Origin of the sequence: Aquimarina spinulae, assembly GCF_943373825.1 — a bacterium.
Lineage (GTDB): Bacteria > Bacteroidota > Bacteroidia > Flavobacteriales > Flavobacteriaceae > Aquimarina > Aquimarina spinulae.
On sequence record NZ_CALSBP010000002.1, the window covers coordinates 2,508,332 to 2,739,017 of the forward strand.

Annotated in this window: 180 protein-coding genes and 1 tRNA gene (2 of these 181 cut by a window edge); 136 read left to right on the forward strand and 45 right to left on the reverse strand. The window is 32.9% G+C overall.

Translation table 11 applies throughout. From position 1 onward, the window contains the following. From NNH57_RS16630 to NNH57_RS16645, 4 genes are all read right to left on the reverse strand, one after another. Positions 1–8: the 5' end (the start) of a PQQ-dependent sugar dehydrogenase gene (locus tag NNH57_RS16630; RefSeq protein WP_108808261.1), read on the reverse strand. 3,955 nt of this gene lie to the left of the window's left edge; only the first 8 of its 3,963 coding nucleotides appear in the window; its start codon is at positions 6–8; its stop codon lies beyond the left edge, outside the window. Positions 9–237: 229 nt separating this feature from the next. Beyond that, positions 238–1,035, reverse strand: a complete 798-nt coding sequence (locus tag NNH57_RS16635; RefSeq protein ID WP_108808260.1) for a hypothetical protein — start codon at positions 1,033–1,035, stop codon at positions 238–240. A 98-nt stretch (positions 1,036–1,133) separates the two neighbouring features. Next, positions 1,134–2,636: an alpha/beta hydrolase gene (locus tag NNH57_RS16640; protein ID WP_165944043.1), complete on the reverse strand. Its 1,503-nt coding sequence runs from the start codon at positions 2,634–2,636 to the stop codon at positions 1,134–1,136. 344 nt (positions 2,637–2,980) lie between these two features. Then, positions 2,981–4,231: a helix-turn-helix domain-containing protein gene (locus NNH57_RS16645; protein ID WP_159099253.1), complete on the reverse strand. Its 1,251-nt coding sequence runs from the start codon at positions 4,229–4,231 to the stop codon at positions 2,981–2,983. A gap of 1,024 nt (positions 4,232–5,255) precedes the next feature. On the opposite strand from NNH57_RS16645, the gene NNH57_RS16650 reads away from it, so the two are divergent. After that, complete coding sequence (locus tag NNH57_RS16650; RefSeq protein ID WP_108808258.1) at positions 5,256–8,426, forward strand: SusC/RagA family TonB-linked outer membrane protein; 3,171 nt, start codon at positions 5,256–5,258, stop codon at positions 8,424–8,426. A 3-nt stretch (positions 8,427–8,429) separates the two neighbouring features. Further along, positions 8,430–9,800, forward strand: coding sequence for a RagB/SusD family nutrient uptake outer membrane protein (locus NNH57_RS16655; protein ID WP_074409814.1), 1,371 nt, complete (start codon positions 8,430–8,432; stop codon positions 9,798–9,800). A gap of 97 nt (positions 9,801–9,897) precedes the next feature. Here NNH57_RS16655 and NNH57_RS16660 read toward each other — a convergent pair whose 3' ends face one another. Next, complete coding sequence (locus tag NNH57_RS16660; RefSeq protein WP_108808257.1) at positions 9,898–12,750, reverse strand: VPS10 domain-containing protein; 2,853 nt, start codon at positions 12,748–12,750, stop codon at positions 9,898–9,900. A gap of 185 nt (positions 12,751–12,935) precedes the next feature. Between NNH57_RS16660 and NNH57_RS16665 the strand changes: the two genes are divergently transcribed. The 5 genes from NNH57_RS16665 to NNH57_RS16685 all read left to right on the forward strand — a co-directional run bounded on the left by NNH57_RS16665 (position 12,936) and on the right by NNH57_RS16685 (position 17,617). Continuing rightward, entirely contained in the window at positions 12,936–13,217 is a 282-nt protein-coding gene (locus NNH57_RS16665; RefSeq protein ID WP_025666192.1) for a hypothetical protein, read from the forward strand. A 184-nt stretch (positions 13,218–13,401) separates the two neighbouring features. After that, entirely contained in the window at positions 13,402–14,694 is a 1,293-nt protein-coding gene (locus NNH57_RS16670; RefSeq protein WP_074409816.1) for an aminopeptidase P family protein, read from the forward strand. 155 nt (positions 14,695–14,849) lie between these two features. Next, positions 14,850–15,242: a hypothetical protein gene (locus NNH57_RS16675; RefSeq protein WP_074409817.1), complete on the forward strand. Its 393-nt coding sequence runs from the start codon at positions 14,850–14,852 to the stop codon at positions 15,240–15,242. Between the two features lie 197 nt (positions 15,243–15,439). Beyond that, entirely contained in the window at positions 15,440–17,164 is a 1,725-nt protein-coding gene (locus NNH57_RS16680; RefSeq protein WP_108808256.1) for an AraC family transcriptional regulator, read from the forward strand. A 69-nt stretch (positions 17,165–17,233) separates the two neighbouring features. Further along, positions 17,234–17,617, forward strand: coding sequence for a VOC family protein (locus tag NNH57_RS16685; protein WP_082995009.1), 384 nt, complete (start codon positions 17,234–17,236; stop codon positions 17,615–17,617). A gap of 27 nt (positions 17,618–17,644) precedes the next feature. On the opposite strand, the gene NNH57_RS16690 is transcribed toward NNH57_RS16685, so the two are convergent. Together NNH57_RS16690 and brnQ are read right to left on the reverse strand one after the other, a co-directional pair. Further along, complete coding sequence (locus tag NNH57_RS16690; RefSeq protein ID WP_074409819.1) at positions 17,645–18,988, reverse strand: cytochrome-c peroxidase; 1,344 nt, start codon at positions 18,986–18,988, stop codon at positions 17,645–17,647. 120 nt (positions 18,989–19,108) lie between these two features. Continuing rightward, positions 19,109–20,380, reverse strand: a complete 1,272-nt coding sequence (brnQ, locus tag NNH57_RS16695) for a branched-chain amino acid transport system II carrier protein (RefSeq protein WP_074409820.1) — start codon at positions 20,378–20,380, stop codon at positions 19,109–19,111. A gap of 218 nt (positions 20,381–20,598) precedes the next feature. On the opposite strand from brnQ, the gene NNH57_RS16700 reads away from it, so the two are divergent. Together NNH57_RS16700 and NNH57_RS16705 are read left to right on the forward strand one after the other, a co-directional pair. Beyond that, positions 20,599–21,378 carry an alpha/beta fold hydrolase gene (locus tag NNH57_RS16700; protein WP_074409821.1) on the forward strand — a complete coding sequence of 260 codons (780 nt, stop codon included), beginning with the start codon at positions 20,599–20,601 and terminating at the stop codon, positions 21,376–21,378. 248 nt (positions 21,379–21,626) lie between these two features. Continuing rightward, positions 21,627–21,896, forward strand: coding sequence for a hypothetical protein (locus tag NNH57_RS16705; protein ID WP_025666184.1), 270 nt, complete (start codon positions 21,627–21,629; stop codon positions 21,894–21,896). Between the two features lie 7 nt (positions 21,897–21,903). On the opposite strand, the gene thiL is transcribed toward NNH57_RS16705, so the two are convergent. Continuing rightward, positions 21,904–22,950 (reverse strand): thiamine-phosphate kinase, encoded by a 1,047-nt coding sequence (gene thiL, locus NNH57_RS16710; protein WP_074409822.1) that lies wholly within the window; start codon positions 22,948–22,950, stop codon positions 21,904–21,906. Positions 22,951–23,098: 148 nt separating this feature from the next. On the opposite strand from thiL, the gene NNH57_RS16715 reads away from it, so the two are divergent. From NNH57_RS16715 to sufD, 10 genes are all read left to right on the forward strand, one after another. Further along, entirely contained in the window at positions 23,099–24,349 is a 1,251-nt protein-coding gene (locus tag NNH57_RS16715; RefSeq protein WP_108808255.1) for a choice-of-anchor B family protein, read from the forward strand. 277 nt (positions 24,350–24,626) lie between these two features. Then, entirely contained in the window at positions 24,627–27,329 is a 2,703-nt protein-coding gene (locus NNH57_RS26525; protein WP_074409824.1) for a choice-of-anchor B family protein, read from the forward strand. 22 nt (positions 27,330–27,351) lie between these two features. Beyond that, positions 27,352–28,716: a hypothetical protein gene (locus NNH57_RS16730; RefSeq protein ID WP_108808254.1), complete on the forward strand. Its 1,365-nt coding sequence runs from the start codon at positions 27,352–27,354 to the stop codon at positions 28,714–28,716. Between the two features lie 5 nt (positions 28,717–28,721). Continuing rightward, complete coding sequence (locus tag NNH57_RS16735) at positions 28,722–29,495, forward strand: MbnP family protein (RefSeq protein WP_108808253.1); 774 nt, start codon at positions 28,722–28,724, stop codon at positions 29,493–29,495. A gap of 9 nt (positions 29,496–29,504) precedes the next feature. Next, entirely contained in the window at positions 29,505–30,548 is a 1,044-nt protein-coding gene (locus NNH57_RS16740) for a cytochrome-c peroxidase (RefSeq protein WP_074409827.1), read from the forward strand. A 132-nt stretch (positions 30,549–30,680) separates the two neighbouring features. Further along, positions 30,681–31,010 carry a HesB/IscA family protein gene (locus tag NNH57_RS16745; RefSeq protein ID WP_074409828.1) on the forward strand — a complete coding sequence of 110 codons (330 nt, stop codon included), beginning with the start codon at positions 30,681–30,683 and terminating at the stop codon, positions 31,008–31,010. Between the two features lie 40 nt (positions 31,011–31,050). Further along, entirely contained in the window at positions 31,051–32,496 is a 1,446-nt protein-coding gene (gene sufB, locus NNH57_RS16750) for a Fe-S cluster assembly protein SufB (protein ID WP_025666176.1), read from the forward strand. A 25-nt stretch (positions 32,497–32,521) separates the two neighbouring features. After that, positions 32,522–32,911, forward strand: a complete 390-nt coding sequence (locus tag NNH57_RS16755; protein WP_074409829.1) for a hypothetical protein — start codon at positions 32,522–32,524, stop codon at positions 32,909–32,911. A gap of 39 nt (positions 32,912–32,950) precedes the next feature. Then, a complete protein-coding gene (sufC, locus tag NNH57_RS16760) occupies positions 32,951–33,703 on the forward strand; it encodes a Fe-S cluster assembly ATPase SufC (RefSeq protein WP_074409830.1) in 753 nt (250 codons plus the stop codon). 3 nt (positions 33,704–33,706) lie between these two features. Further along, positions 33,707–35,020, forward strand: coding sequence for a Fe-S cluster assembly protein SufD (gene sufD, locus NNH57_RS16765; RefSeq protein ID WP_074409831.1), 1,314 nt, complete (start codon positions 33,707–33,709; stop codon positions 35,018–35,020). A gap of 71 nt (positions 35,021–35,091) precedes the next feature. On the opposite strand, the gene NNH57_RS16770 is transcribed toward sufD, so the two are convergent. Then, positions 35,092–36,444 carry a serine hydrolase domain-containing protein gene (locus NNH57_RS16770; RefSeq protein ID WP_074409832.1) on the reverse strand — a complete coding sequence of 451 codons (1,353 nt, stop codon included), beginning with the start codon at positions 36,442–36,444 and terminating at the stop codon, positions 35,092–35,094. Between the two features lie 78 nt (positions 36,445–36,522). Between NNH57_RS16770 and NNH57_RS16775 the strand changes: the two genes are divergently transcribed. From NNH57_RS16775 to NNH57_RS16815, 9 genes are all read left to right on the forward strand, one after another. Next, positions 36,523–37,737, forward strand: coding sequence for an aminotransferase class V-fold PLP-dependent enzyme (locus NNH57_RS16775; protein ID WP_074409833.1), 1,215 nt, complete (start codon positions 36,523–36,525; stop codon positions 37,735–37,737). Positions 37,738–37,813: 76 nt separating this feature from the next. Further along, positions 37,814–38,524, forward strand: coding sequence for a DUF4377 domain-containing protein (locus NNH57_RS16780; RefSeq protein WP_074409834.1), 711 nt, complete (start codon positions 37,814–37,816; stop codon positions 38,522–38,524). Between the two features lie 40 nt (positions 38,525–38,564). Beyond that, positions 38,565–38,987 carry a SufE family protein gene (locus NNH57_RS16785; RefSeq protein ID WP_074409835.1) on the forward strand — a complete coding sequence of 141 codons (423 nt, stop codon included), beginning with the start codon at positions 38,565–38,567 and terminating at the stop codon, positions 38,985–38,987. Between the two features lie 50 nt (positions 38,988–39,037). Next, positions 39,038–39,364: an SUF system Fe-S cluster assembly protein gene (locus tag NNH57_RS16790; RefSeq protein WP_025666168.1), complete on the forward strand. Its 327-nt coding sequence runs from the start codon at positions 39,038–39,040 to the stop codon at positions 39,362–39,364. Positions 39,365–39,416: 52 nt separating this feature from the next. Then, positions 39,417–39,854, forward strand: a complete 438-nt coding sequence (locus NNH57_RS16795; RefSeq protein ID WP_074409836.1) for a PaaI family thioesterase — start codon at positions 39,417–39,419, stop codon at positions 39,852–39,854. A 382-nt stretch (positions 39,855–40,236) separates the two neighbouring features. Then, positions 40,237–41,439, forward strand: coding sequence for a histidine kinase (locus NNH57_RS16800; protein ID WP_074409837.1), 1,203 nt, complete (start codon positions 40,237–40,239; stop codon positions 41,437–41,439). Between the two features lie 170 nt (positions 41,440–41,609). Further along, a complete protein-coding gene (locus NNH57_RS16805; RefSeq protein ID WP_074409838.1) occupies positions 41,610–42,368 on the forward strand; it encodes a LytR/AlgR family response regulator transcription factor in 759 nt (252 codons plus the stop codon). Between the two features lie 140 nt (positions 42,369–42,508). Next, positions 42,509–43,018: a DUF2480 family protein gene (locus NNH57_RS16810; protein WP_074409839.1), complete on the forward strand. Its 510-nt coding sequence runs from the start codon at positions 42,509–42,511 to the stop codon at positions 43,016–43,018. 184 nt (positions 43,019–43,202) lie between these two features. After that, the gene (locus NNH57_RS16815; protein WP_074409840.1) at positions 43,203–44,156 is read left to right on the forward strand and encodes a DUF3078 domain-containing protein; all 954 of its coding nucleotides are present in this window, start codon (positions 43,203–43,205) and stop codon (positions 44,154–44,156) included. Positions 44,157–44,239: 83 nt separating this feature from the next. Here the strand turns inward: NNH57_RS16815 and NNH57_RS16820 are convergent, their stop codons facing one another. Together NNH57_RS16820 and NNH57_RS16825 are read right to left on the reverse strand one after the other, a co-directional pair. Beyond that, positions 44,240–44,683 carry a GNAT family N-acetyltransferase gene (locus NNH57_RS16820; protein WP_074409841.1) on the reverse strand — a complete coding sequence of 148 codons (444 nt, stop codon included), beginning with the start codon at positions 44,681–44,683 and terminating at the stop codon, positions 44,240–44,242. A gap of 139 nt (positions 44,684–44,822) precedes the next feature. After that, positions 44,823–48,080 carry a S41 family peptidase gene (locus NNH57_RS16825; RefSeq protein WP_074409842.1) on the reverse strand — a complete coding sequence of 1,086 codons (3,258 nt, stop codon included), beginning with the start codon at positions 48,078–48,080 and terminating at the stop codon, positions 44,823–44,825. A 370-nt stretch (positions 48,081–48,450) separates the two neighbouring features. Between NNH57_RS16825 and NNH57_RS16830 the strand changes: the two genes are divergently transcribed. Next, the gene (locus tag NNH57_RS16830) at positions 48,451–49,476 is read left to right on the forward strand and encodes a DUF3078 domain-containing protein (protein ID WP_082995010.1); all 1,026 of its coding nucleotides are present in this window, start codon (positions 48,451–48,453) and stop codon (positions 49,474–49,476) included. Between the two features lie 2 nt (positions 49,477–49,478). Here NNH57_RS16830 and hflX read toward each other — a convergent pair whose 3' ends face one another. Beyond that, the gene (gene hflX, locus NNH57_RS16835; RefSeq protein ID WP_074409843.1) at positions 49,479–50,687 is read right to left on the reverse strand and encodes a GTPase HflX; all 1,209 of its coding nucleotides are present in this window, start codon (positions 50,685–50,687) and stop codon (positions 49,479–49,481) included. Between the two features lie 122 nt (positions 50,688–50,809). On the opposite strand from hflX, the gene NNH57_RS16840 reads away from it, so the two are divergent. Further along, the gene (locus NNH57_RS16840; RefSeq protein WP_074409844.1) at positions 50,810–51,781 is read left to right on the forward strand and encodes an endonuclease/exonuclease/phosphatase family protein; all 972 of its coding nucleotides are present in this window, start codon (positions 50,810–50,812) and stop codon (positions 51,779–51,781) included. A 151-nt stretch (positions 51,782–51,932) separates the two neighbouring features. Further along, a complete protein-coding gene (locus NNH57_RS16845) occupies positions 51,933–52,412 on the forward strand; it encodes a hypothetical protein (protein WP_074409845.1) in 480 nt (159 codons plus the stop codon). Positions 52,413–52,617: 205 nt separating this feature from the next. Here the strand turns inward: NNH57_RS16845 and NNH57_RS16850 are convergent, their stop codons facing one another. Then, positions 52,618–53,370 (reverse strand): hypothetical protein, encoded by a 753-nt coding sequence (locus NNH57_RS16850; protein ID WP_074409846.1) that lies wholly within the window; start codon positions 53,368–53,370, stop codon positions 52,618–52,620. Between the two features lie 353 nt (positions 53,371–53,723). Here NNH57_RS16850 and NNH57_RS16855 point away from each other — a divergent pair, with 353 nt between their 5' ends. Then, complete coding sequence (locus tag NNH57_RS16855) at positions 53,724–58,334, forward strand: DUF5689 domain-containing protein (RefSeq protein ID WP_108808252.1); 4,611 nt, start codon at positions 53,724–53,726, stop codon at positions 58,332–58,334. A 97-nt stretch (positions 58,335–58,431) separates the two neighbouring features. On the opposite strand, the gene NNH57_RS16860 is transcribed toward NNH57_RS16855, so the two are convergent. After that, positions 58,432–59,829: a metallophosphoesterase family protein gene (locus NNH57_RS16860; protein WP_108808251.1), complete on the reverse strand. Its 1,398-nt coding sequence runs from the start codon at positions 59,827–59,829 to the stop codon at positions 58,432–58,434. Between the two features lie 738 nt (positions 59,830–60,567). Between NNH57_RS16860 and NNH57_RS16865 the strand changes: the two genes are divergently transcribed. After that, positions 60,568–61,404, forward strand: coding sequence for a M57 family metalloprotease (locus NNH57_RS16865; protein ID WP_108808250.1), 837 nt, complete (start codon positions 60,568–60,570; stop codon positions 61,402–61,404). Positions 61,405–61,530: 126 nt separating this feature from the next. Continuing rightward, positions 61,531–62,370, forward strand: coding sequence for a M57 family metalloprotease (locus NNH57_RS16870; protein WP_074409849.1), 840 nt, complete (start codon positions 61,531–61,533; stop codon positions 62,368–62,370). A 57-nt stretch (positions 62,371–62,427) separates the two neighbouring features. On the opposite strand, the gene NNH57_RS16875 is transcribed toward NNH57_RS16870, so the two are convergent. The 5 genes from NNH57_RS16875 to NNH57_RS16895 form a co-directional block, all read right to left on the reverse strand. Beyond that, positions 62,428–62,679 carry a hypothetical protein gene (locus NNH57_RS16875; RefSeq protein WP_074409850.1) on the reverse strand — a complete coding sequence of 84 codons (252 nt, stop codon included), beginning with the start codon at positions 62,677–62,679 and terminating at the stop codon, positions 62,428–62,430. 283 nt (positions 62,680–62,962) lie between these two features. Continuing rightward, complete coding sequence (locus tag NNH57_RS16880; RefSeq protein ID WP_074409886.1) at positions 62,963–64,042, reverse strand: methyltransferase domain-containing protein; 1,080 nt, start codon at positions 64,040–64,042, stop codon at positions 62,963–62,965. A 200-nt stretch (positions 64,043–64,242) separates the two neighbouring features. Further along, complete coding sequence (locus NNH57_RS16885; protein ID WP_074409851.1) at positions 64,243–64,803, reverse strand: transposase; 561 nt, start codon at positions 64,801–64,803, stop codon at positions 64,243–64,245. 60 nt (positions 64,804–64,863) lie between these two features. Further along, complete coding sequence (locus tag NNH57_RS16890; protein ID WP_132065788.1) at positions 64,864–66,258, reverse strand: DUF5689 domain-containing protein; 1,395 nt, start codon at positions 66,256–66,258, stop codon at positions 64,864–64,866. 74 nt (positions 66,259–66,332) lie between these two features. Beyond that, entirely contained in the window at positions 66,333–69,221 is a 2,889-nt protein-coding gene (locus NNH57_RS16895) for a TonB-dependent receptor (RefSeq protein WP_234423389.1), read from the reverse strand. Between the two features lie 243 nt (positions 69,222–69,464). Here NNH57_RS16895 and NNH57_RS16900 point away from each other — a divergent pair, with 243 nt between their 5' ends. After that, positions 69,465–70,520, forward strand: a complete 1,056-nt coding sequence (locus NNH57_RS16900; protein ID WP_074409854.1) for an endonuclease/exonuclease/phosphatase family protein — start codon at positions 69,465–69,467, stop codon at positions 70,518–70,520. Positions 70,521–70,568: 48 nt separating this feature from the next. Here the strand turns inward: NNH57_RS16900 and NNH57_RS16905 are convergent, their stop codons facing one another. Both NNH57_RS16905 and NNH57_RS16910 read right to left on the reverse strand, forming a co-directional pair. After that, a complete protein-coding gene (locus NNH57_RS16905; protein ID WP_108808248.1) occupies positions 70,569–70,997 on the reverse strand; it encodes a hypothetical protein in 429 nt (142 codons plus the stop codon). A 118-nt stretch (positions 70,998–71,115) separates the two neighbouring features. Continuing rightward, positions 71,116–72,951 carry a cation:proton antiporter gene (locus NNH57_RS16910; RefSeq protein WP_074409856.1) on the reverse strand — a complete coding sequence of 612 codons (1,836 nt, stop codon included), beginning with the start codon at positions 72,949–72,951 and terminating at the stop codon, positions 71,116–71,118. Positions 72,952–73,083: 132 nt separating this feature from the next. Between NNH57_RS16910 and NNH57_RS16915 the strand changes: the two genes are divergently transcribed. The 7 genes from NNH57_RS16915 (at position 73,084) to NNH57_RS16945 (ending at position 82,864) form a co-directional block, all read left to right on the forward strand. Further along, complete coding sequence (locus NNH57_RS16915; RefSeq protein WP_074409857.1) at positions 73,084–73,944, forward strand: universal stress protein; 861 nt, start codon at positions 73,084–73,086, stop codon at positions 73,942–73,944. Beyond that, positions 73,945–76,209, forward strand: a complete 2,265-nt coding sequence (locus tag NNH57_RS16920) for a SulP family inorganic anion transporter (RefSeq protein WP_108808247.1) — start codon at positions 73,945–73,947, stop codon at positions 76,207–76,209. A 107-nt stretch (positions 76,210–76,316) separates the two neighbouring features. Next, complete coding sequence (locus tag NNH57_RS16925) at positions 76,317–77,177, forward strand: MBL fold metallo-hydrolase (RefSeq protein WP_074409887.1); 861 nt, start codon at positions 76,317–76,319, stop codon at positions 77,175–77,177. Next, positions 77,161–78,867 (forward strand): S8 family peptidase, encoded by a 1,707-nt coding sequence (locus NNH57_RS16930; RefSeq protein WP_082995013.1) that lies wholly within the window; start codon positions 77,161–77,163, stop codon positions 78,865–78,867. The genes NNH57_RS16925 and NNH57_RS16930 overlap by 17 nt, the downstream gene beginning before the upstream one ends. A gap of 10 nt (positions 78,868–78,877) precedes the next feature. Next, complete coding sequence (locus NNH57_RS16935; protein WP_074409889.1) at positions 78,878–80,707, forward strand: M1 family metallopeptidase; 1,830 nt, start codon at positions 78,878–78,880, stop codon at positions 80,705–80,707. A gap of 110 nt (positions 80,708–80,817) precedes the next feature. Then, a complete protein-coding gene (gene rnpA, locus NNH57_RS16940; protein ID WP_074409890.1) occupies positions 80,818–81,195 on the forward strand; it encodes a ribonuclease P protein component in 378 nt (125 codons plus the stop codon). A gap of 46 nt (positions 81,196–81,241) precedes the next feature. Next, entirely contained in the window at positions 81,242–82,864 is a 1,623-nt protein-coding gene (locus NNH57_RS16945; protein ID WP_074409859.1) for a S41 family peptidase, read from the forward strand. 35 nt (positions 82,865–82,899) lie between these two features. On the opposite strand, the gene NNH57_RS16950 is transcribed toward NNH57_RS16945, so the two are convergent. The 4 genes from NNH57_RS16950 to NNH57_RS16965 all read right to left on the reverse strand — a co-directional run bounded on the left by NNH57_RS16950 (position 82,900) and on the right by NNH57_RS16965 (position 85,500). Further along, complete coding sequence (locus NNH57_RS16950) at positions 82,900–83,346, reverse strand: GNAT family N-acetyltransferase (protein WP_175392745.1); 447 nt, start codon at positions 83,344–83,346, stop codon at positions 82,900–82,902. Positions 83,347–83,351: 5 nt separating this feature from the next. Next, complete coding sequence (locus NNH57_RS16955) at positions 83,352–84,269, reverse strand: cation diffusion facilitator family transporter (RefSeq protein ID WP_074409860.1); 918 nt, start codon at positions 84,267–84,269, stop codon at positions 83,352–83,354. Between the two features lie 3 nt (positions 84,270–84,272). Further along, positions 84,273–84,707 carry a ribose 5-phosphate isomerase B gene (gene rpiB / locus NNH57_RS16960; RefSeq protein WP_074409861.1) on the reverse strand — a complete coding sequence of 145 codons (435 nt, stop codon included), beginning with the start codon at positions 84,705–84,707 and terminating at the stop codon, positions 84,273–84,275. Positions 84,708–85,260: 553 nt separating this feature from the next. Next, positions 85,261–85,500 carry a hypothetical protein gene (locus NNH57_RS16965; RefSeq protein WP_034240345.1) on the reverse strand — a complete coding sequence of 80 codons (240 nt, stop codon included), beginning with the start codon at positions 85,498–85,500 and terminating at the stop codon, positions 85,261–85,263. Between the two features lie 547 nt (positions 85,501–86,047). On the opposite strand from NNH57_RS16965, the gene rnr reads away from it, so the two are divergent. The 3 genes from rnr (at position 86,048) to NNH57_RS16980 (ending at position 89,727) form a co-directional block, all read left to right on the forward strand. Then, positions 86,048–88,249, forward strand: a complete 2,202-nt coding sequence (gene rnr, locus NNH57_RS16970) for a ribonuclease R (RefSeq protein WP_074409863.1) — start codon at positions 86,048–86,050, stop codon at positions 88,247–88,249. Between the two features lie 67 nt (positions 88,250–88,316). After that, a complete protein-coding gene (locus tag NNH57_RS16975) occupies positions 88,317–88,994 on the forward strand; it encodes a head GIN domain-containing protein (protein WP_074409864.1) in 678 nt (225 codons plus the stop codon). A 37-nt stretch (positions 88,995–89,031) separates the two neighbouring features. Beyond that, positions 89,032–89,727 (forward strand): LysE family translocator, encoded by a 696-nt coding sequence (locus NNH57_RS16980; protein ID WP_074409865.1) that lies wholly within the window; start codon positions 89,032–89,034, stop codon positions 89,725–89,727. A gap of 30 nt (positions 89,728–89,757) precedes the next feature. Here the strand turns inward: NNH57_RS16980 and NNH57_RS16985 are convergent. Together NNH57_RS16985 and folB are read right to left on the reverse strand one after the other, a co-directional pair. Further along, positions 89,758–89,828: transfer RNA gene (locus NNH57_RS16985), tRNA-Cys, on the reverse strand. Between the two features lie 95 nt (positions 89,829–89,923). Then, positions 89,924–90,280: a dihydroneopterin aldolase gene (gene folB / locus NNH57_RS16990; RefSeq protein ID WP_025666131.1), complete on the reverse strand. Its 357-nt coding sequence runs from the start codon at positions 90,278–90,280 to the stop codon at positions 89,924–89,926. Between the two features lie 161 nt (positions 90,281–90,441). Here folB and NNH57_RS16995 point away from each other — a divergent pair, with 161 nt between their 5' ends. Beyond that, positions 90,442–92,484: a glutamine--tRNA ligase/YqeY domain fusion protein gene (locus tag NNH57_RS16995; protein WP_074409866.1), complete on the forward strand. Its 2,043-nt coding sequence runs from the start codon at positions 90,442–90,444 to the stop codon at positions 92,482–92,484. A 53-nt stretch (positions 92,485–92,537) separates the two neighbouring features. Here the strand turns inward: NNH57_RS16995 and NNH57_RS17000 are convergent, their stop codons facing one another. The 3 genes from NNH57_RS17000 to NNH57_RS17010 form a co-directional block, all read right to left on the reverse strand. Next, entirely contained in the window at positions 92,538–93,047 is a 510-nt protein-coding gene (locus NNH57_RS17000; RefSeq protein ID WP_074409867.1) for a hypothetical protein, read from the reverse strand. Positions 93,048–93,329: 282 nt separating this feature from the next. Further along, positions 93,330–94,274, reverse strand: coding sequence for an SPFH domain-containing protein (locus NNH57_RS17005; protein WP_074409868.1), 945 nt, complete (start codon positions 94,272–94,274; stop codon positions 93,330–93,332). Between the two features lie 70 nt (positions 94,275–94,344). Further along, on the reverse strand, positions 94,345–94,512 hold the full coding sequence (locus NNH57_RS17010; protein WP_082995014.1) for a DUF4177 domain-containing protein: 168 nt from the start codon (positions 94,510–94,512) through the stop codon (positions 94,345–94,347). A 198-nt stretch (positions 94,513–94,710) separates the two neighbouring features. On the opposite strand from NNH57_RS17010, the gene NNH57_RS17015 reads away from it, so the two are divergent. Beyond that, positions 94,711–95,259 carry a hypothetical protein gene (locus NNH57_RS17015; RefSeq protein WP_132066128.1) on the forward strand — a complete coding sequence of 183 codons (549 nt, stop codon included), beginning with the start codon at positions 94,711–94,713 and terminating at the stop codon, positions 95,257–95,259. A 59-nt stretch (positions 95,260–95,318) separates the two neighbouring features. On the opposite strand, the gene gltX is transcribed toward NNH57_RS17015, so the two are convergent. Both gltX and NNH57_RS17025 read right to left on the reverse strand, forming a co-directional pair. Then, entirely contained in the window at positions 95,319–96,830 is a 1,512-nt protein-coding gene (gene gltX, locus NNH57_RS17020; RefSeq protein ID WP_108808246.1) for a glutamate--tRNA ligase, read from the reverse strand. 111 nt (positions 96,831–96,941) lie between these two features. After that, complete coding sequence (locus NNH57_RS17025) at positions 96,942–97,982, reverse strand: alkane 1-monooxygenase (protein WP_074409871.1); 1,041 nt, start codon at positions 97,980–97,982, stop codon at positions 96,942–96,944. 311 nt (positions 97,983–98,293) lie between these two features. Between NNH57_RS17025 and NNH57_RS17030 the strand changes: the two genes are divergently transcribed. The 13 genes from NNH57_RS17030 to NNH57_RS17090 all read left to right on the forward strand — a co-directional run bounded on the left by NNH57_RS17030 (position 98,294) and on the right by NNH57_RS17090 (position 134,392). After that, positions 98,294–101,473 (forward strand): hypothetical protein, encoded by a 3,180-nt coding sequence (locus NNH57_RS17030; RefSeq protein ID WP_328515244.1) that lies wholly within the window; start codon positions 98,294–98,296, stop codon positions 101,471–101,473. After that, entirely contained in the window at positions 101,466–101,885 is a 420-nt protein-coding gene (gene ybeY, locus NNH57_RS17035) for an rRNA maturation RNase YbeY (protein ID WP_108808244.1), read from the forward strand. The genes NNH57_RS17030 and ybeY overlap by 8 nt, the downstream gene beginning before the upstream one ends. 100 nt (positions 101,886–101,985) lie before the next feature. Next, positions 101,986–103,857 (forward strand): tRNA uridine-5-carboxymethylaminomethyl(34) synthesis enzyme MnmG, encoded by a 1,872-nt coding sequence (gene mnmG / locus NNH57_RS17040; protein WP_074409874.1) that lies wholly within the window; start codon positions 101,986–101,988, stop codon positions 103,855–103,857. Next, the gene (locus NNH57_RS17045; RefSeq protein WP_074409875.1) at positions 103,857–104,336 is read left to right on the forward strand and encodes a hypothetical protein; all 480 of its coding nucleotides are present in this window, start codon (positions 103,857–103,859) and stop codon (positions 104,334–104,336) included. Before mnmG ends, NNH57_RS17045 begins: the two co-directional genes overlap by 1 nt. 54 nt (positions 104,337–104,390) lie before the next feature. Further along, positions 104,391–104,885 (forward strand): hypothetical protein, encoded by a 495-nt coding sequence (locus tag NNH57_RS17050; RefSeq protein WP_074409876.1) that lies wholly within the window; start codon positions 104,391–104,393, stop codon positions 104,883–104,885. 18 nt (positions 104,886–104,903) lie between these two features. Then, on the forward strand, positions 104,904–105,755 hold the full coding sequence (locus NNH57_RS17055) for a class I SAM-dependent methyltransferase (RefSeq protein ID WP_074409877.1): 852 nt from the start codon (positions 104,904–104,906) through the stop codon (positions 105,753–105,755). Between the two features lie 229 nt (positions 105,756–105,984). Then, positions 105,985–106,518 carry an OmpH/Skp family outer membrane protein gene (locus NNH57_RS17060; RefSeq protein ID WP_108808243.1) on the forward strand — a complete coding sequence of 178 codons (534 nt, stop codon included), beginning with the start codon at positions 105,985–105,987 and terminating at the stop codon, positions 106,516–106,518. A gap of 509 nt (positions 106,519–107,027) precedes the next feature. Next, positions 107,028–109,079 carry a T9SS type B sorting domain-containing protein gene (locus NNH57_RS17065; protein WP_108808242.1) on the forward strand — a complete coding sequence of 684 codons (2,052 nt, stop codon included), beginning with the start codon at positions 107,028–107,030 and terminating at the stop codon, positions 109,077–109,079. Between the two features lie 537 nt (positions 109,080–109,616). Continuing rightward, positions 109,617–111,665, forward strand: a complete 2,049-nt coding sequence (locus tag NNH57_RS17070) for a T9SS type B sorting domain-containing protein (RefSeq protein WP_074410436.1) — start codon at positions 109,617–109,619, stop codon at positions 111,663–111,665. A 4-nt stretch (positions 111,666–111,669) separates the two neighbouring features. Next, positions 111,670–114,888, forward strand: a complete 3,219-nt coding sequence (locus tag NNH57_RS17075; protein WP_254504202.1) for a PorP/SprF family type IX secretion system membrane protein — start codon at positions 111,670–111,672, stop codon at positions 114,886–114,888. A 48-nt stretch (positions 114,889–114,936) separates the two neighbouring features. Further along, complete coding sequence (locus NNH57_RS17080) at positions 114,937–129,510, forward strand: T9SS type B sorting domain-containing protein (protein WP_254504204.1); 14,574 nt, start codon at positions 114,937–114,939, stop codon at positions 129,508–129,510. Between the two features lie 93 nt (positions 129,511–129,603). Further along, on the forward strand, positions 129,604–130,560 hold the full coding sequence (locus NNH57_RS17085; RefSeq protein ID WP_074405908.1) for a PorP/SprF family type IX secretion system membrane protein: 957 nt from the start codon (positions 129,604–129,606) through the stop codon (positions 130,558–130,560). Between the two features lie 292 nt (positions 130,561–130,852). Beyond that, a complete protein-coding gene (locus NNH57_RS17090) occupies positions 130,853–134,392 on the forward strand; it encodes a T9SS type A sorting domain-containing protein (RefSeq protein WP_108808223.1) in 3,540 nt (1,179 codons plus the stop codon). 66 nt (positions 134,393–134,458) lie between these two features. Here NNH57_RS17090 and NNH57_RS17095 read toward each other — a convergent pair whose 3' ends face one another. The 3 genes from NNH57_RS17095 to NNH57_RS17105 all read right to left on the reverse strand — a co-directional run bounded on the left by NNH57_RS17095 (position 134,459) and on the right by NNH57_RS17105 (position 136,530). After that, on the reverse strand, positions 134,459–134,857 hold the full coding sequence (locus tag NNH57_RS17095) for a DoxX family protein (protein ID WP_108808222.1): 399 nt from the start codon (positions 134,855–134,857) through the stop codon (positions 134,459–134,461). A 103-nt stretch (positions 134,858–134,960) separates the two neighbouring features. Next, positions 134,961–136,115 (reverse strand): DNA polymerase III subunit, encoded by a 1,155-nt coding sequence (locus tag NNH57_RS17100; protein ID WP_074405907.1) that lies wholly within the window; start codon positions 136,113–136,115, stop codon positions 134,961–134,963. Between the two features lie 238 nt (positions 136,116–136,353). Then, on the reverse strand, positions 136,354–136,530 hold the full coding sequence (locus NNH57_RS17105; RefSeq protein WP_159099250.1) for a hypothetical protein: 177 nt from the start codon (positions 136,528–136,530) through the stop codon (positions 136,354–136,356). Positions 136,531–136,906: 376 nt separating this feature from the next. Between NNH57_RS17105 and NNH57_RS17110 the strand changes: the two genes are divergently transcribed. The 5 genes from NNH57_RS17110 to NNH57_RS17130 all read left to right on the forward strand — a co-directional run bounded on the left by NNH57_RS17110 (position 136,907) and on the right by NNH57_RS17130 (position 145,981). Continuing rightward, positions 136,907–138,097 (forward strand): phosphoglycerate kinase, encoded by a 1,191-nt coding sequence (locus NNH57_RS17110; protein WP_074405905.1) that lies wholly within the window; start codon positions 136,907–136,909, stop codon positions 138,095–138,097. 208 nt (positions 138,098–138,305) lie between these two features. Next, complete coding sequence (locus tag NNH57_RS17115) at positions 138,306–139,934, forward strand: LysM peptidoglycan-binding domain-containing protein (RefSeq protein ID WP_082994719.1); 1,629 nt, start codon at positions 138,306–138,308, stop codon at positions 139,932–139,934. 20 nt (positions 139,935–139,954) lie between these two features. Then, complete coding sequence (locus NNH57_RS17120) at positions 139,955–140,953, forward strand: DUF4837 family protein (protein WP_074405904.1); 999 nt, start codon at positions 139,955–139,957, stop codon at positions 140,951–140,953. A gap of 192 nt (positions 140,954–141,145) precedes the next feature. Continuing rightward, positions 141,146–143,272, forward strand: coding sequence for a Tex family protein (locus NNH57_RS17125; RefSeq protein ID WP_108808221.1), 2,127 nt, complete (start codon positions 141,146–141,148; stop codon positions 143,270–143,272). A gap of 258 nt (positions 143,273–143,530) precedes the next feature. Then, the gene (locus NNH57_RS17130; protein ID WP_074405902.1) at positions 143,531–145,981 is read left to right on the forward strand and encodes a glycoside hydrolase family 9 protein; all 2,451 of its coding nucleotides are present in this window, start codon (positions 143,531–143,533) and stop codon (positions 145,979–145,981) included. 88 nt (positions 145,982–146,069) lie between these two features. On the opposite strand, the gene NNH57_RS17135 is transcribed toward NNH57_RS17130, so the two are convergent. Beyond that, positions 146,070–146,258 (reverse strand): twin-arginine translocase TatA/TatE family subunit, encoded by a 189-nt coding sequence (locus NNH57_RS17135; RefSeq protein ID WP_025665469.1) that lies wholly within the window; start codon positions 146,256–146,258, stop codon positions 146,070–146,072. Positions 146,259–146,623: 365 nt separating this feature from the next. On the opposite strand from NNH57_RS17135, the gene NNH57_RS17140 reads away from it, so the two are divergent. The 45 genes from NNH57_RS17140 (at position 146,624) to purD (ending at position 195,589) form a co-directional block, all read left to right on the forward strand. After that, positions 146,624–147,496, forward strand: a complete 873-nt coding sequence (locus tag NNH57_RS17140) for a M23 family metallopeptidase (protein ID WP_108808220.1) — start codon at positions 146,624–146,626, stop codon at positions 147,494–147,496. Between the two features lie 6 nt (positions 147,497–147,502). Beyond that, positions 147,503–149,002: a GH3 auxin-responsive promoter family protein gene (locus tag NNH57_RS17145; protein WP_074405900.1), complete on the forward strand. Its 1,500-nt coding sequence runs from the start codon at positions 147,503–147,505 to the stop codon at positions 149,000–149,002. A 55-nt stretch (positions 149,003–149,057) separates the two neighbouring features. Continuing rightward, a complete protein-coding gene (locus tag NNH57_RS17150) occupies positions 149,058–150,755 on the forward strand; it encodes a DUF6909 family protein (RefSeq protein ID WP_108808219.1) in 1,698 nt (565 codons plus the stop codon). 2 nt (positions 150,756–150,757) lie between these two features. Then, positions 150,758–151,756 carry a hypothetical protein gene (locus tag NNH57_RS17155; RefSeq protein WP_108808218.1) on the forward strand — a complete coding sequence of 333 codons (999 nt, stop codon included), beginning with the start codon at positions 150,758–150,760 and terminating at the stop codon, positions 151,754–151,756. 88 nt (positions 151,757–151,844) lie between these two features. Next, entirely contained in the window at positions 151,845–152,816 is a 972-nt protein-coding gene (locus NNH57_RS17160; protein WP_074405897.1) for a type I phosphomannose isomerase catalytic subunit, read from the forward strand. 6 nt (positions 152,817–152,822) lie between these two features. Next, positions 152,823–153,836 (forward strand): dTDP-glucose 4,6-dehydratase, encoded by a 1,014-nt coding sequence (gene rfbB, locus NNH57_RS17165; protein WP_108808217.1) that lies wholly within the window; start codon positions 152,823–152,825, stop codon positions 153,834–153,836. Between the two features lie 58 nt (positions 153,837–153,894). Continuing rightward, positions 153,895–154,752: a glucose-1-phosphate thymidylyltransferase RfbA gene (rfbA, locus tag NNH57_RS17170; protein ID WP_108808216.1), complete on the forward strand. Its 858-nt coding sequence runs from the start codon at positions 153,895–153,897 to the stop codon at positions 154,750–154,752. A gap of 1 nt (position 154,753) precedes the next feature. Beyond that, a complete protein-coding gene (rfbC, locus tag NNH57_RS17175) occupies positions 154,754–155,299 on the forward strand; it encodes a dTDP-4-dehydrorhamnose 3,5-epimerase (RefSeq protein ID WP_108808215.1) in 546 nt (181 codons plus the stop codon). A gap of 353 nt (positions 155,300–155,652) precedes the next feature. Beyond that, on the forward strand, positions 155,653–156,693 hold the full coding sequence (locus NNH57_RS17180; RefSeq protein WP_108808214.1) for a hypothetical protein: 1,041 nt from the start codon (positions 155,653–155,655) through the stop codon (positions 156,691–156,693). A 17-nt stretch (positions 156,694–156,710) separates the two neighbouring features. Beyond that, positions 156,711–157,577 (forward strand): dTDP-4-dehydrorhamnose reductase, encoded by an 867-nt coding sequence (rfbD, locus tag NNH57_RS17185; RefSeq protein WP_074405892.1) that lies wholly within the window; start codon positions 156,711–156,713, stop codon positions 157,575–157,577. 88 nt (positions 157,578–157,665) lie between these two features. After that, the gene (locus NNH57_RS17190; RefSeq protein ID WP_074405891.1) at positions 157,666–158,853 is read left to right on the forward strand and encodes a UDP-N-acetylglucosamine 4,6-dehydratase; all 1,188 of its coding nucleotides are present in this window, start codon (positions 157,666–157,668) and stop codon (positions 158,851–158,853) included. Positions 158,854–158,857: 4 nt separating this feature from the next. Further along, positions 158,858–159,997: a LegC family aminotransferase gene (locus NNH57_RS17195; protein WP_074405890.1), complete on the forward strand. Its 1,140-nt coding sequence runs from the start codon at positions 158,858–158,860 to the stop codon at positions 159,995–159,997. A 77-nt stretch (positions 159,998–160,074) separates the two neighbouring features. Continuing rightward, complete coding sequence (locus tag NNH57_RS17200; protein WP_074405889.1) at positions 160,075–161,589, forward strand: hypothetical protein; 1,515 nt, start codon at positions 160,075–160,077, stop codon at positions 161,587–161,589. A 34-nt stretch (positions 161,590–161,623) separates the two neighbouring features. Next, positions 161,624–162,265, forward strand: coding sequence for an acetyltransferase (locus tag NNH57_RS17205; protein ID WP_074405888.1), 642 nt, complete (start codon positions 161,624–161,626; stop codon positions 162,263–162,265). Positions 162,266–162,269: 4 nt separating this feature from the next. Then, the gene (gene neuB, locus NNH57_RS17210) at positions 162,270–163,277 is read left to right on the forward strand and encodes an N-acetylneuraminate synthase (RefSeq protein WP_074405887.1); all 1,008 of its coding nucleotides are present in this window, start codon (positions 162,270–162,272) and stop codon (positions 163,275–163,277) included. Next, positions 163,274–164,425 carry a UDP-N-acetylglucosamine 2-epimerase gene (neuC, locus tag NNH57_RS17215; protein ID WP_074405886.1) on the forward strand — a complete coding sequence of 384 codons (1,152 nt, stop codon included), beginning with the start codon at positions 163,274–163,276 and terminating at the stop codon, positions 164,423–164,425. The genes neuB and neuC overlap by 4 nt, the downstream gene beginning before the upstream one ends. 23 nt (positions 164,426–164,448) lie before the next feature. Further along, entirely contained in the window at positions 164,449–164,739 is a 291-nt protein-coding gene (locus NNH57_RS26530; protein WP_328517067.1) for a CBS domain-containing protein, read from the forward strand. After that, positions 164,696–165,490, forward strand: coding sequence for a nucleotidyltransferase family protein (locus NNH57_RS17220; RefSeq protein ID WP_328517068.1), 795 nt, complete (start codon positions 164,696–164,698; stop codon positions 165,488–165,490). Before NNH57_RS26530 ends, NNH57_RS17220 begins: the two co-directional genes overlap by 44 nt. Then, positions 165,490–166,209 carry an acylneuraminate cytidylyltransferase family protein gene (locus tag NNH57_RS17225; RefSeq protein ID WP_074405884.1) on the forward strand — a complete coding sequence of 240 codons (720 nt, stop codon included), beginning with the start codon at positions 165,490–165,492 and terminating at the stop codon, positions 166,207–166,209. Before NNH57_RS17220 ends, NNH57_RS17225 begins: the two co-directional genes overlap by 1 nt. Then, a complete protein-coding gene (locus NNH57_RS17230; protein WP_074405883.1) occupies positions 166,206–167,117 on the forward strand; it encodes a Gfo/Idh/MocA family protein in 912 nt (303 codons plus the stop codon). The genes NNH57_RS17225 and NNH57_RS17230 overlap by 4 nt, the downstream gene beginning before the upstream one ends. Then, a complete protein-coding gene (locus NNH57_RS17235; RefSeq protein ID WP_074405882.1) occupies positions 167,099–167,845 on the forward strand; it encodes an SDR family oxidoreductase in 747 nt (248 codons plus the stop codon). The genes NNH57_RS17230 and NNH57_RS17235 overlap by 19 nt, the downstream gene beginning before the upstream one ends. Positions 167,846–167,938: 93 nt before the next feature. Continuing rightward, entirely contained in the window at positions 167,939–169,327 is a 1,389-nt protein-coding gene (locus tag NNH57_RS17240; protein WP_074405881.1) for a hypothetical protein, read from the forward strand. 222 nt (positions 169,328–169,549) lie between these two features. Continuing rightward, complete coding sequence (locus NNH57_RS17245) at positions 169,550–170,356, forward strand: hypothetical protein (RefSeq protein WP_074405880.1); 807 nt, start codon at positions 169,550–169,552, stop codon at positions 170,354–170,356. A gap of 233 nt (positions 170,357–170,589) precedes the next feature. Next, on the forward strand, positions 170,590–171,267 hold the full coding sequence (locus NNH57_RS17250; protein ID WP_074405879.1) for a DUF4956 domain-containing protein: 678 nt from the start codon (positions 170,590–170,592) through the stop codon (positions 171,265–171,267). Positions 171,268–171,302: 35 nt separating this feature from the next. Further along, a complete protein-coding gene (locus tag NNH57_RS17255; RefSeq protein WP_108808212.1) occupies positions 171,303–174,287 on the forward strand; it encodes a hypothetical protein in 2,985 nt (994 codons plus the stop codon). Next, the gene (locus NNH57_RS17260; RefSeq protein ID WP_108808211.1) at positions 174,268–174,990 is read left to right on the forward strand and encodes a polyphosphate polymerase domain-containing protein; all 723 of its coding nucleotides are present in this window, start codon (positions 174,268–174,270) and stop codon (positions 174,988–174,990) included. The genes NNH57_RS17255 and NNH57_RS17260 overlap by 20 nt, the downstream gene beginning before the upstream one ends. Before the next feature lie 164 nt (positions 174,991–175,154). Next, complete coding sequence (locus NNH57_RS17265) at positions 175,155–175,676, forward strand: hypothetical protein (protein ID WP_132066236.1); 522 nt, start codon at positions 175,155–175,157, stop codon at positions 175,674–175,676. Positions 175,677–175,961: 285 nt separating this feature from the next. Next, positions 175,962–176,807, forward strand: coding sequence for an imidazole glycerol phosphate synthase subunit HisF (hisF, locus tag NNH57_RS17270; protein ID WP_074405875.1), 846 nt, complete (start codon positions 175,962–175,964; stop codon positions 176,805–176,807). Beyond that, positions 176,804–177,454, forward strand: coding sequence for an imidazole glycerol phosphate synthase subunit HisH (gene hisH / locus NNH57_RS17275; protein ID WP_074405874.1), 651 nt, complete (start codon positions 176,804–176,806; stop codon positions 177,452–177,454). The genes hisF and hisH overlap by 4 nt, the downstream gene beginning before the upstream one ends. Continuing rightward, the gene (locus tag NNH57_RS17280) at positions 177,454–178,686 is read left to right on the forward strand and encodes an N-acetyl sugar amidotransferase (RefSeq protein WP_074405873.1); all 1,233 of its coding nucleotides are present in this window, start codon (positions 177,454–177,456) and stop codon (positions 178,684–178,686) included. Before hisH ends, NNH57_RS17280 begins: the two co-directional genes overlap by 1 nt. A 9-nt stretch (positions 178,687–178,695) precedes the next feature. Beyond that, a complete protein-coding gene (locus NNH57_RS26490) occupies positions 178,696–179,253 on the forward strand; it encodes an acyltransferase (protein ID WP_074405872.1) in 558 nt (185 codons plus the stop codon). Continuing rightward, positions 179,253–180,491, forward strand: coding sequence for an oligosaccharide flippase family protein (locus tag NNH57_RS17290; protein WP_074405871.1), 1,239 nt, complete (start codon positions 179,253–179,255; stop codon positions 180,489–180,491). Before NNH57_RS26490 ends, NNH57_RS17290 begins: the two co-directional genes overlap by 1 nt. Further along, positions 180,473–181,441: a polysialyltransferase family glycosyltransferase gene (locus tag NNH57_RS17295; protein WP_074405870.1), complete on the forward strand. Its 969-nt coding sequence runs from the start codon at positions 180,473–180,475 to the stop codon at positions 181,439–181,441. The genes NNH57_RS17290 and NNH57_RS17295 overlap by 19 nt, the downstream gene beginning before the upstream one ends. Further along, positions 181,425–182,645: an O-antigen ligase family protein gene (locus tag NNH57_RS17300; protein ID WP_074405869.1), complete on the forward strand. Its 1,221-nt coding sequence runs from the start codon at positions 181,425–181,427 to the stop codon at positions 182,643–182,645. The genes NNH57_RS17295 and NNH57_RS17300 overlap by 17 nt, the downstream gene beginning before the upstream one ends. Positions 182,646–182,683: 38 nt before the next feature. Continuing rightward, complete coding sequence (locus tag NNH57_RS17305) at positions 182,684–183,928, forward strand: O-antigen ligase family protein (protein WP_108808210.1); 1,245 nt, start codon at positions 182,684–182,686, stop codon at positions 183,926–183,928. Positions 183,929–184,062: 134 nt separating this feature from the next. Then, complete coding sequence (locus NNH57_RS17310) at positions 184,063–184,851, forward strand: class I SAM-dependent methyltransferase (RefSeq protein WP_074405867.1); 789 nt, start codon at positions 184,063–184,065, stop codon at positions 184,849–184,851. 106 nt (positions 184,852–184,957) lie between these two features. Further along, positions 184,958–185,962: an NAD-dependent epimerase/dehydratase family protein gene (locus NNH57_RS17315; RefSeq protein ID WP_108808209.1), complete on the forward strand. Its 1,005-nt coding sequence runs from the start codon at positions 184,958–184,960 to the stop codon at positions 185,960–185,962. Beyond that, on the forward strand, positions 185,962–187,104 hold the full coding sequence (locus tag NNH57_RS17320; protein ID WP_108808208.1) for a glycosyltransferase: 1,143 nt from the start codon (positions 185,962–185,964) through the stop codon (positions 187,102–187,104). Before NNH57_RS17315 ends, NNH57_RS17320 begins: the two co-directional genes overlap by 1 nt. Next, positions 187,101–188,135: a GDP-mannose 4,6-dehydratase gene (gene gmd, locus NNH57_RS17325; protein ID WP_074405864.1), complete on the forward strand. Its 1,035-nt coding sequence runs from the start codon at positions 187,101–187,103 to the stop codon at positions 188,133–188,135. The genes NNH57_RS17320 and gmd overlap by 4 nt, the downstream gene beginning before the upstream one ends. Then, on the forward strand, positions 188,119–189,015 hold the full coding sequence (locus NNH57_RS17330) for a GDP-mannose 4,6-dehydratase (RefSeq protein WP_074406752.1): 897 nt from the start codon (positions 188,119–188,121) through the stop codon (positions 189,013–189,015). The genes gmd and NNH57_RS17330 overlap by 17 nt, the downstream gene beginning before the upstream one ends. A gap of 27 nt (positions 189,016–189,042) precedes the next feature. Continuing rightward, a complete protein-coding gene (locus NNH57_RS17335; RefSeq protein ID WP_108808207.1) occupies positions 189,043–190,356 on the forward strand; it encodes a UDP-glucose dehydrogenase family protein in 1,314 nt (437 codons plus the stop codon). Positions 190,357–190,358: 2 nt separating this feature from the next. Continuing rightward, entirely contained in the window at positions 190,359–191,336 is a 978-nt protein-coding gene (locus NNH57_RS17340; RefSeq protein WP_074405862.1) for a UDP-glucuronic acid decarboxylase family protein, read from the forward strand. 11 nt (positions 191,337–191,347) lie between these two features. Further along, a complete protein-coding gene (locus NNH57_RS17345; RefSeq protein WP_074405861.1) occupies positions 191,348–192,694 on the forward strand; it encodes an exopolysaccharide biosynthesis polyprenyl glycosylphosphotransferase in 1,347 nt (448 codons plus the stop codon). 172 nt (positions 192,695–192,866) lie between these two features. Beyond that, positions 192,867–194,159, forward strand: a complete 1,293-nt coding sequence (locus NNH57_RS17350) for an O-antigen ligase family protein (protein ID WP_132066122.1) — start codon at positions 192,867–192,869, stop codon at positions 194,157–194,159. A gap of 158 nt (positions 194,160–194,317) precedes the next feature. Continuing rightward, positions 194,318–195,589 carry a phosphoribosylamine--glycine ligase gene (purD, locus tag NNH57_RS17355; protein WP_074405859.1) on the forward strand — a complete coding sequence of 424 codons (1,272 nt, stop codon included), beginning with the start codon at positions 194,318–194,320 and terminating at the stop codon, positions 195,587–195,589. A 117-nt stretch (positions 195,590–195,706) separates the two neighbouring features. On the opposite strand, the gene NNH57_RS17360 is transcribed toward purD, so the two are convergent. Continuing rightward, on the reverse strand, positions 195,707–195,937 hold the full coding sequence (locus NNH57_RS17360) for a DUF6341 family protein (RefSeq protein ID WP_074405858.1): 231 nt from the start codon (positions 195,935–195,937) through the stop codon (positions 195,707–195,709). 126 nt (positions 195,938–196,063) lie between these two features. Here NNH57_RS17360 and NNH57_RS17365 point away from each other — a divergent pair, with 126 nt between their 5' ends. The 3 genes from NNH57_RS17365 to NNH57_RS17375 all read left to right on the forward strand — a co-directional run bounded on the left by NNH57_RS17365 (position 196,064) and on the right by NNH57_RS17375 (position 198,972). Then, a complete protein-coding gene (locus NNH57_RS17365) occupies positions 196,064–196,984 on the forward strand; it encodes a DUF6427 family protein (protein ID WP_132066120.1) in 921 nt (306 codons plus the stop codon). A gap of 334 nt (positions 196,985–197,318) precedes the next feature. Next, the gene (locus NNH57_RS17370) at positions 197,319–197,927 is read left to right on the forward strand and encodes a DUF4254 domain-containing protein (protein WP_074405856.1); all 609 of its coding nucleotides are present in this window, start codon (positions 197,319–197,321) and stop codon (positions 197,925–197,927) included. Further along, positions 197,914–198,972 carry a glycosyltransferase family 9 protein gene (locus NNH57_RS17375; protein ID WP_328515241.1) on the forward strand — a complete coding sequence of 353 codons (1,059 nt, stop codon included), beginning with the start codon at positions 197,914–197,916 and terminating at the stop codon, positions 198,970–198,972. Before NNH57_RS17370 ends, NNH57_RS17375 begins: the two co-directional genes overlap by 14 nt. A gap of 63 nt (positions 198,973–199,035) precedes the next feature. On the opposite strand, the gene NNH57_RS17380 is transcribed toward NNH57_RS17375, so the two are convergent. Further along, positions 199,036–200,088, reverse strand: coding sequence for a ferredoxin--NADP reductase (locus NNH57_RS17380; RefSeq protein ID WP_074405854.1), 1,053 nt, complete (start codon positions 200,086–200,088; stop codon positions 199,036–199,038). A 229-nt stretch (positions 200,089–200,317) separates the two neighbouring features. On the opposite strand from NNH57_RS17380, the gene NNH57_RS17385 reads away from it, so the two are divergent. Continuing rightward, the gene (locus NNH57_RS17385) at positions 200,318–201,790 is read left to right on the forward strand and encodes a DUF5687 family protein (protein ID WP_108808204.1); all 1,473 of its coding nucleotides are present in this window, start codon (positions 200,318–200,320) and stop codon (positions 201,788–201,790) included. A gap of 5 nt (positions 201,791–201,795) precedes the next feature. Then, the gene (locus NNH57_RS17390; protein ID WP_108808203.1) at positions 201,796–202,491 is read left to right on the forward strand and encodes an ABC transporter ATP-binding protein; all 696 of its coding nucleotides are present in this window, start codon (positions 201,796–201,798) and stop codon (positions 202,489–202,491) included. Between the two features lie 54 nt (positions 202,492–202,545). On the opposite strand, the gene NNH57_RS17395 is transcribed toward NNH57_RS17390, so the two are convergent. The 3 genes from NNH57_RS17395 to NNH57_RS17405 all read right to left on the reverse strand — a co-directional run bounded on the left by NNH57_RS17395 (position 202,546) and on the right by NNH57_RS17405 (position 204,738). Next, positions 202,546–203,211 carry a hypothetical protein gene (locus NNH57_RS17395; protein WP_074405851.1) on the reverse strand — a complete coding sequence of 222 codons (666 nt, stop codon included), beginning with the start codon at positions 203,209–203,211 and terminating at the stop codon, positions 202,546–202,548. 33 nt (positions 203,212–203,244) lie between these two features. Then, positions 203,245–203,565 carry a hypothetical protein gene (locus NNH57_RS17400; protein WP_074405850.1) on the reverse strand — a complete coding sequence of 107 codons (321 nt, stop codon included), beginning with the start codon at positions 203,563–203,565 and terminating at the stop codon, positions 203,245–203,247. Positions 203,566–203,658: 93 nt separating this feature from the next. Next, entirely contained in the window at positions 203,659–204,738 is a 1,080-nt protein-coding gene (locus tag NNH57_RS17405; RefSeq protein ID WP_108808202.1) for a helix-turn-helix domain-containing protein, read from the reverse strand. Between the two features lie 753 nt (positions 204,739–205,491). Here NNH57_RS17405 and porW point away from each other — a divergent pair. The 20 genes from porW to fabF all read left to right on the forward strand — a co-directional run bounded on the left by porW (position 205,492) and on the right by fabF (position 225,947). Continuing rightward, positions 205,492–208,131 (forward strand): type IX secretion system periplasmic lipoprotein PorW/SprE, encoded by a 2,640-nt coding sequence (porW, locus tag NNH57_RS17410; protein ID WP_234423383.1) that lies wholly within the window; start codon positions 205,492–205,494, stop codon positions 208,129–208,131. A gap of 23 nt (positions 208,132–208,154) precedes the next feature. After that, the gene (locus NNH57_RS17415) at positions 208,155–208,601 is read left to right on the forward strand and encodes a bactofilin family protein (RefSeq protein ID WP_074405844.1); all 447 of its coding nucleotides are present in this window, start codon (positions 208,155–208,157) and stop codon (positions 208,599–208,601) included. A 278-nt stretch (positions 208,602–208,879) separates the two neighbouring features. Next, a complete protein-coding gene (locus NNH57_RS17420) occupies positions 208,880–209,110 on the forward strand; it encodes an AtpZ/AtpI family protein (protein WP_025665406.1) in 231 nt (76 codons plus the stop codon). Between the two features lie 113 nt (positions 209,111–209,223). Then, positions 209,224–209,601 carry a DUF6168 family protein gene (locus NNH57_RS26585; RefSeq protein WP_108808200.1) on the forward strand — a complete coding sequence of 126 codons (378 nt, stop codon included), beginning with the start codon at positions 209,224–209,226 and terminating at the stop codon, positions 209,599–209,601. A gap of 122 nt (positions 209,602–209,723) precedes the next feature. Continuing rightward, positions 209,724–210,800, forward strand: coding sequence for a F0F1 ATP synthase subunit A (gene atpB / locus NNH57_RS17425; protein ID WP_074405842.1), 1,077 nt, complete (start codon positions 209,724–209,726; stop codon positions 210,798–210,800). Between the two features lie 32 nt (positions 210,801–210,832). Next, positions 210,833–211,024: an ATP synthase F0 subunit C gene (atpE, locus tag NNH57_RS17430; RefSeq protein WP_034244746.1), complete on the forward strand. Its 192-nt coding sequence runs from the start codon at positions 210,833–210,835 to the stop codon at positions 211,022–211,024. 88 nt (positions 211,025–211,112) lie between these two features. Continuing rightward, a complete protein-coding gene (locus NNH57_RS17435; RefSeq protein WP_074405841.1) occupies positions 211,113–211,613 on the forward strand; it encodes a F0F1 ATP synthase subunit B in 501 nt (166 codons plus the stop codon). A 5-nt stretch (positions 211,614–211,618) separates the two neighbouring features. Beyond that, positions 211,619–212,146 carry an ATP synthase F1 subunit delta gene (gene atpH / locus NNH57_RS17440; RefSeq protein WP_074405840.1) on the forward strand — a complete coding sequence of 176 codons (528 nt, stop codon included), beginning with the start codon at positions 211,619–211,621 and terminating at the stop codon, positions 212,144–212,146. 74 nt (positions 212,147–212,220) lie between these two features. Next, on the forward strand, positions 212,221–213,801 hold the full coding sequence (gene atpA / locus NNH57_RS17445; RefSeq protein ID WP_024769776.1) for a F0F1 ATP synthase subunit alpha: 1,581 nt from the start codon (positions 212,221–212,223) through the stop codon (positions 213,799–213,801). 123 nt (positions 213,802–213,924) lie between these two features. Then, positions 213,925–214,785: an ATP synthase F1 subunit gamma gene (gene atpG / locus NNH57_RS17450; protein WP_074405839.1), complete on the forward strand. Its 861-nt coding sequence runs from the start codon at positions 213,925–213,927 to the stop codon at positions 214,783–214,785. 201 nt (positions 214,786–214,986) lie between these two features. Next, positions 214,987–215,478 (forward strand): hypothetical protein, encoded by a 492-nt coding sequence (locus tag NNH57_RS17455; protein ID WP_139062394.1) that lies wholly within the window; start codon positions 214,987–214,989, stop codon positions 215,476–215,478. 115 nt (positions 215,479–215,593) lie between these two features. After that, positions 215,594–217,468: a hydrolase/aminopeptidase gene (locus NNH57_RS17460; protein WP_074405837.1), complete on the forward strand. Its 1,875-nt coding sequence runs from the start codon at positions 215,594–215,596 to the stop codon at positions 217,466–217,468. Positions 217,469–217,597: 129 nt separating this feature from the next. Continuing rightward, on the forward strand, positions 217,598–219,049 hold the full coding sequence (locus NNH57_RS17465; protein ID WP_074405836.1) for an oligosaccharide flippase family protein: 1,452 nt from the start codon (positions 217,598–217,600) through the stop codon (positions 219,047–219,049). A 74-nt stretch (positions 219,050–219,123) separates the two neighbouring features. Next, the gene (gene dut / locus NNH57_RS17470) at positions 219,124–219,558 is read left to right on the forward strand and encodes a dUTP diphosphatase (RefSeq protein WP_074405835.1); all 435 of its coding nucleotides are present in this window, start codon (positions 219,124–219,126) and stop codon (positions 219,556–219,558) included. A 34-nt stretch (positions 219,559–219,592) separates the two neighbouring features. Next, positions 219,593–220,609 carry a sugar phosphate nucleotidyltransferase gene (locus tag NNH57_RS17475; RefSeq protein ID WP_074405834.1) on the forward strand — a complete coding sequence of 339 codons (1,017 nt, stop codon included), beginning with the start codon at positions 219,593–219,595 and terminating at the stop codon, positions 220,607–220,609. A 36-nt stretch (positions 220,610–220,645) separates the two neighbouring features. Further along, the gene (locus tag NNH57_RS17480; RefSeq protein ID WP_159099249.1) at positions 220,646–222,019 is read left to right on the forward strand and encodes a tetratricopeptide repeat protein; all 1,374 of its coding nucleotides are present in this window, start codon (positions 220,646–220,648) and stop codon (positions 222,017–222,019) included. A 7-nt stretch (positions 222,020–222,026) separates the two neighbouring features. After that, entirely contained in the window at positions 222,027–222,800 is a 774-nt protein-coding gene (gene lolB1 / locus NNH57_RS17485; RefSeq protein ID WP_108808197.1) for a lipoprotein insertase outer membrane protein LolB1, read from the forward strand. Beyond that, positions 222,797–224,026 (forward strand): murein hydrolase activator EnvC family protein, encoded by a 1,230-nt coding sequence (locus NNH57_RS17490; protein WP_074405831.1) that lies wholly within the window; start codon positions 222,797–222,799, stop codon positions 224,024–224,026. Before lolB1 ends, NNH57_RS17490 begins: the two co-directional genes overlap by 4 nt. 73 nt (positions 224,027–224,099) lie before the next feature. Next, positions 224,100–224,648, forward strand: coding sequence for a TetR/AcrR family transcriptional regulator (locus tag NNH57_RS17495; protein ID WP_108808196.1), 549 nt, complete (start codon positions 224,100–224,102; stop codon positions 224,646–224,648). 51 nt (positions 224,649–224,699) lie between these two features. Continuing rightward, positions 224,700–225,947 (forward strand): beta-ketoacyl-ACP synthase II, encoded by a 1,248-nt coding sequence (gene fabF, locus NNH57_RS17500; protein ID WP_108808195.1) that lies wholly within the window; start codon positions 224,700–224,702, stop codon positions 225,945–225,947. Between the two features lie 31 nt (positions 225,948–225,978). Here fabF and NNH57_RS17505 read toward each other — a convergent pair whose 3' ends face one another. Together NNH57_RS17505 and NNH57_RS17510 are read right to left on the reverse strand one after the other, a co-directional pair. Continuing rightward, the gene (locus NNH57_RS17505; protein WP_025665389.1) at positions 225,979–226,488 is read right to left on the reverse strand and encodes an acyl-CoA thioesterase; all 510 of its coding nucleotides are present in this window, start codon (positions 226,486–226,488) and stop codon (positions 225,979–225,981) included. 152 nt (positions 226,489–226,640) lie between these two features. After that, positions 226,641–227,639, reverse strand: a complete 999-nt coding sequence (locus NNH57_RS17510; protein WP_108808194.1) for an HU domain-containing protein — start codon at positions 227,637–227,639, stop codon at positions 226,641–226,643. 148 nt (positions 227,640–227,787) lie between these two features. Here NNH57_RS17510 and dprA point away from each other — a divergent pair, with 148 nt between their 5' ends. Beyond that, on the forward strand, positions 227,788–228,891 hold the full coding sequence (gene dprA, locus NNH57_RS17515) for a DNA-processing protein DprA (protein ID WP_108808193.1): 1,104 nt from the start codon (positions 227,788–227,790) through the stop codon (positions 228,889–228,891). A 47-nt stretch (positions 228,892–228,938) separates the two neighbouring features. Here dprA and NNH57_RS17520 read toward each other — a convergent pair whose 3' ends face one another. Both NNH57_RS17520 and NNH57_RS17525 read right to left on the reverse strand, forming a co-directional pair. Then, positions 228,939–230,267, reverse strand: coding sequence for a DUF6624 domain-containing protein (locus NNH57_RS17520; protein WP_108808192.1), 1,329 nt, complete (start codon positions 230,265–230,267; stop codon positions 228,939–228,941). Positions 230,268–230,342: 75 nt separating this feature from the next. Beyond that, positions 230,343–230,686: the end of a helix-turn-helix domain-containing protein gene (locus NNH57_RS17525; RefSeq protein ID WP_108808191.1), read on the reverse strand. It continues 475 nt past the right edge of the window; only the last 344 of its 819 coding nucleotides appear in the window; the start codon falls outside the window, past its right edge — the gene reads right to left on this strand; it ends in the stop codon at positions 230,343–230,345.

The following is a 230,686-nucleotide window of genomic DNA, read 5'->3' on the forward strand; positions in this document are numbered from 1 at the left end:
TTTGTCATGAATTTTTTAGAGTAATAAATGATGTCTCTGTATTTGCTCTAATACTATCTTTCTGGAAAATTGAATGTGTTTTTGGGGTTTGGATCCATATACATTTTGATAAAAAAGCAGCAGGAGAATTAAGAGTTTCTTCCTGCTGCCTATCAAACCATCATTTCAAACTGTTGAATTACTCACTAATAAAATTCTTATTATAAAATCATTATTCTGGTAATATCAATTTTATTTTTAGTTCCGAAAATCAGTATATCCTTTCCAATACACATATTCTGTTCCAAGGCCAGTTATTGCATTAACCCCACTACGCGCTGCTCTTCTGTATCTTTTCATTTTCCCTGGTATCGACAATCGTTTCCATTTTCCGGGATATACCTTGTATTTCCCTTTAACATGTGTCGCCCATCCTCCAGATGCTTTTCTATATCTATGTCTTACTTCCATATACTTCCCTTCATTGTATGATTCTTTAAACACAGAGGTATAATTTTTCATTACTTTACATCTACTACTTGATGTAATATTAGACACTTTGCTTTTTTTTCGGTTAAAACAATGATTATAACTCTCAGGAATATCATCGCAAAAATTTGCTTTAGTATTATTCTTCATTTTAAGTGTTTCAGGGATTTTTTCAACACTAAATTTTAGTGCAGCATCAAAATCCTTAACAACGCTTCTATGATTCAAATGATCATTGTCTTCAGAGATATCTGCAATTATTTTTGGCAGAGGAGAGTCATCGGGAGTTAATTTAAGGTATATGTCTAATATAGAATTAGAGTCAAAGTCTATCAATTCTATATTTTTATTTGAGCCAGATTCGATAGCCAGAATAACTGGATCTCCTTCTTCGTCACTTTCAATTAATTGTAACGTATTTCCATTAGAGAATGTAAAAATCGCCAATTCTCCATTATTATTTTCCTGTAGTGTTTCATTATTAACTCGCTCGCAAGAGAATGTAGCAAATGCCAAAAGTGAAATGTATTCAATTAGTGTAATTCTTTTAGGGATAAGATTTTTCATTATTTAATCTGGTTTTAATTTATAAGTAAAATTATATTTTTGAATTGTGTGTGTTTAATTAGCATTAGTGTCTAACAAATTTTTAAAGACCCTTTTTATTATGGTAGTATAACAGATGCTTCTTTATGAATCAATTCTATATTATCAATAGCTATAGATCCTCTTTCATGTCCATCTCTTGAAAAGCGAAAGCTTATATAATCGAGATCCCTTAAATTAACTCCCGAAAAGTCATTTAAAGGCATGATAAACGTTTTCATACCATTTAACTTCACCAATGCTCTCTCCTGAAAATTTTCCTTAAAAATTTCTATTGGATATGGTAAAACACCATAATTACTTAATCGAAGCGATTTATAATTACCTTGGTTATCCTTTAATCTTATGTAAAAATCTTGTGATTGATTTTCAATATTTCCCCCACCAAAATTCTGTGCTACCCTAAAAGATAAATAATCGTAATTTTTTACATTTTTATGCTGATTGGGGAAATGAAACCTAACTCTATGAGTACTTTTGGACCATTTAATCCCAAGGTATCTTTGATAATGAGGAAAATAGCTATGAAGAATCTCCTGTTCTGTTCTTCTATCGTGAAGAGAAACCTTTTGATTAAGTCCATTGTGATATGTTATGGCTCCTCCTAAAGTGTTCTTGGTTTTATTATTGTTTTCAAAATTTGCCACCACTTTTTTGATTTTTCCCCCATGTTGTATATCTACTTCATAATTAGGCAATAATTTTTGTTGTCTCTTAAAATATTTAGAATATCGCCCTTGATTAAATAAATTCATATTCAGGTGCGCTGTTATATAAGCCTTGGCATGATTATGGTTTCCTGCCACTTTATGAGAAGCACCATAAATAAAAACAAAATCTTTTTTAGGAAAATTATTCGCACCATTATATTCAGTTCCAACCATATCATAGAAAAAATATGGTGTATTTCTTGGATTTTCTCCCCAAACGGCGGTATCTACATCAAGAGATCCATATATCACCAATAAATTTTCTATTTTATTTACAAGATTTTTGGGGGTAGAATGTGCGTTGCCCTCATATTTTCCTGCTATAGAGTATTCATGCGCTGGTGCAGCCAAAATAAGCGATTTAACAGGCTTGCCAATAAAGTCCTTAATATATTTGGTATGCAAATAAGCAACTGCCCCCCCCATACTATGGCCTAGTATAGCGACGTTTTTATTAAAATTAAAATTATTATAAATATAATTTAAGTGTTCCGATATTGTCTTATTTGGGTGTTCATCTACCAAATATTCTATAGAAACGGACCCTATTCCTTTAGAAGCTAAATGTTCTTGTAGGGGTAAGTAAGATTTATAAGTTTTTCCATAAGCATGAAAAATAATTACAAGAGGAAAAGATCCTCTCATGATACCACCAGAAGGGCATAAGACTCTACCACTATGCTTGTTAGATTTAATTTTATAGTCCGAAACAGTATATTTATGATTTCCTTTTTGTATCAATCGATTATAATCAGAAGATCCAGCTTTATATTCTATTTTATTAGAAGAATCTATTATTTGTTCGGACACTTCTGGTGGTTGACAACTTATAGTCAGCATCAGAATTCCCATAATTAAAACACAACACTTTTTAGACATAACTTTTTACTATATTATTAATGAATACAAGTGGGTAAAACCCATGTTTATTTTCTTGCAGAATTTCTATTATCATCTCTCTCTCAAGAGAATGTAGCAAATGCCAAAGCCAAAATGTATACAAACAGTGCAATTCTTATTGAGGTAAGATTTTTCATATTATCAGTTTTTTAAACATTTAAAAAAAGGTGAGTACATTTTAAGGGCCCAAAACCTACTCACCTTATACACAAACTCAACTGTATAAAATACAAGTGAGATGCAATTCTAATAACATTAAAAATTATAAGTGTCCTTAAAGTTTGAATTTCAAGAAATCAGGACATAATTTGTTGCTGTTGTCTATATTCTTTGGGAGAGATTCCTGTATGTTTTTTAAATGCAGAGTAAAAAGGTGATTTCGAATTAAACCCACATTCCATAGCAATACCAAGTACGGTATAGTTATCATAATCAGGATCTTTTAGCTTAGATTTCACTTCTTCGATTCTATAACTATTTATGTAATCTGAAAAGTTGGAGCCTCCTAGTTTATTGATTAATTGGGAAAGATAGTTACTGCTTATTTGTAGTCTTTTTGAAATATTTTCTAACCCTAAATTAGGATCAATATAAATCTTTTCTTCTTTCATTAAAAAATCCAGCTCCTTAAAATAGGCATTGTCATTTGTAATATTGGTAAGGGTTACCGTATTGGTATTGATTTGAGAAAGTTTTATTTCAGTTAATTTAGCTATCAATAGAAATAATGCAATATGATGGGGTTTAAAATATGCTTTCTCGTCGTGTTCGGCATCCAAAACTCCTACTACCTTCTCTTTTATAAATATAGGAACAGAAAGCTTTGATCTTCCTGCTATATCATTCTTGTTGCCTCTTATGATTATACTTAAATTTTCTATACATTGATATTTCCCTAATTGTACTACTTTACCCAAGATTCCTTCTCTGATTGGGATAGGTATTTGTTTTTTTCTTTTTGTGATTTCACAATTGTTTTTGCTACTATATGTTGCTTTGGGAATTAACGTCTTATTTTCTTTACATACCATATAGATATTACATTCCTGTAACTGTAATTGAGAAATACAATTCTCTACAATATCTAATAAAACATCATCTCTCTTATTTTTATCAAACAAAGAAGTAGCAAAATAACTTAATATTCCTGTAATAGATATGGGATTAGAGTGTACTAATTGAAGTTCTCTTTCTGAGAAAACATGATCTAGTCCTGATAGCTGAAAATTAGTAATCTTTTTCTGTATTGGGTCTTCTAAATTAGTAACGCTACCCGATACTTTGTTTAAATGTTTAATTCCCAAAAAGAGAAAAACATAGCAAAAAATCATATATAGCATCCAAATCGGATAATATGCAGAATGCCCCGTTATCTCTTCTTTAATAAAAAACAAAGTAATAGTAAGCATCCATAACACCGATAGGATCACTAATGCAACAAAAATATTCTTTATCCATTTTGTTTTTTTTCTAACATAAACAAAAGATAATCTCCCCAAAGAATTCTCATACCTCTGTATAATACGATAATTCCATATGGAAAGCATAAAACAAAAAATAACGGTGAAATTTTCATCTATTTCATTAAGGAGAAAGGAAACTGTACTTTTTGAAAAAATAGAATAATCTATCAGAATATTAATCTTTATTAAGGTATATACAACAAAAAATATTGTAAACGGAATTAAGAGAAAGCGTTGATACCTTTTATATATTTCCTCTTTTTCAAGATAATAACATGTAAATGCAGTAAAAAAAACAGGTGACAAAAATTCGAATGGAGTATACAGTATAAGAATCCAGGGGTATAACTTGGTAATTCTAAAATCTATTAATAGTATTTGAATGATTACCAAATTGGCAGTAATCAAGAAGTAATAAAAAAACTTAAATGTCCTTTCTTTTTTTTTGCAACAACATAATTTAAGAACTGCAAAAATTACAATACCCAGACACCCTATAAGCAAAATAATATTGTATGGGTTTATTTTCATTGATTACGCAAATGTATTCCTAATCTACACTATCTATAACGTTTAATAACGCACAGACCCCACCCTATATTTCAGGTTATTTTTATGGTTTATTATAAAATTATATTAATATGAAGGAGTTTCTTGTTAATATATCATAAAATACTTACTAAATTTAAAATTACCTCCTTTTTACACTCTTACTACACTGAATAATATTCTGTTTTTGATAAAAAAACACGATGCCATTCGAATTGTTTTCATTTTATGAAAAATAAAGCAGTCTTATTGAATAATTATCAAAATTTATCTACAAAATTTGAAATATCAACATTTAATTCTTTTTGATGATGTTAGACTGAATATAGGGAAAACAAGTACTTAACAACATTACTGAAAATATAATATAACGGTAGACACATCTATATCGATAGATATGTCAAGCTCGGCCTATACGAAAAAACAGAGCATGTAATCAATATTAATACAAACTTAAAACAACACTTTATGGAATAAAATCAAACTCTACGAAGTATTAGAGTAAACTTCTCAAACAAGGGGAAAAGAACAACAAAATCAATTTTTAGAAAAACGAATTATGAATAAAAAAATCAATACTTATTTTTTGAATTCAGCAGAAATTATTAAAAATCAATCACTTACAATCGCAACAATTTTTATGTTATGTTTATCTGTGGGGCTGTTTAATGTATATGGAAATACTTACAAAGCACATAAAATTGAGGATGTTCTGCAAGAAAGAGAAATAAAAGGAAAAATAACAGATGATAGTGGTATACCACTACCTGGAGTAGCAGTAATCATTAAAGGATCAGACCAGGGTACTCAAACAGATTTCGATGGAAACTATATTATTAATGCCAAAGCTGGTGAGGTATTGATGTTTTCTTATATCGGAATGAAAACAGAAGAGAGAATAATCGATGCCATATCAGACACTATCAATATTGAAATGGTATCAGATACCGAAGAACTTGAAGAAATCGTTGTACTTGGGTATACCACAAGAGGTAAAAATGAAATTACCGGTAGTACAGTGCAAGTCGTTGCCGATGAAATTAATAATGTACCAGTACTAACTGTAGATCAAGCGTTGCAAGGTAAAGTAGCTGGTTTAAATATAGCTTCTTCTTCGGGAACACCTGGATCAACACAACAAATCAGAATTCGAGGAGTAGGTTCTATTACTTCATCTAATGCACCGCTTTTTGTAATCGATGGTGTGCCAATGGTTAACTATAATACTTCAGGTAGTGACTCTGCCAGTTCTTTGAGCTCTCTATCCAGTATTAATAGCCGAGATGTAGAAAGTATTACTGTTCTTAAGGATGCTTCTGCAACAGCCGCTTACGGGGCAAGAGGATCTAACGGGGTTATCGTAATCACTACGAAGAATGGTAGAAAAAATAGAAAGACAACCTTTAATTTTACTTCTACTTATGGATATCAGGAACAAGCAGTAAAGGGCCCAAAAATGTTAACCGCAGCACAGCGAGAAGAACTTTTTTATGACGCTGTATTTAATTCCTATGGAGAAACGTATAGTATAGACAGATCAGAAGCCAAAGAGCTTTATGAGCGGTTTCCTGGGTTCTGGGGTACTTCATATACTGATTGGAACGCAAATGGAAGACCCGAAGCAGACTGGCAGGAAATTGTTAAGACTCCTAATCCTACTTTACAAACATTTGATTTCTCTGCCACAGGAGGTAGTGAAACTTCTACTTTCTATACTTCTTTAGGATATAATAAAACCGAAGGTGTTGTTAAAGGAACAGATTACGAAAGAATCACCGCAAAATTTAACTTTTCGAAAGATATGACCAATTCACTAAAATTTACAAATAATCTTAGTGTTTCTAATATCGATCAAAATGGATTGTTTGAACAGGGAGCATTTTTTGCAAGTGGACTTTCTGCTCAGTTCTTTGTACCACCAACACTACCAGCATATAATGCAGACGGGACCCTGAATCTTACTGATTTTGGAAGCACGACCAACTATTTTAATTATCTTTATTTAATAGAGAATGACATCATTAATAATGATGTTACTCGCGCAATGAATAGTAGTACTTTAGAATGGAAAATTCTAAAAGGCTTAAAATTTAAAACCAATTTCAGTATTGATTATAATTTAGCCAACTACAAAAATTTTTCTAATAGAGTTCATGGAGGTGCTGTAGAAGAAGGTGGTAGTTCTTATGCTTCTACCAGTCGTAATTTTAATTGGGTAACTCAAAATTCTTTAAATTATAAAACCAGCCTGGACAGACATAATTTTGATATTACTATACTACAGGAGTTTCAAAAAAATAAATTCAACTTCATAAGTGCCCAAGGTGAAAAATTTCCAAAAGATGAATTAACCTTTGTAGATGAAGCCAGTATTAATTTCGAAGCTAGTACTTCTTTTAGCGATTGGAAGAACCTTTCCTATCTAGGAATGTTAAACTATAATTTTGACGATAAGTACATACTAGACGCTACTTATCGAAGAGAAGCTTCTTCACGTTTTTCACCAGATCAACGTTTTGGTGACTTCTGGTCTGTAGGTGCAGCATGGAATATTACTTCAGAAGAATTTTTATACGACAGTACTTTGTTTAGTAATTTAAGATTAAGAGCTTCTTATGGAACCAGTGGTAGTGCAGGAGTGGATATTAATGAGTATCAATCCCTTTTGGCTTACGATGCAGATTATAATGCTAATCCTGGGATATACCCAATAGGATATGGAAACGAATTCTTATCCTGGGAAAAAAATAACACACTAGATGTAGGTATCGACTTTGGTCTTTTTGATGATAAAATATCTGGATCTGTTGCCTATTACAACAAAAAGACCTTCGATATCCTACAAGAAGTAGGGCTATCCCGAACTACAGGATTTGCAAATGTTAACAGAAATATTGGAGAAGTTGTAAATACAGGTGTTGAAATAGAACTAAACTATAATATAATAAGCGGACAGGATTTTAACTGGAGTATTTTCGGAAACATAGCTACTGTAAATAACGAAGTGAAAAAACTAGCAAAAGATGCTTCTGGAAACGATATTGTAATTACCACAGGAACACGAAGAGTAGAAGTAGGACACCCAATATATGAGTGGTATATGAGAAAATGGGCAGGAGTAGATCCAGAAAATGGTGATCCTTTATGGTATATTAATGGAGTAGATGGTGAAACTACAAATGATTTTAATGAAGCCGAAGTAGCTTTTCAAGGGAGTAGTGCTATACCAACCTATAGTGGTGGTTTTGGAACTCATATAGATTATAAAGGGTTCTTTATGGACGCCAATCTATATTTTACAGGAGGTAACAAAGTATATGAAAGTTGGGCGCTATATACCAAAAGTAATGGGTTAAACAGTACCTTATATTTTAATGGTACCGAAGAGCTCTTACAAAGCTGGAAACAACCAGGTGATATTACAGATTATCCAGCTCTGCAATCAAATACAGGAGCAGGAAATCAATCTGCCTCAACTTCTACTCGATTCTTATATGATGGAGATTATATAAGACTAAGAGAATTGACCCTAGGATATAACCTTACTAATAGTACTTTAGAAACAATAGGTGTCGACGGAATCACATTTACTCTAAGAGGAACTAACCTATTTACCTGGGTAAAAGATGATCGATTAAAACACGATCCCGAAGTAAGAACCGATGGATTTACCAGATTAACTACGCCACCTGTAAAATCATTTGTATTTGGTGTTAACCTAAAATTTTAAATCATGACAAAAAAAATAATATACCTCGTATATAGTGCTTTGTTTATAGCATTAATATCTTCTTGTAGTAATGATGATTTAGAGCCTACTTTACTTCAAAATCAGAACTTAGAAGGTAATATTAGTACTGTAGAAGACTTATCTAATCTTTTAAATGGTACCTATAGTTGGATGACTCAATCTACCTATTACGGAAGAGACATTATCATATATGGAGAAGCAAGATCAGATAATGCATATTCTACTGGTGAATCTGGTCGTTTTATTAGTGTAAGTGATATGAATATGACTGATGCCAATGGATATGCTTTAAATACCTGGTCTGTAATCTATACAACTATATCTACAGCCAACATTGCTATTAACATAGAGGGTGTTAAAGGGGATTTGGAGCAAATTAATCACATTAAAGGACAAGCTCATGTAATAAGAGCACTAGGCCATTTTGATTTGTTACGCTTATATGGTCAACAACATGTAGATAACGGGGGGCTAAGTGCCTTAGGAGTTCCTTATATTGATAAGTTTAAAGATGATAATGATCTTCTCCCTAGTAGAAAAACGGTGGGGGAAGTAAAAAATTTAATCCTTGCAGATCTCGACAAAGCATCATCTTTAATGTCAGAGGCACTTAATGGTACATCCAGCTATATAACTAGCTATGCTGCAAATGCAGTTAAAGCAAGAGTAGCATTGTATTTTGAAGAATATGAAACAGCCAGAGATGCAGCTAAGGCTATAATCGATTCTGGGCAATTCTCTATATTAGATAGAGATTCGTATGTAGATAGTTGGTCTGTAGATAATGCTCCCAATTCTATTTTTGAATTAGCATTTGATAATGTAGATAATCAAGGTATAAACGGCTTGGCAAATATCTATCGATTTGGGTATGCTGATATTGTAGCATATGACGATTTTGCTTCTATTTTTGATGCTGGAGATATTAGAGGAGCTACCAGTATGATTAATACCGATGGAGATAAATTAAGAAATATAGGTAAATATCCTTCTCAATCTTTTGATGACAATGTTAGTCTAATAAGATATGAAGAAATCATCTTAATTTATGCAGAAGCATTATTAGAAACAGGAGCTATAGGTAATGCTTTAACCTGGCTAAATATGATTCCTGATAATAGAGGAGCTAGTCTATATACAGAAGCAACCAAAGAAAATATTCTTTTAGAGAGAAGAAAAGAACTATGTTTTGAGGGGTTTAGGTTTGATGATTTAGCACGAACAAAACAGAATATCCCAAAACTAAATGTAGTTTCTGAAGGACCCGTATATGGTAGCTATAATTATGCCTTTCCTATTCCTTTAGCCGAGCTAAATGCAAACTCTAATATGATACCCAATAAAGGGTACTAAAGAAAATATGATTATTTTACATCATATGTTTGAATTGCTTAAACCCCATCAAAATATTTTGATGGGGTTTATCAATATACGTTATTTGAGATCCCTTTTATTTAATTTCCCACAAAGCTTTTTCTGTTTGCTTCCCATCAGAAATTTCTATTGAATATCTTCCAGTAGGAAGGTAATATTTTCCATTTTTTCTTTTAGAAACTTCTTCATCAGGAAATTCTTTTTCGAGTATATTTTTTCCTTTTTCAGTAATCGTAAGGTCATATTCTGCATAATTAAGCCCCTTATCAGCTTTTGTAGAAAATTTCTGAAGTATTTTTCCTTCTTCGGTAGTAATTTTAATAGAGAAGTCTCCTGATTTTCCAGAATAAAACTTGATAGTTGTTGTTGGTTTATATGGTGTAGACCATTTGCTCCACGAAACACCCCATCGATCTGACCACTGCATTGCAGGTACATCAAAAACATAAAGTCCTTTATTCATTACTTTATTATCAAGAAGTTGTACTGCTTCTATATTTGTTTTGTATATACTTCTACCGTGTGTTCCTAATAATAAATCATTAGCTTCTGGTTGGATTACAATATCATGAACCGCTACATTAGGTAATCCGTTAGAAAAAGCTTGCCAGCTTGCTCCCTTATCTAGTGAAACATAGGCACCATTATCTGTTCCTATATATACTACGTTTTCATTTTTAGGATCTTCTTTAATCACATTTATTGCAGATACAGGCAAGCTGCTTCCTATGTTTTTCCAGCTCTGTCCATAGTTTTCACTTAAATAGACATAAGGTTTAAAATCATCCCATCGATATCCATTTAATGTAACATAAACTCTTTCTTTTTTATGAGAAGAGGCAATTACTCTTGACACCCATAGATCTTTAGGAAAAGAATCCGAAATCTTACTCCAACTTCCTCCAGAATTTTTAGTTATATATACTAATCCATCATCACTACCTGTGTAGATCAGTCCAAATTGAAATATAGACTCGGCAATAGTAGTCAACGTTCCATAAGCAACATTTCCTTTTTTACCACCGTTCGTTAAATCATTAGATATGGCAGTCCAGTCATCACCCTGGTTCATAGATCTCATTAACTTATTACCTCCTAAATATAAAATGTCTTGATTGTGCGGCGATAGTAAAATTGGTGTTTGCCAATTAAATCGATAAGGAGATTCTCCTAATTCATGTTTAGGTTGAATATAAGTTTGTTTATTTTTTGCACGATCTATTCTAAAATAATTACCAAACTGAAATCCAGTATATACAATATTTGCATCCCGATCATCAATCTGTACCTGCATACCATCACCCCCCATAATGCTTTCCCACGGGTAATGACCACTTTGATGCCAGGAGTCATCTTCTTTAGCATTATGTGCTCCTACCCAAACTCCGTTATCTTGCAATCCACCATACACATTATATGGTTTCTCATGATCAATATTAATTGCATAAAACTGTCCCACACTAGGTTGATTTGCTTTTATCCAGTGTTCTCCATCATCATAAGAGATATTTACCCCCCCATCATTACCATTTATCAAGTGCATAGGATTTTTAGAATTAATCCACAATGAATGATGATCGGCATGAACATTTTTTCCATTAATATTGGTAAATGTTTTTCCGGCATCTTTAGATTTCAAAATAGGAACTCCAGAAATGTATATATGATCCTTATTAGTAGGGCTTACCTGTATCTGAGCAAAATAATATCCATAGCTATAAAATAGATCATCTATATAATCTTTATGGGTTTTTGCCCAGGATTTCCCTCCATCATTAGTTCTGTATACTTCTGCTCCAATAACCGGAGTATCAAATAACATTGCATTAGCATTTTCGAGGTATTTGGCAAGATCTATTGGTTTTACTGTACCACTACGCACAAGTTGTTTTACATTATCTGCTCTGTATTTTTCCTGAAACCCATTGGTTTTTAAAAATGCATTTAGCTTTTTGTTTTCCAGTTTTAAAAAAGCTTCTGATGACATCGTTTTAAAATCCTCTTTGGTTAATCCCAAACCACTTTTTTTGGTTTCATTTTCCTTTCTTCTGTACTGGTTATCATGTACAGCATATACTGTGTTTTCATCAAAAACAGCAAGGCCAATTCGACCTACTCCTTCTCCTGTAGGAAAACCACTTCCTTCTATAGATATTTTATTCCAGGTAGTTCCTGCATCAATACTTTTATAAATCCCTGACCCTAATCCATTTCCTTCAAAATTCCAGGCTTTACGATCTTTATCCCATGCAGCTGCATACATAATACTAAAGTTTCCAGGTGCATATGCTAAATCAATAATGCCTGTTCGATCGTTAATAAACAACGTTTTTTTCCAAGTAGCCCCCCCATCTGTTGTTTTATAGACTCCCCGTTCTTGATTAGAAGAATATAAGTGTCCGGTTACTCCCACTACGACCTCATCTGGATTATTCGGATTAATAACGATTCTACCTATATGATGTGAGTCGAGTAGTCCTACATTTTTCCATGTCTTACCATTATCTGTAGATTTTAGAATTCCTATCCCTGCATAGGATGACCTAGACGAATTATTTTCACCGGTTCCTACCCAAATGATATTATTTTTCCAGTCTACTGCAATATCACCAACATTAATTGTCTCTGCAGCATCAAGAACAGGTTCAAAAGTAGTTCCATTATTTACGGTATGCCACAACCCTCCAGAAGCATATCCTACATAAAACTCTGTAGTATTTTCTGGATTTACATCAACATCTACTACACGACCACTCATTACAGTTGGTCCAATATTTTTAAAAGGGACATGTTTCACTAAAGAAGACTTTTCCATTTGCTTTTTGTTCAGCAATCCTTTCTGTATCAATTCTGCATTAGTAGCTGGTTGTTGAGAAAAAATAAAAGAAGAAAGAAAGAAGAAAAATAATGATGATGTAAATGTTTTCATTTTGATGGGTGTTTAGTGCGCTGAAAGTAGATATTGTTATAACAAACTCAAAATTTTTAGATATTGTTTAACAATCCTTTCTTTTAAAACAATAATCACAAAGCACTAAGGATAGTGTTCTTTTTTTGTGTTTCTCGTAAATTTTTAGTTAATTTATTAAGTACTAATCAATTAAACACACAATCATGGAAGAGTATTTACCATTAATTATTCAATTAATCAGCGGGGCCGTTGGAGGAAATATCGCAGGCTCATTACTAAAAAATGTATCCTTAGGTAAAGTAGGGAATTCAATTCTAGGAATACTCGGAGGAGGTTTAGGTGGGTATTTGCTAAATTATCTGGGAATAGGTACTTCTGGCGGAATGGATTTGTCTGGGATACTAGGAAGCATTGCAGGTGGTGGTGTCGGAGGTGGTGTGTTAATGGCCATAATAGGTTTAATCAAAAATGCAATAAGCAAATAAAAATACATTCATATTAACAAAAAAAGTAAGGTAAATTCAATATTTAAAAAAGGAACTCAAAATCTTATGAGTTCCTTTTTTTATTACGCAAATAATAATCATATTTTTGAAGAAAATCAGTATTCTTAATCCTCGTTTGGTCTAGAGGGCTTATGAGGTTTGTAATTAAACAACATATCATACAATGAAATATCACCAGATCGATAGCAATCTCTTCATCAAAAATCGTAAAAACTTTGCTGCACAAATGAAATCCAATAGCATTGCTATATTTAATAGTAATGATATATATCCAATTAGTGCCGATAGTACTATGCCTTTTGAGCAGCATAGAGATATTTTTTACCTAAGTGGCGTTGATCAGGAAGAAAGTGTATTGTTACTTTTTCCCGATGCTCCTAAGGAAAAGCATCGTGAGATTTTATTTCTAAAAGAAACCAATGAGCATATTGCAATTTGGGAAGGTGAAAAACTAACCAAAGAACGAGCTTTTGATGTTTCGGGAATTAGAACCGTATATTGGCTTCAGGATTTAGAGAAGATTTTCTTTGAAGTGATGACGCAGTGTGAAACTGTATATGTAAACACTAATGAGCACTACAGATCAAGCGTAGAAACAGAAACTCGTGAAGATCGTTTTACCAAATGGTGGAAAGCAAAATATCCTGCACATGCCGTAGCAAAAAGCAATCCTATTTTACAACGATTACGAGCAATAAAAGATCCCATCGAAATTGAGCTTATGCAAACAGCTTGTAATATTACCGAAAAAGGATTTCGAAGACTTTTAGGCTTTGTAAAACCTGATGTTTGGGAATATAATCTTGAAGCCGAATTGTTGCATGAATTTATCAATAACAGATCCAAAGGTTTTGCGTATACTCCTATAATCGCAAGCGGAAACAATGCCAATGTGCTTCACTATATAGAAAATAATCGACCCTGTAAAGCAGGTGATTTAATCCTTATGGACGTTGCTGCAGAATATGCTAATTACTCTAGTGATTTGTCTCGTACAATTCCGGTATCAGGAAAATACTCTAAACGTCAGCGAGATGTTTATGATGCTGTACTTCGAGTTAAAAATGAAGCTACCAAAATGTTGATTCCAGGAACTATCTGGGCCGATTATCATGTTGAAGTTGGTAAAATTATGACATCTGAGTTATTAGGATTAGGGCTTATAGATAAAGCTGATGTGCAGAAGGAAGATCCAGAATGGCCTGCATACAAAAAATACTTTATGCATGGTACCTCTCATCACATAGGATTAGACACCCATGATTATGGTATCCTTACCGAGCCTATGCAAGCAAATATGGTGTTTACTGTTGAGCCCGGGATTTATATTCCTGATGAAGGTTTTGGAATTCGTATTGAAGATGATGTAGTAATACAGGAAAAAGGAGAACCTTTTAATCTCATGGCTAATATTCCTATAGAAGCTGAAGAGATTGAAGAATTAATGAATAATTAGAATTCTATAAAATCAAATATATGCCCCATCCATATTTTTATGTGTGGGGTTTTACTATCTCCTAAACACAACTCAAAACTCGGTGGTAAAGCCGTAAGGTAATCTCTCTTATTTTTTTTAGTTTAGTCGAACACAACTCTAAAACCTGTTCTATCATGAAAAAACTTCTTCTTTGTTTTTTTATCATTACTTTTTGCAATGCTTGTACTAAAAAAAATAAATCACCATTAGTTGGTAAATGGAAGCTAACACACGTACTGGTAGATCCGGGAAATGGAAAAGGAGCCTTCCAAAAAGCAAACCAGGAAAAAGTTATCGAATTCTTTGATGACGGCACCTTAAAAACAAACGTATCTTACTGTCCATTAGATGATGATAAAACTATCGGAATGTCTGGAACATATGACATGAATCATACTCTACTTATCGTTCCTTGTACATCTTCAGACTCTAAAATAAATTTTGAAATAAATGAGTCTATGTTGATCATCGATTATCCGACTCAGTGTATGGAGCCTTGCAAAGAAAAGTATACTAAAATTGATTGATAGCCTTCTTTTTTTAATCAACCGAATTAAATCTACAGTTTGTATAAACCATATCACCAGTAAAAATCTATCGTCTTATTACATAGAAATGAATGAAGAATTTCTCGTAATTGATAAAAACAGTATTTCTTTTGTTGACTTTAATGTCAGTATTTAAATACTTTTGATTCTTAATTTGAAACTCTAAATGGTATGGTATGTATTTAAAACTACTTAGAAACATCTTCATTCTTTCTGTCTCGTTTATTGGGTATGGGCAATCTTTTCATGTTCCCGATTCCTTGATGCAAAAAACATATAAACAGCTTAGTGAAAACTTTCATGCAAGTTTAGATAGTAATATACCAGCAGCAAGGTTATATGCCCGGGCTTATTTTAACAAAGGAAAAAACAGTAAAGACAACAGTCGTATAGCTTGGTCTTATGTCTATAAAAGTCTATTGTATAATGATTCAAAAAAAAGAAAAATAGAAGCTTTAGACAGTGCTGTTTTTTTTGGGGAAAATATAGTTAAAAAGAATCATCCAGAAGTCTTCTATAACAAAAGAGCGATTGCCTATGGGGAGTTTGGGGATCTTAATCATAGTCTTAAAGACTACTTAACAGCATTAGAACATTCTAGAAAAAACAATAATGTACCGTATATATACCTTCTTAAGCATAATATCGCAAATCTAAAAAGGAAACTAGGAAAATATGATGAGGCCAAAAAACTATTCAAAGAATGTATTGTATATGAAAAAAGCATCAAAAACAAAACAAAACGAGATACTATCTCTTATCTATTAACACTAACAGAACTTGTCTCTATATATAGATTAAATAATCAAATAGATTCTGCAAAAATTTTAAACAAAGAAGGAGTTAAATTATCTAAAGGTAAGCCCACTGAATTTCTGTTCGATTTAAATGATGGTATTCTAGACTATTACAACCAGAAATATAGTTTAGTAATAAAAAAAATTAAACCAATATTACCCAAAATTATCAATCCAGAAAGAGGATATGAAAGTACTACAGATTTAATTAACGCATATCTATATTTAGGAAATTCTAATAAAAGCTTAGGTAAAACCTCAGAGTCTATTACTTATTTCAAGAAAATAGATTCTATCTCTAAAACTTTAAATTATTTTTTACCCGAAAGTAGAGCTGCCTATGTAGAGTTGGTTGGTTATTACAAATCTATTGGTGACCATACCAATCAATTACTGTATATAAATAAACTACTAAGTGCAGATAGTGTTTTAATAAAGGATTATTGGATCCTTAATGATAAGCTTTTAAGAGAATTTGACACCAGGGAGCTTCTTGAACAAAAACAGAAAATCATAGCTTCATTAGAAAAAGAAAACAATAAGATATCCTCTCAAAATATTATCATATCAATACTTCTGTTATTAAGTCTAATCGGTATTGTTTACTATTATTATCGGCAACAACTTTACAAAAAAAGATTTTTAAAACTCTTACAACAAATCTCTGATCAAAACCAAAAAAAAGATCAATCTACAGATGATCCTACTCCTTCATCAATTAACAAAGAAACTGTAGACAAACTACTTGATAAGCTTCAGCAATTTGAAGAAAAAAAAGAGTTTTTAAAACCTCTAACCTCAAAAGATCTTGCCCAAAAGTTTGAATCAAACTCTAGTTATCTCTCTAAAGTGGTCAATACTTTTAAAGAAAAAAGCTTTAGCAATTATATTAACGATTTACGAATCGATTTTGTAATCGATAAATTAAACGAGGATTCGATATTTAGAAAATATACTGTGCAAGCCATTGCACAAGAAATCGGCTTTAATAATTCTGAAGCATTTTCTAAAGCATTCTATAAAAAGACTGGGATTTATCCTTCCTATTTTATTAAAGAGCTAGAAAAGCAAAAAAATGATAAAACTAATCAGCTTTCTCGTTGAAATTTTTACACATCTATAGAATATTTTCTATACTTCCTTCGTTGAATACAAAAACTCTCTTTTTATATTATGCAACGAATGAAAATCACTGCTGGTCACCAGCAAGCTATGCCGTATATAGTAGTCGAAAAAGCTGAAGATTTTATTGATTTCATTCGAAAAATCTTTCAGGCACAGGAAATGATACGAAGCCTCGATGTTGATAATAGAATACAACATTCAGAAATTAGAATCGGCGATTCTACTATTCTTCTTACAGAAGCTTCAAAACATAATCCTGCACATCCCGGTTGTATGTATGTCTATGTAAAAGATACTGATCAAACGTATTATGAAGCCATAGATGCAGGAGCCAAATCCTTGATGGAACCTATGGAAGAAGATTACGGAGCCAGAGGAGCTGGTTTTCGAGATCCATTTGGTAACACCTGGTGGATTGCTACATTAAATTAAGTTTGATCAAAAACGATTACGTTATATCTAGTTACATCCTAAATCTTGTTGAGATTGCACATCATTAACCGGAAAGCATAATCCTGATTTCAATGTTTCAGGCACATATCGATTAAGATCAGTATCCTGTAAACTGATTTCTATAAAAGCTGTGAGGTTGTCTATTTCCTGATCTGTTAAATCAATAGTTCCAAATTGAGTTGCCAAATTTTCGGTAGTTACTTCGGTAGATTGAGGAACTCCTTTATTTTTATAAACGATAACATCTCTTACCGATGTAAATGTGCCTCCATGGCCATAAAAACCATTATCAGTCAGATTATAAAGCGTTGGTGTTTTAAATTTATAATTATCATTTGGATTTTTAGTAAAGCCTCCTCTTCCTTTCTTTACATTTTCAAAACCTGCACTATCTAACACCAATGCTTTATCAGAATTATCAAAATCTCCCATCCCAAAAGCATGAAAGCTTTTATCATTTAGTGCTGGGCCAGTATGACATTGGTAACATTTTCCGTTTCCAAAAAATGCAATTGCACCTTTCTTTTCTTCCTCACTCATCGCATCATAATCTCCTTTTAGCCATTCTTGCCAAGGTGATTTATTCGCAAGCAATGTTCTTTCATAAGCAGCCATAGCAAGTCCTGCATTCTTGGTAGTATACCGCTCGCTTTCTATAATATCACCAAAAGCCTTATCAAACATTTCTTTATATCCCAGTGTATTTACAAAATCCTTATCAATTAGTAATCTATGAACCCCCTGACCTTTTATAGCCTGAACTTCTATACCTTGAAATCCTAGAAAATTCTCTTGAATATTTGCCCAATTACTTTCTGTTCCTGCATTAGTTCCTGTACCTCCAAATTGCCCATTCCATAACATTACATCTTGGTATGCTACATTTAAAAGAGTAGGAGAGCGAAGTGGCTGGATGTCTACAGAGTCCACAGGAACATTGGTATTTATTACTCTACCATTACCATTGGTTCCAAAACCTACACCACATTCTCCAATACCTTGCCTTAATCCAGAGCTAAACCCCGCAGTAACTTGATGACAAGAAGCACAAGAATATGTAGCTTTCATCTCATCTATTTTTGGGTTTTTGCCAAGAGCTGTTTCATGTAATAATAACTTTCCTAGCTCAACTTTTTCCCTGGTAATTGGATTTAGAGGGTCTTGAGGTATTTTAAGGTAATCATCACTTTTCGGTAAGATAAAATAAGTAAGACCTTTATCTTCAGAAATGTCGGTTAAAAGAGTTTTTAAATCTTTATCCAAACCTGATGCTATAGGTACATAGTCATCATCATTAGAACAAGAAAATAAAAATAATGTAATAAGTATAAGAGTAGTTATTTTTCCCATAGATTTCCCTTTATATAAATATTAAAATTCGTTGTTTTCTGGCGCGAATGTAACAAAAACTAATACAATAAAAAAGGGGAAATTACCCCTAAAAACCTTTAATTTTTATGTTTAGAAAAATCACTCTGTTTTTGAAAAGATATTCATAACAATCAGCGTTACCAATGCAGGTAATAACCAAGCTAAACTATACACTCCTAAAGGAAGAATTTTTAAAATCGGAGCAACATAGTCCTGCATTCCTATAGTTCCTAAAAAATCAGGAATACTAAATAAAATAGTTACGATAACTACAGTTCTAAATACTAATGAAGAAGTAAATCTATTAGGCAAAACATTTAACAGAATCAAAATAATGGTTAAAGGGTAAATAAACATAAGTGCTGGTATTGCTACATCAATGATATAATGTACATCAAACTGTCCCATTAATACTCCTAGAATACAAGCTATAATTGCGGTAATAAGATATGCTTTTTGAGATCCGTTACAAATTCCTTTTATGAAATCTGCAGTACCAGTTACAATACCTACAGCCGTAGTAAAACAGGCTAACCCAACCAGAATACTTAAAAAAACTTTACCTATACTACCTAATGTTTTTAAACTCATTCCTGATAATAAATCTGTTCGCGAAATAGTAGTATCAAAATCAGCACCAAATAATGCACCACTATAAATCATACCAGCATAAATAACAAAAAGGCCTATTCCTGCCAAAACACCAGATCCAATAATCAGTTTTCGATTTCTATCAAAATTATTTTCTCCTTTAATTTTTAGAGATACAATAATAACTCCACCTACAACAACAGCTCCTATTGCATCAAATGTTTGATAGCCTTCTAGCAACCCTTTAATAAAAGGAGTTCCAAATTCTGAAGGATTAATCGCAGGTGTTTGCATTGAAAAAATACTAATACATATGATACTAAGTACAACGATAAATATAATAGGAGAAAGAAATTTGCCTAATAAGCTAAGAATCTTAGATCGATTAAGTACAAAAAGCAACACTAATGCAAAATAAATAGTACTGGTTAACCAGGCATTTGTACCAAAAAAAGGTGCAATTGCCATCTCATGGGTTACAGATGCAGTTCTAGGGGAAGGCAATGTGATAGAGATCAAATAAACCAATATACAATAAACAAAACTAAATGTGGGAGATACTTTCTTTGCAAAATCAAGCATAGTTCCTTGTAAGCGGGCGTGCGCAAAAATTCCTAATAAAGGAATAACTACTGCCGAAATAGCAAAACCCATAATAACCAGAAACCACGCATCGCCTGCTTTATACCCCAAAAGTGGAGGAAGCATTAGGTTTCCTGCACCAAAAAACATTGAAAATAATGCAAATCCTGCAACAAAAGTTTCTTTATTAAATCTCATTTGGTTAGGTATTTATATCCTTTAATAAGCAATAATAATGAAACCATAATAAGCATACAAAATAATCGTAATAGTATTTATAAATAGAAAAGCAATAATGAGTTAAAAATTAATATATAACTATAGCTGAAAACTTAGTGCATTCATAAAAAAATATTTATTTACATTTTAAAAGAGTATTGTTTCTAGTTTCTTTGCTCTATAAATTAAAAAGTAAAATGATAATAACGTATAAAGGGATCAAAATAAATTATAATACTTCGGGAAAAGGTACTCCTGTAGTCTTTCTGCATGGGTTTTTAGAGAATTCTACCATGTGGGAAGAAACCATCGATCATATATCAAATACATATCATTGTATTTCTATCGATCTTTTAGGTCACGGTCTTACCGAGTGTATGGGGTATATACATACTATGGAGGATATGGCACAAGCAGTCAAGGTTGTTTTAGATAGCCTAAACATCTCTAAGGCTTCTTTTGTAGGTCATTCTATGGGTGGTTATGTAGCTCTAGCCTGTATAGATCTTTTTCCAAATATAGTTTCGGGATTAGTATTGTTAAATTCTACTTCGTTTCCTGATAGCATAGAGAGAAAACAAAATCGGAGTAGAGCCATTGAGATAGTCAAGAATAATCCCGACGCATATACTAGTATGGCAATTGCAAATCTTTTTGCTGAAGAAAATCGATTGCGATTAGCAGACAAAATAAATATGATCAAAGATCAAGCCTCAAAGATTTCTTTGCAAGGAATTATTTCTGGTTTAGAAGGAATGAAAGTAAGAAAAGATCACACATCTCTTCTATCCAGTTTTAATAAGCCAAAAATCATCTTTGCCGGAACCAAAGATCCTATTTTACTATATGGTCAAAGTATTAAAGAATCGAAGCAATGTAATATCAATCTTGTTAGTTTTGATGGAGGCCATATGTCATATTTAGAGAATAAAGACGAATATATTGCAAAACTTCACCTGTTTCTAGGATCTTTTTAATATCAAAACTTAGAAGATAATAAATCTATTTTTGATTTCTCTAAAAGATAGGTAATTTCACATGTTCTTTAGACGAAATACTTCTTTTTGGGTCAAAAAACACTATAAAAGAAGTATTTCGTCTAAAAATCAATGATTTATGGTGATTTTTTCTTACAAAAATGCGGATAATAAAAAAAAAAATATTATTATTGTATTGATAATGAACTAATAACCCTTTTCCATGAATTTTTAACCCCCTAAGAATAATGAAAAAAACTACCCCAACCTCCGCATTTTCTTTTTCAAAAATTTACTGTTCTCTATTTGGCCATGACTATCTTCTTTCTAAAAATGTTACTCATCACATTAAAGAATATACCTGTTCACACTGTGGTGAACAAGCCACTACTAATAGTAGAGGACGATTAGAGGCAATGACGCCTAAGTTAAAAGAAATCAATAATGCTTTAGCCTCTGTACATGCTAAGAAACAGGCAAGAACTAATCGTGATACTCCATTTCAAGCAGCTTCATAATTATTAATTATTCCTCAATCGGATTCCACCCCTGGGCTTGTATTGCTATCTTTTCGTTTGCTCTGGTCACTAATCCTATTCCACTTTTCTCATCTGTTATATGACCTATAACTGTAAGACTGGGATTTGCTTTTATTTTAGGATAATCTTCTTGTTTTATGGTAAATAATAATTCATAATCCTCACCACCATTTAGTGCTACTGTCGTACTATTCATTTTAAATTCTTCGCATGTAGATATAACTGTAGGATCTAATGGGATTTTTTCCTCATATAAATTTACGCCAACTTTGGATTGAGAACAAAGATGTATTATTTCTGAAGACAAACCATCACTTATATCAATCATACTTGTTGGTTTTACATCTAATGCTTTAAGAAGTTCTGATATGTCTTTTCGTGCTTCTGGTTTAAGTTGCCTCTCAATGATATAAGTATATTGATCCAGGTCTGGCTGCGAATTAGGGTTAACCTCATAAACTTGTTTCTCTCGCTCTAATACCTGAAGTCCCAAATATGCTGCTCCCAAATCACCAGTTACAACCAGAAGGTCATTTTCCTTAGCTCCACTACGATATACCAAATCTTCTTCATTTGCGTATCCAACAGCCGTAATACTAATAAGTAGTCCTGTTGTTGAAGAAGTCGTATCCCCTCCTACTACATCTACATTATAAAGCTTTGCCGCAGTTTCAATCCCTGCATATAATTCTTCTAATGCTTCCAAAGGAAATCTGTTTGATACTGCAATAGAAACCGTGATTTGTGATGCTGTTGCATTCATAGCATAGACATCAGAAAGATTTACTATTACAGCTTTATACCCTAAATGCTTTAATGGAACATACGACAAATCAAAATGTACTCCTTCTATCAATAAATCTGTTGTTAATACGCACTTTTTATTTTCAAAATCCAAAACTGCTGCATCGTCTCCAATTCCAAGAGAAGTTGTTTTTTGGTTGATATCAAAATTCTTGGTCAAATGGTTAATAAGTCCAAATTCTCCTAATTCAGATAGTTGTGTCTTTGGTGTATTCTTGTCTTCAATCATTTTGCAAAGGTAGGTAACAAAGTGATTTCAATTCATAAAAAACTTCTGATTTTTCAGCCTTCTAAACCTAATGTAGAAGTCTTATGGCTTTGGGATATTAAAACAATACTCAAAAAAGTTTAGTACATTTATTAAAATTGAAAACTATATGAAAAGGTATTTTATGTGTAATTTGTTATTATTTACAACTCTTATAGGTTGTAGTGGTGACGATAATGGTAATGACGTTTTTAATAATCCATCTGTTGCTACAAATGATGTTAAATCTGGCCCCTGTGAAAATGGCCTTGCCGGTGGGTTTTATCCTTGTAACGGATATGATCTGATCACTAGAATATCACTCACAGAAATGTCTGCAGGTGCAGGTAATGATAGTTGGGGATGGACAGACTCACAAAGCGGTAAAGAATATGCTTTGATAGGACTAGACAACGGTACAGCTTTCATAGATATTTCTACACCTAATAGTCCAATCTATTTAGGTAAACTACCAACCGCAACTGTAAATAGTCCTTGGAGAGATGTAAAAGTATATCAAAATCACGCTTTTATTGTAAGTGAAGCTACTAATCATGGAATGCAGGTTTTCGATCTTACAAGGTTGCGAAATGTAACAAATCCTCCTCAAACTTTTAATGCAGATGTGCATTTTACCGATTTTGGAAGTGCACATAATATTGTTATTAACGAAGACTCTGGATTTGCATATGCAGTAGGAACAAGTAGATCCGGAACGTATCGAGGAGGTCCTGTATTCATTAATATACAAGATCCTAAAAACCCAATTGCCGCAGGAGGGTTTCTTTCTACAGGAGATAGAGCTTATAGTCATGATGCGCAAGCAATTAATTATCAAGGACCCGACACCGATTATACCGGTAAAGAAATATTAATTGGCAGCAATGAGATAGAGGTTGTAATCGCAGATATTACAGACAAAAATAATCCTATTACTATATCTACTATTAAATATACAGATGTGGGGTATACTCATCAAGGATGGTTTACAGAAGATATGAAATATTTTATATTAGGAGACGAAACCGACGAACAAGGAGTTGGGTTTAATACCAGAACTATAATTTTTGATTTTGAAGATCTTGATAATCCTAAGTTTCATATGAATTATACTGGTCCTACTACGGCTATAGATCATAATGGATATGTAAAAGGAAATCTATTTTATCTGGCAAATTATAGAGCTGGAGTTAGAATACTTGATATTTCTGATATCGGAAATAAAAATATGACAGAAATAGGTTTTTTTGATACTTTCCCATCAAGTGATAGTGCAAGCTTTAATGGTGTATGGAATGTATATCCTTATTTTGAAAGTGGAAATATTGTAATTAGCGATATCCAAGGAGGGTTTTTATTGATTCGAAAAAGTACTCCATAAGCATATATTAAAATATGATCCCAGTCGATACCCTAAAATAATCTTTCTGGATTTTGCTTAAAATTGAAAAATGCATGTCACTTTAATACAATTTCTCATTTTTTAACTCATAATTATGTAAAAAAACGTTAAAAACAGTTAAAATAATGCAAACTGTATATAGAATTCATAAATACCTACACATAAAATCGATAAATTAGTTAATTATTTAAAAACTAAACTATTAGCATATGACATAAACTTCAATTTCTAAACAAACTCTTAAACCACAAACTCAATGAAAAATCTAATTACTCTTCTACTGATATTATCAGTAGTATTCTCTTATGGTCAGACCCCTTGTCAAAACGGGCTGGCAGGTTCTTACCCTTGTAAAGATTACGATTTAATGTCTCACATCACGCTATCTCAAATGAGTGCTGGAGCCGGTAATGATAGCTGGGGATGGACAGATCCACAAAATGGTAATGAATATGCAATTATTGGTTTAAATAACGGAACCGCATTTATTGATATTTCGAATCCAACTAATCCCGTTTATCTTGGTAAATTACCAACAGCCACCTCAAATAGTACCTGGAGAGACGTAAAAGTGTATAAAAATCATGCTTTTATAGTAAGTGAAGCTGCTAATCACGGAATGCAGGTTTTTGACCTTACAAGATTACGTAACGTAGCAAATCCTCCTCAAACTTTTACCGCAGATAAAAGATATACAGAATTCGGTAATGCTCACAACATTGTAATCAATGAAGATTCTGGATATGCCTATGTTGTAGGGGCTCAAAGAAATTCTGGTCCTTATAAAGGAGGACCTCTTTTTATTAACATTCAGGATCCAAAAAACCCAACCAATGCCGGAGGACTTTTATCAGGTGGTCAACGCGCATACACTCATGATGCCCAGGTTATTACTTATAATGGTCCGGATAGTGACTATACAGGAAAAGAGATTCTTATTGGTAGTAACGAAATTGAAATCGTAATAGCCGATATTACCAATAAATCAAATCCTAAAACAATATCAACTATAAAATATTCTGATGTTAAATACACTCACCAGGGGTGGTTTACAGAAGATCTGAAATATTTTATATTGGGAGATGAGCTCGATGAACAAGGGGTTGGTTTTAATACAAAAACTATTGTTTTTGATTTTCAGGATTTAGATAATCCAAAATTTCATTTTAATTATTTTGGCCCAACACCAGCAACAGATCATAATGGATATGTAAAAGGTAATTTATTCTACTTGGCAAATTATAGAGCAGGGATAAGGATTATAGATATTTCTAGCATTGGAACCAAAACCATGACAGAAGTAGGGTTCTTTGATACTTATACCTCTAGTAATAGTGTAACTATGGATGGTGTGTGGAATGTATATCCCTATTTCAATAGCGGAAACATTGTTATAAGTGATATTCAAGGAGGGTTTTTCTTAATACGAAAAAGTGCACCCGCGGTATGTCAGGCAACCGTTCCTACCGGTGTAGGATCTTCTAACATAAATGCAACTTCTGCTACTATTAATTGGACAAGTGTTGCCAACGCTACTTATGATTTAAGATATCGTCAAACTGGGACTTCTTCCTGGACAACGACGGCTGTAAATGGAACTTCTAATACTATAACTGGCTTGTCTGCCACCACATCTTACGAAGCACAAGTAAGAAGTAAATGTCAGGACGGGACTTCATCTAACTACAGTAGTTCTGTTAATTTCACAACTACAGATGTGCAAGTGAATTATTGTAATTCTAATGGAAATAGTGTTTCTGATGAATATATTAGCAATGTATCTATCGGAAGTATAAATAATACGTCTGGTGCATCTAATGGTGGTTATGCAGACCACACTTCTATATCTACTAATCTTGCAAAAGGCACATCACATACAATTACGATTACTCCAACATGGTCGGGTACAGTATACAGTGAAGGGTATAGTGTATGGATCGACTTTAATCAAGATGGTGATTTTGAAGATTCTGGAGAACAAGTATGGTCACAAAATGCAACAAGGACTACCCCTGTTAGCGGAACATTTTCAATCCCATCTAGCGCTTCTGCTGTATCGACCAGAATGCGTGTCTCTATGAAATATAATTCTATCCCTACATCCTGTGAGTCATTCCCATATGGTGAAGTCGAAGATTACACGGTTACAATCACCGAAGGTAATGGTAATGTATGTGCTGGTGGAGTATCATCATTTCCGTACAATGAAAGCTTTGAAAATACTTTAGGTTTGTGGACACAATCATCATCAGATGATATCAATTGGACGGTTGATTCTAATGGAACCCCATCAAGAAATACAGGACCATCAAGCGCAAATCAGGGAACATATTATCTCTATGTAGAAGCTTCCGGAAATGGAACAGGGTTTCCTAATAAACGAGCAATACTAACATCTCCTTGTTTTGACCTAAGTGGTACTTCTTCTCCTGCATTCACATTTACATATCATATGTTTGGTGCATCTGATATGGGAAGTATAGCAGTTGAAGCATCGACAAATGATGGTGCTTCATGGACAAGTATTTGGAGTAAAACCGGTAATCAAGGAAATTCCTGGAACGCCATTAATCTTGATCTTTCTCAATATATTGGTGAGGCTCTAAGACTAAGATTCAACAGAGTTACAGGATCTACCTGGCAAGCCGATATCGCCATTGATAATATTGCTCTTACAACAAGTGTTGCTGCTAATTCATCTTTGATTTCAACAGAAAATATCTCCTTTTCGATCTTTCCAAATCCGGTTCAAGGGGCAATCATGAATGTATTTATGGGTGACAAAAGTGCTACTAATCAAACTTCAAATTTTGAAATCAAAAATTTTGTAGGGCAATTAGTAGGCAAAGGAACCGTTAAAAATACTATTGATGTTTCTAATTTGAAAACAGGAGTCTATTTTTTACAAGTTACCGCCAAAAACCAAGGTACTATTACCAAGCGTTTTGTAAAAAAATAATGTCTTTAAAATATACTAACAAATGAATCGCTCTAAATTCTTATTCAATATACTTATCATCTGTATTGCAACATTAGCTTTGATTGCTTGTGGTAGCGATGATGAAGATAATGCAACACCCGTTCCTCCTTTAGAAGGGTTTTTGGGTGAAATAGACTGGGTAAAAACATTTGGAGGAAGTAATGAAGATAATGCCCTATCAGTAGTCGAAACTACTGATGGGGGTTATGCAATAGCTGGATATACCCAAAGCATTGACGGAGATATTACCGATAAAACTGCTCCAGACAGTGACTATTGGTTACTCAAAATAACCAAAGAAGGAGAAATTTCATGGAGTAAAACTTATGGAGGTTCTGGAGATGAAAGAGGAGAAAAAATCATTCAAACTACAGATGGTGGATATGCATTGGTAGGATATAGCAGAAGTGCAGACGAAGATGTAAGTGCAAATGCCGGATTACAAGATTATTGGATTGTAAAAACAGATATTTCTGGAGGTATTCAATGGGAAAAAAGTTTTGGATTTCCCGGAATAGACAGAGCTTTTTCTGTTGTACAAACTCGTGATGGCGGGTATTTCATTACAGGTTTTCTAGATGTAACCGCTAGTGGTGGAGAAGGCAATGACAACAAAAGTGGTTTTTCAAAACATGGAGTTGGAGAATTCTGGGGTATCAAACTTAATTCTGCAGGAGAAAAAGAATGGCGACGTTTCTTTGGTGGCACCAATAATGATCGTAGTTACGATGTAGTACAAACTCAAGATGATGGCTTTATAATGATCGGCTCATCAGAAAGTGTTGATTTTGATATTACTAATAGTAAAGGAAGCTATGATTTTTGGGCTGTAAAAATTAATAAAGAAGGTACTAAGTTATGGCAAAAATCATTTGGCGGATCAGAAATTGATGTAGGATATGCCATTGCAGCTACTGGTGATGGAAAATTTCTTATTGTAGGAGATTCCAGAAGTACAGATGGTGATATTTCTAGTGCCAATGGGAATGCCGATCTTTGGTTGATACAAATTGATGGTAATGGTAATCTACTTTGGGAAAAATCATTGGGCGGCACAGCCTTTGATACCGGTAGAGCTATTGCCAAAATGCAAAGCGGTGGTTTTGTTATTACGGGCAACTCTAGAAGTAATGATATTGATGTGGCACAAAACAAAGGACAAAGTGATGTCTGGAGCATGATCATAACTATCAATGGAGAAGTTCAATGGAAACTGGCTAGCGGCGGTAGTCAAGCAGAATTTGGAGAAGGCTGCATAGAAACAAGCGACAAAAAAGTAATTGTTGTAGGCAACTCTGAAAGTAACGACTTTGATATCCCTGCAAATAAGGGATCTAAAGACGTACTAATAATTAAATATAAATAAACACAATGAAAAACATCATATATATCCTCATAACAACATTAGTAATTGTATCCTCCTGTAAAAATGATGACGACGGAGCAATAAATACTTTCGGAAATGTTGTCCTTGATTTTAAAAACACAATCAATAATAATGGTATCGAATTAACTACTGATTCCTATACCAACGCAAGTAATGAAACCTATACCATTTCAGAATTGAAATATATTATAAGTAATATTGTTTTAATTAAAGCTAATGGCCAAGAATTTGTATATCCCGTAGACCGAAGCTATTTTGTCATCAATGAAGCTGCTGTAGAAAGCAAAAAAGTAAGCCTTGCCGATATTAGTGCAGGAGAATATACTAAAATCAAGTTTGGTTTTGGGGTCGATCAATCAAAATATCCACTTGATGGTGGTGGGATAACTAATTTTATTCCTACGGCAGAAGAAAACGGAATGTTATGGAGTTGGTCTGCTGGATATAAATTCATTAAATTTGAAGGAACCTATACTGTAAATGGTGGAGCCAGTGCCGACTATTCAATTCATGTAGGAAGCCATGGTACCACTTTAGACAATTATAAGGAAATCACAATCGAATTACCCAACACATTAACCATCGAAGAATCGAAATCACCAGAAGTGGCAATTAATGTTGATATTGCAAAGATATTTGATGGTACAAATACGCATTCACTAGAAGTAAAAAACAGTATTCAGGTAGATGCAGAATTTGCTCCAAAAATTGCAGAAAATATAAGTACTATGTTTACTGCAACTAGCGTATCTAATTAAAGTAATATTTTGAAATTATTATCATATATAGCAATTATCCTTATCGGAACTGCATGTAGTTCTGATAAGGATAATTATGTTCCTATCGAAAATAAAAAATTAGAATTTGCTATACCTGCAAACTTTCCCGACCCAACTTATGATATAACACTTAATCCTCCTACAGAAAAAGGTTTCGAACTAGGAAAAAAGTTGTTTTATGATGGTCGTCTCGCCTCTGATGGTGTGATTTCTTGCGGTTTTTGTCATATTCAGGATTTTGCATTTACTCACCACACACATATTGTAAGCCATGGTGTAGGCGGTGCTCTAGGAACTCGTAATGCACAGCCTTTACATAATATGGCATTTATGAAAGAGTTCACATGGGACGGGGCCGCAATGCACTTGGATCTTCAACCTATTATACCCATCACTGCAGAAGTAGAAATGAATGAGACTTTCAATAGTATTCTTAAAAAGCTAGAAGAGCAACCAGAATATGTAAAATTATTTGCAGAAGCATTCGAAGATCAAAAAATAAATTCTGATAATATGCTCAAAGCAATTTCTCAGTTCATGATTATGATGATTTCTGCAAACACCAAATACGACAAGATAGAAAGAAATGAAGGCTCTGTTTTTACAGCAGAAGAAGCTACTGGTTTCGAACTCTTTAAAGCTAAGTGTGCTTCTTGTCATAAAGGTACATTATTTACGGATCAATCGTATCGTAATAATGGACTACCTATTGACCCTCAATACAATGACATAGGAAGAAAACGTGTAACAGGATTAACCGAGGACATGCAAAAATTTAAAGTTCCTAGTTTAAGAAATATTGAGCTTACTTTTCCGTACATGCATGATGGTCGATTAAAAACTTTGGATGATGTTTTAAATCATTATAGTGATGGTATGGTAGATTCTGAAACTTTAGATCCAATGTTTAAAAATCAAAATGGTGCCTTGGGAATCCCAATGACAGCTGAAGAAAAACAACAAATCGTCGCTTTTTTAAAAACACTTACAGATGACGATTATGTAAATGATACTCGTTTTTCAGAATTCTAAAGTATTTTTCTATAGACCATTATAGCTTTTACCTATTCTAATATATAACAGATATATGTTAGGTTTCGTGTATAAAATCTACTTATGTAGTATATTTGCATTTCATTTAGAATTAATCTATATTATAAAAGTATGATTAAGGTATCAGACATAGCAAAAAATAAGGTCATCGAATTGATGAGTGACGATGGATATGATGCAGTTACCGACTATGTGCGTGTAGGTGTAAAAAGTGGAGGGTGCTCTGGTTTATCATATGATTTAAAGTTTGATAAAGCACAGCAGGAAGGAGATAAAGTATTTGAAGATAATGGTGTAAAAATCATTGTAGATAAAAAAAGTTTTCTTTATTTAATCGGTACAACTCTAGAGTATTCTGGTGGTTTAAATGGTACTGGTTTTGTATTTAATAATCCTAATGCCAGTAGAACATGTGGCTGTGGAGAAAGTTTTTCCCTTTAATCTATAAAAAAAGTCCTGAATTAATTCTAGGATAAAGAAAATGGCGTATACTGAAGACGACTTAAAAAAAGAACTAGAGACCAAAGAATACGAGTATGGATTTTATACCGATATAGAATCTGATACTTTTCCTGTTGGTCTTAATGAAGATATTGTTCGTGCAATCTCTAAGAAAAAAGAAGAACCCGAATGGATGACAGAATGGAGGCTTGAAGCTTTTCGAGCATGGGAACAGATGGAAGAACCCGAATGGGCAAATGTTACTTATGAAAAGCCTGATTTTCAGAATATATCTTACTATTCTGCACCAAATAAAAAACCTAAATATAATAGTATTGATGAAGTAGATCCAGAATTACTCGATACTTTTAAAAGACTAGGGATTTCGTTAGACGAACAAAAGAAATTAGCAGGAGTAGCTGTAGATATAGTAATGGATTCTGTATCAGTAGCTACAACGTTTAAAGAAACCCTTGCAGAAAAAGGAATTATATTTTGCTCTATTTCTGAAGCTATTCAAGAACATCCAGAGTTAGTTAAAAAATATATCGGAGCTGTGGTTCCTCAAAAGGATAATTTTTATGCTGCTTTAAACTCTGCTGTTTTTAGCGATGGTTCGTTCTGTTATATCCCTAAAGGTGTTCGTTGTCCAATGGAACTATCTACCTATTTTAGAATCAATCAGGCAGGTACAGGTCAGTTCGAGCGAACTTTAGTAGTGGCAGACCAAGGAAGCTATGTAAGTTATCTAGAAGGATGTACTGCTCCTTCTCGTGATGAAAATCAGTTGCATGCCGCTGTTGTTGAATTAATAGCATTGGATGATGCAGAAATAAAATATTCTACAGTACAAAACTGGTATCCCGGAAATGCTGAAGGTAAAGGAGGGGTTTATAATTTTGTGACCAAAAGAGGAATTTGTGAAAACAACGCTAAAATTTCTTGGACACAAGTAGAAACAGGATCAGCAATTACCTGGAAATATCCTTCTTGTATCCTAAAAGGTGATAACTCTGTGGGAGAATTTTATTCTATTGCGGTAACCAATAATTTTCAGCAAGCAGATACTGGTACAAAAATGATACACTTGGGCAAAAACACCAAAAGTACTATCATTTCTAAGGGTATTTCTGCAGGGAAATCTCAAAATAGCTATCGAGGATTAGTGCAAATAAGTAGTAGAGCGACCAATGCACGTAATTTTTCACAATGTGATTCATTATTGATGGGCAATGAATGTGGCGCACATACGTTTCCTTATATAGAAACTAAAAACAAAACCGCTCAAATAGAACATGAAGCAACTACAAGTAAAATAGGAGAAGATCAAATTTTTTATTGTAACCAACGAGGAATCGATACAGAAAAAGCAATCGCTTTAATCGTTAATGGTTTTAGTAAAGAAGTATTGAATAAGCTACCTATGGAGTTTGCAGTAGAAGCTCAAAAACTTCTGGAGATTTCTTTAGAAGGTTCTGTAGGCTAATTGTAAAACCATCAAATCTACATTAATGAAAAAAACATGTATTTTAATTGCACTAAGTCTTATTCTTTTTTCCTGCAAATCCGAAAACAAAAATGAAGAACCTAATTTAATTCGTGGCGAATTTATTCTTATAGATGATGCAGCAGTTTTAAAAGGTAATGATTTTATATATGGAGTGATAATTAATGATGTCACGCTAGAACTCGCTAAAAAAGTAGAACCTCTGCAAAGAGAAGAATATGACATGGTTCCTGTAGTAGTAAAGGGAATCATAAAACCCAATCCAGAACAAGGATGGGAAGAAATAGTAGAACTAAAAGAAATTATCGGAGTAAGTGCGCCAACTTCAGAGTTACCCACTAAGATTAAATCTTCTGAAGAAGATAAAAACTCTGATCTAGAAAAAGAAAAATAAATGAATTATATCTCATAAGAGATAAAAGTTTTATATAACATGTTAGAGATAAAGGATTTACACGCAAGTGTCGAAGGGAAAGAAATTTTAAAAGGTCTTAACCTAAATGTAAAAGCAGGAGAAATACACGCAATTATGGGTCCTAACGGTGCTGGAAAAAGTACATTGGCCAGTATTGTTGCAGGGAAAGAAGAATATGAAGTTACCAAGGGAGGAATCCTTTTGGAAGGAGAAGATATTGAAGAACTTGCAGCAGAAGAACGGGCTCATAAAGGAGTTTTTCTGTCGTTTCAATATCCAGTAGAAATTCCTGGCGTAACGGTAACTAATTTTATGAAAACCGCCATAAATGAAACACGAAAAGCACAAGGTCTTGAAGAAATGCCTGCCAAAGACATGCTTAAAAAAATTCGTGAAAAATCTGAATTATTAGAAATCGATCGCAAATTCCTATCCCGTTCTCTTAATGAAGGATTCTCGGGTGGTGAGAAAAAGCGTAATGAAATTTTTCAGATGGCAATGATGGAACCTAAATTGGCAATCCTTGACGAAACAGATTCTGGACTTGATATAGATGCTCTACGTATTGTAGCCAACGGAGTAAACAAACTGAAAAGCGAAGATAACGCTATTGTAGTAATTACTCACTATCAACGTTTGTTAGACCATATAATTCCAGATTTTGTACACGTATTATATGACGGTAAAATCGTAAAATCTGGTACCAAAGAATTAGCTTTAGAACTAGAAGAAAAAGGATACGATTGGATTAAAGAAGAAATAAACGCATAAGATATGGAGTTGAAAGATAAACTAGTATCTTCTTTTTTGGCCTTTGAAAACATGGTAGATGTAGATGCGGCTGTTCACGATATCAGAAGTCAAGCTATTAAAACTTTTGAAGAAAAAGGATTTCCTACCAAAAAAGAAGAAGCGTGGAAATATACCTCTCTAAATACTGTATTAAAACATGATTACAGTATTTTTCCAAAAGAAGAAAATGCTTTAGATTTTAAGGATATAAAAAAGTACTTCCTTCATGATTTAGATACGTATAAAATTGTATTTATTGATGGTAAGTATTCGTCTCATTTATCTGAAACGACTCATGATAAAATCGATGTATGTTTAATGTCATCAGCATTAAGCAATGAAAAATATCGATTAATCATTGAGAACTATTTTAACAAAGTAGCTCCTAAAGATGGGCTTACTTCTTTGAATACAGCTTTTTCTAGAGAAGGGGCTTATATTTATATTCCAAAAAATAAGCTAGCCGATAAGCCTATACAGATTGTACACTTTTCTACAGGAAATGAAGCTGCACAAATGTTACAGCCTCGTAACTTGATTGTCGTTGGAGAAAATTCTCATGTGCAAATCATTGAGCGCCATCAGAGTTTAACAGATAATCCTGTTCTTACAAATGCTGTAACTGAAATTTTTGCAGATAAAAGAGCAATTGTTGATTACTATAAAATTCAGAATGATAATCAAAATGCTTCTTTGATTGATAATACGTATATCGAACAGCATGCGCAAAGTGTAGCATCTGTACATACTTTTGCTTTTGGGGGAAATATCACCAGAAACAACCTTAATTTCTATCAAAAAGGTGAAGGAATCGACTCTATACTTAATGGTATAACAATTATTGAAGGAAAGCAGCATGTAGATCACAATACTCTGGTACATCATACAGCACCAAATTGTGAAAGCCATCAGGATTATAAAGGTATTTTTGATGAAAAATCTACAGGGGTTTTTAATGGAAAAATTGTTGTAAATAAAGAAGCGCAAAAAACAAATGCTTTTCAGTCTAATAACAACATCTTATTAAGTGATAAAGCAACCATCAATTCTAAGCCACAGTTAGAGATTTTTGCAGATGACGTAAAATGTTCACATGGTTGTACTATTGGGCAATTAGATGATAATGCGTTATTCTATATGAAATCCAGAGGTATCGGAGAAAAAGAAGCTAGAGCTTTATTAATGTATGCATTCGCAAACAATGTATTGTCTAGTGTAAAAATACCTCAGCTAAAAAGTAGAATTAATAAACTAATCGCTACGAAGCTTGGTGTAAACATTGGTTTTGATTTGTAAAACAACTGTTTCAACAACAAACGATATTAGTAAAGCCAAATCTTATAGGATTTGGCTTTAGTGTTTTTATTTCACTCAATCGAATCAACCATATCCTTTAAAAACGTATTAAAATCTACTCCTGCATCTCCAATGAGTCCAAATCGTACAATCACCAAATCTTTAGAAGGAATAATAAACACACGTTGTCCCTGAAATCCATTTGCAGAAAACATATCCCTTGGTGCATCTGGATAAAACCCTCCTTCATTTAACCAAAAATGCCCTCCATAATCTCCTTCAGATGTAGGACTTGGTGTAGTCACATAGTCCACCCATGAAGGTTCAAAAATCTGCTCTCCGTTCCAATTCCCTTTATGCATATATAACAATCCAAATTTACCCCAATCCCTTACTGTTGCCCAAGCATAAGAAGAGCCTACATAATTACCTGTCATATCAGTTTCTATAAGCATAGAATTCATTCCTATTTTATCAATAAACTCTCGATATGGATAATCAAGATACTCCTGGTAGCTTTTGAATTGTTTTCTCAAAATCCCAGATAACAAATTAGACACACCAGAAGAATAATACCAGTATTCATTGGGTTTGTAAATCGCTTTTTTATGTATTTGGGCAATGGTCATATCTTTATCTACATATAACATTTTTGTAACATCAGAAATAGAGCCATAATCCTCATCCCATTCTAACCCACAATTCATTTGTAACAGATTATTAATTGTTATCTCTTTTCTTTTATCATTTTGCCATTCAGATACCGGGGCTTTATCATGTATGTTAATAGCTCCTTGTTTTTGTAACACTCCGTAAACCGTAGAGAGAACACTTTTGGTCATAGACCATCCCAGCAACTTAGAATCTTTATCTAATCCATCTATATATTTCTCGGCAATAATCTGATCTTTATAAAGTACAAGAACAGCTCTTGTTTTCTTTATATACTCCCCATTCGAATCAAAAATTGAAGCAACAGTTCTATTTACCTTATCATAATCTACTGTAGTAAAAACTGTGTCTTTTTGTTCTAATTCGCCATATGGATATGGCTGTCCCGTTTCTATTTTAGTTCTATGTGGTATTAAAACAGGTGTGTTTTCATCAAAATCATCGTCAATGAGAACACTCCCTAATCCTTCTCTATAAATCGCTTTTCTCTCTTTAAGTCCAAAAACAGAGGCAATAGATGTTTTGTTTTTCAAATTTACCTCATCATCTGCCAGATCAACCGGAGCAAAATTATTGTCATTTAAATCTGTAAACTCTAAAGTTCTATTTGCAATAAAAACCGATGAATTCATATGCTTTGCAGAATATCCTGTTAGAATTGTAAGTTTTGGGTAATTCAGCACAAATGCAATACAAATTCCTGCAAATAGAATAAGAAATGTAATCCCAATAATTTTTTTAAGTCGTTTCATTATAAAAAGGGTTAAATCATTCTAAAAATAAACAATCCTAATTAGAAATACTTACTACTTTTGCAGAAAGAAATTGATATGTTAGATGTACAGAAAATACGAGACGATTTCCCAATACTTACCAGAGAAGTAAACGGAAAACCTTTGGTATATTTTGATAATGCGGCCACATCTCAAACACCGCAGGTAGTTATAGATGCTATTGTAGCTTATTATAGTAGCTATAATGCGAATATTCATCGAGGTGTTCACACCTTATCACAAGAAGCAACAGATGCATACGAAATCGCCCGTAAGAAAATACAGGAGCATTTTGGTGCAAAACACGCTCATGAGATTATTCTCACTTCGGGAACAACTCATAGTATTAATATTATTGCTACCGGCTTTACCTCTCTTCTTTCTAAAGGTGATGAAATTATCGTTTCGGCATTAGAACATCATTCTAATATTGTACCGTGGCAAATGCTATGTGAACGTACTGGGGCTATTCTTAAGGTCATCCCAATGAATGAAGATGGTGAATTAGTAATGAATGTATATGACCAATTACTTTCTAACAGAACTAAACTTGTTTTTACAAATCATATCTCTAATGCATTAGGAACTATAAACCCTATTGAAGAAATTATTGAAAAAGCGCATAATGTAGGTGCAGCTGTATTGATCGATGGTGCACAAGCTTGCCCTCATGTCAAACCAGATGTTAAGGCTTTGGATGTAGATTTTTATGTTGCCTCTGCACACAAACTTTGTGGACCTACAGGAGTAGGTATGCTTTACGGAAAAGAAGAGTGGCTAAACAAACTACCTCCCTATCAAGGTGGTGGAGAAATGATCGAACAAGTTACTTTTGAAAAAACCACCTATGCCGGTTTACCCCATAAGTTTGAAGCCGGAACTCCTAATATCTGTGGTGGTATCGCTTTTGGAGTAGCACTTGATTATATGAATAGTATTGGTTTTGACAGTATTGCTGCATATGAGAATGAACTTCTTGAATACGGTACACAAAAATTATTAGAAATTGAAGAGCTAAAAATCTATGGTACCTCTAAAAACAAAACTTCTGTTATCTCTTTCAATTTAGATAATATCCATCCTTATGATGTAGGAACTATTGTAGATAAACTTGGTATTGCAGTACGTACAGGACATCATTGCGCACAACCCATCATGGATTTTTATAAAATACCAGGAACAGTCCGTGCTTCTTTTTCATTCTATAACACTAAAGAGGAAATTGATGCTTTGGTTGAAGCCGTTAAAAAAGCCAAGATCATGCTTTCGTAAATTATTTTTTATACCATTTGGTTTTGTTCAACGTTATTTAATTACCATATAACGTATTACACAAAACAACCAATCTATGAGCAAGTTTTTTTCCTTATTAAGTATCGTTATTTTATTTTCTTCATGCCAGGAAACCAAACGAGTATTTATAGCAAATACTCTGGTAGATTGTGTTGGTGTTGGCCCTCAAAAATGCATGTTGTATAAAGAAAACCTAACCGATAAATGGACTTATTTTTATGATACAATCGAGGGTTTTGAATATGAAGATGGATACAATTACCAAATTGAAGTTGCCATTACCAAAATAGAAAATCCTCTGGCTGATGGTTCCTCATTACACTATACTCTGGTTAAAATAATATCAAAAGAAAAAAATCAATCTGTAGCTCAAAACATCCCTGTAAAGCATAAAAAACCCCAAGGCAACATAGTCGATATCGAATATCAGGCACTCTCTAGAGGTTCTTTTTTTCAAATCAGAATCAATAAAGATCGTATTGAAAAAACTACCGATAGAAACTTAAAAAATAGTGTTTCGAAAAAATGCTCAAAAAAAGATTGGGCCACTATTACTTCACTTCTGGAAACTATAGATATTGATAAAATAAGTGAGCTAAAAGCACCTACAGAAAAAAGACTCTATGATGGCGCTGCGCATGCACAGCTAAAAATCATTTCTTCTACCAAAACGTTTGTTTCGAATGGTTTTGATCATGGATATCCTCCTCAAGAAATACAAGAATTAGTTAATACTATGCTATCATTGACAGAAAGTATTGAATAGCAATTATTCTTGTTGTATTTTTGTTGAAAATTTGTACGTAATGACAATACAAGAAATTCAGGAAGAAATTGTTGATGAATTTAGCATGTTTGATGATTGGATGCAACGATATGAATACATGATTGAGTTAGGAAAATCACTACCTCTTATTGAAGAAAAATATAAAACAGACGACAATATCATAAAAGGATGCCAGAGTAAAGTATGGGTACACGCCGAAATGAAAAATGATAAAGTTGAATTTACTGCGGATAGCGATGCCATTATTACCAAAGGTATCATTGCAATATTGATCCGTGTTTTTTCTGGTCAACACCCTTTGGCTATTATTGAGGCTGATACCGATTTTATTGATGAAATTGGCTTAAAAGAGCATTTATCCCCAACACGTGCTAATGGTTTGGTAAGTATGATTAAGCAGTTAAAAATGTATGCTATCGCTTATCAAACACAATTGAATTAAATCAATTTTTATCGTACAATGCTTATTAAAGCAATATTAAAACTAAAAAAATGAGTGAAACCACTATAGATACAAACGACTTAGGAGAAAAGATTGTAAGAGTACTAAAAACCATTTATGATCCCGAAATTCCGGTTGATATATATGAACTAGGGTTAATCTATGATGTCTTTGTTAATGAGGACTATGATGTAAAAATCCTAATGACACTTACTTCTCCCAACTGTCCGGTAGCAGAGTCCCTTCCTGAAGAGATTCGAGAAAAAGTAAAGTCTCTTGATGCAGTAAATGATGTAGAAATGGAGCTTACTTTTGATCCGCCATGGTCACAAGATTTAATGAGTGAAGAAGCAAAATTAGAACTGGGCATGCTGTAACTGATACTACAATCATTTTGGAATAGCTTTCTAAAATAAATAAGCAAGGAAAATGAATCCTGAACATTATAGTAAATTAGAAAGAATGTATTTGCAGGCCAATATTAATACTGCACTCTATGATACTACTACAGTTAAAATTTCTGAAGGGTTAGCGCAAATCGAACTTAAAATTTCGGAAAAGTATTTTCATGCATTAGGAGCAATACATGGTTCTGTCTATTTTAAATTGCTCGATGATTCTGCTTTTTTTGCAGTAAATTCTATTATAAAAGATGTTTTTGTCCTTACTACTTCGTTCAATATTAATCTAATACGACCTGTTGATAAAGGAATAATTACAGCAGTTGGAAAAATAAAATTTAAATCCAAAAACCTGTTTGTTGCAGAATCAACATTATACAATGAAGACGGTAAAGAAGTTGCATTTGGAACCGGAAATTTTGCAAAAAGCAAAATAGGGCTTTCAGAAAAAATAGGGTATAAATAGTTTTTTTATAAAAAGAAATAAAGCTTTATAATGCTACTTCCTTTGTTCTTTTTAAAGCATTTTTCCTTCAAGAAATTAATTCTTAAATTATCTACTTCACTTATATACTCATGTTTCTGTGATATATAATCTCGTCTTCATTCTTTTACAGATATTTTACTGTTTTTAAAATCTTTTGGTACTAAAAAGGATTCTGTGCTATGCAATTATCGATAATTTAACCATTGATCAATTACCTCTTACTATCTGTCAATTACTGAAACAAATATCTTCAAAAGCATTTTATGTTTGTGTTAAAAACTTAGTTAGTTATGCTAGCTTTTTATCACACAACCTTTTTAACTCTTGTGATATATGAATCAATTTTAAAGTAAACTAGATTATGATCAATCTAAAAAAACACCTTAGTTTAAACCAAGATCAGTTTGAAGATATTTTAGTGTATTTTTCAAAATCACTTTTGGGTAAAAAAGATGAAGAAGCAATTCTTTGGGATCTAGCTAAAAACTGTATTTCTAAATTGGGTTTTATAGATTGTGTTATTTATCTGATAGATCAAAAAAATAAATCATTAGTTCAAAAAGCGGCTTATGGTGCTAAAAATCCTAAAGATTATTTGGTATACAATCCCGTAGAAATCAAATTAGGAGAAGGTATTACAGGAAGCGTTGCTGTTTCTGGAAATGCCGAAATTATTTATGACACTTCTAAGGATCCTAGATATATTGTTGATGATGACAAGCGTTTATCAGAGATAACAGTGCCCATTACAACTGATAATGTTATTTATGGAGTTATTGATTGTGAGCATCCTGATAAAGGTTTTTTTACAAATCAACATCTAAAAATGTTGTCTGCTATCGCTTCAATTTGTGCAATAAAAATTAAAAGCGTTAGAGATACTAATGCTCTACTAAAAGAGCAGCAAAACTTGCTACAGCTTAAAGAGGAAATGCTTGATTTAAAATTAAGGGTTTTTAAATCTCAAATGAACCCCCATTTTGTATTTAACGCTCTCAATGCTATTCAATATTTTATTGTTTCAGAAAACAAAAAAACAGCTTTACAGTATTTATCTGTTTTTAGTAAACTTATACGATTTTATTTAACTCATTTAGAAAAAGAAACTGTTGATTTAACTGAAGAAATTACTATGCTTAATTGGTATCTAAAACTTCAAAAACTACGCTATAATAATACATTTGATTATAGTATTTCTTTTAATCAAAAGTCTTCTAAGCATTTAAAAGTAAAAATTCCTTCATTTATTTTACAAACTTTATTTGAAAACCTAATAGAGCATGCGGTCCATAATCAGCATAAAAATCAAACTATAAATATAATTTTTGACATAAACCCAAACAACATTATTGTAAACATACATTATAACTATGCTTCTGAAAGTATTGACAAAATCAGATATACACCAGAATATAGAAAACAAATTGTAAAATGCCTGGACCTTATCAGATCTGTAAACAGGATTAAAAAGTATAAGATTAAGAAAAAAGTAGTCCCTATTCTTAATACTAAAAAGAACATTTTTGGTAATAAAATTACTTTAACTTTACCAAACATCGAATAGGCTCTGCAGATCAATATACTTTTAATCAGGTTATTGGTCAGAAAAATTTAAATTTCATTTTTCAAAAAAGAGAATTATCTAATTTGTGAAGTGATGGATAATGATTAGGGATAAAACGCTTCAAATTCTAGAAATATCATGACACCTATTCTTTAAAATATATTCATAGTATGGATTTAAAAGCAGTAATTGTAGAAGATGAAAAACATAGTAGAGAGAATTTAAAACAATTTTTAGAAGAGTTCTGCACCGATATAACAGTAACAAGTATGGCTACTTCTGTTTCTGAAGCTATTACAACCCTTTCATCTACCAAACCCGATGTTGTTTTTTTAGACATAGAATTACAAACCGGAACTGGTTTTGATGTACTTAACCAAGTATCAAATTTTAATTTTGAAGTTGTTTTTACCACAGCTTTTGATCAATATGCAATTAAAGCAATAAAATTTAGCTCTCTTGATTATTTATTAAAACCTATTGATCTTGAAGAATTACAAAATGCAGTTGAAAAAGTACGAAAGAAAAAAAACCAGAAAATCTACAAAAAACAACTGGAAACTCTAATGCTAAATCTCAAACAACAAAAACCAAAGCTTAATAAAATATGTTTAGCCACTGCCGAAGGTTTTGAGTTTGTAAACATCGACGATATCATATTTTGTAAAGCTAATGGTTCTTATACCTCTTTTATTATGAAAAATGAATCAAAGTTGCTGGTTAGTAAACACCTAAAAGAATATGAAAATCTATTACTTGAGCAAGACTTTATGCGTGTACATAATAGCTATTTAATAAACTTAAAAGAGGTTAAGAAATTTGTGAAATCAGATGGCGGCTACATTATAATGAATAATGATATCTCTGTGAGTATTTCCCGCTCAAAAAAAGAGGATTTTCTTAAGGTAATGTCTACTTTTACAAAGTAATAATTTCTTGTTTATTTTTTGTTACTATTAATCTGGTATTAAAAATAATATCTTAATCATTTTTAGGCTTATATCAGAGTTAGAACACTCATAAAAGTCGTAAGTTCAAAATTTAAACAAGTAATAAAAATGACTATGTAATGGCCGATGAAATTGTAAATAGAGTTGCTAATAATAAAAACCTCATCACTTTTGATTTAGAAGAGTATTACCCTAAAGGTAATCGTATTCTTTTTGATATTAAAGACTGGCTTTTTGAAGGGTTAATTTTACGCGAAAAAGAGTTTAGAAAACACGTTTTAGATCATGACTGGAGTCAATATCAAGACAGCTATATTGCCTTAACTTGTTCTACAGATGCTATTATTCCCGGATGGGCATATCTTTTATTAACAAGTGCATTACAACCTTTTGCAAAAAAGGTAGCTGTGGGATCTTTAGAGGCCCTGGAAACTATACTCTATGCCGAAATTATAAATACTATCGATATTTCGGCATATCAAAACAAGCTTATTATTATAAAAGGATGTACAAACAAGCCTGTTCCGAATGGAGCTTATATCGATTTGATTCAAAAATTACAGCCCGTTGCCAAGAGTATTATGTATGGAGAGGCATGTTCTTCTGTTCCTCTATACAAAAGGAAATAAACCCTTTTATCTATTAATGTTGTTTTTTATCGAAAAACGATGGCCTACTAACATACTTTTAAAGCAAAAAACGTTTCTTAAAATATATTTGCCAACATAAAAATTTACACTGGTTATTTGTACCGGATAATAAATTATTTAACCCTAAAAATAACCTGATTAAATTCCTTAAAACTATCATCAAATGAAAAAAACATTGCTAACTGTAGTTCTATTAATTAGCTCTACAATTCTATTTGCACAAGAAGAAACAAAAAAAGACGAAGCTCCTAAAGAAGGATGGACCAAAGGAGGAAACATTAGTCTTTTAATAAATCAATCTGCCTTTAATGCAGAATGGCTTGGAGGAGGAACATCTAATATTGCAGGAAATCTCTCTATATCCTATGATTTTAATTACCGCAAAGGAAAACTCACTTGGGATAATAAAATTCTTGCAGATTATGGGCTTACCAAGCTTAAAGATCAAGAGTTTATACGCAAAACCAATGATCGCTTAGAGTTAAATTCATTATTGGGTAGACAAATCAAAGAATCACTATGGTATTATTCTTTTTTCTTAAACTTTAGAACACAGTTTGATAAAGGATTTGAATATGGAGAAGAACCTATTCTAGATACAACTACTGGAAATGTTATAGGAACAAGAGAAATCCGAACAGAAACTACTCGTATTTTCTCACCTGCTTATTTGCAGTTAGGCCCAGGTATGTTATGGAAAAAAAGTGATAATCTCAAAGTTAATATCGCTCCTGCCACAGCACGATTTATTTTTGTACATGATATGTTTACAGATGTGGGTAATGATCAGGCAGCAATAGACGCTTTTAACGATGCTGGAGGTTACTTTGGAGTAGAAGCAAACGATACGTTTCGTTTTGAATTTGGTGCTGCACTTAATGGGTATGCTAAATTTGAGATCATGAAGAATGTATCTATGGAAAACATTTTAAATTTGTATTCTAACTACTTAGAAGATCCACAAAATGTAGATATAGATTATACTGCAAATATCGTGATGACGATTAACAAATATTTATCTACTAATCTAACCTTTCAGGCCATCTATGATGATAATGCTATTGGTGCTTTTCAGATTAGAGAAGTATTTGGTCTAGGTATAAATTACGGGTTCTAGAAACAAGAAAATATAGTTCTTAAAAAAGCATCTTTTATACGATAAAAGATGCTTTTTTTCTTTAGTGAACTTACTATCTGTCTTTATGTTTTATTAGATGTTAATTGCATATGAAACTCATATTTATCCTCATCAACTGTCTTAAAACCCATACGTTCGTATAAATATCTCGCTGGGTTTTCTTTTAATACTTTTAGTACCATATCTTTATTTGAGGCTTTGGCAGTCTCTATTATGTCTTTAATCACATATTTCCCTATTCCATGACCTTGATATTCGGGTAACACTTGTATTTGTAGTATTTCTATTGCATGTTCTGTTTCAATATATTTCAATACACCTGCTCTTTGATTAGATTTTAATATCACATAAGCATTATCATATTGAAAATCTATTCTGGATAAATGTTCTTCATCTGATAAGAAAATTCCCATTTCCTCTAAGTGTTCGACCATGGTCACTTTTCTTAATTTAAATAAGAAATCCTTATCCGATTCTTGTGCTTTAATCAGTTCTAATTTTTCCATAGCAAATCATATAATACAGTATCACGAATATACTTTAATTTATCAAACGCATTTTTTAATAATACATATCTTATAAAAAGTAAAAGCGAGAGTAAAGAAAACACTCTCGCTTTGATTATATATCTCTTTTGCAAGCAAATTACTTAGAACGATCCTCTGCTGCAGGTACTTTATTCTTTGGATTTTTATCGCTTTCTTTAAGTGTTTTCAGCACTTCATTGATAGCTCGATCCAGTTGCACATCTATACCTTGAGCATCTTTTCCTGGGTTTTCTGGAACATGGATATCTGGCTCTACACCATGCCCTTCTGCAAACCAGGTTCCATCGGGGTTATACATTCTAAATGTAGGTACTGTTACATATCCACCGTCTATTAATTCTGGTGATCCCGAAATTCCTATCAGTCCTCCCCAGGTTCTTGTACCAATAAGCGGTCCTATTTTTCTTTTCTTGAAATAATCGGGAAAAGCATCACCTCCACTACCACTCCATCCATTGATAAGCATCGCTTTAGGGCCATAATGCCCTCTTGGAGGCCAGGCCCAGTCTTTTCCTTCCCTTACTTTGTAATAACTCAATAATGGTCTGTTTAACAATTCTACAAATCTATCTGGTATTTGTCCTCCATTATTAAATCTTTCATCAATGATTAATCCATCTTTATGATGTTGAGCATAAAACATTCTAACTAATTCTTCTTGCCCATCTATTCCTGTACTTGGTACATAAATATATCCTATTCTTCCTCCTGATTTTTTATCTACATATTTTCGCATTTCTTCAATCCAGGCAAGATTTCTCAGCCTCGCTTCACTTCTTATAGGTTGTACAAGATATTGCTTGCTGTTTTTGCCATCAGGAGTTTTGCTAACTGTAATTTCTATTGTTTCATTTGCTTTTCCTTCTAATGCTGCATAAGGATCTGCATATTCTGTTAATTCGATTCCATTAATACGTAATATATAATCACCTTCTTCAACTACAACTCCTGGCTTTCTAAGAGGAGATTTAACCTCAGTATCCCAAGGAGCTGGCGTAATGATTTTTTTTATTCTGTATTTTCCCTGGTGTATCTCCCAGTCAACACCCAGATAGCCTGTAGTTTTGTTAGAGCTTGATACTACGTCTCCACCACCTCTATATGTATGAGAAGCATTTAGTTCTGCAATTAATGCTCCGGTAATTTTATTTAGGTCATTTCTACTTGCTGCATATTCGATCAATGGTTCATATTTCTTTTTCATAGCTTCCCAATCCAATCCGTGTAGATTTTTATCATAGAAGAAATCTCTTTCTAAACGCCATATATCTGTAAAGATTTGTCTCCATTCTTCTTTTGGGTTAACGGTCATTTCCATTTTAGAAGTGTCTACATGATCTTCTAGCGATTGATCTTTTGCGACTTCTATAATCCCCATTTTTTCTTCGCTAAACACCAAAATACTATTGTTATCAAACGAAAGTTTATAATCATCTACATTTTCAAGGATTGTATTTTCTTCATCTTCTTCAAAATCATAATATTTTAAGACTGATTTTTCGTCTTTTGATCCTGTTCTGGGGTGTTTTAAGAAAATGACTTTACCCTTGGCAGCACTTATTCTTCCTGTATTTCCTAGTTCTACAGGTAAAATAATCATTCTGGATTCTATACCATCAAAATCTATGCGTATTGGTTTTATCTTTTGATCTTTCTCTTCTTCTTTCTTCTTGTCTTTGGTTTCCTCTTTCTTATTATCACCTTCATTTATAGCCACTTTATCATTTTTTAATTCAATAGGATGTACTGCATCTTTTGTAAGTGGAATGATTCCTATTTTGGTTGCATTAGGGTATGTCCAGCTATTATCATAATCACTATATACCGGATCAAAAGTTCTATTCGTTGTACAATAGATATACTTATTATCGACAGAAAAAACAGGGCTACTATCATCATAAAAAGCAGAAGTGATAGTGTGTGTTTTCTTTTTATCTATATCATAAATAATGATATGTTGATTTTCATTTTCATGAGAATTTGCATAAGTAATATATTTACTATCATTTGACCAACTCACAGAAAAACCAGATAGCCCCCCTTGAAACAATTGTATTTCCTGATCTATTTTGGTAATCGTATTATTAGTAATATTTGCCAGTTTTATATGCATTTCCTGATCTACAAAAATTAACTTTTTACTATCAGGAGACCAGAATAGCTGGTATCTAAATCCCGGACCTTGCTTTGAGATTTGTTTCTCCGAATTATTTTTAAGATCTCTCACCATTAATTCATATTCACCTGTTTTATCACTCCAATATGCAATATATCTTCCATCTGGTGACCAACTGGGATAACGTTCTGCAATACCACTTGTTCGTGTTAGATTTTTAGTAATCCCATCTTTTTTAGGTACAGAAAAAATATCTCCTCTGGCACCTACAATAATTCTGTTGCCATCTGGGGCAATACCAACACTATGAATGTATTTTTCTGCTTTCTTTACCTGAGGTTTTAATCCGGTAAAATCACCAATAGCACTTATAGATATTTCTTTTGTTGTTTTTGTTGCTACATCTAAAAGATATAGTGTTCCCCCAGCTTCAAAAACAATTTCAGATTTTCCTATAGACGGGCGTTCAATATCAAATTCTTTAAAAAATGTAATTTGCTCGTGTTGTTTCGATTGTAAGTTATATTTCCAGATATTAAACTTTTTTGAAGCGTCTTTATCCGAAAGATAATAGAGATCGTCGTTATCCCACATAGGTAGTTCATCATTACCATCGTTATTGGTAATGTTTTCAGAAGTTAAGGTTTTAAGGTTAAAAAGATAGATATCAGACGCCATTCCTCCTCGATACCGTTTCCAGTTTCTGCTTAGCCTTGATTTATCTGTCATAGCAACAAGATCACCGTTTACATGCAGATCTAATTCTTCGACTTTACTTATTGGTATTCTTATTGGTAATCCACCGTTAACAGATATTTTAAATCCTTTAGAAAAACGTTGTTTACCGCTTTCCATTCTAGAGGTGTAGATTAAAAATTTTCCGTCTTTGGTCCATGCTTTAATATTATCAGACATTCCGTGAGTTGTAATTCGTTTAGGAATACCTCCGGTTATCGGGATTGTATATATATCATGGTTTCCATCATAATTAGCATTAAACGCAATAGTTTTTCCATCTGGAGAAAATTTTCCCATTGTTTCCCGACCGGGCTTAGTTGTTAATCGATGTGCAGTGCCTCCTCGCTTATTTACAATCCATAGATCATCTGCATAAGTAAAACAGATATTAGAACCGGAAACATCGGGATATTGAATCATTTTTGCTGGCAGTTGGCCATAATTTATGTTTGGCAGCCAATACAATAAAAACAGTGTAATAATCCTTGTGAGATTTTTCATGACATAAAAGTTTTTTGATTGATATATGTTGTTTTTACTATGACCTATGAGTATTTAATATGTTACATCAAATGATCTAATTATTTATTTAGTTTATTCATATGTCATGATATCAAAAGTATTCTAAATGACTTTTCTTTTTATTAGATTTTGACACATTAACCTACTGTTAACGTTAATATAGTATGTAATTATCAAATAATAAGGGCTTGACTTGTCTATGTTAATAGATCAGTAAATGCAAATAAAACCGGTATAAAACTAATGAGGAAGTATCTTCTACAAGTTATTTTTGATAGAAATATCATAGGTTTGAAAAAACTAAAAGCATACCGTATCTTTGTATCCTACCCTTGCAACAAAAGATCAAATGAGTAGATTTTTTTTAGCTATTTTTCTGCTTTTGTTAGTAACAAAAATTTCAGGTCAGGAAAAAGAAAAAACAAAATACCTGGATTCAATTCAAGTTAATTTAAAACGTTCTCTTGATAGTATTTTAAAAAACACTACAAATGACCTAAATATCATAGTTTTAAAACAGAAGCTAAAAGAAATTACTCCCAAAAAACTAAAAGAAGAACATATCGGGTGGAAAGATAAGGCAAACTTTACCTTGCTTTTTAATCAATCTGCATTTAACTACGACTGGCAAGGCGGAGGAACATCTAATATTGCAGGAAATGTTACGTTAAACTATGAATTTAACTACAAAAAGAATAGTCTAACCTGGGATAATAAAATTATTGCAGATTACGGACTTACTTTTTTAAGAGGAGAAGATTTTCCTCGTAAAACCAATGACAGAATTGAATTTAACACTCGATTAGGGCAAAAAATTGGTCAAGGTTTCTGGAATTATTCTTTGTTTATCAATTTTAGATCTCAATTTGATAAAGGATATAGGTTTACCAAAGATCCTGATACAGAAGAGACCATTCGTACAGAAGAAACTCATTTCTTTTCTCCGGCTTTTATACAGATCGGACCAGGATTGTTATGGAAAAAAAGTGATAATCTGCACGTAAATATAGCTCCAGTCACATCTCGTATGATATTTGTAGATAAAGAATTTACCAATGTTGTAGATTATGTAGATGGTGATTATTTTGGAGTAGATGCTGGTGAAAGCTCTCGATTTGAGTTTGGTGGGTCTCTTGCGGCTTATTCTAAATACACTTTGGTAAAAAATGTAACTCTAGAGCAACTCTTAAACCTGTACTCTAACTATATTGAAGATCCAGCCAATGTAGATATTGATTATACATTAAATATTAGCTTACTCGTAAACAAATATATTACAGGCAGCTTTGTATTTCAAGCAATTTATGATGACAATGCTACCAGTGGATTTCAGATACGTGAGGTAATTGGATTAGGGCTCAAGTATAAGTTTTAAGCTTATTCTTCGATAATCTCAGGATATAAAAAGTTATTATAAGGGAAACGAGTTACATGTATATTTCGTGTTTCTTTATATACTCGTTTTCTAAAATCATCAATATTCTCTTTCTTGATAGCAGAAATAAATAAAGCATTGTCTCCTATTTTACTCATCCAGGTTTGTTTCCATTCTTCTAGAGTATAATGAGCTTTGGTTCTTTCTGTAGTTAAATCATCACTATCTATTGTCTCATGTTGATAAGCATCAATTTTATTAAAAACCATCATAGTAGGTTTGTCTCTACAATCAATTTCGTCAAGAATTTTATTCACCGATTCGATATGATCTTCAAATTGTGGATGAGAAATATCTACGACATGTAATAATAAATCGGCTTCTCTTACTTCGTCTAATGTGCTTTTAAAGCTCTCTACAAGTTGAGTAGGTAGTTTTCTAATAAAACCTACTGTGTCACTAAGTAAAAATGGAAGGTTACCAATAACTACTTTTCTTACTGTAGTGTCCAGAGTAGCAAAAAGTTTGTTTTCTGCAAAAACCTCACTTTTGGCAATAACATTCATCAATGTAGATTTACCAACATTGGTATACCCTACTAAAGCCACTCTAACCAGTTTTCCACGATTACCTCGTTGCGTTGCCATTTGCTTATCAATGGTAAGCAGTTTCTTTTTTAATAATGATATGCGATCTCGTACAATACGGCGGTCAGTTTCTATTTCTGTTTCTCCCGGACCTCTCATCCCGATACCCCCACGTTGTCTTTCTAAGTGAGTCCACAACCCTGTTAATCTAGGTAATAAATATTGATACTGTGCTAATTCTACTTGAGTACGGGCATAGCTGGTTTGCGCGCGTTGGGCAAAAATATCAAGGATCAAATTAGTTCGATCTATAATTTTAGCCTTCAGAATACGCTCTATATTACGTAGTTGCCCTGGTGATAATTCATCATCAAAAATGACAGTACCTATATCATGTTGTTCTACATAAATTCGTACGTCCTCCATTTTTCCCGATCCTATAAACGTTTTAGAATTAGGCATATCCATCTTTTGGGTAAATCGTTTTACCACCTCACCTCCAGCTGTATACGTAAGAAATTCTAATTCATCCAAAAACTCTTCAAGCTTCTCTTCATCCTGGTTCTTGGTTATGATTCCTATCAAAACCGTTTTCTCGTATGCTATTTTTTCTCTTTCTAACATTAGCTACCTAATCTTCTATGTCTTAATTTATTATATTGTGCTTTTAAACAAATGTACAAAAGTACAACATTTATGTACTCGGGAACCAACATTATAGTTGGTTTCTTATAAAATTAAATGCGATGGCCAATAAATTTTATTTCAGCAAAAAAAACACAAATCACTTTACCATAGCATTTTATAACCTAGAGAATTTATTCGACACCAAAGATGATCCAAAAACCTTAGACAATGATTTCTTACCTGATTCTGAAAAAAAATGGAATCGAAAACGATATGAAAAAAAAATATTCAAACTTGGTACTGCCATTTCGAATATTGGATTTTCAAAAACAAGAAAGGCTCCTGTTTTGGTTGGTGTCGCAGAAGTCGAAAATAAAACAGTTCTCAAAGACCTTATTAACTCTAAACATTTAAAACAAAAAGAGTATGGTCTTGTGCATTATGATTCTCCGGATGAACGAGGTATTGATGTAGGATTACTATATCAAAAACAATATTTTGAAGTAAAAAATTCTAAAACTATTACTGTTTTGGTAAATAATGAAAAGGGAGAACGAGATTATACTCGCGATATTTTATGGGTAACCGGTGCTTTAAATCAAGAAGAAGTGCATATCTTAATAAACCATTGGCCGTCGAGAAGAGATGGTGCAGAAGGTACTGCTTATAAACGTATTGTTGCTGCAGAAAAAAACCGTGAAATCATCAACCAGATTACTCATCAAAATCCTAATGCAAAAATTATCATTATGGGGGATTTTAATGATGACCCTTTTAGCGAGAGTATTAAAAATTTGGTGCAGCAAGATCTTTTTAATCCAATGGAACGCCTCCTTACCCGATACAGAGGTAGTACCAACTACAGAAGCCAGTGGAATCTGTTTGACCAAATAATCTTTAGTCATAACTTTCATCAATATGAAAAAGGAAAGCATAGTTTTTCTAATGCTGCCATCTTTGATGATGACTTCCTAAAAATCTACAAAGGTCGCTACAAGGGTACTCCTTTTAGGACTTATGCAGGAGGAAAATATAAAGGAGGATACAGTGATCATTTTCCTGTCTATATACGGTTAAGACACAATATATAGAAGGTATTATTTACCTTCTTAATAGTCTTTTAACCCTAATAAAACAGGTAAAAGACCTAAAAAAAGTCCGAATAGTTTGAAATTCAAACTATTCGGACTTTTCTGTTTTAACCTCTGTCTATATTCGCCAAATAAACCAATAATTTTAAATATGAAAACACAAAATTTTAAAAATCTAATTTTTTTATGTGCAGGACTTCTAATGTTTTCCTGCAGTAAATCTGATCTTTCTGAAACTGATGAAACATTGGTATTAGAAAAAAGCGAAGTCGAAATTGTAGAGAATCAAGATGCTAAAGGAATAATACTTCCTGGATTGCTTCCTGGAATTTATGGAGATACAAATATTAATACCTATGAAAATGAGACGTATAGTTATGTTTTAACTCAGGCAGAACAAAATGCTGTTCCGAGTGGTTTAAGACGATTCAAAGTGCGTTTTCAAGTATGGTCGGGAGGTGCTTGGGTGCATAAAAAAACGTACAGCAACCAACCTAGTACAGTAACGGCCAAATTTCCAAAATATGGAAATAATAACACTGTCTTCTGGAGAATTGGATTTCAGATGTATAATAAAAATACAAATGTACACTACAGCAAAAAATGGAAAACAATCTTAGTACATAATTAAACAGAGTACTTACATTGAAACTTCTACGCCTATTTTATAAGAACATCTGGATAGATACCTATCCAGATGTCTTATATGTTTATACACATAAACACTTGTATTTCTTAACTTTTTTTTATTCCTCCACTCATCTTGAGTTTTCTTTTAGTTAGGATTATAAAAAAAACGTAACAGAGCAGAATTGTCGAGAAATTCTATAGATTAATTAAAAATCATATCTCCCTGATTTGTTTGTAGTTTCATGACCATTAGTATCGAAACTATCCCAAAGATTATTCGCACTACTGTCTAACCATAATTTAGGCTGTGAACTCAAACCTGTATAATCCTCGCTCGAAGTAGAAGCTATAGCAATCTCTTTTAAGAACCAACCATCTGTTCCTTTTAATCTAATTAAAGCTGCATTAATCTCTATCCAATCAATAGTTACAGGATTGGGTAAATCTAATTCTAGATAATAGACATCCCAAGAACCTTGTTCTCTATCATTTCCTGGGTTGTCTAATACAATATTATGTTTAGTTATTATTCCTAAATCAGTTAGAAAACTAACATCAAGCCTTACGGATCCATCAGTACCACAATGATTAGAGCCAGAATCTTCATATGTACCTGTTATAGTAGTCACTTTGTAATACCATTTTGTAATCTTACCTGAAAAAGATCTCCCGTTTTTGCTATTATTTTTACTATGATATTTTGCAATAGCTTCATCAAATTTGATAGAAGCTTCATCTTTACTCACATCAGCTCCAAACTTCATATGAATTATTGGTTGTATTGCTTCTGATTGATCATCTATTATAATAACATTACTGTTCCCTGTCGTACTCATAAAACCTTCTTTCTCATTAGCATTTACGACCTCGTTATCTACTGTAGATTTTTCGCAAGAAGCGGTCATCAAAATACACACTGCTACAAACATGTATTTTTTAAATTTTAGTACTGTTTTCATTTTGCTTTTAAAAGTTTAGTTATAAAATATTTATCTATTATGCAGCAAATGTAAACTCAAGTACCTTGTTTTATGAACCGTAGTTGATGGTCCGTAATTTTGAATTGATCAAAAATAAATTTCAATTGATAGTTTGTAATCTTTACCTACTCATTTATGTCAAAATCATGAAACCTAAGTGATACTCTATAATTAAGAAAACTATAGTCCTCTTAAACAACTCATTGATTAGTATATAATTAGAGAAAAAAACTTGTTTTTCTTAAACTTTTTTTAACATCTCTGCCCAACAATAATCATTCTAATCCCCTAACTTGCATTACGCAAAAAATCACACAAATAAACTAATAGTCATGAAATTAAAATTACTCTTAATTCCATTCGCCTTTTCCTGCCTTTTAGGGACTCAGAATGGGTTTACTCAATCCGTATTTATTAATGAAATACATTATGACAATGCAAGTACAGATGTAGAAGAAGCTGTTGAAATTGCTGGAACAGCAGGAACAGATCTTTCTGGTTGGAGTATTGTTTTGTATAACGGTTCAAATAGTACCGTTTATAATACAATTTCTATTTCGGGAGTGATTCCCGATCAACAAAATGGTTTCGGAACGATAATAGAAATTCTTCCTACCAATGGATTACAAAATGGTGCTCCCGACGGGATCGCATTAATTGATAACAACAATGCAGTTGTACAGTTTTTAAGCTATGAAGGCGTTATTACAGCAACAAATGGTCCTGCATCTGGATTAACAAGTACCGATATCGGTGTGTCAGAATCTAGTAGTACTCCCGTTGGAGCTTCTTTACAGTTATCAGGAACAGGAACATCGGCAACAGAATTTACATGGGAAATATCTACAACCAACTCATATGGTGCCGTAAATATTAATCAGGTTTTGGGAACACCAGTTATCATACCCATGATTAATGAGTTTGTATGTAATCATACCGGATCAGATACAGATGAATTTGTAGAAATATTAGCTGGTATAGAAACAGACTTAAGCGAATATTGGTTGCTAGAAATTGAAGGAGATAGTAATGCATCTGGAGTTGTTGACGAAGTAATACAATTAGGTTCTACAGATGTTAATGGGTATTTTACTACTGCTTTTGGTAGTAATGTATACGAAAACGGTACAGTCACTCTCCTCTTGGTAAAGAATTTTACGGGTAGCTTAGGGCAAGATCTTGATACCGATGACGATGGTGTTTTTGATATCACTCCCTGGGAAGAACGTATTGATGATGTTGGAGTTAATGATGGTGGTGCATCTGATCTTAATTATGCTAATGTTACCTTACTACAATCTTTTGATGGAAGCTCATTTACTGTAGGAGGAGCATCAAGATTTCCGAATGGTCAAGATACCGATACTGTCACCGATTGGAAAAGGAATGATTTTGATGGAAGTGGATTGCCAAGTTTTCCTACAGTTATAGCAGAACCAGGAGAAGCTGTTAATACGCCTAATAGAGAAAATGTAGTTATCGATGATACTAATCCAACAGCGGTAATAGTAATTAATGAAATTGATGCAGATACCGATGGATCTGATGTTTTAGAATTTGTAGAGCTGTTTGATGGTGGAGCCGGAAACACATCTCTGGATGGATACACATTAGTATTCTTTAACGGATCTAATAATCAGAGTTATGCTGCCTATGATTTAACAGGTTCTACCACAAATACTAATGGATATTTTGTTATCGGTAATGCAGATGTTGCTAATGTTGGGATTACATTTCCTGGTAATGGGTTACAAAATGGAGCCGATGCCGTAGCACTTTATAAAACTGCAGCCTCTAATTTTCCTAACGGAAGTGCTGTTACAACAGAAAATCTGGTAGATGCAATTGTATACGATACCAATGATAGTGATGATGCAGAACTATTGGTGTTATTAAATAGTGGTGAGTCACAAATAAATGAAGACGAGAAAAATGATAAGAACTTCCATTCCTTACAACGTTTTCCTAATGGATCTGGAGGATTAAGAAATACCTCAACATATACACAGGCAATTCCTACACCAGGAAGTGCAAATACAAATGCAACAGAAATAGTTAACCTTATTATCAACGAGTTGGATGCAGATACTCAAGGTTCTGATGCTTTAGAATTTGTTGAACTCTATGATGGTGGAGCCGGAAATACCTCACTTAACGGTTACGTATTGGTAAATTATAACGGAAGTAATAACACCAGTTATAATGCCATTGATTTAGATGGTTTTACTACCAATGCAGAAGGATATTTTGTTATTGGTAATGCAGATGTTACTAATGTAGGCCTTGTTGTTCCCGGAAATACATTCCAGAATGGTGCTGATGCTGTAGTCTTATACTTTGGTGATGCGACAAGTTTCCCTAATGGAACAGTGGTTACTACCGAAAACATTATTGATGCTATTGTATATGATACCGATGATGCGGATGATGTAGAATTATTGGTACTTCTAAATACAGATCAGCCACAGGTAAACGAAAACTCAAACGGAAACAAAGATGGAGAATCCTTACAACGAAGTCCTAATGGACAAGGAGGGGCTCGAAATACTACTTCATATGTAGCCAAAGCTCCAACACCAGGCGCAGATAACGATGGTGTAATAGTAATTCCTGGTGACCCAATAAGCATTGCAGAAGCTAGAGCTACTGCCGAGGGTACACCAGTTACTATTGCCGGAGTATTAACCGTTACCGATAGTTTTAATGGTCCTGCATTTATACAAGATACCACTGGTGGTATCGCTGTTTTTGATGACCAGGTACAAGCTAATGCTACTTTAAAAGTTGGGGATTCTATTACCATAACAGGGATCAGGGCTGCTTTTAATGATCAGATTCAGATTAGTTCTGTAACAGATGTAGTAAATAATGGTCTTCCTCAAAACCCAATCACACCACTAGACATTACACTTGCAGAACTTGCAGATCATCCAGGAGAATTGGTTCGAGTACTTAATACTACATTCCCTAATCCGGGAGATCTTTTATTCGGTAACTCTAACTTCACTCTTACCGATGCTAGTGGAAATGGAGAACTACGTGTTGATAACGACGTAGCTTCTATAGTAGGTAAGGCACAACCTGTTACTTGCACAGAAATCACAGGTGTGATAGGTCGTTTTAGAGAATTCTTCCAGTTACTGCCAAGAAAATCTTCAGATATTCCTTGTGCGGTAGAATTTATTCCTCCAGGAGACACAGTAGGCTTTCCTAAAGAAGATACTTTTGATGTAGTAACCTGGAATATCGAATGGTTTGGTGATGAAAACAACTCACCTGTAGGTCAAAACCCTATGTCTGATGAAATTCAAAGAGATAGTACCGCTACAGTACTTAAAAAGCTAAAAGCAGATGTATATGCCGTAGAAGAAATTGCCGATGATGTATTGTTTGAAGAATTAGTAAACCTGTTACCAGGTTATGAGTATATTTTATCTGATGCTGTTTCTCGCCCTGGTTCTGGAGGAGTATCACAAAAAGTAGGATTTATTTATAATACTGAAACCGTTTCTGTGGTCGAAACAAGAGCAATGTTTACATCTATTCATCCACTATACAACGGTGGTGATGCATCTGCGCTTGTAGATTATCCTAGCGAAACAGATCGTTTCTACGCTAGTGGAAGATTGCCTTTTTTAATGACCGCAAATGTAACTATTAATGGAGTTACAGAACGTATTGATTTGATCGCATTACATGCCAGAGCAAATAGTAGCAATGGTCCTCAAAATCGATATGATATGCGTAAATATGATGTAGAAGTATTAAAAGATTCGCTAGATGCTAATTTTGCAAACAACAAGGTTATTCTTTTGGGAGATTATAATGACGATGTAGATGAAACCGTAGCAGACATCCCATCAACCATTTCTAGTTTTCAAGAATATGTAGATGACACTACTAATTACACGATTGTATCTTCTGCATTGAGCGAAGCAGGATTGCGATCATTCGTTTTTAGAGAAAATATGATTGATCATATTATGGTAACCAATGAACTTAATGAGGCCTATATCGAGAATTCTGTAACTGTTCATTACGACGTATATGATAATGATTATGCATTCACTACATCAGATCACTTGCCTGTTTCTGCGCGATTCTTGCTAGAACCAGAATTTGTGAACAATGATTGTTCGGGTGCATCTGTAGTAGCCTTTAATCAAGGCAAGAGAAAAGATGGTGGAAGAATATCCCGACTTAGAAGCAAGACTAAGCGTGCCCTAGGAACTCCCAGAGAAAAAAGGTATTTTAATTTTGTGAGTTTAGGTTTTGGTGGATCAATCACCATAGAACTAAACAACGAAATTTTTGATAATGCGGGTACCAATGAATTCGCAGTATTCGAATCTACAGGGTTCTTTGATAATATCCCTTGTAATTACTATCCAGAATCGGCAGAAGTATTTGCTTCACAAGATGGTATTGAGTTTGTTTCTTTAGGAACAACTTGCCAGGATGGAGAATTTGATCTTGCAACAGGTAATTTACGTTCTGCAAAATATATCAAGGTTGTGGATACAAGTGATAAAGCTAATTTTCCTTGGTTTGCAGATGGCTATGATCTAGATGCTATTGTATGTCTTGAGAATGGTGAGCGTATCGCTACAAAAAATACCATGGTCTATGCAGAAAACCCCACTGCTCTAGAAAGTGAGTTACTCACCAAAGATTTCGGGTTAGAAGAAACAAGTATTTTTGTTTCTCCAAACCCATTTAAAAATCAGTTATCTATAGATTTTAAAACTCTGGTTGAAGGAGATGTAGATATCACAATTACCGATGTAACAGGTAAAACGGTATATACTCAAACGATACAACTTAATGTCGGACAATCTAAATTATCAATCGATATGAATCGTTATACAAAAGGATTTTATGTAGTACATGCTTCTAGTACAAATGGAAAACTTAATATAACCCAAAAGATAATTAAGAAATAATTGTCAAAAACAAAATATTAACCCTGCGAAGATGACTTCGCAGGGTTTTTCATTTATATAAGGGTCAAAACTTATCTTTTATAATAATTTATATTGTCTAATATGATAATTCTGGAGCCTTTGATGTCCACGAAAGAGTTCCGTCTTGATCATACCAGGTTTCTGTTAATTTTCCGTCTTTAATCTCTAAAATAGCAAATCCATTTTTAACTCTTAATTTGTTATTGGGAGAAGGGTTTTCTAATGGAGTATGAGCATAATGATCAATGGTACCAAAATTCCCATTATTGTTACCCTCTAACCATTCTGCATTACCAAATGGAATACCAGAATGTCCCAGGCACCTAGCTAAAGTAGAGTGACTTGCAGCAGTATTGTTATAAACGACTCCATTGTGAATATGACCCCAATACCACACTTCGGGATGTCTTCCCATAAGAGAATCTTTAACAACATCATTCCATAGCGAATTTGTATACTTTCCTTGCACATCCATTGGGTTATGGTGAGTAAGCAATATTGTTTTCTTACCCTTAGACTGTGTAGCTATAAATCCTTCTGGTCCTGATTGGTATACATCATTGATTACTCCATCCATATACATATCAGTTGCATTATAGGCAGAGTCCAGACCCAGAATTACCCAATCCCCATAGGTAATAGAAAAATAGGTTCCTCCTTTTTGCTTCTCAAAAACTGAAGATGCAAGTGCTGTTTTATATAAACCATTTGCACCATCATACATTTCGTGATTAGAATTAAGAGTAAAGTTGCCAAGAGGAGCAGGTTTCCAACAGTTTAATAAATTATTTTGTTCTTCAGATTCAAGACCTGCATAATATACATCTCCCAGGTGAATCATAATATCCGGGGTCTGTTTCGCAATTTGTTGCATCACCATTTGCGATGGGCTATCTGGTAAATTTCCATCCTTGTATTTTCCTGTCCCCCAATCTCCAAATAATGCAATTTTTAATGACGGTTGAGAAGAAGGGGTTATTTTAATTGTAGTTGGAGGATCATTATGAACAAATGGATGTATTTTTTTAGGGAAAAATCGATAGTATAAAAAATTGAGTATTGCCAATGGCCACCCTGTTCCTTTTGGGTCACCCATATCCAATTCGGCATACTTGGCTGTAGAGACCAGAGAACCATCGCCTGTTAATTTGCCTTCGCCTTCCCAAATTGTCCACCAATGATCCCATTCTTTAGTTGTGATTTTTGAAGCAGGCATTTTTAAAAATTTCAAAATAGGCTTTAACCAAGAAGGTGCTTTGTTGTTTAGGTAATACAGGACCCATCCAAATTCAATACTCTCATCGGTACCAGGAGGTAGCGGTGGAGGCGGTGTTTCGGCATTCATTAATTGAATAAGCAAGTCTTCTGATTTCTGAAAAGTAACCCAGAAATGAGTTTCTACTACAACTCCTTTTTGTACTGCATCTTGCAATTCTTTTTGGATCTGTTCTAGTGTTTTTTGTGAAGATTCCATTTTAGTTTTGTTTTAGATAGTATTAATGAAAAGTTTAATAACCCAGAAGAGATACCAAAAATCTAATCAGGGTTTAACGAGGTATAATATGAGATATTCAAATACTAAAACATCTGATCATGAGAGGTGCTCACCAGATATTGTTGCGGAGTAGTATCAAGTAGTTTTCTACTATAAAAGCCTCATAACAAAATTCTGTAAAATCTTGATTATGAGGCAATTTTATCTAAATGTAAAGAAAATAATCTAATTAAAAGGAGGTTTTTAAAAAAAATACACATAACACATTGTTTTTCAACAACATAACATTACGGGTTCTCATCAAAAAAAACATCCAAATACCTGTTTTTATCCAGAGTTTATGACTAGTCTCTATACAGTTAATTAACCCATTTTTATATAGTGATTTTCCTGAATAATAATTTTAATTACCTAACAATCAGTTAATTATATTTTTAAACAATTAAGAATGTTATTATTCTATTTTTATAGATAGATAGATTTGAATACTTTTAAAATTAAAATCAATAGAGATTAAATATTTCTTCATTTGATACTACTCCACTCTAATGGTTAGAATCCCACAATGATTATAGTATCATTAGGACAAAACCATCCAATAGGTAAGAAACAAAAATATATCTGGCGCCGAAAGTAACTGTTTCTAAAAGAATGATCTCATGAATCCTTGTAGGCTTCAAAAACTAACTTATTTAATAATCTTAAAACTAAATCAAAATGAAAAAATGGAAATTATTAGCGCTTTGCGCTATTATTGCTGGATTTATTTCGTCTTGCCAAAAAGATGAAGTTACAAATGAAGCACTAGAACAGGTAAAAATAGAGCCCACAAAAGCACAACTCGAGAAATTGCATAATATGGGGGTGAATACTGATAATGTTACAATTGAAGATTTTACCTTTTTAGACGGTTCTTCTGCCAAACACTTAGTTTCAGGAGATATTACAGTTCCAGTAGCAGATTTAAACAAATATCCGGAACTAGAGTCTCGTGATGATGATAGTAAACAATACCGAACACCCAACCTAGTATCTCCACCCAATAGAAATATTAAGATTCTTGGGTATACAGGGGGCGGTTTTGCATTAACTCCTAAGATGAAAACGGCTTTATCGTGGGCGGTTTTCAATTATAATGTGTTACCCAATACCCTTAATTTTACACTTAGTTATGGTACTAATGTTGCGGCTGCAGATATTGTAGTTTATAAAATCGCAGGAGCTGCAGGTGGAATAGCAGGTTTTCCTACTCCCGCAGGCAAACCATACAAATGGGTTAGAATCAGAGCAGGAACAGATACATATAGTACTAATGTAAATGAACATGTAATCGGTCATGAGATTGGGCACTGCATTGGATTCAGACATCAAGACTGGTATAACCGTCAAAGTTGCGGATATACTGGCACTCTACCTGCCGAGTCTACTGCTATTTGGATACCGGGAACTCCTTGGTCTCCCAATGCAGATTCTATCATGTTGGCGTGTTTTGGTGCTGGAGAAGATGGAGAATTAACTCCTACAGATAAAACAGCATTAAATATACTATACTAATGATATCCTTTTGAGAGATAACAATAAATCTCCAGAGCAAAACTCTGGAGATTTATCATAACAGAGATTACCATTCAGAAATTTCGAAAAATTAAACAACTTAAATATTCTTAAAACTAAAACAAAATGGAAAAGTTTAAACTATTAGTATTTTGCATTATTATTGCTGGATTTTTTTGGTCTTGCGATAAAGATGAGGTTACTAATGAAATACCCGAACATATAACTTTGAAGCCTACAAAAGCACAACTTGATAAGTTATCTGCCATGTTTATAAACACAGATAATGTTGTTCTTAAAGATATTACCACCTTAGACGGAACCAAAAAAAAGTATTTGGTTTCAGGAGATATTTTAATCCCTGTATTTGATTTAAAGAACTATAACAAATTAAAACCTAAAACAACTAACCAAAAGCAATTCCGGTTTCCACACATAGTATCACCACCTTATAGGGTTATTGATATCCTTGGATATACGGGTTCGGGGTATGCTCTAACCAGTAAAATGCAAACAGGTTTGCGATGGGCCGTAAATAACTATAATAGCTTAGGTAATTCACTACGATTTAGACTAACCTTTGGTACTGATTTTGGACCAGCAGATATGGTAGTTTATAATAATAACCAACCAGGTGGTGGTGGTGCAGCTTCAATTCCTAATGCAGCAGGTAGACCGGGTAAGTATATCCAAATTAATGCCGGTACAAATAGTTTTAGTACTAATGTAGTAGAGCATGTAATCACTCATGAGATAGGACATGCCATAGGGCTAGCTCATCAAGATTGGTATAACCTTCAGAGTTGTGGGTATACTGGTCCTGTGCCTGCCGGGCCCTCACCTATTTGGATACCGGGAACTCCTTGGTCTCCTTATACAGATTCTATTATGTTAGCCTGTTTTAGTACTACTACAGATGGTGAACTAACAGCTACCGATATTCTGGCATTAAATATATTATACTGAAAATAGTTTTGATGTATAAAAAAAGGCTGAATTTAATAATTCAGCCTTTTTTACTATTTACTTTTTGTTCTTCTTGAGTTCACGCTTTTTTCTTCTTGCTTGGCGTTCTCGTTTTCGTTGTTCTCTTCTTAATTTTCGCTGCTCTTTTTTAGATAATGTTTTAGTAACTATCTTTTTTTGACTCTTTTTAGCGACTACTGCAGTCTTTTTTGATTTCTCTGTAGCTTCAGCCTCTTTTTTCTTTTCACCACAGGCCAATACTGCAAATACTAATACTACTACTAATAAACACTTTTTTAAAGTTTTCATAATACAACATTTTTAGTTTGTACTGTCTATAAAACGTTGTAACAGAGTAATTGTTTTATAATTCTGGTATGCCCTAATTTTACTAGTAGTTACATAGCCTTTACACTAACAAAGGTGCTCAAAATCAAACAACAAGCTATAATCCAGTGTACAAGAGCCGAGGTAAAACATATAAACAAACCCATTCATAAAGGATTTTAAATTCAACTCCTAACAAGCACCAAGATTATAGCTTTACTGTTAATTCTATCCGAATATATGATACGCTGGATAACTTAATTCATTAATCTTTAATCGCTATTCCTTTAAAAAAAGTATAACAAAATGTGCCTCCTCCTTCGGCAGTCTTATACAAATCGTTAATACCTCTGTTTATTTCTTCTTTGCTAATAATTTTCTTTGCTAGTGCTTCTTCTGTAACCCCTTTGACCATAGCAGTAAACGTATTTTTAATAAACCCATCTAATAATTCGGGTTTCGAATCATCAACATATACCTGCCTGGGAGAAATAGTGATATTCTTAAATCCCGAATCAAGTAACAATGGGTATAGCGCTCTGCCAATATTAGCATTCCCTCCTTTTTGTTGTTGTAAAGTTACTTGCGCCTGAACCAGTTTTTGCGCAGATAGACTATCTGGGTAAAAATATGTAGAACCATGGTCTCCTTCAATTATCATAAGTGTTCCCCCGGGTTTAAGAACTCTCTTTAGTTCTTGCATAGCTTCTTTTGGATGAGGGATATGTTCTAAAACAAAGCAAACAAAAATGTGATCAAAATGATCATCTTTAAAAGGTAAGTGTAACAAATCGGCAACCTTAAATTCTACATTCTTGATGTCGTGCTCTTTGATTGATGCCTCTGCTTTTTCTAATGAGGCAGTAGACAGGTCTACAGAAACAAAAGTCGAATCTAAGTTGTTTTTTGCAATAATTTTGGTTTGTGCCCCAACACCACAACCCGCCTCAAGAATTAGAGAGCCTTTTTTCCATTTTGAGTCCCAGTGCAAAAGCTCTGCAATAGAATTAGCCTGGTCATTTAATCGAGTTGTTTCCTCTTGAGAATATCCATGAATATAATTCTTCATGTGATCTTGATTTATTTCCTGAATATTATTTTCTGCCAGTTTCAAGCGTTCTAGTATTTCTTTACTGGCATCTCGTAACTCTTTACCAGACGTAGTAAACACCAATTGATTATTAACTCTATAAAATATCTGGGTGCCTAGACGGGATTCTAATTCTTTAAGTTGATGACTTAATGCCGATTGTGTAAGAAAAAGTTTTTCTGCTGCATTTTTTAAGGTTCCTACCTCTGCAACAGTATCTATAAGTTTTAAATGACGGATTTCTATATTAGCCATTGTTTTTGATTTTTTCATGCAAATTACAACGCTTCCCTAAAAGCCAACGACAAAAGAATATGAAAAAAAATAATAGGGTACTTGAATACAATTCAACCGGTTATAACATAAAAGAAGGGTGCTTTTGTTTGTTTTTAATTAGACCTCACAGGTCTTAGAGACCTGTGAGGTCTGTATAGCTATATTTTTAACCTATTAACCTATTCTAAAGTATAACTTTCTTTAATTTTTACTTTTCCATTTAAGTGTGCATACTCAAAATTAGATATGCCTCCAAATAAAGAGAGTATAAATTCTCTACTGAATCTGGAATGTTTAGAAGACAAAAAACTTTGATATGAAGAGAATGGATATTCTCTAAAATCTGAAACCATCCTGTGGTGTTCTGGATTTAAATGTACATAGATGATAAGTTGTTTCAAATACACTTCATTATCTATTTTCTTTCTTGAAAATCTATCTTTAAACAAACTCCCACTTCTGCCATAAGCTTTGTTGATCGCTTTAGCATAGGTATTAAACATATTCGAAAATTTCTGTGAAATCAGCTTTCCTTCAACATCTGTATTTGTCTTAATTACTAAATGAAAATGATTCTTCAGTAAGCAATATGCATAAACTTCGCAAATATCATTACAATACTTCTCAAGAAGGCTCAAAAAGTACGTATAGTTGTGCTCTTCTTTAAAAATATCTTCTTTATTGTTTCCTCTATTGTATATATGAAAATAAGTATCAGATACTAATGGTTCGTATTTCATTTTTCTATTCTTTTATTTAGACCTCACAGGTCTTAGAGACCTGTGAGGTCTGATTACATCTTATTTTCCAATAATTTTTATATTATCAATATGGTAGCGTGTAGTAGCTCTGGGATCACCACCAATATATCGAAAACCTATACGAATGGTACCCTCCAAACAAGATAACCCAATAGGTCCTGCTGGTGTAGCATTGCCAAAAGCATTTAATGGCCCTCTCGGAATTATAGCATCAAGCTTTATCCAGGATGTCGTTGTAGGGTCACCAGTAAAATTATTGGTCGCAAAAACCTCAAGGATATTTCCGTTATCATACCCTGCTTGCAAATCAAAATGTAAAGCCTCATCTATTGAGGTACTTATATCAATATCCGGAGTAATAAACCATACTTTATATAGGCTTTCTTTTGATCTATATCCTGTTATTTGTGCATATTGATTTTCGCCAAAATTATCTATCTTATACTTTAATTTCCCTCCTGTGATATTACTATTAATCCATCCAGAATCTTCTAGATCACCAATTTTGAGATCGCTAAAATCTTCTTCGAATACTACTATAGTTCCTTCAGAAATTGCCGGGCATTCTAAAACTATAGGATCGCATCTCGTTTCATTCTCAAATACTAACCCTAGTGGATCGTTAAGCACTAAGTTATATGTGTTTCCTAAAAAGTTTTTAGTTAATATTCCTTCAAAACTTCCTTGTTGATTTGGTAGTTTAAGCCCCTTAAAGTCTGAGAAAGTACTCGTGCTTAGTATTGTATTTCTTCCTGTTGTACAACTCTCTACAATACGTTCTCCATCAAACTTGTCATGATTTTCTGCCGCAAAAGTAAAAGTGTTATCTTCTAAAACGAGATTTTTAGTAAACTGAATATGGTTTACTTTGATGTATACGTTTACTAATTTATCAGTAAAATCTTCAATTGTGATTTCTAGCGGAGTTATGGCAGCCGTTTCTGAGGATCTTATCACAACTTCTTCTATAAAAAAAGAGGGAATTGCACCGATAGTATTTCCTTCTGAAATTCCAAGAGTTGGAACCCCATTTTCTATCCCAAGAGACAAACCATCTAGTTTGATATATATTTTACGTCCAAATTCATAGGTAGTAAATAATGGATTATCATCTATTAATACCCTAATACCTGCAGAAGGATTAGTATATTTATCCTGAAGCACCAACTCTTTAAAAAAATTACTGGCTTTATCACTGGATACTACGTAACCCTGGATAAAATTGTTAGTATCTTCAAAAACTACTTTAGCATTTTCTCCATCTTCTACAAGTTTCTGTCCCAGAATACCGAGTATTGCATCAATTGTAATTAGTGTACCTTCAATTTGGGGTTCGTCTATGGTAACCGGAGATATTTTAAATTCATCTTCTGGTGAGCACCCCATAATTGTACATGATACAATTAAAATCCAAAAAAAATTCTTTGTGTTCATTTTGTGTTGTGTTTATTGTTTTTATCATAAAACTTATATACCACACAGGTCTTGGAGACCTGTGAGGTCTAGTACTAAAATCTTATATATACATTAAGGTAATAGGAAGTGCCATACCCATAAAAGTACTTTGACCCATAAACAGGAGTATCACGTTGTGATTCTTCTAAAGCCAATCGGTAATTTGCATTTCTGGCTTGTTCAAATCCTCCTGTTTTATATTCTTGATCAAGAATATTATTTATAGAAGCAAAAAAACCAATGTAGTATTTCTTGATTCTCCAGGATTTACCACCAATAGCATTTACAAGAAAGTAGTCTTTAAACTGCTCTTGTTGTAAAAGTTGTTTTGCAACATCCTCATCATAATCATTAAAAGGTAGCCCATCTGTATCTTGATAAAAATTCGCGGTTCTTGCAAAAGGGCTTATGTTGATATAAGCATTAGAAAAATAATTGGTGGTAGCCCCAAACCACCAAAAATCTGGGTCACGATACTCAAAACCTAATTGTCCTGCCCGTTGAGGCCCTCCTGCAATATGATATCCTTTTAATGCTGATTTTCCGAAACTTTGTATCCCTTCAATATCTGAAAATGCTTCACTAGTACTGGTTAAGATTAAGTCTGGATCATTATCAAATACAAAACTACCAACTGCCGCTGCTCCTTTAATTTTAATAGTAGGGGTGATCTGGTATTCAATCCCAAATTCTCCTCCGATATACCGTTTATCTATGTCGGTAAGTATTTCCTGAACAAACCCCACATCTGATCCTGAAATAGCTTCGGTAAAAAAGAAAGAAATATTCGTAGCATCCAAAATCTTAGAATAATATCCTGTTAATCTGGCTTTGATCTTGGGAGAACGAAATATATAACTACCATCTACAGATTGGATTTTTTCACTTTCCTGATCTTCTCCTATTAATTTTGCTATGGTACTATTATTATATCTTGCATTTGCAAAAGCGTTACGAATTGTAGGTGGTTTATTGAAATAGACACTTTGTAGTTTAATAAAATGATGTCCATTGATCGCAATAGTAACTCCTCCTTTTACTCCATAATTCATGAAATTTAAAGTTTCACTTTTTCCAAAGGAATCCTTTCCAGGAAAATATCCATTTTCAAACAAACCATTTCTTTGATATGATGTTTGCGAAATTGTTCCACCTAAAAAGAAATTAACTCTTTTCAACTTAAATTGTCCCTGAAGAAATCCATTAATCGCAGAGGCCTCAATCTCATAATTATAATCATAACGACCTCCTACTCCCACAATACGGTTCGGGTTGCGTAAATCACTCTGCGCTCTATTGGTTAATTCTGAAGAAGTTAATCCTGTTGAAGATAATGCAAATACATCAACATCCAGAAAACCAGTACCACCCAAAAGATCTGTTACCTCGGCAAAATTTTGACTCTTTAAATTCTTGTACCCAATCGCTGCATTTAATGTAATGTATGTATTGAATTGACTATTTAGTATCATATTACCACTCAACAAGGCATCATCTGTTCTATCCTCATATAAGATATATGTTGAGTTATTACCTTTTTGCGCATTTTGTTGATTGGTTTGTAATATATCACTCCAGTCTAATTGCCCATTATTGATGAGGTTTTGTTGTGCCAAAAAGGCATTTTGATAATCCAGAGGAGTCGGATTAGAGTCTTCTAAAAAAGAACTTGGCATATTATCCGGATGCACAGGATTGGTATTTGCACTTCCTCCTCCTCCAATATAAGTTTGTTGCCCATTTGGACCAATTATTAAATCACTTCCTCCATTATCTATTCTACTATTAGCAATTTTACCAGTTTGAAAAGCGATATTAGTTTGTAAATGTGTGTGTGTTGATATGCTCCAATAATGGTTTAACATAAAGACTGGTTCTTCTATTTTCCGTTCTTTAGAGTTCCTTATTTCTCCGTTTAGGTACCCCCAGTTAGGGTTGTATTTATTTCCTTTAAGATTAAATACTTCATTGGTAATTGCTGTGGATCTTCCTCTACGATTTGGAGTATAAAAACTGGTTAGATTTAAGCTGTGTTTCTTCCCTAATTTTTTTTCAATTGAAACAAAAAATGAATTTGAGTCGTATAAGGTCCCTTCTACAAAACCTTCTTTTCCGTATCTTCTGGATAAAGACACAGAGAAGGCCCATCCTTTTGTGGTAACTCCAGAATTATACGTTCCTATTACTCTTCCCTGGTAACTACGGTTAGAAAAAGCATAAGATATTTTGCCTCCTTTGCGGTACTTAGAAGCTCTCATAATGATGTTAGAAGTTCCTAAAAGACCTCCAAATGTATAGTCATTCTCTGAAATCCCTAGTGAAAATTCCTGATTACGTTGTACATCATTTAATCCTCCCCAATTGCTCCATTGCGGTCTTCCATTAAAAAATTTGTTCATTTCAATCCCATTGATCAGGATTTTTCCGTTCTCATTTCCTAAACCTCTGGGACGAAAAAAAGTTGAGCTAAAATCAAATGCTGCAGCAGTAAGAAATACATCTCGGGTAGATTGAAGTAATCCCGAAACACTAAAAGATATATCATTATCTTCATCCAATTCATGATCCGAAAGGCTAATCGTACCTATTTGTCGTTGTTCTGTATTAAAATCAAATTGTAAGTCTATTTTTTTAAGATCCAGAACATTTCCTTCGCTAATTATAATAGGAAAACGTTTGGTTATATATCCTTGTTTCGATAGAATAAGTACTTGCTCCCCCAAAGGAAGTTCGGTATCTCTAAAATCAAATTCACCAAAAGTAGTAGTAAGCACACTAACTTTTGTTTTTTTAATCGATACTGTAACTTTTTCAAGATTTATACCAGAAATGGCATCAATAATTTTTCCTTTTAGCCCAGTTTGTTGGGCATGTACGCCTAAAACACTGCAAAAGAACAGTAGTAATATATTATATTTTGAATTGAAAAGAGTATAGTTCATAGTATGTGATATATGGAGTTGAATAACTCAAAATGATACTGAGTTTCATATTAGTAAAGAGCAAGTATAAAATATCCCAGTTTCATTTTTCGAAACTGGAAAAACCAATATTTGTAATTGATTTATAAATAATATTCGCTCCAGGATAATCTTGAGATATGCCTGGGGTATTAACTCTAGACCTTACAGGGATGCTGCATTAAGTTCAACACAAACCCGTGAAGTCTCATAAAAAGCAATCTTATGTTTTCAAAAGATATTTGCGTAACACTCGTTTTCATTTTATTATTCACCTCATTTCTTTTTGCACAAGAAAAAAAGGAGTATATGATCCATACTATAGCGTTTTATAATCTCGAAAATCTCTTTGATCCCGAAGATGACCCTATAACTTTTGATGATGACAGAACTCCTAAAGGAAAAGATCATTGGACCTATAAACTGTATATACATAAGGTGAAAAATATGGCCAGAACAATCTCTGAAATAGGCAAAGGATTAGCTATCAACTCTCCTGCTCTTTTAGGTGTTGCAGAAATAGAAAACAGAAAAGTGCTCGAAGATCTTGTTAATGATCCCAATCTTAGATCTAAAGATTATGGTATTGTACATTTTGACTCACCGGATAGAAGAGGTATAGATGTGGCTTTACTCTATCAAAACACATTGTTTAAAGTGAAAAACTACAATAAGCATGAATTAATAATTTACGACAAAAATACTGATAAACGAGTGTTTACAAGAGATCAGTTGTTGGTGAGTGGTTATCTGGATGGAGATCTAATTCATATTATTGTAAATCACTGGCCATCAAGAAGAGGAGGAGAAGCCAGAAGTAGTTATAAAAGAGAAAAAGCAGCAGCACTAAATAAAAAGATAATGGATTCTATATTCGCTACAGATCCGTATGCAAAAATTATCACAATGGGTGATCTTAATGATAACCCTAATGACTTGAGTGTAAAAAAAATACTGAAAGCAAAACAACATAGAAAAAATATTGAAATAAAAGGGCTTTACAATCCTATGTCAAAATTGGTAAAAAAAGGGTTGGGATCTCTTGCATGGAGAGATCAATGGAGTCTGTTTGATCAAATTATTATTTCTAAAAGTTTTTTAGATACCGATTATTCTTCTTATCGGTATTATAAAGCAGGAGTATTTAATCCAGAATATTTGATTACACCAACAGGTAAGTATAAAGGATACCCTTTTCGCAGTTACGCTAATAATGCGTATACAGGAGGGTATAGTGATCATTTTCCGGTATACATATATCTTATTAAACAAAAAAGGTGATCAAAAATGATCACCTTTTATCTGTTCTTTTATAAAGATGCTATCAAATTATTTACAATCTGAAAGTTCTACATATTTGTCAAAAGGAACACCGGTATCTCTAGGAGTTAATACTCCTTGACGAAATTCTTGTATAAATGCATTTCCGTTCTCTCCCCTACATACTCGCAGCGTAATATCATTATTAGTACAGTTCAGGCAAGTTTGTCCTCCAAACTTACAATCTCCTAATATTTTTAATTGCTCTTCATAAACTTTAATGGTTTCATCATCGGCAGCACAACCGTTATTTAAAACTATTTCTATTGCTGTTTTATATGCAGTACAAGCTTCTGTAGAACCAATGTTTTGACTATATACTACTGCAGCTTCTGATAGATCGACATTAGCTTTAACACAATCTACATCATCATCGCTTCCACATGCTGCAAATCCCAGGGCAAGGATATAGGCAACGACATACACAAGTTTTTTCATTTTGATTCTTGATTTTTAGGTTAAGTGAGTTCAAAAATAAGAAAATTAAACTGGACTCGGCAATATCTCCTTATAATCAAGTCGTGTTATTACCTTAAAAATATGCAGTAGTAAGTAATTATTTTATCTCTTCGATATCAATAGGTTTGCCAATATAAGCAAGAAAACTACCTTCTTCTACTTGTTCTATTTCTTCACTAAAGGAGGATATGATTCTGATATTTTTAGTAGTGTCCTTTATAAACAGTGGAATAATATCTTTATCCTCTTTGGTTAGCTCAATCAGTGTTCTGTACTGTTTTTTATCCTGGATTTTTATTTCCTGGATTCCTGGATATTTTTCAGCAAGTTCAATAAGTTTGTAGTAATCATCGGTATGAGAAAATAATCCTTCATGAGGGTTTTTTTGGGGGTCCAACATTTCTTCAGAAGTAATTAGTCTAAAAGCTCCATGCTCTCCAAATTGATCTTTAAACTTATCAATTACGTATTTATTTATATCACTGTTACCGGTAAGTGCCATTAGATACCCTATATCATTTAATTCGATATTATCTTTGAGTTGATCACCATAAATATTTCCTTCGATCGCTTCTAATCCAAGATCTTTGGCTTTATTTATATTATCTCTATTACTATCTACCAAAACGACATGACGATTATTGTTTTTGATATATACCGCTATCAATCTCGAAATTTTGGAAGCACCGATAATCAAGATTCCTTCAGATTTTTTGAGAAATACACCTACTAATTTTGCAAAAAGACGTGCTGTTGTAGCGTTAAGTAAAACGGTGCCCAGTACAATCATAAACACAAGAGGTGTAATATACTCTGCTCCCGGAACTCCTTCTTTATATAGCTTTAATCCAAATAATGATGCAATACCTGCTGCTACAATCCCTCTTGGTCCTACCCAGCTAATAAATAATTTTTCGTTGGTTTTAAGTCCAGAGTTAAGAGAACTTAAAAACACCCCTACCGGCCTTACTATAAAAACAACAATAATAAAAAGTAAAACAGCTTGCCAATTATAGATTAGCTGTAAATCCTCGATGTTGATATTTGCCGCCAGAAGAATAAATAATATCGAGATCAAAAGTACACTTAGGGATTCTTTAAAATATAGAATTTCATCAATGTGAGGGAGGTTTATATTTCCTAATACCATACCCATAACTACTACAGAAAGTAATCCAGATTCGTGTGCAAAAGCATCAGATAACACAAAAACCCCTAATACCAATGCAAGAGTTACTACATTAAGCAGATAATGAGGGATAATTTTTTTCTTTAGAGAAAATGCCAAAGCATGTGCAAACGTAAAGCCAAATGTAAAGCCTACAAGTACGATTTTACCAAATTCGATCAAAGCGGTTAGTGTAAATTCTTCGCCACCGCCTACTCTAATAAATTCGAATACCAAAACGGCTACCAAAGCACCGATAGGGTCAATCAAAATACCTTCCCATTTTAGTACAGCAGATACGTCTTTTTTAAGAGGAATATTTCTTAAAATCGGGGTTATTACTGTAGGGCCAGTTACAATAATCAATGAAGAAAATAAGAAAGAGATGGGCCAACTTAGATCAAAAATATAGTGTGCTGCTAATCCTGCACCAAAAAAAGTAACAATAACAGCAATCGTAATTAATTTTATAATTACTGGACCAACATTAAGAATTTCACTTCTTCTTAGGGTAAGGCCACCTTCAAAAAGAATAATACTTATCGCTAAAGAAACAAAATAAAATAAACTCTCCCCAGGAAAAAGACCTTCTGTCCCGTTCCAGATGGGTTGTATCAATTTAGTGCCATCGCTAGTAAATAAAGTAGCAAAAGGACCAACCAAAAGTCCTATAAGAATTAATGGTAAAATTGCTGGTATCTTAAATTTCCATGCTACCCATTGGGCCAAAATTCCTAATATAATTATTCCTGCAAGTTCTAACATGCTTTGTTCTTAAATCAGATTAATGTGAGAAAGATCGGGATTTTTTTAAAAATAACAGAAATAAGTGCTATTTTCTGATTTTAAAAAATTAAGTTTATATTTTGCCACTTAAAATTATTACAAAATAAATCTTTGAACGAATTACCTAATCATAAATTTAATACCATCCTTATTGGTGTAGCTTTTTCTCCTAACCTTAAAAATAATATTTTTGAGGCTATGCGAATGGTCGATTTTTTTGATTCTAAAATGATCATTGTTCATGTAGGCGAAAAAACTAAAGAGAAAGAAGACAATATAAAAGAGCTCATTTCAGGATTTTCTGATGATGATGATGAAAAAGTAAATGTTATTTGGAAACAAGGGGATCCTGTTACAGTAATTATTGAAACAGCCAGAGAAAATAAAGCTGATCTTATTATGCTTGGTGCTATTCCCCGAGAAGATTTCCTTAAATTTTATATTGGGTCAATTGCACGAAAAATTACCAGAAATGCACATTGTTCTGTTTTGCTGTTAATAAAGCCATCAGAGGACTTACGACCTTGCAATCATATCGTAGTAAATGGTCTTAAAGATGAAAAAACCAGACAAACGATTCTTGATTCATTTGAAGTAGCCCAGAATCTTGGTGCACAAAAACTTACTATTGTAGAAGAGATTTCTCGTCAAGAAGTTAAGGTTGTTGTAGAAGATGATCAATCTTTACTTAAAGACACATTAATAAAAGAGCAATTAGCCCAAAAAGAAGATCTTAGAGTACAACATATCTTAAGTGATGTTCCTGAAGATCTTAAAACTGGTATTTTAATAAAAACACAATCTATATTTGGAAAAAGAGGATATTCTATTGGTCATTATGCAAAAGTAGTAGCTGCAGACCTTCTTATTATGAATGCTCCGAAAAGAACTACGTTTTTAGATCGTATTTTTCTTCATGATCTTGAGCATATTTTATCAGAATTACCAACAGATGTTTTAATTATGAGATAAATGAAGAAAACGAATAACGCTACATCTGGTTTTTTATCTCAATTGCCTAAGAATATTTTTTCGGGTTTTGTGGTTTCACTAATCGCATTACCATTGGGTTTAGGATTGGCTTTAGCTTCAGAAGCTCCTCCTATCTCTGGAGTAATTGCTTCTGTTGTTGGGGGGATTATTGTAAGCATTTTTGGAGGATCTAAAGTTACAATTACAGGTCCAGGTAATGGGTTGGTTGTTGTTTTATTAGGGGCCATCACAACACTTGCTAATGGTGATCTTTATCAAGGTTATATCTTTACGTTAGCTGCCATTATATGCTCGGGAGCATTAATGATCATTATTGGGCAATTGCGATTGGGGATTCTAAGTGACTTTTTCCCTTCTTCGGCAATTCAGGGAATGCTTGCTGCTATAGGAATAAGTATTTTTGCAAAACAGTTTCATGTTATGCTTGCTAATACAAGTATTAAAGGAGATACTGTTTCCTTGTTAACAGATATTCCCCATAGTATTTCGTTACTATTTAAACCCGAATATAGTGCCATTGCTATTGCTGCATTGGTTGGGGTTTTGAGCTTATTGATTATGTTTTTTTATGGTAAAATCAGGAATAAATATTTTCAATTGGTACCAGCCCCCATGTGGATCGTTCTTATTGCTGTTGGTTTAAGTTATTATTACGAATTCTTTTCGAGTGCTCCTTACCCTATAGGTGACTCCTTATTGGTACAAATACCCAATGATGTTTTTTCAAACTTCCCTACTCCGGATTTTTCATTAATTCTTGATTTTAAATTTATAGGAGTAGTTATTGCAATAACTTTAATTTCGAGTATTGAATCTCTATTAAGTATTAAGGCTGTAGATAAGCTGGATCCTTTAAAAAGAAGGTCAAATATAAACAAAGATCTTACTGCATTAGGTATTGCATCGATTGTTAGTGGTTTTATAGGAGGGCTTAATGTAGTTACTGTAATCGCCCGTAGTTCTGTAAATGTTAATAACGGAGGTACTAACCGAACTTCTAATTTCTTTCACTCTGTGTTCTTAATCTTATTTGTAGTTTTATTTCAAGATCAACTTAAAAGAATTCCACTTACGGCACTAGCTGCTATTTTGGTGTATACAGGATATAAGCTGGCAGCTCCAAGAAACTTAAAAATTGTTGCCAAAATTGGTAAAGAACAACTTATTATTTTCTTTGCCACAATTATAGCAACGATAACAACAAACTTAATCACAGGAATCCTTATCGGAATCCTAACAACGATTATTATACATTTTATCCTTAATAAAAGTGTACTCTTTTTTGTTAGAAATCTTTTTAAACCTAATGTGCTTATGTTTAAAGAAGGTTTCAACGATACTTATTTTGTTAGTGTAAAGAATTTTTCAAGCTTTCTTAATTATTCTCGATTAAAAAGAAAATTAGATACAATTCCTGAGAATCAGGATGCTATAATAGATTTTTCTCTTTGTGATTTTGTAGATTATACTGTACAGGAAAGTTTATTAGGATATCAGGAAACTTTTAAGAGAAAAGGAGGGTCTTTTGAGATTACAGGACTAGATATTCATGGTACTTCTTCAGAACACCCTTTAGCCATAAGAAGTTTGATTCCTTTTTCTAAAAAAATTAAAATAGGAGCAAAATCGAATCTTACCAAAAGACAAAAAGATTTACAAAATATTGCAAATGACTTTTCCTGGCAATATGACCCTAAAAAAGGTTATGACGTCTCTGGTTTGCATGATTTTGTGTTCTTTAAGACTAAAAAAATCAATTATCTAAATAATTCTATTTATGACTCAAAGTCTATTTTTAGGATTTCTGATACCGAATTTTCTGAAGGTGAATTTATTGCTCGTACTTTGGTGAGAACCACGATCATGACTATAAAATTAAAAACTGAAGTTCCTAAATTTACCTTAGACAAAGAAGGGTTGCTTGAGTTTATATATAAGTTCTCGGGGTTTAAAGATATTTTAATTTCTGGCCATCCTGATTTTTCTAAACGGTTCTTCCTTTTAGGAGAAAAACCCGAAAAAATTAAGTTGTTCTTTACTGATGAATTAGTATTGTTTTTAGAGAGTAATCCATATTATCATATTGAATGTAATGGTAGCTCTTTGTTGGTGATGAGAAAAGAACGTTTGGCTAGTATTAAAGAGATCAAAGCTTTATTAGATTACGGAACTCGCTTAGAAAAAGTGATATCTAGTATACAATATCATGAATTATTGTTAAAAAGTCCAAAAATTAAATCTTGATCCCTGCCATTTTTTCTATTTTGCAAAGATTTTTAATTAGTACCGATAGATCTAAATAATTTTTGGAGACAATCATATTAATTAAAAACAGAATTAAAAATAAACAAATGAATCTACATCCCATAAAAGCAGGAAATTTTAAACTTGATGGAGGCGCTATGTTTGGAGTGGTTCCAAAAGTTTTATGGAACAAAACCAATCCTGCAGATGAAAAAAACCTAATTGATATTGCAGCAAGATGTTTACTAATTGAAGAGGGAGATAGGTTAATTCTTATTGACTCTGGAATGGGAGATAAGCAGTCCGAAAAATTTTTCAGTCATTATTCACTTTGGGGAAATGATAGCTTAGACACCTCTTTAAAAGCAAAAGGATTTCACAGAGATGATGTTACCGATGTTTTTATTACTCATCTTCACTTTGATCATTGTGGAGGTGTAGTGCAATGGAATAAAGCCCGAACAGGATATGAATTAGCTTTTAAAAATGCTCGAATATGGAGCAATGAAGAACATTGGCAATGGGCCACACAGCCTAATGCTCGAGAAAAAGCTTCTTTTTTAAGTGAAAACATCATGCCGATACAAGAAAGTGGTCAATTAAATTTTATTTCCAGGTCAGGTACATCGTTCCAAAAAAACACTGAATTAGGTTTTGGCGTACTATTTGTTAATGGACATACTGAAAAACAAATGATTCCGCATATAGAATATAAAGGTAAAACGATTGTGTTTATGGCAGATCTTCTGCCTACAGCTGGTCATGTTCCTTTACCATATGTAATGGGTTATGATACCAGGCCTTTATTAACCCTGGATGAAAAAAAACTGTTTCTTGATAATGCCGCTACTAATGGATGGTATTTATTACTGCAACATGATGCCCATAATGAAATAATAACAGTACAACACACCCAAAAAGGGGTACGATTAAAAGAAGTATTTACTTGTCATGAAATATTTAATTAAAATAAAAGATCAAATGATTCCCTCATCTAATAAAATTATTGCCACCATTGCCTCATCTATGATTTTGGTAAGCTGTGGGGCTCCAACCATTGTTTCTACACCTATAGAGAATATTGATACAATTCCTTTAAAAAATATAGATCTTACCGATGCTCAACTTAAAGGTTGGAATTCGTTTGATTTGGTTTCTGATACCGTTCCCGGAATGAGTGTAAATAAAGCCTATAATACTCTTATTAAAAACAAAAAAGGTAAGACTGTTATTGTTGGTGTTATCGATAGTGGGGTAGATATTGAGCATGAGGATCTGGATGGTGTGATCTGGACAAATCCAAAAGAGATTAAAGGGAATGGAAAAGATGATGATAACAACGGTTATATTGATGATATTCATGGGTGGAATTTTTTAGGGGATTCTGAAGATGAAAATCTTGAATATGTGAGAATCATAAAAAAGTTTAAACCAAAATATGCTGGTAAAACTCTTGCTTCTATACCCGAAAATGATCGAGGTGAATACCAAAATTATATTGCAGCCAAAGCAGAATTCGAAAAAGAATATCAGGAAAACTCTGCTCAAAAAGTACAATACGAACAAATACTTCAGCAATCTAGCGTTTCGCACAAAGCAATTACGGATGTACTAGGAAAAGAAGACTATTCTCGAGACGAACTTTTAAAAGTAGAAGCAAAGACTCAAGAGATGCAACAACATGTCGCTTTTCTTGCTCAAATGTTTGGGTTTATGGATCCGGGGGATACGATACCAGACTTTATCAAAAACCTTAAAGAAGGTGTTGATCATTTCACAGATCAGTTAAATTATAACTTAAATCCCGAATTTGATGGTAGAACTGTAGTAGGTGATAACGTAGATGATATCACAGATGTCAAATATGGGAACAATAATGTTATGGGGCCAGATCCAAAAAAAGAAGGTATAAAACACGGGACCCATGTTGCTGGTATAATCGCTGCAGAAAGAAATAATGGAAAAGGAATGAATGGTATAGCACAAAATGTAAAAATAATGGCAGTTAGAGCGGTTCCTAATGGAGACGAATACGATAAAGATATTGCACTTGCAATACGATATGTTGTAGATAACGGAGCCAAAGTGATTAATACTAGTTTTGGTAAGTACTACAGTACACATCCAGAATGGGTTAGAGAAGCTATTACTTATGCTGCCTCAAAAGATGTATTGATTGTAAATGCAGCAGGAAACGAAGGAACAGATTTAGATAAAAAAGCAGTATACCCTAATGATCAAACCAGTAATGGTTCTGAAATTGCTGATAATTTTATTACCATTGGTGCTTTAAATTATGCATATGGCTCTAATTTGGTAGCAGATTTCTCTAATTACGGTAAAAACAATGTTGATGCATTTGCTCCCGGAGTTAAAATATGGTCAACAACACCTAATAATTCATACGAATATCTGCAAGGAACTTCTATGGCAGCTCCGGCTGTAGCAGGAGTTGCTGCATTAATTAGATCATATTACCCTAATTTAAAAGCTCGTCAGGTAAAAAAGATACTTATGGATAGTGGATTAAGTACCAAATCCTCTGTAGTCATTGGTGGAGAGCAAACTAATGTAGGAAGCTTTTCTGGGTTATCTAAATCGGGTAAAATGGTTAATTTGTATAATGCCCTTATTATGGCAGATAAATTGTCTAAATAATTCATTTATTATGTTTAAAAAAATTGGTTTTGGCTTTTTAGTTGGTGTTTTTTGTGTTACAGCACAAAACAATACTTCGTATTGGCAACAACAGGTAGATTATACGATGAATGTGGATATGAATGTTGAAAATTTTCAATATGAAGGGACACAAGAACTCGTCTATTCTAATAATTCTCCTGATACGTTATATCAAGTATTTTATCACTTATATTTTAATGCATTTCAACCAGGAAGTGAAATGGACGTACGTTCTCGCAATCTTCCTGATCCTGATCCCAGGGTTGGAAACAGAATAAGTAAACTTACTCCCGAAGAAATTGGGTATTTAAAGGTTTCTTCCTTAACACAAAACGGAAAACCATTAACATATAAAACTGCAGGAACTGTTTTAGAAGTATCACTAGATAAGCCTATTGCACCAGGAGAAAAGGTTACTTTTTCTATGAAATTTAACGGTCAGGTACCTGTACAAATACGCCGTTCAGGAAGAAATAACAAAGAAGGTATTGCATTATCAATGACACAGTGGTACCCAAAAATTGCAGAATATGACTTTGAAGGGTGGCATGCAGATCCTTATATCGCAAGAGAGTTTCACGCAGTATGGGGTAATTTTGATGTAACCATAACTATTGATAAAGATTATATTTTGGGTGGCACTGGATATTTGCAAAACCCACAAGAAATAGGATATGGATATGAAAAGCCTGGTACAAAAGTAAGTAGAAAAGGTAAGAAGCTTTCATGGCACTTTAAAGCTCCCAATGTACATGATTTTGCGTGGGTTGCAGATCCAGAATATCTGCACGACACTGTAAAGATGACCAATGGCCCTACGCTTCATTTTTTGTATAAAAACAAGAAAGAAATTATAGAAAACTGGAAAGATCTACAGCCCAAAACTGTAGAGTTGATGAAATATTTTAGCGAAAAGATAGGAAAGTATCCATATGATCAATATTCTGTATTACAAGGTGGTGATGGTGGTATGGAATATGCCATGTCGACTCTAATCACAGGAGAAAGAAATTTTGGTAGCCTTGTTGGCGTTACAGCGCACGAAATGGCACATTCATGGTTTCAACATATTCTCGCTACTAACGAAGCTAAACACGAGTGGATGGATGAAGGATTTACCAGCTATATTTCTACTCTGGCGATGAATGATGTAATGAAACAGAATAATCCTAATTCACTAAGAGGGATGTACCAGGGGTATTACCAATTAGCTACTTCTGGTATAGAACAACCACAGACCACTCAAGCAGATCACTATTCGCACAATGCCGCTTATGGAGCTTCTGCGTATACGAAGGGGGCTGTTTTTCTCTCACAATTAGGATATATTATTGGACAAGATAATCTTGCAAAAACGATTAAAAGATATTTTGATGAATGGAAATTTAAACACCCTACACCTAATGATTTTAAAAGGGTAGCAGAAAAAGTGTCTGGAATACAATTAGATTGGTATCTAACAGATTGGACACAAACAACAAATACAATAGATTACGGAATTAAAGATGTTATTGAAGATAATAACACTACCAAAATTACTTTAGAACGTATCGGATTAATGCCAATGCCTATTGATCTTTATGTAGAATATAAAGATAGCACTGTAGAGTCATTTTACATTCCTTTAAGAGTGATGCGTAATGAAAAGGAAAACCCAATCCCATCAATGAAAAGAACTATATTACCTGATTGGCCTTGGACAAACCCAACGTATTCTTTAGATCTTTCTAAACCAAAATCTGAAATAAAATCGATTGGAATAGATATTACAAAAACTATGGCTGATGTAAACCCTAAAAATAATAGTTTTTCAGAATAATTGTTATTAACAAGAATAAATCACATAGACTAAAGTCTTATTAAAAACCGGTTTTAGTACCGGTTTTTTTATTGCTTCTATAAAAAATCTATTCACTACATTTAATGCCAATGAAGGCTACTTTTAATAAAAAAGAACGATTAAAAAGCAAAAAGGAAATAGAATTACTTTTTTCTGAAGGAAAATCTATATCCAAATACCCCATTAGATTAGTATATAGAAAATCAAATTTTGAAGAGAGTATTAAAATTAGGGCTGGCGTATCGGTTAGCAAACGTAACTTTAAAAAAGCAGTAGATCGTAATTGTATAAAGCGTTTAATGCGTGAAAGTTATAGAAAAAATAAGTATATTGTACCCAACACTACTCATCAATTCACTTTTATGTTTTTATTTTCGGGTAAAGAAATGCCCGAATATTCGTTAATAGAATCTAAAATAAAAGGAATATTACAAAAATTTGTCGAACAAGAAATAAAATCAAAATAACAACATCACGTGTTTACTTGATTTGCAATATTTAAAGAAAACATCAATGAAGAAGAGAATTATCTACCCCGTAGCTGCTGTGATTATCTTACTATCTACAGTAAGTTTTAAGTCAGATTTTTTTGAAATCGCTAAGCAGATTGAAATTTTCACTACTATGTTCAAAGAATTAAATATGAATTATGTAGATGAAACAAATCCTGCAGAATTAATGGATACGGCAATCAAAGCCATGTTAGATGATTTGGATCCCTATACTAAATATTGGAACGAGCAGGATGTTGAAGCTTCAAAAATACGTAATGCAGGAGAATACACAGGTATTGGATCCTCTGTAAAAACAATAAAAGATAAAATTATTATCATAGAACCTTATAAAGGTTATCCCGCAGATAAAGCTGGTCTTAAAGCTGGTGATGAAATTATACAAATAGGAGATGTAAAAGTAGCCGATTTTAAGGATGATGCAGGAGAACTTCTTAAAGGAGCCAGCGGAACTAAAGTTGACATTACCTATAAAAGACAGGGAGCAACTAAAACTACTGTATTAACACGAGAAGAAATAGAAGTAGATGCTGTTCCTTTTTATACTTTGCTAGACGATAATACCGGATATATTGTATTATCAAAATTTAATAACAAAGCCTCTAGTGAAACCATTGATGCTTTAAAAGATTTAAAAGCCAAAGGAGCCAATAAAGTAATTTTAGATCTAAGAGGTAACCCTGGTGGTTTATTAAGTGAAGCTATAAACGTTACTAATATTTTTGTGCCAAAAGGAGAGTTAATCACTACTACAAAATCGGTGGTTAAAAAATACAATAAAGAATATTTTACAAAGAGAGAACCTATTGATATCCAGATTCCCTTAGTCGTATTAGTAAATGGAAGAAGTGCATCGGCAAGTGAAATTGTTGCAGGTAGTATTCAGGATCTAGATAGAGGAGTAGTTATTGGTGCTAGAAGTTTTGGTAAGGGATTAGTACAGCGACCAAAAAAACTAACTTATGGTACTCAATTAAAAATTACTATTTCTAGATATTATACCCCAAGCGGAAGATGTATTCAGGCATTAGATTATTGGAATCGTGATAAAAATAATAATGCTGTACGCATCAATGAGCAAGATTTTAAAGCCTTTAAAACCAAAAACGGAAGAACAGTATATGATGGTGGTGGTATACAGCCAGATATTGAATTAGAGACCTCTAAATTTAGTAAAATTACTACCGCTTTATTACGATCTGATGCTATTTTCGAATATGGAACAAAATATTATTATTCTCATCAATTAAAAAAATCCTCTGATTTTAAATTTACAGATCAAGATTATCAAGATTTTAAAAGTTTTGTAAAACAAAGTGAGTTTAATTTTGAAACCGAAACCGAAAAATCATTTAAAAAATCATTAGAAATAGCAAAAAAGGAAAAGTTCGATAAAGATATAATCTCTACTTATAATACCCTTGTCGCTTCGATAAATACTTCTAAACAAGCAGCTTTAGACACTTATAAGACCGAAATTGTTAATTTACTAACAGATGAGATTATTAAACGTTATTTTTATCGTGAAGGATTATATAATTATTATGTAACACATAACCCAGAAGTAGCTAAAAGTCAGGAAATACTAGGTAATAAAAATAAGTACGAAGAGCTTTTAAAATAAAAAGAAAGACTCATTAAGACTTAATGAGTCTTTCTTTATTCTCTAATCATACTAATATGAGGAATACCATCTTCGAGGTACTCCTCTCCTATTTGTTTAAAACCGTGTGTTTCATAGAATTTTTTTAAATATGTCTGAGCAGATATTTTAATCACTTTAGTTTTAAAATATGTTTCTATAGCACTCACACACTCTTTAATTAGTTTGTGACCGTACCCATATTGTCTTTCTTTTTTAGGTATGACTACTCGTCCAAAACTAGTATCTTTAAAATAATCGCCTGCATCAAATAATCGTGTATAGGCAACAATTTCTTCGTTTTTATACCCTATCACATGAAGTGCTTTTTGATCCATATCATCAATATCCTGATATATACATTCTTGCTCTATTATAAATACTTCTGCGCGCAAGCGCAAAATTTTATATAGTTCTAGTGCAGAGAGTTCATCAAAACGTTTAACTTTAAATTTGATATCCATATTTTTTAATCCTGTACAATAATATCTTTATTATCCTTATTTCCATATTCTGGCTGTAGCGTAACATGGTTGATTTTAAATTCTTTATGAAGTATATTTTCAATAGTGCTAAGTATTTCTCCAAATTCTGAAACCAAAATATCACTATCAAAATCTACATGCGCTTCTAAGTGTGTTTCTTCTTCGTTAAGTTGCCATACATGTATGTGATGTATACTTTTAACTTTTGGCAAAGCATTAATTACTTTTACTATTTCTTTTAACTCAATAGTATCGGGAGTATACAACATTAATACTTTGAATGATTTTTTTAAGAGATCATAGCCTACAATAATCAGATAAATTGCAATTATAAAAGTTAATAGGCTATCTACCCAAAATAGTTTATAAAACTTCATTAACAATCCCCCTATCAAAACTGCAAAAGATGCCATTAAGTCTGTTACCAGGTGTAAATATGCTGATCTCATATTCATATTTACCTTACTATCTCTTCTTAAAAGCAAAACACTTAATCCATTTCCAAAAATTGCTACTACAGAAAGAATAATTACAACACGTGCACTTATTTCCTGTGGATCTAGTAATCGCTCTATTGCTTCAAACACAAGAATAAATGCTATTATAACTAATGAAATAGCATTTATAAACGCTGCCATAATCTCAGCTCTTTTAAAACCAAAAGTTCTTTTAATAGAAGCTTCTCTTTTTGCCAATCGATTAGCAAAAAAGCTAACTATCAAAGAAAGTACATCACTAAAGTTATGTAATGCATCTGATAAAAGAGAGAGGCTACCAGAAATCAAACCACCAACTACCTGGGCAGCTGTAATTCCAATATTTAAGAGAATAGAAAATAATAAATTACGCCCAGTAAGTTTATCATGAGAATGTGAATGATTATGAGCGTGAACTTTTACCATAGATTAAATACACATTGGTATCTTATGTACTCTATTTAAATGTCTGCCTCCTTCAAATTTTGTTCCTAAGAATGTTTTTACCATTTCAACAGCTTGAGGTAGAGATGTAAATCTTGCAGGAATACATATGATATTAGCATCATTATGAAGTCTGGTTAATTCTGTAATTTCTTTTGTCCAGCAAAGTCCAGCTCTAACATTATTATATTTATTAGCTGTCATAGCAACACCATTTCCGCTTCCGCAAACCAAAATTCCAAAACTAACTTTTTCAGTATTTACATCTTTTGCTACAGGATGTACAAAATCTGGATAATCAACACTATTGTTTTCATTAGTGCCGTAGTTAGTAATTTCAATACCTTCAGATTCTAAATATTCTGCGATTGCAAATTTGTATTCAGTTCCTGCGTGATCATTTCCAATAGCTATTTTCATTTTTTTGTTCGTTTCATTAGTTAAGCAAAGATAATTTAATCTAAAAAAAGTAAACTCCAAAAAACCAATAATTTAACCCAATATTACGGTAATGTTAATAACTCATAACCTTCTGTTAACACTGAGTGTGAATAAACAGTTCTTAAAATTCATAAAGTTTTTTTTGGTGGTTTTGATTTTTATTAGAATACAAGTATCGTAGGAAGAAATCAAAATTTTAAACCCTGTTTTTTTGGCTAAGTTTTCAAATGTTAAGTCAATGTTATAAACTACGGTTTTACCGTAATAATATTAAAAATTTAAGCTGTTGATTAACTATTAACAGTTGTTAATTAAATTTCATTTTTAGAACATTTTCAACCAATTAGAATAATGATATCCTGTTCATATATATTTTAAAATTCAGTTTAACTTAAAAAACAAATAAAACTTAAAAAAGTTATACCGCTATCCACACTATATTATAATCATCATTATTAATTTTAAATTTAAAAAAAAGAAAAAGATATATTTAATATATGTTGAAAACTATAAAGAAAATATGAATACTAGGTTATACAATTCTAAGATGAGAATTTGTGTTCAGATCACTTATGATCTGAAGTACTTTGTTTTTGTCTCTTTTATGAACTTTTAAATTAATACCTCCCAGTGCGTTTGAGTAGAAAGGAAAAACACCGACCATTGTTTCATTTTCGAAGAAATAAGAAATACCTTCTTGATCTAGAAGTAGTTTAAGTATAGCATACTCAAAAGGATATGTATATGTTTTGATAGTAATAAAATCTTTCATTTCTTAAAATTATTCCTTGATAATCTTATTTCTACAAGATACAAAATAAGCGTAACAATCAAATTGATACTAATCAAAACGAATATCAATTTCTCTTAGATTGATAAATAATTTTTTATAGTAAAAGATTAATTGATTTGACTGGCTTCACGATCTGTTTTTACAGAACTATTTATTTCTGATCCTTCTAAAGTATCTTGCTTATGATCTATTGTATTATTAATGTATAAGGTAAACGAATATATACCCAATAGAAATATGAGTATGAAGAGTAATATGATCTTATGTATTTTTTTGATTTTGTGCATATCGAATTAAATACTAAACGGATAAAATTGAATCCTAGTGTACTAAAATTAAGTAAATTTTAAGAAAAATAGCCGTAATTATTTACTTTTTTTTGATGTAATATCTTGATTTACAGATAATGGATTTTATAGCTATTTGGTAGTAATATGATTTAAGTATTAATAAAAGTTTAAAGTTAAAATTACTGATGTTAAAAGATAAGCTGTACTTTTATCATAAATATATAGAATAGACATTAATGAAAAGAAAGAGTAGAAGAAGAAAAAAGAAGTCACCTAAAATAGAGAATATTACCCAGGAAATACTCAAAATATTAAAAGCTGAATCAAATAAAAGTTTTAATTATAAGCAAATCGCATCAAAACTAGGAGTAGATGATGCAAGTAGTAGAAACCAGATTATAAAAAAATTATCTCAACTTGCTGCTAAGAAACAGATAGAAGAGGTAGATAGAGGAAAATTTAAAATCATACCTAATATTAATACCTATACAGGTATTCTAGAAATCACTTCAAAAGGTACGGGATATGTAATTGTAAAAGATCTTGAAGATGATATTTTTATTCCAAATAACAATCTTAATAAAGCGTTAAACGGAGATGAGGTAGAGGTTTATGTGTATCGTAGAAAACGAAGAGGAAAGAGCGAAGGAGAGATTTCGAGGATTATTTCTCGCAAAAGAAGTGAGTTTGTTGGTGTAATAGAGATTCAAAAAAATTATGCCTTTGTAAATATGCAAGACGGCAAAATGTATACTGATATTTTTATACCTAAGAATAAAATAGCCGATGCAGAGAACGGAGATAAGGTTTTAGTAAAACTAGAAGACTGGCCAGAAAAAGCAGATTCACCTTTTGGAAAAATAGTTAAAGTATTAGGAAAACCAGGAGAACACAATACCGAGATACATGCTATTTTGGCTCAGTATGGTCTGCCCTATGAGTTTCCTGAGGAGGTAGAGAATTATGCTAACACTTTAGATACATCTATTCAGGAATCAGAAATCAAGAATCGTAGGGATATGAGAAAAATTCTTACGTTTACTATTGATCCTAAGGATGCCAAAGACTTTGATGATGCATTATCATTTCAGATTTTAGAAAATGGTAATTATGAAATCGGAATTCATATTGCAGATGTATCACATTATGTAAAACCAGGAACAATACTTGATGATGAAGCTTATGAAAGAGCAACATCTGTATACCTGGTAGATAGAGTAGTACCTATGTTACCCGAGGTCCTATCTAATAATGCCTGTTCATTAAGACCAAACGAAGAAAAATATACATTTTCTGCAGTGTTTGAATTAAATGATAAAGCAGAAATTAAAAACCAATGGTTTGGAAGAACAGTAACCTATTCTGATGCAAGATTTGCATACGAAGAAGCGCAGCATATTATAGAAACCCGCGATAATGTAATTCCCGCAGAGATTTCACTTACCAGAAAAGAATATAAAGCCGATCAAAAAATAGCCGATGCTGTACTTAAATTAGATGAGCTTGCCAAAGTTATGCGAGGTAAACGAATGGGAGAAGGAGCTATTTCTTTTGATAAAGTAGAAGTAAAATTTAGTCTAAACGAAAATAACGAACCAGTAGGAGTGTTTTTTAAGACTTCTAAAGACGCTAATAAACTTATTGAGGAGTTTATGTTATTAGCTAATAAAAAGGTCGCAGAGTTCATAGGAAAGCAAAATCCTAAAAAAACATTTATTTATCGGGTGCATGATGAGCCTAATGACGAAAAATTAGCAGCATTACAAAATATTATTGGAAGATTTGGATATAAATTAGATCTTAGAGATCGAAAGACTACTACCAAGTCATTAAATGGATTATTAAAAGATGTTCAAGGTAAAAAAGAACAAAATTTAGTTGATACTTTAGCTATACGTAGTATGAGTAAGGCAGAATATACTACTCATAATATTGGTCATTATGGATTAGCATTTGATTATTATTCACATTTTACTTCGCCAATACGTAGATATCCAGATGTTATGGCACACCGTTTGTTACAGCATTATTTAGATAAAGGAAAATCTGTTGCAGAAGATGAGTATGAAGAAAAATGTAATCATAGTAGCAGTATGGAAAATCTAGCTGCCAGTGCAGAACGTGATTCTATAAAGTTTATGCAGATAAAGTTTATGAAAGATCATGAGGATGAACAGTTTCTTGGAGTCATCTCTGGAGTTACCGAGTGGGGGATTTATGTAGAAATAATTAATAATAAATGTGAAGGTATGATTCGTCTGCGGGACATGAGTGATGATCACTATGTTTTTGATCAAGATGAATATGCTATTATAGGAGAACAAACCAAAAAAGTATACCAATTAGGAGATGAGGTATATGTAAAAGTAAAAAATGCTGATCTTATAAAACGACACTTAGATTTTACCTTGTTAGGAAACAAGGAAGAAATAGAATAATTAAAAAATTAGTGTCGTTTATTTTTTGTAAGATCAGAGTTGAAATATAAATCTTAAAAACAGGGCGATGAAAAAATTGATATTTCTTTTTATGTTTTTATGGGTTGCATTAGGGCAAGCACAAGAAGACGTTAAAACCAAAAATCTAGATTATTTTACAGAAGTAAAAGTTTTTGATAAAATAAAAGTAACTCTTGTTAAAAGTGATAAACATAAAGTTATAATCACTGGTTATAAAAGATACGACGTAGAAGTTATTCAAGAAGGTCTTATTTTAAAAATTAGAATGTCTTTGGATAATCTGTGGGATAAAAGTAATACCGAAGTTTTGGTGCATTATGAAGAGCTTAGAAAAATTGATGCTAATGAAGGATCAACAGTAGAAGTAAAAGATGTTCTTACCAGAAATAAACTTGATCTTAGAGCTCAGGAAGGAGCAATTATACAAGCAAAAACTAAAAGTGAAACATTATTTGTTAAAGCGGTTACAGGCGGAGAAGTACATTTAGAGGGTATAGCTAAAGAACAGGAAGTCGTTATTAATTCTGGAGGAAAGTATTTTGGTAGTGAACTCGAAACAAAAAGAACACAAGTAAAAATTAGTGCTGGTGGAGTAGCAGAAGTAAATGCTAAAGATTATATCAAAGCAAATACTAATGCAGGAGGAAGTATAAGGATTTATGGAGATCCGAAACAAAAGGATACTAAAAAATTTTTAGGTGGAAAAATTGTTGAAGTTAACTAAGTAGTTTTTAACTTTGTAATAAATACGCTTAGACCCTATGCTTCAAGATGCTCAAGCAGCTATACCATTAGGTTTTTTATTAGCCTTTCTAATTGGACCCGTTTTTTTTGTACTTCTGGAAACAGCAGCTATTAAAGGGTTTAGAGCAGCTTTAGCTGTAGATTTAGGAGTTATCTTTGCAGATATAGTATTTATTCTTATCGCTTATTTTAGTACCAATCAGATTTTAGAAAAAATAAAAGATGATCCTGCCTTATTTATATTTGGAGGGATGTTATTATCTACTTATGGTGTAATTTCTTTTATTCAGGAAAGAAAAAACTATAATAAACTTAGAGATACTACGGTAGAAATTATCAATAAGCATAACTATTTTATGTTATTTATAAAGGGTTTTTTACTCAATTTTATAAATATTGGAGTATTAGGATTTTGGTTAAGTGTTATTATTGTTATAGGACCACAGTTAGATATGAATACCAATAGAATTCTACGTTTTTTTACAATGGTTTTAGGTACATATCTTTTTATTGATTTCTTTAAAATGTTGCTAGCAAAGAGATTGAAGAGAAAATTAACTCCAAAAAGAACCTATATCATCAAAAGAGTCATTAGTATTATTATGATTGTATTTGGTGTATTTCTTATTTTAAAAGGTGTTTTACCAGATACAATGGAGAAACGAATTCAGGACGAAATTGAAAAAATAACACCAGAATCCAGATTTAAATAAAAAATCCTGCACGTAAGTACAGGATTTTTGAGGTGTCGAGCGGATTCGAACCGCTGTAGATGGTGTTGCAGACCACTGCCTAGCCACTCGGCCACGACACCCAATTTTTGATTGGAAGGCAAATGTAAAAAAATTTATGATTACTTCTTAAATGATTTTACAATAAAACGCTTTTCATGCAATTTTAACACTATAGTTATCGGTTTTTACTCCTTGTGATAGTAACCATTTCTACATTTCCGCCTATAGGTGGATTAATTTTAGAAACATCTACAACAACTTTATCAACCAATGGTAATTCATCTAATATACGAACTAAAATTCGCTCTGCGGCATGTTCTAATAATTTAGAACGAATAGCCATCTCTTCTTTTACAATATGATTAAGATGAACATAATCTACAGTTTCTGCTAAACGATCAGATATTGCAGACTTTGATAAATCGGCCTTAATCTTTAGATCTACTCTGTAATCCGATCCTATTTTTTTCTCTTCAACAAGGCATCCATGATAAGCATAAACCTTGATATTTTTTAACTTTATTAGTCCCACGGGGTTTTTAAGCAAATGTAAAAAGAATCTTTATGATTTGTGTAGGGAGAATACCCCTTTTCTGATGAATTTTGATATTAATAAAATAATTGCATTAAAGATTTTTATACAATAGCAAGGCAGGATTAGAATTTGTAGTTTTGTGTTTTATTAGATTACAGATGTCAGAAGAAAAAAAACCGCTTAATTTTATAGAGCATATTGTAGAGGAGGACCTTACAACAGGTATGAGTACAGAAAATTTACGTTTTCGTTTCCCTCCAGAACCCAATGGATACTTACATATAGGGCATACCAAAGCAATAGGTATTAGTTTTGGTCTTGGTCTTAGGTATAATGCACCAGTAAACCTACGTTTTGATGATACTAATCCTGCCAAAGAAGAACAGGAATATGTAGATGCAATTAAAGAAGATATAACATGGTTAGGATATCAATGGGATAAAGAATGTTATTCGTCTGACTATTTTCAGCAATTATATGATTGGACTGTTCGACTTATTAAGGATGGTAAAGCCTATGTAGATTCTCAATCTGCAGAAACTATTGCTTCTCAAAAAGGAACTACCACAGAACCAGGAACAAATAGTCCATATAGAGACCGTTCTGTTAAAGAAAATTTAGAGCTTTTTCAGAAAATGAAAGAAGGTGAGTTTAATGAAGGTGATCATGTTGTGAGGGCAAAGATCGATATGGCAGACCCAAATATGCTAATGCGAGATCCTTTGATGTATAGAATATTAAAAAAATCACATCACAGAACCGGTGATGATTGGTGTATATATCCAATGTATGACTGGACACATGGCGAAAGTGATTATATAGAAAACATCTCACATTCTTTATGTTCCTTAGAATTTAAACCACATAGAAAATTGTATGACTGGTTCCTTGATCAAGTATATAGTACGAATATACGACCAAAACAAAGGGAGTTTGCAAGACTTAATTTAAGTTATACGATCATGAGTAAGCGTAAATTACTCAAGTTAGTAAAAGAAGGAGTAGTATCTGGATGGGATGACCCCAGGATGCCTACAATTTCGGCATTAAGAAGGCGTGGGTATACTCCAACATCAATACGAAAGTTTGTTGAAACTGTTGGCGTTGCAAAACGTGAAAATGTAATTGATGTATCATTATTAGAGTTCTGTGTACGAGAAGATCTTAATAAAACAGCACCAAGAGTAATGGCCGTTTTGGATCCGGTTAAGCTTGTTATTACCAATTATCCAAAAGGAGAAGAAGAGTGGTTAGAAGCAGAAAACAACCCAGAAGATGAAGCTGCAGGTTCTAGAAAAATACCGTTTTCTGGCGAATTATATATCGAAAGAGAGGACTTTAAAGAAGAGGCAGGGAGAAAGTTTTTTAGGTTAACTTTAGGAAAAGAGGTACGCCTTAAAAATGCGTATATCATCAAAGGAGAACGAGTGATAAAAGATGCCGAAGGAAATATTACAGAAATCCAATGTACATATGATCCAAAGAGCAAGTCGGGAAGTGGTACCGAAGAATCAAAACGTAATGTAAAAGGTACGTTACATTGGGTATCAATAAGTCATGCTATTCCCTCTAAGGTTAGGATTTATGATCGATTATTTAATGATGAAGCTCCAGATGGTCATAAAGACAAAGATTTTGTTGAGTTTTTAAACCCAGATTCTTTAAAAATAATAACAGGTTATATAGAGCCTAGTCTAAAGGATGTTAAACCATTAGACCAGTTTCAGTTTCAAAGATTAGGGTATTTTAATGTGGATATAGATAGTAAACCTGATGCTTTGGTATTTAATAAAACTGTTGGTTTACGAGATACATGGGCAAAAGTAAAACCGGTTTCGATAGATCAAAATAATCAAAACAAACCTCAGAATCAGCAAAAAGGAATACCTGCAATCGAAGAAATAAAAAGAGCAGGGAAGAAGTATACAAATGTACCAGATATTAAAAGAGAAGGGCTTAAAATCAAAATTATAGAAGCTGCCAAAACTGTAGAAATAGAAGAGCTTGTACCTCTTTATGAAACAGCTGTAAAAAAAGCAGGAACTCGTATTGCTACTATGATCGCCTTAAGTGAAATCCTTAAAAATAAAGGAATTCAACCTGATCAGTTAGCAAAAGATTTTGTTACCAAAGCTCTTGAGGATAAGAATGAATTATTGCAATTAGAAGCCAAAAAAGTGGCTTCTAACTATAATATATAATGGAAAAACTTGTAGATACAGAAAATGTTTTGTGTCTATAAGTTTTTTAATTTTTAATTATCTGCAATATGCTCATCTAAAGGAATTTCTATATCTGTTTTAAAATTAGGAAAGAGCTTTTTGGTATGCGGATCATCAAGAAGTTTATTAGATTCTACAAAATACCATTGAGATTTTTTCTTGTTATAAAAACCAAATAATGAACTTTTTAAAGTAATTAACCTACCATTAAAGTCCATTTTCACTGTGTTTTTAACCAAACAATGATATTCTTTTCTTTCTTTTTTTATCTCGGTTACTTCATCTATTTCAGAACTAAGGATTTTTATTTTTTGAGCATCCATGGTTCTGTAAATTTCATCCATAGTATCCATTAGTTGTTTTTCCCCATAAGCTTTGTAAACTTCTGGATGAGTATATTTGAGTATTGTACTTAAATTTCTATCTATAGATGCTTTAGAAGTTGCTTTGGCATCTCGTAATGCAAATTCTTTAAGTGTATTTATGTCTTGACAAAAAATACTACCAGAAATGAAAATGAAAACAAATAAAAAGTTTTTCATGGGAGACAATTTTTCTTAAAGATAACAATTTTTTATAGTATAAAGAATTCTTATGGTTTTTAAGAAATCATTATTTTTTCTTATTAAAAATGGATTCATATAAAAAGATGTAAGAGAAGAAAAAAAAGAGGTAATATAATCTTATCACTTTTATGTGTTGGTTGTATAAAAACGCGTTATTTTAAGTTTTTTAGAAAAATAACAACAATTTTAAATTATTGTAGAAAAAATAAACCCGATCACAAAGTTTGATCGGGTTTACGAATTAAAATTATATTTTTATTAATTGTTGTCTGGTTTTTTGCCAAGACCCTTTTTGGCGTTTTGCTTTTTCATTTCTTCTCCAATTTGATTTGAAGCCGTAAATGATGCAATCATGTTATTTAACATATCGCTTCCTGCTTGTGGAGAATTGGGAAGCAAAATTAAATTACTGTTAGTTTCTTCACCAATAGATTGTAAAGTATCATAATGCTGTGTTACTACGATTAGAGCAGAAGCTTCCTGAGAATTAATACCTACGTTATTTAAAACATCAACACTCTCTTCTAGACCTCTGGCAATTTCTCTACGTTGATCTGCAATACCTTGTCCTTGTAATCTTTTACTTTCAGCTTCAGCACGTGCTTTTGCTACAATTTTAATTCTTTCAGCTTCAGCTTCATATTCTGCTGCCACCTTTTCACGTTCGGCAGCATTAATTCTGTTCATAGCTTCTTTAACCTGCATATCAGGATCAATATCTGTCACCAAAGTTTTAATGATATCATATCCATAATTTACCATGGCTTCATTAAGTTCTTGTTTTACTGCTATGGCAATATCATCTTTACGTTCAAAAACATCATCTAGTTTCATTTTTGGTACTTCGGCACGAACAACATCAAAAACATAAGATGTAATTTGATCATGTGGATTTTCTAATTTATAAAAAGCATCGTATACTTTTTCTTTAATTACCTGAAATTGAACAGAGATTTTAAGACGTACAAATACATCATCTTTTGTTTTGGTTTCGACAAGAACATCAAGCTGTTGGATTTTTAGATTGATTCGTCCGGCGATTCTATCAAAAATCGGAATTTTAAAATGTAATCCCGAGTTTCTGATACTCAAAAATTTACCAAATCGCTCAACCACTGCAGAGGTTTGTTGTTTTACGGTGAATATACCTGAAAGCAGAATGATAAATCCGAGAATTACTATTGGAATTAAAAATAGTCCCATTGTTTTATATATTAAGAGTTAAAAGTTTTTCTGAAAATCAATGTACTAATAAATTGTAAATGATTGATCGTTATTTTGAAATTGTTATCATAGCTATATATGTATTTGCTAAAAAAGAAATGTCAACAACTTCCCAGCCTTCTTTAGAGAACTTGTTCATAGCATTTTCTGCCTTTTCTCTAAGCTTTTCTGAAGACCAATTTTCTGATATACGTATAACTTTATATTGTTTCCCCATAGTTTAATAGTTTAGTGCAGTTACTGTATCAGTATAGTAATTTTGATATATGTTACATTTTAGGAGAAAAGAATTATAGATAAGTAAACCATCACTTTTTTGGGCATAATCATCACAATCTTTTTTTAGAATACTAATTTGTTTTATGATTCTGGTATGTTAGCACCCTTTAATTTAAAAGGTAAAATAATGAAAATAATGAAAAAATTATTACTTGTAGTATTAATAACAATCTTTATTTCTTCTTGTAACAGTAAGCTTTCGTTCGATGCAAAAGGATTTGAAGGAGTAGAGGAGAACTTAAAAAGTAAATTTGGAGATAATGCTTTTTATACCGAACTATCAATTACATATGTTGAGCAAGTAGGAACCATAATTACTACAACAGTAACCAAAGATCCGTCGTCATTAAAAATGGAAAGTTGGAATTTTAGTAACAGCTCATGGTCGCAAACAGCAGATGTTACTCTCGAATTATCTGGCGGTAAGGCTCAAGATTTTATGTTTAATTTAAATGAAGAGGTAGACTTAAGTAAACTAGGAGAACTTGTAGAAAGTTCTATAAAAAAACTTAAAGAAGAGAAAGATATTAGTGCAGTTGTTTTGAATATAACTTCTATCATGGCACCTGATGATGGAGATAAGTCAAAGATGAATTATTTCATTCAATTAAAACCAGAAAATGGAGGGACTGATTTTACTTTCGTTTATAATTTGGATGGAACATTAGAAAAATTCGATTATTAAAAGTCATTAATAATATTACAGGTCACTATTAGTATGAAATAGTGACCTGTATTTTTTTACTAGTTTTTCTCGATGGCGTTTTCTATTCTTTTAGTAGTTTCTTTTTTACCGATCATAGACGCAATTTGAAATAAATCTGGCCCTTGAAGCGAACCGACTAAAGCTATACGAAGTGGCATCATGATTTTGCCAAAACCAATTTCTTTCCCTGCAATCCACCCTTTTACAATAGTTGAAACATTATCTTCTGAGAAATCTGAAATGTCATTTAGTATTCGTGTTAACTCGTGCATTAAACCTGGCGTATCTTGTTTCCAAGCCTTTTTAATGGCCTTTTCATCATATTCACTGGGTGATAAAAAGTAAAAATGACTAAGATCCCAAAAATCTTTGGTGAATGTAGCCCGTTCTTTTATCGTATCTATAATAACATTAAGATCTAAGGTTGTAGAAATGTTTTTTTCAGATAAAATGACCTCAAATTGTTGGGACAATATAGTACTATCGATTTTTTGTAACTGTTGCTGTTGAAACCATTTAGTTTTTTCTGGATCGAATTTGGCACCTGCTTTATTAACACGTTTTAAGTCAAATTCTTTGATTAACTCCTGTAAAGAAAATAATTCTTGTTCTGTACCTGGATTCCACCCTAAAAAGGCAAGCATATTAACAACAGCTTCGGGTAAGTAGCCATCTTCACGATATCCAGAAGAGATACTTTGACTTTTTGGATCTACCCATTGTAATGGGAATACCGGAAATCCCATTTTATCACCATCTCTTTTGCTAAGTTTTCCTTTACCTACAGGTTTAAGAATGAGAGGTAAATGTGCAAAACTTGGAGCCTCCCAACCAAATGAGCGGTACAAAAGAACATGAAGCGCTAAGGATGGTAACCATTCTTCTCCTCGAATCACATGTGTAATTTTCATTAAATGATCATCTACAATATTAGCAAGATGATATGTAGGCATCCCATCACTTTTAAATAAGATTTTATCATCTAGAACATTAGTGTCAATACTTATGTCTCCACGGATTTCATCTGTAAGATGTAAAATCTCATCTTTAGGAGATTTAAACCTAATAACGTAAGATTCTCCAGAGTTAATTTTTGCCGTTACTTCATCTTCAGATAAGGATAGAGAATTGGTAAGTTTTTCTCTGTTATGCCAATTATAAATAAATGTCTTGCCATAGGCTTCGTGATCTTTTCTATGACTATCAAGAGCTTCAGTAGTATCAAAAGCAAAATATGCGTGACCTTCTTTTATTAATTGATCTGCATATTGCTTGTATAAATGTTTACGTTCGCTTTGTCTATACGGTCCAAATCCTCCATTTTTTCCTGGTCCTTCATCGAATGGAATACTACACCAATCGAGCGCTTCTTTAATATAATCTTCGGCACCAGGAACGTATCTGTTTTGATCGGTGTCTTCTATTCTAAGAACAAAGGTTCCATTATGTTGCTTGGCAAAGAGGTAGTTAAATAATGCAGTTCTCACACCTCCTATATGTAAGGGTCCGGTAGGACTTGGTGCAAATCGTACCCTAATGTCTTTTGTCATGATTGTGTTTTTTAAACTTTAAAAAGTCTTACAAATAAATAGCAAAGATACAATCTTAAATATGCTATGGAAATGATTTTGCGGGATAACCCATGAAATTCTTATTACCTTTTAAATACTTTTCATTTCACGTGGAACGCGTTTATTCATAATCAAAAACCACAGGGGAGGGAGTAATGATAATACCATAGATGTAGGATAACCAAAAGGTAATTGAGGACTTTTATCATGATGATCTAAAATTTGATATTTTTTTGATGCTCTGTGATGATGATCACTATGTCGTGTTAGTTCATACAACATAATTCTTCCCAAAGTATGATTCGAGTTCCATGAATGAATTTCCCTTACACGTTCATAACGACCAGAGTTTTCTTTCTTTCTTACTAAACCATAATGCTCAATATAGTTAATAGTTTCAAGTAATAGGAAGCCGGTTACTCCACTTAAAACTGCAACCAGCAATCCTAAAAGACCAAAGAAATAGGTAAGTGATGTTAGATATAGAAGAGTAATAAAAAAATAGCAGAGCATATCATTTTTTATAGAGAAGAAAGTTTGATTGTTTTGTTTTAGTAATTTGAATTGTATTTTCCAGGCATTTATGTATTGCCGTATAGTCGAAGTTATCCAAAAAAAATAGACAGGTTGATTATATCTTGCTGTGGCGGGATCTTCTTTAGTAGCCACGTTTAAGTGATGACCAAAATTATGCTCTATATAAAAATGCATATACAGCGATGGAAGAAGAAGAGCTTTGCCTATATATCTTTCTTTTGTATATCGATGACCTAATTCGTGTCCGACATTTATTCCGTTTGATCCCAAAACAATACCTAATGAAATAATGATACCTATAATTTCATGAGTTTTTAGATTAGACGTAGTACAGGTAAAAATGCCGAAGAGTAAAATACTATAAACAATAGGAAGGTTGATATAAAGCATCCAGTCGAATATCTTTTTTTTGGATTGTAATATTTTGTGTTCGTCGTTTAAATTTTTGGTTGATGAATTTGTAAATAATTCTAGTATAGGAATTAATCCAAAGGCGTACATAGGTGTTAGATAGGTATAAATTCCTTGTAACCAAATACCAATAATTGCCATAAATGGTATTGTGAATGCACAAATATATTTAAGATCTCTCATAACAACTTATGTTCTAGGTGATTGAATTATCATAAATATAACAATTCTATTAAAAATAAAATTGTAGATTTAGTGGTTAATGAAAAAGGAAGGTATAAAATATGGATAATTTTCAGTTCATAAAAAGCAAGTTAGAGCAGTTCACAAGAAAATACTATGTCAATGAACTTATAAAAGGTGTTATTCTTTTTTTCGCTATTGGTGTTTTATATTTTTTAATAACACTACTTGTTGAGAATTTTTTGTGGCTTAGTAGACTAGGAAGAACTATATTATTTTGGCTTTTTATTACAGTCGAGCTCGGTTTGTTTGTGAAATTTATACTAGTACCAATTGCTAAACTATTTAAGCTTACAAGAGGAATTGATTATGAAAAAGCATCTGGTATAATTGGAAATCATTTTCCCGAAGTAAGTGATAGACTTTTAAACCTATTACAATTAAGTGAAAATGAAAATTCATCTGCTTTGTTACTAGCAAGTATTGAACAAAAGTCAAATGAACTAAAACCAATTCCTTTTAAGTTGGCTATTAACTTAAAGAAGAATGCTAAATATCTTAAATACGCAGCGATTCCTGTAGCTATATTCCTACTATTGTTTGTTTTTAATAAAACAGGTTGGATCTCTGATAGCTATAAAAGAGTGGTAAATTATGAAGTAGCTTATGAGCCACCTGCACCTTTTCAATTTTTTATAGTTAATAAAGATTTGAACGCATTCGAAAATAAGGATTTTGTTCTTAAAGTAAGAACAGCTGGTGATATAGTTCCTGATAATGCTACAATTACATATAATGATGAAATCTATTTTTTAAAAAATGTAGGCATAGGTGAGTTTGAATATAGGTTTATTCAACCAAAAGAATCTTTAGAATTTGTTATAAGTGCGAACGAAGTAAATTCGATACCACATCGTTTATTGGTGGTTCCAATTCCAGCTTTACTTAATTTTGAAATGAAATTGGATTATCCTGGTTATACTAAGAAAGTTGACGAAATTTTAAAAAGTTCGGGTAACGCAACTATCCCAGAAGGAACAAAAGTTAATTGGATTGTTTACACGAGAAACACAGATAAAGTAGAATTAAAAACTAAGGATTCTGTTATTCCTTTGGCAAAGAATGGAACCGATTTTTCTTACCAAAAACTAGTGTATTCTAATTTGGATTACCAAATCACTACCTCTAACCAGAATGTAAAAGATCATGATAATTTGGCGTTTAATCTTAATGTGATTAAAGATCAATATCCAGAGTTGAATTTGAAATCTGAAAAGGATTCTGTAGATAATCAAACCATTTATTTCTTTGGTAGAATAAGTGATGACTATGGATTAAATAAACTGAGGTTGGTATATTATGACCGGGATAATGCATCGGATATTAAGATTAAAAATATAGCTATTAATAAAACTGTTTTTGATGAATTTATTTATGCTTTTCCGGCTGGAATTGATTTAGTAGAAGGGCGTAATTATGAGTTTTATTTTGAGGTTTTTGATAATGATGTGATTCATAATTATAAGAGTACAAAAAGCCAGGTGTTCAATTTTAGACAACTCACTAAAGAAGAAAAAGAAAACGATTTGTTGAAAAAACAGAATGAAGCAATTTCTGGATTGAATAAGTCATTAGACAAATTTAAGGAACAAGAAGAGGAATTGAAAAGCTTAAGTAAAACCCAAAAAGAGAAAAAGAATTTAGATTTTAATGATAAGAAAAAACTTGAGGATTTTTTGAAAAGACAAAAAGAGCAGGAGAAAATGATGCAGGATTTTTCTAAAAAATTAAAAGACAATCTGAACCAGTTAGAGAATAGAGAAAAAGAAGAACCTTTTAAAGATGCATTAAAAGAAAGGCTCGAAAGAAACGAGGAAAAACTTAAAAAGAATGAAAAACTTTTAGAAGAGATTGAACGTCTAGCAGATAAAATTAAGAAGGAAGAGTTAACAAAGAAACTGGAAGAGTTAGGTAAGGAAAATAAAAACATAAAGAAGAACCTGGAACAATTATTAGAATTAACCAAGCGATATTATGTGATAGAAAAACATGAGAAATTGGTTAAAGAGTTAGAGGATTTGTCCAAAAGACAAGAAGAATTATCTGAGAAAAAAGAAGAAGAGAACACAAAACAAAAGCAGGATGAATTAAATAAAGAGTTTGAAAATTTCCAAAAAGAAATGGAAAAACTTAGGAAGGAAAATGAAGATTTAAAAAAGCCGATGAGTCTGGATCAGAAAAAGGAAGATGAAAATGAAATAAAAAAAGAACAACAGAAGGCAAGTGAAAACCTGGATAAAGAAAATAAATCAGACGCTAAGAAGAATCAGAAAAGTGCTGCTCAGAAAATGAAGCAGATGAGCAATGGCATGATGAAGCAAATGCAAATGGCAGGTGGAGAACAACAGCAAGAAGATATGGAAATGTTAAGACAGATATTGGATAATCTGGTAGATTTTTCTATAGGACAAGAAGGTTTAATGAAGAAGTTTAAAGGTATAGATATTAATAATCCAAGCTATTCGTCTAAGCTTAGAAAGCAAAGTATATTAAGAGAGAATTTTATACATATAGACGATAGTCTTTATGCTTTGGCATTACGTACTCCACAAATAACAGAAGTGGTAACACAAAAATTAACAGACATAGAATTTAATATAGATAAGTCATTAGAGAGGTTGGCAGAAAACCAAGTTGTTCAGGGTTCGGCTAATCAACAGTATACTGTTACCGGTTCTAATGATTTGGCATATTTGCTAAGCAGAACTTTGGATCAGATGCAAAATAGTATGTCGGCATCGGGAAGTAAAGGAAAAAGTGGTTCTAATGAGTTTCAATTACCAGACATTATAAAGAAGCAAGAAGAATTGAATAAGAAGATGGAAGAGGGAGCGGAAAAAGGAAAGAAGAAAGGAGATAAGAAGGGAGAACAAAAAGGAAGCAAACAAGGAGAAAAACAAGGCAAGGAAGGTAAGGGTAGTGGTAAACAAGGAAATGAAAAGGGGGGCAAAGAAGGTAATAAAAACGATGGTAATGATAAAAATGGAGAAGGAGAGTCGCAGATGCAAAAGGAAGATATGAATGGTGAGTTATATGAAATATACAAACAGCAACAACAACTTAGAAATGCTTTACAAGATAAAATACGAAGAGAAGGAAAAGGTAATAAGATAGGAAGTAGTTTGTTGCGTAAAATGGAAGAGGTAGAGCAGGAACTTTTGGAAAAAGGATTTAATGAAAGAACATTGTCAAAAATGCTTAATTTAAAACATGAATTATTAAAATTAGAAGATGCTACGTTAGAGCAAGGTGAAGAAGAAAAAAGAGAAAGTAAAACAAATCAAGTACAATTTGGCAATCAAAACTCCCAGCAATTAGAGAAGGCAAAACAATATTTTAATACTACTGAAATATTAAATAGACAAGTATTACCTTTGCGGCAAAATTATAAGCAAAAGGTGCAAGAGTATTTCAAGAAAGACAATGATTAATTTTTTTTACGAGACAAATATAGAGTTACCAAATGAGGCCGCATTATCTTCTTGGATTACTGCTGTTATTTCGTCAGAGAACAAAACAGAAGGAGAGATAAATTTTATCTTATGTGATGATGAGTATCTACTTAAAATTAATCAGGATTTTTTGAATCATGATACATTCACAGACATTATAAGTTTTGATAATACTATGGGTGATCAACTAAATGGTGATATATTTATTTCTGAAGAAAGAGTAGCAGAGAATGCGAAGGAGTTTGTGGTTTCTGTTGAGGAAGAAATGAGACGGGTTTTGGTACATGGTATATTGCATTTTTGCGGTTATAAGGATAAGCTTGAAGAAGAGAAAAAGCTTATGAGACAAAAAGAAAATGAAAAATTATTAATGTTCCACGTGGAACATTAATATGTAATAAGTGGTAATAAAGCAACAGTTGTTCCACGTGGAACAACTGTTTTTTTGAATAATAAAATGGTGTTCCACGTGGAACAATAGAATATAAATTATGTTTGATAAGGAGTATGATGTTATAGTGGTGGGTGCAGGTCATGCCGGAAGTGAGGCGGCAGCGTCAGCTGCCAATTTAGGATGTAGCACTTTGCTTATTACAATGAATTTGCAAAACATAGCGCAAATGAGTTGTAACCCTGCTATGGGTGGAATTGCAAAAGGGCAAATAGTAAGGGAGATAGATGCACTTGGTGGATACAGCGGAATTGTGAGTGACCGTACCGCGATACAATTTAAAATGTTGAACAAGTCAAAAGGACCTGCGATGTGGAGTCCAAGAGTTCAAAGTGACAGAATGCGTTTTGCCGAAGAATGGAGACTGTTGTTAGAACAAACTCCTAATTTGGATTTTTATCAAGAGATGGTGAGCGGGATTTTGGTTGAAGATGGAAAAATAAAAGGAGTTAAAACTTCTTTAGGATTGGAAGTAAAAGCAAAGACGGTTGTGCTAACCAATGGAACATTTTTGAATGGATTAATTCATATCGGAGAGAAGCAATTTGGTGGAGGTAGAGCTGGAGAAAAAGCAGCAACTGGTATAACAGAACAGTTGATTAATTTTGGTTTTGATGCCGGACGAATGAAAACAGGAACTCCACCAAGGGTAGATGGAAGATCTTTGGATTATTCTAAAATGATTGAGCAACCAGGAGATGATAATCCTGAAAAGTTTTGTTATACGGATGCAACAAAACCATTAACCAAACAGAGATCATGTCATATGACATATACTTCTTTAGAAGTTCATAATTTGTTGCGAGAAGGTTTTGATCGATCTCCAATGTTTAATGGTAGAATTAAAAGTATTGGACCTAGGTATTGTCCGTCTATAGAAGATAAGATTAATAGATTTGCTGATAAAGAAAGACATCAATTATTTGTAGAACCCGAAGGGTGGAACACCGTAGAGGTTTATGTAAATGGATTTTCTACATCATTACCAGAAGATGTTCAATTTAAAGCTTTGAAATCTGTAGTTGGTTTTGAAAATGTAAAGTTTTTTAGACCAGGATATGCTATAGAGTATGATTACTTTCCTCCAACACAATTAACACATACATTAGAAACGAAATTGATTTCCGGATTGTTTTTTGCAGGGCAAATTAACGGAACGACTGGATATGAAGAAGCGGCTTCTCAAGGATTAATGGCAGGAATAAATGCCGCGCTAAAAGTGAAAGAAAAAGAATCTTTTATTCTTAAAAGGAGTGAAGCATATATCGGTGTTTTAATAGATGATCTTATAACTAAGGGAACAGAAGAACCATATCGAATGTTTACTTCACGTGCAGAGTATAGAACTTTGTTGAGACAAGATAATGCAGATTTTAGACTTACACCAAAATCTCATGAGATTGGTTTAGCTTCAGATGATCGAATGAAAAGAATGGAAGAGAAGGAAAAAAAGGCAAGTGCTTTTGTTCAATTTTTTAAAGATACAAGTGTTTCTCCAGAAGAAGCAAATCCTGTTTTAGAAGAAAAGAAAACATCACCAATTAACCAGAGCGGAAAATTATTTAAATTATTTTCTAGACCTCAGATTACTTTGGATGATATAAAACATTTTGAGAAAGTTTCTACATATATAGAGGAGAATAATTTGGATAAAGAAGTTTTAGAACAAACAGAGATCCAGGTGAAGTATTCTGGCTATATCGAAAAAGAGAAAAACAATGCAGATAAATTAAACAGGCTCGAGGATGTAAAAATCCCTAAGAATTTTGATTATACAAAGTTGAAATCTTTGTCTTTTGAAGCAAGAGAGAAAATGTCTAAAATAAAACCAGCGACCGTTTCTCAGGCATCACGAATTAGTGGAGTGTCACCTAGTGATATTTCTGTACTTTTAGTTTATATGGGTAGGTGATGAATAGTGTACTTTGTAAACAAGAAAAACCTATAAAAGGAAAAATTCTTTCTATTCTGGTTTTGGTAATTTCTGTTGCTTTTCTTTTTTATACTGAAGAACCAATTTTATCCAGATTTATCTTTTTACTTTTATCTTTAGGAGTATTTGGATATTCTGTTTCTTATAAAATCAATAGAGATTTTAATAATCAAAAACTTTTTTCGTTTTTTGGATTCCCTATTTTTAAAACAAAACTCGACTTAGAATATCCTGATTATATTTCCGTTTTTACAACTTCTTTTAGTTTAGATAATGAGTGGGGTGCTGTTAGTGCAATTGGAACAAAAGAAAGACACAGTAAAATTGTAGTTCGTTTTTTTACGGGAAACAAGAATTTTACACTTTATAAAACAGAAAAATATGAGAAAGCCAGTAGGAAAGCAAATGAGTTAAGTAAACTTTTGGGAGTAGAAATTTATGACAGATCTAAAGAATAGTTCCACGTGGAACATTTTTTGTTGTAAGACATTCTAATTTTTAAAAAACAAATAATGAAAAATTCTTTTATACTGCTTTTTGCTTTATTCTCGTTTTATTCGTGTGTCACTATACACAAAGTAAGACAGATTGATAATTTTAGAATAGAAACTGAAAACATATTTAATGAAGAATCATTTCTTTTTAAACCCAACATGTATCCTGAAGAAGCAAAACGTTCATTACGAAAACAGTTTGGTTTAACAGGGGATCAAAATTTATCAGATTTTGACACAAAACTATTTGATAATTTTGATATTAAATTTAATGTCAAAATAAGTTTTGAAGTAGATAGAGAAATAAGAACAAATCTGGTTAGTGATTTAATAAATAAATCGAACAAAGAAGATACTAAAAATGAAATAGGAGATGCTGAAACTTTTGTAAAAATTATTATTGTAGATCCTAATGGTGATAATTGCCTTTCTACAAGATCGTTATTTTATAATAAAACCAGGTCGTTCTTAATTGATATTAAAAACAACATAAACATAGAACCGTTATTTTAAATTTTTCTAGCTGCATAAATGAATACACAAAAAACTTTAGATTTTTTTATCGAATGTAAAGACCATACGGTTTCTGGAGAAAAGTTTCAGTTGCTTTACGATAAAGAATATGATATGTTGGTTACTTCTCCAAAACCTGATGAAAATAAATTGGGTAAATATTATGAGAGCGAAGATTATATTTCTCATACAGATTCCAAACGATCTCTTTTTGAAAAACTATACCACTTAGTTAAAACCTATTCTTTAAACAAAAAGGTTAAACTTATTTCTACATTAAATCAACAAGTAGGTGTGCTTTTGGATATTGGTGCAGGAACAGGTGATTTTTTGAGTGCTGCAAAAAATAAAGGTTGGAGAATCGAAGGGGTAGAACCAAATGGTCAAGCAAAAGAATTAGCAAAACAAAAAGGAATTGATTTAAAGTCGGAAACGGCGAATTTGAATTCAAAAAGTTTTAATGTTATTACTATGTGGCATGTTTTAGAACATATCCCAGATTTGCAACTTCAAATTAGAGAATTAAAACGCCTTTTAAAACCAAATGGATTTGTAATTATAGCTGTTCCAAATTTTAAATCATATGATGCAAAGCAATATAATTCTTTTTGGGCGGCATATGATGTACCCAGACATCTTTGGCATTTTTCTAAAACTTCTATCCAAAAACTTTTTGAAGAAGAAAATTTAAAATTAGAAAAAGTACTCCCCATGAAATTTGATTCATTTTACGTATCACTTTTATCAGAAAAATATAGAAGTGGTAAAATGAACTTTTTAAGCGCTTTTTGGATTGGATTACGTTCTAATCTTAAAGCAAAACGATCTGGCGAGTATTCTTCACATATTTACGTTCTTAAAAACGACTAATTTTTATTTTTAGATACTTTTTTTCTCTTTTTTGGGTTAACCACACCTATTTATACCTCTTTTTTTAAAAAAGAGCTTAGAGCGCTTTATTTTTATCTATTTTTAATAGTTTTTTCTTATTAAAACTAATTAATTAATTGTTTTTTCTTATATATGGTTTTTTACGACTATATAATGAATAACATCGCACGAACTTTGATATTTTTGCTCAGAATTAAATTTTTGAAAAATGAGAAAAATAGTATGGGTTGCAAGTGCACTATTAATTTTAGCCTCTTGTAATCAACAAATAGAAAAAACGGGTTATGTAAATAACACCAAAGTTGTTTCTGATTTTAAAGAGATGAAAGCAGCGCAAGAAAAATGGACTAAACGTAATAATGAAGTGCGTGCAGAACTTGAAGAAAAAGCAAAACAATTTCAGATTGAGGTAGAAGGATATAAAAATATTATGAAATCTATGTCTGCTGCCAATAGAGAAAAGAAAGAGCAAGAGCTTATGGTTAAACAACAAGGTTTACAAAGAGAGCAGCAAGCTAAAATGCAAGAGATTCAACAAGGAAGTCAAGTAGAGATAGATTCTATTATAGGTAAGGTGAAGAGTTTTATTGAGGATTATGGTAAGAAAAATGGATATACTTATATCTACGGAGATACAGAAACCAGTAATATCCTGTATGGTAAAGAAGAATTAAACCTTACAGATAAGATTCTTACGGCATTAAACGGAGGAGATACTACAACTACTGAAACAAAAGAGTAGTTTTCTTTAAAACATTAAAAAACCCTCGTTGATACTCAACGAGGGTTTTTTAATGCCTAAAAACTCATTTTAATATCATACGTGAGTGTGAATCTATCATTTTTGTAGGTAGATTATATTGGATTTCTTGCGATATTGTACTTGTAAAAATGTCTTTCTTATTATCACTTCAATTAATCAAATACATACTTTTTTGTCTATTATTTAGGAACTAATCTACTCATAATGTGTTGATTATAAAAAACAAAACACTAAACTAATTACCTGATTGTCAAATGATTATAAATTGTTAAATAACAAAAAATTAACGCTTTATAGTTTATTGGAAGAAAGATTTCCTTATAAATTTGTAGGAATAATCTTAAAATCTAAAACCATGAATAGTCTTTGTTATTATATGTTTTGTTGTACTATCTGCTAGTGCTTTAAAAATCGGGAAATGCACTTCATCATTTTCTGTAGACAACCCTATAATTATTCTACTACTATTTGATCATAAATGTGATATTATGATAAAAAAATACAATTTATTAGCATTAACTGTTACTATTGTCCTGCTCTTATCGTTAAGAGCAGAAGCTCAGGAAATTGATCCTCCAATTTTTACTTTTCAAGGTACACCAAGCCTAATACAGAAACTCTGTATAGGTCAAAATAGCCCCAATCGAGAAGCTATAGCCAAGGCAAACATTTTATTTGCTACAGGTACAGAATTTGTTTTAGAATTATCAGATGAGAATGGTGTTTTTTCTAATGATGTTACCAGAGTTTTAACACGATTTACTACACCTATCGCGATTCCTCCAGGAGGAGATATCGAATTTCCTTCTTTTACTATCCCTACAGATTTACGAGGAGAAAATTATGGTTTACGAGTTAATGTCCCTGCAAGTTCTACTTTAAGTGCAGTACAAGAAAATATTCCTATTTACTATTTTGATTTTTCACAAATAGATTTGGATGGACCAAATAAAGATGCAAATATAGTCGTAGTCTGTAATGGTGGGTCTACAACCTTATTTGCAACTCCAGATGATTTTCCACAATATGAATGGACTTTTAATGGAGTAACGATCGCCGGAGAAACAAATAGTACTCTTGAAAATGTAACTCAAACAGGAGTATATGAAGTTATTTTTAATATTGGATCTTGTGAGAATAGTACGCTCGGTGATAAAAATCAAAAACCAATAGAAGTTATTAATTTTGATACTACTTCTATAACTATTGAACAATCCTCACCACAACAATTTTGTCCTAGTGATGTCAAAATATTAAGTACTTCTTTAAAATTTCCAGAATTCACTTATGAATGGTTTAAAGATGGAGTATTAATTCCCGAATTTGATAACCATACAGTTACTTTACCAGAAAGTAATTTTGCAGGTGTATATACAGTAACCATAAGAACTCTAGAAGGGTGCTCTATTTCGGCAAATCCCGTCGAGGTTATTAATTTGGGTTCAGATATTTTAACCCAGCCTCCTCCCCAGATTATGTTATTACCTACCCAGCCTACGTTGGTTTTGTCTATTACGACCAATGCTCCTGTTGCTGGCAGTACGGTAGAATGGTTTAGGAACGGAATAAGTGTTCAAGGTCCGCTCGCGGTTAATACACCGGGAGCTTTGTCTTTTGATGTCACTAACCCAGGAGTGTATCGTGTAGATGTCTTTGCAAACGATGCATGTATGGATACTCTTCAGGCTACTACCGAGGTTTTTGAGCCAGTAGGGTTTAGAACCCAGATTTCTACTTTGTTAGATTGTGATGCGGATACCGGTACTTTGGGTTTAGAGAATTTATTTGGTATTACTTCTAGTGGTACAGAGGTTCCTATTACCACCGATCAATATTCATTATTTGATTTTGAATGGTTTTTAGGCAGTCAGTCTACGGGAGTTACCGAAACGACATTTACAGTTAATGAGTCTAACATAGGTGAAGTTTATGCTTTAGAAGCCACTTTACGAGGCACTACATTTCCTACTGCTCGATCTAATGATCTAACGGTTGAGTTTTTATCAGACGTTGTGGTAATAGAAGCTTCCCCGGCATTTATTCCATTTGGAGAGACCTCTACATTAAGTGTTCCCGAGAGTAGTAATTATGCTTATGAGTGGTTTATAGTTGTAGACGGCGAGAACCAATCTTTGGTAGATGGTTCTACAGTTATAAGTGGTCAGGGAACAAGTTCTATAGAGATAGATACTATAGGGGATTACTTTGTTAGGATTACATTATTGGATTGTGTTATAGATTCCGAGATACTCAGTATTTCAGATGTTGCGGGTTCTTCAGAGATTATTCCCAATGTAGTTACGCCCAATAGTGATGGTATCAATGATAATTGGTTGCTTCCTCCGAGTTTGTTTAATCAGCAAGCAGTAGAGGTTACGATTTATAACGCACGAGGTCAGGTTGATTTTACATCATCAAGTTATCAGAATAACTGGCCCCGAGAGAATTCGAAATCATCGGGTCAGGACCCGTTTTATTATTATATAATCACCAAAAATAATTCCGTAGTCAGAAAAGGTTCGATAACAATAATGAAGTAGTAGTTTTATGATTTTTCTAAAAAAAGATTTTAAAGAAATATAAGTTGTTTGGAAAAGGTTTTTTTCTAATTTTTTCTATAATATCGTTTTTCTATGACCAAAAACTTAATGCTGTTTTTTACACTTAATCGAGAAAAATTACCTTTTTTAGAACATTTAGCGTATGGAAAATACGCCCAAAAACGTACAAATAATATGATTTTTATACGAAATTCTTCCGGTTTTTTTATGAAAATAGGGGAGATTTAAACCTTTTTTATCAGTTTGAAATGATTTTTTACAATAGCTCAAGACATTGATTAACAAAATTTTATGTATATTGAAATGTTTTTTAGGATCGTATTTGTTTTAGTTAAAATAGAACAAGTAATAAAAGGTCAGAAAATTATTACAAAAAAAAGTTAAATTTTAGTTTGATATAAACATTTAATTTATAATTTTATGTCTTGGTAAAAAATATATTAACAATATTATTAACAAGCGCCCCAAATCGCAAAGTTAATATAGTATATTCACCTTAATCGTAAGTGTGATATCATGAAAAAAAAACTTAACCTCATATCATTAATTGCTATAGTGACAGGCTTTCTATTTTCTTCTTTGAAAGCTACTGCTCAGGATATTGGTGCTCCATTATTTTCTATTAGCGGATCTACTGCTACAATACTCTGTGTAAATCAAAATACTCCCAATCGAGAAGCTATAGCCAAGGCAAACATTTTATTTGCTACAGGTACAGAGTTTGTTTTAGAATTATCTGATGAGAATGGTGTTTTTTCTAATGATGTTACCAGAGTTTTAACACGATTTACTACACCTATCGCGATTCCTCCAGGAGGAGATATCGAATTTCCTTCTTTTCCTATTCCTACAGATTTACGAGGCGAGAATTATAGTTTACGAGTTAATGTCCCTGCAAGTTCTATTTTAAGTGCAGTACAAGAAAATATTCCTATTTACTATTTTGATTTTTCTCAGGGTGTTACATTAACTGGAGCGAATATTGAAGCTAACACAGTAGCATTGTGCGTTGGAGAATCGGCAACATTGACAACCTTACCTGGAGATTTTCCAGAATATATTTGGTCTTTTAATGGCACAGTGATTCCTGGTGAATCAGGTAATACTCTTGAAAATGTGACACAAGTTGGAACTTATACAGTTCAAGTCAATTTCGGAAGCTGTAATCCTTCTTTTAACTTTGATTCGGCAACAGTAGAAGTTATTGATTTTAACGATACAACAGTACGGATCAATGAACCTTCGCCACAATCCTTTTGCCCCAGTGATGTAAAAATATTAACCACTAGTGTTACCGACCCGGGATTCACTTATGAATGGTTTAAGGATGATGTTTTGATACCGGATTTTAATGGTCCATCAGAGATTTTACCGGCGAGTAATTTTGCTGGTATTTACACCGTTAGAGTTACAGGAACTCCAACATGTAATATAACTACTGCTCCCGTCGAGGTTATTAATTTGGGTTCAGATATTTTAACCCAGCCTCCTCCCCAGATTATGTTATTACCTACCCAGCCTACGTTGGTTTTGTCTATTACGACCAATGCTCCTGTTGCTGGCAGTACGGTAGAATGGTTTAGGAACGGAATAAGTGTTCAAGGTCCGCTCGCGGTTAATACACCGGGAGCTTTGTCTTTTGATGTCACTAACCCAGGAGTGTATCGTGTAGATGTCTTTGCAAACGATGCATGTATGGATACTCTTCAGGCTACTACCGAGGTTTTTGAGCCAGTAGGGTTTAGAACCCAGATTTCTACTTTGTTAGATTGTGATGCGGATACCGGTACTTTGGGTTTAGAGAATTTATTTGGTATTACTTCTAGTGGTACAGAGGTTCCTATTACCACCGATCAATATTCATTATTTGATTTTGAATGGTTTTTAGGCAGTCAGTCTACGGGAGTTACCGAAACGACATTTACAGTTAATGAGTCTAACATAGGTGAAGTTTATGCTTTAGAAGCCACTTTACGAGGCACTACATTTCCTACTGCTCGATCTAATGATCTAACGGTTGAGTTTTTATCAGACGTTGTGGTAATAGAAGCTTCCCCGGCATTTATTCCATTTGGAGAGACCTCTACATTAAGTGTTCCCGAGAGTAGTAATTATGCTTATGAGTGGTTTATAGTTGTAGACGGCGAGAACCAATCTTTGGTAGATGGTTCTACAGTTATAAGTGGTCAGGGAACAAGTTCTATAGAGATAGATACTATAGGGGATTACTTTGTTAGGATTACATTATTGGATTGTGTTATAGATTCCGAGATACTCAGTATTTCAGATGTTGCGGGTTCTTCAGAGATTATTCCCAATGTAGTTACGCCCAATAGTGATGGTATCAATGATAATTGGTTGCTTCCTCCGAGTTTGTTTAATCAGCAAGCAGTAGAGGTTACGATTTATAACGCACGAGGTCAGGTTGATTTTACATCATCAAGTTATCAGAATAACTGGCCCCGAGAGAATTCGAAATCATCGGGTCAGGACCCGTTTTATTATTATATAATCACCAAAAATAATTCCGTAGTCAGAAAAGGTTCGATAACGGTAATGAGATAATTTTATGGCCAGAAAATTACTATTAATAATCATATGTATATCCTTTAACCTTCTTAGGGGACAGGATGAAAGTACCACTACTTATGGTATTCTTCCTACGGATATTCCTACTCATACTTTGGTAAAATATAACCGTTTTTATTTTAACCCTACCTTTTCTTTGGTTCGCGAAAACAAAAAGTCTATTAATGTTTATAATAAAACACAATGGGCTTCATTTAATGATAATCCTCAGACGTATTTAATTAACTATACCTCAAATTTTGACGAAAAAATAGGTGTTTCTATTGGTTTGCATCAACAAAATGAAGGTATTTACAGGTATTTTGGTGGTATAGCGAACTTTGCATATAATATCGAATTAAACAGAGATATGAACTTCACGTTTGGTTTAAATCTCGGCTTTTCGCAAAGCGGAATTAAGTCTAACATTGATTCAGCAACAAGCATTGTTTTAAATAATGGAGTAGAAGTAAGCGATCCGGTTATTCTTAACTATGAGAATAGCTCAGTTTTTCAATTAACTCCTGGCGTTAACTTTAATTATACAGAATTTGATGTTGGGGTTTCTGTATCAAATCTTGTGGCTTATAATCTAACTGGTAGTGAGCTATTGACAGATAATATGGCTTTTACTGGTCATGTTATGTATACTACAAGCTTAGAAAGAAGGTCAGACAAGATGATACGAGGAATGGTATATGCCAATATGTTACCTGATTCGGGCGCAGATTCAAATCTTAGATATGGAGGTAATGTTATTGTTGAATTACCTGCACTAGGTTGGGCTCAAGCGGGGTATAATAGTTTTTACGGAGCTTCATTGGGTATTGGAGGAAATATTACATCTAATATTTCGGTTGGATATACCTATGAAACGGGATTTGGAGATACTAGTAATTTCGGAGCAAGTCACGAGGTGGGTTTAGCATATAATTTTGAGAAAGAAAGACCAAGAAGAAGAAGGGGAAGTAAATCAAAATCAAGTACTCAAAAAGCATATGAAGAAAGAGATTCTGAAATTAGAAGACTTAAGAAGGAAATTCTTGAACAAAATAAACTAATAAGAGAATTACAAGAAGAACAAGGAGATTCTCGAAGCCAGGAACAAAAGGCAATGAGTGAGCTCGAAAAATCAATAGCAGAAGCTAGGGAGAAAGAAGCCAAAGCAGCCAGAGAGTTAGAATTACAACGAGCAGAAGAAGTAAAATTACTAAACAAAAAAGCAGAAGAAGAACGTCTGGCCGCTCAAAGACGAGTAGAGCGTGAAGAGGCAGAGCAAAACGCAGAAGAAGAACGTTTAGCTGCTCAAAGACGAATAGAGCGTGAAGAAGCAGAGCAAAACGCAGAAGAAGAACGTTTAGCTGCTCAAAGACGAATAGAGCGTGAAGAAGCAGAACAGAAGGCGGAAGAAGAACGTTTAGCTGCTCAAAGACAAATAGAGCGTGAAGTAGCAGAACAAAAGGCAGAAGAAGAAAGAATCGCCGCAGAAGAAGAAGCACGTGAAGCGGAGGCAGCGGAACAAGAACGTTTAGCTGCTCAAAAAGAGCTCGAACGTGAGGAAGCAGAACAAAAAGCAGAAGAAGAACGTCTAGCTGCTCAAAAACAACTAGAACGTGAGGTTACTGAGCAAAAAGTAGAAGAAGAGCGTTTAGCTGCTCAAAGACAGTTAGAACGTGAAGTGGCAGAGCAAAAGATAGCAGATGAAGCAGCAGCAGCAGCTCGTTTAGCAGAAGAGAAGAGATTAGCAGATGAAGCAGCAGCAGAAGCAGCTCGTTTAGCCGAGGAGAAGAGATTGGCAGATGAAGCAGCAGCAGCTCGTTTAGCAGAAGAGAAGAGATTAGCAGATGAAGCAGCAGCAGAAGCAGCTCGTTTAGCCGAGGAGAAGAGATTGGCAGATGAAGCAGCGGCAGAAGCAGCTCGTTTAGCCGAGGAGAAGAGATTGGCAGATGAAGCAGCGGCAGAAGCAGCTCGTTTAGCCGAGGAGAAGAGATTAGCAGATGAAGCAGCAGCAGAAGCAGCTCGTTTAGCCGAGGAGAAGAGATTAGCAGATGAAGCAGCAGCAGAAGCAGCTCGTTTAGCCGAGGAGAAGAGATTGGCAGATGAAGCAGCGGCAGAAGCAGCTCGTTTAGCCGAGGAGAAGAGATTGGCAGATGAAGCAGCGGCAGAAGCAGCTCGTTTAGCCGAGGAGAAGAGATTGGCAGATGAAGCAGCGGCAGAAGCAGCTCGTTTAGCCGAGGAGAAGAGATTGGCAGATGAAGCAGCAGCGGAAGCAGCGGCAGAGGCAGCTCGTTTAGCAGAAGAGAAGAGGTTGGCAGATGAGGCAGCAAAAGCAGCAGCTACTACAAACGAAGAAGGATTAGATGAGATTAAGAAAGAATTAGATAATAGTAGTCGAATCACAAGCAAGATATTTGCTCGTCGAGACTCATTATTAACGACCAGCTTAAATGTAGATAAACGTGAATTTAGCAAGCTTTTAGAATCACTTGTTAGTATGAATGATGATGCAGATGAGGCTAAAAAAGAAGCAGATCCTGCCAGTTCTAAAAGATTGACAGCTAGAAATAGATTTGTAAAATTTGCTGAAACAACAAGACCTGAGGCTCAAATTGCAACCAAATTTATACCGGGATACCCAGAAGGATATTACTTAATTGGTAATGTATTTAAGGGAGGAACATATGCTGATAAATTCTCAGGTACATTAAAAGATTTAGGATTTAACGACTCTAAAATAATACTTAATCCAGAAAATCAATTCCAGTATGTAGCTATAGAAAGCTATACAAACAAGGATGAGGCGACAGAAAAGTATTTAAATAATATTGATAATAGATACTTTGGTGATATGTGGATATTACACATTGCTAAGAGTAGAGTAGAATCCTATAAAAAGCTATTACAAGAAACTCGACTCATCAAAGATACGGTTAAGGATGATACAGTATTAACAGAGAGTTTATCGTACATCGGAGGACATAATATTGAAAATGGATATTATCTGATTACTAATATTTTCAAAAGAGAAAATTACTTTGAAAGAGGAATGGCGAAGCTACGAGCTCAAGGATTAGAGCCTCAATATTTCAGGAACCCAAAAGACAACTATATATACGTATACTTAAAGAGACATGACAATCTTGAAGAAGCTAAACAAAGCTTATTCTCTAACGTAAATAACTCGTATGATGGAGATCTTTATATATTGAAAATTCAATAATGTAAGAAAGAGATTATGATGACTAAATACCCAAACACCCCACGGCTTATGAAACTTAGACTGAAATCTGCTATCGTTTTGGTTTTTTTAATGATAGGCATACAACAAATATCTGCTCAGGTACCCTTTACCGAGGTACCTAACAGTACGTTAAGAATTAACGGAGAGCTTAAAATAATTGGTAATGCTATTGTTGGGCTAAATCAAAGTGGTTTTACACCCAATGATAACTATAACGGAAATGCTTCTAATAACCAGAAATTTTTTGGATATATTGATATAGATGGGGATACATCTACATTTAGTTCTAGTAGTGCAGAACTTCAGTTAACATCAGGTTGTGAAAGGATTGCATATGCTGGATTATATTGGTCAGCCTCATATTTTACACAAATGAATCCGGCCGATACTCGTTTTGTTCAGTATACCGGTCTACCCTTTCCTGATAATAGACCCGATTTTAGAACTATAAAAATTAGACCACCAGGTGGTGGAGGGTATGTTACTATTCCACCTACTCAAACACAGGTGATTTATGATGGATATCGTAATACTGCCACCAATCCAAGTAATAGCGCAGTAATAGATATTCCATATGTATGTTATGCAGATGTTACAACATTAATACAAGGACTTGGCGCAGGGAATGCAAATGGAACATATACTGTTGCAGACATGCGTGCTTCTACAGGTTTTTCTGGATTTAATGCCAACGGTATTGCTGGGGGATGGGTACTTGTGGTTGCTTATGAGGATCCTACTTTATCAGCAAAATATATAAGTACAAATAATGGGTATTTAGTGATTGCTCCTGGTAATCCCCTTCAAACTTTTTCGTATACTGGTTTTCAGACTTTACCTGCACCGTTACCAGTTCGTGCACGATATTCTATTGCAACACTAGAAGGAGATAGACCATTTGCTGGGGATATATTTCAAGTGCAAAGACCAGACACGGCTTGGCAAAATATTTTTACAACCCCCGCTAACCCAAATAATAATTTTTATGACAGTTCGATTTCTATAGATGGTCAATATGTTACTACTGCAAACCCATTGACTCCAGATAGAACTCCATCTTCAATAAATACCTTAGGGTTTGATGCCGATATTTTTGATATTCCTAATCCGGGCAGAACAGTTATTGGTAATGATCAAACTTCTGCTAGTTTTAGAACAACTTCGGCCGGTGATGCATATAGTGTGTTTTTCAATTCATTTCAAATTGAAATTATTGAGCCCGAACTTACGGTTACTAAAAGAGTTTTAGATATTAATGGCGTAGATATTACAGGTGATCCAGTAAATTTTGCGGATCAACTATTTTATGAGCTTACCATAGAAAATCAAGGAAATGAAGATATTACGGCAGCAAGTATTAGAGATGTGCTTCCTGATAATGTAGATTTTACATTAGGAACTATAACGACTAGTAATCCGGGTATAGTTGCCACTCCTAATGGTACAAATCGACAGATAGATATTACAATAGCAGATCCGTTGATTGTTCGTAACGGGGGTGTTCATACCGTTCGTTTTGGAGTCAGCGTAGTGGCCACTTGTGCCGATTTGCGAGATGCGTGTTCTAATCAAATTAACAATGTAGCAATTTCAACCTATACAGGAGTAGAATCTGGTATTACACGAACTGGTGAAGAAAGTATTTTGGAACAAGATGCGTGTCAGTTTGATATTACAGGTACATCTAACGTTTTGATTAATGATGGCGTTTGTTTTACTACCGCTCAACCAGCTTTTATATGTACAGGATCTTTAACGCTTACAGCAGGTGCAGGCTTTTCTTCATATGAATGGGTAAATGCAAGTAGCCCTGGAGTTGTTATTGGTACTAATAGAGATTTAGTTGTTACAACCGCAGGAACCTATATTGTAACCGAAACCGGTGCTCCTGGTTGTCAGGATGCTCAACAAACTTTTAATGTTGATGCCTTTAATACCGTTGTAAATCCGGTGGTAGATATTGCAAATAACTTAGGATCTAATCCTAATGTAAATGGTAATGTTCGTACCTGTCCGATTACAGGAGATCCACTACCAGAGATCTTTTTATGTGGAGCAGGAACTACATTAACTATTCCAACTCCAGGAAACACATTAGGTTTTCCTGTTGGAACTACGGTTCAATGGCAGCGATTAGATCCTATGGATTGTCCTGCAGTACCAAGAGATCCTAATTGTCCTACTACAGATTCAGGGTGTGATGGGGATTGGCAAACTTTAAGTACAGATATTAATAGTTTTACAATTTCACAAGCAGGAGAATATAGAGTTAATGCTACTTTTGATGGTAATTGTACCATTCCTTTTTATTTTAATGTATTCCAGAATAATTTTGACCCTGATCTTGCAGTTATACGACAAATTATTTGTGGTACGCCAGGAACAATACGAGTTCAAAATTCTTCTCTTCAATACGAATACCAATTAATTACACCTATAACAAATACAGTAATTGGATATCAGGCTTCGGCAGAATTTACAGGGTTAACAGAAGTAGGAACATATACTGTAAATGTTCGTCAGGTAGGAGGTTTACCTACAGCTTGTGTTTTTCAGGAAACTATCTTTTTAGACGAATTAGACGCTACAGAGACCGTTACTCCAACTTCTCCTACATGTCCAGGCGATCAAGGGCAGATTGAAATAACAGTAACAGATTCTCAAATTAATTATACATATATCATTAATAGTACTACAACAGCTTTTAATGATACAGAAGGACCTACTACGGTTCCTAACCATACATTTACAGGGCTTAATCCTGATACTTATAACGTGCAGGTATTATCTGCTGATGGTAGTTGTTCAGAACCTTTTACAATAACCATAAACGATCCTGCAGCATTTTCGGCTACAATTAGACTTGTTGAAGATTTACATTGTAATCCAAATTATCAACCAGATATTAGTCTTCCTGACTATGATAATGATTTATTTATTGCGATTTATGAGGTGACAGTAACAGGAGGTTCTGGCAATTTTGCTTTTAATAACCAGGCAGATTTCTTGGGTACTGCGTTAGCACCACTAACAGGAACAACTTATCAATTTAGAGCAACTGCTGCGGGTAATTACCCAGTATTTGTTAATGACCTTGATAATAGTTGTACTATAGCCGCTGGTAGCGTCGATGTAAGCCCTTATACGGCAATTACAGCAACTGCTACACCAATTGATCCTGTTTGTCCAACAGATAATGGATCTATTCAAGTTGCTGTTACTGCGGGATCAGGTTCACCGTTTACTTATGTTTTAGATCAAGGAACAGCAACAGAAGTAACTATTGGACCAACAGTTAATACTTCAGAAACATTTAATAATGTAGATCCATTAACAACGCATACAGTTATTGTTCAAGATGGATTTGGATGTGATTTTGAAATTACTAATATAACTTTTACAGCGCCAACAGTTATTACTGCTAACATTGCAGTTACGGATTATCGTTGTGATGCTTCGGGTTCTAGTACGACACCACAATTAGCTCAGATTACGATTTCTGGGGCATCTGGAGGTAATGGTAGTTATGAATATAGTATTGATGGAGTTGATTTCAGTAATACTACAGGGATATTCACAGGATTAACCGATGGTACTTATACTATTTATATTCGAGATACGAGTACAGCAGCATGTCCTGTTAATTTAGGTCAGCGTACAATAGATCCACTTCAGGAGGTAACTGATCTTACCTTTGCTCAGACTCAACCTCAGTGTCCTGCACTTACTTCAGATATTACTGTTAGTGCAACGGGTACTAATGGGGCTGTTAGTTTTGAATATCGAATTACTGCTCCTCCGGCTAGTGTTACAGCTTTTAGTGCTACTACGGTTTATACTTTACCAGCAGGAGACACTTATACTTTTGAGGCAAGAACTACTACAGATGGCTGTATTTATTCGGAGAATTATACGATAGACGCTGTAGATCCTATAGCGGTTACTGCTAATATTACTGCAGAGCCTACCTGTGCTACAGATACAGATGCATCTATATCATTTGATGTTACGGGTATAGATTTAACATCTACGACCTATAGTTATGTTGTTACCGGCGGTACTATTGTAGGTTCTATTACGGGAGGTCCTATTAATACGACTCCAACTTCAGTACCTAATCTTGGAGCAGGCACCTATACTATTGTAGTTACCGATGATACTACTAATTGTAGTGCAACGCTTACTCCACCGATTACGATTACTGATCCTGCTGTTTTAAGTTTCACTACTACTGTTGTAGATTCGAATTGTGGAGTTACTTCAGGTATTATAACGGTAAATGCTAGTGGCGGTCGAGGTGGTTATCAATATGAATTACGAAATTCTGGAGGAGGAGTTATTACGGCATATCAGAATGGAGATACTTTTAGTGGTTTAGCTGCTGCTAATTATATAGTTGCTGTACGTGATGGTAATACTGCTGCGGCATGTGAGGTTACCAATCCTGTTACTGTAGATCAACTTACTCCACCTACTATTGCGACAGCAGTAGGGGGTGATGCATGTTATGATACGACGAATCAAGCGACACAATGGATTACGATTACTCCGAGTATTCCGGTTCCATTAGGTCCATTTACCTATAGTTTAGATGGTGGTGCTCCGGTTGCTGTGGTCTTTTTACCTGGTCCAGCTCCAGCGAATACTTTTGAGATTCCTAACCTTACTCCGGGCACACATAGTGTTACGGTAAGTAATACGGCGAGTAATTGTACATCTACTGCGCTTAGTTTTGATATTAATCCAGAGTTGACTATTACTGCGAATTTGGATAAAGATTTAGATTGTTCAGCGACTCCTGATGCGACGATTTCATTTACTGCTACAGGCGGTGATGGTACATATACTTTTGATGTTATTGAGGTAGGTCCTGGCACTGTTTTTCTTGCAGGGGTTACTTCACCTGTTTCAATAAATGCTGCGAACACGTATGAGATTCGAGTTACAGATGGATTAGGTTGTATAGCTACATCTTCACAGATTATTGTTAATCCTACGGTTGTACCTACAGCGACAACTACAGTTACAGATATAGTTTGTAATGGAGATTCGAGTGGTGTTGTGGTTATAAACCCAACCGCGGGAGTTGGCCCATTTGAGGCAAGAATAACATCACCAGTTGCAGGTGCATTTACAACAAACCTTACTTTTACAGGTTTGGCTGCGGGGACTTATGATTTTGAGATTAGAGATGCTAAGCAGTGTTTAGGTACAGTTCAGGCAATTGTTACAGAACCAACCTTAATTACAGTTACCAACATTGCAGTTACGGATTATCGTTGTGATGCTTCGGGTTCTAGTACGACACCACAATTAGCTCAGATTACGATTTCTGGGGCATCTGGAGGTAATGGTAGTTATGAATATAGTATTGATGGAGTTGATTTCAGTAATACTACAGGAATATTCACGGGATTAACAGATGGTACTTATACTATATATATTCGAGATACGAGTACAGCAGCATGTCCTGTTAATTTAGGTCAGCGTACAATAGATCCACTTCAGGAGGTAACTGATCTTACCTTTGCTCAGACTCAACCTCAGTGTCCTGCACTTACTTCAGATATTACTGTTAGTGCAACGGGTACTAATGGGGCTGTTAGTTTTGAATATCGAATTACTGCTCCTCCGGCTAGTGTTACAGCTTTTAGTGCTACTACGGTTTATACTTTACCTGCAGGAGACACTTATACTTTTGAGGCAAGAACTACTACAGATGGCTGTATTTATTCGGAGAATTATACGATAGACGCTGTAGATCCTATAGCGGTTACTGCTAATATTACTGCAGAGCCTACCTGTGCTACAGATACAGATGCATCTATATCATTTGATGTTACAGGTATAGATTTAACATCTACGACCTATAGTTATGTTGTTACTGGAGGAACCATTCCTATTGCCACTCCTATTACAGGTAATTCTATTACTACGACTCCAACTTCAGTACCTAATCTTGGAGCGGGTACTTATACTATTGTAGTTACCGATGATACTACTAATTGTAGTGCAACGCTTACTCCACCGATTACGATTACTGATCCTGCTGTTTTAAGTTTCACTACTACTGTTGTAGATTCGAATTGTGGAGTTACTTCAGGTATTATAACGGTAAATGCTAGTGGCGGTCGAGGTGGTTATCAATATGAATTACGAAATTCTGGAGGAGTCGTTATTACGGCATATCAGAATGGAGATACTTTTAGTGGTTTAGCTGCTGCTAATTATATAGTTGCTGTACGTGATGGTAATACTGCTGCGGCATGTGAGGTTACCAATCCTGTTACTGTAGATCAACTTACTCCACCTACTATTGCGACAGCAGTAGGGGGTGATGCATGTTATGATACGACGAATCAAGCGACACAATGGATTACGATTACTCCGAGTATTCCGGTTCCATTAGGTCCATTTACCTATAGTTTAGATGGTGGTGCTCCGGTTGCTGTGGTCTTTTTACCTGGTCCAGCTCCAGCGAATACTTTTGAGATTCCTAACCTTACTCCGGGCACACATAGTGTTACGGTAAGTAATACGGCGAGTAATTGTACATCTACTGCGCTTAGTTTTGATATTAATCCAGAGTTGACTATTACTGCGAATTTGGATAAAGATTTAGATTGTTCAGCGACTCCTGATGCGACGATTTCATTTACTGCTACAGGCGGTGATGGTACATATACTTTTGATGTTATTGAGGTAGGTCCTGGCACTGTTTTTCTTGCAGGGGTTACTTCACCTGTTTCAATAAATGCTGCGAACACGTATGAGATTCGAGTTACAGATGGATTAGGTTGTATAGCTACATCTTCACAGATTATTGTTAATCCTACGGTTGTACCTACAGCGACAACTACAGTTACAGATGTGCTTTGTAATGGAGATTCGAGTGGTGTTGTGGTTATAAACCCAACCGCGGGAGTTGGCCCATTTGAGGCAAGAATAACATCACCAGTTGCAGGTGCATTTACAACAAACCTTACTTTTACAGGTTTGGCTGCGGGGACTTATGATTTTGAGATTAGAGATGCTAAGCAGTGTTTAGGTACAGTTCAGGCAATTGTTACAGAATCCCCTCAGATAACAGCTACTGTAGATTCTATTACTGATATAGATTGTTCTACAACTACCACAGGAACTATTGTTTTAAACCCTGCTACAGGAGGCTCTGTAGGGGTGACAGATTATACATATGTACTACTAGATCGAGTAGAATCTCCTCCTCTTAGTGGTACATTTATTATTACTCAAAATACAAGAACAACAACAAACCCGGTAAATCTTGCTACTGGAGTTGGGCCTACCTTTGATAATTTGGATGCAGGAACCTATTTAGTTGATATTATAGCTTCTGATGGATGTAGTAATAGAGTTGGTCCATTTGTGGTAACACAGCCACCGTTTGATTTAGATTTTGATGTAACTCCAGCACCAGCAGATTGTTCTACAGGAGCTAGATATCAGATAGAAGTTTCAGGAGGAGAAGGACCATATCTAATTAATGAATTTAGAGCAACAGGTTCGGCAATACCACCTTATGAACCTCTAAATGGAATGCTAAACGGAGTGCTTACTCCGTTACCAAATGGATTTGGTAATGAAACAAGACACGAATTTACGGGTCTGGATTACGGAGTACCTTATGTATTTGAAATTATAGATACGTCTTCAGGATGTAAATATTTTGAAACTGTAACTCCTGTTGATCCTCCTGGGTTTGATATAGCCATTACTAATAATGATCCTGTAGATTGTTTTGGAGGTGCTAATGGATTTATAGAATTTACGGTTACAACTCCGGCAGGAGCGACGACTGTAGATTGGGAGGTGTTTAATGCTGACACTGGTGTTACTACAGGTATATCAGGAACTCTAACCGCACCTCTTCTTAGTGGAACCGCATCTGGTTTAAGCGAAGGTAATTATTTTATTAGAGCGATTGAGACCGGTGGAGCACCTATACCTTGTACAGATGCAGCACCTTTTACGATAACACAGCCTAGCAGCCTTCTCACCTTAAACTTTTTAAGTGCTACGACAGCAGATTGTAACACACCGTTATCGACAGTTACGATGGATGCTAATGGAGGAGTTCCTGGCTATAGTTTTGCGGCGGTTCCTGGATCGGCTCCACAGCCAGATCCGGGTGTTTATCCACTTACAGAGGTGTTTACTTTAAACCCTGCTACTACTACTTGGGTAATTTTTGTACAGGATGCTAACAATTGTGTTGTATCAAGAGAAATTACGATTCCACCTGTTACCCTTGCTCCGGTTATTAACACTATAGATCCTTTTGTAGATGATGCATGTAATTTTGATAATGATTATACATTTACGGTTACCGCTACGAGTAATGTTCCGATACCACCAGGAACAGGTACATTGACGTTTTCTATAGATGGCGGTGCTCAAGTACCAGGTACGGTTACAGGAGCAAATACAGCTAGTCATGATTTTGCAGTTTCAGGTCCTGGTACGTATAGTGTTGTTGTTTTTGATGAGAACGGTTGTCCTTCACCACCAAGAACGATTACGGTATATCCAGAGTTATTGGTTACTGCTACATTAACAGAGCCGACATGTCGCGATAATGATGCTACGATAGTGGCTACGGTTAGTGGCGGTTCAGATATTACGGCTAATCCAGGTAACTTTACTTTTGATTTGGTTAATGCAGGTACAGGTATAACAGTACCTGGAGTAACTCAAACCCCTGGACCAGGAGCAGATCAAGTTACTTTTAGTAGCACTGTTGCGGGTACAGATGGTATTTTCCCAGGAGATTATAGAGTAGAAGTTGTAGATAGCGCGATTGGTCCAGTACCAGGATGTGAGGCTACTTTTGACATTACTGTACCTACGTTTTTAGATCCGATACCATCAGGAGTATCGACTCCTGTTTCATGTTTTAATGGAACTGACGGTACTATTTTAGTGAGTTTAGACCCAACAAGAGACGATAATCCACCATATCAATATCAAATTGTAGCCGGTCCATTAACACGACCATTACAACCAAATCCTTTATTTGAAAATTTAGAAGCAGGAACATATGATATTGTAGTTGTTTCTGATAAAGGTTGTTCTAATACTCCAGCGATTCAGGTAACAGTTGGAGGTCCAACGGCAGCTCTTACAGTAACACCAGATCCACCAAGTGCTTATGGTTGTAATGCTTCCAATGCAGATGTATTCCCAGTGATTACGATAACTATCGAAGGAGGTACAGCACCTTATGATGTTTCTTATAGCGGTGCTGCTACTGGATCAGAGACCGATGTAGCTGATGCAGATGGAGTTAGAGCAGGAGTTCAGTATGAGGTTACGGCCATTGTTGCAGGTACTTATACGTTTACGGTTACTGATGAGAATAATTGTGCTTTTGCCAATTTTGATGTTATTGTTCCTGCATTCCCTATAATGACAGACCCTACAATAACCAGGGATACTGCAGCAGTTAATAATGGTGTTATTTCATGTGATAATCCAGAAACGGTTACTGTTTCGATTACAGGAGGTACAGGTCCGTTTGATTTTGTAGAAGTAGGAGGGACGTTATCTTCATTAGGAGTTGGTCCAGGAACAGATGATAATCCAGGTACAGTTGCAGTTGAGGCCAATGCTACCAATGTGACTTTTGCTTTACCAAGTGTTGGTTCGTATGTATTTACGATTACGGATCAGGGCACGGGATGTTCTATAGATACTCCAGCATATGTTATTGATCCTTTCGATACGATCACAGCTACATTAACTACGGTTACCGATGTATTGTGTAATGGAGCTCTTACAGGAGCGTTAGAGTTGAACATTGGTGGTTATACAGGAGCTTATAATTATACAGTTGTAAACGCGGTTAGCGGAGCTAATGTTCCAGGTTATGTAAATATCGCTGCTGATGTAGTGACACGAAACCCAGAACCGATTACGGGATTACCAGCAGGAACATTTGAGGTTTCTGTAGAGGCATTAGATGCTCCTTTCTGTGATGAAGTGTCGAACACGGCGACAATTGATCAACCAGCACCTCTCACGTTAAACTTTTTAAGTGCTACGATAGCAGATTGTAATACAGCCTTATCGACAGTTACTATGGATGCTAATGGAGGAGTTCCTGGCTATAGTTTTGCGGCGGTTCCTGGATCGGCTCCACAGCCAGATCCGGGTGTTTATCCACTTACAGAGGTGTTTACTTTAAACCCTGCTACTACTACTTGGGTAATTTTTGTACAGGATGCTAACAATTGTGTTGTATCAAGAGAAATTACGATTCCACCTGTTACCCTTGCTCCGGTTATTAACACTATAGATCCTTTTGTAGATGATGCATGTAATTTTGATAATGATTATACATTTACGGTTACCGCTACGAGTAATGTTCCGATACCACCAGGAACAGGTACATTGACGTTTTCTATAGATGGCGGTGCTCAAGTACCAGGTACGGTTACAGGAGCAAATACAGCTAGTCATGATTTTGCAGTTTCAGGTCCTGGTACGTATAGTGTTGTTGTTTTTGATGAGAACGGTTGTCCTTCACCACCAAGAACGATTACGGTATATCCAGAGTTATTGGTTACTGCTACATTAACAGAGCCGACATGTCGCGATAATGATGCTACGATAGTGGCTACGGTTAGTGGCGGTTCAGATATTACGGCTAATCCAGGTAACTTTACTTTTGATTTGGTTAATGCAGGTACAGGTATAACAGTACCTGGAGTAACTCAAACCCCTGGACCAGGAGCAGATCAAGTTACTTTTAGTAGCACTGTTGCGGGTACAGATGGTATTTTCCCAGGAGATTATAGAGTAGAAGTTGTAGATAGCGCGATTGGTCCAGTACCAGGATGTGAGGCTACTTTTGACATTACTGTACCTACGTTTTTAGATCCGATACCATCAGGAGTATCGACTCCTGTTTCATGTTTTAATGGAACTGACGGTACTATTTTAGTGAGTTTAGACCCAACAAGAGACGATAATCCACCATATCAATATCAAATTGTAGCCGGTCCATTAACACGACCATTACAACCAAATCCTTTATTTGAAAATTTAGAAGCAGGAACATATGATATTGTAGTTGTTTCTGATAAAGGTTGTTCTAATACTCCAGCGATTCAGGTAACAGTTGGAGGTCCAACGGCAGCTCTTACAGTAACACCAGATCCACCAAGTGCTTATGGTTGTAATGCTTCCAATGCAGATGTATTCCCAGTGATTACGATAACTATCGAAGGAGGTACAGCACCTTATGATGTTTCTTATAGCGGTGCTGCTACTGGATCAGAGACCGATGTAGCTGATGCAGATGGAGTTAGAGCAGGAGTTCAGTATGAGGTTACGGCCATTGTTGCAGGTACTTATACGTTTACGGTTACTGATGAGAATAATTGTGCTTTTGCCAATTTTGATGTTATTGTTCCTGCATTCCCTATAATGACAGACCCTACAATAACCAGGGATACTGCAGCAGTTAATAATGGTGTTATTTCATGTGATAATCCAGAAACGGTTACTGTTTCGATTACAGGAGGTACAGGTCCGTTTGATTTTGTAGAAGTAGGAGGGACGTTATCTTCATTAGGAGTTGGTCCAGGAACAGATGATAATCCAGGTACAGTTGCAGTTGAGGCCAATGCTACCAATGTGACTTTTGCTTTACCAAGTGTTGGTTCGTATGTATTTACGATTACGGATCAGGGCACGGGATGTTCTATAGATACTCCAGCATATGTTATTGATCCTTTCGATACGATCACAGCTACATTAACTACGGTTACCGATGTATTGTGTAATGGAGCTCTTACAGGAGCGTTAGAGTTGAACATTGGTGGTTATACAGGAGCTTATAATTATACAGTTGTAAACGCGGTTAGCGGAGCTAATGTTCCAGGTTATGTAAATATCGCTGCTGATGTAGTGACACGAAACCCAGAACCGATTACGGGATTACCAGCAGGAACATTTGAGGTTTCTGTAGAGGCATTAGGTGCTCCTTTTTGTGATGAAGTGTCGAATAGAGTAAATATTGCATCGCCTCCTGCGATTACAGTAACATTAGATCAGAAACAAGATGAAACCTGTAATCCCGGTGATGACGCTTCGATAGAAGTAGTTGCCAATGGAGGAACACCTCCATTCCGATATCAACTAGAAAGTGAAGATAGCGGAGGTGTTATTTCAATACGAGTTCCATTCCAAACAACAACAACAATTTTTACAGGGTTGGATGCCAATAATGCGACTACAAATGTACTATATAGAGTACGAGTTTTAGATGCCAATGACTGCCCATCAGACGAAACAATAGTTATAAACCCACCAGTACCTTTAGGATTAAATGCAATTGCACCAACGCTATTAGCTTGTTCTGATAGTGAGGATGGTACAATTACAGCTACTGCTTTTGGTGGTCAGGGACCAGGGACATATTTCTTTATGTTAACATTCCCTGATGGTTCACAATCTGGAGCGATTGCAAGTACTACAGATACTTTCCAATGGATAGATCTTAAACCAGGTAACTATATTGTTACGGTTACCGATAACTTAGCATGTGAAATTATTCAGGACCCTGTGGTTATTAATGCACCACCAGCTGTGACGATAGATGTGGTTCAAGGACCTATAAGTTGTCGTGGTGCTAGTCCTAACCCGATAACGGTTACTGCAGGAGGAGGAACTCCTGGCGGATATGAATTTAGTAGTGATGGTACTACCTTTGTTGCTGGTAACCTAACTCCTACCACCCATGAATTTACTTTACTTGCGGGAGATTATAATTTCTATGTTAGAGATATAAATGGATGTGTTTCTCCGGCATCTAATACGATACCAGTACGAGATCCTGTTCCACTAACCGCAATCCTGGACTTAAGTAATACGTCTATTGTTTGTTTTGGTGAGCCAACAGGTTCTATTGATGCAAGTGTTACCGGAGGAATAGGAAATTATAGGTACAGAGTTGAAGGAACGGATTATTTAGGTAATCCAGTATTTCTGCCAGGTCCTGGTCCTACTGATACTCAGGACACCAGTTTCTTTGGAGACTTGTTAGCAAGTACTGGGAATTATGAATATATTGTTACTAGTACGGCTATTCCCGTAAATCCATTAACAAGTTGTGATGAGGTTCGTGAACCTTTTCAAATAAGTCAACCAGCAGAATTTATAGCAGAAGCATTTGCAACGCCTATTTCTTGTAATGGAGAGACCGACGGTACTATACGAGTAACTGCTGTTGGAGGTACTGCACAATATTACTTCTCGTTATATAATAGCGCAGGTAATGCAGTATTTACCTTTATTGAAGATGAATCTGAAAATCCGGATAATGAACATACGTTTACAGATTTACCGGCAGATACCTATCGAGTAGAAGTAGAAGATGATAACGGTTGTCCAAGAACTATTCTTGATATTCAGATTATAGAACCAGCACCAATTTTGGCTACTGTAAATGCTACAACTCCAGAAGATTGTGCGGGAGATATGAATGGTACAGCTACCTTATCTATTACAGGAGGGTTACCACCAGCAAATCCAGCAGATCCTAGTTATTTCTGGAGTATTGATGGGGTAACTTATCAAGCGGTTACCGATCCTGCGAATTTGTTTATAGATAATCTACCAGGAGGCACAACTACAGTATTTATTAGAGATTCTCAAAACAATGCAAACTGTCAGGGAGCCTTTAATATTGATATTGAACCTGGTGTTAACCTTGCTGGTGAACTCGTACCAGAATTAGTGTGTCCTATATTTGACTATAGTGATCCTACGAGTCCTGTGATGACTAGTGAGGAGCAATACTTTGTAAGTTTTGATATTGTTGAAGAGTCACAAGGATTAGGTATTATCTATACTTTAAACGGTATAAACGGAACACCAAATCCACCTAACAATTCGAATTTGACAGGTAATTTTGAGGTTACCCCAGGAGAGTACGAAGGTATTATGGAGTACCAGGGATGTACACGAACAGTAGATACTATCGAGATTCTTGAGTATACTCCATTAGCAATACCAGTTGCTCAAATGACCAATAACCCAGAAGATCCTAATGAATATCAAATCATAGCATCAGGAGGAAGACCATTTGAAAACACTCCTTTCTATGCATTCTCATTTACGATGCTAGAAGAAGGAATGACATTGGATCAATTAGAGCCTTCGGACTATACAGAATTAGATGGAAATATTTTTGTAATACGACAGACTGCTGATTATGTATTGCGTGTTGTTGATGCAGATGGTTGTGAAGTACTTACGGTTCAGAATTTGACTTATATTAATATTCGTATTCCGAATTACTTTACACCGGATAGTCCTAATAGCACAGCAGAAGATCGTTTCTGGTATCCTAGACAGATTACTCCTAATATAGATGATCCTTTCTTCTTTGAGAACATGGAAGTAATTGTCTTTGACCGATACGGAAGAATGTTAGCAGAATTTAAAGGAGACCAACAAGGATGGGATGGTTTATATCAAGGAAAACAACTTCCATCAGGAGATTATTGGTATTCTATAATTCTGAATGATGTAGATAATAGAGAATTTACAGGCCACTTTACATTATATAGATAATATATAGAGCCTTAGTAAGTTATAAGACTATATGGTGAAAAGCCAGATGGTATAGAAAGAGAAAAGTTAATGATCTGTAATTTTTAATATTAGATGAAGAAGTATATTATCATATTTAGCCTATTTGCAAGTTATTGTACTTTTGCTCAGGAGTTTTTTGCTCCTGTACAAAATCAATATATTGCAGATAACCCATATTTGATATCCTCGGCCTACGCGGGTATTGGAGATTGTTGGCAGATCAGAGCTTCGGGTTTTGAGCAATGGGTAAGTATCGAGGATTCTCCGGGTACACAATCCTTATCAATAGATGGTAGAATATCTGACCGTTCTGGTGTAGGTGCAATTCTATTTAATGATCAGAATGGATTTACAACTCAAAAAGGGATTCAGTTATCTTTTGCACACCATTTAACACTAAGTGAATATAATAATCAATACCTATCGTTTGGGATTAGCTATAAGTTCACCCAATTTGGTATTGACACTTCAAGGTTTAATAATGGAGACCCTGACAACCCATTTAATCCTGGATTAGCAGATATAAGTGTAAATGATTCTAATTTTGATATTGGATTGTTATATCGTATTGGCCGATTCTTTTTGAGCGCCAATGCGGTGAATTTATTACAGAAAGAGATTGATGATTTTAATCCAACCGAACCTTCACAGATACAGAACTATTATCTATATACTGGATATACATTCTATCATAGATTTAGTGATATCGAGGTAGAGCCTTCTATGTTGTATCAAAACTTTGCTGGTGATGGTCGTTCTACAGCAGATCTTAACTTAAAAGTTCGTAAAATGCACCGTGGAGATTATTATTGGATAGGCGTTAGTCTTCGATCTCTTGTTGATCAGGATTTTAAACCACTTTCTGTATCTCCTATGTTAGGGATCAAAAAAGCTAATTTTTATGTTGCGTATGGATATCAGATTAATGTAAATGAAGTTTTACAACCAACCACAGCAGCAGGATCGCATATGATCACGCTTGGATTTGATTTTGGTTGTAGACAAAGTAAATGTGGATGTACCTATTAATAATTTTGAAAACATCATATAATAAAAAAAACCTACTCAAGAAGAGTAGGTTTTTTTTATTATATGATTGTCTTGTCCTGAAATAACGTTACACCAAAATGTTATTTATAGAAAAAAGCATAAGATTACAACCATCACTTTTTTGGGCGCTTTCGTCCCAAAGTTGACTTGTTCTATGATTATGTATGTTTTTATTCTTGATATTTGGCGATTCTTTTATGTAGTATTATGATGAAATTAAAGATTTACAAACAATCATATACACAAATTTAGAAACTCTAATAATCTGACTATGAAAAACCTTTTTCTTTTTAAAGTGTCTATACAAATTATTTTTCTTTTTTTCTGTATTCAATTATTTGCTCAGGTGCCTTTTTCACCAGTACCAAATAGTACAATGACAATAAATGGAGAATTAAAAACAATAGGGAATTCTATTGTAGGGCTTAATGAAACGATAGACGGCACTGCATATACACCAAATGACAATTACAACGGAATTTTATCAAATAATCAAAAAACATTTGGTTATATTGATGTTGATAATGATCAGAGTACTTTTAGCTCTAGTAGTGCAGTTTTTACCAGTAGCGGGCCTTGTGCAAAAGTTGCTTATGCCGGTTTGTATTGGGCAGCGTCTTATTTTGTAGATAGAAATGCAATCGATAGTGATAAGATACAATATTCAGGTTTACCTTTTCCGGATAATAGACCTGATTTTAGAACATTAAAATTTAAACCTCCGGGGGTTACAGATTATCTTGACATCCCATCATCTGATACACAAGTAATTTTTGATGGGTATCGTAATACACCTACAAACCCCGAGAACAATGCATTAATAGATATTCCATACGTATGTTATGCAGATGTAACCGATATTGTAAAAGGGTTATCTACACCCAATGGCACGTATACAGTGGCCAATATGAGAGCTTCGACTGGTTTTTCTGGATATAATACCAATGGCATATCAGGAGGGTGGGTTTTGGTGATAGTATATGAAGATAATTCATTATCCAAAAAATATATAAGTACAAGACAAGGGTTTATAAATAATCAGCCTTGTAATCCTAACGATCCAGAATGTTTAAAGAGCTTTACTTATAGTGGTTTACAAACTCCTTCGGCACCATTACCTGTACGTGCACGATATGCTGTTGCAGCACTAGAAGGAGATAAGCCGTTTGCCGGAGATGTATTCCAAATACAGACTCCAGGTTTGTCAAGACAAAACATATTTACTGCTCCTGCTAACCACAATAATAATTTTTTTGATAGTTCAATATCTGTAGACGGAAGTTATGTAACTAGTAGAGTTCCAGCTTCGCAAAATACTTTAGGATTTGATGTTGATATTTTTGATATCCCTAACCCTGGAAATACATTAATAGGCAATGATCAGACTTCTGCTACATTTTATACTTCTTCTTCAGGAGATGCATATAGTATATTTTTTAGTTCTTTTCAGGTAGAAATTATAGAACTAGAATTTTTGGTAACCGAACGTGTTTTAGATGCAAACGGTATTGATATCACAGGTGAATCTGTAAACTTTGCAGACAAGTTATTTTATGAACTAACCATAGAAAACCAGAGTAATGAAGATATCACCAGTGTTAGTATTAGGGATATTTTACCTACCAATGTAGACTATATACCGGGAAGTATTTCCGTTAGTAATCCAGGAATAAGTGTTGTTCCTGATACAAACAATAGAGAGCTTAACATTACTATTGATGACGCTCTTTTAGTTCGCAATGGTGGAGCCCATACAGTTCGTTTTGGTGTACAAGTTGCAGCTATATGTGCAGATTTAAGAGATGCATGTTCTAATGAAATTGACAATACTGTAACGTATACATATACAGGAGCAGATTCGGGAGTTACCAATACGGGTGAAAGTATTTCAGATCGGGATTCTTGCGGATTTGATATTGCTAGTCCGGTTAATGTTTTGATTACGGAGGATGAGTGTTTTACAAACACAGAAATTACTGTGATGGTAGTGAAACCTATAACGTGTTCGGAAGGTAATGATGGTGAACTTCAATTAACAGTTAATAATGCAGGACCAACACTTAACTTTAATTATGAAGTAGTACAGGTACCTACAAACAATGTTATTACAGAAGGTGTTTCTAGTAATAGCTCTGTAGTGATTTCTGACCTTTCTGCAGGAACTTATTACATGAAGGTTGCGTATATAAATTCAAGTTGTGAATACATTACCCCACAAGTTATAATAGAAGAAGTAACTCCAATTACAGTTGATCTTATTGTAACACAACCCACAAGTCAACAGGATTTTGGTGAAATTACTGTTACTGCATTAGGAGGGGTACCACCTTACACCTATTCTATAAATAATACTTTACCAGTGTTCACTAATATTTTCACAGATTTGTCTCCAGGTAGTTATTCTATTACCGTAGGAGACAGTCATGGTTGTATGTTTGAAGATTTGGTTTTTGTTGAACCAGCACCAGAAGAACTTTCTGTAGTATTGAATATGGAAAACACTCATATTTTATGTTTTTCTGAAGCCACAGGAGAAATTAGTTCTGAGGTTTCTGGTGGTTCGGGAAATTATATATATACCTTAACAGGAACTAATTTCTTAGGTTCTTCTGTCACTATTGGCCCTAAGGAAGATGGGGTCTTCAGCAATTTATTGGCAGGAAGTTATTTATATAAGGTCGAAAGTGCTGGGGCTACCCCTGTACATATTCCATTTACTGTTTTTCAACCATCTAGATTGGTTACTGATTCGTTTGTAAACTCAATACAGTGCAATGGAAATCAGAATGGAACAATCAAAGTGATTGCTACTGGGGGAACTCTACCATATTTCTTTTCTTTATATACCAGTAACGGAGAGGCAAAGTATATTTTTATAGAGGATATGGGAGAACATACTTTTGAAAACCTTTCTGCCGGTACCTATAGAGTAGAAGTAGAAGACACGAATGGTTGCCCTGTTTCTATTAATGACATTATTATTACAGAACCAAACGCTTTAGCAATGGATATAATAACAAAACCGTTAACAGCAAATAGTGATGCAGAAATAACGGTTACAGCTTTTGGAGGAACAACTCCATATACATACGAGTTAATAGAAGCTAGCACATCTGTAGTGGTTATACCAACACAAACAAATAGTACATTTACATTAAATACAACAGGAAGTTATATTGTAAAAGTTCAGGATACGAATGGTTGTCAATTATTACAAGAAGTAACTATTGATACAGTAGATGAAGTACCTCTTTTAGAATATGCAGATGAAATTCTTTTTTGTGCAATTACAGGGCAAAGTTATCCGGTTATTTCTATACAAGATCAAGATGGAGTGACGCTAGAAGTTTCATTTATTGAAACAGCATCTATTGTGTGGCAAAAACTAGATGATATTTCTTGTAGCATAACATTAGAGGATGATTGCCCGACGACAGATTCAAGTTGTAGTTCTAATTGGTTTGATATCGATACAGGAGCAAAATCGAATATTAAAGAAGAAGGAGAGTATCGTATTGTGATCACATTTGCCAATAGGGCGACAAACAATACCGAAATCTACTATTTTAAAGCAGAAAAAAACTTACCAGATGCTGTGGAGGGTTTTGTAATGTATCCTAATCCTTCAGAGGATATGGTAAATGTAAATACTGATATCAAAAATATAAAAGTTTTTGATATCATGGGTAAGCTTGTTTTAGAAACTACTCAGAATCCATATAGTATTTATGACCTTCGCAATGGTATATACTTTGCAAAGATTAAAACGAATGATAATAAAGAAGTTATCATTAGAGTGATCAAAAAATAAATTTAATAGTGTTAAAGATAAGAAGAGCACCAAATAGATGCTCTTCTTATTTTTTTATAGTTTTTCTTATAAAGAAACTACATATAACCCAAAGATGGCCACTACAAAGTAACAGGTGATTGTTAAGGCCCCTTGATAGTCTTTTGCTACTCTTTGTCCAAAAAGCAACATTAAAAGCGTTATACAGGCTAAAAACATAGCCAAAATGGCATAGCATGTAATATCATCTGTAATAAGATAATAAATACCAATAACGCAACATACAGCCGTAATCATTTCAATGATTAAAACAATTGTTAAAAGAAGAGGAACCATATTCCCCATAAAAGTAGAAGCAAAATGTTCTTTTAGCCAACCAAGGTTTCCTTTCCAATCGATTATTTTATCGATCCCTGATTGCAAAAAAGTAATGAGAAGAAATAGTAAGATGGTTATTGAAACAATATTATTTATAAAATTATCCATGTGAGATTAGTTTAGAGTATCAAATATAGAATAAGATTTGGGACTAAAAAAAGTTGGTTTTTAATTTACTATCCTTAAGTATTAACAGGTAGCAAACTATGTGTTATGAACTTTTTTTATGTAATAATCGAGTAAGCTTTATCGAGAGATCGGTAAGGATTATTTTTGCATTACCATTTCGTTCTATATGATAAGCAGCATCCTGAAGTTCGTTACAGATATCCATAATATTGGCACCGTGTATAAAAGGAGCAAAGTTTTTTAATTTAAAACCATTTGTATTTGGTTCTAGAAAGACCAAATCTTCTGCACCATAATTAAGTAACATTGCTTGTCTGAAAAAATCCAGGCAATATTTTAGAAACTTTTTTTGTGTTTCTCTTCCTGTACCTGCAATAGATTCGCTCCAGGTGATTAGGTCATTTACAGCAGACTTATTCCCTTTGGCTTTAAATGCTGTACGTACCCATTGTATAAACCAATCTTCAAATTGATCATCACCACCATCATGGTGTAGCAGGTGTAAAGCTTTACTATAATCACCATTAGCCTGATGTGCTATTTTTAAAGCATCGCTATCAGAAAGATTCTCTTTTTTCTGAAGCGCTTCTTTTATTACCTGTTCTCCCAAAGGAGGAAAATGTAATACCTGGCATCTGGATCTAATGGTTTGTATAAGCTGCTCCTCATCTTCTGTGATAAGTATAAATATGGTTTTCTCAGGAGGCTCTTCAATTAATTTAAGAAGCTTATTAGAAGCGGCAATATTCATTTTATCCGCCATCCAGATCAACATTATTTTATACCCTCCTTCATAGCTTTTTAGTGAAAGCTTTTTAACGATTTCAAGAGCTTCATCTACTCCTATTTGACCTTGTTTTTTTTCAATTCCAAGAGAAAGATACCAGTCAAAAATACTTCCATAAGGATTTTCATTTACAAAATGCCTCCACTCCTCTGCAAATTGATCAGATGTGGGATGTTTTTTTACCTTATCGTTTACAGCAACAGGATATACAAAATGCAAATCAGGATGCGCCAGATGATCAAATTTTACATTACATGACTCAAGGCCATTTGTATTTTCCCCATTTTGATTTTGGCACAAAACGTATTGTGCATAGGCAATAGCCATAGGTAAAGTCCCACTACCATTTGGGCCAACAAAAAGCTGCGCATGAGGTATTCTTTGACGATCAGCACTGGTGGTCAAATAGCTTTTGATATGTTTTAAACCTAATATTTCTGAGAAAAGCATGGGCAAATATAAGAGATACCTAAAAAAGAAAGCAGATCTATAAGATATAAAACCTCATAAAAATTGAAGAATCCATAAATTACCAATACAGTAATTAAAACATGTGGTATTTATTTAACCTCAGGATGTGCACTCATAACAAGTATTACTTATTATCTGTCTCTAGAAAATCCTTTCTATAAATACCAGAGCTAAACACAAAATAAATTAGTGTTGACCTTCACAGAAAATTAGGAAGTTATAACCCTTTTAGATAAACTCCCAGTAGCAGAAGTACATATCCTGCTAGTACAAGCCAATTACTATTTGCTGCCAGAACAGGGTGAATATGTGAACCTAGAAGGCCTAAAAGAACAAGTACAATACTTATGATTACTGTAATTTTTTTTGGTGTGCGTGCAGATAAATTACTCATAATTAGATAGTTGTTTAGTTTTTTTGTAAATACAATATATAAATAATATTTTTAAATGAAATCCTATTTGCATGTTTTACCAATACAAAGAGGGTGTTAATAGCTTCGAAGACTTGTCTTATTCTAAGGTATCTAAATGGGTAAGTATGAAAATAGGATGGAATAGTCGATTTTATAATAAACATCAAAATCGCAACTTTTTTGGTTTGATAGTAATACGATTATTTAACTATGATTCTTTTATTGAAAAAAGGGTTTTTATAAAAATTTGATAAAAGTGAAAAATTACCTTTGATTTCGGGTAATTTTTCTGTCAGATTTTGATGTTTTTAATGAAATAGAATTATTTTCGTTTGCGAAAAACCAATTCAGTATCATGAAGACAATTGACGATTTTAATTTTGAAAATAAAAAAGCATTAATTCGAGTAGATTTTAATGTTCCTTTAAATGAAAATTTTGAAGTAACAGATGACACTAGGATTCAGGCTGCAAAACCTACGATAATTAAGGTTTTAGAAGATGGAGGAAGTGCGATCTTGATGTCTCATTTAGGTAGACCAAAAGGAGTTCAGGATGAATTTTCATTAAGACATATCGTAGAAAAAGTTGCAGATACTCTTGGAGTTCAGGTAAAATATGTAGCTAACTGTGTTGGTCAGGAGGCAGAAGATGCTGTTGCAGCGTTAAACTCTGGTGAAGTTTTATTATTAGAAAACCTAAGATTTCACCCTAATGAAACAAGTGGAGACGCTGTTTTTGCTGAGCAATTATCAAAATTGGGAGATATCTATATAAATGATGCATTTGGTACAGCTCACAGAGCACATGCTTCTACTACTATTATAGCACAATTTTTTCCTGAGCGAAAATGTTTTGGTAGCTTATTAGCAAAAGAAATAGAAAGTATTGATAAAGTATTAAGAAGTGGAGAGAAGCCAGTGACTGCTGTTTTGGGAGGATCAAAAGTATCTTCAAAAATTACGATAATCGAGAATATTCTGGATAAAATAGATCACTTGATTATTGGGGGAGGAATGACCTATACTTTTATTAAAGCTCTCGGAGGCCAAATAGGGGATTCTATTTGTGAAGATGATAAACAAGAGCTGGCATTAGAGATTTTAAGAAAAGCTAAAGAAAAAGGAGTAGAAATTCACCTTCCTGTTGATGTATTGGGAGCAGATGCATTTGATAATAATGCAAACACTAAGGTTGTTGCTGTTAATACAATTCCTGATGGTTGGCAAGGACTTGATGTCGGGCCCGAAACAATGAAAGCTTTTCATGACGTAATTTTGAAATCGAAGACCATATTATGGAATGGGCCACTAGGTGTTTTTGAGATGGAAAATTTTGCTAAAGGAACAATAGCATTAGGACACTCTATAGCAGAAGCTACAGCAAGTGGAGCATTCTCTCTTGTAGGAGGAGGAGATTCTGTAGCAGCAGTAAAACAATTTGGTTTTGGCACTAAAGTAAGTTATGTTTCTACAGGAGGAGGAGCTATGCTAGAAAGCTTAGAAGGTAAAACATTACCAGGAATAGCAGCAATAGAAAATGAATAGCACCTAATTTTGTAGGAAAACACTTAATTTTTATAAAAATTATGAAAAAACGGTTGTTTTAACCGTTTTTTTAATGTTTTTAACGCCTTGATTTTTTGCAGTTTAGAAAAAAAAGTCCGATTTTCGCTGCTGTATTGTTGATAACATGTTAAAAACAACACAAGTAGCCCCAAATTTCCGTTGAACTAAAAGCAAATGCATTTGTAAAATGAATAACTATTGCACATTCTTTCTTTCTTTTTTATTAGTTTCGGTTTCATTGGTGGGACAAGAAACATCATCAGAAGAACAATCAAATCCTAAAAATACCAAGGAGATTGTACTTAATAAAACTCAGGACATAAAACAAAATACGGTTCGGGTAGTAGATACAACTCAAGTAATCAAAACTACTGGCGAACTACAAACAACTACGTTAACATCGACGAGTGCAAAAGACAGTGTAATTTATGTCGCAAATGACCATCCCAAGATGGCACAGCTAGATTCTATATGGAAGCAAGAATTATATAACTCTAACCTTTTTGATACTATTTACAAATCAGTTACCGAACTGAAATATGAACCCGTAGAATATGTCGATCTTCCTACCGATACGTTAAAAGCAAGATTGGCAGAACTTAATGCACGTACACCTTTTAATGTAGAGTACAATCCTTCATTAGAGAGTGTGATCAAGAGGTATTTAAAAAACAGACACGAACATTTGGAGCGCTTAATGGCACTAAGCGAATTTTATTTTCCGCTTTTTGAGCAGGAGCTAGACAATCAAAACATTCCTTTAGAAATAAAATATCTTGCTATTGTAGAATCTGCTTTAAAACCTAGAGCAAAATCCAGAGTTGGAGCTACAGGATTATGGCAATTTATGTTTGGTACGGGTAAAATGTTTGGTTTAGAGGTAAGTTCATATGTAGATGAGCGTATGGATCCCATAATGTCTACCAAAGCTGCTTGTAAGTATCTTTCTAATTTATATAAAGTATTTGGAGATTGGGATCTTGCTTTGGCTTCGTATAATTCGGGTCCTGGTAACGTGACCAAGGCTATTCGTCGTAGTGGCGGATATACAAACTATTGGAATATCAGGCATAATCTTCCTAGAGAAACTGCTGGATACTTACCCGCTTTTTTAGCAACAATGTATATTTTTGAATATGCAGACAAACATGGGTTTAAACCCAGAAAACCTGAGTTTGCATATTTTGAAACTGATACCATACGAGTTAAGCAAATGATCACATTAGATCAGGTTTCAGAATATATCAATATTGATATCGAAGAATTACAATTTCTAAATCCTTCCTATAAACTAGATATCATTCCATATATCGAAGATGAAGATTATGTATTGCGATTACCATTGGATAAAATTGGTTCTTTTGTTACTAATGAAGATCAAATCTATACATTGGCAAAGGCAGAATTTGATAAGCGCGAAAAACCATTACCTAAATATCGTGAGGCAAATGATCGGATTCGATATCGAGTACGTAGCGGTGATTATTTAGGAAGAATTGCGAGACGCTATGGCGTTAGAGTAAGTCAAATAAAAAAATGGAATGGTTTACGAAGTAATAATCTTAGAATTGGTCAACGTCTTACCATTTATCCTCGTAGACCAGTAGTAGATAAACCCAGAAAAACCACAACAAAAAAAACCTTAACTAGGGTTGCAGCTAATAGCTCAGAGGTGTATACTGTTAAGACAGGAGACACTTTATGGAGTATTTCACAGAAATTTAAAGGAGTATCTGTCGAAAATCTTAAAAATTGGAACGATATTAGTGGTAGTGGTATAAAACCAGGTATGACACTGAAACTTTCAAAATCATAACCGCTAATATTATCTACCTTATGAGAAAATTATCCCTCGCAATTATTTGCCTGCTTTGTATTGTTAGTTGTACAGAAGAGGTTAAAAAAGAAAAAAGCCAGAAGAGTCAGGAGTCTATGGCACACTCTAATGGAAGAATAAATCATCTTTCTGTGGTTGTAGATAATGAACTATGGAACAGTAATGTTGGTGATACTATAAGAAAATATTTTGGAGCCGAAGTGCCGGGTCTACCTCAAGAAGAACCATTATTTACATTGCGACAGGTACCAATGGAAGCCTTTACCGGACTTACAAAACAGAGCCGTATTTTTCTGTGGATCAAAAAAGAAGATGGAGGAGAAAATAAATATGGATTATTAAAAAATAAATTTTCTAATCCTCAAATCGGTGCTGTAATTTCTGGAGCTACAGATGATGACATTACTACTTTGATTCGAGAGAAGCATGAAATGATCGTTTCAAAATATAAATCTTTAGAAACCAAAGAGAAACAAGCTATTATTAAAAAATCTTTAGAGAGGATTCCACAGCTACAAGAAAAATTAGGAATCACTTTAAATATTCCTTCGGCATATCGTATTGCTACTGAAGAAGACAAGTTTTTTTGGATACGTAAAAATGTTAAACATGGTAGTATGAATCTTATGATCTATGAATTACCATTAGGAACGGTAACCAAAGATTCTAATACAGTTTCTAGTATCATAAAAATGAGAGATTCTATAGGAACAGTAAAAATTCCTACTCCAGAAGTTGGTCATTTTATTACAGAAGAGGCGTATGCACCTTACCTTTACGAAATTGAGTTAGATAATAGGTTTACTTTCGAGACCAAAGGAACCTGGGAGATCAAAGATCGTTTTATGGCAGGCCCATTTGTTAATTATGCTATAGAAGACATTGCTAATAATAGACTAATGGTATTAGAAGGTTTTGTATTTGCTCCTTCGGTTAGTAAAAGAGATAACATGTTTGAGCTCGAAGCTATTATAAAGTCTATAAAGTTTGATAAATAAGACAACTATCTCATTTTCTTATCTGATATGTAGTAGTAAAATTATAGCTTCAATACATACATATTTAGGTATCACATAGAGATATGTATACGAAAATTAATTTTTTAAAAAAATTGTAGAAAACTTTCTCCTCAGTATAAAATAATCTTTCATTTTTGGCATTATATTTAGCGATTCCAAAAACTTGATTTTATGAGTATCGTTTCTTTTATAGCGAAGCAGATTCCTGTTTCAGAAAAACAAATTGCTAAAACTATCTCTTTACTAGACGATGGGGCTACGATTCCTTTTATCTCTAGATATCGTAAAGAGATGACAGGAGATCTTGATGAGGTAGCTATCGGTGAAATTGTAAAACATAAAACTGCTTTTGAAGCTTTAGTAAAAAGAAAAGAAAGTGTATTAGCCACAATCAAAGAACAAGAAGCTTTAACACCAGAGTTGGAGAAAAAAATTCTGGCTGCCGATACACTTACACAAGTAGAGGATTTGTATTTACCATACAAGAAAAAAAGAAAAACCAGAGCTACTGTCGCCAAAGAACTAGGATTAGAACCTTTAGCAAAGATTATTATGCTACAAAAAGAGGAAGAAATCCTTTTTGTAGCTTCGCAATACCTAAACGATACTGTTACTAGTGAAGAGCTCGCATTACAGGGAGCAAGAGATATTATAGCAGAATGGGTTAATGAAGATGAAAAAATAAGAAATAGATTACGAAGACTATATCAACGCAAAGCTACAATAACCTCTACCATAATCAAGACAAAAAAGGATGATGTAGCTGCTCAGAAATACTTACAATATTTTGATTGGGAAGAACCACTGCATAAGTGTCCATCGCATCGGCTATTAGCAATTTTAAGGGCCGAAAACGAAAAAATAGTAAGAGTAAAAATTACAGTACCAGAAGATGATGCATTAGATATCATAGATAGTGTGATGATCAAAACAAATGTCGAAGCTTGTACAGATCATATGTTTTTGGCTGGTTCTGATGCTTATAAACGATTGTTAACACCAGCAATCTCTACAGAAATACTCAATCAATTTAAAGAAAAAGCAGATGATAATGCTATAAAAGTTTTTGCACAAAACTTAAAACAATTACTATTAGCCTCGCCACTAGGACAAAAGAGAATCCTGGCTTTGGATCCAGGTTTTAAATCAGGATGTAAAGTAGTTTGTCTAGACAATCAAGGTGATTTACTGCATAATGAGAATATTTACCCTCACCCTCCACAACGAGAAACTACAGGTGCCATTAAAAAAATACGATCTCTTGTAAATGCATATAAAATTGAGGCTATTGCTATAGGAAACGGTACCGCCGCCCGAGAAACAGAAACTTTTATCAAAAAGATACCGTTTGATAAACCAATCCAAGTGTTTATGGTAAATGAAAGCGGAGCTTCAGTATACTCGGCGTCCAAAATTGCTAGAGCAGAGTTTCCAACTTATGATGTAACTGTGCGGGGTGCAGTATCTATAGGAAGAAGACTAGCCGATCCTTTGGCAGAATTAGTAAAAATCGATCCAAAAGCTATAGGAGTAGGGCAGTATCAACATGATGTAGATCAAACCAAGCTCAAAAACGAATTGGATACGGTAGTAATGAGTTGTGTAAACGGTGTGGGTATTAATGTAAATACCGCTAGTGTTCCGTTATTAAGTTATGTTTCGGGTATCGGTGAAAAACTTGCAGAGAATATTGTAACGTATCGATCAGAAAATGGAGCGATACAATCACGTGAAGAACTCAAAAAAGTGCCAAGATTGGGAGGAAAAGCCTATGAACAAGCAGCAGCTTTTTTACGAATAACCAGTCCTAAAAACCCACTTGATAATTCTGCAGTACACCCAGAGCGATATAAATTGGTTTCGAAAATGGCAAAAGACGCAGGAGTTCCTATAAATGAGTTAATAGGGAATAGAGAGGCCATTACAAAAATCAAACTACAAAACTATATTACCGATGAGGTAGGGCTTCCCACATTAACCGATATTGTTAGAGAATTAGAAAAACCCGGTGTAGACCCAAGAAAAAAAGTAACCGTTTTTGAGTTTGATCCTAATGTAAAAACCATAGAAGACATAAAAACAGGAATGAAACTACCAGGAATTGTAAATAATATTACAAATTTTGGATGTTTTGTCGATATAGGGATTAAAGAAAGTGGATTAATTCATATCTCAAAATTAGCAAACGAATATATTAGTGATGTAAATGCTGTAGTACAATTACATCAACACTTGATGGTAACTGTAATTGATGTTGATATAAACAGAAAAAGAATTCAACTTTCTCTAATAGACTAAAGTATACAGACAAAAACCATAGTAATTTCTTGTTTCCATACTAAGCACAAATTAACATTTCTATCAATTTGTCGATTTATGAATTGAAAAGATCCATTCATTAGCTGAAACCATATAACTACCAATTCTATATCATAATTATTTTCTGATATGCATATGTTTGATTTTTAAGAATGTCTATTATTTAAGACAAAAGAATCAGTAAAAAACACCTGTTTTTAAAGCTTTAAGAAACTCAGGAAATTTTGGTAGGTTATCATGAAAAAATACTTGTTTTTAATTTTAATATTTATTTTTAAAATTATTTCGGCGCAATCTATCGTCGATGTACATACAGCTAACTCAAATGTTATTGTTGTTGTTCTTGAAATGAGCGTAGAGAATCAGGATGTAATTCCTTCTACCTCTGGTTGGACTGTAAACGGCACTATTCCTGTTTCTATAGGAAGAGGGGCTAGTGTTTATGACGAAAGAAAGTATGATTGGACCGTGGGATATTATGAGATTTTGGTACGACATAATATATATATCGAATTAAATCAAAACTTAGTAAATAATACAAACTATACTATAGTAAGCCCCTATGGTACTACATCGTTAGCTTTTTCTGATACAGAAGTGTTTTGCGAATCAATTAAAGTAAATCAAGAAGGGTATAGCGGAAATGCAACAGGAAATTATGCCAATTTTGGTTATTACGGCGGCAATCTTGGATCCACAATGTTTGATGTGATACCAGACTACCAGATAGTTAATGAGAATAATACTGTGATTACTTCAGGAAAACTAATCTATTGGGGAGATGATACCGATATAGGACTGGCAACTTCTGGTGAACACGTATACAGGATAGACCTATCAAATGTTCCTGTAGGAGGGCCATACCATATTGTTGTAAATGGTGTTGGTAGATCTTATTCCTTTGGCGTTGGGAATAATTATTTACGTAAAATAGCCGAAGTTCATGCGCGAGGGATGTTTCATCAACGTTGTGGTATCGAACTCAAAAGACCATATACAGAATATGAAAGAGAAATATGCCATGAAGAAAGTGCTTTTACGATGGATACATGGTCTTCTTCGAGTTTTATTGATGTGCCAGACGATGCAGAAATGCATGCTGTTATAGGTGGATATCATGATGCTGGGGATTTTGACAGACGGCCTTATCATACGGTTATTCCGATAACAATGCTTTCAACTTTTGAAGCATTTCCTCAAAATTTTATTGACAGGCAATATAATATTCCAGAATCGGGAAATGGAATTCCTGATTTTCTTGATGAAGCTTTATGGGGCGTTTTAATTTGGGAAAATTTACAACTAAATCAGGATAACTGGGATAACCCAGATGATTTTGGAGGAGTAATGCAAGGAACAGAAACAATGGCGCATCCAACATATGGAGCACATAGGGCAGATTATGAAGATGATCGCCAATATGGAACTTTTGAGGTTGGGATAAAAACAACTCTTGAAGCAGCCGGAATGTTTGCACAAGCTTCCAGAATTATCGAACCTTATGATTCTGACAGAGCTTCGGATTTGTTTGCAAAGGCAGAACAGGCATGGTCTTATATAGACAGAAATTACGTCCCTGAAACACATCGTGGAGCTATGCTGTATGCTGCGTTGCAAATGTATCTGGTTACTGCGATAGGTAATGATACAGAGGATGCACAGAATAGGTATCATACACTATTTAGAGATGAAGTAATAAACACTATCATTAATGGAGGAACATGGCCCGATCAGTACTTAGGAGGTAATATGTCTGCAACAATTAAATCTTCTCAGTTTATTAGTTATTTGCTTGTAAGTGATATTTATACAGATCCCACTATAAACGAAGGATTGCTTAATGCGCTCAAATTTCAGGCTGATACTGGGGGATACATGGGTTGGAATGAAAATGATTTTCCATATGCGCAAGGTGTTACAAAATATAATGGATGGGGAGCTTCTACTGCACAAGGTAGATATACAGAAGACCTTGGTTATATGATGCGGTTAAGCACTTCAGAAGAAGATAAGCAGCATTATTATAACCAGATAAGCAATTATGCCAATTATTCTCTAGGACTTAACCCGCAAGGGCATAGTTATGTAACAGGACTGGGAGATAAACAACCTATAAGTCCGTTACACCTTGATAGTTACTATACCAAATACGGTGAATTACCAGGTGGGGGTACACAACCGGTCATCGGAAATGTTCCTGGTATAGTCGTCTATGGCAGTACCGAAGGTAGAAGCGGTCAGCAATATCAAAGAGTTATTACAGACAAACTTTATCCGGTTTGGGATGACTTACCTGGGTTAAGAAGATGGAGTGACGGATGGTCTCTAGTTAATGGGAATGAATTTACTACCTGGGAAACAATGGTTTGGAACGTATGTATGTTTGGAATTCTCTATGACGCTTCTAGTGATGAAACAGTAATAGTAGTAGATGAAGTAGATCAAGTAGATGAATCTTACAACGAACTTATCGTTTATCCTAATCCTTCAGAAAATACGATAAATATTAGCTATTCTGAATTAGAAGGAGCCAGAGTAGAGATAATAGATATGATAGGTAAAAGAATTTATCGTGAAGTAGCGAGTCAAAATGAACACTTTATTAGGCACTCGTTTGCAAAAGGAGTATATTTTTTAACTGTTTCTAAAAAAGGAGAAACTCTCGTTAAAAAATTTATTGTTCAATAATAATTTGATGGTATTCAATATTACATTCAGAAAAATAAAAAAACCCAACTCTCATGAAGTTGGGTTTTTATGTATTTGAATACAAAAATTATTTTTTTTCGTCAATTTTAGGATCTTCTTCTTCTTTTGAGGCATCCTTAAATTCTTTTATACCACTACCAAGGCCTCTCATTAGCTCGGGAATTTTCTTTCCACCAAATAAAAGCAATACAATTGCTACAATTAAAGCAATTTGCCATGGGCCAATCATTCCTAAAAATATACTAGATAATATCATGATCTTAACTATTAGATTACAAAGTTAGCAAGAAATGATTAAATATATGTTTTTAGCTGTTAAAAAACGGATTTTTATATCAATTTTATCAAAATCAATAGACGATTTACATATCAAAACCGTTGTGTTTTAATATGGAGTAAGTTGAATTTATCTCTGAAGGAATATTTACATTTCATAAGATTAACTTTTTGTAAGAAAGGCGTTTTTGATTGAAATAATAATGTAGTAATTTGATAAAAAGACAAAATTAGAAGGTAAAATATAAATTTCGCAGGTAAAAGGTAAACCCAAGATGAGTTCATTATGTATATTTGCGATTAATGATACCGATTTGATAACATTCTTTATTGAAGATGTAATCTATGGCAAAAAAGAACAAAGAACAAAAAAAAATTACCAAGAAGCTACTTAACAAGTATCGCCTGGTTATCCTTAATGAGGATACTTTTGAGGAACGAATATCATTTAAATTAAACAGGCTTAATGTTTTTGTAATGGTTACTATTACCTCAATTGTTTTGGTAGCAGGGACCACTTTTTTAATAGCATTTACTCCGCTTAGAGAGTATATCCCGGGATATTCTTCTACTTCACTCAATTTGAGAGCTAACAGATTGGTGGCTACTACAGATTCTTTGGAGTCGGTGATTAATATAAATCAAGAATATTATAAATCAATCAGAAAAGTACTTACAGGAGATGTAAAAACTGTAGAATTTGATATTGATTCTGCAATACAATCCCAAAAGCTAAATCCTGAAGAGATAGATCTTAAACCTTCAGAACAAGATATGAAACTTCGTGAAGAAGTATCTAAAGAAGATAAATATAGTCTATTCGAAAGTGAAAAATCAAGCTCTGATTTTTCATTGTTTCCGCCGGTAAAAGGTAATATCACTTCTAACTATAATATGAATGAAAAACATTATGGTATAGATGTAGCGGTCCCCAAAGATACTCCGGTAAAAGCAGCATCTTCTGGGACTGTAATTTTTTCTGAATGGACAGCAGAAACTGGTCATGTAATTATACTTAAGCATAGCAATAATTTACTTACAGTATATAAACATAATGCCTCTCTAACCAAGCGACAAGGAGAACAAGTTAAGGCCGGAGAAGTAATTGCTACAGCAGGCTCTACGGGAGAGTTGTCTACAGGGCCTCATTTACATTTTGAATTATGGCGAGATGGATACCCAACAGATCCTTCTAACTTTATTGATTTTGAACAATAATTATCTATGTCCTTAAAAACATTAGGAGCTAAAGTATTTGCTAAGCGAATTCGCAAAAAAATTAATAAATGGGCTTCAAACCCAATAAAAACTCAAGAACAAGTTTTTGCAGACCTTATAGAAAAAGCAAAAAACACGGCCTTTGGTAAAGATCATAATTTTCAGGATATAAAAACATATTCAGACTTTACACAAAATGTCCCCATACGAGATTATGAAGAATTAAAATCATATGTAAATCGTGTCGTAGCTGGCGAGAATGATGTACTTTGGCCAGGAAAACCATTATATTTTGCTAAGACATCAGGAACTACAAGTGGAGCAAAATATATTCCTCTTACCAAGGACTCTATGCCTACTCATATTAGAGCGGCTCGTAATGCGATTTTGTGCTATATTGAAGAAACCAAAAAAGCTGATTTTGTAGATGGTAAGATGATATTTCTTCAGGGGAGTCCAGAGATGAGTGAAAAAAATGGAATATTATTAGGAAGACTCTCGGGAATAGTGGCGCATTATGTACCAAAATATCTTCAAAAAAATAGAATGCCTAGCTGGGAAACTAATTGTATTGAAGATTGGGAACAAAAAGTCGATGCTATTGTTGAAGAAACAGTACATCAGAATATGAGCGTGATAAGTGGTATTCCGCCATGGGTACAAATGTATTTTGAAAAACTACAACAAAAGACAAATAAAACTATAGGAGAACTTTTTAAAGGCTTCGAACTCTTTATATATGGTGGTGTAAATTTTGAACCCTATAAAGCTACATTCGAAAAATTAATTGGTAGAAAAGTAGCTGGTATCGAATTGTATCCGGCTTCAGAAGGGTTTTTTGCATTTCAGGACAGTCAGAATGAAAAAGGAATGCTATTGCAACTGGATTCGGGGATGTTTTATGAGTTTGTAAAAGCAGATGAATTTTTTGAAAAAAATCCAAAGAGATTAACTATTGGTGAGGTCGAAATAGGAGTAAATTATGTAATGCTGGTTTCTACTAATGCTGGGTTATGGGCATATAATATTGGAGATACAGTATTGTTTACAAACACATCACCATATAGAGTAGTTGTTTCTGGTAGAATAAAGCATTTTATTTCAGCATTCGGAGAACATGTGATAGGTAAAGAAGTTGATCAGGCAATTAAGGATGGTATAGAAGCCACTGGGATAATGATTAATGATTTTACTGTAGCACCACAAGTTAATCCAGATAAGGGTGAATTGCCCTATCACGAATGGTTTATAGAATTTCTAGAAACTCCAGAAGATACAAGAAAATTAGCTTTAGAAATTGAGAATTCATTACGAAAACAGAATTCATATTATAATGATTTGATCGAAGGAAAAATATTGAAAACATTAAAAATAACCCCCGTTTCTAAAGACGGGTTTAAAGATTATATGAAATCTGTAGGTAAACTAGGAGGGCAAAATAAACTTCCCAGACTTTCTAATGATAGAAATATAGTAGATGTACTCACAACTATAATAGACAAATAGTCCTAATTGAATTTTAATGTTCAGTTAGTATACTTATATTTGCTAGGAAAAATTTATGGCAAATCTTATTTTACAAGGAAGAACAAGAGCTCAGGAAAGCTCTAGTGCAATTGAACGCATGTACATAACTATGCGCCATCTATTTAATAGAGGTTTTTATAAACCCATGGGAGTTTCTGGAGATACACTTAGAGAGGCATTGTTAATACTTCGCCCGGAGATCTATGGCTCTGTCGCAGAAGAAAAAGTAGAACTTAACGGGTTGCTCTATGTTATCGATCGATTACCATTTGGTATTGAAGAATGCCGATATATTAACTTAACAAGTGACGAAGGATATAAAAATTCTCACTTTAAAGCCATAGTACCTCCCAAAAGACGTAGAAACTGCTATCGTATAGATGAGGAGCAAATGAATATCGAGATTACCAGAGGGCGATCAGAAATATATGATATTCTTACGCACCTTACCTTTTTATTTATAGAATCACATAAGATCATGAATCGAGTAGTGATTAATGAGCAGGGAAATGTTACCAGAGATTGGCAAAAATTAGAAAAAGCCGTAACGTCTAAAAAAGATTTAACCAAAGCCGAAAGAGAAGTCGCTTTGACCCATACAGCTAATATTTTAGGAAGAACCTTTGAAGAAGTTTCTTCTGTATACGGTAGTTTTTCTTGCCCAGAAAACAAAGAACGGTTTTTAGATATTATTTATTGGTTGGGTAAGCTGGCGATAGAAGAATCAATTGAAGATGAAAAGAGAATCGTAACCTTTAGTCCAGTATTAAGAGAAAGACTAGGTCATCATATTCATGGAGAGATTTGGGCAAATACGATTAAAAAGAAATTAGAAGAATTAAATTTACTTGATCGCCCAATTCACATCATTAGTGCTAATATGCATAGTGTAATGAACACATTATATACTTCTGTTGCTTTAAAAAATGAGTTGAAGGATAAAAGTATTTTTGATGTTTATGAGTCATTAAGTGATAATAAAAATGACAAACTAAGAGCAAAAGTGCGAAAGTTAGCCTTGCAAAAAGGAATGACGTATATAGAAGATCAAAGTGGAGCAAATATAAATGTACAGATATTTGATACTGCTCAATATGTAGATTGTGAATATAAAAACCTAATAGCAGATATTGAAGATAGTGATAAACCTGTAATTATCGTAATGGATTATGCATTTGGAGAACAGGCATATGAGACGATGGATGAGCTATTAAAACCATATATAACTACCCAGGGTGCCAAAACACACATTGATGTTAAATCTATTTCTATTATGGGTAAAGCGGGTATTCTTGAAGGAGGAAAAGGAGATATAATGATACCATCTGCTCATGTTTTTGAAGGGACAGCAGATAATTACCCATTTAAAAATCAGTTAAAAAAGAAAGAATTAGAAGGACATGGCATTGATATCTATGATGGAGCAATGATTACAGTTCTAGGAACATCTTTGCAAAATAGAGATATCTTAAAGTTTTTTCATGATTCTACCTGGAATGTAATTGGATTAGAAATGGAAGGAGCACATTATCAAAAGGCGATACAATCAGCTTCAAAACTTAGAGGTAGTATCAGCCCAAAAGTAAAAGTGCGATACGCTTATTATGCTTCGGATAACCCGTTAGAAACAGGAAGTACATTAGCTTCTGGAGGACTAGGAACTACAGGAGTAAAACCAACATACCTAATAACCGAAAAAATAATAGAACAAATATTTAAAGAAAGACAATAATTATGGGTAATGAAAATTACAAAGATGAGGTAGATGTAATGCATGTTTTTGGCATGTTTAGGAAGTTTTTTAAAAGCTTTTTAAGATCGATTATATCTGTAATTAGATTCTACAAGAAAAAAGTAATCTTATTCTCGATTTTGTTGGTTATTGGTGCAGTTATTGGTTTTTTCTTAGATCAAAATCAAGATACAAAGGGTAAGTATATACAAGAAGTTATCATCGAACCAAAATACAATAGCGCAAAATATATTTATGATTTTGTAGAAGAGTTAGAAAATAATTTTCAAGACGATATTTTTCTTAATAAACTAGGAATTAGTTTGGATCATGCTAAAAACATAAAAAAAATTACTGTCGAACCTGTGGTAAAAGGCACAGATGTTTTAGACAATTTACAGAAACGGTATAAAAATAAAGAGTTCTTTAAAGATGTTATGGAAGCCTATGAAGAAGATCAGCTAAAAGAAGAAGGATTTAGAGATTTTTATAAGCATCATAAACTCACTATTGATTTTGACAAAGCAAGTGAACATAATAGTAAAACAACTTCTTCTATTCTGGAGTATATTAAATCAAATAAATACTATCAGGAAATATCAGATCTTACACTTAAACAAAAGAAAATTGACATAGAAAGAAATAAGAAATCATTACAATTTATTGATGCGTATTTAAGTAATCTGGAAAAATCACCATTAAAAGCAGAAAACGAAGCCATTATTATTTCCTCTGGATCAGAATTGCCCATGGTTTCTATAGCTTCTCTATTACAAAAGAAAGAACTTTTAATAGAGTTGATTAATGACCAGGAACGTGCTTTGATTCTTGATAAAGAAATCTTTTCTTTTGTCGACTATGGGGATGTTATCTCAAAACGGAAGAAACTATTAAACCGTATGATGATACTAATCCCAATGCTTCTTATAGGGCTGGTTTCTTTATTCTACTTTCTTCGATATTTGAATGAGGAGATAAAAGAATTTGTTAAAGACGAATAATAATAGATTTTGACAATTTTTAATACGTGTTCATTTAGAAAGTATGCCTTGTTAAAATCTATGAAAGAACTAATAAAAAGCAATAATTATGCTATATCCTTTAAAATTTCGACCAATTCTAAAAGAAAAAATTTGGGGAGGAAATAAATTAAAAACTATTCTCAATAAACCTATAATAGATGAGAATACCGGTGAAAGTTGGGAAATATCAACAGTGGGTGATGACATTTCTGTAGTATCTGATGGAAAGTTAGAAGGAGAAAAACTAAACCACCTAATTAAAAAATATAAAGAAGATTTATTAGGTAATAAGGTATATCAACAATTTGGAGATCAGTTTCCTTTGTTAATTAAATATATCGATGCCAAAGAAGACTTATCTGTTCAGTTACACCCTAATGACGAATTAGCAAAAAAACGTCATAATTCTTTTGGAAAAACTGAAATGTGGTACGTTGTTCAAGCTGATTCTGACGCTAAGTTAATTGTTGGTTTTAATAAAGATACCACAAAAGATGAATATGAAACGTTCCTGAAAGAGGGGAAAATTACAGAATTACTGAATTTTGAAAACATTTTAAAAGGAGATAGTTATTTTATTAAAGCAGGAAGAATACACGCAATTGGAAAAGGCTCATTGATTGCAGAAATTCAACAAACGTCAGATATTACGTATAGAGTTTATGATTGGGATAGAAAAGACAGTAATGGAAATGAGAGAGAATTGCATACAGATCTGGCATTGGATGCACTGGATTTTAAAGGAGATAGATCTTTTAAATTAGAATATGAAAAGGATAAAAACAAAATTAATAATCTTATTTCTGGCACATATTTCACAACAAATACACTTGAAATTGATCATGATTTAAAAAGAGATTACAAACACCTGGATTCGTTTAAAATCTTGATGTGTGTTGAAGGAAGTGGTGAAATAAGAACTGATAATCATTCTACAAGTATCTCATTTGGTGAAACCATATTGATTCCGGCCAAAATTGAAAACTTACAAATTGAAAGCAATACTCAAGGGATGAAATTATTAGAAGTTTATATCTAATATATTATGAAGGGAAACATATTAATAACAGGAGGTGCAGGATTTATAGGATCGAATTTTGTGAATCTTATTTCAAAAAATGATAACTCAAAAATTATCAATCTTGATGCATTAACCTATGCTGCTGATCTTGCTAATATTGAAGTTCAAAATGATACAAATTATACTTTTATAAAAGGAGATATATGTGATTGGAGTGTGGTTGAAAAAGTTTTTATAGAACATAATATTGATACCGTAGTTCATTTTGCTGCAGAATCTCATGTCGATAACTCTATTGAAGGCCCAAAAGCTTTTATTGAAACCAATATTGTTGGGACTTTTAATTTGTTACAAGCTGCATACCAGACATGGATGAAAGCTCCAAATCAACCAAAGTTAGGATTTGAACACGCTCGCTTTTTACATATTTCTACAGATGAGGTCTACGGTACATTAGGAAAAACAGGCCTTTTTACCGAGGAGACGCCTTATGCGCCTAATAGCCCATATAGCGCCTCAAAAGCATCTTCAGATATGTTAGTTCGTAGTTATTTTCACACCTATGGTTTACCAGTGGTAACAACAAACTGTTCAAATAATTATGGCCCTAGACAGCATAATGAAAAACTAATACCAACCATCATTAGAAAAGCAATTAATGAAGAAAACATACCTATATATGGTGATGGCAAAAATATAAGAGATTGGTTATATGTTTTGGATCATTGTAAAGGAATAGATTTAGTACTACGTACCGGGAAAATTGGAGAGACGTATAATATTGGAGGAAAAAATGAAAGAGAAAACATATATATTGCCACGACTATTTGTGAAATTTTAGATACTATTATTCCAAGAAGTACTACTAAATCATATAAAGATCTTATCACATATGTTACCGACAGACCTGGCCATGATTTTAGGTATGCTATTGATGCTTCTAAAATTGAAAATGAATTAGGGTGGAATGCAGAAGAAAATTTTGAAACAGGAATCAAAAAAACGATAGATTGGTACTTAAAGAAGTATAAGAATTAGTACTATTTTTAAAGGCAAAATTGACTAAAATCCATTTTCAGACAATAATACTATAGCAATGAAAGGAATAATATTAGCAGGAGGATCAGGAACACGTTTACATCCACTTACACTGGCAATTAGTAAACAATTAATGCCGGTTTATGATAAACCAATGATATATTATCCTCTTTCTACATTGATTTCTGCAGGGATTAGAGAGATTTTAATCATATCTACTCCTCAAGACTTACCATTATTCGAAAAACTATTAGGTGATGGCAAAATCTATGGTTGTCGATTCGAATATGCCATTCAGGATCAACCTAACGGACTAGCAGAAGCTTTTATTATTGGCGAAAAATTTATTGGCGATGATAAAGTTGCCTTAATACTGGGAGATAATATTTTTTATGGATCAGGATTAGAAAAACTGTTAGAAAACAATAATGATCCCGATGGTGGCATTATATACGCGTATCATGTTCAAGATCCAGAACGATATGGAGTTGTAGATTTTGATAAGAATGGAAAAGTTACTTCGATAGAAGAAAAACCAAAACAACCAAAATCAAATTATGCTGTACCAGGAATTTATTTTTACGATAATAAAGTAGTAGAAATTGCTAAAGCTATTAAACCAAGTGCTCGGGGAGAATTAGAAATTACTGATGTAAATAATGTATATCTGAAACAAGGAAAATTAAAAGTAAGCATACTTGATAAAGGTACCGCCTGGTTAGATACAGGAACATTTAACTCTCTCATGCAAGCAAGTCAGTTTGTTCAGGTTATAGAAGAACGACAAGGACTTAAAATTGGAGCAATAGAAGAAATAGCCTATAAAAAAGGTTTTATCGATAAAAATCAGCTTCAGGAATTAGCAAAACCATTATTAAAAAGTGGGTATGGTAAATATTTATTACAACTAGATTAAGATGGAAATTCAATCTACGTTTATTGACGGATGTTTTATCCTTAAACCCAGAGTGTTTGATGATGAAAGAGGCTCTTTTTTTGAAAGTTTTAACCAAAAGGTATTCGAAGAGATTACTGGGTTAAAGGTTGATTTCATACAAGATAACCAATCCGTTTCTAAAAGAGGAGTGCTTAGAGGACTGCATTTTCAAACAGGTGATTACATGCAGGCTAAATTGGTTAGAGCAGTTAAAGGAGAAGTATTAGATGTGATTGTTGACCTAAGACCTAATTCTAAAACATATAAAGAACACTTTTCTATTGTGTTAAATGATCATAATAATTTTCAGTTATTTGTTCCTAGGGGTTTTGCTCATGGGTTTATTACATTGAGTGAAACTGCAATTTTTAGTTATAAATGTGATAATTATTATCATAAATCTTCAGAATCAGGAATCATATATAATGATCCCGATCTTGCAATTGACTGGAAATTAGATGTTTCTGAAATTCAATTGTCAGAAAAAGACAAAGATTTAGCTTTTATAAAAGACTTAAAATTATAATATCTCAAAAATCATAAAAAGCACACTTGTTTTTTTAAGGTAAATACCTGATGTTAAAAAAAATGTTAACGCTCATTTTTGTTTAATTTTTTTTATTACTTTGCCCTAGTTTCTTTTAAAATTATAAAAGAAAAACCCGAATTTTTTGGGAAAGCATAAATACTAGTGCTTTATGATTGGCGTTTTTCCTACCCTATCGTCAAAATAATAACATTTCATTGATTCTAATAAATAAGAGACTTTTTGTACATGTCTCCTGATTTTGAATCTGCGATATTATGTTATTTAATTTTATTTAAAGTTTTTCAATTTTTTGAGCATGATTGCTCCTTAAAATAAATTAACCTACGACGATGAAAGAAAACACTTCAGAAGAAATTGACCTGGGAGAATTATTTAGATTGATTGGCAATGTTCTTAATAGATGTATTAAGTTTATTGATAAGATTTTTAAAAATCTTTTTCACCTTTTTATCCTTTTTCTTAAGTTCATAAGAACTCATTTTTTAAAATTTGTAACTGTAACATTTATAGGGGTTATAATAGGAGGGTACTTAGATTATAGATCATTACCCATATATAAATCTTCTATGATTATAGAACCTAATTTTAATAGTGTTCAACAACTATACAACAATATTGAGTTTTATAATCAATTAGCAGAACATCAAGAAAGTAAAGCTTTATCTGAGGCCTTACAAGTTAGTGAAAACGAAGCATCATATATTAAAAAAGTTACAATAGAATCATTTTCTGATGAAACACAACGAATAAAACAGTTTAGCGAATTCATTAGCGGATTAGATTCTATATCTCAAAAACAAGTAGATTATGAGTATTATTTAAAAAACTTTAATGATATCAATGCAAAGTTTCATAGAATACAAATAGAAGCAACTTCTCCAGAAATAGCAAAACGATGCCAGAAAGCGATTGTAACATCAATAGAGAATAATGAGTATTTTAGACTACAGAAAGAAATTAACGAGCGCAATATTGCTCTTAAAGATTCAGTTATAGGCACTCAACAAGAAGAAATCAATGATTTACAAGCATTTTATAAGAAGATAAAAATCATGGAAGCTCAAAAACCTGATGGGACCACTAATATTAACTTGGCAGAAAATCAATCAGATCAAATATCAGAGATCGAGTTACTAGATCAGGCAGGGAAACTAAAAGACGAAAAAATTGAACTAAATAATGAAAAAGCAAATACGAAGAATACCATTAATATTATTTCAGAATTCCCTAATAAAGGAGCTTTGGTAAATGATTTTATGAATAAAAAAATCGTATTGATACCAATAGTATTTGTTACTATCTTATTTTTGACCCTAATTCTTATTTCATTAAATAAGTATTTAATGAATTATGACAAATTAAATACGTGAATTTGGTAAGATAATAGATGGAAAAAAAATCGAAGAAAAACAATATTTTGATTACAGGATCGAGAGGTCAATTAGGGCAATGCATAGAAAAAATTAAGAAAAACTATCCTGAATTACAATTGTATTTTGCCAGTTCTGAAGTCTTAGATATCACAAAAAATGAAGAGGTACAACGTTTTTTTAAAGATAAGTCATTCGATTTTGTAGTGAATTGTGCTGCATATACCAACGTAGAACAAGCAGAAAAAGAATCAGAAAAGGCTTTTTTGGTTAATGCAACTGGAGTATTAAATTTGGCACAGGTTTGCAAAGAGTATAATAGTACACTTATACATATATCTACCGATTATGTTTTTGATGGGGCTAAAAAAATGCCTTATATAGAAGAAGATACTCCAAACCCAATTAATGAGTACGGAAAATCAAAATTAGCCGGTGAACAACACATCCAAGAAATTTTGGAGAAATATTTTATCATTAGAACATCATGGCTGTATTCTGAATTTGGGCATAATTTTTTTAAAACTATTGTAAAAAAATCAGAGACCGAAAAAGATCTCACTATTATCACTTCTGAGATAGGTACACCAACAAATGCTAATGATCTGGCAAAATTTATATTAGATTTAATTTTGATTGATGATCCTAAATATGGGACGTATCATTATAGTAATCTTGGTGAAGCCACATGGTATGATTTTACGGAAGAAATTTTAAGGTTTTCGAGCAAACTTGATACTATTAAACTTAAAAAAATAGATAATTACCCTACTTTTGCAAGAAGACCAAAATATAGTGTTTTGAATAAAGAGAAATGCTTAGCATCTTTTGGTTTAGAAATTCAAAATTGGAAAATATCTTTAGAAAAAACAATAAAGAACTAAAGGAGATATAATTATAAGAAAATCAGGATAGATCATTGCTCTGATTCCAAAAACAGAGGGATTTGTAATATAAAATAGATTATTTTAAATGAACATATTAAAACTAATAGGAAGAAAGCAAGAATTATTTTCTAAAGACATCACAGAAAAAGAATCAGAACTGAAAAATATTGTTTCTTCTTCATCTTTTCTGGTTATTGGTGCAGCAGGTTCTATTGGACAAGCGGTGACTAAAGAAATCTTTAAAAGAAACCCGCAAAAGCTACATGTTGTGGATATAAGTGAAAACAATCTGGTAGAATTGGTTAGGGATATCAGAAGTTCTTTTGGATATATCCAGGGAGATTTTAAAACTTTTGCTTTAGATATCGGATCATTAGAATATGACGCTTTTATAGAAGCCGATGGAAAATATGATTATGTACTTAATTTATCGGCCTTAAAGCATGTAAGAAGTGAAAAAGACCCATTTACATTAATGAGAATGATTGATGTAAATATTTTTAATACAGATAAAACGTTGCTTCAGGCTATTAAGAAAGGAACCAAAAAATATTTTTGTGTATCTACCGATAAAGCTGCTAATCCTGTTAATATGATGGGAGCCTCTAAGCGAATTATGGAAATGTATTTGATGAGGAGGAGTAAAGAGATTAAAATCTCTACAGCACGCTTTGCTAATGTAGCTTTTTCTGATGGATCACTACTTTATGGATTTGATCAAAGGATAAAGAAAAAACAACCTATAGTTGCTCCAAATGACATTAAAAGATACTTTGTGATACCAAAAGAATCGGGAGAACTTTGCTTAATGTCGTGTATTTTTGGTAACAATAGAGACATCTTCTTTCCTAAATTGAGCGAGGATCTACATTTAATCTCTTTTGCAGATATCGCTGTTAAATACCTTACAGAACTTGGGTATGAACCTTACTTGTGTAAGGATGAAAATGAAGCTAGAGAATTAATAGAAACGTTACCTCAACAAGGAAAATGGCCTTGTTTATTTTCTTCTAGTGATACAACTGGAGAAAAAGATTTTGAGGAATTTTTTACCGACAAAGAAACCCTGGATATGGATAGATTTCATAACCTTGGAATTATAAAAAACGATTTAAATTTTGATGAAGAAAAATTAAATCTTTTCACTCAAGTAATTCAAAACCTGAAACAGAACAGGAGCTGGAACAAAAAGGATATTGTTGATCTTTTTTTCAAAATGATACCTGATTTTGGGCATAAGGAGACAGGTAAATATTTAGATAGTAAAATGTAAATCTATGCATCAAGAATTTATATCCTTTGTTAAAGAGAGTTTTAGAACAGAAGAGTTTATACCATTGCATGCCCCAATATTTATGGGCAATGAAAAAAAATACCTGAATGAGTGTATTGATTCTACATTTGTTTCTAGTGTAGGTAAGTTTGTTGATCAGTTTGAGGCAGATATTGCAAAATTTACGAGAGCAAAACATGCTATTGCAACATCTAATGGTACAGCTGCTCTTCATATGGGCCTTCTAATGGCTGGAGTAAACCCAAATGATGAAGTAATCACTCAGCCCTTAACGTTTATTGCAACAGTTAATGCCATAAGCTATATCGGGGCTTATCCTGTTTTTGTAGATGTAGATAAGGATACTCTTGGTTTGTCTCCAGAAAAATTAGATCATTTTTTATCACAAAACACCGAAATACTAAATGGTGAATGTATAAATAAAACTACTAGAAGAAGGATAAAAGCGGTTGTTCCCATGCATACTTTTGGATTGCCTTCAAGAATTGATGAAATTGTATTAGTTTGTAATAAATTCAACATATCGGTAGTAGAAGATGCCGCAGAATCATTAGGTAGTTATTATAAAGAACAACATACTGGAACGTTTGGTTTAATAGGAACATTTAGTTTTAACGGAAATAAGACTATTACTACTGGTGGAGGTGGAATGTTAGTTACCAATGATGATGACATAGCCAAAAAAGCAAAACACATAACAACAACAGCAAAAATACCGCACCAGTGGGATTATGAACATGATATGATAGGCTATAATTATCGTCTGCCAAATATTAATGCAGCGTTAGGGTGCGCACAAATGGAGAAACTCCCCCTTATTTTAGAAAAGAAAAGGATATTATCAGATAAATATGAAGCCTTTTTTAATGATAAAAAGTTACAATATATCAAACAACCAAAACACTCGATTTCAAACTATTGGTTAAATGCTATTCTATTAGAAAATCTCGAAGAAAGAAATGCATTTCTAAAAGAAACCAATGAAAATGGAGTAATGACCAGACCCATTTGGAAACTAATGAATGGTTTAACAATGTTTAAAAATGCCCAAACTGGAAATCTCGAAAATGCTAAATGGTTTGAAGAGCGTGTAGTAAACATACCTAGTAGTGTTATTTTATGATTAACAGAAACTCTATTTTGATGAAAAACAAATACCTATTATACTTATTTGTGTTCTTTCTTTTCAATAATCTATTTATGCTATTTAATAATGGTGTTTATTGGGATGATTGGACAGTTTATAAAATGGATAGAATTGGCTTAATGCAACATTTTGGAAATAATGGTGCTTTGATGCTAGTATATGTTCATGATTTTTTAAATGATAGTGATTATTCTCCATTATTGTATCATTGGTTATCATTTGTGTTTCTTTTAGGGATATTCATGTTTTTTTTTAAAATTCTTAAACAATATGGATGTAAGGAAATAACAGCTTTTTTTATATCCTTATTAGCAATGTTAGCTCCTTATTTTGAAATAAAAAGTACTATTATTTGCATGCCGTATCCCTTGTTTTTATTTTTATTTACGGCTGGGTTGTATATGGTGCTTGATTTTTTAGAAAATAACAAAAAATATATAAGTTTAATTTTCGGAAGTTTTTTTCTTTTAGTAGGCTTTTTTTTAAATTCTTTACTTCCTCTGTTTTTGTTTATATTAACGTTACACTTTATAATAAAAAGAGATTTTTCGTTTGATAAAATAAAACAAACAAATTATAAAACAATATTTTCTTATTGTGGTTTAGGATTACTTCCTTTCATTTTTTGGATATTTAAGAAAGTATTTTTGCCAATAGGTGGAGCATATGCTTCTGTTGGATATAATAAAATAAATATTGTTTGGAAAGAAATTCCAATAAAATATGCAAATGCTTTTACTGATAATATTATTGGAATATATAAAGAGCTTATAACTGCGTTTCAAGATCATTTTTCATTTAGTATTGGTGTCTTTTTTATAAGTATTTTCTTTTCTTTTTTTGTACTTAGAAATGTTTTGTTTAAAGAAAATTATGAAAAATCAAAACTTTTAAAATTTATGATTTTTGGAATTTTGTCGTTCTTGGTAGTTGTATTTCCTTATTTAGTAGTTAATAAACCACCTTCTTATGAAGGATATGAAACAAGGCATCAAGTATTACTTCCACTAGCTTTATCTTTTTGTCTATTTCCTGTTGTATTTGTGCTTCCTGAAAATTTTAGGAAGGCAATCTGTATTTTTATACTTTCTTGCTTTCTTACAATTAATATAAATGCAAATGCCAATTATTTAAGAGGTTGGATAAAAATAGAAGCAGTAAAACATAATATTAAATTTTTGAATGAAAATAGAGATGGTACTATTTTTACTGATGGTTTTAATGGTGAATATAATGCAACCGAAAGGCAACTTATTTTTTATGAGCTGAATGGAGTTTTTAAAGAAATTCTGGGAAAAGAAGATAAATTTATTATACAAAATAAAAGTAGTTATAATTATCTATCAACTTTTTTAGCACAACCAGAATCATATAACATTAGGGATTTGACTGAAAATGTTAACGAAGATGTAGTTTTAAAAGTAGAGTATGGTGATGAAACAGATTATGGGCGGTTAGAAATTATGAAGAGTATTTATTATTATTATTTTAATCACGATAAATTTAAAGAAAGAGTTGAGAATATGTTAAGCATGAAATATCAACCAAAGCCAGTTATTGTGGAATGATTTTTTTAATAATAATTATATAACATTAAAAAACATGACAAAGCTATTACTATTAGGTGGAGGCGGACATTGTGAATCGGTAATAGAAGTATTAGAAATGCTACCTGATTATCAAGTAATAGGCATTTTAGATCCTATTTATTCCGAATTGACAGAGGCAAAAATATTGGGCTATCCAATTTTAGGAAATGATGATGATGTACTTAAATATATTCAGGAAGGTTGTGAATTTGTAATTACAGTTGGGCAGATCAAATCTGCAGCTATACGAAGAAAATTGTTTACCAAAGTGAAATCTCATGGGGGTAAATTACCTGTTATCATTTCATCTACAGCACACGTATCTAAACATGCTACAATTGGAGAAGGAACCGTTATAATGAATTTTTCTATGGTTAACAGTAATACTTCTATAGGAGCAGGTAATATCATAAATACATTTGCTAATATAGAACACGGCTGTAGATTAGGGGACTTTAATCATATTTCTACCAGAGCAACCGTTAATGGAGATGTTAACATCTATAATGATGTTTTTATTGGCAGCGGGACTATAGTCAATGAAGGATGTACTATTGAAGAAAATGTCGTTATAGGTTCGGGAAGCCTGGTAAGAAAAAATATTTCATCTAATAAGATTGCTCGTGGGAATCCTATAAAGATTATTAAAAAGTAAACATATGAATCCAGATAAAGTTGTTATCATAGCCGAAGCAGGTGTAAATCATAATGGAGATATTAAACTAGCAAAGAAATTAATAGATGCTGCTGCTGTTGCTGGAGTGGATTATGTAAAATTTCAAACGTTTAATTCTAAAAAACTAGTGAGCAAAAATGCTCAAAAAGCTACATATCAAAAAGAAAATACGGGTAATGCTTCAGAATCTCAATTAGCAATGTTGCAAAAGCTAGAATTGAGTAAAGACATGCATCTCGAATTAATACAATATTGTAATTCAAAAAATATTAAATTTTTATCTACTGGTTTTGATTTAGAAAGTATAGACTTTTTAAATGAATTGAATATAGATCTATTTAAAGTTCCTTCAGGTGAAATAACCAACTTACCGTATTTAAGAAAAATTGGTAGCCTCGGTAAACCGATTATTATTTCTACAGGAATGGCAGATCTTAAAGAAATAGAAGAAGCTGTTCATGTTGTAGTTGAAGCTGGTGCACGCATGTCTAGTATCACCATATTGCATTGTAATACTGAATATCCTACACCAATGCACGACGTTAATCTTAGGGCTATGAATACCATTAAAGACACATTTAATGTTCCTATTGGATATTCTGATCATACTTTGGGTATCGAAATACCAATAGCAGCTGTTGCTCTTGGTGCTACAGTTATTGAAAAACATTTTACGCTAGACAAAACTATGGAGGGACCTGATCATAAAGCTTCTCTTGAGCCAGAAGAGTTAAAAGCAATGGTAACCGCTATTAGAAATATCGAAGACGCTTTGGGTCATGGCAGAAAAGAACCCAGTAATAGCGAAAAAAAGAATAAGGAAATTGCCAGAAAAAGTATAGTTGCTAAAACATCAATACAACTAGGAGATATTTTCACAGATGATAACATAACCGTAAAAAGACCAGGTAGTGGTATTTCTCCTATGAAATGGGATAGTGTAATAGGAACAAAAGCATTAAAAGATTACCAAGAAGACGATTTGATATGAAGAATATTGCGGTCATAACAGGTACCAGAGCAGAATATGGGTTGTTAAAACCTCTTATTCAAGCGATAACCGATGATTCTGAATTTAATTTACAATTGGTGGTTACCGGTATGCATCTATCACCAGAGTTTGGTCTTACGTATACTCAGATAGAACAAGATGGTTTTGTTATCGATAGCAAAGTAGAAGACCATCTATCTGGAGACTCTGCAGAAGCAATTACCAAAGCAATAGGAACAGCTATGATTGGTTTTGCAGAAACCTATGAAGCGCTAAGTCCAGATCTTATAGTAGTATTAGGAGACCGCTCAGAAATATTAGCAGCTGCAACAGCAGCAATGATAAAAGGAATACCAATAGCACATTTGCATGGCGGCGAAACCACAGAAGGAGCATATGACGAAGGAATCAGACATGCCATCACAAAAATGAGCTATTTGCATTTTACCTCTGCAGAGGTATATAGAAAAAGAGTGATGCAATTAGGAGAATCTCCTGATCGGGTTTTTAATGTAGGAGCAATAGGAATTGATAGCATAAAAAGTTTAAAGCTACTTAATACAACAGAGTTTGAAGAATCAATTAATTATAAGCTAAATAAAAAAGCGGTATTAATTACGTTTCATCCTGTAACCCTCGAAAAAGCAACCGCAAAAAAACAGTTTGAGGAACTTTTAACATCATTAGACAAATTAGAAGATACCTCCTTAATTTTTACGAAACCTAATTCTGATAAAGATGGTAGGATAATTATCGAATTGATAGATGACTATGTGGCAAAAAAACCAGAAAAGTCAGTAGCCTTTACCTCTTTAGGTCAGTTACGATATCTATCAGCATTACAACATGTAGATGTAGTTATAGGAAATTCTTCCAGCGGAATTTATGAAGTGCCTATTTTTAAAAAACCAACCATTAATATAGGAGATCGACAAAAAGGAAGATTAATGCCCGATAGTGTTATTAATTGTGAACCTAATAGTGGCGCTATTGATAAGGCAATACAGAAAGCTTTTGACAGAGAGTTTATTAAAAGCATACAGCAACAAAAAAATATTTATGGTGATGGTACAACTACATCTCAAATTATAGAAGTACTTAAAACAGTTAAGATAAAAGACATTAAAAAGTCATTTTATGATTTATAGTTTTATAGAAATATTAAATACATATGAGTAATATACTAATCAATAGGAATAAGACTATTCTAGAAGCTTTAAATAGATTAAATTCTATTAAGGATGTAAGCCGATTAATTCTTTTTGTTGAGGATGACCAGCAACAAGTAATAGGAACGTTAACTGATGGTGATATAAGACGTGCTTTGGCACAAAATAAAAATATTTACGAGACTATAGATTCGGTTTGCAATAGAAGCTTTACTTATATTGAACAAGGATACTCTTTTATTAACCTAAATGAGTATCGCAAAAAAAAACTTAAAAATACTACCTGTTCTTAATGAAAAAAAACAATATGTTAAGTTATTAGACTTAGATAAAATAAAAGCAGTATTGCCATTAGAATGCATGATTATGGCTGGTGGTAGAGGGAAAAGACTTAGCCCATTAACCGATAAGGTGCCAAAACCAATGTTACTTTTGGGAGACAAACCAATTATTGAACATAATATAGATAGATTAATATCGTATGGGATTCAAAAAATCTATATTTCGGTTAAATACCTGGGAGAACAAATTGAAGAATATTTTGGAGATGGTAGTTCAAAAGGGATTTCAATAGAGTATGTATGGGAAGATAAACCTTTAGGAACTGCAGGAGCGCTGTCACTGGTAGAAAAATTTGATTCGAGTCATGTATTGCTAATGAATAGTGATTTATTTACAAATGTTGATTTTCAGGATTTATTTTTAACACTATTAGAATCTGATGCAGAAATGGCTGTAGCTTCTACAGAATATAAAGTGGATATCCCATACGCAGTTTTTGAAACTAATGGGAGCTATGTCAAAAATTTTAGAGAAAAACCATCTTTTATTTACCAGTCTAATGCTGGAATATATATTCTAGAAAGAGAACTTATAAAAGAGATTCCTAAAAATCAGTTTTTTGATATTACAGATTTAATGGAAAAAATTGTTAAAGAAGATAGAAACCTAATTTATAATCCAATCCTGGGATATTGGATAGATATAGGTAAGCCCGTAGATTATGAGTATGCTAAAAATTTTATAAAACATCTGGAACACTAATGGAAAATATATTAATAACAATATGTGCGAGAGGTGGCTCAAAGGGAATTCCGGGCAAAAATATAAAAGATCTTAACGGGAGACCTGTAATTGACTATTCTATTCAACACGCAGTGATGTTTGCCAAACTTCATGATAATGTAGATATTGCATTGTCTACAGATAGTGAAGAAATAAAGAAGGTAGCCGAATCATGTGGGTTGAGCTCAGAATATACTCGTCCAGATTTTTTAGCGAATGATACTGTGGGTAAAATTGATGTTTTGGATCATATTCTTAGCTACGAAGAAGAACAACGTCAAAAAAAATATGATATCCTTTTGGATCTGGATGTATCTTCCCCAATGAGGACTATTGATGACTTACAACAAGCTTATAAAATATTTACCCAAAACAAAGAAGCATTAAATATTTTTTCGGTTTCAAAACCACATAAAAACCCTTATTTTAATGTTGTAGAACTTAAGGAAGATGGTTTTTGCAAATTGGTTAAGCAAAGCGACAGTAAATCACGACAAGCAGCACCTATAGTATATGATATGAATGCTTCGTTTTATATCTATAGAAAAGCATTTTTTGATCAAAAATTAAGATCTGCAATAACCAATAAAAGCCTATTATTCTTAATGGATCATATCTGTTTTGATATAGATGAACCAATAGACTTTGATATGATGGAGTTTCTTTTATCAGCAAATAAATTAGATTTTGAGATATGAATGTACTAATAATAGGATTGGGTTCGATAGCTACAAAACACATTTCTGCTATAAAAAAAATCAAACCTGATGCTCGATTTTATGCACTACGTTCTTCAAAAAAAGTAGATAAAATAACAGGCGTAAACAATATTTTTTCTTTAGACGAATTACAAAAAATCAAACCTGATTTTGTAATTATTTCTAATCCTACTTTTGCTCATCATAAAACTATTATAAGTCTTATCCCTTTTAATATTCCTCTATTTATTGAAAAACCTCTTTTTTCTGAATTGGATAATGGAAAAGTTGTTAAAGAAATACAACAAAATAATTTAACGACTTATGTTGCTTGTAATCTTAGATTCCTGGATTGTTTACGATTTGCAAAGGATTATATCGCTAACAAAAGAATTAACGAAGTCAATATATATTGTGGTTCTTATTTGCCAGACTGGAGACCGGGTAGAGATTATAAATCTACCTATAGCGCAAACAAAGAACAAGGAGGAGGAGTTCACATAGATTTGATTCACGAAATAGATTATGCCTATTGGTTACTTGGAAAACCCGTGCAAGTATCTAAAGTGTTTTCTAATAAATCTTCATTAGATATAACTGCATTTGATTATGCTAATTATACTCTTGGTTATCCCAATTTTAATGCAAGCATTGTTTTAAATTATTATCGTAGAGATCCAAAACGAACTTTAGAACTAGTCCTAGAAGAGGAAACGATTTTGGTGGATATACTAAAAAATAGAGTCTACAGAAATGATGATATTATTTTTGATTCAGAGAAAACAATAGTTGATACTTACGAAGATCAGTTACAATTTTTTATAGATCATGTTATTGCAAAGAAAAAAGAATTCAATACAGTTGATGAAGCTTATGAAATACTAAAAATATGCCTACAGAACGATTAAAAAATAAAGTAATTATTGTTACAGGAGGAAGTGGTTTAATAGGAAAGCCAATTTTAAAACACCTGAAAGATAATGGAGCAATTGTGATTAATGCAGATATTAATGCCGAAACCAATATTGAAACCGGTGACTACGCATGCGATGTTACTTCTGAAGCTTCAATTCTAGAACTAGTAGATTCTGTGGTAAAAAAACACGGAAGAATAGATGGTTTGGTTAACAATGCCTATCCTCGCACCAAAGATTGGGGGAATAAGTTCGAAGACGTACCCATAGATTCTTGGAGACAAAATGTCGATACGCAAATGAACAGTGTCTTTTTTATTTGCCAACAGGTATTAAAAGTAATGGAAAAACAAAAATCTGGTTCTGTTGTCAATATCTCCTCTATTTATGGAGTTGTTGGTAACGATTTCACTATTTACGAGGGATATGGTGGTACTTCTCCTGCTGCATATTCAGCAATAAAAGGGGGGATTATTAATTTCACCAGATATTTAGCTTCCTATTATGGTAAACATAATGTAAGAGTAAACTGCGTATCACCTGGTGGAATTAAAGATCAACAACATCCATCATTTATAGAAAGATACGAATATAAATCTCCATTAAAACGTTTGGGACAACCTCATGAAATAGCTCCGGCAATTACCTTTTTATTGTCAGAGGAAGCTTCATTTATAACAGGGCATAATCTAATGGTAGATGGCGGATGGACAGCAATATAAATTCATGTTTTTAATTTAAAAAAAAGTAGTTTATAAGAGTAACATTTATATGAGGTAATACATTAATTAGTACAACCGTAAATATTGAAAAAAATGAAAAAAACAATTTTGACAGTTGCTCTAATCTTGTTTTCAGCTATTATTTACTCAAAAATCCCAATGCCCATAACTGAATATGTTATCACTGGGGGAATAGAAAATGGAACATCAGGAGTTTTAACCGATGCTAAAAATGCTTTAAATAATAGTGGTGTAATTACAATTAAAGGGGATATTACCATTAGCGGAAATACAATAATCCCAGAAGGAATTGAGCTAAACTTTTTTAGAGGCAACAAATTAATAGTAAAGGGAAATGTTAAAGTAACTCTTAATGGTAGCATTAATGCCGGATCATATCAAATCTTTGAATTAGAAAACAACGGGACTATTGAAGATTGCCAGTTTGATAGATGGGATATGACTTTAGATGATGGAAAAGTAACAGGTAATTTGAAAAATAATTTTGTTATTCCACAATGGTGGGGAGCTGATGATACCGGAAAAAATGATTGTTCTGAAGCGTTTCAAAAAGCTATTGAAGCATTTCCGAATGTTAAAAAATTTGTAGCAGCAGGAAAATTTATAGTATACAAAGAAATATTCTTAAATCAAGACAATAGATATTATGACTTTGCCGGAGCTACTTTTATAGGAGTTAACACTAGTAATGATAATCATGAAGGTTTGGGTGAAAGACCAATTTGTAGTTTTTTAAGAAACGATCCAGATATAGGTCCTAATGGTTATGATGGAGTACCAGCTACTTGGCCTGCTGTGCAAAGAGGTGGTATGATAGGTATTGGTAAACTTCAACAAGGTAATGAAACATCTCCTTATTCTGTGCAAAACGTAACATTATACGGAGGGTTTTATAAGCCAATGAGTATTTACGATGTAGCTATAGGTATATATAATTCAAAAAACATAAAAGTTCTAAACGTAAATATAAATTGTTATGAAGGATTGAGAGGAATAGCTATTCAGCATGATCCATGGCCAGTTTTAAGTAGAACTGATGATGTAATAATTAAAGATGTAATTCAAAATGGAGGTGTGAATATCATTAATATTGATATTTTAGAAAACAACCCGCATTATGCGAAAAATATAATTATTGATAATATTATTGGCCATGATGTAGTTGGGAAAGGACCTCTTAGTAAAGAAGATAGAGAAGCAGGGAAAGAAGAAGGTCGACATGGATATGCTTTTAGAATTAGTTCTCAAGGGTCGGGCGAAAATATTTCAAATGTTTCTATTTCAAATGTTATACTATCCTATATAAATGGTGGATTCTATTTTGATGGAGTTACAGGAGTAATGTCAAATATTCAAATTATAGGTTATAATAAAGATAAACATAGCTATGAACCAAATTTCCCTCCAGGTAGCCCTGGAATGATGAGTATGCAGCAAAGCAATATAAGAATAGTAGAGTAATGATAATTTTAAAACAATTTTTTATTGATAATGTTATTTTCTGTAAAAAAGAATTCAATACTCGTAGCCAAGGCATATGGAATACTAAAGATATGTTTATAGAATAATTAAAAGACAAGTATCTAAACTATAAAACATGTTGTTAAATTTCACAAAACTAATATACTTTTATTGTAAAGTAGCATCTATATAGTATAATACATTAATTAATAGTATCAAAAAATGAAAAAAACAATTTTTTTAGCCTTATCTTCTTTTATACTTTTAAGTTGTTCAGGTGATGATGAAAATGCTAATCCAACCTCATTTGAGATTCTTGAATTTTATTATTCTAGGGGATGCAGCGATGATCGTAGGGATCAAAGAGAATTTATTAATTTTTCCTTTAATCTACCTACAGATGCAGATGGAGATAAAATTTCATATGAAATGAACTTTGGAGGATTAATATGGGATCTTCCTCCTGAAGGAGTTGAAACATTCCCTGGGTTTTCAGGATTTAAAGATGGAGTTGGAAATTTTAGGAATATAACAGAATTAAATTTACCCGCCGAGTTTCCTGATTTTTCAGGCTTCGAGGAAGTTGAATTCAAAATAACAGCAAGAGATGGAAGAGGAGGAGAAAGTGCTGTCTCAAAAGTGTTTAATGTTACCGCGACCAATGTAGATTTAGGAACACTATCTCTGCCTTATACAAATGTAGTAAGCTATGATAAAAAAAATGAAGTCATCGATGAAAAGATAGAGTATACATTTACAGTAGAGAATGAAGTGAATTATGATATAACGTTTGAGCTAACCGATGATGGGTCTTCATCAGACAGATATCCATTAATATCTATTTATAATAAAACTAATGGGGAGGTTGTTCAAAATAATAATAGTGAAAATCCACTTTTATTGAATGGGACTCTTTCACCTGGAGTATATGTTCTTAGTGCCAAAAGTTATATTTTTCCAATTGTTGCTGGGGGTTGTATACTATTAAATGATTTACGCGCAGGCAATGTTACAATTACTATTGAGTAAACTATTAAATAATAGTACTTCAAGTAAATATATTACTGCTAAGTTTATAAAAAAACCAATTAGTAAAATATAGTATATCAATTTCATTTCCGAGCCATTGTACTGGCTTTAAGAACCCTATCTTCAACTCTTAACTGTTTTTAGTGATCAAAAAGTGGTGTTAGTTGAATAGAAAATGTAATATTGCTATATTTTAAATTATCGTTAAGTAAATACTATTATTCTATTAAATTATGGACGAATTATTAAATCAATTTAATTTAAATATCCAAGAAAATTTTTCAATTTCAATTTTCTTAATCAATATTGTAACCGCCTCGGTTTTACTTTATATTCTTTCAAGACTATATATTAAATTCGGAAACTCAATGTCTAATAGAGACCAACTCTCTCGGGTGTTAATTATAATAGGAGTAACCACTTTTTTAATTATCACTATTGTGAAATCCTCGTTAGCACTTTCTTTAGGTTTGGTAGGAGCATTATCGATTGTTAGATTTAGAACAGCAATTAAAGAACCTGAAGAATTGGGTTTTTTCTTTATTGCAATTGCTATTGGTTTAGGCCTTGGTGCTAATCAATTAATTCCAACATTAGTAGGCTTTATAGTTTTAGCAATTATAATTATTTTTCTGAATAGAAATAAAATGAAAGGAACATTAACTCAAAATATCATTATTAGTTTATCGTCTAATGAAAAAGATAATAACACTATTGTAGATATGGTTAGTTCTGTTTTGAAAAATAATTCGAATCAGTTAGAGATAAAGAGATTAAACTCAACAGAAGACAACTTGAGTTTGAATTTCTTAATAAATGTTACTGATTTAAATGCTCTTCAAACTATCTCGAAAGAATTAAGTGATATTGATAAAAAAATGAATGTAACTTTCATAGATAGTATTATATAAGTGATGTTTTTTAATAACTTAAATCAGATCATATTATGAAAATACATACTAGGAAAACTGGATTTGCTAAGTTTATACTACCCGGAATTATATTGATTCTATTAGTTATATTTTCTCTAAGCCAGAGGTCAAACGATAAACATAGTAAGAAAAACAATAAGAGTAATCCTATCGAGACGCATTCTACGTTATTAGACACTAAAGGTATAGAGGAAATGATCGTTGAGGATATTAATTTGATTCACAAAGATCGCGAATGTTCTTTATACTTTAATAATTCTTTTGGTGCACCAACCTTGTATTATATATATAAAGATTCTTTAAACGCCCTACAAAAAACAGATCGGGTATATGTACATATACATTTGAAAGATAATTCTAAATTAGAAAATGGTCCTTTTATTAATTTGGGATTAAATTTTGAACCCGTAGAACAGGTAATCAATGAATCAAAGTATTATATATTTAGAATACCTTTTGTTAATAAAGATCTCGAAATAAACAACGTGGATTATTTTAATACAGGAAGATATAATTCTACTACAGCAAAAAAATCATATCAAGTTAATGAACTAAAAATAGATAAACTTTTTCTTAAGGAGATTTTAAATAATAATTTTAAGAAATTAGTTATTTCATTAAATAAGAAAGCGTATACTAAAATAGCAGATAAAAGAGAAGAAGCATTAGAAGTCGGTATTTTATCTTCTGAAGATAGTGATTTAGTTAAAGCTGAAATTTCGTCAGGAAATTCTGGGAATTTAAAAGCAGAAATACGTTTGAAAGGCGATTGGACAGATCATTTAATTGATCCTCTTAAATGGTCGTTCCGAATTAAGTTAGAAGATGATAAAACTTTGTTTGGAATGAGAAAATTTTCAATTCAACATCCAAAAGTTAGAAATTATGTTTGGGAATGGTTATTTAATAAAACATCAAAAGAAAATGATCTAATTGGTTTAAGATATGATTTTTTGAATGTGGATCTTCAAGTAGAAGGAGATGATAACTTTGACCTCAAAAATATGGGTGTCATGGCTATTGAAGAATCTTTTGATAAATTATTAATTGAGAATAATAAAAGAAGAGAAGGGATAATAATTAGTTTTGACGAATCATTTTTATGGGATGATAGAAAAAAGACCCAAAAATTAAAATTGTCTGCTGATTCATATTCTAAAGACCTTCATTCATTTATGAATGCTCCGATAAGAGTTTTTAATGAGAATAAAGTATTAACTTCTCCCAACTTGTCAAAACAATTTAAAACGGCTAAAAACCTTCTGAATGAATTAAGAAATGGAAATTTAAAAATTTCTGAAGCTTTCGATGTAGACAAATTAGCTTTTTTTGTTGCTATATGTAACCTGTATGGAGGTGAGCATGGGTTGATCTGGCACAATTTAAGGATATACTATAATCCGATAACGAGTAAGTTAGAACCTATCTCATATGATTCAGATTCGGGTCATAAAATTGGCCGTATATTGAATTATCCTTTTCATGGAAAAGATACATTATATCAACAAAAATTGATTGAGAAACTAGGGATAGTAACTAGTGATAAGTTTATCCAAAATTTGATAAATTTTAAGGAGTTAAACTCGTTAATATCAAATATGAATTCTGAGTACAACACCAGTTTTGATATTTCTATTTTAGAACACAACATTAATTTTATCAAAAAGCAAATCTATCCTTCTAATACTATTGTTTCATATTTGTATACACATGACTCTAGGCAGATGTTTGTTGATATTGAAAATATTTCTGGATTTCCAGTTGTAATTAACGGGTTGCAAACAAAAAAGGGGAAAGCTTTGTCAAAATCATTTTCTGACAATATTATTATTTACCCAAAAGAGCGAAGAGTTGTAGGTTTTATATTAGAAGATTCATTTATAAATGCTTTTGTTTCCAAAAAAAACAAAAAGGGAGAATTTCGATACCCAAAGGATTTAGCAAAAATAGATCTTAATTATAATATATTAGGATCTGGTTACAAAAGATCTGATAAAATTATACCTTATACAAAAGAAGATACCGATTTTATTGATTACTACAAAGAATTTTCATCATTCAACCTTGATTCTTTTAATTTTATTTCATTAAATAAAAAGGATAGTATTATTTACTTTAATTCGGGGGAACATATTACAAATAAAACTATTCGTATTCCATCTGGCTATAAAGTTATTGTAGAGAAAGGATTTAGTTTAGACTTAAAAGATGAAGCCTCATTAGTTTCTTTCTCTCCTATATTTTGTCAAGGAACAAAAGAGTTTCCTATTAATTTTTTCTCTTCAGACGCTACTGGATGTGGCATTTTTATTTCTAATGCAAAAGAGAAATCGATTCTAACATATTGCAATTTTAATAATCTTTCAAATCCGAAATCATCAGAATGGAGCCTATCTGGATCTGTAAATTTTAACGAGTCTGATGTGAATGTTTCAAACTCAGTGTTTGAAAACAATAGAAGTGAAGATGGACTTAATATTATTAGATCAGAATTTCATATTGATTCTTCTATTTTTCGTAATACAATGTCGGATGCTTTTGATGGGGATTTTGTAAAAGGAAGTATTGTTAATAGTAAATTTGTTAATTTAGGGAATGATGGTATTGATGTTTCAGGATCAAACTTAAAAATAAGCAATATAGACATCTTAGAACCTTCTGATAAAGCAATTAGTATAGGGGAAGACAGTAAATTGTCTGGTGAAAAAGTGAGAATAACTGGAGGAGAAATTGGTGTTGTGAGTAAAGATTTGTCTCATATTGTATTAAATGACGTTACTATTTCAAATACACGATTGGCATTTTCATGTTTTCAGAAGAAAAGTGAATTTGGACCTGGATCAATAGCCGTGTCTGATATAGAGTTGTTAAATAATGAATTGGATTACTTGATTGAAAAAAACTCTAAACTATCAATAGATAAAGTTTTTATGGAAACAAAAAGTGCCAAAGTAATAGAAAAAATGTACGGAAAAGAATATGGTAAAAGTAGTAGATAAAAATTTAAACAATGAACTTAGATTTGAAAGAAAGTTTGTTTTTTCTAAAATTCACCTGAACGATTTGATTCAGAAACTATATTTGAACAGTTTTTGTTTCACTGAAATCTTTGAAGAAAGAAAGATTAATAATGTATATTTTGATGATAATGATTTAAGTTTTTATAGACAAAATGTTATTGGTGTTGGTGAAAGATTAAAGTATAGATTAAGATGGTATGGGCAAGATTTTTCGTTGATTGAAAACCCCACAATAGAAATTAAAAAGAAAAAAGGTGAGGTCGGAGATAAGGTAAGGCATAAGTTTACGAACTTTTCCTTTAATCTTGATGCTAATAATACTCCATCAGAATTGCAAAATATGATTATAAACAGGCTGGAAGACAATCTGGGGATGAAAAATAAGTTTTATCAGCTACAACCAGCACTTTTAAGCTCTTATGAGCGTAGGTATTTTTTATCCTTTTGTGGAAGATATAGAGTAACTTTAGACTACAATCAAGAGTTCTTTAACCCAAATTACATAAACTATAAAGATTCTAGAAGAACTATTGACCAGAGTACTATAGTTTTAGAATTAAAATATAGTATTAATGAAGATGTAGATTCCAGAATAATTACGCAACAGTTTAATACACGGTTATCGAAGAATTCAAAATATGTTCAAGGGATAGATTTTATTCATGATCAAATAACATTCTAAGTAACGTATTAAAAATAATAATATAGCTTAATTTTGTTGAACTTTTAAGGAAGTCGAACTGTAATTAATGTTTAATGACTAGAAAAAACAAAAAAATTCCCTCCAAAAATTATACTTCTCTATTTTATAAAAAACCAGGTTTTATCGTTTTTTTAAGTTTATTAATGACAATTATTTTTTTTCAAGTACAAAAGAAAAATCAATATATAAAAGATATAGAAGAAAATGCGAGAGCTAAAGAATTGGCTAATTCAGAATTTGTGAAATTATTAGATCAAAGACCAATTTATACAGATAGTATTTACAAAATATATATTGCTAAGTTTGGAGAATACAATAAAATAGTATTTCTGCGCAAAGATTCGATTTCTGAAGTTCAAAAAGAAAGTAGATTTTTCTTACATCTTTACCCGAGAGATAAAACTCTTTTAGGAGAATCAGAATCTAAAAGCCCATCTTTTGATTTTAAAAATAACGTTTCCTCATTTACCTTTAAACAATCAAAATACTTTGTGTCTTCTACGAATCTGCCAGACATTTTGATAGACAAAATCAATGTAGGACAATATGGTTTTAGAGGTGATGGCAAAATCACATGGCAGATTTCTTCGTTATTAAATGCTAAATCTATTGAAGAAATACTTAAAATAAATAAAGAAGAGAACAATATTTTTAAAAGAAGATAAAAATTGAAAAATGTAAATGTTATCGTTTTTTAGGAAAATGTTCTTGTGTAAATAGTGTTAAAAATGTATAGTAAAAAGTCGTGTTAATGGCGTAAATATTGTTTAAAATTCTTAGTATAAAGATGTAAGTAAAGAATAAGTTTAGCATATTTTTTTGTAGTTTAGCTGCCTCTAAATGGGCGTTAGCATGTACTTAAAAAAAGCTTAATTGTCAAATTGTTTAATCAAAAAACAAAGGCAATTCATTTTTAGAAATATGTATGCCTAAAATATAGAAAATATAGAATGAAAACAGTTAGAATAATACCTAGACTAGATATAAAAGGGCCTAATTTGGTTAAAGGAATTCATCTAGAAGGATTAAGGGTATTGGGTAAACCTGCAGATTTTGCAAAATACTATTATGATCAAGGAGCAGATGAGTTAATGTTTATGGATGTAGTTGCTTCATTATATGAAAGAAATAGCTTGCACGATATTATTTCTGAAACAGCAAAGAGTATTTTTATCCCTATTACCGTTGGTGGTGGCCTTAGGACAATTTCTGATATAAAAGAAGTATTAAGAGTAGGGGCAGATAAAGTCTGTCTCAATACCGCTGCAATTAAGAATCCCGATTTAATTAAACAAGCATCCAGAATGTTTGGTTCATCAACTATCCTTGTTGCAATAGAAGCTATAAAAGAGTCAGATGGCAGATATTTAGCATATACTGATAATGGTAGAGAATATACTGGTGTAGACGTGTTTGAATGGGCCAAAAGAATAGACGAATTAGGTGCAGGAGAAATTGTAATTACATCTGTAGATAATGAAGGAACTGGTCAAGGATATGATATAGATTTAGTATCTAAGGTAAGTAATATGGTTAGTATTCCTGTAATTGCTCATGGAGGCGCTGGTAAAACACAGCATGTTACAGACATATTAAAAAAAGGAGATTCAGATGCAGTAATGATGTCATCCTTATTACATTACCATTATATAAAAGAAAATGAAACCAATGTTTCTAAGAATGAAGGAAATGTAGAATTTTTAAAACAAAAAAGGAGTTTTCATACTTTTGAACCATGTAGTATTGAAGAATTAAAACAAGATTTAGTCAACCATGAAATCGAATGTAGAATATGACAAATAAGAAGGTAGTCATAATAGATTATAAATTAGGAAACCTGTTTAGTGTTAAACAAGCATGTGATACAGTGGGTATAGATGCTAAGATAAGTTCTGATAGAGAAGATGTTTTAAATGCAGATGCTTTAATTCTTCCTGGCGTAGGAGCATTTATTGAAGGCATGAATAACCTTAAGAAACTAAACCTTGTTTCTGCAATTAAGGAAAAAACAAACAATGGAAATCCCTTATTTGGGATTTGTTTAGGTCAGCAATTGCTCTTTTCTAAAAGTGAAGAATTTGGTGCAGGAGAAGGCTTAAACATAATATCTGGAGTTATAAAAAAGTTTCCCGAAAATTTTGAAAACTCTAAAGTTAAAGTGCCACATATTACTTGGAACAAAATTTATTCGGTTAACCAAGAATGGGAAAACACAGCTTTTGTTGATTTAACAAATAACGAATTTATGTATTTCATACATTCTTATTTTGTTCAACCAACAAGTGAAAGTTGTATTTTAACCAAAACAAATTATTCGGGGATAGAATTTTGTTCATCTATTTTAAAAGATAATATTTTTGCAACTCAATTTCATCCAGAAAAAAGCGGAGAAAAAGGATTGTCAATATATAAAAACTGGGCTTCAATAAATAATTTAATATAATGTCAGAAAGTAAAAAACACCAAGCATTCTATGGCTTACCAGAAGAAGTAAAATTTTGCACCAAATGTGTAATGTCTAATCAAAGACCTACATCTGCTATAGAATTTAAACATACTAAAGACAGTAAAAAAACCACCATGAATTTTGATGAAGATGGTGTCTGTGATGCATGTAGAACAGCAGAAATAAAAGACAATATTGATTGGGGGATGAGAGAAGAAGAACTGCTGAAGCTTTTAGATAAACATAGAAAAAATGATGGATCTTATGATTGTTTAGTTCCAGGAAGTGGAGGTAAAGATAGTGCTTATCAAGCGCATGTATTAAAATACAAGTATGGCATGAACCCATTAACAGTAACATGGCCACCAATTTTATACACAGATTATGGTTTGAAAAACTGGAAAAACTGGTTAGATAGTGGGTTTGATAACATTTCTTTTTATCGTAATGGAAAGGTAATGAAATTACTAACCAAATTATCTATTGAAAATTTAATGCATCCATTTCAAACATTTATTCTAGGGCAAAAAAATCTTGCACCTAAAGTAGCGGCTAGATATGGAATTAATCTAATATTTTATGGTGAAAATGAAGCTGAATATGGAAACCCTTTAGCAGACAATACCAGTTCCTTAAGAGATAAATCTTATTATAGTTTTGAAAAATTAGATGAGATTTATTTAGCAGGAGTTTCTGTTAAAGAATTAATGGAAAAGTATGATGTAAGATTAAGTGATTTGATGTCTTTTTTCCCTCCTACAACTAAAGAACTAGAGCAATCTAATGTAGAAGTTCATTACTTAGGATATTATTTAAAATGGACACCACAAGAAGTTTATTATTATGCTGTAGAAAACACGGGCTTTAAAGCTAGACCACATAGAACACAAGGAACATATAGTAAATATAGTGGTATTGATGATAAGATAGATGACTTACATTTTTATACGACTTTCATTAAATTCGGAATTGGTCGTGCTACATACGATGCATCTCAAGAAATAAGAAATAAACATATCACGAGAGAAGAAGGTGTTGCTCTTGTCAACCGATTTGATGGAGAATTCCCTGACAGATATTTTGATGAAGTTATGGAGTATATTGATATGAAACCTGATCGTTTTCATGAGCTTTGTGATAAGTTCAGATCTCCGCATTTATGGGGCAAAAACGAAAAAGAAGAATGGCAATTAAGACATACAGTTGCCAAGAATGGTATAGAAGATTAAACTATTTTTATGATCAAAGAGGTTATATCAAGGATAAGATTCTGGAAAACAACAGATAGAATTGGACCAGATGTTCCTTGGTATTACTGGAAACTTTTTTTTAGAAGTACAATGCTAAAGTATTGTACTTCTAAATTTTTATATTTTGATCCAACCGCCGAAATTAGACCAGGTTGCTTTATTGTTGGATGTTCTCAGATTTCAATAGGAAAAAGAGTAGTAATTAGGCCTGGTTCGATGATCCATGGAGAAACTTCTACTCTAAAATTGTCAATTCTAATCGAAGATGATGTTTTGATTGGATCAGGGGTTCATATTTATATAGAAAATCATAAATTTGACGGCCCAGACCCTTCTGTTTCTATTATTGATATGGGTCATACACAAGCAAAGCAAGTAACGTTGAAAAAAGGATGTTGGATAGGTGCAAATGCAGTTATTTTACCCGGAGTCACCATTGGAAAGAACAGTGTTATTGGAGCTGGTAGTATTGTTACTAAAAGCATTCCAGATCATTGTGTAGCAGCTGGAAATCCGGCAAAAATAATTAAAAGAATTATCGACTAGTGAAAAAAAGCATTGAAAGCATTGCATCAAGATTAATTTCAATTGCATCTAAATTTTTAACACTTACTTTTTTAGCTAAAGTACTATCGTTATCTGATTATGGATCATATCAGTTAATTACTTATTTTGTAATGATTTCGGTATACATCTATGGTGTAGAGTATTATATGTTTGGAAATCGAGAGGTAGCCAAAAGAATTGATAATTCTAATAAAATAAACGATCACCTAAGTTTTTTTATTACTACGTTTCCGGTAACATTCATGATTCAGTTAGCTACTCTTTTTTATCTGATACCTCATGATATTTTAAGTGTTTTCATTGTCATTTTTATCATTTTTATTAATTTTTGTGAGTATTTTAATCAGGAAATATACAGATATTTAATAATGATGCAGCAAATAAGGAAAGCCAATATTTTATTGATTTCTAAAGCTGTTGTTTTTTTGATATTAATTTTTGGCTACCATTTTTTATTCGAAGAATTAGAACTTAACAGCGTTGTTCTTTTAATGTTTATCTCCTATTTGATTCTTTTGATAATTACAAGCTACTTTTTTTTCAAATATGTTATTTCAAAAAAAGAAATTAAAATAAGATTATTATCAATAGTAGAATTTAAAAAAACCTTTCGCTTTTTATTACCTTTTATTGGGTTGATGATATTTACCAAAGGCCTAGAGTTTTTTGACAAATTTGCAATTGAATATTTTTACGGAACAAAAGAAGTGGGTATTTATTCGTTTCTGTTTTCGATCGCGTCTTTGATTTATATATTTGTCACTTCCGGATTTTATTTGGTTTATTTGCCCGAGTTAATTGAAATGAATGAAAAGAAAATCTCAGGGTTCAAAGAAAAAATTTATAGATATAGCATTTTAGTAATTATTTCATCCATAATTTTGATAGTAGGAATTGTGTTTACTATTGAAATTCTCTTAAATCTTATAGGGAAAAGCGAATTAATAGATAATATAAATCTTTTATACATTCTATTAGGCTCATTTTTCTTGCTTAATATAGCAACAATACCAAATATTATACTATATGTTGCAAATAGAGATAAGGATCTTATGAAAATAAGCGGAATAACCTTTGCCGTAAATATAGTTCTGAATATAATACTTATAAGAGAATTTTATGTTTATGGTGCTGCATTAGCTTTATTTATAAGTTATTTAATAAATTGTACAATTACATTTTATAAAGGAATTTTGGTGTGGAAAAAAATCAAATAAAGCTGTTCATTAACCTCGAAGAACATTTACAAGAGCGATATAAATATATAATCGATAAATACAATTTTAAAAGTTATAATTTAGAAAATTTAAAAGAGCTTGGCCTAGGTACTTCTTTTAGTTCTATTAAAAAAAGAATTCAGTACAGAAGAAAACTAAGAGAAGAATATATAAAATTGAAGGATTGGATTCTAAATGAAAATGAACAAGGTGAGATTGTACAAATATATTTATCAAATGTTGAAGGATATATAGCACATAACATTATAAAAGCAATAAAAAAAGACTTTCCTACTATTGAGTGTATAGGATTGCAACATGGAGTTTTTGAGTTTTCTTTAAAACCCAAAAGCCCAATAAGAAAATTAATTAATATTTTTTTTAAAACAACCATGGGAATATATCCTTTGGGTGTAGGATTTGGAGGCAAAATTGTCGACAAATATATAGTCTATAGTAAAATATATAAAGATTTTTTAATTAATGAGTTTAATTGGGATAAAAGTAATGTTGAAGTTAATTTAGGATTTTTAAAAGCAGAACTCCTGGATCAAAAGAAAACAATTGCTAAAGATGGTTCTATCGCTCTTTTTCTTACTCAATGTTTAAGTAAATCTAGCCTATGTAGTAGTGAAGTTGAAAACTATTTGAATGAAAAAGTGATTTCATATCTTATTAATAAACACGATAAGGTATTAATTAAAAGACATCCGGCTTGTACCAAAGATAATTTGACAACCACAAATCCTAATGTTACACCAATAGATGATTTAATAGAAGCATTTAATATGAGTACACATGCTTATAGCTATTCATCTACAACACTAATAGAGGCAGAACTATTTGATATTGAATCATATGCCATCAATTCGAGTTTGGTTAAAGAAGATAAGTCTGTTTATAAAATTTTTAAAAATGTAATAGATTTCGATAATGAAATTGACATCTAAATCTGCGTTATCAGTTTTATTTTTTTCTATCCCTCTTAATTTTATAGCAATAGAAGGAATAGGGAATCTTTATGTGTCTACCTTAATAATTTTAGTAGAATTCTTTTTTTTATTCTTTTTAACAAAAGGGAATATTTTAGCCAAAAAAGACGTTTTGTTTGCTCTTGTAGTTTTTCTTTCGACTGCTTTTGTTACTATAGTTAACGTTATTTTTTTCGATCGCTCTTTAATGAAAATTCAAACGGTTAATACCATTATCTATTTACAAAATACTTTGGTTTTTGTTTTAGCCTATCATTTTCATTATAAGAACTCATTAAAGACCTTTTTTAACTCTTTCCTTATTATTGCTTTTATATCTACACTTCGGGTTTTTATAGAAGAGCCGGATCGTGTTTTTATGCTAAGTACAGTTGGTACCGAGCGAATTGAAGCTTTGTTTATAGGGGGAGTGAATAATTTTGCTTTGATTGTGGGGCTAGCTTTTCTGATTAGTTTTTTTTATATAAAAAATAAGACATTAAGAATATGTCTATCACTTTATTGGTTAATAATTGTTATTCTTACCATGTCTAGAGGAGCATTATTAGGGCTAATTATTACACTGTTTATTACATCAATTTATGATACTAATAGAAAGACACTTAGATTACTGATTAGATACTCTCTTTTACTTATGTTGTTGGGGATCTTGGCTTTAATTTTAACAGGAAAAATGGACTTAATCATTGATAAGGTTGAAGATAGATTCTTTAGTGTGTTTAACGGTAAAACAAAGCTAGATGACTTCTTTTCGGGAAGAGGAGCATTGTTGATAGATATATTTTCTAGGATGTCTGATTCATCTATTTTTCAAATCTTATTTGGTCATGGTAACGGAGGAATAGACTTTTATAATACAGCAACAAAACAGGACTACGAGACATCTCACAATATTTTGATAGATATATTTTATAGGAATGGGCTTTTCTTTTTCATTTTGTATTTGCTGATGATTTGGTATTTATTGTTGTTGTTCTTAAAAAGAAGGAGTAGAGATAAATTGGCTATATTTGGTGCTTTTATTTTTTTTCATCTGGAGTTGTTGGTAAACCCTATTTTGTTTGCTGCTCAAACCGGATGGCTATATGCAATTTTCATTGTACTTTTTCTAAAACAAAATAAAATGAAAGATTTAGAAGAAAATGATTTGGAACAAATATAACGCTAAGATAATACTCAAATATCAAGTAAAATAGTACTATGAACGTATCTGGATTGTATACTAATTCAAAAAAATATAAAAATATTTTAGAAAAAGTAACTCCCGTTTTATTAGCCTTGTTACCAATTGTGGTTACTTTTTTTGGCGAAAAACTTGTTCCTGTTGCGATCGTCTTACTAGTTGTTTCTTTTTTGTTCGAAGAAAATAAAAAAGAAAACTTTGCAGCAAATAAAAAACTGTTATTACCCTATGTAATATATGTATCGGTCTTTATTTTATATTCTTTTTTTGCAATAGAAGTTAAATTAGCAATGAAAGTATTAGAAAGACAGGTCTCATTACTTCTAATACCCGCTATCGTCTTTTCAAGTAATCTTAATACAGATAGGATCAAGATATTCGTAAAGACCTTTATTATAGGAATGTTGATTATTTTAATATATTCTGTGATAAAACTTTCATGGTTTATATATACTCAGGCAGAGTGGATAGAAATTATGAATAAAACTAGTGGCAATTCAACCTATTTACAGTTTAAATATCCACATATTGTTGGTGCTCACCCAACGTATTGGTGCTATTTGTTGATTTTGGCAAATATCTTTTTGTTGAGTAACTCTTTTATGAAAATATTTTCCAATAAATATTGGAACATTTTTTTACTCATTATATTTAACATAAATATTTTTTTCCTGTCTGCGCGAACACCGATTGTGGTTAATATTTTAATTCATCTCTTGGCGTTTATCCTCTATCAAAAAGATCAGAAAATATCATTTGTAAAAATTATTGGGATAATCGGCACTGTGTTTTTAATAGGGATTTTAGCTATAAATTCACCTTTACTAAAGGCCAAAGTGCTTGGTGTAGTTAATGACGAAAGGATGTATCTATGGCCAAAAGCTCTTGATCAAATTAGGCAAAATTATTTTGTTTTAGGAGAAGGATTAGGGCAAGGAAAAAAAATACTAAAAGATTATGTTATTCAAAATGGAGATCCAAGAGAAGAATATATTAGATATGATCTTCATAATCAATATCTCAAACATTATCTGGATATGGGAATTATGGGACTCCTATCATTACTATATTTGTTAATTCATCCTTTTTTTAGATTAAAAAACCTGTTTAGTATTATGAGTTTACCATTAATTGGGTTTTGCACGCTCTTTATGTTATCATTATTCACAGAGTCTTCTTTATACCTGATTAAAGGAATATTAATATTTGCTATATTTTCATCAATACTATTAAAAGACTATCAAAATCAGCAAAAAACATAGAATAGGTCTGATTTTTGATTCTAGAATTAAAACAATACATTTAAAAAAGTATAATCAATGCATAATGTGTCATTAAATAAAAATTAACTTATTGACCTAACATCTCAAAAAACTATTAGAATTAAAAATTTATTATGAGTGATGTAATCGAAAAAAAAACCTTGACCAATGTTTTTAATGCTTTGGGTAAAGAATTAAAATCTATTGATAACCAAGATAGTGTTCTGGGAGCTTACTTTTATTTAAAGCAATATGAAGAACTCCATGAAATTACTACAGCTTTATCAGGAAATGACCTGTTAGATTGGGGAGCAGGGTATGGACATTTTTCATTTGTACAAAGTAGTTTAGGAAAAAAAGTTCACGCATATAGCCCAGTTGAAGATGAGTATACAATATATCCGGAAACGTTAAAAAAACTATCCAAAAAATCTTCATTTACATATGAATTAACCGGAGAACCAATAGCACTTCCTTATGAGGATAATTCATATGATATCGCTGTATCTTGTGGAGTCTTAGAACATGTACGTGAGTTTGGTGGAGATGATGAAAAGTCACTTTGCGAATTATATCGTATACTTCGTAATGGAGGATATTTAGTAATAGGACATTTACCCAATACAGGATCTTGGATCGAAGCATTTAGTAGAGCAACAGGAAGAACACATCATACTTATTTGTATACCAAAAGTGAAATTAAAAAAAAGGTGACCGATGCTGGCTTTGAAATAAAAAAGTATAAAAGGTATGGGTTCGCACCCAAAAATACAATAGCAGTTTTTTTGATGCGTTATAATGAAGACAGTAAATGGGTTAAATTCTTAACAAAATTTGTTTATGGAATGGATAAGTATATTTTAAGTAAATTATTTCCATGGTTTGCTCAAAATCACTTATTAATTGTTCAAAAGCCTAAATGATTGCTCAAGTATTCCTAACGACGTTTATTTATATAAAAAAACAAGAAGGAATCGTGTTGTAAACTACTTTATTAAAAATATATTTGTATTCCAATTAAATTGATATATGAGGGCTTTCGCAATAATTTTCGGAGGTAGTGGGTATATAGGGACTCATTTACTTAGGGAACTACTGAACAAAAATGAATTTGATGATTATATTATTGCAGACATTAAAACCCTTACAGGGTTTGATGAGTATATAGAAAAAGGTAATGTTAATTACATAACAACAGATGTAAGAAAAAAAATAGAATTTGATCTTGATTTTTCAGATATTGATCTAAACAAAAGCTGGATATTTAATTTTGCCGCAATACATAGAGAGCCTGGTCATGAGTTTCAGGAATATTTTGATACAAATATCCCAGGGGCAGAAAACATCAATGATTTTGCCAGAGAAAGCAAAATAAAAAATATTTTTTTTACTAGTAGTATTGCCCCTTACGGAAAATCGTTAGACCAAAGAATAGAATCATCTTCATTATACCCCGAAACTGCTTATGGTATATCAAAAGGATTTGCAGAGAAAATCCATAAAGAATGGTTAGCAGAAGATAATTCAAGAAAACTTATAATTGTAAGACCTAGTGTTATTTTTGGTCCAAAAGATCCTGGCAATGTTTTTAGAATGATTAAAGCACTTAAAAAGGGAGCTTTTGTCTTACCAGATGGAGGAAAAGTAATTAAAGCATATGGTTATGTGTATGGGCTTGTAGAAAGTATGTTGTTTACAATTAAAAAAAATGAAAGATGTATAATTTATAATTATGCAGAAAACCCTGTTGTTCCTTTAAATGAAATGGTTAATATTGCAAAAGAAGACCTAAACATTAAAAAACCCACAATAAAATTACCCGTTAAGATATTGGCAGTTATTGCTTTTTTTGTTCAAATACTGTTTAAAATTATCGGGAGAAAATCTGATATCCACCCTGTAAGAGTAAAAAAGGCAGGGTTTCCTACAAACATAAAACCACAATATCTAATTGATAATGGTTTTCAATTCAAATACGATTTTAAAAACGCGTTAAAACATTGGAAATCTATTTCACCAGAAGATTTTGATTAATGAAAGTAGCCATAATACATGAGTGGATAACTGTAATAGCAGGATCCGAAAGTTGTTTTAAAGTTTTTACAGAGATTTATCCAGAAGCAGATATATTTGTTCTTGTTTCTGATGATAAGAGTATTAAAAAGTTAGGAATAGACCCTAATAGAGTTAATAATTCGTTTATTCAGAAACTACCAAAAGCCAAAACCAAATGGAAAAATTATCTTCCTTTGTTCCCGTTTGCAGTAGAACAATTTGACTTATCAGAGTATGATTTAATTATTTCATCTTCTCATGCTGTAGCAAAAGGTGTAATTACTAATGCAAATCAAACACATATCTGTTATATATACTCACCAATTCGATATGCCTGGGATCTTTACCACCAATATTTAAAAGAAGCTAATTTAACCAAAGGAGTTAAAGCTTTTATAGCAAAAAGTATATTGCATTATATAAGAAATTGGGATTTGGGCACATCTAACAGAGTTGATGCATTTATCCCTATCTCTAAGTATATAGAAAAAAGAGTCTGGAGAACGTATCGCAGAGAGTCTTATAAAGTTATTTACCCTCCGGTAGATGTAGATGCTTTTACGTTAGAAAAGGAAAAAGAAGATTTTTATCTTACCGCCTCTAGAATTGTTCCTTACAAAAAAATAGACCTTATTGTCGAGGCATTTTCTAAAATACCGGATAAAAAACTAGTCGTTATTGGCGATGGCCCCGAATTTAAAAAGGTAAAAGAAAAAGCAGGTGATAATGTTTCTGTTCTTGGATATCAAGATTTTGAAGTGTTAAAAGATCATATGCAAAGAACCAAAGCGTTTATTTTTGCCGCAGAAGAAGATTTTGGTATTATCCCCATCGAAGCTCAGGCCTGCGGAACACCAGTACTCGCGTTCGGAAAAGGAGGATCTTTAGAAACAGTAAAAGGAAAATTTGTAGACCAACAGTTAACTAGTGATGATACCGGGGTTTATTTCGAAAATCAAACCGTTGAGTCCATATTAAGTGCAATAAACTTTCTAGAAGATAATTATGATGTTTTTGACCCAGAGAAGATTAGAAACTTCGCACTAAAATTTGATAAAGAATTGTTTAGAAAAAATATTGAAGACACATTTAATAAAATTATTAAAGAAAGAAGAAAATGAAAAAGGCTATAATAACAGGAATTACAGGTCAAGATGCAGCATATTTAGCAGAGCTTTTATTAAGTAAAGATTACAAAGTTTATGGAACGTATAGAAGAACTAGCTCTACTAACTTTTGGAGAATAGAAGAGCTAGGTATAGAAAATCACCCAAATTTGCATTTGTTAGAATATGATTTAATAGACTTGTCTAGTGCATATAGAATTATAGCCGATGTAGAACCCGATGAAATCTATAACCTGGCAGCTCAAAGTTTTGTTGGGGTGTCATTTACACAACCTATTGCTACTGCTAATATTACGGGGGTTGGAGTATTAAATCTGCTTGAAGCAATACGAACAATTAATCCGAAAATTAAGTTTTATCAAGCCTCGACTTCAGAAATGTTTGGAAAAGTTCATGCAATACCACAAAATGAAGAAACCCCTTTTCATCCCAGAAGCCCATATGGGGTAGCAAAAGTTTTTGCGCATTGGGCAACTTTAAATTATCAGGAATCCTATGATTTATTTGCAGCAAGTGGTATATTATTTAATCATGAATCTCCGTTAAGAGGAAAAGAATTTGTGACAAGAAAAATTACAGATGCTGTTGCAAAAATACATTTGAATAAACAAGATATATTAGAATTGGGAAATCTAAATGCAAAAAGAGATTGGGGATATGCAAAAGAATATGTTGAAGGAATGTATAAAATTCTACAAGCCCCTGAAGCAGATACCTATGTTTTAGCAACAAATCAAACACAAACCGTTAGAGATTTTGTCACATTATCATTTAAAACAGTTAATATTGATATAGAGTGGAAAGGAAGCGATGAAAATGAAATAGGTATAAATACTAAAACAGGAAAAACACTGATAAAGGTTAATCCACAATTTTACAGACCAGCAGAAGTTGATCTTCTTATAGGAGATGCATCAAAAGCTGAAAAGAATTTGAACTGGAAAGCAAAAACAACTCTAGGTGAGCTTGCAGATATGATGGTGAAAAGTGATATTAAAAGAAATGAAAATGGCGGATCCTTCTAAGAAAACAATTTTCATAACAGGTATCTCGGGTTTTACCGGCCAACATTTAGAATCTTTTTATAAGGAGAAAAACTATACTGTTTTTGGAACAACGTACACAACATCCAAAAATCCAAATCACTTTCTTTGTGATATCACAGAAAAGAAACAAATAGAAGAGATTTTAAAAAACATACAGCCAGATTATATAATACATACGGCTGCAATATCTTTTGTTGCTGGGGATAATCAAAATGAAATGTATGGAGTGAATGTTTTTGGAACATTAAACCTTCTTGAAGCACTAATTGAATGCGAAATAAATCCTGAAAAAATAATTATCGCAAGTAGTGCTGCCGTTTATGGTAATATAGGAAACATACTTTCTGAAGATATGTGTCCCCAACCTATTAACCATTATGGCAATAGTAAATTAGCGATGGAAAACATGGTTAAGAACTACTTCTCAAAACTTAATATTCTGGTTGTAAGACCTTTTAATTATACAGGAGTTGGTCAAACAGAAATTTTTTTAATACCAAAAATAATAAAACACTATAAGGATAAATCTTCTGAAATTGAATTAGGGAATATTAATGTTTTTAGAGAATTTAATGATATCGATTATTTGATAAATTGCTATTATCAACTCTTATTAAGCAATAGCAAATCAGAAATACTTAATGTCTGTTCTTCTAAAACGAATAGTATTGAACAGATTTTGTCTTATATGGAAGAAATTACCAATCATAAAATTAAAACTAAAATTAACCCAAAGTTTGTTCGTAAGAATGAAATTAAAAGCTTAAAAGGGTCTACACAAAAGTTACATAGCATTATTGATGATTTTTCTAATGAATATTCTTTAAAAAAGACGTTAGAAAAGATGTATTTTTCATAGTAATGTAAAAGAGCAAATAATAAAAGCATGAAAATAGCAGTAATAGGCTCTGGGTATGTGGGATTAGTAACAGGAACATGTCTTGCCGAGACCGGAAATGAAGTTATATGCATTGATATAGACGAGAGCAAGGTTCAAAAATTGAGTAAGGGTGAGGTTCCTATCTATGAACCACATCTGGACATATTGTTTGATAGAAATATAAAAGCAGGAAGACTAAAGTTTACTACTTCTCTTAAGGAAGGCTTAGAACACGGCGAGATTATTTTTTTAGCATTACCCACTCCAGAAGAAGAAGATGGTTCTGCTGACTTATCATATATTATTGGTGTTGCAGAAAATATAGGGCAGTTACTCAATGAGTATAAGGTAATAGTAGATAAGAGTACTGTTCCGGTTGGGACAGCAGAAAAAGTTCGAGATACTATTGCAAAGTATGCAACATGTGATTTTGATGTAGTTTCAAATCCTGAGTTTCTAAGAGAAGGTTTTGCAGTAGATGATTTTTTAAAACCAGAACGAATTGTTGTGGGGTCAAGCTCTGATAGAGCAATAGAGGTTATGAAAAAATTATACAAGCCTTTCGTACGATCCGGTAATCCTATAATTGTGATGGATGAAAAATCTGCAGAACTTACTAAATATGCAGCAAATTCTTTTCTGGCAACCAAGATTACATTTATGAATGAAATTGCAAATTATTGCGAAAAAGTTGGTGCAGATATTGATAAAGTACGAATAGGAATAGGAACAGATTCTAGGATTGGAAAACGTTTTTTATTTCCAGGTATAGGATATGGAGGTTCTTGCTTTCCAAAAGATGTAAAAGCGCTTCATAAATCAGGTAAAAATTCGCAATATGATTTTAAAATTCTGGATGCAGTAATTAGAGTAAATGATAGTCAGAAAATTGCGTTATTACCAAAGATCAATGCATATTTTAATAATGATCTGTCTAACAAAACATTTGCAATATGGGGATTAGCTTTTAAGCCAGAGACAGATGATATTAGAGAAGCTCCCGCATTATATCTGATTGATGAATTGCTAAAAGAAGGAGTAAAGATTAAAGCATTTGATCCAGAGGCAATGAAAAATGTAGCCCATAGATATGGAGATAAGATTGACTTGGTTACTACTATGTATGAAGCGGTTCAGAATGCAGATGCACTAATTATTTGTACAGAATGGAGTATTTTTAGAACTCCGGATTTCAATAAAATAAAAGAAGGATTAAAGATTCCTTTAATTTTTGACGGAAGAAATCTTTATGATATTGTTGATATAGAAAAAGAAGAGATTTCCTATTTTTCTATAGGGAGAAAAGATATTAAATTATAGCTATGCAAAAAGTTTTAATTACAGGAGCAGCTGGTTTTTTGGGGTCTCATCTCTGTGATCGGTTTATTAAAGAAGGTTTTCATGTGATTGGTATGGATAACCTAATCACAGGTACCTTAAAAAATATTGAACACCTGTTTAAGCTAAAACATTTTGAGTTCTATCACCATGATGTGACCAAATTTGTTCATGTTCCTGGTGCATTAGATTATATATTACACTTTGCATCTCCTGCAAGTCCTATAGATTACCTTAAGATTCCTATTCAAACATTAAAAGTAGGGTCTTTAGGCACGCATAATCTTTTAGGTCTTGCAAAAGAAAAAAATGCTAGAATTCTTATTGCATCAACTAGCGAGGTTTATGGTGATCCTTTAGTGCATCCACAAAGTGAAGATTATTATGGTAATGTTAATGCTATTGGACCTAGGGGTGTCTACGACGAAGCAAAACGTTTTCAGGAGTCAATCACAATGGCATATCATACCTATCACGGTTTAGAGACAAGAATTGCCCGTATCTTTAACACCTATGGCCCAAGAATGCGATTAAATGATGGTCGGGTAGTACCGGCATTTATCGGACAAGCGTTAAGAGGTGAAGATTTAACTATATTTGGCAATGGATTACAAACCCGATCTTTTTGCTATGTAGATGATTTGGTAGAAGGAATTTATAGGTTACTTTTTAGTGATTATGTATATCCCATAAATATAGGTAACCCTGATGAGATTAAAATCAAAGATTTTGCCGAAGAAATTGTAAAACTTACCAAGACACACCAAAAAGTAATTTATAAACCACTACCAATCGATGATCCGTTGCAACGACAACCGGATATTGGTAAAGCAAAAGAAATTTTGGATTGGCAACCAAAAATAAGTAGATCAGAAGGAATGAAATTAACTTTGGATTATTTTAGAGGGTTTTCTGAAGAAGAGCTTCAAAAGAGTGAACATAGAGATTTTTTAAAAAAATAATTTAGTACTTTATGAAAAGTAGGATCGGTAGATATTCAGTATACATAAAACCACTTTTCTGTTTGGTAGATTTATTTATTTTAAATCTTACCACCTTATTGTTTCAAACAAATATTGATCAAAACCTTTTATTTTCAGCCTATATTTCAGTTTTATGGATTATCCTTTCCAGTAAGAATAAGTTTTATGACATAAAGCGATTTTCGAAATTAGTTCATATTATTGCTTCTTTAATTCGGCAATTTTTAATTTTTGCACTTATCCTTTATGCTTTTATAGGGTTTTTTAAACAGCCAAATATTAGTAGATTAGAGATGGGTAAGTACTTTATTGCTACAATTGGATTAGTTACTTTTTTTAAGTTTGTTTTACTTTTTTTATTATCAAAGTACAGAGAGATATTTGGAGGAAATATTAGACGAATTGTTGTTATTGGGGATAATAAAAAGACAAATCAATTAATTAAATTTTTTAAAGAGAAACCTGATTTTGGGTATAAGTTTCAAAAAAAATTCTGTGTTAATAAAGAAGATTTTGATCTAGAAGAGTGTTTTTATTATATCGTAGAGAACGAAATCGATGAGGTATATTGTTCTATTGCAGAATTATCAAATAGCCAATTACGGAATGTCGTTAATTTTACAGAGAATAACTTAAAAATCTTAAAATTTATCCCGGACAATAAAGATATTTTTACCAAAAAATTGATTTTTGATTACTATGGCTATATTCCTGTATTGTCATTTCGTGATATACCATTGGATGATTCGATAAACAAGTTTACAAAAAGAACTTTTGATATCTTATTATCCTTATTTGTTCTAATAGGAATCCTTTCATGGTTAACACCTTTAATTGCATTTCTCATTCAATTAGAATCCAAAGGCCCGGTATTTTTTAAACAACGTCGTAATGGATTGGATTATAGAGAGTTTTATTGTTATAAATATAGATCGATGAAACCAAGCACGAGTGCTAATCAGGCAACCAAAGGTGATGCTAGGGTTACGAAGGTGGGAAAATTTATTAGAAGAACCAGTATCGATGAATTACCGCAATTTCTTAATGTGCTTAAAGGTGATATGTCTGTAGTTGGACCAAGACCACATATGGTAAAACATAATGAAGAATTTGCAAAACGAGTAGATAAGTTTATGGTTCGCCATTTTGTAAAGCCAGGAATTACAGGGCTAGCTCAGGTTAGTGGTTTTAGAGGTGAAATAGAAACGAACAAGGATATCGTTAACAGGGTAAAATATGATATTTTTTATGTAGAAAACTGGTCATTGCTTTTAGATATTAAGATTACTATTCTTACTGCAATAAATGCGATTAGAGGAGAAGAAAAAGCATACTAACTTGCGCTGTATAAAAAGAAAATTTATTTTGTACATTAAAAAATACTAATATCAAAAGAGAAAATGTTTATTAGCGTATAATTATGGTAGGTATATTGTTTAAGTATATACTAAATACGATAATACAAATTCAAAAAAATCGTTAACTACCTCATAATACATCTTATAAAAAGTGCAACTAGTTAACATAATAACCCAGGCTACCAACATGTTTTATAAAGAAGATCATTGGGTCGTAATGATCTTTTGGAACAGCTTGTATATTGCCTTTTTTTTATTACCATTAGGTATCAATCTCCCAACTCCATTTTTTATAATTTCGATCATTTTTGGGATCGGTATGATGTTTAGAACCGAAAAAAAGTTTGTTCTGGATAAATCATTATTGCTTTTTCCATTATATTTTATTGTGATGTCTTTGGGGTTGATTTATACTGATAATTTGATCAGTGGATTCGATTTGGTACAACGATCCCTTTCATTATTGTTATTTCCTTTAATTTTTCTATTTGTTAAGGAAGATGCTGCTACGGTAAAAAAACTATTTGACTTTTTACTTATGGGGCTAATTGTCTCATTTTTCATTAATGTTTTTAAGGCAGGTAATAGCTTAACATGGCATATTATTGATGAAAGAGAAAGCATAGAAATTCTTGTGTTTATAGAGGGGGTTGTGAAAAATTGGCATTACTTTTTTGTAGGATCTCTATTTTCTAGATCTGTTAATGCTAATTATATTTCTATATACATATTACTGGTATTAAGTTATTATCTTAAAAACAAGTTGAAATCTCGAATACAGCTAGCAGTAGTTATTCTTCTATTTCTGTATCTTTTTTTATTGGCTTCAATCGCGGCCTACCTTATTTTGTTTGTAATGTCGATATTATTGATTTTTGATATTACTGATAAACAAAAAAAATATACCATGACCATTATTTTTTTGATGGGACTGTTACTGTTTTTAAATAACCCAAGGGTATTTGATTTTTATTCCAGAATAAAAGATTTTAGTAATGTAAGAGAATATTATGATGCCACGGCATCAGAAAAATCAAGACTGTTGGCATGGGATGCCAGTATCAAATTGATTAAAGATGCTCCTGTATTTGGTTATGGAGTTGGAGATGCAAATGATGTTTTGGTTCAAAAATATAAGGAGTTAAATTACATTCTTAATTACAAAAGCAAGTATAATGCACACAATCAGTTTCTACAAACGTATTTACAAACAGGTATTATTGGGTTTGGGGTTTTAGTGTGTATTTTTGTCATATTGGCAATACGTATGAAAAGAAGTAGAAATGAATTTTCAGTCTTTTTGATCCTTTTTATATCATTAATATTCGAATCTATGTTAGTTCGATTTAATGGTATTGTATTCTTCTCTATTGTTACTCCTTTGCTTTTAAAAAAGAGAAGTATTTTAAGTAGTAGAATTATTCGCAATGATAGTAGTGAATAAAATTAAAATAGGATATCACAGTATCTCATTATTTGGATGCAAGATCGTTTTAATTTGAGAAGCACATAAAAAAATCATGAGTTTTTATCTAGAAAGAATTAGCTATACAACTACGAATAAACTATTTTTGGGCCCATAAAAACAAGCCATAATACATCATGAATATTTTAGTACTCGGATCAGGAGGTAGAGAACATACATTTGCTTATAAAATTGTACAAAGTTCGATTTGCGACGCCTTATTTGTTGCACCTGGTAATGCAGGAACGGCTGGTATAGCTACTAATGTAGCTATTGCAGTTACAGATTTTCCTGCGATCAAAGACTTAGTGTTACAGGAGAACATTGAAATGGTTGTAGTTGGCCCAGAAGATCCATTGGTAAGAGGAATAAGTGATTATTTTGCTGAAGATAGCCAATTGAAAAATGTTGTAGTGATTGGTCCATCAAAAGAAGGAGCACAATTAGAAGGAAGTAAAGAATATGCCAAAGAGTTTTTAATTAGGCACAATATACCTACAGCAGCTTATCAAAGTTTTACTGCTGCTACTGTTGATGATGGGAAGCAATTTTTAGAAACTTTACAGGCACCCTACGTGTTAAAAGCAGATGGTTTGGCAGCAGGAAAAGGTGTATTAATTCTTCAGGACATAGATGAGGCAAAAGCTGAACTTGAAAACATGTTAACCAACAAAAAATTTGGTGCAGCGAGTGAGAAAGTTGTGATCGAAGAATTTCTTGATGGGATAGAACTTAGTGTTTTTGTACTTACAGATGGTAAAAATTATTTAACCTTACCAACGGCCAAAGACTACAAACGTATTGGAGAAGGAGATACAGGGTTAAATACAGGAGGTATGGGAGCTATCTCACCAGTTCCTTTTGTAGATGATACATTTATGGCTAAAATCGAAGAGCGCATTATTAAACCAACTGTACAAGGATTAGAAAAAGAAAATATAGATTACAAAGGTTTTATTTTTATAGGACTTATTAAAGTAGGGGATGATCCAAAAGTAATCGAATATAATGTGCGTATGGGCGACCCAGAAACCGAGGCAGTCTTACCTAGAGTAAAGACAGATTTAGTACAACTGTTTCAGCATGTCGGGGATCAATCGCTAGATAAGATCAATCTCGAATTAGATAAGCGAAGTGCTGCTGCTATAGTAACTGTTTCTGGAGGGTATCCAGAAGCTTATGAAAAAGGAAAAGAGATTACTGGTATAGATACGATTACAGACTCTATTGTTTTTCATGCAGGTACATCTCTAGAGGGTGATAAAGTAGTTACTAGTGGGGGGAGAGTAATGGCTATAACATCATTGGATGAAGATTTTAGAAAGGCCATTAAAACATCGTATCAAAGCATAGAAAAACTTAATTTTGATAAGATCTATTATAGAAAAGACCTAGGATTCGATTTATAACGCCTCCTATATACAGAATAATCAAAAAAGGCATTTAATTTATATATAAATTAAATGCCTTTTTTGATATTTATAACACCCGTAACTTCAAGAATTACTTCTTGATCAAGCGAGGTTTTAGTTTAAAAAAGAATGAGCTGTAGGGTCTCTATTCTCCTCATTATTGTCATTAAATTTCTTTAATTCCTTCATCCAATATATAAAAGCAGCAAAACCAATAAACATAAATGCCCAATTAAGCATATTAGCACCAAACCAGTTCTCTAATTCTAATGCTCTAAACCAATCAAAAGGAATAAATAATATATCTACAAAAAGTGATTCTATCACTTCAAAAAAATCTTTCATAACTTGTTCTATATTTTCTTTGTAAAAAGTCTAAAGCGGTAAACTAAAAACTTTTTATAAATTAGTTCAATAATACCTAAAGACAATATGATACTATTGTCTGGTGCAAAAATATAAAAAATAGTAGTGTTATCAAGCTTTTTTAGTAAATCAAAACCCATTAATTATATTGCTGTGGCATTGTATATGGCTATACTATTTGGTATTGCCCATTATAGAAAGGGTTTTGAGGCCGAAAGCAGCCATATTTTACTAACAGCAGCTAGTATTTTTTTGTATATTTTACCAATGTTAGCTCTTAATTTTGTGGCGCAAAAAAATGACCTTACCAATAAAGGTACATTTACAATACTTTTGTATGCTTTTCTTACTGCAATTTTACCTAGTTCACTAACCAGTTTTTCTATTTTATTATCAAATGTATTTGTATTACTGGCACTGCAAAATATCTTGCATTTGCGAAATGAAAAACATATTAAAGCCAAAATTTTTAATGCATCAATCTTTATCGGCTTAGCCTCATTAGCTTATTTTTGGAGTATTGGATTTATTTTTTTGGTTTTTTTAGGGATACTTTTTTTCGACCCCCAAAACTATAGAAACTGGATTATTCCTTTTATTGGAATTAGTATGATTTATGTATTTGCGAATTGTTTTACACTACTGTTTTATGATTCGTTTTTTGCAATTGAAACCTATATTGACCCTATATCGTTTTCATTTCAGAATTACTTTATAAAAGAACATCTTTTCTCTGTAGGGATAATATCGATTTGTATTGTATTCTTTTTCTCAATATACCTTATTAAATTTGGTAGAAAAACAGCGAATACAAAACCTATATTGCGAGTTGTTATTATCTATTTGATTATGGCGATTGTAGTAGCAGCCATTGCACCAAAAAAGGATACTTCTGAGCTATTTTTTATAGCAACACCTCTTTCCCTTATCGGTACTACATATCTCGAAATGAATTATCATCAATTTGCTAAAGAAATTAATATTTGGGTATTCATCTTGATTCCGTTTACAGTATTGTTGTTCTAAATACTATATGATAAGAGCTGATAGCGCATTACAATCCTTGTTAAAAAGAAACATATTATACCTAAACTCAACCATGTAATTTTTGTTGAGGTAGATTGAATTATCATATGCTAAATACTATTACAAAATATAATACCTTTGTACCTGCCGAAAAAATAAGGTTGCGTACATATGATTGTTCTGTATATTGTGAATTAATACAGTTAAAACTGATTTTTGAAGAATTGGCTATAACAACAAATTGCGAGTAATTCGATGCTCATAAAACACAATATAGAAAACATATGAAGATACTTTATAGAATATTTACAATTTTAGAAAAATAATAGCACAGATGTTTACCGATAAAGCAAATTCCATTTTTAAAGAAGTTATAGAAAAATACCATGTGATCGATAGTGTTGATCAAGAGTTTTCAAATCCATATGATAGTAAATCACAGGCAATAGAGCATTTGCTATATCGAAAATGTTGGATTGATACCGTACAATGGCACTATGAAGATATCATACGAGATCCCGAAATTGATCCAATTGCTGCCTTAAAGCTAAAACGACAGATTGATTCCTCTAATCAGGATCGAACAGATATGGTAGAATATATTGATAGTTATTTTTTAGAATTGTTCAAAGAGATAACACCAAAGACAAATGCTACCATTAATACAGAAAGTCCTGCATGGGGAGTAGATAGACTGTCTATTTTGGCATTAAAAGTATATCATATGCATGTAGAAACGATTCGAGAAGGGGCCACAGATACTCATAAAGCAGCATGCCAAAACAAATTGAATGTCTTACTAGAGCAACAAGTAGACTTGTCTACCGCTATTGATACATTGTTGAATGATATCGAAAATGGGGATAAATACATGAAAGTATATAAGCAAATGAAAATGTACAATGATGATGAATTAAACCCGGTATTACGTGGGGGGAAGTAATCTAAAGAAATCTAAAGAGTCTGAAACGAACGTTCTGGTGATTCGTCTCTCTGCTATGGGTGATATAGCAATGACGGTTCCTGTTTTAAGAGTTTTTAGAGCTACCTATCCCGATGTAAAACTAACAGTACTTACCCGAAAATTCTTTGAACCCATATTTTCTGATATTGAAAATTTAGAGGTATATCATGCAGATGTAAATAATAAACATAAAGGCTTTATGGGTCTTACGCGATTATCCAATGAATTGCGTAAACAAAATATAGATGCTGTTGCCGATATGCATAATGTATTACGCTCTAATGTGCTTAAAACCCTATTCTCATTACGAGGGATAAAAACGGTTCAGGTAGATAAAGGTCGTACAGAGAAAAAAGCATTGACTCGATCAAAAAATAAGGTATTTAAACAATTAAAAACAACACACCAGCGATATGCTGATGTTTTTTCTGCATTAGGATATCCTATTGATCTTACAACTCATAAGTTCCCAAAAAAACAACCGTTAACACCTGAAATTCTTTCCATAACTCAAAATTCGACCAAAAAATGGTTAGGGATTGCACCATTTGCACAATATGAAAGTAAAACCTACCCACTAGCATTAATGATTGAGGTAATCGAGACCTTGAACAAAGAAGATGGGTATGAAATTTTCCTCTTCGGAGGAGGCAAACGAGAACTGGATATCCTAAATAATATAGAAAGTAAGTATAAGAATATAACAAATATCGTAGGGAAACTATCTTTTGAAGATGAGCTAAAACTTATAGGTAATTTAGATGCTATGGTATCAATGGATAGTGGTAATGCACATTTAGCAGCAATGTACGGAGTGCCAACAATTACACTATGGGGAGTAACGCATCCGTTTACCGGTTTTATGCCTTTTGAGCAACCTATGGAACGTGCTGTTTTACCAAATTTGGCAAAATATGACCAGATTCCAACTTCAATTTATGGTAATAAAGTACCTCCCGGTTATGAAAAAGTGATGCATACCATAAAACCAGAAACTGTCGTAGAAAGGATTAATAAATTATAAACTTATCATACATTTCAGCAAAGCTGAAATGTATTTTTAACAGATAAAGCTAATCCTCAAAAATCAAACATCATCAAAATCAACAGTAATCGAAGCAGAGGTTGGGTGTGCCTGGCAAGCCAGAACGAGCCCTTCTTCTATTTCTCCATCGGTAAGAATGCTATTCTTTTCCATTACTGCATTACCTTCAGTGATTTTGCAAATACAAGAACTACACACTCCTCCCTGGCAGGAATAAGGAGCATCGATATCCTGGTCTAATGCTGCATCAAGAATTGTTTTTTTCTGATCCATAACAAAATTAAACTCTTCATCATCTACCAATACTTTAATATTAGATTTTCCTTCAAGATTAGTATCTATTTCTGTTGCAGAAGCACTACTGGTAAAGAGTTCAAAATGGATGTTGTCTTTAGTAATGCCGTTGTCTTGTAAAATTGAAGTTACCGTATTGATCATTTCTTCGGGACCACATAGATAAAATGAAGTAAAAGAAATATCTTTAAATTTATTTTTTACTACATAATTTACAGTCGACTTTTCTATTCTTCCGAAGTGTGCGTTATCTTCCTGACTTCTACTATAAATAAATTCTATAAATAGACGATCAGAATATTTTGCTTGTAATTCTAATAATTCTTTATGAAAAATAGTCTCTTCTGGAGTCTTATTTCCGTATACCAAAACAAAACGACTATTGGGCTCTTCTTCAAGAACTGCTTTGATCATACTCATTACGGGAGTAATACCACTACCTGCTGCAAAAGCAGCATAAGAATTATTTGCCTGGGTATTAGGAGTAATTGAGAAATTGCCTTCGGGAGTATGAACTTCGAGCACATCGCCCTCTTTTAATTTGTTATTCGCAATAACCGAAAATGTACCTCCGGGTATTTCTTTAACAGTCACTTTAAGAATATTACTTTTTGGAGAACTACAAATAGAATATGCTCTACGCACTTCTTTTCCTTCTACTTCGGTTTTGATAGTAATATATTGACCTGGAATAAAAGAATAGGCACTCTGTAATGTTGTTGGTACTTCGAATGTTATAGAAACTGCCAAGGGAGTTTCTCGAGTAATATGTTGTATGGGTAATTTATGAAAATCTGACATTGTATTGTACTAAAAAACCTAATTTGAAAACTTCAGTATTAAGGAGAATTCAAAGTAGATAGTTGTATGAGCCCGATACTATATCGGAATCTCATTTTTTAAATTTGTGACAAAAATAGTAAATGCAACCAGAGAAGATAGCCTTTACGAAAAAATTTAAGCAGTTCTTAATTATTTTTTGTAACAAAATCTCGTTTTTGATTACTAAATAGTTAAATACATCTTAACTATGTTTACTCGCTTCATCAATTTACAATGGAAATCTTTTTGGCGATCAGCTTCTTTAACCTCTGGATTATTTATGAAGTTCTTTATGGGATTTTGGGCACTTTGGGTTATTGTAATGATGGCTTCGGGAGGAATTTATGCCTTTTTTTTAATTAAAGAAGAGTTAAATCTCGACCCTCTAGAAACCATAAACAGGTTTTTGATATATTGGCTAGTCTTTGATTTGCTGTTTCGATATGCATTGCAAAAAATGCCGGTTATTAATATTAAACCATTACTAATTCTCCCTTTCAAAAAAAGAAAAATAGTTTCTTTTGCTTTTGGGAAAACAGTATTTTCATTTTTTAATATTATTCATGCTTTCTTTTTTATTCCATTTTCTATTGTATTAATTGGAAATGAATATCCAGTATCTGACGTGTTATTATGGAATATTGGATTGACTGCATTAATTTACAGTAACAATTTCCTAAATATCATTTTAAACAAAAAAGACAATCTTATATTTATCATAGGAGGTGTTTTGGCAATTCTAGGAGGATTACATTATTTTGAATATTTTGATATTACGACATATACAGCTCCATTTTTTAAAGGATTATATGAGATTCCTTTTTTGGTATTGATTCCTATAGCGATCTTGTTGTTTTTAATAACGATATCGTTTCGATCCTTTGTAACCGACCTGTATCTGGATGCTGGATTAGCTACTAAAACCAAAAATGTAAAAACAGAAAACCTCGAGTGGTTAGATCGATTTGGTAAGACCGCAACCTTTCTTAAGAATGATATAAAACTCATAAAAAGAAATAAGCGAGCCAGGTCCACAGTTTTGGTGAGTATTCTATTCTTATTTTACGGATTGTTGTTTTTCACAGGAGCTGTAAAGACATATGACGGACCCGTTTGGAGAATTTTTGCTGCCATTTTTGTTACTGGTGGATTTCTATTAAGCTTTGGACAGTTCGTACCGAGTTGGGATAGTTCGTATTACCCATTAATGATGAGTCAAAATATTCGCTATAAAGAGTATTTATCTTCTAAATGGTGGTTGATGGTAATTGCAACATTAATCTCTACAGTATTAGCATCTGGATATTTGTATTATGGATGGGAAGTATATCTCGCTATAATAGTTGGAGCAATCTATAATATAGGAGTGAATTCTCATGTAGTATTATGGGCAGGAGCTTATGTAAAAACACCTATTGATTTAACCAGTAATAAAAATGCATTCGGAGATAAGCAAGCCTTTAATGCTAAGACCTTACTATTATCATTGCCTAAAATGGTTTTACCTATGATATTATATGCAATAGGTCATTATGCATATAGTCCTTATGCGGGATATGCTCTTGTAACTGTTGCAGGCATTGCGGGGTTTGCATTTAAAGATGCAGTTTTTAATAAAATAGAAAGTATTTATAGAACAGAGAAGTATAAAACGATCTGGGCATACAAACAAAAAAAATAAGAAATATGATATCAGTACATAACCTAACTAAAACATATACCGGAAATACCGTACTTAATATTGAATCTCTAGAAATACAGAAAGGAAAGAGTTTTGGCCTGGTGGGTAATAACGGAGCAGGAAAAACAACTTTATTTAGTGCGATATTAGATCTTATTCAACCTACAACGGGATATATCGAAAATAAAGGAATTAAAGTTAGTGAAAGTGAAGAATGGAAATCGGTTACTTCAGCATTTATTGATGAGACGTTCTTGATAGGATACCTTACTGCAGAAGAGTATTTTTATTTTATAGGAGAACTTCGTGGGCAAAATAAAGCCGATGTAGATGCATTATTATCTGGTTTTGAAGACTTTTTTCATGGTGAGATTTTGGGGCAAAAAAAATATTTAAGAGATCTCTCTAAAGGAAACCAGAAAAAGGCGGGTATTGTTGCGGCACTTATTGGTAATCCAGAAGTAATTGTTCTAGATGAGCCTTTTGCGAATTTGGATCCAACGACACAAATTCGCTTAAAAAAAATAATTAAAGAACTATCTACAGATCCAAATATCACCGTTTTGGTATCTAGTCATGACCTAATGCATGTTACCGAAGTATGCGAGCGAATTGTAGTGCTGGATAAAGGAGAAGTAGTAAAGGATCTTTCAACATCTGAAGAGACTCTAAAAGAACTCGAAGCACATTTTGGTTCGTAAGCTACTCAAGATACGGTTTTGTCAAAACCGTATCTTGAGTAGGATATTATGGTTTTACTGACAATAATAAAAAGGGAGATTGTTACAGAGGTTTTGATATGGGTTTTGATATCCTTTTATTCTCGAATCACTACCGTCGATCCATCCTTCAGAGCATTTACCTGATGGCCAGTTGCCGTGATTCACTTTGATCATGTAATGATTGCTTGTATAATAAACAACTTTTTTTACAAACCCTACATGACCAGGTTCATCAAATGTATCGCCGTCATTATTTATATCCATGATTACTGCAGAATATTTAACAGGTCGATTTGAATTGATGAGTGCCATTTTACCATTTAAACAACTGGTATCAGAGTATCGTTTTCCTACATTGTCACAGATTATCCATTCGGGCATAAGAGTAACTCCATTTTCGTTACCTTTAATCATTACATGAGCAACACAATTATCACAGTTTTGTTTTGATGTTATAGTGTTACCAGGAGAATAATATTCTAGAATAGCAAGAATTTGTTCTGAAGTCAGGTTTTTAAATCGATCATCTTTTGATAAATCGGTATATGGTTTGCTCAAGTCAATTTTGTAATACTCAAAATTTAATTCGGTTCCGATCTCCTCGGAGGAAGTAATCGTGTCTTCTTTACTACAACTTGTAAATAAAAATATAGCAATAAAGAATATGCTTAAATAAATTTTCATTTCTTGTGGTTTCATAATTATATTATTTTGAAAGTTTAAAAAAGAAGTTTAAGGACAATTTGAAGATGAAGAAAACCCTATAAAGACATCTCTATACTCATCGGTTGCTATTTCCATCCCTCCACAAAAATGGTATTTTCTATCTTTTCTATATTTTGTGCAAACACCAAGCAAACAAGAAGAACAAAATTCATACTGTGGCCTCCATCCAGAGGTACAATCCATATTTTCTAAAGTAGGTTTTTTTAAGTTGTTGGCATTTAGATTCTCTAATGGAGTCATTAGGAAAATAGAGATTAAAATTGCACATGTTAAGGCAAGCGAAGTTTTTAAAAGCTGCCCTTTTGATGTTAAGAAATACTTTTTCATGATTTGTTGTATTTAAGTGATTAATAAATTATTACTCAGCATAAAATTACTTGTCAATCATGATTTATGACATATAAAAAATCTTGTAAAACGTTAACTTAAATTATTCTTTACTCTTTTTTTATTCAGGTTCCGATACTTAGAAGGTGTAGTAGCCGTGTGTTTAGTAAAAGCCTTATAAAAGGTGACCTTATTGTTAAAACCCGACTCTGTAGCAATAGCTTCTATTTTATAAATATTGTATGCAGTGTCTTTCAATAGTTTTTGAGAATACATTACCCTGTGTTTGTTTACGTAATCATTAAAATTTTCTTTAATGAATTCAGAAAAAGTCTGTGAAATTTGATAAGGTTTCACATTAAGTTCTTTGGCCAAATATCCAATGGTAAGATCGTTTTTTAGAAATATAGAATCATGAATAAACAGAGCATTAATTTTCTTTTGAATTTGAACCATATCGTCATGATCTAATGTAGAGTTCGAGTATTTTTTTTTAATTTCTTTCAGAAATTGAGGATTTGTATAGAGAATAATCCCGACAACAAAAATCATGATATTATTAAACAAATAATAGTAAGCAAATTGACGCCAGCCATCAGCGAACAAAGTAAGGAATGAAATAATTAGAGTAGAACAGATGTATATAATCGCAAGTGTAAATAAGTACACTATTACATTTGATGATAGCTTTGCCCTGTTTTTTATGGTTATATAAATAACGGCAATTGCATATAATAGTTGATGAATGGCCCTAGCGTAATTTATAGGCATAATTTGATCCATAAAACGCTCTCTCATGTATTGTAAACGTTCTTCACTAGGTAACATCAAAATATCTATTATGAGTATATATATAATTATGAAGGTTATAAAATGTAAACCATCAATTTTTGAATATTTGTTTTTGTCATGAATAAAAGATTGAAAATGAAACCATAAAAAAGGACCATAAAGAAAGCCCATATCAAAATAAAACCATCCTAAAAATTGAGGATAGACTACAGATAGCTTACTGGTTCCATAAAGAAATACTAATATTTCCAAACCAAATATTCCCGAAAAAAAAGCAATAGTCCAGCTTTTTAGCTTTTTAGAATGTTTAAAGAAAATGCCTCCCGAAATAAAAAGAATTGTAAGTGACTGTATAAGAAGAAAATACCTTATGGTGCTCATAAAAAATGGATTAACTACGCTACTTTTTTGATAGAACCAATGTCACACTTTGGAAAAGAGAGTAGTAAAAACCTTTCGATATCAAAAGAAAGATTATTAGAAGATTTTAATTTTATTTATATAGAGTTCTGAAAATTAATTTTCAGAACTCTATATAATCTTATTAGATTAAACGTATCAGTGACTGTCCCAACAAAAGCCACCAGGTTGTAGACCAGGATAAGAATCTAAAAAACATAATCCCACACAATAGCAACACCCTTGTCCGCCAGGACAATCTTGGTGATCATCGCAGGGCCTGTGAGCACCACCCATAATTTTTTGCTGTTGCTTTTTGTCTAGTGCTTTACCAAGGTTTAACAATTTTGATTTCATAATAAGAGTTTTAAGAGATTTTTGCCTTAAAAATTTATAGACACCTAAGGCATGAGTCTAAAATTTTGATAGCATAATAGCCTATAAAAATCACAATGAATTTATTGAATAATTTTTACCTGAAAAACAAATCACGATTATATTTAACATTTTGATAATCAATAAAATGTTGATGTTGTGATTTTCTTAATTTTCGATGTAATATTTTGATCAATAATCGATATGGCAAAAAAAGAGAGTTTAAGCCGAGAAAAAGATGTTAACAACCGGTTTTTTAACGAAAGAAATGTATTTTTACAACGCACACATAATTTTTGTGTACAATCAACACACTAAAAGTCAAGTTTTTTAGTTATCACACGTATAAATTTATCTGGTTTGGGCAGAAAATTATTAAAGATCGCGCTGATATTGCTTTTGGCAATTGTAGGATTTGCTTGTTCTCGTAAAAAGGACAAGTTTATAAATCGTACATGGCATGATGTTACGACAAAAAATAATACGCTATATAATGGCCGATTGGCTTTTGATATAGGTAAGGAAGATATCGTTCAGTCTTATAAAGACAATTTCTGGGAGTTACTACCGGTAGAAAGGATGATTATAAGTGAAGATGTTAGACTTCCTAACGAAGTACTTAATAAAAACTTTGATAGAGCAGAGGAGAAAGCAGTAAAAGCAATCCAAAAGCATAGTATGCTTATTGATAATAAGGAACGTAATCCTAAAATCGATGAAGCATTTTTGCTATTAGGTAAAGCTCGTTATTTTGAACAACGTTTTGTGCCGGCATTAGAAGCTTTTAACTACATCTTATATAAATATCCCACAAGTAATACGATCAATCATGCCAAAGTATGGAGAGCCAAAACTAATCTTCGCCTTGATAATAATGATAAAGCAATAGAGGATCTTACCAGAATGATCGAACAGGAGTTTATGAAACCCCAGGATTATGCCGATGCTATAGCTATGATGGCTCAAGCATATATTAACTTAGAAAGAAAAGACTCTGCTGTTACTTATATTACCAAAGCTGCCGTTCATACCAGAAAGAATGAAGAGAAAGGCAGATATCTCTATATAAAAGGACAATTACTAAATGAATTAGGCTATAAGGATAGTGCAAATTATGCGTTTGATCAGGTTATTGCACTCAATAGAAAAGCGCCCAGAAAATACATGATGAATGCCTATATGGCAAAAGCTCGAAATTTTAATTATGAGAATGGTAATAAGGAAGAGTTTCTTGAATTATTAGCCGATCTTGAAAAAAATCGAGAAAATCGACCGTTTTTAGATAAAATATACAACCAAAAAGCAGTTTATTTTAAAACCTTGGATTCTATTGATCTGGCTGTAGCATATTATAATAAATCATTACGAACAAAGTCTGAAGATAAATACTTAGAATCCCTTAATTATTATACTCTGGGAGATATTAGTTTTGATAGAAAAGAGTATGCTATCTCTGGAGCGTATTATGATAGCACACTTCAGCGAATGATTGTAGATTCAAAACGGTATAGGGTATTAAAGAAAAAGAGAGATAATCTTGAAGATGTTATTTTATACGAAGGTATTGCCAAGACAAATGACAGTATTCTTACTATTTTGGCCATGTCACCAGAGCAGAGAATAACATATTATGCAGAGTATACCAATACGTTAAAAACAAAAGCTATAGAAGAAGAAAAAGCTGCAGAAATTGCCAGAATAAAGGATAACTTGCCTGTAGAACAAAGGTATAGACAGCCAGGTTCTGGATTTGGAACAGATACTAAAGGACCAAGTGTAGAAGGAGGAACTTTTTATTTCTATAACCAAACTACTGTAGCTTATGGTAAAACTGCATTTAAAAGAACATATGGAAACAGAGAGTTACAAGACAATTGGAGAGTTTCGAGTATTTCTAATCCAGGTGCTGTTTCTACAATAGAGAAAGAGAAAAAGGATGAATACTCTATCGATACCGATCCAACATTTGATCCACAAACCTATATTGCTCAATTACCAACCGATCCTTCAGCTATAGATAGTCTTCAAACTGATCGTAATTTTGCCTATTATCAACTTGGCGTTATATATAAAGAAAAATTTCAGGAATATGGTTTAGCTATAGATAAATTCGAAAATCTATTGCAGAGTAATCCCGAAAAACGATTAATTATTCCTTCTAAATATAATTTGTACAAAATCTATTTGGCGCAAGGAAACACCTCGAGATCCAATGCAATGATGCAGGATATTATTAATAATCATGGAGAATCGAGATATGCCAAAATTCTTCAGAATCCTGATGAAGCATTAAAGGATGATGAAAACAGCCCTAAATTTATATATAATAGGTTGTATAGAGATTTTCAGAATCAAAAATATGCGTCTGTAATAAAAGAAAGCGATGAGATGATTATAAAATTTGGCGGAGATGAAGATTTTTTACCCAAATTCGAATTATTAAAAGCACAGGCGATAGGACGATATAGAGGATTTGAAGCGTATAAAGAAGCACTTAATTATGTGTCTCTTAATTACCCTCAAAGCCCAGAAGGTAAAAAAGCACAGGTGATCTACCAGGTTACGATTCCGCAAATTCAGGATAATGCATTTTTGACCAATATAGACGAGCAGAATAACCATAAGTTGATTTATGCATTTTCTACTTTTGGAGACAATCAAGCACAAGCATTAAAAGAACAAATAGAAGCCATTATTAAAGAACTTCGATATGAGAAGATGAAAGTTTCCTTAGATGTATATAATAAAGATCAACAATTTGTAGTTGTACATACAAACGGAAGTAGATTAGCAGCAGAAGGATTTGGAGAATTATTGTCTTTGGGTAAAACCGAAGACACCCGTGGTGTAGATTTAACAAAGTGGAACAGGAAAAAGAAATATTATGAAAAAGTAGAGGCTACGTATTTTACGATAGCATCTCCGAATTATCGAGTGCTTCAGATTCATAAAAATCTTGAAGAATATGCTCAATCAGAACCAGAATTAGAAACCGAATAATCATTTAATCCCCCTTATATATTATGTTTTCAGACAATAAAAAAGGAAGAGACTACGGCAATACGACCGATTTCTCTCGTAACCAAAACAAAATCTCAGAAGGAACTAAAATCATAGGAGATGTTATTTCTGAAGGAGGTTTTAGAATTGAAGGTACTATCGAAGGAACTTTTAAAACTACTGGCAAAGTAGTAGTAGGAACATCAGGCTTTATTAAAGGTACGTTAGAGTGCTCTGATGCAGATTTCGAAGGTAAGTTCTCAGGAACTCTTAACGTATCAAATACCTTATCTTTAAAACCAACGGCACATATCGAAGGCGAAGTTACTGTAGGTAAATTGGCTGTTGAACCAGGAGCAAACTTTAATGCATCTTGTTCTATGAAAGGTAATGTGAAATCTTTGAGTAAGCCTAGTGAACAGAAACCTTCACAATCGCAAACAACACAAGGACAAGGAAAATCAGCTTAGATTAGAAGTTTGTATTTACTGTATTAGGTTTTCTCTTGATTGCCGTGAATACAAACTTCTAATATAAAAAATGTAACTATAAATTAGTTACAGGACGCTAAAGGGAGCATTTTTTCTCATAGAGCCAAAGCAGAAGAAAACTTCTCTTTAGTAAATAATCTCGAACGATTTAGTGATTACTTATTGTGGTCATGATATTGGATACGGGATCAGACAATAGATTTTCTGTATATTAGAATGTTTATTTAAAACGATGTTTTTTCTTAATAAAAGAAACCTTGAAAAATAATAATCGAGGTAAGAAAACCTTTAATAAATATATTGCCCTTACAGGAATAGCTTTCCAAATGGGAGCTACCATATTCCTGTGTGCTTACGCCGGAAAAAAACTAGATGCCTATTATGAATTGGATAAACAATGGTTTACCATGGGATTTATACTCTTTGGAGTAACCGCATCTATATACTTGGTGATTAAGCAACTCAATCGGATTAATAAATCTGATTGATTATTATAATGTATCGCCATTAGATTTTTAAATCCCTTAAATGCTTCTATACTATTTAGAAAATTTAGATATTTGATGAGTTTATTTTTTGAATAAAGAATTTTAATACGCTAATGGGAAAGAACGTATTCCGTTTTTTATTTCTTTTCACTATTGTAATAGCAGGCAGTTATATGATCCATATGGGTATCATAAACACCTTTTTGCTCGAAAGAAATATCAATATTATCAAGCTTTCATATGTATTCAATAGTGCATTCACCTTTGTCTTTACAATAGTTATACTAGTGCTAAGTAAAAAATTTAAAGACCAACTTGGTTTTATTTTTATGGCAGGTAGCCTTATAAAAATAGGAGTTTTTATGGCCGTCAGTAAGCTTAATGATTTCGAAATCAGTAAAAATGTCTTTCTTGATTTTTTTATAGCCTATCTAATCTGTTTAATCCTCGAAGTCTATTATGTTTCAAAAATTTTGAATTCTACTAAATAATTGATTTTCAGAAACTTAATCATTTACGGATAATCTTAAACTTATTTAGTCAAAATAGTTTAAGAATCTAACATAATTATGTACATTTGCACCGAAATTTAGGAACCGAAATTTTACGCGTAATGCAAAAACGTACTGTAGTTAAAATTTTATTGATTTTTAGTCTGGTCTTTACGACAGGAAACTTATTCGCCAAAGAATCCGAGAAAAAGGAAAATGAAGGAGAAGGAGGTTTAAAAGAACGAATCAAAGAATTTGTAGATCATCACCTTCAAGACTCTTATGATTTTACATTGTTTTCTGATGAAGAAGCAAACAAGCATTATGGCTTTCCTTTGCCTGTGATTTTATGGGATAATGGACTAAAAGTTTTTTCTTCCTCTAAATTTCACCACGGTGAATCTGTTGCCGAAGTTGATGGTAATCACTATAAGTTATACCATTCAAAAATTTATAAAACAGATGCATCAGGTACGATCAATTATGATGAAGATCACCATGCTACCAATGCAAAACCACTTGATTTTTCTATTACCAAAAATGTTGTAAGTATGCTATTGATTAGTCTACTTATGTTTTTTATGTTTAGAAGTCTTGCTAAATCATATAAGAAAAATAACGGTATCCCTACAGGAGTAGGACGTTTCTTAGAGCCTTTGGTTTTGTTTATAAGAGATGATATAGCTATTCCTAATATTGGAGAACATAAATATAAGAAGTACATGAGCTTTTTGCTTACCGTTTTCTTCTTTATTTGGTTTTTAAACCTTTTAGGAATGACTCCTCTGGGAGTTAATGTTACAGGAAATATTGCGGTAACTTTTGCATTGGCATTAATTGTATTTCTAATTACTAATTTAACAGCGAATAAAAATTATTGGGGTCACATTTTCTGGATGCCAGGTGTGCCAACTTTTATGAAAGTTGTTTTAGCGCCAATAGAATTGTTAGGAGTTTTTATCAAGCCATTTTCATTAATGATTCGTTTATATGCGAACATGACTGCAGGTCACGTAGTACTAATGAGTATTATTGGAATGATATTCATATTTAAAAACTGGATCGGTAGTCCATTATCATTTGGATTAGCTTTTGCGTTATCAATATTAGAATTATTGGTTGCAGCATTACAAGCTTATATATTTACGATGTTGTCTGCGCTATACTTTGGTATGGCAAATGAAGAGGCACATCACTAGAATTTGAACGTTTAATTTTTAATTATATAATTATGGAAATTCCAAATATTGTTGGAGCAGGTTTAATCGTAATCGGAGCTGGTATTGGTATCGGTAGAATCGGTGGACAGGCGATGGACGCTATCGCTCGTCAACCAGAAGCTTCTGGTAAAATCCAAACAGCTATGCTTATTGCAGCAGCACTTATTGAAGGTATTGGATTTGCAGCGTTATTCGCAGCTTAATTTACAAACAACAGCTATGACGGTTGGTTATAGCTGTTGTTAATTAGATTTTTAAAATTAAACACTAAAGAAATTAATATCACTAATAATGGAGAAGTTAATAAATGATTTTTCGTTTGGTCTGTTTTTCTGGCAGATCTTAATCTTTGTAGGTTTACTATTATTATTAAGAAAATTTGCATGGAAGCCTATTTTAGAGGCTGTAAATAATCGTGAAGAAGGAATCAAAAATGCATTAGAATCTGCAGAAGAAGCAAGAAAAGAAATGCAAAACCTTCAGGCAGATAATGAGCGAATCTTAAATGAAGCGAGAGCAGAACGTGATGGGATGCTTAAAGAAGCCAGACAGCTTAAAGAAAATATGATCTCTGATGCAAAGTCTGAAGCACAAGCAGAAGCTGATAAAATTGTAGCACAAGCACAAGCTACTATCGCTAGCGAGAAAAAGGCAGCAATTGCAGATCTTAAGAATCAGGTAGCAGGACTTTCTGTAGAGATTGCAGAAAAAGTAGTAAGAAAAGAATTATCTGGCAAAGGGAAACAACTAGAATTAGTTGAATCTATGTTAGAGGACGTTACTTTAAATTAAACTAAATGAGTAGAGCAGCAATACGTTATGCTAAAGCAGTTTTGAGCCTGGCTCAAGATAAAAAAACTACTGAAGATGTTCAGAAGGATATGCAAAGTATTATCGCGACAATTAGCGATAGCGCCGAGCTCAGAATGGTGTTAAGTAGTCCATTGATCAAAAGTGAAGTAAAACTTGCTTCATTGCGTGAGATCTTTAAAAGTACTGGTGAGATTACACAAAAACTTTTTGATGTATTAATCGAGAATAAAAGAGTGAACTTGTTAGATGATGTAGCAAAGCAATATAGTATTTTGTTTGATCAGTTAAACAACACTCAGGTTGCAAAAGTAACTACCGCAGTACCACTGGATAAAGGATTAAGCGCTAAAGTTTTGGCCAAGATTAAAGAATTAACAGGTAACGAAGCTACTATAGAAAATGTAATCGATGAAAGTATTATCGGTGGATTTATTCTTAGAGTAGGTGATTTACAGTATAATGCAAGTATAGCAAATAAGCTTACAAACTTAAGAAGAGAATTAAGCAATTAATACATACATTTTAAAATATAAATTTAATAATAAGAGAATGAGTGTTCAAGCTCGTTCTTTCAAACTATTATAAAATGGCAGAAGTGAATCCTGCTGAAGTATCAGCAATATTAAAACAACAATTATCTGGATTTGAAGCATCAGCTTCATTAGAAGAGGTAGGAACGGTATTACAAATAGGTGATGGTATCGCCAGAGTATACGGATTGTCTAATGCTCAATATGGAGAATTAGTACAGTTTGAATCTGGTTTAGAAGGTATCGTACTTAACTTAGAAGAAGATAATGTTGGGGTAGTACTTTTAGGTTCTTCAACTGAAGTTAAAGAAGGTGCAACTGTAAAACGTACACAACGTATCGCATCTATTAACGTTGGAGAAGGAATTGTAGGTCGTGTAGTGGATACATTAGGTAACCCTATCGATGGTAAAGGTGCGATCGAAGGTGAAACTTTCGAAATGCCATTAGAACGTAAAGCTCCTGGAGTAGTTTTTCGTCAACCAGTAAATGAACCTCTTCAGACAGGGATCAAGTCTATCGATGCGATGGTACCAGTAGGACGAGGACAGCGTGAATTAGTAATTGGTGACCGTCAGACAGGAAAAACAACAGTATGTATCGATACTATTCTTAATCAAAAAGAATTTTATGATGCTGGTGAACCAGTATATTGTATATATGTAGCTATAGGGCAAAAAGCATCTACAGTAGCATTAATTGCTAAAGTACTAGAAGATAAAGGTGCAATGGCATATACTACTATCGTAGCGGCTAATGCATCAGATCCTGCTCCAATGCAGGTATATGCTCCATTTGCTGGTGCTGCGATCGGAGAATATTTCCGTGATACAGGACGTCCTGCTTTAATTATCTATGATGATTTATCTAAACAGGCAGTAGCATACCGTGAAGTATCTTTATTATTACGTCGCCCACCAGGTCGTGAGGCGTATCCTGGAGATGTTTTCTATCTTCACTCTAGATTATTAGAGCGTTCTGCAAAAGTAATTGCAGATGATACTATTGCTAAAGATATGAATGACCTTCCTGATTCTTTAAAAGATAAAGTAAAGGGTGGTGGATCATTAACAGCATTACCAATTATCGAAACGCAAGCAGGTGATGTATCTGCGTATATCCCTACAAACGTAATTTCGATTACAGATGGTCAGATATTCTTAACATCAGATTTATTTAATTCTGGTGTACGTCCGGCAATTAATGTAGGTATCTCTGTATCTCGTGTTGGAGGATCTGCACAGATTAAATCAATGAAAAAAGTAGCAGGTACACTAAAATTAGATCAAGCACAGTTTCGTGAATTAGAAGCGTTTGCTAAGTTCGGATCTGACCTTGATGCGGCTACCTTAAACGTAATCGAAAAAGGAAAGCGTAACGTAGAGATTCTTAAGCAAGCACAAAATGATCCATATACCGTAGAAGATCAGATTGCAATCATCTATGCAGGTTCTAAAAACCTATTAAGAGATGTGCCTGTAAATAAAATAAAAGAATTTGAAAGTGATTATATAGAATATCTTAATGCTAAGCATAGAGATACACTAGATACTTTAAAAGCAGGAAAATTAACAGACGAGGTAATCGATGTATTAATGGCGGCTTGTAAAGAAATTTCAGCGAAATATAAAAACTAGTATTAAAGTACAGCGTGTTAAAATCTAACACGCTGTACTTAATAAAATAAAGTTTACTATTTAGAATGGTATTGATCTAGAAGGTACTCACTACTAACTACTCAATACTCAATACTAAGAAAAATGGCAAATTTAAAAGAATTACGTAGTAGAATTACCTCTGTATCTTCAACGATGCAAATTACCAGTGCCATGAAAATGGTGTCTGCAGCAAAGTTGAATAAGGCACAGATGGCGATTACTGCAATGCGTCCTTATGCAGATAAACTTACCGAGCTATTGCAAAACTTGAGCGCTTCACTAGAAGGAGATAGCGCAAGTGCATATGCAGAAGAACGTGAAGTGAAAAAAGTATTAGTAGTGGCAATTGCTTCTAATCGTGGTTTAGCAGGTGCTTTTAACTCTAATATTGTTAAAGGGGTAAGAGAGCTATATCAAAATGAATATGCAGGTAAGCAAGTAGATTTTGTTACCATAGGTAAAAAAGTCAATGATGTTGTTTCAAAAACACATACAGTAGTTGCAAATAGAAGCTCGGTGTATGATGATCTTACTTTTGCTAATGTTTCAGATATTGCAGAAGAACTAATGGAGTTATTCAGTAATGGTTCTTGTGATAAGATCGTTATTGTCTATAATAAATTTAGAAATGCAGCTTCTCAGGATGTTACTACAGAGCAATTCTTGCCTATTGTACCTATAGAAAGTGATAAGAATGTAAATCTAGATTATATCTTCGAACCTTCTAAGGAAGAGATTGTAGAGCAATTAATCCCTAAATCACTTAAAACACAATTGTATAAAGCAATACGAGACTCATTTGCATCAGAACATGGAGCACGTATGACAGCGATGCATAAAGCAACAGATAATGCTACAGAGCTTAGAGACGCACTTAAATTATCATACAATAAAGCAAGACAAGCTTCTATTACTAATGAAATCTTAGAGATTGTTGGTGGTGCCGAAGCTTTAAATAACTAATTGTAGTTTAGTATTGATTCAGCCTAGCTAGAATTTAGTATAATAAAATACCAAGACCTCATAAGTTTTCTTATGAGGTTTTTTGTTTTTTCAACAGGTATTTTGCCTATTTCCCTATCTTTAGCGAAACTAAAATTACCAAGACTATGTTTTTGGTATCAATTTTGTTTTTCAATACTTAAAATATCAAAAATGATAAATTTGAGAACAATAAGTACAACAATTGGTGTTTTGTTAGTCCTGATAACATATACACAATGTGCCAGCAGTCAACAAATCGATATGAAAACTCCAATAGTTATTAAAGATGTTTATTTTCAGAAATGGGTAGCCGGGGTTGAAGGCGGTGGTTCTGGTTTTATGCTATATATAGAAGTTAATTCGACATCAGATGTGCAATTAGAGTATGCGTATTTTAAAGGTAAAAAGATTGAACTGGGGCATAAAACCAATGAACTTGTATATGTAGGTCATCATACTTACCCTTCTAGAAGGCAAGATCTGATTATGAGTGATGATCCTAAGAAAGAGTTTAAGAACCAGTTACCGGCAGTTGAAAAAAAGCCTCCTTTCGAACTTAAAGATAATGAGTGCATTGTTGCGTATACCAAAAAGGGTAAAAAAGGGTATTTCAAATTAAATAATGTACCCGAAAAAGAATTGCAAGCGTATCCGACCAGAAAGAGTCAGTAAATTGTAAAGAACAACTAGTCATATATTGATGTATTTAGAGAGACAATACATAACTAGAAATACTATTTTTTTGAATAAAAGAGAATAATCAACACTATAAATTTATAAATAGGAAATGAAAAAAGTAATTACTTTATTGGTGTGTACAATACTAATGTTAGGAAGTTGTGCCGATACTAAAAAAGAAAAAAAAGAATTGAAAAAGGAAACTTCTTTGCCTAAGTATGAAGAAGAACCACATTCTTTCGCGCAGCCAAATAAAGCTGCAATAAAACATTTGGATTTAGATATAGATGTTGATTTTGAAAAAGAAATCATTAGCGGAAGTGCTACTTATCAAATAGAAAACAATAACGCTTCAGAAATCATTTTGGATGTTAAATTTTTGGAAATTGAAAATGTACAGACAGACGGAGTGGATACCAAGTTTGTATTAGGAAGATTTGATGAATACCTAGGGCAACCACTAAAAATTGATATTCAAAACACCACAAAAACAATAACAATTCAATATAAAACCACGAATAAGACTGAAGCATTACAATGGTTAAGTCCACAACAAACTGCCGATAAAACACATCCATTCTTATTTACGCAGGGACAAGCAATATTAACTAGAACCTGGATTCCTATACAGGATAGTCCACAGATAAGAATAACGTATAATGCTACAGTAAGTGTTCCATCAGACCTGATGGCAGTAATGAGTGCAGAAAACCCAAAAGAGAAAACAGAGAATGGAGAGTATCAATTTAGAATGAAACAACCTATCTCTCCGTATCTCATTGCACTAGCAGTTGGAGATATTGAGTATAAGGCGATTAGTGACAGAACTGGAGTCTATGCTGAGAAATCTATGGTAGATGCTGTTCATAATGAGTTTTCGGATATGGAAAAAATGGTTGTTGCGGCCGAAAAATTGTATGGAAAATATGCCTGGGAGCAATTTGATGTGATTGTATTACCACCAAGTTTTCCTTTTGGAGGAATGGAAAATCCACGTTTGACTTTTGCTACCCCTACACTAATAGCAGGAGATAAAAGTTTAACATCTGTTATAGCACATGAATTGGCACACTCCTGGTCGGGGAATTTGGTTACGAATTCAACCTGGGATGATTTTTGGCTTAATGAAGGGTTTACGGTTTATTTTGAAACCCGTATAATGGAAGAATTGTATGGAGTAGACAGGGCAAATATGTTAGCATTAATTAGTAGACAAAGTTTGAATGATGAAATAGAAGGTTTTAAATCAACACCGGATGAAACTAAATTAAAACTGAACTTAAAAGGGCGAAATCCTGATGATGGTATGAATAGTATTGCCTATGAGAAAGGGTACTTATTTTTAAGAACATTAGAAGAAACAGTAGGGCGTGAAAAATTTGATAAATTCCTTAACAATTACTTTCAAACACATGCCTTCTCTACTATAAGTACAGAGAAATTCATTGTTTTTTTGAATGAAAATTTATTGAGTAAAGAGAATATTAAATTTAATGCTGATGAGTGGGTTTATAAAGCAGGTGTTCCGAATAATGAAGCGGTTGCAAAATCAGACAAATTTGATAAAGTCTTAGAAGCGTTAACACAATTTATCGCAAATAATAAAGTAGATGTAAAAATTACCGAAAATTGGACAACTCAGGAATGGGTATATTTTGTTCGCAATTTTCCAAAAGATATAAATAAAAAGCATTTAGCCATGTTTGATAAAGCTTTTGATCTAACGAATGCTACCAATTCTTATATTGCAATGGTTTGGTACGAACAATCCATAAATCATGATTACCATGGTAATCATGTAGATAAAAAAATTGAAGATTTTCTTATTACTGTAGGACGTCGTTGGTATGTTTCTACTATTTTTAAAGCGTATCAACGAAACAATAAAACAAAAGAAGCATTACTTATTTATGAGAAAGCTCGACCAAACTATCATTCTGTCACTGTAAATACTATTGATGATATTTTAGGTGTTAAGAGTTAGTATTTAGTAACGAACTCGTTTAAGTTTTTTGGCCAATAGAAAAAATTTAAACGAGTTTGTTGGTAAAAAAAACGTGGCAATACATAAGACAAAAAAATTGTATTTTTACAGTTATAAGGATACCACCAATTGAGCATATTTCAAAAACTCTTTAAGCAAACTTTTATCTATGGGCTGGCAACAGTGCTTCCGCGCATGTTGTCTTTTCTTTTAGTCCCTCTGTATACAGATCTGTTGCCAACAGGAGAATACGGTAAGATTTCTATTATATTTTCGTATTTCGTGTTATTCAATGTTATACTGGCTTATGGTATGGAAACCGCTTTTTTTAGGTTTTTTAATAAAGAATCTGATAAAGATGCAGTAGTAAGTACATCTGCAATATCTTTGGTGATCTCATCATTTTGCTTTTTTGTTTTAGCCTTGCTATTTAGAAACCAAATAGCAATACTTACCGATATAAGAGTTGATTACATTACTTTAGTAATTTGGATTCTTTTATTAGATGCTTTAGTAATTATCCCTTTTGCATGGCTAAGAGCAAATGAAAAGCCAATGCGCTATTCATTGATTAAAATTCTAAATGTAATCGTTAATCTGGGGCTGAATGTCTTTCTCTTACTGTACTTAAAAACAGTATCAAAAGATTTTTCGATACTAAAGAGTATCACAATAGAGAATTATGAGATCAATTATATCTTCGTTTCTAATTTGATCGCGAGTGGATTAACATTAGTATTATTGGCTCCTTTCTATAGTAAGATTAAGTATCGTTTTAACCGAGTGCTTTGGAAAAAAATGATGAACTACGCTTTTCCGATTCTTATAGCAGGAGTTGCATACTCTATTAATGAAACGTTTGATAGAATTTTGTTGGATTACCTGTTGCCAGAAGATGTAGCTGATCATTTAGTTGGGGTATATTCTGCTTGTTATAAACTGGCATTGTTTATGACTTTGTTTGCTACAGCTTTTAGATTAGGAATAGAACCATTTTTCTTTAACTACTCCGAAAATAAGAATGCTCCCGAAACCTATGCCAGAATTACTAAATACTTTGTGGCTTTTGGAGCGGTTATTTTGCTTGGGGTGGTCGTTTTTGTACATTTATTAAAAGGCTTCATCATAAGAGATCAGGCATATTGGGAGGCCGTTAAAATTGTTCCGATAATTTTATTAGCCAATCTCTGCCTTGGGATATATCATAACCTTTCTGTATGGTATAAAATTACCGATAGAACTAAGTTTGGAGCTTATATTTCTGTAATAGGGGCTATAATTACATTAGTATTAAACTTTATTATGATACCAAAATATAGCTATCTTGGATCAGCTATAGCAACACTAGCAGCTTATGGATCTATGATGATGTTATCATGGTATTATGGTAAAAAATATTATCCTATTCCTTATAATCTTAAAAAGATAGGAATGTACCTTGCTCTATCTATTACCTTTTCAATTTTATCATTTTATGTTTTTGATAGTAATTATATAATTTCTATCCCATTGTTACTTGGGTTTTTAGTAATTTTGTACGCCTCAGAAAAGAAAGAATTAAAACAAATTTTAAAAAGATAGGTCCGGTTAAAATTTTGATTCTTACCGCTTACGGTAAAGTAGTCTAGCTTTTACAGGATAATTAGGATATCAATATGCAGATAAAAATAATTAATCAATCATCTCACGATCTACCTCATTACGAAACTATTGCTTCGGCAGGAATGGATCTAAGAGCACATATAACAGAATCAATAACGCTAAAACCACTAGAGCGTACAATTGTAAAAACCGGATTGTTTATAGAATTACCGGTTGGGTATGAAGCACAAGTACGTCCACGTAGTGGATTAGCAGCCAAAAAAGGGGTTACAGTACTTAATGCACCAGGAACAATCGATGCAGATTACCGGGGAGAGATTGGGGTGATTCTAGTAAATCTGTCGAATGAAGATTTTACTATTCAGAATGGAGAACGAGTAGCCCAAATGGTAATTGCAAAACACGAACGAGCAGAATGGATCGAGGTAACAGAATTATCAGAAACCACTAGAGGAGAAGGAGGATTTGGAAGTACAGGAGTTAAATAAGACATCAATCATCATAAAACCAATTTAAAGTAGCATGAAAATTATAGTACCAATGGCAGGAAGAGGGTCAAGACTAAGACCTCATACGCTCACAGTTCCTAAACCATTAATTCCGGTTGCTGGAAAACCAATAGTACACCGATTAGTATCTGATATTGCTAAAGTTTTAGGAGAACCAGTTGAGGAAATAGCCTTTGTATTAGGTGATCCTGCTTTTTTTGGAGATGATGTAGTAGAAAGTTTAACAACATTGGCAGAAAGCCTGGGAGCAAAAGCATCTATTTATAGGCAAGATCAACCCTTGGGAACAGGACACGCTATTATGTGTGCCAAAGAATCTTTGTCAGGACCTGCAGTAATTGCTTATGCAGATACACTAATTAGAGCAGATTTTAACCTCGATAAAAATGCAGACTCTGTAATTTGGGTAAAACAAGTAGACCAACCAGAAGCTTATGGTGTCGTAAAACTAAACGATAATAACGAGATTGTAGAATTAGTAGAAAAGCCTAAAGAATTTGTGTCCGACCTGGCAGTAATAGGTATATACTATTTTAAAGATGTGGCAGTTCTTAAAAACGAATTGCAGTATGTTCTGGATAATAACATTATTAATGGGGGAGAATATCAAATTAACGATGGAATTAAAAGAATGATGAGTAATGGAAAAGTATTTGTAACCGGACAGGTAGATGAATGGATGGACTGCGGAAACAAAAATGTGACCGTAGAAACAAATACAAGAATGCTGGGGTTTTTACAAAAAGATGGAGAACATTTGGTTAGTAATGAAGTTACACAAGAAAACTCAACTGTTATCGCTCCATGCTATTTGGGTGAAGGAGTAACGTTAAAAAATGCTACCATTGGGCCCAATGTTTCGATAGGAAAAGGATGTACAATCGAGAATGCAATAATCAAAAATAGTCTGATTCAGACCAAAACTGTCATAAAAAATGCTAACTTGGACAATGCTATGATTGGAAACAATGCTGTTTATGATGGAAACTTCACTACAGTTAGTATTGGAGACTATTCTGTTTTGGAATAATTTATGATGCAATATCAGTATTGCAGAACACAGTTTATGATTAACTATTGGAAACATATATGTCTTTTATTTCTATTCTTTTGGAGTGGGAGTGCTATGATTCTATCTCAGGATATAGAGCCTAAACAAGAGATAAATATCGACGATCTGGGAAATGTTTCTGACGAATTTCAAGAGAATTTTTTTGAGGCGCTAAAACAAAAAGCAATTACCAATTACGATAAGGCAATTGAAGCCTTAGAGAAATGTATAAAAATTGACCCTAAACCCGATTTTTTATATTTAGAATTAGGGAAGAATTATTTAGAGCTAAAACGATATCAGGATGCAGAAGATAATTTCGTAAAAGTATTAGATGCTAAACCCAATAACAGGTTTATCCTCGAGCTTTTGTTCGAAGTTTATTTTCAACAACGAAAATACCAAGAATCAATAGGTGTAGTAGAAAAGTTAGTTGCATTCAACCCTATGTTCAAGGAACAGTTGGCAAATTTGTACTTTCTAGAAAAACGATATGAAGAAGCATTAATCGTTATTGATGAATTAGATGACGAATTTGGAGCCGATGATTATCGCAATAGGTTACGAAAAAGGATCTCCTCAAAAATTATTAATCCCAATGGTCAAATTAGTAGACTAGAAAAAAAAATAAAAGAAAAACCTAAGGTAGAGCAAAATTATTTAAACCTGATTTACCTGTATAGTAAGGATAATCAAAAAGAAAAAGCGTTTGAAACGGCTAAATTACTATTAAAGAAAAAGCCAAAATCAGAATTCGTACATCTGGCACTATATAAATTTTATCTTGAAGAAAATAATTTTGAACAAGCTATTAGTTCGATGAAGATTGCTTTAAAAAGTAATAAAATAGATGTCGAATCAAAATATAAAGTGATTAACGATTTTTTACCATTTCTAGATAAGAATCCTCAATACGAATCTCAATTAACAGATATTGTTTCGTTGCTCTCTAATGGTCAGAATAATGGAAAAGTCTTTACAGAATTAGGCCATTATTATTATAAAAAAGACAAAAAAGAGCAAGCACTCAATTTTTATGAACGAGGAATAAAAAGCAATGCCAATGACTTTGTATTGCTAAAAAGAATATTACTATTACAACTAGACTTAAAGCGATATGAAAAAGTAGAAATAGGAAGCGAATTAGCTTTAGAAATGTATCCTGCACAACCTATTTTCTATTTGGCCAATGGTGTAGCATTGATTCGTCTCGAAAAAGCGGCAGAAGCTATCGAGATTCTTACTATAGGTATAGATTACGTGATAGATGATCTAAAGATGGAATCAGACTTTTACCAACAAATAAGTGAGGCATATCGCAACTTGGGAGATACTACAAAAGCTTCAGAATATCAACAAAAAGTAAATCAACTTCAGAAAAAATCATAAGCGGGTAATGAACAGAATATTTTATCTATTGTGCATTGCTATGATGATGCTTAATTCTTGTAAGGGAACCAAAGCAGTAAGTGCGTCGGGAATCAAAAAACTAAATGCAGAAAAGATAATTGCAAATCACTACAATCGATCTTTTAATTTTAAAACACTTAATACTCGTATAAAAGTAAGATATGATGATGGCAAACAATCTTATAGTCCTAATGCTACACTGCGAATAGAAAAAGATAAAACTATTTGGATTAGTGTAAAGATGTTGGGTATTACGTTGGCAAAGGCACTCATTACGCCAGAAAAAGTAAGCTACTACGAGAAAATCAATAACACCTATTTTGAAGGAGATTTTAAATTGCTAAGCGATTGGTTGGGCACAGATCTGGATTATAATAAAGTACAGCAGATGCTTTTAGGACAAGCGTTATTTAATTTAAGAAACGATAAATATAAATCTTCAATAACAGGAAAAGCGTATCAATTACGACCTAAGACAGAATTAGCACTTTTTGAACGATTGTTTTTAATACACCCGGATACCTTCAAAATGTACTCGCAAAGATTAAAACAACCTATCGAAAATAGAGATCTAACGATTAATTATCGAAGCTATCAAAAAGTAGGAAATCAGGATTTTCCGAAAGAAATCTATATCGAAGCATTGCAGGAAGAAGAAAAAACCATGATTGAGATAGATTATAAAACGGTAGATTACAATGCTAAGGTGAGTTTTCCGTTTAAAATACCATCAGGGTATAAGCAAGTCACTATTCAATGAGGTTTTTAAAGATTATATATTTCGTAGGTTTATTATTGGTTTGTAGTCCATCTTTTTCTCAAAGTAGCAAACAACAGCAGCTCGAAGAAGAGCGTCAACGACTTAGAGAAGAGATTGAACAAATGAAAGAACTACGTGCAAATAATAAACGTAAAGAGCGTTCTGTTCTTTATGAAGTAGAAACGATCAACTCGCAGATTGGAACACGTAAAAATCTAATAAAAATTACCAATCAACAAGCTAATTTATTGACTAGAGAGATCAATACGAATTTTAAAAAAATAGAGGCATATCGTAAGGAGCTTACAGCACTTAAAAAGGATTATGCCAGGATGATTACAAAATCCTATAAGAGTAAATCTCATCAAAGTAGAATTATGTTTTTACTTTCTTCTTCAGATTTTTCTCAAGCCTATAAGCGATTACAATATATGAAACAATATAATGAACATCGCAAAGAGCAAGCAAATCGAATAGAAAATAACACCAGAGAACTTCAGGTTTTAAATACAAATCTGTCGAGACAAAAAAAAGAAAAGCAAGTACTAATTGAGGAGAATCGCGAAGAACAGAACAAGCTTAAAGCAGAAAAAAAGGAGCAACAAATTTTGATGACTTCTATTCGCAAAAAACAAGGTACCTACACAAAGCAAATCAAGAAAAAAGAACAACAAGCCAGTGCTATTGATAAAGCGATTGAGAAATTGATTCGGGAAGCTATAGCTAAAGCCAATAAAAAAGCAGGTAAAAAAGTAACCAAAAAAGGGTCTGCAACTACATTTGCACTTACTGCAGAGGCCAAAATATTAGCCGATAATTTTACATCTAATAAAGGAAAATTACCTTGGCCTGTAGGAACAGGAAGAATAACAAAGAAATTTGGGCGTCAGCCTCATCCTACGCTCCCTAATATACAAATTAATAGTAGTGGGGTAGAAATTGAAACGAGGTCGGGAGAACCTGCGAGAGCTATTTTTGAAGGAGAAGTAATCGCTATACAAAAACTTAAAGGAGCGAGTCGTTTGATACAAATACGACATGGTAATTATATTACTACCTACTATAATATAGAGAATATTAGTGTTAAAGAAGGGCAAAAAGTAGCAACAAAACAAGCAATAGGTGAGGTGCGCACCAACCCAACAACTGGTAGAGCGATTATGAAATTCTTAATCTACCAAAATGCAAAACGATTAAACCCTCAAAGTTGGATTTATAAGATGTAAGTTAAGTAGTAGAAACGATTTTTATATCTTTATTTCTTGCATTCTTACTTACTAGTAAGTATATTTGAAAACTATGTCTGATAAGAAAATAGAAATAATGGATCTTGCAGAAAAACTAATTAGAACTAAAGGGTATAATGCCTTTAGTTACAAGGATATATCTATACCATTACAAATAAAGAATGCTGCGGTACATTATCATTTTCCAAAAAAATCTGATCTGGGACAAGAAATTATTCTTAGAACAAGAAATGAGTTTCAGAAAAAACACATAGAATGGGAACAATGTTTACCCAAAGAAAAGCTAAATAATTTTATCGCTCTTTATGAGAAAAACCAATCTCTTAACTTGGTTTGTTTGGTGGGAGCATTGGGCTCTTCTTATGAATCTTTACCAGAAAATATGCAGAATTCGCTAACAAAGATGAGTGAGGAAATTCGTAGCTGGATGCAAGAAGTGCTTAAAGAAGGTCTTAAAAACAAAGAATTTAATTTTATGGAGACGGCCGAGGAAAAAACTGATGTTGTTATAGCCGCTTTACTTTCATCACTTATCCTGGATAAAGTTATCCAGAAAAATATTTTAAAATCTGTTAAGGCTTCAATATTGAAGAGTACGTAATTTTTTTTAATCATTTAAACTTACTTATTAGTAAGTATAATTTATGTTAACATGAAAGAAAAAAGAGTTGTAATTACTGGTTTAGGCGCTATAACCCCTCTTGGAAATTCGGTAGAAGAATTTTGGTATGATGCAGTTAATGCTAAAAGTGGAGCTACAAGAATTTCGAAATTCGATCCATCTTTATTTAAAACTCAGTTTGCTTGTGAGGTAAAAGGATTTGATCCACAAAAATACTTGGAACGAAATGAAATTAGAAAAAGCGACTTATTTACTCAATACGCATTATACGCAGCAACAGAGGCGTTTGAAGATTCAAAAATCGATGTAAACTCAATATCTCCTTTCGATATTGGAGTGATCTGGGGTACGGGACAAGGAGGTATGAATACTTTTGAAAAAGAAGTAAAAGGATATATTGAGAATAATAATACCCCTCGCTTTAACCCATTTTTTGTACCTAAACTGATCTCGAATATGGCTTCGGGAATGATTTCTATGAAATTTAAACTAATGGGGATTAATTATACTACAGTTTCTGCTTGTGCTACTTCAAATTCAGCTATAATGGATGCTTATAACTATATAAAATTTGGGAAGGCAAAAATATTTATAACTGGTGGGTCTGAGGCACCAATTACAGAGGCTTCGATAGGTGGGTTTAATGCAATGAGGGCAATGTCTACCAGAAATGATAACCCAAGTGAGGCTTCAAGACCTTTTGATAGCGAAAGAGATGGTTTCGTTATGGGAGAAGGAGCAGGAGCACTGGTTATAGAAGATCTGGATCATGCTAAAAAAAGAGGAGCTAAAATTTATGCCGAAATCATAGGCGCTTCGATGACAGCTGATGCATATCACATGACAGCAACACATCCAGAAGGACTTGGAGCGGCAAAAGCTATAGAGCTTGCTTTGCATGAAGCAAAAATTAATCCTGAAGAAGTTGACTATTTAAATACACATGCTACCTCAACCCCAGTTGGAGATTTAAGTGAAATCAAAGCAATCACAAAAATTTACGGAAATGCCCCTGAAAACCTTAAAATTAGTGCGACCAAATCTATGACAGGCCATTTACTTGGTGCCGCTGGTGCAATCGAGAGTATATTATGTGTTAAAGCTATTAATGAGGGGATTGTTCCACCAACCATTAATACGAATACTATTGCTAAGGAAATTCCTGGAAACCTAAATATTATTACAAAAGAAGCTATAACAGGAACTATCAATATTGCTATGAACAACACATTTGGTTTCGGAGGTCATAATGCAATCGCAATATTTAAAAAGATCTGATATTCTTTAACAAGAAATAATTATGAGCAATCTATACAAACAATGCTTTTAATTCTGTAGCATCACTAGGATTCATTTTTCCTGCCAGAACCAAGCTCAATTGCTTACGACGTAAAGCCGCATCATATCGTTGTTTTTCGAGTGCTGTTTCTGGTTTTATTGAAGGTACAGCAACGGGACTCCCACTTTCGTTTACAGCAACAAAAGTATAGATAGCCTCATTAGCTTTAGTTTTATCTCCACTCTGGCGATCTTCTACCCAAACATCTATATAAACCTCCATAGATGATCTAAAGGCTCTGGAAACTTTAGCTTCGACAGTTACAACACTACCCAGTGGGATAGCCTTATTAAAAGCAACATGATTTACAGAAGCAGTAACCACAATTCGTCTAGAATGCCTACCTGCTGCAATTCCTGCTGCACGATCCATACGAGCTAAAAGTTCTCCTCCAAATAAGTTATTTAAAGGATTGGTTTCTCCTGTTAGTACCAAATCGGTTAAAGTGGTAAGAGATTCTGAGGGATGTCTGGATTCCATGCAATTTTAAATTTTTGCAAAGATATGCGGTAATACCATAATGAGAAAATAACAACAGGTATAATTTATGAGTATTTAAACTTCATCTTGCAGTATTATGCTGTAGTGACAACAAAACACTTATAATAAATAATCGTAGTATGATTTTTAGATTACTTTTTAATCAATAACCAAGCTTTAGAACTCTGTTCTTTTTTAATTCTGGCTAGTGCTTGTACCGCTTCAGAACGGTTTTCATAACTTTCGTATGCTACCTGGTGTAAACCATATCTGTTTACTCCAATAAGATGCGCATTAAATCCTTGTGCTTTAAGTTTTTGTACTTTACTATCTGCATTAGATGCAATTCTAAAAGCACCAGCTACGATATGAAAATTCCCTGATATAGTATTAGATACTTCAGGAGTTATATTAGTAGTGTTTTCTTTGCCCTTTATAATATTAAGATTAATGGCAGGGAGCGGGTTAGAAATTTCAAAAGTAGCCTCTTGTATCCTGTTTTCAATTTCCTGATTGGCCTTTTGCCATTCCTTATTATTATAACTTACATTGGTATCACTAACTTGTTTCAAGCCAAAAAAACCACCAACCCCCAATAGGATTGCTGCTACAGCTGCATATTGTAAATAAGGGCGTTCACTACGTTTTTCTGGTGTAAACGTAAGCGGAATTACTTTTTCAATAGCCTCTACATCCTCTTTATATACTTCACGCTTGATTTCAATATTCCTTTTAATTACAGGAGATGCAAACGAATGTAACCCAAAAGCTTCTGTAAGATAGTTTACCTCTTGTAAAGGTTCAAATTGTAAGGTGTTTTCTACCGAAGTATAAAATGAACCAATTTTCTCTAATTCTATACGTTGTCCATTTGCCATCTTTTCATTAAGAGATAAAACATAGCGTTGGATTTTGGCAACAGCATCTGTATATGAGATATTTTCTGCAGATGCAATATAGTTCGCTAACAAGCCATCATTGTTTTTCAATTGGCTATTAAAAGAAATTAATTTTTGAGGAGGATAAAATGTATTAGTTCCATCTAGTATTGTAGCTGGTTGACGCCTGGTCAAAAATGCACCAAAACCTGGTAGAATTATGCATTCATATCGATATAATAGTTCGCTTATATAGTTAGCTGTGTTATTCATTACCCCTTCTAAAAATGTGCTTTCTTTGTTAGTGAAAATTAATTATCCCAAAGGTATAAAAAAATGAAGGTCATTTAAACTCTAGCTGCTGAATTTATTAACAGTTTCGTTTTTTTTTTGTTTCTTGCACTGACTTACAAATTATTACATGAACATCGAAAAACTTCTCGCCTTACTTACCCTTAAAAAAGTAACCAATCTTGGGGATAGTTCTATCAAAAAATTAATACGCGAAGTAGGTGATGCAGAGGCAGTACTTGCCGAAAAAGCAAACAACCTGCTCAAAATTGATGGAATAGGAAAAATGAAAATCAAAGATTTATATAACCCTGAGTATCGAAAAATTGCAGAAAAGGAACTACAATTTATACAGGAAAATAATATCAATTGCCTGGTATATGATCAACAGGGTTACCCAGAAAGGTTGAAACATTGTATTGATGGCCCTGTAGTATTATTTAGTTCTGGGAATATTGATCTTGAACATAAAAAGATTCTGAGTATTGTAGGTACACGACAGGTAACTCGTTATGGAGTACAGTTTTGTGAAGAATTGATAGAAACCCTCGCTCCTGTTAATCCTGTTATCGTATCGGGTTTTGCTTATGGTGTAGATATCACAGCGCAGCGTGCAGCGGTTAAACATAATCTACAAACTATAGGCTGTTTGGCTCATGGCTTAAATCAAATTTATCCTAAAACGCATAAGAGGTATGTTCCACAGATCGAGGAAAACGGCGGGTTTTTCACAGATTTCTGGAGCACAGATACTTTTGATCGTAAAAATTTTCTGGGTCGTAATCGAATTATTGCTGGACTTAGTGAAGCAACAGTAGTAATTGAGAGTGCCGATAAAGGAGGTTCTTTGGTAACTGCCGATATTGCTAATTCTTATAATCGAGATGTATTTGCAGTACCGGGTAGAGCGCATGATCCTTTAAGCAAGGGATGTAATATGTTGATAAAGACCCAGCGTGCCCATATGCTTACCAGTGCTGCTGATCTAATGTATATGCTTAATTGGAAACTCGATGAGAATGAACAACCTGCTGTACAGAAAAAACTATTTGTAGAGTTAGATGAACAAGAAAAGAAAATCTATAATTTTTTAACCGATAATGGAAAAGAGTTATTAGACGTCATAGCCTTACAATGCCAAATCCCTACGTTTAAAACAGCTTCTGTTTTGCTTAATATGGAACTTAAAGGAGTTATAAAACCACTGCCAGGAAAATTGTTTGAGGCAGTTTGATCTTTTTCTTAATTAAGAACTCGCTCTGATAGCTAAAAAAACAGTAATTATTGGCTCTTTTGAAGGAGTTCTGTAATTTCTAACCATTCCTTTTTTTCATACCATGAGACAAGTTCTGATTGTTTAGCGATTTGAAATCTACCCTCCCATTTTCTCCAGATAAGAACTTTTAGGATTTTTTTGCAGATTCGTTTAGAACGTTTATTCTCGAATAGAGCAAGGTGTAATGACGCCTGATAAAGCTGTTCATTACTAAGTTCTCCATAAAATGATATTGCGTTTGTAATATGCGTATTTGCCGAATCAATGTTTTTCTGATCTATAAATTTTTCGAAGGTTTCAAAACTGTGTAGTGCTTTTTGATGTGAAGTTGCTAATGTTATCTTAGCTTCTTCTGCGCTAGGCCTTTGGTATTTGATTCCATGAAAATAAGCATATACTTCTATTGGCTCAAGAAGCCCTAATTCGACTCTTCTTCTATCTACGTTGGCAGGGTCTTTAATAGGATAAGGAGCACCTTGTGCCATGCTTGCGCCATAGATTTGTTTTTGCCAGGTATCTCGAGCTATCCTATCATTAAGTTCTGCATAATGGTTGGGATCCATATCTCCTTTTTTCATTGCTTTTTCAATTAGGGATAGACATTTTTGTTTAAAAAAAACATCGGGATAATGTTGCGGTATTGCCCAACTTATTTTTGCTCCATCTTCTCCGACAAGTTTATTTCCGGGCCAGCCGTAAATATTAATGATACTATCGAGCTTATTCCTGTTTATTTCCCATCGATCTTCGACGGGTTTAAAGAGTAATTGGTATTCTTCTGTAGAAGCATTACTATCCAGAGCTTTTGTTTTTTCTTCATACTGAGATAATGCAAGTTGATCCTGTGCCCACATTTCTTCCAATTCTTTTAATAGCTCTGGATTTTTAATAGTTTGTATATACGTTCTTTTCTTATTACTTATAGTGTGTAATAGGGTATTCCATCTTAAATCGTTTCTTAGATTAGATAAAGCTGGATAGGTTGCTGTTAATACAGAATCTCTAAGTCCGGCTTGTATAGCTTTATCTAACGATAAAAATGCTTTGTCATTTTTGTTTTTGGGAGCATAAACAGTTGCTGCCATAAAATAAACCTCCCAGTTTTTCTTGGGCATAAGTTCTGCGGCCTCATATAGTTGATTAGCTGCTTCAATACTTTGATTATCATTTAGGGTTCTATACGCATTGATTAAGCTACTTACCCATTTTGGATTTTGATCGTTGGTAGTGTATTCTTCCTCAACCACTTTTTCGGTTTCTTTTTTAGAAGTGGTACAACCTAAAATTAAAATCAAAAGACTTATATATATTACTGACAATAAATTATTTTTCATACTATATTATTTAAACAACGTTAACAAAGAAATGTAATGGCTATTTAAAAAAATAGAACAGAATTTGCTTTTATTTTAAATTTTAGCGTATTCCTTAGGTAAATAGCCAGTCATAGATTTAAATATTCTTGTAAAATGGCTTTGATCAGAAAAACCACAGATATAAGCTATTTCAGTTAGTGAGTATTGAGAAGAGTGTATAATATCGATAGAATGATTCACTTTTAGTTTTCTGGTGTATTCGCCAAAGGTACATTGAAAGTATTGTCTAAAATTCTTTGAAATTGTAGTAGGATGAATATTTACTTGATTAGCCAGTTCTTTTAAAGAAACATTTTCGTTCCATCGATCGTTTAGTATATCTCTAATAGATTGCATCCAATACGGAAATCCTGTTTCTTCTTTTGATTTGATAGAAT

Bases quoted from the DNA above. Each gene is read 5' to 3' on its own strand.
- NNH57_RS17370 (WP_074405856.1), top strand. From the start codon at position 197,319: ATGTTTACCGATAAAGCAAATTCCATTTTTAAAGAAGTTATAGAAAAA.
- NNH57_RS16745 (WP_074409828.1), top strand. From the start codon at position 30,681: ATGATTAAGGTATCAGACATAGCAAAAAATAAGGTCATCGAATTGATG.
- NNH57_RS17385 (WP_108808204.1), top strand. From the start codon at position 200,318: ATGTTTACTCGCTTCATCAATTTACAATGGAAATCTTTTTGGCGATCA.
- NNH57_RS17360 (WP_074405858.1), bottom strand. From the start codon at position 195,937: ATGAAAGATTTTTTTGAAGTGATAGAATCACTTTTTGTAGATATATTA.
- sufB (WP_025666176.1), top strand. From the start codon at position 31,051: ATGGCGTATACTGAAGACGACTTAAAAAAAGAACTAGAGACCAAAGAA.
- NNH57_RS16920 (WP_108808247.1), top strand. From the start codon at position 73,945: ATGAAGAAAACGAATAACGCTACATCTGGTTTTTTATCTCAATTGCCT.
- NNH57_RS17510 (WP_108808194.1), bottom strand. From the start codon at position 227,639: ATGAATAACACAGCTAACTATATAAGCGAACTATTATATCGATATGAA.
- NNH57_RS16860 (WP_108808251.1), bottom strand. From the start codon at position 59,829: ATGGAATCTTCACAAAAAACACTAGAACAGATCCAAAAAGAATTGCAA.
- NNH57_RS16730 (WP_108808254.1), top strand. From the start codon at position 27,352: ATGAATCGCTCTAAATTCTTATTCAATATACTTATCATCTGTATTGCA.
- ybeY (WP_108808244.1), top strand. From the start codon at position 101,466: ATGATTAATTTTTTTTACGAGACAAATATAGAGTTACCAAATGAGGCC.
- NNH57_RS17395 (WP_074405851.1), bottom strand. From the start codon at position 203,211: ATGAAACCACAAGAAATGAAAATTTATTTAAGCATATTCTTTATTGCT.
- NNH57_RS17015 (WP_132066128.1), top strand. From the start codon at position 94,711: ATGAAAAAATTATTACTTGTAGTATTAATAACAATCTTTATTTCTTCT.
- lolB1 (WP_108808197.1), top strand. From the start codon at position 222,027: ATGAACAGAATATTTTATCTATTGTGCATTGCTATGATGATGCTTAAT.
- NNH57_RS17080 (WP_254504204.1), top strand. From the start codon at position 114,937: ATGAAACTTAGACTGAAATCTGCTATCGTTTTGGTTTTTTTAATGATA.
- NNH57_RS17180 (WP_108808214.1), top strand. From the start codon at position 155,653: ATGAAAGAAAACACTTCAGAAGAAATTGACCTGGGAGAATTATTTAGA.
- NNH57_RS16735 (WP_108808253.1), top strand. From the start codon at position 28,722: ATGAAAAACATCATATATATCCTCATAACAACATTAGTAATTGTATCC.
- NNH57_RS16845 (WP_074409845.1), top strand. From the start codon at position 51,933: ATGAAAACACAAAATTTTAAAAATCTAATTTTTTTATGTGCAGGACTT.
- NNH57_RS17060 (WP_108808243.1), top strand. From the start codon at position 105,985: ATGAGAAAAATAGTATGGGTTGCAAGTGCACTATTAATTTTAGCCTCT.
- NNH57_RS17255 (WP_108808212.1), top strand. From the start codon at position 171,303: ATGAAAATACATACTAGGAAAACTGGATTTGCTAAGTTTATACTACCC.
- rnpA (WP_074409890.1), top strand. From the start codon at position 80,818: ATGAAGGCTACTTTTAATAAAAAAGAACGATTAAAAAGCAAAAAGGAA.
- NNH57_RS16980 (WP_074409865.1), top strand. From the start codon at position 89,032: ATGCTTCAAGATGCTCAAGCAGCTATACCATTAGGTTTTTTATTAGCC.
- NNH57_RS17380 (WP_074405854.1), bottom strand. From the start codon at position 200,088: ATGTCAGATTTTCATAAATTACCCATACAACATATTACTCGAGAAACT.
- thiL (WP_074409822.1), bottom strand. From the start codon at position 22,950: ATGATTGAAGACAAGAATACACCAAAGACACAACTATCTGAATTAGGA.
- NNH57_RS17390 (WP_108808203.1), top strand. From the start codon at position 201,796: ATGATATCAGTACATAACCTAACTAAAACATATACCGGAAATACCGTA.
- NNH57_RS16825 (WP_074409842.1), bottom strand. From the start codon at position 48,080: ATGAAAAATCTCACAAGGATTATTACACTGTTTTTATTGTATTGGCTG.
- dprA (WP_108808193.1), top strand. From the start codon at position 227,788: ATGAACATCGAAAAACTTCTCGCCTTACTTACCCTTAAAAAAGTAACC.
- NNH57_RS16660 (WP_108808257.1), bottom strand. From the start codon at position 12,750: ATGAAAACATTTACATCATCATTATTTTTCTTCTTTCTTTCTTCTTTT.
- NNH57_RS16840 (WP_074409844.1), top strand. From the start codon at position 50,810: ATGGCCAATAAATTTTATTTCAGCAAAAAAAACACAAATCACTTTACC.
- rnr (WP_074409863.1), top strand. From the start codon at position 86,048: ATGAAAAGAAAGAGTAGAAGAAGAAAAAAGAAGTCACCTAAAATAGAG.
- NNH57_RS16875 (WP_074409850.1), bottom strand. From the start codon at position 62,679: ATGAAAACTTTAAAAAAGTGTTTATTAGTAGTAGTATTAGTATTTGCA.
- NNH57_RS16795 (WP_074409836.1), top strand. From the start codon at position 39,417: ATGAATCCTGAACATTATAGTAAATTAGAAAGAATGTATTTGCAGGCC.
- NNH57_RS17400 (WP_074405850.1), bottom strand. From the start codon at position 203,565: ATGAAAAAGTATTTCTTAACATCAAAAGGGCAGCTTTTAAAAACTTCG.
- NNH57_RS16930 (WP_082995013.1), top strand. From the start codon at position 77,161: ATGAAATATTTAATTAAAATAAAAGATCAAATGATTCCCTCATCTAAT.
- NNH57_RS16810 (WP_074409839.1), top strand. From the start codon at position 42,509: ATGGCCGATGAAATTGTAAATAGAGTTGCTAATAATAAAAACCTCATC.
- NNH57_RS16780 (WP_074409834.1), top strand. From the start codon at position 37,814: ATGAGCAAGTTTTTTTCCTTATTAAGTATCGTTATTTTATTTTCTTCA.
- NNH57_RS16975 (WP_074409864.1), top strand. From the start codon at position 88,317: ATGAAAAAATTGATATTTCTTTTTATGTTTTTATGGGTTGCATTAGGG.
- sufC (WP_074409830.1), top strand. From the start codon at position 32,951: ATGTTAGAGATAAAGGATTTACACGCAAGTGTCGAAGGGAAAGAAATT.
- NNH57_RS16770 (WP_074409832.1), bottom strand. From the start codon at position 36,444: ATGAAACGACTTAAAAAAATTATTGGGATTACATTTCTTATTCTATTT.
- NNH57_RS17220 (WP_328517068.1), top strand. From the start codon at position 164,696: ATGAGTATCGCAAAAAAAAACTTAAAAATACTACCTGTTCTTAATGAA.
- NNH57_RS16690 (WP_074409819.1), bottom strand. From the start codon at position 18,988: ATGGGAAAAATAACTACTCTTATACTTATTACATTATTTTTATTTTCT.
- NNH57_RS16650 (WP_108808258.1), top strand. From the start codon at position 5,256: ATGAATAAAAAAATCAATACTTATTTTTTGAATTCAGCAGAAATTATT.
- NNH57_RS16950 (WP_175392745.1), bottom strand. From the start codon at position 83,346: ATGGATATCAAATTTAAAGTTAAACGTTTTGATGAACTCTCTGCACTA.
- gmd (WP_074405864.1), top strand. From the start codon at position 187,101: ATGAAAAAGGCTATAATAACAGGAATTACAGGTCAAGATGCAGCATAT.
- NNH57_RS17235 (WP_074405882.1), top strand. From the start codon at position 167,099: ATGCCTACAGAACGATTAAAAAATAAAGTAATTATTGTTACAGGAGGA.
- NNH57_RS16645 (WP_159099253.1), bottom strand. From the start codon at position 4,231: ATGCTTTCCATATGGAATTATCGTATTATACAGAGGTATGAGAATTCT.
- NNH57_RS16885 (WP_074409851.1), bottom strand. From the start codon at position 64,803: ATGAAATACGAACCATTAGTATCTGATACTTATTTTCATATATACAAT.
- NNH57_RS16830 (WP_082995010.1), top strand. From the start codon at position 48,451: ATGAGTAGATTTTTTTTAGCTATTTTTCTGCTTTTGTTAGTAACAAAA.
- NNH57_RS16925 (WP_074409887.1), top strand. From the start codon at position 76,317: ATGAATCTACATCCCATAAAAGCAGGAAATTTTAAACTTGATGGAGGC.
- NNH57_RS17100 (WP_074405907.1), bottom strand. From the start codon at position 136,115: ATGCTTTTCTCAGAAATATTAGGTTTAAAACATATCAAAAGCTATTTG.
- dut (WP_074405835.1), top strand. From the start codon at position 219,124: ATGCAGATAAAAATAATTAATCAATCATCTCACGATCTACCTCATTAC.
- NNH57_RS16775 (WP_074409833.1), top strand. From the start codon at position 36,523: ATGTTAGATGTACAGAAAATACGAGACGATTTCCCAATACTTACCAGA.
- NNH57_RS17480 (WP_159099249.1), top strand. From the start codon at position 220,646: ATGATTAACTATTGGAAACATATATGTCTTTTATTTCTATTCTTTTGG.
- atpG (WP_074405839.1), top strand. From the start codon at position 213,925: ATGGCAAATTTAAAAGAATTACGTAGTAGAATTACCTCTGTATCTTCA.
- NNH57_RS16640 (WP_165944043.1), bottom strand. From the start codon at position 2,636: ATGGGAATTCTGATGCTGACTATAAGTTGTCAACCACCAGAAGTGTCC.
- NNH57_RS17475 (WP_074405834.1), top strand. From the start codon at position 219,593: ATGAAAATTATAGTACCAATGGCAGGAAGAGGGTCAAGACTAAGACCT.
- NNH57_RS17340 (WP_074405862.1), top strand. From the start codon at position 190,359: ATGCAAAAAGTTTTAATTACAGGAGCAGCTGGTTTTTTGGGGTCTCAT.
- NNH57_RS16855 (WP_108808252.1), top strand. From the start codon at position 53,724: ATGAAATTAAAATTACTCTTAATTCCATTCGCCTTTTCCTGCCTTTTA.
- fabF (WP_108808195.1), top strand. From the start codon at position 224,700: ATGAAAGAAAAAAGAGTTGTAATTACTGGTTTAGGCGCTATAACCCCT.
- NNH57_RS16755 (WP_074409829.1), top strand. From the start codon at position 32,522: ATGAAAAAAACATGTATTTTAATTGCACTAAGTCTTATTCTTTTTTCC.
- NNH57_RS17505 (WP_025665389.1), bottom strand. From the start codon at position 226,488: ATGGAATCCAGACATCCCTCAGAATCTCTTACCACTTTAACCGATTTG.
- NNH57_RS17205 (WP_074405888.1), top strand. From the start codon at position 161,624: ATGACAAAGCTATTACTATTAGGTGGAGGCGGACATTGTGAATCGGTA.
- atpA (WP_024769776.1), top strand. From the start codon at position 212,221: ATGGCAGAAGTGAATCCTGCTGAAGTATCAGCAATATTAAAACAACAA.
- NNH57_RS26530 (WP_328517067.1), top strand. From the start codon at position 164,449: ATGAGTAATATACTAATCAATAGGAATAAGACTATTCTAGAAGCTTTA.
- NNH57_RS16665 (WP_025666192.1), top strand. From the start codon at position 12,936: ATGGAAGAGTATTTACCATTAATTATTCAATTAATCAGCGGGGCCGTT.
- NNH57_RS17305 (WP_108808210.1), top strand. From the start codon at position 182,684: ATGAACGTATCTGGATTGTATACTAATTCAAAAAAATATAAAAATATT.
- NNH57_RS17405 (WP_108808202.1), bottom strand. From the start codon at position 204,738: ATGAGCACCATAAGGTATTTTCTTCTTATACAGTCACTTACAATTCTT.
- NNH57_RS17195 (WP_074405890.1), top strand. From the start codon at position 158,858: ATGCATCAAGAATTTATATCCTTTGTTAAAGAGAGTTTTAGAACAGAA.
- NNH57_RS16655 (WP_074409814.1), top strand. From the start codon at position 8,430: ATGACAAAAAAAATAATATACCTCGTATATAGTGCTTTGTTTATAGCA.
- neuC (WP_074405886.1), top strand. From the start codon at position 163,274: ATGAAGAATATTGCGGTCATAACAGGTACCAGAGCAGAATATGGGTTG.
- NNH57_RS17225 (WP_074405884.1), top strand. From the start codon at position 165,490: ATGGAAAATATATTAATAACAATATGTGCGAGAGGTGGCTCAAAGGGA.
- NNH57_RS16715 (WP_108808255.1), top strand. From the start codon at position 23,099: ATGAAAAGGTATTTTATGTGTAATTTGTTATTATTTACAACTCTTATA.
- hisF (WP_074405875.1), top strand. From the start codon at position 175,962: ATGAAAACAGTTAGAATAATACCTAGACTAGATATAAAAGGGCCTAAT.
- NNH57_RS17045 (WP_074409875.1), top strand. From the start codon at position 103,857: ATGAATAGTGTACTTTGTAAACAAGAAAAACCTATAAAAGGAAAAATT.
- purD (WP_074405859.1), top strand. From the start codon at position 194,318: ATGAATATTTTAGTACTCGGATCAGGAGGTAGAGAACATACATTTGCT.
- NNH57_RS16680 (WP_108808256.1), top strand. From the start codon at position 15,440: ATGTATTTAAAACTACTTAGAAACATCTTCATTCTTTCTGTCTCGTTT.
- NNH57_RS16905 (WP_108808248.1), bottom strand. From the start codon at position 70,997: ATGAAAAAACTTGTGTATGTCGTTGCCTATATCCTTGCCCTGGGATTT.
- NNH57_RS17000 (WP_074409867.1), bottom strand. From the start codon at position 93,047: ATGAAAAACTTTTTATTTGTTTTCATTTTCATTTCTGGTAGTATTTTT.
- NNH57_RS16965 (WP_034240345.1), bottom strand. From the start codon at position 85,500: ATGAAAGATTTTATTACTATCAAAACATATACATATCCTTTTGAGTAT.
- NNH57_RS17135 (WP_025665469.1), bottom strand. From the start codon at position 146,258: ATGATATTATCTAGTATATTTTTAGGAATGATTGGCCCATGGCAAATT.
- NNH57_RS17110 (WP_074405905.1), top strand. From the start codon at position 136,907: ATGAAGACAATTGACGATTTTAATTTTGAAAATAAAAAAGCATTAATT.
- NNH57_RS17125 (WP_108808221.1), top strand. From the start codon at position 141,146: ATGAGTATCGTTTCTTTTATAGCGAAGCAGATTCCTGTTTCAGAAAAA.
- NNH57_RS17090 (WP_108808223.1), top strand. From the start codon at position 130,853: ATGAAAAACCTTTTTCTTTTTAAAGTGTCTATACAAATTATTTTTCTT.
- NNH57_RS16675 (WP_074409817.1), top strand. From the start codon at position 14,850: ATGAAAAAACTTCTTCTTTGTTTTTTTATCATTACTTTTTGCAATGCT.
- NNH57_RS16790 (WP_025666168.1), top strand. From the start codon at position 39,038: ATGAGTGAAACCACTATAGATACAAACGACTTAGGAGAAAAGATTGTA.
- NNH57_RS16900 (WP_074409854.1), top strand. From the start codon at position 69,465: ATGTTTTCAAAAGATATTTGCGTAACACTCGTTTTCATTTTATTATTC.
- NNH57_RS17010 (WP_082995014.1), bottom strand. From the start codon at position 94,512: ATGGGGAAACAATATAAAGTTATACGTATATCAGAAAATTGGTCTTCA.
- NNH57_RS16635 (WP_108808260.1), bottom strand. From the start codon at position 1,035: ATGAAAAATCTTATCCCTAAAAGAATTACACTAATTGAATACATTTCA.
- NNH57_RS16705 (WP_025666184.1), top strand. From the start codon at position 21,627: ATGAAAAAAACTACCCCAACCTCCGCATTTTCTTTTTCAAAAATTTAC.
- NNH57_RS17105 (WP_159099250.1), bottom strand. From the start codon at position 136,530: ATGAGTAATTTATCTGCACGCACACCAAAAAAAATTACAGTAATCATA.
- NNH57_RS16800 (WP_074409837.1), top strand. From the start codon at position 40,237: ATGATCAATCTAAAAAAACACCTTAGTTTAAACCAAGATCAGTTTGAA.
- NNH57_RS16945 (WP_074409859.1), top strand. From the start codon at position 81,242: ATGAAGAAGAGAATTATCTACCCCGTAGCTGCTGTGATTATCTTACTA.
- atpE (WP_034244746.1), top strand. From the start codon at position 210,833: ATGGAAATTCCAAATATTGTTGGAGCAGGTTTAATCGTAATCGGAGCT.
- NNH57_RS16880 (WP_074409886.1), bottom strand. From the start codon at position 64,042: ATGGCTAATATAGAAATCCGTCATTTAAAACTTATAGATACTGTTGCA.
- NNH57_RS16820 (WP_074409841.1), bottom strand. From the start codon at position 44,683: ATGGAAAAATTAGAACTGATTAAAGCACAAGAATCGGATAAGGATTTC.
- rpiB (WP_074409861.1), bottom strand. From the start codon at position 84,707: ATGAAAATAGCTATTGGAAATGATCACGCAGGAACTGAATACAAATTT.
- NNH57_RS17155 (WP_108808218.1), top strand. From the start codon at position 150,758: ATGGGTAATGAAAATTACAAAGATGAGGTAGATGTAATGCATGTTTTT.
- NNH57_RS17190 (WP_074405891.1), top strand. From the start codon at position 157,666: ATGAACATATTAAAACTAATAGGAAGAAAGCAAGAATTATTTTCTAAA.
- NNH57_RS26490 (WP_074405872.1), top strand. From the start codon at position 178,696: ATGATCAAAGAGGTTATATCAAGGATAAGATTCTGGAAAACAACAGAT.
- NNH57_RS16805 (WP_074409838.1), top strand. From the start codon at position 41,610: ATGGATTTAAAAGCAGTAATTGTAGAAGATGAAAAACATAGTAGAGAG.
- NNH57_RS17415 (WP_074405844.1), top strand. From the start codon at position 208,155: ATGTTTTCAGACAATAAAAAAGGAAGAGACTACGGCAATACGACCGAT.
- NNH57_RS17300 (WP_074405869.1), top strand. From the start codon at position 181,425: ATGAAATTGACATCTAAATCTGCGTTATCAGTTTTATTTTTTTCTATC.
- NNH57_RS17095 (WP_108808222.1), bottom strand. From the start codon at position 134,857: ATGGATAATTTTATAAATAATATTGTTTCAATAACCATCTTACTATTT.
- atpB (WP_074405842.1), top strand. From the start codon at position 209,724: ATGCAAAAACGTACTGTAGTTAAAATTTTATTGATTTTTAGTCTGGTC.
- NNH57_RS17050 (WP_074409876.1), top strand. From the start codon at position 104,391: ATGAAAAATTCTTTTATACTGCTTTTTGCTTTATTCTCGTTTTATTCG.
- NNH57_RS17065 (WP_108808242.1), top strand. From the start codon at position 107,028: ATGATAAAAAAATACAATTTATTAGCATTAACTGTTACTATTGTCCTG.
- NNH57_RS17070 (WP_074410436.1), top strand. From the start codon at position 109,617: ATGAAAAAAAAACTTAACCTCATATCATTAATTGCTATAGTGACAGGC.
- NNH57_RS17130 (WP_074405902.1), top strand. From the start codon at position 143,531: ATGAAAAAATACTTGTTTTTAATTTTAATATTTATTTTTAAAATTATT.
- gltX (WP_108808246.1), bottom strand. From the start codon at position 96,830: ATGACAAAAGACATTAGGGTACGATTTGCACCAAGTCCTACCGGACCC.
- NNH57_RS17490 (WP_074405831.1), top strand. From the start codon at position 222,797: ATGAGGTTTTTAAAGATTATATATTTCGTAGGTTTATTATTGGTTTGT.
- NNH57_RS17005 (WP_074409868.1), bottom strand. From the start codon at position 94,274: ATGGGACTATTTTTAATTCCAATAGTAATTCTCGGATTTATCATTCTG.
- NNH57_RS17055 (WP_074409877.1), top strand. From the start codon at position 104,904: ATGAATACACAAAAAACTTTAGATTTTTTTATCGAATGTAAAGACCAT.
- brnQ (WP_074409820.1), bottom strand. From the start codon at position 20,380: ATGAGATTTAATAAAGAAACTTTTGTTGCAGGATTTGCATTATTTTCA.
- hisH (WP_074405874.1), top strand. From the start codon at position 176,804: ATGACAAATAAGAAGGTAGTCATAATAGATTATAAATTAGGAAACCTG.
- NNH57_RS16895 (WP_234423389.1), bottom strand. From the start codon at position 69,221: ATGAACTATACTCTTTTCAATTCAAAATATAATATATTACTACTGTTC.
- NNH57_RS17140 (WP_108808220.1), top strand. From the start codon at position 146,624: ATGGCAAAAAAGAACAAAGAACAAAAAAAAATTACCAAGAAGCTACTT.
- NNH57_RS17435 (WP_074405841.1), top strand. From the start codon at position 211,113: ATGGAGAAGTTAATAAATGATTTTTCGTTTGGTCTGTTTTTCTGGCAG.
- NNH57_RS17230 (WP_074405883.1), top strand. From the start codon at position 166,206: ATGAATGTACTAATAATAGGATTGGGTTCGATAGCTACAAAACACATT.
- NNH57_RS17085 (WP_074405908.1), top strand. From the start codon at position 129,604: ATGAAGAAGTATATTATCATATTTAGCCTATTTGCAAGTTATTGTACT.
- NNH57_RS16670 (WP_074409816.1), top strand. From the start codon at position 13,402: ATGAAATATCACCAGATCGATAGCAATCTCTTCATCAAAAATCGTAAA.
- NNH57_RS17320 (WP_108808208.1), top strand. From the start codon at position 185,962: ATGAAAGTAGCCATAATACATGAGTGGATAACTGTAATAGCAGGATCC.
- NNH57_RS16700 (WP_074409821.1), top strand. From the start codon at position 20,599: ATGATAATAACGTATAAAGGGATCAAAATAAATTATAATACTTCGGGA.
- NNH57_RS16870 (WP_074409849.1), top strand. From the start codon at position 61,531: ATGGAAAAGTTTAAACTATTAGTATTTTGCATTATTATTGCTGGATTT.
- NNH57_RS16785 (WP_074409835.1), top strand. From the start codon at position 38,565: ATGACAATACAAGAAATTCAGGAAGAAATTGTTGATGAATTTAGCATG.
- hflX (WP_074409843.1), bottom strand. From the start codon at position 50,687: ATGTTAGAAAGAGAAAAAATAGCATACGAGAAAACGGTTTTGATAGGA.
- NNH57_RS17265 (WP_132066236.1), top strand. From the start codon at position 175,155: ATGACAATTATTTTTTTTCAAGTACAAAAGAAAAATCAATATATAAAA.
- NNH57_RS16955 (WP_074409860.1), bottom strand. From the start codon at position 84,269: ATGGTAAAAGTTCACGCTCATAATCATTCACATTCTCATGATAAACTT.
- NNH57_RS16850 (WP_074409846.1), bottom strand. From the start codon at position 53,370: ATGAAAACAGTACTAAAATTTAAAAAATACATGTTTGTAGCAGTGTGT.
- NNH57_RS16890 (WP_132065788.1), bottom strand. From the start codon at position 66,258: ATGAACACAAAGAATTTTTTTTGGATTTTAATTGTATCATGTACAATT.
- rfbD (WP_074405892.1), top strand. From the start codon at position 156,711: ATGGAAAAAAAATCGAAGAAAAACAATATTTTGATTACAGGATCGAGA.
- NNH57_RS16685 (WP_082995009.1), top strand. From the start codon at position 17,234: ATGCAACGAATGAAAATCACTGCTGGTCACCAGCAAGCTATGCCGTAT.
- NNH57_RS17250 (WP_074405879.1), top strand. From the start codon at position 170,590: ATGGACGAATTATTAAATCAATTTAATTTAAATATCCAAGAAAATTTT.
- NNH57_RS17460 (WP_074405837.1), top strand. From the start codon at position 215,594: ATGAAAAAAGTAATTACTTTATTGGTGTGTACAATACTAATGTTAGGA.
- NNH57_RS17115 (WP_082994719.1), top strand. From the start codon at position 138,306: ATGAATAACTATTGCACATTCTTTCTTTCTTTTTTATTAGTTTCGGTT.
- NNH57_RS16935 (WP_074409889.1), top strand. From the start codon at position 78,878: ATGTTTAAAAAAATTGGTTTTGGCTTTTTAGTTGGTGTTTTTTGTGTT.
- rfbA (WP_108808216.1), top strand. From the start codon at position 153,895: ATGAAAGGAATAATATTAGCAGGAGGATCAGGAACACGTTTACATCCA.
- NNH57_RS17145 (WP_074405900.1), top strand. From the start codon at position 147,503: ATGTCCTTAAAAACATTAGGAGCTAAAGTATTTGCTAAGCGAATTCGC.
- NNH57_RS17075 (WP_254504202.1), top strand. From the start codon at position 111,670: ATGGCCAGAAAATTACTATTAATAATCATATGTATATCCTTTAACCTT.
- NNH57_RS17310 (WP_074405867.1), top strand. From the start codon at position 184,063: ATGAGTGATGTAATCGAAAAAAAAACCTTGACCAATGTTTTTAATGCT.
- NNH57_RS17335 (WP_108808207.1), top strand. From the start codon at position 189,043: ATGAAAATAGCAGTAATAGGCTCTGGGTATGTGGGATTAGTAACAGGA.
- NNH57_RS16865 (WP_108808250.1), top strand. From the start codon at position 60,568: ATGAAAAAATGGAAATTATTAGCGCTTTGCGCTATTATTGCTGGATTT.
- sufD (WP_074409831.1), top strand. From the start codon at position 33,707: ATGGAGTTGAAAGATAAACTAGTATCTTCTTTTTTGGCCTTTGAAAAC.
- NNH57_RS26585 (WP_108808200.1), top strand. From the start codon at position 209,224: ATGGGAAAGAACGTATTCCGTTTTTTATTTCTTTTCACTATTGTAATA.
- NNH57_RS16995 (WP_074409866.1), top strand. From the start codon at position 90,442: ATGTCAGAAGAAAAAAAACCGCTTAATTTTATAGAGCATATTGTAGAG.
- NNH57_RS17345 (WP_074405861.1), top strand. From the start codon at position 191,348: ATGAAAAGTAGGATCGGTAGATATTCAGTATACATAAAACCACTTTTC.
- NNH57_RS17200 (WP_074405889.1), top strand. From the start codon at position 160,075: ATGCTATTTAATAATGGTGTTTATTGGGATGATTGGACAGTTTATAAA.
- NNH57_RS17160 (WP_074405897.1), top strand. From the start codon at position 151,845: ATGCTATATCCTTTAAAATTTCGACCAATTCTAAAAGAAAAAATTTGG.
- atpH (WP_074405840.1), top strand. From the start codon at position 211,619: ATGAGTAGAGCAGCAATACGTTATGCTAAAGCAGTTTTGAGCCTGGCT.
- NNH57_RS17245 (WP_074405880.1), top strand. From the start codon at position 169,550: ATGAAAAAAACAATTTTTTTAGCCTTATCTTCTTTTATACTTTTAAGT.
- NNH57_RS17025 (WP_074409871.1), bottom strand. From the start codon at position 97,982: ATGAGAGATCTTAAATATATTTGTGCATTCACAATACCATTTATGGCA.
- rfbC (WP_108808215.1), top strand. From the start codon at position 154,754: ATGGAAATTCAATCTACGTTTATTGACGGATGTTTTATCCTTAAACCC.
- mnmG (WP_074409874.1), top strand. From the start codon at position 101,986: ATGTTTGATAAGGAGTATGATGTTATAGTGGTGGGTGCAGGTCATGCC.
- NNH57_RS16910 (WP_074409856.1), bottom strand. From the start codon at position 72,951: ATGTTAGAACTTGCAGGAATAATTATATTAGGAATTTTGGCCCAATGG.
- NNH57_RS17150 (WP_108808219.1), top strand. From the start codon at position 149,058: ATGGCAAATCTTATTTTACAAGGAAGAACAAGAGCTCAGGAAAGCTCT.
- NNH57_RS16815 (WP_074409840.1), top strand. From the start codon at position 43,203: ATGAAAAAAACATTGCTAACTGTAGTTCTATTAATTAGCTCTACAATT.
- NNH57_RS26525 (WP_074409824.1), top strand. From the start codon at position 24,627: ATGAAAAATCTAATTACTCTTCTACTGATATTATCAGTAGTATTCTCT.
- NNH57_RS17120 (WP_074405904.1), top strand. From the start codon at position 139,955: ATGAGAAAATTATCCCTCGCAATTATTTGCCTGCTTTGTATTGTTAGT.
- NNH57_RS17330 (WP_074406752.1), top strand. From the start codon at position 188,119: ATGGCGGATCCTTCTAAGAAAACAATTTTCATAACAGGTATCTCGGGT.
- neuB (WP_074405887.1), top strand. From the start codon at position 162,270: ATGAATCCAGATAAAGTTGTTATCATAGCCGAAGCAGGTGTAAATCAT.
- NNH57_RS17240 (WP_074405881.1), top strand. From the start codon at position 167,939: ATGAAAAAAACAATTTTGACAGTTGCTCTAATCTTGTTTTCAGCTATT.
- NNH57_RS17495 (WP_108808196.1), top strand. From the start codon at position 224,100: ATGTCTGATAAGAAAATAGAAATAATGGATCTTGCAGAAAAACTAATT.
- NNH57_RS17280 (WP_074405873.1), top strand. From the start codon at position 177,454: ATGTCAGAAAGTAAAAAACACCAAGCATTCTATGGCTTACCAGAAGAA.
- NNH57_RS17520 (WP_108808192.1), bottom strand. From the start codon at position 230,267: ATGAAAAATAATTTATTGTCAGTAATATATATAAGTCTTTTGATTTTA.
- rfbB (WP_108808217.1), top strand. From the start codon at position 152,823: ATGAAGGGAAACATATTAATAACAGGAGGTGCAGGATTTATAGGATCG.
- NNH57_RS17260 (WP_108808211.1), top strand. From the start codon at position 174,268: ATGGTAAAAGTAGTAGATAAAAATTTAAACAATGAACTTAGATTTGAA.
- NNH57_RS17315 (WP_108808209.1), top strand. From the start codon at position 184,958: ATGAGGGCTTTCGCAATAATTTTCGGAGGTAGTGGGTATATAGGGACT.